The sequence below is a fragment of the Sphingopyxis sp. L1A2A genome (genome assembly GCF_005502465.1).
Lineage (GTDB): Bacteria > Pseudomonadota > Alphaproteobacteria > Sphingomonadales > Sphingomonadaceae > Sphingopyxis.
This window is the reverse complement of sequence record NZ_SCOT01000001.1, coordinates 112,329-304,809: the sequence shown is the minus strand read 5'-3', so window position 1 is coordinate 304,809 and position 192,481 is coordinate 112,329. Positions and strand designations below refer to the sequence as shown.

198 protein-coding genes and 1 tRNA gene are annotated in these 192,481 nt (G+C 65.8%); 82 read left to right on the top strand and 117 right to left on the bottom strand.

Annotated elements, in window-relative coordinates:
• Positions 1-567 precede the first annotated feature (567 nt).
• Positions 568-2,832 carry an NADP-dependent malic enzyme gene (locus tag FFS68_RS01545; protein ID WP_137751531.1) on the top strand — a complete coding sequence of 755 codons (2,265 nt, stop codon included), beginning with the start codon at positions 568-570 and terminating at the stop codon, positions 2,830-2,832.
• 158 nt (positions 2,833-2,990) lie between these two features.
• Here the strand turns inward: FFS68_RS01545 and bamE are convergent, their stop codons facing one another.
• Entirely contained in the window at positions 2,991-3,476 is a 486-nt protein-coding gene (gene bamE, locus FFS68_RS01540) for an outer membrane protein assembly factor BamE (protein ID WP_137751530.1), read from the bottom strand.
• 183 nt (positions 3,477-3,659) lie between these two features.
• On the opposite strand from bamE, the gene FFS68_RS01535 reads away from it, so the two are divergent.
• Both FFS68_RS01535 and FFS68_RS01530 read left to right on the top strand, forming a co-directional pair.
• A complete protein-coding gene (locus FFS68_RS01535) occupies positions 3,660-4,190 on the top strand; it encodes a ubiquinol-cytochrome C chaperone family protein (protein WP_137751529.1) in 531 nt (176 codons plus the stop codon).
• A complete protein-coding gene (locus FFS68_RS01530) occupies positions 4,187-4,717 on the top strand; it encodes a DUF177 domain-containing protein (protein ID WP_137751528.1) in 531 nt (176 codons plus the stop codon). Before FFS68_RS01535 ends, FFS68_RS01530 begins: the two co-directional genes overlap by 4 nt.
• Before the next feature lie 94 nt (positions 4,718-4,811).
• Here the strand turns inward: FFS68_RS01530 and FFS68_RS01525 are convergent, their stop codons facing one another.
• The 28 genes from FFS68_RS01525 to rpsL all read right to left on the bottom strand — a co-directional run bounded on the left by FFS68_RS01525 (position 4,812) and on the right by rpsL (position 22,372).
• The gene (locus tag FFS68_RS01525; RefSeq protein ID WP_137751527.1) at positions 4,812-5,504 is read right to left on the bottom strand and encodes a hypothetical protein; all 693 of its coding nucleotides are present in this window, start codon (positions 5,502-5,504) and stop codon (positions 4,812-4,814) included.
• A gap of 47 nt (positions 5,505-5,551) precedes the next feature.
• On the bottom strand, positions 5,552-6,211 hold the full coding sequence (locus FFS68_RS01520; RefSeq protein WP_171003695.1) for an adenylate kinase: 660 nt from the start codon (positions 6,209-6,211) through the stop codon (positions 5,552-5,554).
• A gap of 60 nt (positions 6,212-6,271) precedes the next feature.
• Positions 6,272-7,645 (bottom strand): preprotein translocase subunit SecY, encoded by a 1,374-nt coding sequence (gene secY / locus FFS68_RS01515; protein WP_137751526.1) that lies wholly within the window; start codon positions 7,643-7,645, stop codon positions 6,272-6,274.
• A gap of 141 nt (positions 7,646-7,786) precedes the next feature.
• Entirely contained in the window at positions 7,787-8,314 is a 528-nt protein-coding gene (gene rplO, locus FFS68_RS01510) for a 50S ribosomal protein L15 (protein ID WP_137751525.1), read from the bottom strand.
• A gap of 55 nt (positions 8,315-8,369) precedes the next feature.
• Positions 8,370-8,555 (bottom strand): 50S ribosomal protein L30, encoded by a 186-nt coding sequence (rpmD, locus tag FFS68_RS01505; protein WP_137751524.1) that lies wholly within the window; start codon positions 8,553-8,555, stop codon positions 8,370-8,372.
• Positions 8,556-8,559: 4 nt separating this feature from the next.
• The gene (gene rpsE / locus FFS68_RS01500; protein ID WP_137751523.1) at positions 8,560-9,270 is read right to left on the bottom strand and encodes a 30S ribosomal protein S5; all 711 of its coding nucleotides are present in this window, start codon (positions 9,268-9,270) and stop codon (positions 8,560-8,562) included.
• Positions 9,271-9,272: 2 nt separating this feature from the next.
• On the bottom strand, positions 9,273-9,626 hold the full coding sequence (gene rplR / locus FFS68_RS01495; RefSeq protein ID WP_120217705.1) for a 50S ribosomal protein L18: 354 nt from the start codon (positions 9,624-9,626) through the stop codon (positions 9,273-9,275).
• A 3-nt stretch (positions 9,627-9,629) separates the two neighbouring features.
• Positions 9,630-10,163 (bottom strand): 50S ribosomal protein L6, encoded by a 534-nt coding sequence (gene rplF / locus FFS68_RS01490; protein ID WP_137751522.1) that lies wholly within the window; start codon positions 10,161-10,163, stop codon positions 9,630-9,632.
• Complete coding sequence (gene rpsH / locus FFS68_RS01485; protein ID WP_137751521.1) at positions 10,163-10,567, bottom strand: 30S ribosomal protein S8; 405 nt, start codon at positions 10,565-10,567, stop codon at positions 10,163-10,165. The genes rplF and rpsH overlap by 1 nt, the downstream gene beginning before the upstream one ends.
• 12 nt (positions 10,568-10,579) lie before the next feature.
• Positions 10,580-10,885, bottom strand: a complete 306-nt coding sequence (gene rpsN / locus FFS68_RS01480; protein ID WP_088439825.1) for a 30S ribosomal protein S14 — start codon at positions 10,883-10,885, stop codon at positions 10,580-10,582.
• Between the two features lie 50 nt (positions 10,886-10,935).
• A complete protein-coding gene (rplE, locus tag FFS68_RS01475) occupies positions 10,936-11,514 on the bottom strand; it encodes a 50S ribosomal protein L5 (protein WP_137751520.1) in 579 nt (192 codons plus the stop codon).
• Positions 11,507-11,827, bottom strand: coding sequence for a 50S ribosomal protein L24 (gene rplX / locus FFS68_RS01470; protein ID WP_137751519.1), 321 nt, complete (start codon positions 11,825-11,827; stop codon positions 11,507-11,509). Before rplX ends, rplE begins: the two co-directional genes overlap by 8 nt.
• Positions 11,828-11,829: 2 nt before the next feature.
• The gene (gene rplN / locus FFS68_RS01465; protein ID WP_088439828.1) at positions 11,830-12,198 is read right to left on the bottom strand and encodes a 50S ribosomal protein L14; all 369 of its coding nucleotides are present in this window, start codon (positions 12,196-12,198) and stop codon (positions 11,830-11,832) included.
• Between the two features lie 59 nt (positions 12,199-12,257).
• Positions 12,258-12,539, bottom strand: coding sequence for a 30S ribosomal protein S17 (rpsQ, locus tag FFS68_RS01460; RefSeq protein ID WP_137751518.1), 282 nt, complete (start codon positions 12,537-12,539; stop codon positions 12,258-12,260).
• 11 nt (positions 12,540-12,550) lie between these two features.
• A complete protein-coding gene (gene rpmC, locus FFS68_RS01455) occupies positions 12,551-12,754 on the bottom strand; it encodes a 50S ribosomal protein L29 (RefSeq protein ID WP_039578281.1) in 204 nt (67 codons plus the stop codon).
• A 5-nt stretch (positions 12,755-12,759) separates the two neighbouring features.
• A complete protein-coding gene (rplP, locus tag FFS68_RS01450; protein WP_137751517.1) occupies positions 12,760-13,191 on the bottom strand; it encodes a 50S ribosomal protein L16 in 432 nt (143 codons plus the stop codon).
• 11 nt (positions 13,192-13,202) lie between these two features.
• Positions 13,203-13,910 (bottom strand): 30S ribosomal protein S3, encoded by a 708-nt coding sequence (gene rpsC / locus FFS68_RS01445; protein WP_137751516.1) that lies wholly within the window; start codon positions 13,908-13,910, stop codon positions 13,203-13,205.
• Position 13,911: 1 nt separating this feature from the next.
• Positions 13,912-14,292: a 50S ribosomal protein L22 gene (gene rplV, locus FFS68_RS01440; RefSeq protein ID WP_088439838.1), complete on the bottom strand. Its 381-nt coding sequence runs from the start codon at positions 14,290-14,292 to the stop codon at positions 13,912-13,914.
• A complete protein-coding gene (gene rpsS, locus FFS68_RS01435; RefSeq protein ID WP_037556370.1) occupies positions 14,292-14,567 on the bottom strand; it encodes a 30S ribosomal protein S19 in 276 nt (91 codons plus the stop codon). Before rpsS ends, rplV begins: the two co-directional genes overlap by 1 nt.
• 3 nt (positions 14,568-14,570) lie before the next feature.
• Positions 14,571-15,422 (bottom strand): 50S ribosomal protein L2, encoded by an 852-nt coding sequence (gene rplB / locus FFS68_RS01430; protein WP_137751515.1) that lies wholly within the window; start codon positions 15,420-15,422, stop codon positions 14,571-14,573.
• Between the two features lie 21 nt (positions 15,423-15,443).
• On the bottom strand, positions 15,444-15,752 hold the full coding sequence (locus FFS68_RS01425) for a 50S ribosomal protein L23 (protein WP_137751514.1): 309 nt from the start codon (positions 15,750-15,752) through the stop codon (positions 15,444-15,446).
• Positions 15,745-16,371 carry a 50S ribosomal protein L4 gene (rplD, locus tag FFS68_RS01420; protein WP_137751513.1) on the bottom strand — a complete coding sequence of 209 codons (627 nt, stop codon included), beginning with the start codon at positions 16,369-16,371 and terminating at the stop codon, positions 15,745-15,747. Before rplD ends, FFS68_RS01425 begins: the two co-directional genes overlap by 8 nt.
• Before the next feature lie 2 nt (positions 16,372-16,373).
• Positions 16,374-17,150, bottom strand: coding sequence for a 50S ribosomal protein L3 (rplC, locus tag FFS68_RS01415; protein ID WP_137751512.1), 777 nt, complete (start codon positions 17,148-17,150; stop codon positions 16,374-16,376).
• A 298-nt stretch (positions 17,151-17,448) separates the two neighbouring features.
• Positions 17,449-17,760 carry a 30S ribosomal protein S10 gene (gene rpsJ / locus FFS68_RS01410; RefSeq protein ID WP_011543089.1) on the bottom strand — a complete coding sequence of 104 codons (312 nt, stop codon included), beginning with the start codon at positions 17,758-17,760 and terminating at the stop codon, positions 17,449-17,451.
• A 149-nt stretch (positions 17,761-17,909) separates the two neighbouring features.
• Entirely contained in the window at positions 17,910-19,100 is a 1,191-nt protein-coding gene (gene tuf / locus FFS68_RS01405; RefSeq protein WP_137751511.1) for an elongation factor Tu, read from the bottom strand.
• A gap of 160 nt (positions 19,101-19,260) precedes the next feature.
• A complete protein-coding gene (gene fusA, locus FFS68_RS01400) occupies positions 19,261-21,333 on the bottom strand; it encodes an elongation factor G (protein WP_137751510.1) in 2,073 nt (690 codons plus the stop codon).
• Positions 21,334-21,456: 123 nt separating this feature from the next.
• On the bottom strand, positions 21,457-21,927 hold the full coding sequence (gene rpsG, locus FFS68_RS01395; RefSeq protein ID WP_088439847.1) for a 30S ribosomal protein S7: 471 nt from the start codon (positions 21,925-21,927) through the stop codon (positions 21,457-21,459).
• Between the two features lie 73 nt (positions 21,928-22,000).
• Complete coding sequence (rpsL, locus tag FFS68_RS01390) at positions 22,001-22,372, bottom strand: 30S ribosomal protein S12 (protein ID WP_037515637.1); 372 nt, start codon at positions 22,370-22,372, stop codon at positions 22,001-22,003.
• Between the two features lie 307 nt (positions 22,373-22,679).
• Between rpsL and FFS68_RS01385 the strand changes: the two genes are divergently transcribed.
• On the top strand, positions 22,680-23,195 hold the full coding sequence (locus FFS68_RS01385; protein ID WP_137751509.1) for a DNA-deoxyinosine glycosylase: 516 nt from the start codon (positions 22,680-22,682) through the stop codon (positions 23,193-23,195).
• A 134-nt stretch (positions 23,196-23,329) separates the two neighbouring features.
• On the opposite strand, the gene FFS68_RS01380 is transcribed toward FFS68_RS01385, so the two are convergent.
• On the bottom strand, positions 23,330-24,631 hold the full coding sequence (locus FFS68_RS01380; RefSeq protein ID WP_137751508.1) for an amidohydrolase family protein: 1,302 nt from the start codon (positions 24,629-24,631) through the stop codon (positions 23,330-23,332).
• Positions 24,632-24,673: 42 nt separating this feature from the next.
• Positions 24,674-27,076 carry a S8 family peptidase gene (locus FFS68_RS01375; RefSeq protein WP_137751507.1) on the bottom strand — a complete coding sequence of 801 codons (2,403 nt, stop codon included), beginning with the start codon at positions 27,074-27,076 and terminating at the stop codon, positions 24,674-24,676.
• A 148-nt stretch (positions 27,077-27,224) separates the two neighbouring features.
• Between FFS68_RS01375 and FFS68_RS01370 the strand changes: the two genes are divergently transcribed.
• The 3 genes from FFS68_RS01370 (at position 27,225) to FFS68_RS01360 (ending at position 30,975) form a co-directional block, all read left to right on the top strand.
• On the top strand, positions 27,225-27,917 hold the full coding sequence (locus FFS68_RS01370) for a pyrimidine 5'-nucleotidase (RefSeq protein ID WP_137751506.1): 693 nt from the start codon (positions 27,225-27,227) through the stop codon (positions 27,915-27,917).
• Positions 27,914-28,756 (top strand): 2,3,4,5-tetrahydropyridine-2,6-dicarboxylate N-succinyltransferase, encoded by an 843-nt coding sequence (dapD, locus tag FFS68_RS01365; RefSeq protein WP_137751505.1) that lies wholly within the window; start codon positions 27,914-27,916, stop codon positions 28,754-28,756. Before FFS68_RS01370 ends, dapD begins: the two co-directional genes overlap by 4 nt.
• 128 nt (positions 28,757-28,884) lie before the next feature.
• Entirely contained in the window at positions 28,885-30,975 is a 2,091-nt protein-coding gene (locus tag FFS68_RS01360; RefSeq protein WP_137751504.1) for a TonB-dependent receptor, read from the top strand.
• Positions 30,976-31,009: 34 nt separating this feature from the next.
• On the opposite strand, the gene gpmA is transcribed toward FFS68_RS01360, so the two are convergent.
• Positions 31,010-31,696: a 2,3-diphosphoglycerate-dependent phosphoglycerate mutase gene (gene gpmA / locus FFS68_RS01355; protein WP_137751503.1), complete on the bottom strand. Its 687-nt coding sequence runs from the start codon at positions 31,694-31,696 to the stop codon at positions 31,010-31,012.
• 191 nt (positions 31,697-31,887) lie between these two features.
• Between gpmA and FFS68_RS01350 the strand changes: the two genes are divergently transcribed.
• Positions 31,888-32,343, top strand: coding sequence for an Hsp20 family protein (locus FFS68_RS01350; protein ID WP_137751502.1), 456 nt, complete (start codon positions 31,888-31,890; stop codon positions 32,341-32,343).
• 62 nt (positions 32,344-32,405) lie between these two features.
• Here the strand turns inward: FFS68_RS01350 and FFS68_RS01345 are convergent, their stop codons facing one another.
• The 12 genes from FFS68_RS01345 to FFS68_RS01290 all read right to left on the bottom strand — a co-directional run bounded on the left by FFS68_RS01345 (position 32,406) and on the right by FFS68_RS01290 (position 40,704).
• Positions 32,406-32,879 carry a GNAT family N-acetyltransferase gene (locus FFS68_RS01345; RefSeq protein WP_137751501.1) on the bottom strand — a complete coding sequence of 158 codons (474 nt, stop codon included), beginning with the start codon at positions 32,877-32,879 and terminating at the stop codon, positions 32,406-32,408.
• Entirely contained in the window at positions 32,876-33,997 is a 1,122-nt protein-coding gene (locus tag FFS68_RS01340) for a M14-type cytosolic carboxypeptidase (protein WP_137751500.1), read from the bottom strand. The genes FFS68_RS01345 and FFS68_RS01340 overlap by 4 nt, the downstream gene beginning before the upstream one ends.
• The gene (locus tag FFS68_RS01335) at positions 33,994-34,605 is read right to left on the bottom strand and encodes a DUF4136 domain-containing protein (RefSeq protein WP_137751499.1); all 612 of its coding nucleotides are present in this window, start codon (positions 34,603-34,605) and stop codon (positions 33,994-33,996) included. Before FFS68_RS01335 ends, FFS68_RS01340 begins: the two co-directional genes overlap by 4 nt.
• A gap of 70 nt (positions 34,606-34,675) precedes the next feature.
• The gene (locus FFS68_RS01330) at positions 34,676-35,302 is read right to left on the bottom strand and encodes a cell wall hydrolase (RefSeq protein ID WP_249339961.1); all 627 of its coding nucleotides are present in this window, start codon (positions 35,300-35,302) and stop codon (positions 34,676-34,678) included.
• A 235-nt stretch (positions 35,303-35,537) separates the two neighbouring features.
• Entirely contained in the window at positions 35,538-35,876 is a 339-nt protein-coding gene (locus FFS68_RS01325; protein WP_137751497.1) for a DUF1491 family protein, read from the bottom strand.
• Between the two features lie 21 nt (positions 35,877-35,897).
• Positions 35,898-36,362, bottom strand: a complete 465-nt coding sequence (locus FFS68_RS01320) for a PTS sugar transporter subunit IIA (RefSeq protein ID WP_137751496.1) — start codon at positions 36,360-36,362, stop codon at positions 35,898-35,900.
• Between the two features lie 149 nt (positions 36,363-36,511).
• Positions 36,512-37,084, bottom strand: a complete 573-nt coding sequence (gene raiA, locus FFS68_RS01315) for a ribosome-associated translation inhibitor RaiA (protein ID WP_137751495.1) — start codon at positions 37,082-37,084, stop codon at positions 36,512-36,514.
• Between the two features lie 46 nt (positions 37,085-37,130).
• Positions 37,131-37,835, bottom strand: coding sequence for a DNA polymerase III subunit epsilon (dnaQ, locus tag FFS68_RS01310; protein WP_137751494.1), 705 nt, complete (start codon positions 37,833-37,835; stop codon positions 37,131-37,133).
• 19 nt (positions 37,836-37,854) lie between these two features.
• A complete protein-coding gene (gene coaE, locus FFS68_RS01305) occupies positions 37,855-38,490 on the bottom strand; it encodes a dephospho-CoA kinase (RefSeq protein WP_137751493.1) in 636 nt (211 codons plus the stop codon).
• Entirely contained in the window at positions 38,487-39,302 is an 816-nt protein-coding gene (aroE, locus tag FFS68_RS01300; RefSeq protein ID WP_137751492.1) for a shikimate dehydrogenase, read from the bottom strand. Before aroE ends, coaE begins: the two co-directional genes overlap by 4 nt.
• Positions 39,299-39,895, bottom strand: a complete 597-nt coding sequence (locus FFS68_RS01295) for a Maf family protein (RefSeq protein ID WP_137751491.1) — start codon at positions 39,893-39,895, stop codon at positions 39,299-39,301. Before FFS68_RS01295 ends, aroE begins: the two co-directional genes overlap by 4 nt.
• Complete coding sequence (locus FFS68_RS01290) at positions 39,892-40,704, bottom strand: pyruvate, water dikinase regulatory protein (RefSeq protein ID WP_137751490.1); 813 nt, start codon at positions 40,702-40,704, stop codon at positions 39,892-39,894. Before FFS68_RS01290 ends, FFS68_RS01295 begins: the two co-directional genes overlap by 4 nt.
• A gap of 350 nt (positions 40,705-41,054) precedes the next feature.
• On the opposite strand from FFS68_RS01290, the gene hemE reads away from it, so the two are divergent.
• The 6 genes from hemE (at position 41,055) to FFS68_RS01260 (ending at position 45,537) form a co-directional block, all read left to right on the top strand.
• Entirely contained in the window at positions 41,055-42,083 is a 1,029-nt protein-coding gene (hemE, locus tag FFS68_RS01285) for a uroporphyrinogen decarboxylase (protein WP_137751489.1), read from the top strand.
• 3 nt (positions 42,084-42,086) lie between these two features.
• Positions 42,087-42,536, top strand: a complete 450-nt coding sequence (locus tag FFS68_RS01280; RefSeq protein WP_137751488.1) for a CopD family protein — start codon at positions 42,087-42,089, stop codon at positions 42,534-42,536.
• Positions 42,537-42,744: 208 nt separating this feature from the next.
• Positions 42,745-44,001 carry a transcription termination factor Rho gene (rho, locus tag FFS68_RS01275; protein WP_058539276.1) on the top strand — a complete coding sequence of 419 codons (1,257 nt, stop codon included), beginning with the start codon at positions 42,745-42,747 and terminating at the stop codon, positions 43,999-44,001.
• A gap of 15 nt (positions 44,002-44,016) precedes the next feature.
• A complete protein-coding gene (locus tag FFS68_RS01270) occupies positions 44,017-44,307 on the top strand; it encodes an antibiotic biosynthesis monooxygenase (protein ID WP_137751487.1) in 291 nt (96 codons plus the stop codon).
• Positions 44,304-45,029 (top strand): TerC family protein, encoded by a 726-nt coding sequence (locus FFS68_RS01265; RefSeq protein WP_137751486.1) that lies wholly within the window; start codon positions 44,304-44,306, stop codon positions 45,027-45,029. The genes FFS68_RS01270 and FFS68_RS01265 overlap by 4 nt, the downstream gene beginning before the upstream one ends.
• Positions 45,030-45,135: 106 nt before the next feature.
• Complete coding sequence (locus tag FFS68_RS01260) at positions 45,136-45,537, top strand: DUF1489 family protein (protein ID WP_137751485.1); 402 nt, start codon at positions 45,136-45,138, stop codon at positions 45,535-45,537.
• 13 nt (positions 45,538-45,550) lie between these two features.
• Here the strand turns inward: FFS68_RS01260 and FFS68_RS01255 are convergent, their stop codons facing one another.
• Both FFS68_RS01255 and FFS68_RS01250 read right to left on the bottom strand, forming a co-directional pair.
• On the bottom strand, positions 45,551-45,946 hold the full coding sequence (locus tag FFS68_RS01255; protein ID WP_137751484.1) for a nuclear transport factor 2 family protein: 396 nt from the start codon (positions 45,944-45,946) through the stop codon (positions 45,551-45,553).
• Positions 45,943-46,641 carry a dienelactone hydrolase family protein gene (locus tag FFS68_RS01250; protein ID WP_137751483.1) on the bottom strand — a complete coding sequence of 233 codons (699 nt, stop codon included), beginning with the start codon at positions 46,639-46,641 and terminating at the stop codon, positions 45,943-45,945. The genes FFS68_RS01255 and FFS68_RS01250 overlap by 4 nt, the downstream gene beginning before the upstream one ends.
• 102 nt (positions 46,642-46,743) lie before the next feature.
• Here FFS68_RS01250 and FFS68_RS01245 point away from each other — a divergent pair, with 102 nt between their 5' ends.
• The 9 genes from FFS68_RS01245 (at position 46,744) to FFS68_RS01205 (ending at position 57,716) form a co-directional block, all read left to right on the top strand.
• Positions 46,744-47,052: a DUF6489 family protein gene (locus FFS68_RS01245; protein ID WP_137751554.1), complete on the top strand. Its 309-nt coding sequence runs from the start codon at positions 46,744-46,746 to the stop codon at positions 47,050-47,052.
• A gap of 23 nt (positions 47,053-47,075) precedes the next feature.
• Positions 47,076-48,380 (top strand): tRNA uridine-5-carboxymethylaminomethyl(34) synthesis GTPase MnmE, encoded by a 1,305-nt coding sequence (gene mnmE / locus FFS68_RS01240; protein ID WP_283214587.1) that lies wholly within the window; start codon positions 47,076-47,078, stop codon positions 48,378-48,380.
• Between the two features lie 75 nt (positions 48,381-48,455).
• The gene (gene mnmG, locus FFS68_RS01235) at positions 48,456-50,318 is read left to right on the top strand and encodes a tRNA uridine-5-carboxymethylaminomethyl(34) synthesis enzyme MnmG (protein ID WP_137751482.1); all 1,863 of its coding nucleotides are present in this window, start codon (positions 48,456-48,458) and stop codon (positions 50,316-50,318) included.
• Positions 50,319-50,614: 296 nt separating this feature from the next.
• Positions 50,615-51,280: a 16S rRNA (guanine(527)-N(7))-methyltransferase RsmG gene (rsmG, locus tag FFS68_RS01230; RefSeq protein WP_249339958.1), complete on the top strand. Its 666-nt coding sequence runs from the start codon at positions 50,615-50,617 to the stop codon at positions 51,278-51,280.
• The gene (locus FFS68_RS01225) at positions 51,277-52,059 is read left to right on the top strand and encodes an AAA family ATPase (protein ID WP_137751481.1); all 783 of its coding nucleotides are present in this window, start codon (positions 51,277-51,279) and stop codon (positions 52,057-52,059) included. Before rsmG ends, FFS68_RS01225 begins: the two co-directional genes overlap by 4 nt.
• Positions 52,060-53,016: a ParB/RepB/Spo0J family partition protein gene (locus FFS68_RS01220; RefSeq protein WP_137751480.1), complete on the top strand. Its 957-nt coding sequence runs from the start codon at positions 52,060-52,062 to the stop codon at positions 53,014-53,016. It begins immediately after the preceding gene.
• A 366-nt stretch (positions 53,017-53,382) separates the two neighbouring features.
• Complete coding sequence (locus tag FFS68_RS01215) at positions 53,383-53,880, top strand: DUF4402 domain-containing protein (protein ID WP_137751479.1); 498 nt, start codon at positions 53,383-53,385, stop codon at positions 53,878-53,880.
• Positions 53,881-54,079: 199 nt separating this feature from the next.
• Positions 54,080-54,910: a molecular chaperone gene (locus FFS68_RS01210; RefSeq protein WP_137751478.1), complete on the top strand. Its 831-nt coding sequence runs from the start codon at positions 54,080-54,082 to the stop codon at positions 54,908-54,910.
• Positions 54,911-54,941: 31 nt separating this feature from the next.
• Positions 54,942-57,716: a carboxypeptidase-like regulatory domain-containing protein gene (locus FFS68_RS01205; protein ID WP_137751477.1), complete on the top strand. Its 2,775-nt coding sequence runs from the start codon at positions 54,942-54,944 to the stop codon at positions 57,714-57,716.
• 217 nt (positions 57,717-57,933) lie between these two features.
• Here the strand turns inward: FFS68_RS01205 and FFS68_RS01200 are convergent, their stop codons facing one another.
• Positions 57,934-58,896 carry a patatin-like phospholipase family protein gene (locus FFS68_RS01200; RefSeq protein ID WP_137751476.1) on the bottom strand — a complete coding sequence of 321 codons (963 nt, stop codon included), beginning with the start codon at positions 58,894-58,896 and terminating at the stop codon, positions 57,934-57,936.
• Positions 58,897-59,064: 168 nt separating this feature from the next.
• On the opposite strand from FFS68_RS01200, the gene FFS68_RS01195 reads away from it, so the two are divergent.
• From FFS68_RS01195 to FFS68_RS01180, 4 genes are all read left to right on the top strand, one after another.
• Entirely contained in the window at positions 59,065-60,879 is a 1,815-nt protein-coding gene (locus FFS68_RS01195; RefSeq protein WP_137751475.1) for a hypothetical protein, read from the top strand.
• A gap of 97 nt (positions 60,880-60,976) precedes the next feature.
• Positions 60,977-62,512: an NAD(P)/FAD-dependent oxidoreductase gene (locus FFS68_RS01190; protein ID WP_137751474.1), complete on the top strand. Its 1,536-nt coding sequence runs from the start codon at positions 60,977-60,979 to the stop codon at positions 62,510-62,512.
• A gap of 25 nt (positions 62,513-62,537) precedes the next feature.
• Positions 62,538-62,969, top strand: a complete 432-nt coding sequence (locus FFS68_RS01185) for a GtrA family protein (protein ID WP_137751473.1) — start codon at positions 62,538-62,540, stop codon at positions 62,967-62,969.
• Positions 62,966-64,831, top strand: coding sequence for a hypothetical protein (locus tag FFS68_RS01180; RefSeq protein ID WP_137751472.1), 1,866 nt, complete (start codon positions 62,966-62,968; stop codon positions 64,829-64,831). Before FFS68_RS01185 ends, FFS68_RS01180 begins: the two co-directional genes overlap by 4 nt.
• 10 nt (positions 64,832-64,841) lie before the next feature.
• On the opposite strand, the gene msrB is transcribed toward FFS68_RS01180, so the two are convergent.
• From msrB to FFS68_RS01160, 4 genes are all read right to left on the bottom strand, one after another.
• A complete protein-coding gene (gene msrB / locus FFS68_RS01175; protein WP_137751471.1) occupies positions 64,842-65,327 on the bottom strand; it encodes a peptide-methionine (R)-S-oxide reductase MsrB in 486 nt (161 codons plus the stop codon).
• Between the two features lie 73 nt (positions 65,328-65,400).
• A complete protein-coding gene (locus tag FFS68_RS01170) occupies positions 65,401-66,657 on the bottom strand; it encodes a cytochrome P450 (protein ID WP_137751470.1) in 1,257 nt (418 codons plus the stop codon).
• A gap of 68 nt (positions 66,658-66,725) precedes the next feature.
• Entirely contained in the window at positions 66,726-68,033 is a 1,308-nt protein-coding gene (locus tag FFS68_RS01165; protein WP_137751469.1) for an ABC transporter permease, read from the bottom strand.
• Complete coding sequence (locus FFS68_RS01160) at positions 68,030-68,986, bottom strand: ATP-binding cassette domain-containing protein (RefSeq protein ID WP_137751468.1); 957 nt, start codon at positions 68,984-68,986, stop codon at positions 68,030-68,032. Before FFS68_RS01160 ends, FFS68_RS01165 begins: the two co-directional genes overlap by 4 nt.
• Before the next feature lie 67 nt (positions 68,987-69,053).
• Between FFS68_RS01160 and queG the strand changes: the two genes are divergently transcribed.
• Positions 69,054-70,118 (top strand): tRNA epoxyqueuosine(34) reductase QueG, encoded by a 1,065-nt coding sequence (gene queG / locus FFS68_RS01155; RefSeq protein ID WP_137751467.1) that lies wholly within the window; start codon positions 69,054-69,056, stop codon positions 70,116-70,118.
• A 7-nt stretch (positions 70,119-70,125) separates the two neighbouring features.
• On the opposite strand, the gene FFS68_RS01150 is transcribed toward queG, so the two are convergent.
• Both FFS68_RS01150 and FFS68_RS01145 read right to left on the bottom strand, forming a co-directional pair.
• Entirely contained in the window at positions 70,126-70,506 is a 381-nt protein-coding gene (locus FFS68_RS01150) for a hypothetical protein (protein WP_137751466.1), read from the bottom strand.
• Positions 70,503-71,186 (bottom strand): EI24 domain-containing protein, encoded by a 684-nt coding sequence (locus FFS68_RS01145; RefSeq protein WP_137751465.1) that lies wholly within the window; start codon positions 71,184-71,186, stop codon positions 70,503-70,505. Before FFS68_RS01145 ends, FFS68_RS01150 begins: the two co-directional genes overlap by 4 nt.
• 109 nt (positions 71,187-71,295) lie before the next feature.
• Between FFS68_RS01145 and FFS68_RS01140 the strand changes: the two genes are divergently transcribed.
• Together FFS68_RS01140 and FFS68_RS01135 are read left to right on the top strand one after the other, a co-directional pair.
• Positions 71,296-72,294: an adenosine kinase gene (locus tag FFS68_RS01140; RefSeq protein ID WP_137751464.1), complete on the top strand. Its 999-nt coding sequence runs from the start codon at positions 71,296-71,298 to the stop codon at positions 72,292-72,294.
• Positions 72,295-72,351: 57 nt separating this feature from the next.
• The gene (locus FFS68_RS01135; RefSeq protein WP_137751463.1) at positions 72,352-72,609 is read left to right on the top strand and encodes a hypothetical protein; all 258 of its coding nucleotides are present in this window, start codon (positions 72,352-72,354) and stop codon (positions 72,607-72,609) included.
• 13 nt (positions 72,610-72,622) lie between these two features.
• Here FFS68_RS01135 and FFS68_RS01130 read toward each other — a convergent pair whose 3' ends face one another.
• The 3 genes from FFS68_RS01130 to tsaD form a co-directional block, all read right to left on the bottom strand.
• A complete protein-coding gene (locus FFS68_RS01130; RefSeq protein ID WP_137751462.1) occupies positions 72,623-74,161 on the bottom strand; it encodes a lipopolysaccharide biosynthesis protein in 1,539 nt (512 codons plus the stop codon).
• A gap of 76 nt (positions 74,162-74,237) precedes the next feature.
• On the bottom strand, positions 74,238-75,230 hold the full coding sequence (locus FFS68_RS01125; protein ID WP_137751461.1) for an NAD(P)H-dependent glycerol-3-phosphate dehydrogenase: 993 nt from the start codon (positions 75,228-75,230) through the stop codon (positions 74,238-74,240).
• The gene (tsaD, locus tag FFS68_RS01120) at positions 75,227-76,261 is read right to left on the bottom strand and encodes a tRNA (adenosine(37)-N6)-threonylcarbamoyltransferase complex transferase subunit TsaD (protein ID WP_137751460.1); all 1,035 of its coding nucleotides are present in this window, start codon (positions 76,259-76,261) and stop codon (positions 75,227-75,229) included. Before tsaD ends, FFS68_RS01125 begins: the two co-directional genes overlap by 4 nt.
• Before the next feature lie 62 nt (positions 76,262-76,323).
• Here tsaD and hemC point away from each other — a divergent pair, with 62 nt between their 5' ends.
• Genes hemC through FFS68_RS01095 form a run of 5 tightly spaced genes read left to right on the top strand, consistent with a single transcriptional unit; the run spans position 76,324 to position 81,270 of the window.
• Positions 76,324-77,271, top strand: coding sequence for a hydroxymethylbilane synthase (gene hemC / locus FFS68_RS01115; protein WP_137751459.1), 948 nt, complete (start codon positions 76,324-76,326; stop codon positions 77,269-77,271).
• Complete coding sequence (locus FFS68_RS01110) at positions 77,268-77,957, top strand: uroporphyrinogen-III synthase (RefSeq protein ID WP_137751458.1); 690 nt, start codon at positions 77,268-77,270, stop codon at positions 77,955-77,957. The genes hemC and FFS68_RS01110 overlap by 4 nt, the downstream gene beginning before the upstream one ends.
• Before the next feature lie 19 nt (positions 77,958-77,976).
• Positions 77,977-78,894 carry a mitofilin family membrane protein gene (locus FFS68_RS01105; protein ID WP_137751457.1) on the top strand — a complete coding sequence of 306 codons (918 nt, stop codon included), beginning with the start codon at positions 77,977-77,979 and terminating at the stop codon, positions 78,892-78,894.
• A gap of 47 nt (positions 78,895-78,941) precedes the next feature.
• Complete coding sequence (locus FFS68_RS01100; RefSeq protein WP_137751456.1) at positions 78,942-80,147, top strand: acyl-CoA dehydrogenase; 1,206 nt, start codon at positions 78,942-78,944, stop codon at positions 80,145-80,147.
• Position 80,148: 1 nt separating this feature from the next.
• Positions 80,149-81,270, top strand: coding sequence for a CaiB/BaiF CoA-transferase family protein (locus FFS68_RS01095; RefSeq protein WP_137751551.1), 1,122 nt, complete (start codon positions 80,149-80,151; stop codon positions 81,268-81,270).
• Between the two features lie 164 nt (positions 81,271-81,434).
• On the opposite strand, the gene FFS68_RS01090 is transcribed toward FFS68_RS01095, so the two are convergent.
• Complete coding sequence (locus FFS68_RS01090; protein WP_137751455.1) at positions 81,435-83,816, bottom strand: TonB-dependent receptor; 2,382 nt, start codon at positions 83,814-83,816, stop codon at positions 81,435-81,437.
• Positions 83,817-84,020: 204 nt separating this feature from the next.
• Here FFS68_RS01090 and FFS68_RS01085 point away from each other — a divergent pair, with 204 nt between their 5' ends.
• Positions 84,021-84,656: a TetR/AcrR family transcriptional regulator gene (locus FFS68_RS01085; protein WP_137751454.1), complete on the top strand. Its 636-nt coding sequence runs from the start codon at positions 84,021-84,023 to the stop codon at positions 84,654-84,656.
• A gap of 37 nt (positions 84,657-84,693) precedes the next feature.
• On the opposite strand, the gene metW is transcribed toward FFS68_RS01085, so the two are convergent.
• Together metW and FFS68_RS01075 are read right to left on the bottom strand one after the other, a co-directional pair.
• Entirely contained in the window at positions 84,694-85,293 is a 600-nt protein-coding gene (metW, locus tag FFS68_RS01080; RefSeq protein ID WP_137751453.1) for a methionine biosynthesis protein MetW, read from the bottom strand.
• Positions 85,290-86,408, bottom strand: a complete 1,119-nt coding sequence (locus tag FFS68_RS01075; protein ID WP_137751452.1) for a homoserine O-acetyltransferase — start codon at positions 86,406-86,408, stop codon at positions 85,290-85,292. The genes metW and FFS68_RS01075 overlap by 4 nt, the downstream gene beginning before the upstream one ends.
• Before the next feature lie 78 nt (positions 86,409-86,486).
• Between FFS68_RS01075 and hisC the strand changes: the two genes are divergently transcribed.
• Positions 86,487-87,602: a histidinol-phosphate transaminase gene (gene hisC / locus FFS68_RS01070; RefSeq protein ID WP_137751451.1), complete on the top strand. Its 1,116-nt coding sequence runs from the start codon at positions 86,487-86,489 to the stop codon at positions 87,600-87,602.
• A gap of 2 nt (positions 87,603-87,604) precedes the next feature.
• The gene (locus FFS68_RS01065; protein WP_137751450.1) at positions 87,605-88,513 is read left to right on the top strand and encodes a prephenate/arogenate dehydrogenase family protein; all 909 of its coding nucleotides are present in this window, start codon (positions 87,605-87,607) and stop codon (positions 88,511-88,513) included.
• A 105-nt stretch (positions 88,514-88,618) separates the two neighbouring features.
• Here the strand turns inward: FFS68_RS01065 and FFS68_RS01060 are convergent, their stop codons facing one another.
• From FFS68_RS01060 to ftsE, 4 genes are read right to left on the bottom strand one after another with little or no spacing between them, the layout of a single operon-like run.
• Positions 88,619-89,347 (bottom strand): lysophospholipid acyltransferase family protein, encoded by a 729-nt coding sequence (locus tag FFS68_RS01060; protein WP_137751449.1) that lies wholly within the window; start codon positions 89,345-89,347, stop codon positions 88,619-88,621.
• The gene (locus FFS68_RS01055; protein WP_137751448.1) at positions 89,344-89,874 is read right to left on the bottom strand and encodes a YdcF family protein; all 531 of its coding nucleotides are present in this window, start codon (positions 89,872-89,874) and stop codon (positions 89,344-89,346) included. Before FFS68_RS01055 ends, FFS68_RS01060 begins: the two co-directional genes overlap by 4 nt.
• Entirely contained in the window at positions 89,871-90,776 is a 906-nt protein-coding gene (locus FFS68_RS01050) for a cell division protein (protein ID WP_137751447.1), read from the bottom strand. The genes FFS68_RS01055 and FFS68_RS01050 overlap by 4 nt, the downstream gene beginning before the upstream one ends.
• Positions 90,777-90,786: 10 nt before the next feature.
• Complete coding sequence (ftsE, locus tag FFS68_RS01045) at positions 90,787-91,518, bottom strand: cell division ATP-binding protein FtsE (RefSeq protein WP_137751446.1); 732 nt, start codon at positions 91,516-91,518, stop codon at positions 90,787-90,789.
• A 169-nt stretch (positions 91,519-91,687) separates the two neighbouring features.
• Between ftsE and FFS68_RS01040 the strand changes: the two genes are divergently transcribed.
• Positions 91,688-92,446 carry a zinc-ribbon domain-containing protein gene (locus FFS68_RS01040; protein ID WP_137751445.1) on the top strand — a complete coding sequence of 253 codons (759 nt, stop codon included), beginning with the start codon at positions 91,688-91,690 and terminating at the stop codon, positions 92,444-92,446.
• Positions 92,447-92,478: 32 nt separating this feature from the next.
• Here FFS68_RS01040 and FFS68_RS01035 read toward each other — a convergent pair whose 3' ends face one another.
• Complete coding sequence (locus FFS68_RS01035; RefSeq protein ID WP_137751550.1) at positions 92,479-93,513, bottom strand: putative sulfate exporter family transporter; 1,035 nt, start codon at positions 93,511-93,513, stop codon at positions 92,479-92,481.
• Between the two features lie 133 nt (positions 93,514-93,646).
• Here FFS68_RS01035 and FFS68_RS01030 point away from each other — a divergent pair.
• The 10 genes from FFS68_RS01030 to FFS68_RS00985 all read left to right on the top strand — a co-directional run bounded on the left by FFS68_RS01030 (position 93,647) and on the right by FFS68_RS00985 (position 102,079).
• Positions 93,647-93,723: transfer RNA gene (locus FFS68_RS01030), tRNA-Arg, on the top strand.
• A gap of 427 nt (positions 93,724-94,150) precedes the next feature.
• The gene (locus FFS68_RS01025) at positions 94,151-95,164 is read left to right on the top strand and encodes a formylglycine-generating enzyme family protein (protein ID WP_137751444.1); all 1,014 of its coding nucleotides are present in this window, start codon (positions 94,151-94,153) and stop codon (positions 95,162-95,164) included.
• A gap of 350 nt (positions 95,165-95,514) precedes the next feature.
• Complete coding sequence (locus FFS68_RS01020; RefSeq protein WP_137751443.1) at positions 95,515-96,279, top strand: SDR family oxidoreductase; 765 nt, start codon at positions 95,515-95,517, stop codon at positions 96,277-96,279.
• A gap of 13 nt (positions 96,280-96,292) precedes the next feature.
• Complete coding sequence (locus FFS68_RS01015) at positions 96,293-96,940, top strand: glutathione S-transferase family protein (RefSeq protein ID WP_137751442.1); 648 nt, start codon at positions 96,293-96,295, stop codon at positions 96,938-96,940.
• Positions 96,941-96,951: 11 nt separating this feature from the next.
• Positions 96,952-97,932, top strand: a complete 981-nt coding sequence (locus FFS68_RS01010; RefSeq protein ID WP_137751441.1) for a thiamine pyrophosphate-dependent dehydrogenase E1 component subunit alpha — start codon at positions 96,952-96,954, stop codon at positions 97,930-97,932.
• Complete coding sequence (locus tag FFS68_RS01005; RefSeq protein WP_137751440.1) at positions 97,929-98,921, top strand: alpha-ketoacid dehydrogenase subunit beta; 993 nt, start codon at positions 97,929-97,931, stop codon at positions 98,919-98,921. The genes FFS68_RS01010 and FFS68_RS01005 overlap by 4 nt, the downstream gene beginning before the upstream one ends.
• Before the next feature lie 5 nt (positions 98,922-98,926).
• Positions 98,927-99,157 carry a biotin/lipoyl-containing protein gene (locus FFS68_RS01000; protein WP_137751439.1) on the top strand — a complete coding sequence of 77 codons (231 nt, stop codon included), beginning with the start codon at positions 98,927-98,929 and terminating at the stop codon, positions 99,155-99,157.
• Positions 99,154-99,549, top strand: a complete 396-nt coding sequence (locus FFS68_RS00995; RefSeq protein ID WP_137751438.1) for a nuclear transport factor 2 family protein — start codon at positions 99,154-99,156, stop codon at positions 99,547-99,549. Before FFS68_RS01000 ends, FFS68_RS00995 begins: the two co-directional genes overlap by 4 nt.
• 3 nt (positions 99,550-99,552) lie before the next feature.
• Positions 99,553-101,184 carry an FAD-dependent oxidoreductase gene (locus tag FFS68_RS00990; RefSeq protein ID WP_137751437.1) on the top strand — a complete coding sequence of 544 codons (1,632 nt, stop codon included), beginning with the start codon at positions 99,553-99,555 and terminating at the stop codon, positions 101,182-101,184.
• A 1-nt stretch (position 101,185) separates the two neighbouring features.
• Entirely contained in the window at positions 101,186-102,079 is an 894-nt protein-coding gene (locus FFS68_RS00985) for an NmrA family NAD(P)-binding protein (protein WP_171003694.1), read from the top strand.
• A gap of 1 nt (position 102,080) precedes the next feature.
• Here FFS68_RS00985 and FFS68_RS00980 read toward each other — a convergent pair whose 3' ends face one another.
• From FFS68_RS00980 to FFS68_RS00970, 3 genes are read right to left on the bottom strand one after another with little or no spacing between them, the layout of a single operon-like run.
• Positions 102,081-102,875, bottom strand: coding sequence for a sugar phosphate isomerase/epimerase (locus FFS68_RS00980; protein WP_137751435.1), 795 nt, complete (start codon positions 102,873-102,875; stop codon positions 102,081-102,083).
• Positions 102,875-104,302 (bottom strand): aromatic ring-hydroxylating dioxygenase subunit alpha, encoded by a 1,428-nt coding sequence (locus FFS68_RS00975; RefSeq protein ID WP_137751434.1) that lies wholly within the window; start codon positions 104,300-104,302, stop codon positions 102,875-102,877. Before FFS68_RS00975 ends, FFS68_RS00980 begins: the two co-directional genes overlap by 1 nt.
• Before the next feature lie 17 nt (positions 104,303-104,319).
• Positions 104,320-105,549: an aromatic ring-hydroxylating dioxygenase subunit alpha gene (locus FFS68_RS00970; protein WP_137751433.1), complete on the bottom strand. Its 1,230-nt coding sequence runs from the start codon at positions 105,547-105,549 to the stop codon at positions 104,320-104,322.
• Between the two features lie 101 nt (positions 105,550-105,650).
• On the opposite strand from FFS68_RS00970, the gene FFS68_RS00965 reads away from it, so the two are divergent.
• Entirely contained in the window at positions 105,651-106,187 is a 537-nt protein-coding gene (locus tag FFS68_RS00965; protein WP_137751432.1) for a VOC family protein, read from the top strand.
• Between the two features lie 164 nt (positions 106,188-106,351).
• On the opposite strand, the gene FFS68_RS00960 is transcribed toward FFS68_RS00965, so the two are convergent.
• The 9 genes from FFS68_RS00960 to FFS68_RS00920 form a co-directional block, all read right to left on the bottom strand.
• Positions 106,352-107,170 carry a helix-turn-helix transcriptional regulator gene (locus FFS68_RS00960; RefSeq protein ID WP_137751431.1) on the bottom strand — a complete coding sequence of 273 codons (819 nt, stop codon included), beginning with the start codon at positions 107,168-107,170 and terminating at the stop codon, positions 106,352-106,354.
• 44 nt (positions 107,171-107,214) lie between these two features.
• Positions 107,215-108,423, bottom strand: coding sequence for an acyl-CoA dehydrogenase family protein (locus FFS68_RS00955; RefSeq protein WP_137751430.1), 1,209 nt, complete (start codon positions 108,421-108,423; stop codon positions 107,215-107,217).
• Between the two features lie 7 nt (positions 108,424-108,430).
• Complete coding sequence (locus FFS68_RS00950) at positions 108,431-109,579, bottom strand: thiolase family protein (protein ID WP_137751429.1); 1,149 nt, start codon at positions 109,577-109,579, stop codon at positions 108,431-108,433.
• Complete coding sequence (locus FFS68_RS00945) at positions 109,576-109,968, bottom strand: OB-fold domain-containing protein (protein WP_137751428.1); 393 nt, start codon at positions 109,966-109,968, stop codon at positions 109,576-109,578. The genes FFS68_RS00950 and FFS68_RS00945 overlap by 4 nt, the downstream gene beginning before the upstream one ends.
• Positions 109,965-111,026 (bottom strand): acyl-CoA dehydrogenase, encoded by a 1,062-nt coding sequence (locus FFS68_RS00940; protein ID WP_137751427.1) that lies wholly within the window; start codon positions 111,024-111,026, stop codon positions 109,965-109,967. The genes FFS68_RS00945 and FFS68_RS00940 overlap by 4 nt, the downstream gene beginning before the upstream one ends.
• Entirely contained in the window at positions 111,023-112,270 is a 1,248-nt protein-coding gene (locus tag FFS68_RS00935) for a cytochrome P450 (protein ID WP_249339957.1), read from the bottom strand. The genes FFS68_RS00940 and FFS68_RS00935 overlap by 4 nt, the downstream gene beginning before the upstream one ends.
• A gap of 78 nt (positions 112,271-112,348) precedes the next feature.
• Entirely contained in the window at positions 112,349-113,134 is a 786-nt protein-coding gene (locus tag FFS68_RS00930) for a ThuA domain-containing protein (RefSeq protein ID WP_137751426.1), read from the bottom strand.
• Positions 113,131-114,147 (bottom strand): NADP-dependent oxidoreductase, encoded by a 1,017-nt coding sequence (locus tag FFS68_RS00925; RefSeq protein WP_137751425.1) that lies wholly within the window; start codon positions 114,145-114,147, stop codon positions 113,131-113,133. The genes FFS68_RS00930 and FFS68_RS00925 overlap by 4 nt, the downstream gene beginning before the upstream one ends.
• 9 nt (positions 114,148-114,156) lie before the next feature.
• A complete protein-coding gene (locus FFS68_RS00920) occupies positions 114,157-116,280 on the bottom strand; it encodes a molybdopterin-dependent oxidoreductase (RefSeq protein WP_137751424.1) in 2,124 nt (707 codons plus the stop codon).
• Between the two features lie 118 nt (positions 116,281-116,398).
• Between FFS68_RS00920 and FFS68_RS00915 the strand changes: the two genes are divergently transcribed.
• Both FFS68_RS00915 and FFS68_RS00910 read left to right on the top strand, forming a co-directional pair.
• Positions 116,399-117,397: an NADP-dependent oxidoreductase gene (locus tag FFS68_RS00915; RefSeq protein ID WP_137751423.1), complete on the top strand. Its 999-nt coding sequence runs from the start codon at positions 116,399-116,401 to the stop codon at positions 117,395-117,397.
• Between the two features lie 10 nt (positions 117,398-117,407).
• Positions 117,408-118,220, top strand: a complete 813-nt coding sequence (locus FFS68_RS00910; protein ID WP_137751422.1) for an SDR family oxidoreductase — start codon at positions 117,408-117,410, stop codon at positions 118,218-118,220.
• Here FFS68_RS00910 and FFS68_RS00905 read toward each other — a convergent pair.
• The 5 genes from FFS68_RS00905 to FFS68_RS00885 form a co-directional block, all read right to left on the bottom strand.
• A complete protein-coding gene (locus FFS68_RS00905; RefSeq protein WP_137751421.1) occupies positions 118,217-119,797 on the bottom strand; it encodes a fatty acid--CoA ligase in 1,581 nt (526 codons plus the stop codon). The two genes, FFS68_RS00910 and FFS68_RS00905, sit on opposite strands and share 4 nt — an antisense overlap.
• A gap of 17 nt (positions 119,798-119,814) precedes the next feature.
• Complete coding sequence (locus FFS68_RS00900; RefSeq protein ID WP_171003693.1) at positions 119,815-121,266, bottom strand: carotenoid oxygenase family protein; 1,452 nt, start codon at positions 121,264-121,266, stop codon at positions 119,815-119,817.
• Positions 121,267-121,288: 22 nt separating this feature from the next.
• Positions 121,289-123,655: a TonB-dependent receptor gene (locus FFS68_RS00895; RefSeq protein ID WP_137751419.1), complete on the bottom strand. Its 2,367-nt coding sequence runs from the start codon at positions 123,653-123,655 to the stop codon at positions 121,289-121,291.
• Between the two features lie 130 nt (positions 123,656-123,785).
• A complete protein-coding gene (locus FFS68_RS00890; RefSeq protein ID WP_249339956.1) occupies positions 123,786-124,499 on the bottom strand; it encodes an SDR family NAD(P)-dependent oxidoreductase in 714 nt (237 codons plus the stop codon).
• The gene (locus tag FFS68_RS00885) at positions 124,499-125,248 is read right to left on the bottom strand and encodes a glucose 1-dehydrogenase (protein ID WP_137751417.1); all 750 of its coding nucleotides are present in this window, start codon (positions 125,246-125,248) and stop codon (positions 124,499-124,501) included. Before FFS68_RS00885 ends, FFS68_RS00890 begins: the two co-directional genes overlap by 1 nt.
• Before the next feature lie 124 nt (positions 125,249-125,372).
• On the opposite strand from FFS68_RS00885, the gene FFS68_RS00880 reads away from it, so the two are divergent.
• Positions 125,373-127,010, top strand: coding sequence for a GMC family oxidoreductase N-terminal domain-containing protein (locus FFS68_RS00880; RefSeq protein ID WP_137751416.1), 1,638 nt, complete (start codon positions 125,373-125,375; stop codon positions 127,008-127,010).
• Here the strand turns inward: FFS68_RS00880 and FFS68_RS00875 are convergent.
• Positions 127,007-127,768: a ThuA domain-containing protein gene (locus tag FFS68_RS00875; protein WP_137751415.1), complete on the bottom strand. Its 762-nt coding sequence runs from the start codon at positions 127,766-127,768 to the stop codon at positions 127,007-127,009. The two genes, FFS68_RS00880 and FFS68_RS00875, sit on opposite strands and share 4 nt — an antisense overlap.
• Before the next feature lie 122 nt (positions 127,769-127,890).
• Here FFS68_RS00875 and FFS68_RS00870 point away from each other — a divergent pair, with 122 nt between their 5' ends.
• On the top strand, positions 127,891-128,673 hold the full coding sequence (locus FFS68_RS00870; RefSeq protein ID WP_137751414.1) for an SDR family oxidoreductase: 783 nt from the start codon (positions 127,891-127,893) through the stop codon (positions 128,671-128,673).
• On the opposite strand, the gene FFS68_RS00865 is transcribed toward FFS68_RS00870, so the two are convergent.
• From FFS68_RS00865 to FFS68_RS00855, 3 genes are all read right to left on the bottom strand, one after another.
• A complete protein-coding gene (locus tag FFS68_RS00865) occupies positions 128,670-129,782 on the bottom strand; it encodes an NADH:flavin oxidoreductase/NADH oxidase (RefSeq protein ID WP_137751413.1) in 1,113 nt (370 codons plus the stop codon). The two genes, FFS68_RS00870 and FFS68_RS00865, sit on opposite strands and share 4 nt — an antisense overlap.
• A gap of 146 nt (positions 129,783-129,928) precedes the next feature.
• Entirely contained in the window at positions 129,929-130,201 is a 273-nt protein-coding gene (locus FFS68_RS00860) for a hypothetical protein (protein ID WP_137751412.1), read from the bottom strand.
• A complete protein-coding gene (locus tag FFS68_RS00855) occupies positions 130,198-131,250 on the bottom strand; it encodes a Glu/Leu/Phe/Val dehydrogenase dimerization domain-containing protein (protein WP_137751411.1) in 1,053 nt (350 codons plus the stop codon). Before FFS68_RS00855 ends, FFS68_RS00860 begins: the two co-directional genes overlap by 4 nt.
• A gap of 120 nt (positions 131,251-131,370) precedes the next feature.
• Here FFS68_RS00855 and FFS68_RS00850 point away from each other — a divergent pair, with 120 nt between their 5' ends.
• The 4 genes from FFS68_RS00850 to FFS68_RS00835 all read left to right on the top strand — a co-directional run bounded on the left by FFS68_RS00850 (position 131,371) and on the right by FFS68_RS00835 (position 136,136).
• Positions 131,371-131,835: an Lrp/AsnC family transcriptional regulator gene (locus FFS68_RS00850; protein ID WP_137751410.1), complete on the top strand. Its 465-nt coding sequence runs from the start codon at positions 131,371-131,373 to the stop codon at positions 131,833-131,835.
• A gap of 109 nt (positions 131,836-131,944) precedes the next feature.
• The gene (locus FFS68_RS00845) at positions 131,945-133,141 is read left to right on the top strand and encodes a CoA transferase (protein ID WP_137751409.1); all 1,197 of its coding nucleotides are present in this window, start codon (positions 131,945-131,947) and stop codon (positions 133,139-133,141) included.
• A gap of 167 nt (positions 133,142-133,308) precedes the next feature.
• Positions 133,309-134,538, top strand: coding sequence for an acetyl-CoA C-acetyltransferase (locus tag FFS68_RS00840; RefSeq protein WP_137751408.1), 1,230 nt, complete (start codon positions 133,309-133,311; stop codon positions 134,536-134,538).
• 2 nt (positions 134,539-134,540) lie between these two features.
• Positions 134,541-136,136, top strand: a complete 1,596-nt coding sequence (locus FFS68_RS00835) for an acyl-CoA dehydrogenase family protein (protein WP_137751407.1) — start codon at positions 134,541-134,543, stop codon at positions 136,134-136,136.
• On the opposite strand, the gene FFS68_RS00830 is transcribed toward FFS68_RS00835, so the two are convergent.
• Together FFS68_RS00830 and FFS68_RS00825 are read right to left on the bottom strand one after the other, a co-directional pair.
• Positions 136,133-137,359: an alginate lyase family protein gene (locus tag FFS68_RS00830; RefSeq protein ID WP_249339955.1), complete on the bottom strand. Its 1,227-nt coding sequence runs from the start codon at positions 137,357-137,359 to the stop codon at positions 136,133-136,135. The two genes, FFS68_RS00835 and FFS68_RS00830, sit on opposite strands and share 4 nt — an antisense overlap.
• A 67-nt stretch (positions 137,360-137,426) precedes the next feature.
• On the bottom strand, positions 137,427-138,632 hold the full coding sequence (locus FFS68_RS00825; protein ID WP_249339954.1) for a glycoside hydrolase family 88 protein: 1,206 nt from the start codon (positions 138,630-138,632) through the stop codon (positions 137,427-137,429).
• A 147-nt stretch (positions 138,633-138,779) separates the two neighbouring features.
• Here FFS68_RS00825 and manD point away from each other — a divergent pair, with 147 nt between their 5' ends.
• From manD to FFS68_RS00790, 7 genes are all read left to right on the top strand, one after another.
• Positions 138,780-139,991 carry a D-mannonate dehydratase ManD gene (manD, locus tag FFS68_RS00820; protein ID WP_137751406.1) on the top strand — a complete coding sequence of 404 codons (1,212 nt, stop codon included), beginning with the start codon at positions 138,780-138,782 and terminating at the stop codon, positions 139,989-139,991.
• The gene (locus tag FFS68_RS00815) at positions 139,979-140,887 is read left to right on the top strand and encodes a DUF4861 family protein (protein ID WP_349290356.1); all 909 of its coding nucleotides are present in this window, start codon (positions 139,979-139,981) and stop codon (positions 140,885-140,887) included. Before manD ends, FFS68_RS00815 begins: the two co-directional genes overlap by 13 nt.
• A gap of 32 nt (positions 140,888-140,919) precedes the next feature.
• Complete coding sequence (locus FFS68_RS00810) at positions 140,920-141,645, top strand: FCD domain-containing protein (RefSeq protein WP_137751405.1); 726 nt, start codon at positions 140,920-140,922, stop codon at positions 141,643-141,645.
• Between the two features lie 179 nt (positions 141,646-141,824).
• Complete coding sequence (locus FFS68_RS00805) at positions 141,825-142,322, top strand: helix-turn-helix transcriptional regulator (protein ID WP_249339965.1); 498 nt, start codon at positions 141,825-141,827, stop codon at positions 142,320-142,322.
• A gap of 61 nt (positions 142,323-142,383) precedes the next feature.
• On the top strand, positions 142,384-142,764 hold the full coding sequence (locus FFS68_RS00800; RefSeq protein WP_137751403.1) for a hypothetical protein: 381 nt from the start codon (positions 142,384-142,386) through the stop codon (positions 142,762-142,764).
• Positions 142,765-142,789: 25 nt separating this feature from the next.
• Complete coding sequence (locus tag FFS68_RS00795) at positions 142,790-143,203, top strand: hypothetical protein (protein ID WP_137751402.1); 414 nt, start codon at positions 142,790-142,792, stop codon at positions 143,201-143,203.
• 30 nt (positions 143,204-143,233) lie between these two features.
• The gene (locus FFS68_RS00790; protein ID WP_137751401.1) at positions 143,234-143,725 is read left to right on the top strand and encodes a MarR family winged helix-turn-helix transcriptional regulator; all 492 of its coding nucleotides are present in this window, start codon (positions 143,234-143,236) and stop codon (positions 143,723-143,725) included.
• A 69-nt stretch (positions 143,726-143,794) separates the two neighbouring features.
• Here FFS68_RS00790 and FFS68_RS00785 read toward each other — a convergent pair whose 3' ends face one another.
• The 6 genes from FFS68_RS00785 to FFS68_RS00760 form a co-directional block, all read right to left on the bottom strand.
• Positions 143,795-144,541 (bottom strand): FliA/WhiG family RNA polymerase sigma factor, encoded by a 747-nt coding sequence (locus FFS68_RS00785; protein ID WP_137751400.1) that lies wholly within the window; start codon positions 144,539-144,541, stop codon positions 143,795-143,797.
• On the bottom strand, positions 144,531-146,654 hold the full coding sequence (flhA, locus tag FFS68_RS00780; RefSeq protein ID WP_137751399.1) for a flagellar biosynthesis protein FlhA: 2,124 nt from the start codon (positions 146,652-146,654) through the stop codon (positions 144,531-144,533). The genes FFS68_RS00785 and flhA overlap by 11 nt, the downstream gene beginning before the upstream one ends.
• Positions 146,651-147,475, bottom strand: coding sequence for a transglycosylase SLT domain-containing protein (locus tag FFS68_RS00775; protein WP_137751398.1), 825 nt, complete (start codon positions 147,473-147,475; stop codon positions 146,651-146,653). Before FFS68_RS00775 ends, flhA begins: the two co-directional genes overlap by 4 nt.
• A gap of 92 nt (positions 147,476-147,567) precedes the next feature.
• Positions 147,568-147,867, bottom strand: coding sequence for a hypothetical protein (locus FFS68_RS00770; protein ID WP_249339953.1), 300 nt, complete (start codon positions 147,865-147,867; stop codon positions 147,568-147,570).
• A complete protein-coding gene (locus tag FFS68_RS00765) occupies positions 147,864-148,163 on the bottom strand; it encodes a flagellar biosynthesis anti-sigma factor FlgM (RefSeq protein WP_137751397.1) in 300 nt (99 codons plus the stop codon). Before FFS68_RS00765 ends, FFS68_RS00770 begins: the two co-directional genes overlap by 4 nt.
• A 178-nt stretch (positions 148,164-148,341) precedes the next feature.
• Positions 148,342-148,884: a flagella basal body P-ring formation protein FlgA gene (locus tag FFS68_RS00760; RefSeq protein WP_249339952.1), complete on the bottom strand. Its 543-nt coding sequence runs from the start codon at positions 148,882-148,884 to the stop codon at positions 148,342-148,344.
• A gap of 264 nt (positions 148,885-149,148) precedes the next feature.
• Between FFS68_RS00760 and flgB the strand changes: the two genes are divergently transcribed.
• The 14 genes from flgB (at position 149,149) to FFS68_RS00690 (ending at position 159,943) form a co-directional block, all read left to right on the top strand.
• Complete coding sequence (gene flgB / locus FFS68_RS00755; protein ID WP_137751396.1) at positions 149,149-149,502, top strand: flagellar basal body rod protein FlgB; 354 nt, start codon at positions 149,149-149,151, stop codon at positions 149,500-149,502.
• On the top strand, positions 149,499-149,909 hold the full coding sequence (flgC, locus tag FFS68_RS00750) for a flagellar basal body rod protein FlgC (protein WP_171003692.1): 411 nt from the start codon (positions 149,499-149,501) through the stop codon (positions 149,907-149,909). Before flgB ends, flgC begins: the two co-directional genes overlap by 4 nt.
• Position 149,910: 1 nt before the next feature.
• Positions 149,911-150,210 (top strand): flagellar hook capping FlgD N-terminal domain-containing protein, encoded by a 300-nt coding sequence (locus FFS68_RS00745; RefSeq protein WP_137751394.1) that lies wholly within the window; start codon positions 149,911-149,913, stop codon positions 150,208-150,210.
• Positions 150,211-150,223: 13 nt separating this feature from the next.
• The gene (locus FFS68_RS00740; protein ID WP_137751393.1) at positions 150,224-151,051 is read left to right on the top strand and encodes a flagellar hook-basal body complex protein; all 828 of its coding nucleotides are present in this window, start codon (positions 150,224-150,226) and stop codon (positions 151,049-151,051) included.
• Between the two features lie 35 nt (positions 151,052-151,086).
• A complete protein-coding gene (gene flgF, locus FFS68_RS00735) occupies positions 151,087-151,830 on the top strand; it encodes a flagellar basal body rod protein FlgF (RefSeq protein ID WP_137751392.1) in 744 nt (247 codons plus the stop codon).
• 12 nt (positions 151,831-151,842) lie between these two features.
• Complete coding sequence (flgG, locus tag FFS68_RS00730; RefSeq protein WP_137751391.1) at positions 151,843-152,628, top strand: flagellar basal-body rod protein FlgG; 786 nt, start codon at positions 151,843-151,845, stop codon at positions 152,626-152,628.
• Positions 152,609-153,277 carry a flagellar basal body L-ring protein FlgH gene (locus FFS68_RS00725; protein ID WP_137751390.1) on the top strand — a complete coding sequence of 223 codons (669 nt, stop codon included), beginning with the start codon at positions 152,609-152,611 and terminating at the stop codon, positions 153,275-153,277. The genes flgG and FFS68_RS00725 overlap by 20 nt, the downstream gene beginning before the upstream one ends.
• A gap of 32 nt (positions 153,278-153,309) precedes the next feature.
• Entirely contained in the window at positions 153,310-154,401 is a 1,092-nt protein-coding gene (locus FFS68_RS00720) for a flagellar basal body P-ring protein FlgI (protein ID WP_249339964.1), read from the top strand.
• Positions 154,398-154,727 carry a rod-binding protein gene (locus FFS68_RS00715; protein WP_249339951.1) on the top strand — a complete coding sequence of 110 codons (330 nt, stop codon included), beginning with the start codon at positions 154,398-154,400 and terminating at the stop codon, positions 154,725-154,727. The genes FFS68_RS00720 and FFS68_RS00715 overlap by 4 nt, the downstream gene beginning before the upstream one ends.
• A complete protein-coding gene (gene flgK / locus FFS68_RS00710; protein ID WP_137751388.1) occupies positions 154,724-156,049 on the top strand; it encodes a flagellar hook-associated protein FlgK in 1,326 nt (441 codons plus the stop codon). The genes FFS68_RS00715 and flgK overlap by 4 nt, the downstream gene beginning before the upstream one ends.
• A 13-nt stretch (positions 156,050-156,062) precedes the next feature.
• Entirely contained in the window at positions 156,063-156,893 is an 831-nt protein-coding gene (locus FFS68_RS00705; protein WP_137751387.1) for a flagellin, read from the top strand.
• Positions 156,894-156,981: 88 nt separating this feature from the next.
• A complete protein-coding gene (gene motA, locus FFS68_RS00700) occupies positions 156,982-157,845 on the top strand; it encodes a flagellar motor stator protein MotA (protein WP_137751386.1) in 864 nt (287 codons plus the stop codon).
• Positions 157,845-158,702: a flagellar motor protein MotB gene (locus FFS68_RS00695; protein WP_137751385.1), complete on the top strand. Its 858-nt coding sequence runs from the start codon at positions 157,845-157,847 to the stop codon at positions 158,700-158,702. Before motA ends, FFS68_RS00695 begins: the two co-directional genes overlap by 1 nt.
• A gap of 182 nt (positions 158,703-158,884) precedes the next feature.
• Entirely contained in the window at positions 158,885-159,943 is a 1,059-nt protein-coding gene (locus tag FFS68_RS00690; RefSeq protein ID WP_137751384.1) for a sigma-54 dependent transcriptional regulator, read from the top strand.
• Between the two features lie 187 nt (positions 159,944-160,130).
• On the opposite strand, the gene FFS68_RS00685 is transcribed toward FFS68_RS00690, so the two are convergent.
• Genes FFS68_RS00685 through fliE form a run of 17 tightly spaced genes read right to left on the bottom strand, consistent with a single transcriptional unit; the run spans position 160,131 to position 173,871 of the window.
• Complete coding sequence (locus tag FFS68_RS00685) at positions 160,131-160,520, bottom strand: flagellar protein FliS (protein WP_137751383.1); 390 nt, start codon at positions 160,518-160,520, stop codon at positions 160,131-160,133.
• A gap of 11 nt (positions 160,521-160,531) precedes the next feature.
• Complete coding sequence (gene fliD, locus FFS68_RS00680) at positions 160,532-161,908, bottom strand: flagellar filament capping protein FliD (protein ID WP_137751382.1); 1,377 nt, start codon at positions 161,906-161,908, stop codon at positions 160,532-160,534.
• 45 nt (positions 161,909-161,953) lie between these two features.
• Entirely contained in the window at positions 161,954-163,093 is a 1,140-nt protein-coding gene (locus tag FFS68_RS00675) for a flagellar type III secretion system protein FlhB (RefSeq protein WP_137751381.1), read from the bottom strand.
• A 3-nt stretch (positions 163,094-163,096) separates the two neighbouring features.
• The gene (gene fliR, locus FFS68_RS00670; RefSeq protein WP_249339950.1) at positions 163,097-163,876 is read right to left on the bottom strand and encodes a flagellar biosynthetic protein FliR; all 780 of its coding nucleotides are present in this window, start codon (positions 163,874-163,876) and stop codon (positions 163,097-163,099) included.
• A 7-nt stretch (positions 163,877-163,883) separates the two neighbouring features.
• Positions 163,884-164,129 carry a flagellar biosynthetic protein FliQ gene (locus FFS68_RS00665; RefSeq protein WP_249339963.1) on the bottom strand — a complete coding sequence of 82 codons (246 nt, stop codon included), beginning with the start codon at positions 164,127-164,129 and terminating at the stop codon, positions 163,884-163,886.
• Between the two features lie 33 nt (positions 164,130-164,162).
• Entirely contained in the window at positions 164,163-164,933 is a 771-nt protein-coding gene (gene fliP / locus FFS68_RS00660; protein ID WP_137751379.1) for a flagellar type III secretion system pore protein FliP, read from the bottom strand.
• Positions 164,923-165,201 carry a flagellar biosynthetic protein FliO gene (locus FFS68_RS00655; protein ID WP_137751378.1) on the bottom strand — a complete coding sequence of 93 codons (279 nt, stop codon included), beginning with the start codon at positions 165,199-165,201 and terminating at the stop codon, positions 164,923-164,925. The genes fliP and FFS68_RS00655 overlap by 11 nt, the downstream gene beginning before the upstream one ends.
• Positions 165,201-165,539 carry a flagellar motor switch protein FliN gene (fliN, locus tag FFS68_RS00650; protein WP_137751377.1) on the bottom strand — a complete coding sequence of 113 codons (339 nt, stop codon included), beginning with the start codon at positions 165,537-165,539 and terminating at the stop codon, positions 165,201-165,203. Before fliN ends, FFS68_RS00655 begins: the two co-directional genes overlap by 1 nt.
• Positions 165,532-166,464 (bottom strand): FliM/FliN family flagellar motor switch protein, encoded by a 933-nt coding sequence (locus tag FFS68_RS00645; protein WP_137751376.1) that lies wholly within the window; start codon positions 166,462-166,464, stop codon positions 165,532-165,534. Before FFS68_RS00645 ends, fliN begins: the two co-directional genes overlap by 8 nt.
• Positions 166,461-167,066 carry a flagellar basal body-associated FliL family protein gene (locus FFS68_RS00640; protein ID WP_137751375.1) on the bottom strand — a complete coding sequence of 202 codons (606 nt, stop codon included), beginning with the start codon at positions 167,064-167,066 and terminating at the stop codon, positions 166,461-166,463. Before FFS68_RS00640 ends, FFS68_RS00645 begins: the two co-directional genes overlap by 4 nt.
• A 17-nt stretch (positions 167,067-167,083) precedes the next feature.
• Positions 167,084-168,466, bottom strand: a complete 1,383-nt coding sequence (locus FFS68_RS00635) for a flagellar hook-length control protein FliK (protein ID WP_137751374.1) — start codon at positions 168,464-168,466, stop codon at positions 167,084-167,086.
• The gene (locus tag FFS68_RS00630; protein ID WP_137751373.1) at positions 168,466-168,912 is read right to left on the bottom strand and encodes a hypothetical protein; all 447 of its coding nucleotides are present in this window, start codon (positions 168,910-168,912) and stop codon (positions 168,466-168,468) included. The genes FFS68_RS00635 and FFS68_RS00630 overlap by 1 nt, the downstream gene beginning before the upstream one ends.
• On the bottom strand, positions 168,909-170,240 hold the full coding sequence (locus tag FFS68_RS00625) for a FliI/YscN family ATPase (RefSeq protein ID WP_137751372.1): 1,332 nt from the start codon (positions 170,238-170,240) through the stop codon (positions 168,909-168,911). Before FFS68_RS00625 ends, FFS68_RS00630 begins: the two co-directional genes overlap by 4 nt.
• The gene (locus FFS68_RS00620) at positions 170,237-170,836 is read right to left on the bottom strand and encodes a FliH/SctL family protein (protein WP_137751371.1); all 600 of its coding nucleotides are present in this window, start codon (positions 170,834-170,836) and stop codon (positions 170,237-170,239) included. Before FFS68_RS00620 ends, FFS68_RS00625 begins: the two co-directional genes overlap by 4 nt.
• Positions 170,829-171,860, bottom strand: a complete 1,032-nt coding sequence (gene fliG, locus FFS68_RS00615) for a flagellar motor switch protein FliG (protein WP_137751370.1) — start codon at positions 171,858-171,860, stop codon at positions 170,829-170,831. Before fliG ends, FFS68_RS00620 begins: the two co-directional genes overlap by 8 nt.
• Positions 171,853-173,514 (bottom strand): flagellar basal-body MS-ring/collar protein FliF, encoded by a 1,662-nt coding sequence (gene fliF / locus FFS68_RS00610; protein WP_137751369.1) that lies wholly within the window; start codon positions 173,512-173,514, stop codon positions 171,853-171,855. Before fliF ends, fliG begins: the two co-directional genes overlap by 8 nt.
• A gap of 3 nt (positions 173,515-173,517) precedes the next feature.
• Positions 173,518-173,871 carry a flagellar hook-basal body complex protein FliE gene (gene fliE, locus FFS68_RS00605; protein WP_137751368.1) on the bottom strand — a complete coding sequence of 118 codons (354 nt, stop codon included), beginning with the start codon at positions 173,869-173,871 and terminating at the stop codon, positions 173,518-173,520.
• Between the two features lie 247 nt (positions 173,872-174,118).
• On the opposite strand from fliE, the gene FFS68_RS00600 reads away from it, so the two are divergent.
• Entirely contained in the window at positions 174,119-174,940 is an 822-nt protein-coding gene (locus FFS68_RS00600; protein ID WP_137751367.1) for a flagellin, read from the top strand.
• Positions 174,941-175,268: 328 nt separating this feature from the next.
• Here FFS68_RS00600 and FFS68_RS00595 read toward each other — a convergent pair whose 3' ends face one another.
• The 6 genes from FFS68_RS00595 to FFS68_RS00570 all read right to left on the bottom strand — a co-directional run bounded on the left by FFS68_RS00595 (position 175,269) and on the right by FFS68_RS00570 (position 186,713).
• Positions 175,269-178,553 carry an error-prone DNA polymerase gene (locus tag FFS68_RS00595; RefSeq protein ID WP_171003691.1) on the bottom strand — a complete coding sequence of 1,095 codons (3,285 nt, stop codon included), beginning with the start codon at positions 178,551-178,553 and terminating at the stop codon, positions 175,269-175,271.
• Positions 178,550-180,097 carry a DNA polymerase Y family protein gene (locus FFS68_RS00590; protein ID WP_171003690.1) on the bottom strand — a complete coding sequence of 516 codons (1,548 nt, stop codon included), beginning with the start codon at positions 180,095-180,097 and terminating at the stop codon, positions 178,550-178,552. Before FFS68_RS00590 ends, FFS68_RS00595 begins: the two co-directional genes overlap by 4 nt.
• Positions 180,003-180,791 carry a hypothetical protein gene (locus tag FFS68_RS00585; RefSeq protein ID WP_137751365.1) on the bottom strand — a complete coding sequence of 263 codons (789 nt, stop codon included), beginning with the start codon at positions 180,789-180,791 and terminating at the stop codon, positions 180,003-180,005. The genes FFS68_RS00590 and FFS68_RS00585 overlap by 95 nt, the downstream gene beginning before the upstream one ends.
• Before the next feature lie 148 nt (positions 180,792-180,939).
• A complete protein-coding gene (locus tag FFS68_RS00580) occupies positions 180,940-182,337 on the bottom strand; it encodes an efflux transporter outer membrane subunit (protein WP_137751364.1) in 1,398 nt (465 codons plus the stop codon).
• Positions 182,334-185,525, bottom strand: coding sequence for an efflux RND transporter permease subunit (locus FFS68_RS00575; RefSeq protein WP_137751363.1), 3,192 nt, complete (start codon positions 185,523-185,525; stop codon positions 182,334-182,336). Before FFS68_RS00575 ends, FFS68_RS00580 begins: the two co-directional genes overlap by 4 nt.
• A gap of 6 nt (positions 185,526-185,531) precedes the next feature.
• Positions 185,532-186,713 (bottom strand): efflux RND transporter periplasmic adaptor subunit, encoded by a 1,182-nt coding sequence (locus FFS68_RS00570; RefSeq protein WP_137751362.1) that lies wholly within the window; start codon positions 186,711-186,713, stop codon positions 185,532-185,534.
• A 364-nt stretch (positions 186,714-187,077) separates the two neighbouring features.
• On the opposite strand from FFS68_RS00570, the gene FFS68_RS00565 reads away from it, so the two are divergent.
• Both FFS68_RS00565 and FFS68_RS00560 read left to right on the top strand, forming a co-directional pair.
• The gene (locus tag FFS68_RS00565) at positions 187,078-189,687 is read left to right on the top strand and encodes a TonB-dependent receptor (RefSeq protein WP_171003689.1); all 2,610 of its coding nucleotides are present in this window, start codon (positions 187,078-187,080) and stop codon (positions 189,685-189,687) included.
• Between the two features lie 32 nt (positions 189,688-189,719).
• Positions 189,720-191,399: a hypothetical protein gene (locus tag FFS68_RS00560; protein ID WP_137751360.1), complete on the top strand. Its 1,680-nt coding sequence runs from the start codon at positions 189,720-189,722 to the stop codon at positions 191,397-191,399.
• 5 nt (positions 191,400-191,404) lie between these two features.
• Here FFS68_RS00560 and FFS68_RS00555 read toward each other — a convergent pair whose 3' ends face one another.
• Positions 191,405-192,457, bottom strand: a complete 1,053-nt coding sequence (locus tag FFS68_RS00555) for a LacI family DNA-binding transcriptional regulator (RefSeq protein WP_137751359.1) — start codon at positions 192,455-192,457, stop codon at positions 191,405-191,407.
• Positions 192,458-192,481: the final 24 nt, after the last annotated feature.

The following is a 192,481-nucleotide window of genomic DNA, read 5'->3' as shown; positions in this document are numbered from 1 at the left end:
GGGCATCGGACCCTGCTTAGTGATTGGGGGCGGCATGGCAAGGCGGGGTTGAGCGGTATCGGTTTTGGGGTGGCGAGCAGCCATTGCCGTCTTCGGTTATCCCGGGCCGGTGCCGCGATCCGGTCGGCGCGTGGATCGGGCCATCATGCCAAAGTTCAGGAAAGTTCAGCCTAGTGCAGCGCCCGATTTGTCGTGTTGGGCGGACAGAGGACGGCTGGCACTTGGCCGCATCCGGAATCGGGGCGGTGACCGCTTTTGCCTGTAAATTGAAACAGCTGACACGAAGGCTGGCATAGCGGAATAATGTAGGACAGCGTATTTTTGAGCGACGGATGGCCGCTTTGGGGTGGGGAGCGGCCCTACACCCTCCTCGTCATTCCCGCGAAAGCGGGAATGACGAAGGGAAGAGAGAGCGTCCACAACCGGTCGCAAGCGGCCATCCTGCTGGCCACCTTCAAAAGGCGCGCGCAACACACTTTACGATCGAGGCGGGGTTACAATCGGCGCCTGCGACGTTAGGGAAAGGGCTCGGGCGCGCGTCTGATGAGTTTGGATAGGGGATAGATGATGGACAGCGGCAGCAAGGTGCAGTTTTCGGACCGCGAGGCTCTGCTTTATCACGAATATGGCCGGCCCGGCAAAATCGAGATCGTCGCGTCGAAGCCGATGGCGACCCAGCGTGACCTGTCACTTGCCTATTCGCCCGGCGTCGCCGTCCCGGTGCTGGCGATCGCCGAAGATCCGGCGAAAGCCTATGATTATACGATCAAGGGCAATCTGGTCGCGGTGATTTCGAACGGCACCGCGATCCTGGGCCTGGGCAATCTGGGCGCGCTCGCCTCGAAGCCGGTGATGGAAGGCAAGGCGGTGCTGTTCAAGCGCTTTGCCGACGTCGATTCGATCGACCTGGAAGTCGATACCGAAGACCCGCAGCGCTTTATCGAGGCGGTCGAACTGCTCGAACCGAGTTTCGGCGGGATCAATCTGGAAGACATTGCGGCGCCCAATTGTTTCATCATCGAAGCGGCGCTGAAGGAAAAGATGAACATCCCGGTGTTCCATGACGACCAGCATGGCACCGCGATCATCACCGCCGCCGGACTGATCAACGCCTGCTACCTGACCGGGCGCGACCTCGCGACGGTGAAGGTTGTCGTCAACGGCGCCGGCGCCGCGGCGATCGCCTGTACCTCGCTGATCAAATCGATGGGCGTGGCCCATGAAAATGTCATCATGTGCGACCGCAAAGGCACCATTTATCAGGGCCGCCTGGAGGGCATGGACCAGTGGAAGTCGGCGCATGCGGTGCCGACCGAAGCGCGCGACCTGACCGAGGCACTCGTCGGTGCCGACGTGTTCCTGGGCCTGTCGGCGGCGGGCGCGTTGAAGCCCGAAATGGTCAAGGACATGGCGCCCGCGCCGATCATCTTTGCAATGGCGAATCCCGATCCCGAAATATCGCCCCCCGATGCGCGCGCCGCGCGGCCCGACGCGATCATCGCGACCGGGCGGTCGGATTTTCCGAACCAGGTCAACAATGTCCTGTGCTTCCCCTTCATCTTTCGCGGCGCACTCGACGTGCGCGCGACCGCGATCAACGAGGAAATGAAGATCGCCGCCGCCTATGCCATCGCCGACCTGGCGCGCCAGCAGGTGCCCGAGGAGGTCGCCGCCGCCTATGGCGGGCGCGCATCGAGCTTTGGCCCCGAATATATCATCCCCTCGCCCTTTGACCCGCGGCTGATGGAAATCGTCCCCGCCGCGGTGGCCAAGGCGGCGATGGAAACCGGCGTCGCGCAAAAACCGATCGCCGACCTCGACGCCTATCGCACCTCCTTGCGCGCGCGGCTCAACCCGACGACGTCGGTGCTGACGCTGGCGTATGAAGCGGCGCGCGCCAATCCCAAGCGGGTGGTGTTTGCCGAGGGCGAGGAAGAGGTGGTGCTGCGCGCGGCGATCCAGTTCCGCGACGGCGGCTATGGCACCCCGGTGCTGGTCGGGCGCGAAGGGCTGCGCGACAAGCTGAAGGACATGGGGGTCGCCGATCCCGAAAATTACGAGGTCCACAACAGCGTCAATTCGCCGCATGTGCCGCAGATGGTCGAGATCCTGTACGAGCGGCTCCAGCGTCGCGGTTACCTGCGCCGCGATGTCGAACGGATGGTCAACCGCGACCGCAACATCTTTGGCTCGCTGATGCTCAAGCTGGGGCTAGGCGACGCGATGATCACCGGGGTCACCCGCACCTATTCGCAGACGATGCGCGAAGTGCGCCGGGTGATCGACCATGCCGAGGGCAAGACGCCGTTCGGCATCCATGTGCTGGTCGGCCAGCATCAAACCATCTTTATGTCCGACACCACGGTCAACGAGCGGCCGACCGCCGAAATGCTCGCCGATATTGCCGAACGCACCGCGCAGGTCGCGCGGCGCATGGGCCACGAACCGCGCGTCGCGTTCCTGTCCTATTCGACCTTTGGCAATCCGCCGGGCAGCTGGCTCGACAATATCCGCGATGCGGTGGCGCTCCTCGACCAGCGCAAGCCGGGGTTCGAATATGAAGGCGAAATGGCGCCCGACGTCGCGCTGAATGAAAAGGTGATGGCGAAATATCCGTTCTGCCGCCTGTCGGGACCGGCGAATGTGCTGGTCATGCCCGGGCTGCAATCGGCGAATCTGTCGGCGAAGCTGATGCGCGAGCTGGGCGGCGGCGCGGTGATCGGCCCGATGCTGGTCGGCATGGAACATCCGGTGCAGGTCGCGACAATGGCGTCGCCGGCGTCGGATCTGGTGACGCTGGCGGTGCTCGCCGCGGGCGGCATCGCGCAGTAGAATCCTTAATCCTCCCTGTGGCGAAGCCATGGGGAGGTGGCAGCGCGAAGTGCTGACGGAGGGGCTTTGGCGCTGACGTCGCCGCCCCTCCACCACTCGCCTGCGGCGAGCGGTCCCCCTCCCCATCGCTGCGCGACAGGGAGGATTAAGTCGCAGGCTTACTGGCCGCTGGGAGCGCCCGCACCCGGGGCGCCGACGGCGCCGATGTTGCCGAAGATGTCCTCGAAGAAGCTGCGCTCGCGGCCCAGCGTCGGGGTCTTGTCGCCTTCGGGGCTGATCTTGCTCACCAGTTCCAGCCCAGTGCGATCAACCGCCGCGACATTGCCCGCGGCATCGAAGCGGACGCGCAGTACCTGTTGGTCGACCGGACGCGGCTTGGCAAAGGCGAGCTGGCGCGTTTCGCGCGAGACATAATAATATTCATTGTCGCTGAACTGACCGACAAAGGTCGGGCGGCCGAGCGTCTTTTCGACCGATTCGCGGTTGTCGACGCCGGGGGTGATCGCGCTGGTCAGCAACGGATCGACGACATAGCCCTGCCGACCCTTGAGCTGCGCACAGCCGCTGACAGTGAGCGCGACGGCAAGCCCGAGGACGATCAGGCGCGCGCGCGGAGCGGCAGACGAAAAGTTGATATTCGGCATCTATAATCTCCGTTGCGCCTGTCGCGGCCTCACTCGGCGCTCGGCGCTCGCTCTCGCGCCTCTTAACCGCAAGCGGACATGGCGCACAAGCCGCTTGTGGCGCGGCAAAGCTTGCCACAAGCTGACCAGCGCAGCGCGTCGCCCCCCCTTTTCCGCGGCACCGATTGCGCCTAAGCGGTGGACATGTTCTCGCTTCGTAACCTCTTCCGCTCGCAGCCCGACCCGCGCGAAGCCCGCCGCCCGCTGTGGAACGCCGTCGTCGCGACCGCCCGCGCTCCGCACTGGTATGCCGATGGCGGCGTCCCCGACACGCTCGACGGCCGCTTTGATATGGTGAGCCTGGTGCTGGCGCTCGTCCTGCACCGGATCGACGACGACCCGGCCGCGGGGCGCGCCGGGGTCGAACTGACCGAATTGTTCGTCAATGATATGGACGGCCAGATGCGCCAGATCGGTTTTGGCGACATGGTCGTCGGCAAACAGATCGGGCGGATGGTCGGCGCGCTCGGCGGGCGGCTCGGCGTCTATCGCGCCGCCGACGGCTCGGACGAACTGCGCGCCGCGCTGGTGCGCAACCTGTGGCGCGGCAACGAACCGGACGCCGCCGGGCTGGCGCATGTGATGGCCGAGGTCGGCAAGTTGCGCGCGGCGCTGGCGGCGATGCCGGTGCCGGTCCTCGTCACCGCCGATCGGCTGGCAGGAGCCGCGGTTTGAGCACCGCACCCGAATTTTCGCTCGTCCTGACCGTATCGGATGCGGCGCAGGGCCGCGACATTGCGATCGAGGCCGACGCTGAGGCGCGCGCACGGATCGCCAAACGGCTCGGCCTGATCGCCGTCGACCGCTTTACCTTGACCGCCGAGGTCCGCGCCGTGGCGGGGGGTATCGGGGTGAAGGGCGCGGTGCAGGCCGAGCTGGTCCAGCCGTGCGCCGCAACCGGCCTGCCCGTCCCGGCAACGCTGGCCGAACCGTTCGACCTGCGCTTCCTGCGCGATGTCGATGCCCCGGTCGACGCCGACGAAGAGATCGAGATCAGCAGCGAGGATTGCGACCTGCTGCCGCTCGACGGCGACCGGATCGATCTGGGTGAGGCGGCGGTGCAGACGCTGTCGCTGGCGCTCGATCCGTTTCCGCGCCACCCCGACGCCGCCCGCGTCCTGGCCGAAAAGGGCGTGCTGAGCGAAGACGCCGCCGGGCCGTTCGCGGCGCTGGCAAAGCTGCGCGGGACGCCCGAGGCGTAACCGTCCTGCTGCTCCTGAACCGTGGCCCTGGACCTGTCGAAGGGCGCTTTTCCGTTGAGCGCCCTTCGACAGGCTCAGGGCTACGGTGATTGGCTTAGCGGCTTTCGGGCTCGGCCTTTGGCGCGGCTTCGACCAGATCGGCGACCGCCGCGTCGAGCCCCGGTTCTTCCTTTGCGGGCGGCGCTTCTGGCACCGACCTTTCGGCCGCCTCCGCCGCCGCTTTTTCGTCGCGCGTCGGCGGCAATGCCCCGCCAAGCGCATTGGCGAGGCCGAGCAATTGTTCGCCGATCACCTTGTCGACCGCGGGCGCGATGTCGGCGACCTTGAAGCGCATATAGCCGCCGACGACATAGTCGAAGCGCAGCGCGCTGCCGGTCGGGGTGGCCTTGATCTGGATGGTCAGCGTGCCGTTCAGCGCTTCGCCCTGCAGCGGCCCGAAAGCGCCCGACAGGCGCAGCATCTGCCCCGGCTTGGAGAACAGCACCCGCGCGTGCTGGACGCTGCCGACCCCCGATCCGGTATCGGGCAATTTTTCGCAGAAACAGCCGCCAGCCTGCGAATCGAGCCAGAAATTCGCGCCATCGCCCGACCAGCTATGCTCTTTCGACCACCAGTTTTGCGGCATACGGAGCATTTTCCACACGTCGGCGGGGGTTGCGGTGACCTGCGCGGTGTGCGCGACGGTGAAACCGGCCTCGCTCTGATCGACCACCTTGGCGGTCGCGACGGGCGCAAAAGCCAGCGCCGCGATCATCGCAGCACCTGTGAAATATCCGGAAATTGCCATGAGCCTGCTCCCCCTCGCACCTCAATAACCGGCGCCGGGGAAGCTGGCTAGCCAGCAGGTGCGAGAACGGCTTCGATCGCGTCGTTGACTTCGTCGATCGGCGCCATGCCATCGACGCGGGTGACGATGCCGCGCGCGTCGTAGATCGGCAGGATCGGCGCGGTCTTGGCGCGATATTCGGCCATGCGGGTGCGCACCGTTTCCTCGTTATCGTCGGGACGGCGTTTGAAGTCGTGGCCGCCGCACTGGTCGCAGGTGTCCGCGACCTTCGGCAGCTTGTAGCGGTCGTGATAGCCCGCGCCGCAATTGCCGCACGAAAAGCGCCCGGTGATCCGATCGACCAGCGCATCTTCCTCGACCAGCAGTTCGATGACATGGTCGAGCTTGCGGCCGCGGTCGCTGAGGATCGTATCGAGCGCATCGGCCTGCGCCGCGGTGCGCGGATAGCCGTCGAAGATCACCGATGTCTCGGCGCCAAGCTGGTCGAGCCGTTCGCCGATCAGGCCCGAGACGATGTCGTCCGACACCAGCTCGCCCGCGTCCATCACCGCCTTTGCCTGCACCCCGATCGGCGTGCCCGCCTTGACCGCGGCGCGCAGCATGTCGCCGGTCGACAGCTGGACCATGCCATGCTCGTCTTCCAGACGCACCGCCTGCGTTCCCTTGCCCGCCCCCGGCGGACCCAGCAAAATGATGTTCAGCGTCATGGAAGCCCCTGTTGCCTGCCCGTTGCCTAACCCTCGGCGCTAGTTGCCGTAGCTTGGCGTTTAGCGCCGCGCAACGCCGCCCTTCAATTTGGCCTTTTTGATCAGGTCGCCATATTGATGCGCCAGCATGTGGCTCTGGATCTGGCTGATCGTATCGATCGTCACGTTGACGATGATCAGCAGGCTGGTGCCGCCGAGCGCAAAGGGCAGCCCCGACTGGGCGATGAAATATTCGGGGATCAGACAGATCGCCGCCAGATAGGCCGCACCCAGCACGGTGATGCGCGTCAGCACATGGTCGAGATAGGCAGCGGTGTTCTTGCCGGGGCGGATGCCGGGGATGAACCCGTTCTGGCGCTTCAGATTGTCGGCGGTTTCCTCGGGATTGAAGACGACGGCGACGTAAAAGAAGCAGAAGAAGATGATGCCGAACGCATAAAGCGCCATGTAGAGCGGCTGGCCATGCGCCAGATACTGGTTGAGCGAGATCAGGAAATCGCTGGTCGCGGTGTCGCCCTGGACATTGTTGCCCATCATCTGGGTGATGGTCAGCGGCATCAGCAGCAGCGACGAGGCAAAGATCGGCGGAATCACGCCCGCGGTGTTCACCTTCAACGGCAAATGGCTGCGGTCGGCCTGCATCCCGCCGCGCTGGGTCGCGCGCTTGGGATATTGCACCAGCACGCGGCGCTGCGCGCGTTCCATGAACGCGATGAAGGCAATGACGATGATCGCGCCGGCGAACACGGCGATCACCGTGCCGCCGCCCATCGACCCTTCGCGGACCTGGGTGAACATCTGGGCAAAGCTGCGCGGCAGCTGGGCCAGAATGCCCGCCATGATGATCAGCGATACGCCGTTACCGATACCGCGAGCGGTGATCTGTTCACCCAGCCACATCAGGAACAGGGTGCCGCCGACGATGCTGATCACGGCGCCAATGCGGAACATCATGCCGGGATCGACGACCGCGGCAATGCCCTGGCTCGCGCCCAGCGTTTCAAGCCCGACGGCAATGAAATAGCCCTGGATCGCGGTCAGAAAAACGGTGCCGTAGCGGGTATATTGGTTGAGCTTCTTGCGTCCGCTTTCGCCCTCTTTCTTGAGCGCGGCGAGGCTGGGCGACAAGGCGGCGGCCAGCTGCACGACGATCGACGCGGTGATATAGGGCATGACGCCGAGCGCGATGATGCTCATGCGCTCCAGGCTGCCGCCCGAGAAGGTGTTGAAAATGTCGAGGACGCCGCCCGAGGCGGCCTGGCTGTACAGCGTCGACAGCGCAACCGGATCAACGCCGGGCAGCGGCACGAACGACAGGAAACGAAAGACGATCAGCGCGCCGATCGTGAACCAGATGCGGTTCTTGAGTTCGGTCGCTTTGCCGAATTTCGAGAAGTTCAGGTTGGAAGCAAGCTGATCGGCGCGAGAGGCCATGGGTATTTTCCTCGGGTTCCGGACCGCGCCCCCCGCGACCCGGCGCCTATGTGCGTTCGGAGGTCACGAAGCGCAAGGGGAAAGGCCCGATTCAAATGCGTCGGGGGCGGAGCGGCCCGATGCCGTCCGCCCCCAAGTGCATTAGTTCTTCTTGGCGGCCGCGGCAGCCTTGCGCGTGGCTTTCTTGCCTTCGCCCTCAGGCTTGGCTTCGGGCAGTTCGACCTTGCCGCCAGCCTTTTCGACCGCTTCGATCGCGCCCTTTGACGCGCCGGCGACGGCGAAGTTCAGCTTCGAGGTCAGCTCACCCTTGGCGAGGAGGCGGACGCCATCCTTGCCGCCGCGGGCCAGGCCAACCGCCTTGAGCGCGGCGTGATCGATCACCGCCTTGGCGTCGAGCTTTTTCGCGTCGACCAGTTTCTGGACCATGCCCAGATTGACGATCGCAAAATCCTTGGCGAAAATATTGTTGAAGCCGCGCTTCGGGATCCGCATGTGGAGCGGCATCTGGCCGCCTTCAAAGCCGTTGATCGCAACGCCGCTACGGGCCTTCTGGCCCTTTTGGCCGCGGCCGGCGGTCTTGCCCTTGCCCGAACCGATGCCGCGTCCGACGCGCATCCGGCCCTTGCGGGCGCCCTTGTTGTCACGAAGTTCGTTCAGTTTGATCGTCATTGTGCACTCGCTTTCGCTTTTGTCGCGCGGATAGGATTGGGTCGGTCGCGGAGGGTTAACCCTCGATGACTTCGACCATGTGCGGCAGCTTGCGGATCATGCCGCGCACTTCGGGGGTGTCGACCAGTTCGACCTCGCGGTGCATCTTGCCCAGGCCGAGGCCGGTCAGGATGGCGCGCTGGCTGCTCGGCCGACGGATCGGCGAGCCGATCTGGCGAATCTTGATCTTCTTGTCAGCCATGATCTTACTCCGTCACCGCCGCGGCTTCGGCTTCGGCTGCGCGGTCGGATGCACCGCCGCGCTTGATCAGATCCGACACCTTCTTGCCGCGACGCTGCGCGACCGACTTGGGGCTGGTCTGTTCGCCGAGCGCCTCAAAGGTCGCGCGGATCATGTTATAGGGGTTCGAGGTGCCGTTCGATTTGGTCACCACATCAGCAACGCCGAGCGATTCGAACACGGCGCGCATCGGGCCACCGGCGATGATGCCGGTCCCGGCGGGCGCCGAGCGGACGGTGACCAGACCAGCACCGAAATGGCCGAGGCCATCATGGTGCAGGGTACGGCCATCGCGCAGCGGCACGCGGATCATCGACTTCTTGGCAGCCGCCGTCGCCTTTGAAATGGCTTCGGGCACTTCGCGCGCCTTGCCATGACCAAAGCCCGCACGGCCCTTGCCATCGCCGACGACGACGAGCGCTGCGAAACCAAAGCGCTTGCCGCCCTTCACGGTTTTCGACACGCGGTTGATATGGACGAGCTTTTCGATCAGCTCTTCGCCGCCGTCATCGCCCTGCGAACGACGATCGTCGCGGCGGCCACGGCCACCGTCACGACCGCCACGGTTGCCGTCACGGCCGCCAGCGCCGCCGCCACGGCCGCGGCGCGGAGCCTGACCGTCGGTGGTGGGGGCTGCTTCGGGAGCGCCTTCGACGTTCTGTACTTCGTCTGCCATGATTAGAACTCCAATCCGCCTTCGCGAGCCGCGTCGGCCAGCGCCTTGATGCGCCCGTGGAACAGGAAACCGCCGCGGTCGAACACGACCTGCGTCACACCCGCCTTTTTGGCGGCAGCGGCGAGGCGCTTGCCAACGTCGGCAGCCGCCGCGGTGGTCGCGCCGGTCTTGCCGCGGACATCCTTGTCCAGCGTCGAAGCCGCAGCCAGCGTCTGGCCGGCGGCATCATCGATAAGCTGGGCATAGATATGCCGGCCCGAACGGTGCACCGACAGGCGCGCGCGCCCACCGGCCCGCTTGCGGAGGGCAGTACGAACGCGCTGACGGCGTTTTTCGAATGGGGTAAGATGTGCCATGGCTTACTTCTTCTTGCCTTCTTTGCGGAAGATGTACTCGCCGCGATATTTGATGCCCTTGCCCTTATAGGGCTCCGGCTTGCGCCAGCGGCGGATTTCGGCTGCAACCTGACCGACCTGCTGCTTGTCGATGCCGCTGATCTCGATCGTGGTGTTGTCGGGCGTCTTGATCTCGATGCCCTCGGGCACCGCGAAGTCGACATCGTGGCTGTAGCCGAGCTGCAGCTTCAGATTTTTGCCCTGCGAGTTGGCACGATAGCCCACACCGGTGATTTCGAGCACCTTGGTAAAGCCCTCGGTGACGCCGGTGATCAGGTTCTGCACCAAAGTGCGCTGCATGCCCCAAAAGGCGCGAGCTTCGCGGCTGTCATTCGCCGGCTGCACCGAAATGCTGCCATCGCCGACTTCATATTTGATATTGTCGGACAGCGGCATCGCGAGCGTGCCCTTCGGCCCCTTGATCGACAGCTGACCGCCGTCGATCGCGGCGGTGACGCCGCTGGGGATTTCGACTGCTTTTTTACCAATGCGTGACATCAGAACACCTCCGCCAGCACTTCGCCGCCGACATTATGCTCGCGAGCCTCGGCGTCCGACAGGACACCGCGCGGGGTCGACACGATGGTGATGCCCAGGCCGTTGCGCACGATCGGCAGGTCTTTCGACCCCGAATAGATGCGGCGGCCCGGCTTCGAAACGCGCGCCACATGGCGGATCGCCGGCTGCCCTTCGAAATATTTCAGCTCGATACGGATGCCCTTGTGCTCGCCCTTGGCACCCAGCGCTTCTTCGCTGTAGCCGCGGATATAGCCTTCGCGCTGCAGCACGTCGAGAACACGAACGCGCAGCGTCGAAGCCGGCGTCAGGACGCTGTCCTTCTTCGCCGTCTGGCCGTTGCGGATGCGGGTGAGCATATCACCCAAAGGATCGGTCATTGCCATCTTGTCTGTCCCTTACCAGCTCGACTTAACAACACCGGGGATCAGGCCCTTGTTGGCCAGATCGCGGAGTTGAATACGGCACAGCCGGAATTTGCGATAATAAGCGCGCGGGCGCCCCGTCAGCTCGCACCGGTTACGGATGCGGGTCGGGTTACCATTGCGCGGGATTTCCGCCATCTTGAGGCGCGCGATCAGACGCTCGCCCTCGTCGAGAGAGGTGTCCGCTGCAATCGCCTTCAGCTTCGCATAACGGCCGGCATATTTCTTCACCAGCTGCTTGCGACGCTCATTTTTGTTCGTCGAACTCAGTTTCGCCATGACTTAAGTTCTCTTTCCTTCTTGAAAGAGCCACTCTGATCCGAAAGGACTCAGGCGGCTGCCTTTTCTTCGGCTTCGATCGGGAAGGGGAAGCCGAACAGCTTGAGCAGTTCGCGGGCTTCGTCATCCGTGCGCGCCGTGGTGGTCACGATCACATCCATGCCGCGCACCTGGTCGATGCGGTCATAGTTGATTTCGGGGAAGATGATCTGCTCTTTCAGGCCCATGGCGTAATTGCCACGGCCGTCGAAGCTGGTCGCCGACACGCCGCGAAAGTCGCGGATGCGCGGCATGGCGATGGTGATCAAGCGGTCGAGAAATTCATACATGCGTTCGCGGCGCAAGGTGACCTTGCAACCGATCGGCATGCCTTCGCGCAGCTTGAACTGGGCGATCGACTTCTTGGCCTTGGTCACGACAGGCTTCTGGCCGGCGATCAGCTCCATTTCAGCAGCTGCCGATTCGACCTTCTTCTTGTCCTGCGTGGCTTCACCGACGCCCATGTTGAGCACGATCTTTTCGATCTTCGGCACTTCCATCGCATTTTTATAACCGAATTTCTCGGTCATCGCCTTGACGATCACATCGTCATAGCGGGTGCGCATGCGCGGGGTATAATTGTCACCCATTGATGGTCTCCCCGGACTTCACGGCCACGCGGACCTTCTTGCCGTCCTTGGTTTCGAAACGCACGCGGGTCGGCTTGCCCGACTTGGGGTCGGCAACCGCGACCTTGCTCGCGTGCAGCGGCGCTTCCTTGCGTTCCAGACCGCCCTGCGGGTTGGTCTGGCTCGGCTTGCGGTGCCGCGTGATGATGTTGACGCCCGCGACCACAACCTTGCCGTCTTTCGGCAGGCTCTGCGTCACTTCGCCGGTCTTGCCCTTGTCCTTGCCGGACAGGATGACAACCGTGTCGCCCTTCTTGATCTTGGCCATACCCATGGTCAGAGAACCTCCGGTGCCAGGCTGATGATCTTCATATAGCCGCGGCCGCGCAGTTCGCGGACCACCGGGCCAAAGATACGGGTGCCGATCGGCTCTTCGTTCTTGTTGACGAGCACGGCGGCGTTGGTGTCGAACCGGATCACCGAGCCATCGGCGCGGCGCACATCCTTGCGGGTGCGGACGATGACGGCGCGATGCACGTCACCCTTTTTGACCTTGCCGCGCGGCTGCGCTTCCTTGATCGACACGACGATGACGTCGCCAACGCCGGCAACGCGGCGCTTCGACCCGCCCAGCACCTTGATGCACTGGACGCGCTTGGCACCGCTGTTGTCAGCGACTTCCAATTGTGACTGCATCTGAATCATCGATGCATTTCCTTCTATTGTGGCCTACCGGGCAACCCCGGCGGTTCCGTGAACTGGTGTCAGCCTTCGGCCGCGGCGGGAGCAGCCGAAGCCGGCTTGCTGTGAGTGTCGACCTTGTCGAGCACCTTCCACGTCTTGAGCTTCGAAATCGGCTTCGTTTCCTCGATGCGGACGGTTTCGCCGGCCTTGATGGCGTTGTCCTCATCATGGGCGTGATACTTTTTCGAACGGCGGATGATCTTGCCGTACAGAGGGTGCTTCACCTTCCGCTCGACTTTCACCACGACGGTCTTGTCGCCCTTGTCGGACACCACCGTACCGGTCAGAATGCGCTTCGGCATCGATAGTCTCCTTACTTCGCGGCCGAGCGCGTGCGCTCGGTCTGCTGCGTCTTGATGCGGGCGATCGAACGCCGGACTTCCTTGACGCGCGATGCTTTTTCAAGCTGGCCGGTGGCCGCCTGGAAGCGGAGGTTGAACGCCTCACGCTTCAGTTCGCCAAGCTGTTCGGCGAGCTGGTCGTCGGTCTTGGCCTTGAAATCTTCGGTCTTGGACATGGCCCTTAACCCTCCAGATGCGAGGTGTCGCCGAGACGGGCGATCACCTTCGTCTTGATCGGCAGCTTCATCGCCGCACGTTCGAATGCCAGCGCGGCCACGGGGCCGGGAACGCCGTCGAGTTCAAACAGGATACGGCCCGGCTTGACGCGCGCAGCCCAATATTCGGGAGCGCCCTTGCCCTTACCCATGCGGACTTCGGCCGGCTTCGACGACACGGGGACGTCGGGGAAGATGCGAATCCACAAACGGCCCTGGCGCTTGATCGCGCGGCTGATCGCACGGCGTGCCGCTTCGATCTGGCGCGCGGTGATGCGCTCGGGTTCCATCGCCTTCAGCCCGTAGGAGCCGAAGTTCAGGCTGGTGCCACCCTTGGCATTGCCATGGATGCGGCCTTTGAAAGCCTTGCGGAACTTGGTTTTTTTCGGTTGCAGCATGTCAGCAGTCCTTAGCGGCGATCTTCACGAGCCGGACGGACGCCGGTCGTCTGTGCGTCGAGCATCAAACGGTCGGTCGCCATCGGATCGTGGCCGAGAATCTCGCCCTTGAAGATCCACACCTTGATCCCGCACACGCCATAGGCGGTGTGCGCGGTCGATTCGGCATAGTCGACATTGGCGCGCAGCGTGTGCAGCGGCACCCGGCCCTCGCGGTACCATTCGGTACGCGCGATTTCCGCGCCGCCCAGACGGCCGGCGCAGTTGATACGGATGCCTTCGGCGCCCAGACGCATCGCCGACTGAACCGCGCGCTTCATGGCGCGGCGGAACGCGACGCGACGTTCGAGCTGGTCGGCAATGCCCTGGCCGACGAGCTTGGCGTCAACCTCGGGCTTGCGGATTTCGACGATGTTCAGCGACACGTCGCTGCCCGTCAGCGCGCCCAGCTGCTTGCGCAGCTTTTCGATGTCGGCGCCCTTCTTGCCGATGATGACGCCCGGACGGGCGGCATAGATCGACACGCGGCACAGTTTCGCCGGGCGTTCGATCACGACCTTCGAGATCGCGGCCTGCGGCAGGTTCTTGAACACATATTGGCGGATCTTCAGATCCTCGACCAGCATGCGGCCATAATCCTGGCCTTCGGCGAACCAGCGGCTGTCCCAGGTGCGGTTGACCTGCAGGCGCAGGCCGATCGGATTGCTCTTCTGGCCCATCTTACGCCTCTTCTTCCTGTTCGCGCACGACAATGCGGATGCGGCTGAACGGCTTGACGATCCGGGTCGACTTGCCGCGGCCGCGTGCGTGCCAGCGCTTCATCGAGATCGACTTGCCGACGCTTGCTTCCTGGATGACCAGCGCATCAACGTCGAGGTTGTGGTTGTTTTCCGCGTTGGCGACGGCGCTGGCGAGAACCTTGCGCACGTCAACAGCCATCGCCTTCTTCGAGAAGGTGAGGATGTTCATCGCGTCTTCGACCTTGCGACCGCGGATCAGCGCGGCAACGAGGTTCAGCTTCTGCGCCGAACCGCGAATCTGCGTGCCGACCGAGAGCGCCTCGTTATCGGCAACGCGGCGGGGGGACTTTTCCTTGCCCATTAGCGTTTGCCCTTCTTGTCAGCAGCGTGACCGGGGAAGAAGCGCGTCGGCGCAAATTCACCCAGCTTCATGCCGACCATGTCTTCATTCACCGACACCGGCACGAACTTGCGGCCGTTATAGACGTTGAAGGTCAGCCCCACGAACTGCGGCAGGATGGTGGACCGGCGCGACCAGGTTTTGATCGGGGCAGAGCTGCCACCGTCCTGGGCCGTTTCGGCTTTCTTGAGCAGATGGAGGTCCACGAAAGGACCCTTCCAGACCGAGCGAGCCATGGCTTACCTCTTCTTCTTCGCGTGACGCGACCGGATGATCATCTTGTCGGTCGACTTGTTATGGCGCGTGCGCGCACCCTTGGTCGGCTTGCCCCACGGGGTCACCGGGTGACGGCCGCCCGAGGTGCGGCCTTCGCCGCCGCCATGCGGGTGATCGACGGGGTTCTTGGCCACGCCGCGGGTCAGCGGACGCTTGCCCGCCCAGCGGCTACGGCCGGCCTTGGCGAGCGTCTGGTTGGTGTTGTCGGGGTTCGACACCGCACCCACCGTACCCATGCAATCGCCGCGGATATAACGCTGTTCGCCCGAACCGAGACGCACGATCACCAGACCGCGGTCACGACCGACGACTTGCGCGTAAGTGCCCGCCGAACGGGCGATCTGGCCACCCTTGCCCGGCTTCATCTCGATGTTGTGGACGATCGTGCCGACCGGCATCTGCGACAATTCCATCGCATTGCCCGGCTTCACGTCGGTCTTTTTGCCAGCGATGACCTTGTCACCAACCGCCAGACGCTGCGGCGCCAGGATATAGGCGACGCGATCCTTGCCGGCATCGTCCTTGCCATAGTTGACCAGCGCGATGAAGGCGGTGCGGTTGGGATCATATTCCAGCCGCTCGACGGTGCCTTCGACATCCCACAGGCGACGCTTGAAATCGACGATGCGATAACGCTGCTTGTGACCGCCGCCGATACCGCGCGAGGTGACATGACCCTTGTTGTTGCGGCCGCCGGTCTTGCTCTTGCCTTCGGTCAGCGCCTTGACGGGCTTGCCCTTCCACAGCGACGACCGATCGATCAGGATCAGGCCGCGTTGCGCGGGGCTGGTCGGATTATAGGACTTAAGTGCCATTTTCTTTGCCTTTCCCTACAATCAGACGCCGGTGGTGACGTCGATCGACTGGCCTTCGGCCAGACGAACAATCGCCTTCTTCACGTCGCTGCGGGTATAGGGCTTGCCCTTCCAGCGCTTGGTCTTGCCCTTGGTGATGAGCGTGTTGACGCCGATCACCTTGACATCGAACAGCGCCTCGACGGCAGCCTTGATGGCGGGCTTGGTCGCGTCGCTTGCGACCTTGAACACCACCGCGTTATTTTCGCTGAGCAGCGTCGACTTTTCGGTGATCACTGGAGCCAGGATCACGTCATAGTGACGCGCGTCGACTGTTTTTGCCTTAGCCATTGCAGCGTGCCTCCAGCTGTTCGACCGCCGCGCGGGTCAGGACCAGCGTGTCGGCACGGATGATGTCATAGACATTGGCACCGATCGCCGGCAGCGCATCGACCCCGATCAGATTGGCCGATGCCATCGCGAAGCTTTCATGCACCGCATCGCCATCGATGAAGAGGGCGCGATTGCCGAGGTCGAGCTTGCCGAGCGTGCCGGCGAGCGCCTTGGTCTTCGCGTCCTTGAGCTCGAGCGTGTCGATGACGACCAGCTTGCCGCCCTTCGCCTTGTCGCTCAGCGCCATCTTCAGGCCGAGGGTGCGGATCTTCTTGTTCAGCGAGTGGCCGAAGGTGCGCGCCCGGGGGCCATGCGCCTTACCACCGCCGATGAAGATCGGAGCAGCCCGATCGCCGTGACGCGCGGTACCGCCGCCCTTCTGGCGACCGAATTTCTTGCCGGTGCGCGACACATCGCTGCGTTCGCGCGCCGCTCGGGCCGGACCACGGCGCTTTTCAAGCTGCCATGCGACGACGCGGTGCAGGATGTCGGCGCGGGCGTCGACCCCGAACACATCGTCGTTCAGATCGATGTCGGTGCCGGCTTTGCCGTCGAGGGTTTGAACCTTGACCTTCATGATCAGGACTCCTGTGCGCCGTCGGTGGTGGCAGTGTCGACCACGGTTTCTTCAACCGGGGTTTCCACAGGCGCATCAGCCGGGGCTTCTTGATTGGCGTTCGCTGCGCTCTTGATGCCCGCCGGATAGGGGGCTTCAGGGTGGCGCGGCAGCTTGACCGCATCGCGGACCATCAGCCAGCCGCCCTTCGAGCCCGGGACCGAGCCCTTGACGAAGAGAAGGCCGCGCTCGACGTCGGTGCGGACGATTTCGAGATTCTGCTGGGTGCGATTGCGCGCGCCCATATGACCGGCCATCTTCTTGTTCTTGAAGACGCGGCCCGGATCCTGACGGTTACCGGTCGAACCATGGGCGCGGTGGCTGATCGAAACGCCGTGGGTGGCGCGCATACCGCCGAAACCCCAACGCTTCATCGCCCCGGCAAAGCCCTTGCCCTGGGTCACGCCCTGGATGTCGACGATCTGGCCGGCGACGAAATGGTCGGCCGACAGTTCAGCACCGACGTCGAGCGTCGCGTCGTCAGCGACGCGGAATTCGACGACCTTGGCCTTGAGCTCGACTTCGGCCTTGCCGAAAGCGCCGCGTTGCGGCTTCGCAACGTTCTTCGCCTTGGCCGATCCGGCACCCAGCTGGACGGCCACATAGCCGTCGCGTTCTTGTTCGCGCACAGAGATGACCTGACAGCCTTCGAGGCTCAGGACGGTGACGGGCACGTGGCGGCCGTCGTCCTGAAACAGGCGGGTCATCCCCATTTTCTTCGCGATCACGCCAGTCCGCATGATCATACTCCTCAACAGAGGCCGGGCGGACCATTCCGCACGGCGTGTGGGCGGCCATCAAGCAACGCTCGACGGCTACCCTCCCAGCCCGGAATTTCGATGGTCGCCCCGTCCGGGCTGAGGTGCCGCTTTCCCGAAGGAGGAGCGGCGAGACGGGGGACGCAGCCCGGTCGTTTATGCCTCCCGAGGGAAGCGACCGGCGGTATCCACCCTATCGTCGGTCCGGATCGCTCCGGACAATGCAGCCACCGAAGCGCCTGCCGATAGAGACCCCTGCTGGTGCAGAGGCTGCGCTGGCTTAGGCCAGCTTGATCTCAACGTTCACGCCCGCGGCAAGGTCGAGCTTCATCAGCGCATCGACCGTCTGCGGGGTCGGCTGCACGATGTCGAGCAGCCGCTTGTGGGTCCGGACCTCGAACTGCTCACGCGACTTTTTGTCGATGTGCGGGCCGCGGTTCACGGTGAATTTTTCAATGCGCGTCGGCAGCGGGATAGGGCCGCGAATGAGCGCGCCGGTGCGACGTGCCGTATCGGCGATGTCGGTGGTGGCCTGATCGAGCACGCGGTGATCAAAGGCCTTCAGGCGAATGCGAATATTCTGCGTTTCCATGACTGTTCCAGTCGAATCCCGTCTGACGATGCGAAAGAGCCGAAATGGCCTGTTCCGACCTCCACATGGAAGCCGGATCGGCCATCAAAAATCTTTAAGCTACGAGCCCGCCCGAATCGCTTCCGAATCGGGCGGCTCGCGGCCCTATATTACTTTGTGATCGTCGCCACAACCCCTGCGCCGACGGTACGACCGCCTTCGCGGATTGCGAAGCGCAGACCCGGGTCCATGGCGATCGGAGCGATCAGCTTGACCGACAGCTGGACGTTGTCGCCCGGCATCACCATTTCGGTGCCCTCGGGGAGAACGACCTCACCGGTGACGTCGGTGGTGCGGAAGTAGAACTGCGGACGATAGTTGGCAAAGAACGGCGTATGACGGCCGCCTTCGTCCTTCGACAGCACATAGACTTCCGAGGTGAATTCGGTGTGCGGCTTGATCGAGCCGGGCTTGCAGAGCACCTGGCCACGCTCGACTTCCTCACGGCCGACGCCGCGGATCAGCGCACCGACGTTATCGCCAGCCTGGCCCTGGTCGAGCAGCTTGCGGAACATTTCGACGCCGGTCACGACGGTCTTCTTGGTGTCCTTGATGCCGACGATTTCGACTTCTTCACCGACCTTGACGATACCGGTTTCGATACGGCCGGTGACGACGGTACCGCGACCCGAGATCGAGAACACGTCTTCGATCGGCATCAGGAAGGGCTTGTCGAGCGGACGCTCCGGCTGCGGGATCCACGCGTCAACGGCTTCCATCAGCTTCAGAATGGCTTCCTTGCCGATGTTGTCGTCGCGACCTTCGAGGGCGGCGAGCGCCGAACCCGGGATGATCGGAATATTGTCGCCGTCGAAGTCGCGCTTCGACAGTTCTTCGCGGATTTCGAGCTCGACGAGTTCGAGCAGCTCGGGATCGTCCAGCTGGTCGACCTTGTTGAGGAAGACGACCATGGTCGGCACGCCGACCTGCTTGGCGAGCAGGATGTGCTCCTTGGTCTGCGGCATCGGGCCGTCAGCGGCCGACACGACGAGGATCGCGCCGTCCATCTGGGCAGCACCGGTGATCATGTTCTTCACATAGTCGGCGTGGCCCGGGCAATCGACGTGCGCATAGTGGCGGGCAGCGGTTTCATATTCGACGTGCGCCGTCGAAATGGTGATGCCGCGCTCGCGCTCTTCGGGCGCCTTGTCGATGTTCGCGAAATCGACGGCGGTACCGCCGGTCGTTTCGGCGAGCACCTTGGTGATCGCTGCGGTCAGCGAGGTCTTGCCATGGTCAACGTGACCGATGGTGCCGATGTTGCAGTGCGGCTTGTTCCGCTCGAATTTTGCCTTGGCCATGATTTTACCCTTGTCCTTCGTCTGGCGTGTCTAAATGCTCAGAAATTGTTCACTCGGCGGAACCGCCTGTTGAAACAGGCGCCGCCCTTAGTCGGCTTTGCAGAAGAGGGCAAGCCCTGCGGGGTGAAAGCGGCCCGAAAGCCGCTCACCCCGCAAATGCTTACGCCATTTTGGCTTTCACCTCTTCGGCGACGTTCGTCGGCACTTCTTCATAATGCGAGAATTGCATCGAATAGTTGGCGCGTCCCTGGCTGAAGCTGCGCAGCTGGTTCACATAGCCGAACATGTTCGCCAGCGGCACCATCGCCTCGACGACCTGGGCGTTGCCCCGGCTGTCGGTGCCCTGGATCTGACCGCGGCGGCTGTTGAGATCGCCGATCACGTCGCCCATGAAATCTTCGGGCGTCGTCACTTCGACCTTCATCACCGGCTCGAGCAGCTTGATGCCGGCCTTTGCCGCCACCTCGCGCATCGCCGCACGGCCCGCGATTTCGAACGCCAGCGCCGACGAATCGACGTCGTGATACGCGCCGTCGGTCAGCTTGATTTCAAAATCGATGATCGGGAAGCCGATCATATGGCCGTTTTCGGCCGATTCGCGCATGCCCTTTTCCACCGAGGGGATATATTCGCGCGGGATGTTACCGCCCTTGATCTCGTCGCTGAACACGATGCCCGAACCGCGTTCGCCGGGAACCACAGTCACCTTGACGCGGCCGAACTGGCCCGAGCCACCCGACTGCTTCTTGTGGGTGTAATCGACGTCGACGGCCTTCGCGAGCGATTCGCGATACGCCACCTGCGGCGCACCGACATTCGCTTCGACCTTGAATTCGCGGCGCATGCGATCGACGAGGATGTCGAGGTGAAGCTCGCCCATGCCCTTGATGATCGTCTGGCCCGATTCATGATCGGTCGACACGCGGAACGAGGGATCCTCGGCAGCCAGACGGTTGAGCGCGATGCCCATGCGTTCCTGGTCGGCCTTGGTCTTGGGTTCCACCGACAGTTCGATGACCGGATCGGGGAAGACCATGCGTTCGAGGATGATCGGCGCGTTGGTCGCGCAGAGCGTATCCCCGGTCGTGGTTTCCTTGAGGCCCGCGAGCGCCACGATGTCGCCGGCAAAGGCTTCATCAATGTCTTCGCGGCTGTTCGCATGCATCAGCAGCATGCGGCCAACCTTTTCCTTCTTGTCCTTGACCGAGTTCAGATAGGTGCCCTTGGTCAGGGTGCCCGAATAGATGCGGGCAAAGGTCAGCGAGCCGACGAACGGATCGTTCATGATCTTGAACGCCAGCAGCGACAGCGGCGCGTCGTCTTCGGGCGGGCGCGAATCGGGGGTCTCGCCGTCGAGCTTCAGACCCTGGACGTCGGGAATGTCGAGCGGGCTCGGCATGTAATCGACGACCGCGTCGAGCAACGGCTGGACGCCCTTGTTCTTGAACGCCGAGCCGCAGCAGACGGGGACGAACGACTGGTTGAGCGTGCCCTTGCGGATCAGGCGCTTCAGCGTGTCGACGTCGGGTTCATCGCCGCCCAGATAGGCTTCCATGACATCATCGTCTTGCTCGACGGCCATTTCGATGAGGTTGGTGCGATATTCGGCGGCCTTGTCGGCGAGGTCGGCCGGAATGTCTTCATAGAAGAATTCGGCGCCCAGCGCTTCGTCCTTCCAGACGATGGCGCGGTTGTGGACGAGGTCGACGAGACCCTTGAGGTCGGCTTCGATCCCGATCGGGATGTAGAGCACCGCGGGGCGCGCGCCGAGGCGATCGATGATCGACTGGACGCAATATTCAAAGTTCGCGCCGGTGCGGTCGAGCTTGTTGATGAAGCACATGCGCGGCACGCCGTAACGGTCGGCCTGGCGCCACACCGTTTCCGACTGCGGTTCAACCCCGGCCACGCCGTCGAAGCACGCGACGGCACCATCGAGCACGCGCAGCGAGCGTTCGACTTCGATCGTGAAGTCGACGTGCCCGGGGGTGTCGATGATGTTGATGCGGTGATCGTTCCAGAAACAGGTGGTGGCAGCCGAGGTGATCGTGATCCCGCGCTCCTGCTCCTGCTCCATCCAGTCCATCGTCGCGGCGCCGTCATGGACTTCGCCGATCTTGTAGGACTTGCCGGTGTAATAAAGGATACGCTCGGTGGTCGTGGTCTTGCCGGCGTCGATGTGCGCCATGATACCGATGTTGCGATACATGCTGAGCGGATGGCTGCGTGCCATGGTCTTTTCCTTGGATGTGGGGGGCGGCCTTTGAAGCCGCCCCCGATATAGGAAGAATTGTTGCGATTGCGAGACGCCGAAGCGCCTCGGCAATTACCAGCGAGGATCCGGCGCCAGCCGCGGTTACCAGCGGTAGTGGCTGAACGCGCGGTTGGCTTCGGCCATCCGGTGGGTGTCTTCGCGCTTCTTCACCGCGTTGCCGCGGTTGTTCGACGCGTCGAGCAGCTCGCCCGACAGGCGCGCGGCCATCGTCGTTTCGCTGCGGTTGCGGGCGGCGGTGATCAGCCAGCGGATCGCCAGCGCCTGGGCGCGGTCCGGACGGACTTCGACCGGCACCTGATAGGTCGCACCGCCGACGCGGCGGCTGCGGACTTCGATGTTCGGACGGATGTTCGCCAGCGCTTCGTGGAACACGCCGATCGGTTCCTTCTTGGCACGGGCTTCGACCGATTCGAGCGCACCGTAAACGATGTTTTCGGCGACCGACTTTTTCCCGTCCAGCATCACGCTGTTCATGAATTTCGACAGCACCGTATCACCGAAACGGGGATCGGGCAGGATTTCGCGGCGTTCAGGACGACGACGACGAGCCATAGGTAATTCCTTTTACAACAGCATCCCGGCGCATGAGCAGCCAGGGATGATCAAATAGCCGAAAAAGCGGTCCTTACTTCGGACGCTTCGCGCCGTATTTCGAACGGCTCTGCTTGCGGTCCTTCACACCCTGCGTATCGAGCACGCCGCGCAGGACGTGGTAACGCACACCGGGAAGATCGCGGACACGACCGCCGCGGATCAGCACAACGCTGTGTTCCTGGAGGTTGTGGCCTTCGCCCGGGATGTAGGTGATGACTTCGCGCTGGTTGGTCAGGCGGACCTTGGCAACCTTACGGAGCGCCGAGTTCGGCTTTTTCGGGGTCGTCGTATAGACTCGGGTGCAAACGCCGCGCTTTTGCGGGTTTGCGTCCATCGCCGGGACCTTGGACTTCACCTTCTGGGGAGTCCGGCCCTTGCGGACCAGCTGGTTGATCGTGGGCATGAATGCTTCACCTTTAAATGTCCGCCCATCAAGGCGAACGGTTACTGTGCCGCGGTGGATGAAGCATCGGTCCGAATTCCACGGAAATCCGCGGAAAACAGGCGACCTTGTAACAGCAAAAGACCCCGGCAGATCGCAATTGATCGTCCGGAGGCTCCATCCGCGCCAGCAATGTTCAGCGCTGTTGGGGCCGGAAGAGGCAGCAAACCGCCCTTTTCGGTCGAGCGCGCCCCTAGCGGTGATTCCCCGACCGGTCAAGGGCAGGAGCAATATTGTTGCGCCGTCGCGGGCGGGTTATCGCACCCCGATGCCCGCCGTGCGCCACGCCAGCTTTACCCCTTTGATCGCCCCCGACGTCCGGCTGCTGATCCTCGGCAGCCTGCCCGGGGCGCGGTCGCTCGCCGAACGGCGCTATTATGCGCATCCGACGAACCAGTTCTGGCGGTTGGTCGGCGCGGCGATCGGCGAACCGCTTGCCGAATTGGACTATGACGCACGGCTGGCGATGCTGCGCGCCGCAAAGATCGGCCTGTGGGACGTGATCCGTACCGCCGAACGGCGGTCGAGCAGCGATTCGGACATCCGCGAAGCCGACCCGCACGATCTGGCGGCGCTGATCGCGACGTTGCCCGACCTGCGGATGATCGCGTTCAACGGCGGCACGGCCGCGGCGATCGGGCGGCGGCAGTTGCCGCCGCTGGACGGAGTCACAGTCGTCGATCTGCCGTCGAGCAGCGCGGCGAATACCCGCAGTTTTTCGGCGAAGCAGGAACAATGGTGGCAGCTGCGCCAAGCACTGGTCGACGACTCATCCTCCCTGTGACGCAGTCATGGGGAGGTGGCAGCCCGAAGGGCTCACGGAGGGGCTTGGGCGCACCGTCGCAAGGCCCCTCCACCCTTCGCTTCGCGAACGGTCCCCCTCCCCATGGCTTCGCCACAGGGAGGATCAAGAAAGATTCACTCGACCACCATCCCCCGCGCCATCACGAAATCGACCTTTTTCAGCACCCGCACATCGGCGATCGGGTCGCTCGCCACTGCAATGATGTCGGCGCTTTTGCCCGCGGCGATCGTGCCGATCTCGCTCGACAGGCCGAGCAGGTCGGCGGCGTTCACCGTCGCCGCTTTCAGCGCCGCGACCGGGGTCATGCCATGCTGGACCATCAGCTCGAACTCGTCGCCGTTGCGGCCGTGCTTCGACACCCCGGCGTCGGTGCCGAAGGCGATCTTCACCCCGCGCGGGACAAGCTGCTCCAGGCTTTTGCCGGTAATTTCGATGCGCCATTTGATCTTCGCCAGCACGTCGGGTTCATAGGCGGCCGCGTTGGCGGCGATGCGTTCCTTATACCCGTTCACCGTCGATAGCGTCGGGACATAATAGGTTTTCGATTTCGCCCATTGGGCGATCGTCGCTTCGTCGAGGATCGTGCCATGTTCGATCGAGTCGGCGCCCGCGGTCAGCGCGAGGCGGATGCCGTCGGCGCCATGCGCGTGGACCGCGACCTTTTTGCCGAACAACGCGGCGGTTTCGACGATCGCCTGCGCTTCATCGTCGAACATCTGCTTGCCCAGCCCGGCGCCGATGCGGCTGTTGACCCCGCCGGTCGAGGCGAATTTGATCACATCGGCGCCGCGCCCGACCTGAAGCCGCACCGCGCGGCGGCAATCGTCGGCGCCGTTGCAGGTATTGCCCGCGCCCGCGAAGAAAGGCCGCAGTTCGTCGCGATAGCCGAGCGAGCCATCCATATGCCCCGCGCTGCCCGAAATGCTGTTGCCCGCATCGACGATGCGCGGCCCCTGTACCTTGCCCGCCGCAATCGCATCGCGCAGCGCCAGCGTCGCACCGTCGCCATCGCCGAGGTTGCGCACGGTGGTGAAACCGGCGCGCAGCGTCTTCATGCCATTGACCTCCGCATTGAACGCCTGCGCCGCGGGGCTGAGGGTGATTTCTTCGAGCTGCCCGGCAATCCCGCCGGCGTCGCTGGTCAAATGGACATGGCTGTCGATCAGCCCGGGAAGGACATATTTGTCCTTCAGATCGATCAGCGTTGCGCCGGGTTCGGCGGGTTGATAGCCGTCGGCGACCGCGACGATCCGGCCATTCTCGACGATGATCGTCGATGCACCGCGCACCGGCTTGCCCGGTTCGGCGAGCAATTGCCCGGCGTGAATCACGGTGCGCGCGGGCGCCTGCGCGGCGAGCGGCGCGGCCAGCGCAGCGCTGAGCAGCGCGAGCGAGAGGCAATGGATCGGTTTCATTCTGGCATCCCCTGATTTGACGTTGGGAGCCGTTAAAGCCGATCAGAAGCCCAGCGTAAAGCGCAGCGCCGCGCCCTTGTCGTCGGGCAGCGCCGCGATATGGCCGGGATCACGGCGTATCCAGGTGTTGGCGACCAGATCGCCGCCCAGCAGCGCCATGGTGTAGCTCGCCTCGACCACCAGTTCGCGCCCGGTTGGCGCGAGATTATAGGTCCGTCGGCCAAAATCGGTGCGGCCGCTGGCATAATCATGCGCGACGGGGAGTATGAGATCGATGCCGCCGCGCGCAACGCGCAGCGGCTGGGCAAAGCGGAGCGCGGCGCGGTCGCCGGGCCGCAGCAGCCCCGCCTTGGCGACGTCGAAAGAAAAGGCCGACGACCACAGCGCGCCGCTGGCGATCAGCCCGCCGCGATCGGGGCGCGTCCACATCTGCCGCCACGCGCCCGACAGGCGCCAGCCATCGGCCAGGTCGACCCCGAGATTCGCGTCGCCGACCAGGCTGGTCGCCCCCCCGGCGCCGAACACCGGACCGAGCCGCGCGCCGAGCAGGCTGTCCGATTCGCGCAGCCAGCTCGCCCCGAGCGCCGCACGCACCGGGCCGAAACCGCCATCCCAGGCCGCGCCGAGCCGCTGGTAGCGGCTGTCGCGGCTCGACCGGTAGCGCAGCAACGGATCATCCTGCCACCGCGACCCCGACACAAAGCCGCTTTCTGCCGATATATTAACATATAGATTGTCATAGATATTATGGCGGATCAGGGTCGCGATTCCGGGGCTGGCGGCAAAGCCCAGCCCGTCGTGCGCGCCGTCGCCGATCAGCATCGCATGGCCGCTCTCGCCGCGCTCGCCCGCGAGCAAGCCGCCGGTGCCGCGACCGGCGGCAAAGCCGATCCGCGTCCGCGCATCGAGCCGCGTCACCACCGACGCCGCGAGGGTGCGCGCGCCCCGCGCGTCGTGGAATGACAGGCCCGCCAGCGCATCGCCCGCGCCTACCCCCGGCGCGGTGACGAGCGACAGTGCGGTCGCGGTGCTGGCGGCGCTTTGCTGACGAATCAGGCCGCCGATCGCCCCCGACAGCTTGAAATCGGGGCGGCGTGGCGCCAGCGACTGGCCGAAATCGACGCTGAAAGCGCGGCCGAAGCCGTCGGCAACCAGACCGATGGTCGATCCCGACCGCGCCGCGCCGGCATCGCCCATCGGTCCGCCGAGCATCCCGAGCGCGCTGCCGAGCGGAACCGCGGTCGCGGTGCCGGCGAGCGTCGTCGCCCCCGCGGGCTGAAACGCGCGCGCGATGTCGAGCACGCCTTGCCCATAGACGCCATCGTCGCCCGCTGCCCCCGCATCGCGCGCCGATTGATAAAGGATTTGCACGATCTGTTGGCTCGACAAATTCGGGAACGCCTGCGCCAGCAACGCCACCGCGCCGGCAACCTGCGGCGCCGCAAAGCTGGTCCCGTTGAGCACGAAGACAAAAGCGCCCCGCGTCTCGATCACGCCGTCCTTATAAGCACAGCACACCCCCTCGCCGAGCGCCGCGAGATAGGAACCGGCATAGGTGCCGGCGCGGTTGCTGAACCCCGAGCTCACCCCATTTTCGTTGACCGATCCCACGATGATGACCAGCCCGCCGCCCGCATCGCGCATTCCTTGGGCAAAGAGTCCCGGGTTGTTCGGGTCGTTGCCGTTCGCGGTGGTGTCGCCTTCATTGCCGGCCGACAGGATGACGATGATCCCCGCCGCGGTCGCGCGCGCCACCGCGCCGCGCAATGTGGCGCCGGGCGCGTCGTCGCCGCCGAGCGAGATGTTGACCACCCGCGCCCCCGCACTGACCGCCCGGTCGAGCCCCGCCGCGATCGCATTTTCGGGGAACAGGCAGCCGCTTTCGTCGTTGCTTGGATCCTCGGTCGCGCAGCTCCCCGGCCGGTCGGCGCGCAGCACGAGCAGATTGGCGTTGAAGGCGATGCCAAAAGTGCCCTCGTCATTCTTGCCGCCGAGCAGGATCTGCGCGACATTGGTGCCGTGGCTGCCCTCGCCGTTGATCCCGCGCGATCCGGCCACATCGGCCGAGAGCGACGAGATGCGCCCGGTGAATTCGGGGCTGTCCTGGTCAATGCCATCGTCGATGACCCCCGCCAAAATCCCCTGCCCGCTGGCCCCCGCCTGATAGGCGGTGATCGCGCCGTGAAAATTGACCCCGTCGGAGCGGCGGGTTTCGGCGGTGTTGAAATTGCCGGTCGGCGGCGGGGTTGGTGTGGGAGTCGGAGCGGGCGTGGGCGTGGGCGTGGGGGTCGGCGCGGGTGCCGACGGCGGCGCCGGGGTGGGCGAAGGCCGCGCACCGCCACCGCCGCCGCAGCCCGCCAGCGACAGGGCGGCGACGCTGAGCAGCAGGGGCAAAGGCCGCCCTGCCATCCGCCGGATGCAATCGCGTCGCGCCGCGTCGGCCATCGCCGCTCCCCTTCACTCTTCGATATCCCGGCGTTCGCCCGGATGCCGACTGGATTAGCAGTTTCCAATGTAAGGCCAAAGACATTGCAGGAAGGTAAAGCGACACCGCTTGCCGCCGTCCACCCCAGCCCTTATGCGCCGCTCCGTCATGCCCGTCTCGCTCGACCATATCGATTGCTGGATCTTCGATCTCGACAACACCCTCTATCCGCCGTCGGCGAAGCTGTTCGACCTGATCGACGCGCGCATGGGCGCCTTCATCATGCGGCTGCTGGACGTCGATGCCGTCGAAGCGCGGCGGGTGCAGAAGCAATATTTCCACGATCATGGTACGACGATGGCGGGGTTGATGCGGCATCACGGCGTCGATCCCGAGCATTTTCTGGTCGATGTTCACGCCATCGCGCTCGACCGCATCGCGCCCGACGCGCGGCTGCGGGCGGGCCTTGAACGTCTGCCCGGACGCAAGCTGGTCTTTACCAACGCCGACGCCGATTATGCCGCGCGCGTGCTGGACGCCCGCGGCATCGCCGACCTGTTCGGCGGCATCTGCGACATCCGCGCCACCTCCTACACCCCGAAACCCGATCCCGCGGCCTATGCCATGATGGCGGCGCACCTCGGCATCGACCCAGCGCGCAGCCTGTTCGTCGAGGATATGGCGCGTAACCTGACCCCGGCAAAAGCGCTGGGAATGACCACCGTGTGGCTGGACAATGGCAGCGAAAGCGGCCATCGCGACCACCTGCCGGACCAGGTCGATTTTCACGTCAGCGACCTTGCCGACTGGCTCGATACGCTTCCAGAATTTTGGGGGCCTGCACCCTGGGGGATTTCATGACGACCGACCTGCAATCAACGATCGACGCCGCGTGGGACGATCGCGACACATTGGGGCTGACGACGCAGGGCGCGGTGCGCGACGCGGTCGAAACCGCGCTCGCCGGGCTCGACGACGGCAGCTTTCGCGTCGCACAGCGCCAGACCGACGGGCTGTGGCAGGTCAACCAGTGGCTGAAAAAGGCGGTGCTGCTGTCGTTCCGCCTGAACGACATGGAATTGATCGAGGGCGGCCCCGGCGGCGCGCGCTGGTGGGACAAGGTGCCGTCGAAATTTGCCGGCTGGGGCGAGAACCGTTTTCGCGACGCAGGCTTCCGCGCCGTGCCCGGTTCGATCGTCCGCCGCGGCGCCTTTATCAGCAAGGGCGCGGTGTTGCTGCCGAGCTTCGTCAATATCGGCGCCTATGTCGGTGAGGGGTCGATGGTCGACGCCTGGGCAACGGTCGGCAGCTGCGCCCAGATCGGCGCCAACGTCCATCTGTCGGGCGGCGCCGGTATTGGCGGTGTACTAGAACCGCTGCAGGCCGGACCGGTGGTGATCGAGGACGGCGCCTTCATCGGCGCGCGCGCCGAGGTCGCCGAGGGCGTGATCGTGCGCGAGGGTGCGGTGCTGTCGATGGGGGTCTATCTGGGCGCGTCGACCAAGATCGTCGACCGCGCCACGGGCGAGATTTTCATCGGCGAAGTGCCGCCTTACGCGGTTGTCGTCCCCGGCGCGATGCCCGGCAAGCCGTTGCCCGACGGATCGCCCGGCCCGTCGCTGTACTGCGCCGTGATCGTCAAGCGCGTCGATGCCAAGACGCGCGCCAAGACCGGGATCAACGAGCTGCTGCGCGACTGACGGGCGATCGATCGTTTGCTGATCGATCCCCACCGACCGTTGGTGGATATTGTGACATAGTTTTGCGACGACCTTCCTTATGACGCGGCGGGCGTAACTTTGTTTCGCCGCGGCTTATGGGGGGATTTATGCGGGCAATCGCCTGGAGACTATCGATCGGTGTTGCCGTCACGCTGGTCGGCGCCCCGGCGCTGGCCCAGGACGGCCCGGTCGCGGCAACGCCCGAGACCGCTGAACCGCCCAGCGGCGGCCAGCGTTATGGCGCATCCGACTTCGCGCGCTTTGCCCCGCGCACCGCGCTCGATATGGTCGAAAAAGTGCCTGGCTTCCTGATCGTCACCGGGACCAACGGCGGCGGCCGCGGACTGGGTGCGGCGACCGAGAATGTTCTGATCAACGGCGAGCGGATCGCCAACAAATCGACCGACGCGCGCAGCGCACTGCAACGCATTGCCGCCACCCAGGTCGCCTATGTCGAGATCGTCGACGGCGCGAGCCTGAACGTCCCCGGTCTGACCGGCCAGGTCGCCAACGTCGTATTGGTCGCGGGCGCGGCCGACAATGGGTTCAAGACCACGATCCGCTGGCAACCCGAATGGCGTCCCCGGATCGCCGACAATTGGCTGGCCGGCGAGGTTTCGACCACCGGCAAGCTGGGCGGCACCAATGTCACGCTCAGCCTGAAGAACGAAGCGACCCGGCAGGGCCATTGGGGCCCCGAACAGCGGTTCGACGGCAATGGCGTGTTGCAGTTCACGCGCGACGAATTCGCCACCTATTACGGCGATCGGCCGCGCCTGGCGCTGGCGCTGGCGCGCACGACGGGCGGCGGCAACAAATGGAATTTCAATCTGGGCGGCCAGTTGCAGCAGCTGGAGGATAAGGTAAGCGGGATTTCGGTCCGGTCGGCCAACGGCACCGTGCGCGAGACGTTCGAATCGATCGAAGACGAGCATAATTTCGACATCGGCGGCGATTATGAGCTGGGGTTGGGCAAGGGCCGGCTGAAGCTGATTGGGCTCTATCGCTTTGAACATAGCCCTTTCGTCGACACCTTTGTCGTCGATCGCGACATCGGCGGGCGCAGCGGCGAGCGGTTCAAGCAGACCGCCGACGAAAGCGAATCGATCCTGCGCGGCGAATATGGCTGGCGCTCCGCGGACGGCACCGACTGGCAGGTCGCGCTGGAAGGGGCGTATAACAGCCTCGACGTCGATGCCGAGTTCGCGACGCTTCAACCCGACGGCAGCTTCCTGCCCGTCGTCTTCGGCGGCGAAACGACCAAGGTCGAGGAAAAGCGCGGCGACGCCTCGCTGACCTGGGGGCGCACGCTCGCCCCCAATCTGACCGCACAGGTCAACCTCGGCGCCGAATATAGCGAGCTGTCGTCGTCGGGGCCGGGCGGCCTGACGCGCCGCTTCATTCGCCCCAAGGGCAAGGTCGCGCTGGCATGGAAGCTGAGCGACAAGACGACGGTCAACTGGTTCGTGCAGCGCCGTGTCGATCAGCTGAATTTCTTTGATTTTGCCAGTTCGGTCGACGTCGCCAACGGCCAGGGCAATGGCGGCAACGGCCTGCTCGTCCCGCCGATTGTCAACCGCACCGAGCTGGAGTTGGTCCAGGACATGGGCGCGTGGGGCAATGCCTCGGTCGCGTTCGCTTATGCCTATGCGCAGGATCTGGTCGATCAGATTCCGCTGTCGCCGACCACCGAAGGCCGCGGCAATCTGCCAGGAGCGCATCTGTATCGCGTCAGTTCAAGGGCGACGCTGCTGCTCGACCGGTTGGGCTGGAAAGGCGCCCGGATCAACAGCGACCTGACCTGGCGGCGCAACCGCGTGCGCGACCCGCTGACCGGCGTGTGGCGCGATCAGAGCGAGGGGCAGGAATATCTTGTCGACCTGAGCCTGCGCCACGATATTCCGGCGACGAACCTGGCGTGGGGCGCGGGCTATTTCGACGAGCGCTACAGCCCCAATTTGCGTCTGGGCGCGATCGAGCGCGAATATACCGACGGCGCGTTCGTGACCGCCTTTGTCGAGCATAAGGATGTTGCCGGCTTTACGGTGAAGCTGTCGTACCGCAACCTTGCGGGGATGAAGGACGGCTTTGACCGCACCGTGTTTGTCGACCGCCGCGACGGACCGATTGCGTTCCGCGAAAGTCGGCAGCGCAAATTCGGGCAATATTTCCAGCTGACGGTAACGGGAACGCTATGATTCTGTTCTCCGGCTTTCGCCGGGGAACAGGAACTTACCGCTCGCTCAGATAATAGCGTTCGCGCGCCGTCAGGTCGTCGTTCAGTTCGTAGACGATCGGCTGGCCGGTCGGGATTTCGAGGCTGGTGATGTCGGCATCCGAAATGGCCGACAGATGCTTGACCAGCGCGCGCAGGCTGTTGCCATGCGCCGAGATCAGCACCGTCTTGCCCGCGGCAAGCTCGGGCACGATCGCGCTCTGATAATAGGGGAGGACGCGCGCGATCGTGTCCTTCAGGCTTTCGGTCGATGGGATCGCGATGCCGGCATAGCGCGGGTCACTCGCCAGTTCATAAGGCGATCCCGCATCGAGCGGCGGCGGCGGGATGTCAAAGCTGCGGCGCCAGATCTTGACCTGATCATCGCCATGCTTGGCCGCGGTCTCGGCCTTGTCGAGCCCGGTCAGCCCGCCATAATGGCGTTCGTTCAAGCGCCAGTCCTTGGTCACCGGCAGCCACAACCGCCCCATCGCCTCGAGCGCGAGATTGAGCGTCTTGATCGCCCGCGACTGGACCGAGGTGAAACAGGTGTCGGGGGCGACGCCCCGCGATTTCATCAACTCGCCCGCCGCCCACGCCTCGGCCGCGCCTTTTTCGGTGACATCGACATCCCACCAGCCGGTGAAGCGGTTTTCAAGGTTCCACTGCGACTGGCCGTGACGGATGAGGATGAGCTGGGGCATGGTCTGTCCTTCGGATGGAGCGAATTCGCCGCCCCATAGCGCGGCTTTGGCGCGAAGGCCAACGCCCCTCTTGAAATGGTTTCGCCCGCACCCAGATTTGCAGCATCCGGCCGCCGATACGGGGCCGGGTGGTGATCGCGGCGTCCCGCCGCGGTCCCGTGACTTCGCTTTGCACAAGGAAGGAATGACCCATGCGTAACAGCTTCGACTGGACCCCCTATCGCCGATCGACCGTCGGTTTCGATCGCCTGTTCGATTTCCTCGAAACCAGCGGGTCGGGCGCCGAAAATTATCCGCCGTTCGACATCGAAAAAATCGCCGACGACCATTTCCGCATCACCGTGGCGGTCGCGGGGTTCAAGAGCGACGAGATCGACATCGTCGCGCAGCAGAATATGCTGACCGTCAGCGGTCGCAAGGCGCCCGCCTCCGAGGGCGAAGGCCGCCAGCTGTTGTATAGCGGCATCGCGACGCGCGCCTTCGAGCGCCGCTTCCAGCTCGCCGATTTCGTGCGCGTCGATCAGGCGGACCTCGCCGACGGGCTGCTGACCATCGACCTGGTACGCGAAGTGCCCGAGGCGATGAAGCCGCACAAGATTGCGATCGGCGGCAGTGCCCCGGTGATCGAGGATAAGCAGGCGGCATAGCCTGCCCACGAACTCCGACCACGAACGGGGTCCGGAGTCCCTTCCGGACCCCGTTTGCGCAGCTAGATTTCGCGCGTCATGAAGCGGCTGAACGGATCGGGCTGGTAATCGGCAAAGGGTTCGCAATCGGCAAAGCCATAGCGGCGATAGAGCGCGATCGCCGGGGCGAACGCAGCGCCCGAGCCGGTTTCGAGGCTGAGCCGCCCGAGCCCGCGGGCTTTTGCCTCGGCGATGATATGGTCGAGCATGTGCGCCGCGACACCGCGGCGCAGGAAGGCGTCGGCGGTGCGCATCGATTTGATCTCGCCATGCGCGGCGTCGAGCATCCTGAGCGCCCCGCACCCCGCCAGCGCATCGCAGTCGTGGATCGACCAGAAGGTCACGTCGGCGGCATTCAGCCCGTCGAAGTCGAGGAAGTGACAGCTGCCCGCCGGTGAATTGGCGAGCATCCCGGCAAAATGCTGTTCGAGCAGGGCGCGGATCGCGGCGCCCGACAGATCATCTTCGACGATCCGCCAAGCCGCCGCCGCGCTCACAGCATCTGGTCCAATGTCGCCAGGCACGCGTGCGCGAGCAGTTTCGAGCGTTCGGGCGACCAGCCGGCGACCGGGTCGGGCAGGTCGTCATTGTCCTTGAACGGCATCTCGATCGTCATCGACACCGCGCCGAAACGTTCGGCGAGCTGGGTGGTCGACATCGACAGATTGGCCTTGCCCGGCGCCGATTCGCTATAGCCGAGCGCGACCTGAAAATCGGGGGTGTTCGCGGCAAGCGCCGTCTGGAACGCCTTATATTGGTCCAGCTGCTCAGGTTTGAGCGACGGGATGCCTTCAAAGCCGGCGAGGAACACCGCCGGGATCGCTTCATCGCCATGGACGTCCATCGCCCAATCGACGCCGCTTTCGTCCATCGCGCCCAGGACGCACAGCACTTCGGGGCTGCGCTCGGCGGTTGGATTGTCCCATTCGCGGTTGAGGTTCACCCCCGCGAAATTGGTCCGCAGATGGCCGCGGCACGATCCGTCGGGATTCATGTTCGGCACGATGTGAAAGCGGCATTTCTTGAGCAGCGAGCGCGCATGCGGGTCGGCCGGATCGGTGAGCTTTTCGAGCGCGCCCTCGATCCACCATTCGGCCATGCTCTCACCCGGATGCTGGCGCGCATAGAGCCACACTTGGGTGTCGCCGCTGCCCATTTCGAGGCAGTCGATCGGCTGGCCTTCGATACTGGTGCCAAGCGAGCGATAGGTGACGCCCTCGCACTCGGCCACGCTGGCGACCAGGTCGTGGTGGCGCTCCATCGAGAAAGGGGCGAAATAGGCAAGGTAGAGGATCGGGCTTTCGGCGGTGTGGCGGATGGTCAGCGTGCCCCCGCCTGCTTTGGCATCGTAGCTGGTGTCAAGGCGGAACCAATAGTCGCGGTCATAGCTGGCGCATGCCGCATAGCCCGGCCAGCCGTCAGGATAGGCTGAGGCGTCGAGCCCGGTGATCGCCAGTTCGAGTGCGTCGCCGACGGCGCACGCCACGCGGAAGTGGAACCATTGGAAGAAATCCGATTCGCGATCCTTGCGGATCGACAGGCGCGCCGCGGTGCCGTCGATCGAATCCACGACGATATTGCCGCTGTCGAAAGCGGCGTTGATGGTGATGGTCATGGGACGCTGATAGTGCGTCCCGATTCGCCGGGGAAGTCCTTGAATAAGGCCTCAGCCAATTTTGCCGCGGCGAGCGACGGCTGTGACGCCGGCGCCTTTACCGGGATCGCGGCCAGCGCGCGGCCTTCCCAAAGGGCCTGTCCGGTCGCGGCATCGTCGATACGCACCGACAGCTGTACATCAGCCGTCCTTTTCGGCCCGCCGCCAAGGTTGAGCCCGATCCCCAGCCCGACCCCCGACCCATAGCTTCCCGTCGAACCGCCGACCCCGACCGAGACCGGCGACCGGCGACCGGCGCTCGGCTGCTCGCTCCGCTCAAAGGCGACGCGGACCAACAACGGCGCGCGCTCATTGCTCCCCGCCGCGACCAGCCCCTGGCGCTGCAATTGCTGATCGACCGCGGCGCGATAGCTGTTCCACTCGAGCGAGGGCATCCCCGCCGCCGGGCCGTCGAGCGGCGCCGTCGCGATCGCATAGCGCGTCCCCGGCGCCCAGCTGGGAACTGCGTTATGGAAACGGGTGACTTCAACCGGCGGCACCGCGGTGGCACAGCCGCCGAACGAGAGCGCCGCTGCACCGAGCAGGGCGACAGAAAGTTGACGCATCATCAGCGCATCATGCGCCACCAAATATGGCTTGGCAATGAATGGGATGCGGCCGCTGCCGGCGACGTGCGCCTCAGCGATAGAAGATGTGGTTGTCGATCTGCGCGATGCGCGTCTTGCGCCAGCCGGGCGAGACGTAGCGGGCGTGGAAGAACAACGCGCCCGGTGCATGATTCTTCCAGCTGCCGTCGCGGGCGATCTGTGCGATTGCGATAGCATTGTTCCACTGCGCGCCTTCGCGGATCGCCGGCATCTTGCCGCCGCGGACAAAGCTGAACTGGCTGCGCTGATGGACCACACCGCACAGGCTTTTGGGGAAGCGGCCCGACTGGGCGCGGTTGATCACGACGTGCGCGACCGCAAGCTGGCCAACGAGCGATTCGCCACGCGACTCGAAATAGACGGTGCCGGCAAGGCAGCGCAGCTCAGGATCCATGTCCGCCGGGCGAGGGGTCGCGGCGACCAGCGCCGCGAGCGATTCGGCGGTGACCGGCGCCGGTTTCGATTCGGGGGCCGGTGCTTCGTCGGTATTTTCGGTAATGCCGTCGATCGGCGTATCGGCCTTGATCGACAGATCCGCCTGTTCAGCCACAACCGGCGCATCGGCGCTAGGGGCGATCAGGGCGGGAAGATTGGCGTCGGCGGCAAGATCGCTTGCAAAGCCGGGTTCCGCCAAAAGCAGCATGGTGGCGGCAGTCATGCCGACGGCAGCCACGCTGGCCACGTTCAAAATACGACTCATAGTGTCCGTCAAAAGTGCGGCCGATGAACCGAAACTTTCAAAACAGGTGGGGGGCTATGGCCCAATACCGCCTGCGGTCATCGTCCGACTGCGTGTCCAACCCGGTTTTTCGGGACATCACCAAGGCGATGCAACCCACGGAACGACCTACGCGTTATCGAATGGGCGCTACTTATTGTGCGCTGCAACAGAGTCAAGTTAACGCGGCCCACTCCGCGACGAGTCGTGGCGCATCTGCGATATCCAGTTCAACGATCCACAAATCGGGATCGGCCTGTTGCCGCCGGTTCTGGTAGTTGGCGCGCGATTCACCATCCTTGGGGTCGTCCGGGCCGACCGCCTCCCAGATATAGTGGCCACTCGCCGAAAAACGCCGTTCGAGCAGCGGGCCGGGCACGCCGCGTTCGCGGCATTGGAGCAATATGGTCCCCGAATGCTCATCGCCCTTGGCGATCACGGTGGCAAAGCCACCAGCCGATTCGGTCCGGCGGAGCAACAGATCGACGAGAAAGCGGCTGGTCAGCCGCGGCATGGAATGGCCCGCGCCGCGGCGTTACGCCGCGTCACGCGTTTCGGTATCGGCGAGCAGCGCATACAGTGCTTCGTCACTCTTTGCACCGCGCAGTCGTTCGGCAATCGGTTCGTTGCGCAGCATCCGCGAGACGCCGGCGAGCGCCTTGAGATGGTCGGCGCCGGCATCGAGCGGCGACAGCAGGACAAACAGCAGATCGACCGGCAGACCATCGACCGCGTTGAAATCGATCGGGCGCGACAATTGCAGAAACAGGCCGCGCACCCCGGTCAGATCGGCCATTTTGGCGTGCGGCAGCGCGATACCGCGCCCGAATCCGGTCGAACCGAGCCGTTCGCGTTCGAGCAACGCTTCGCTGACTTCGCCCGCATCGAGGCCGAGCGAACGGCTGGCGAGATCGCCGACAAAGGGAAAAAGCGCCTTTTTCGAATCGAGCTGCACATGCGCACGGACGGTCGCGGGATAAAGAAGGGAAGAAAGGTTCATTGTTCTGGTCAAATCTGTGTAGCCGCCGGGCAGAGGGGCCGGCCGTTCCTGGGCAATCGATTGCGGATCGGTCGTACCGGCGCCCCGCCATACCGGCATAGGACGTGTTGGGCGCGGCCCTTATGCCGGTTGGCGGAGAAAATCCAGCCTTATCGTGGCTCGACCCAGCCGATCGTCCCGTCGTCGCGGCGATAGACCATGTTGTGCGCGCCGGTCTTGCTGTTGACGAACAGCAGCGCGTTGGTGTTGCGCAGGTCGAGCATCATCACCGCGTCGGACACGCTGCTGCTGGGAATATCGACCCGCGTTTCAGCGATGATCGCCGGCGCGTCGCCCGCATCCTCGTCATCGCCCGCGTCGAACACGGTGTAACCCGCATTGTCCTCGATCTCATCGACCGTCGGCGATGGCTGGGCCACGCCGTTGTTGTGGTCCTTCAATCGTCGCATATAGCGCCGCAGCTGCTTTTCGATGCGCTCGGCGGCGCCCTCGAACGCGACATGCGCGTCCTGCGCCTGGCCATGCCCCTTGAGCACCAACCCCTGCATCACATGCGCGACGATGTCGCACTGGAAACTGTCGTGCGGCCCTTTGCCAAAGGTCGCATGTGCCCCGATCGCGCGCGAGAAATATTTGTCGGCAATCGCGTTCATCCGGTCCGACACATGCGCCTGCAGCGCTTCGCCGGTTTCGATCTGGTGGCCAGAGACGCGGATTTCCATTGGTCTTCTCCTGCTATGTCCGATGCGATGACTTAAGGGAGAGTCATCACACCGTATCGAGCCACAGCGGCTGGTTCAGCCCTGCGACAAATTCGGCATGGCGCGCGAGGTCAGCGGCCGATGCCATATGGGGGCGAGGTTCACGAAAAGGACGGTCGGAGCCGCGCGGCGCGGCGGGGGTCGCGGCGCCGGGTGCGGCGGCAGCGCCGGTCGCGGCCGACGCCAATCCCAGCCCGATCTGTCGGCCGCCCGTCATTTCGATATACAGATGCGCGAGCAATTCGGCGTCGAGCAGCGCGCCATGCTTGACGCGGTGGCTGCGGTCGATGCCGTAACGGACGCACAGCGCATCGAGATTATGCTTGGCGCCGGGATGCAGCTTGCGCGCCATCTGCACGGTGCAGCACATCCGCGCCGGGTCGAGCGCGGGGCGGCCGACCCGCGCGAGTTCGGCGTTGACGAAGCCAAAGTCGAACGCAGCATTGTGCGCGACCAACGGCGCATCGCCCAGAAACTCCATCAATTCGTCGACACGCGCCGCAAACAGCGGCTTGTCCGCGAGGAACTGCATCGACAGGCCGTGCACCGCTTCGGCTTCGGCGGGCATGTCGCGCTCGGGATGAAAATAGGCGTGGAAGTTCCGGCCCGATTCGCGCCGGTCGATCAGTTCGATGCATCCGATTTCGACCAGCCGGTGTCCGGCCTTGGGGTCGAGGCCCGTGGTTTCCGTATCGAAGATAATCTCTCGCATTGAGCGATCAATCTGGACCCTATCGGGCGCGGAAACAAGAGGCGATGGCGCGAATCTGGCGATGCGTTTCGCTTTTCGGTCCGCCGGTTTCGATGATGAAGTCGGCGCGCGCGCGCTTGACGCGGTCGGGCACCTGCAGGCGGCGGATCGCCTTCAGCCGGGCATAGGTCATGCCCGGGCGGCGCATCACCCGCTTGGTCTGCATCCACGTCGGCGCCGATACGACCGCGATCGCACCGACGCGCCGCCAGCCGCCCTTTTCGAACAAGAGCGGGATGTCGAGCACAACAACCGCGCGAGCGCGATGCCGCGCCAGAAACCGTTTCTGCGCCTGAAACACCGCCGGATGGACGATCGCTTCAAGCGCGGCAAGTTCATGACGGTTGCCCAGCACCAGCGCCCCGAGCCTTTGCCGGTCAACGCCGCCGGGTCCGGTCGTGCCGGGAAAGCGCGCCTCGATCGCCGCGACCAGCGCGCCGCCCGGCCCCTGCAACCGGTGGACTTCGGCGTCGGCATCGAACACCGGCACGCCCTCGCGCTCGAACATCGCCGCGGCGGTCGATTTGCCCATGCCGATCGAACCGGTGAGGCCTAGGATGAAAGGCCGCCGCAGCCGCGAGCCGGGGCGTGGGCCAGGGTGGGGGCAGTGGATCATGCGGTCAGCAGCGCGCGCAGTTCGTCGTCGCGGCCTTCGGGCGGGGCGGCGCCGAAGAACAGCTCGAACGCGAGCGCGGCCTGTCCGATCAGCATGTCGAGCCCATCGACGGTGTCGAGCCCGCGCGCTTCGGCGGCTTTCAGCAGCCCGGTCTGGAGCGGCGAATAGACAAGGTCGTAGACGATCGCATCGTCGGCGAGCGGCGACAGGTCGAGGTCGAGCGGCGGCTGGCCCTTCATGCCGAGGCTGCTCGAATTGACGAGCAGCGATACGGGCGGCAGCTGCGCATCGAGCGCCACGACATCGCCCTTGAGCCCGAAGGTCGCGAGCAGACCCATCGCTTTCAATGGGCTGCGATTGAGGATGGTGACGGGGCCGACCTTGGCGCGCGCCAGCGCGAACAGCACCGCGCGCGCCGCGCCGCCCGCGCCGACCACCGCGACCGGCGCGCCCGCTAGATCGAGTTCGGCGAGCGGCGCGTAAAAGCCGGCTGCATCGGTGTTGGTGCCGATCAGCGCCCCGTCGGGCTGGCGCACGATCGTGTTCATCGCGCCGATCGTGCCGCGAATGTTGCCCGGATCGTCGACCAGATCCATCACCGCGGCCTTGTGCGGCATGGTGACGTTGCAGCCGCGCCAGTCGGCATCACCGCGGCGTTTGTCGATAAAGGCGGCGAGGTCTTCGGGCTTGATGTGGGCGCGGCGATAGTCGGCCGCGATACCAAGCGCGTCGAGCCAGAATGTGTGAATCAGCGGCGATTTCGACTGGGCGATCGGATCGCCGATCACCTCGGCATAAGGCGCGGCGCTCATGATGGAGCGACGCCCGTCGTGCGCAGCCACGCCAGCAACGGCAGCATCGGCATGCCGATAATCGTCCAGGGATCGCCCTCGATCTTTTCGAACAATTGCACGCCCGCTCCTTCGATTTCGTAACAGCCGACGGTCCAGCGGATGCTGTCCCAATGCTGCGCGACATAGGCGGCGATGAAGGCGTCGGACAAGGGGCGCATCCACAGCTTGGCCTCGCCGATCGCGCGCCACACCGGGGCGCCGTCGCGCGCCGCCACCGCGGCGCTGAACAGACGGTGGCGGCCTCCCGCCATGCGGCGAAGATGATCGGCCGCTTCGGCTGGACTTTCGGGCTTGGACAGCATCGCACCATCGTCGAGCGCGAGCGTCGAGTCGGCGCCGATGACCGTGACCCCCGGCAGCCGCGACGAGATTTTGACCGCTTTCGCCTCGGCCAGCGCGTCGGCGATGTTGCGCGGCGTCTGACCCGCGGCCCGCAGCGACGCGGTCAGCGCCTCCTCGTCGACATGCGCGGGGGTCGTTTCAAAATCGAGCCCGGCGGCGCGCAGCATCGCGGCGCGGCCGCTGCTTTGCGAGGCGAGCAGCAGCGTCATGCGGCGCCGCGATCCTCGACCAGCTTGATCACCGCGGCGGCGGTTTCTTCGATCGAGCGGCGGGTGACGTCGATCACCGGCCAGCCATTGTCGGCGAACATGCGGCGCGCATAAGCCAGCTCGGCCTTCACCCGCTCGTCGTCGACATAGGCGGTCTCGGGCGCCTGGTTGAGCGACAGCAGCCGGTTGCGCCGCACCTGGACCAGCCGGTCGAGTCCGGTGGTCAGCCCGACGATCATCGGACGTTTCAGACGGTACAAAGCATCGGGCGGCGGTGATTCGGGGACGATCGGGATGTTCGCGGTCTTAAAACCACGGTTGGCGAGATAGATGCTGGTCGGGGTCTTCGATGTGCGCGACACCCCGGCCAACACGATATCGGCCTGTTCCCAATTTTCCCAGCCAATGCCGTCGTCGTGCGCGACGGTAAACTGGATCGCCTCGACCCGCGCGAAATAGGCGGCATCGAGCTGATGCTGGCGCCCGGGGCGCGCCTTCGCTTCCTGGCCCAGCATCCGCGACAGCGCATCGGTCACCGCGTCGAGCGCGGGAACCAGCGGCAGATTGAGCGCCCCGGCGCGGCGTTCGAGGCTGACGCGCAGGTCACCATTGACCAGCGTGAACAGGATCATCCCCGGACTTGCCTGCACTTCGGCCATAATCCGGTCGAGATGCGATTCCGATCGCACCATCGGCCAGAAATGGCGCACCACCTCGACGTCGTCGAACTGCGCAATCGCCGCCTTGGCGATATTTTCGAGTGTCTCGCCCGTGGAGTCGGATATGAGATGAAGGTGGAGCCGGCCCATCGCGCCACCATGGCGGGACGCCGCGGAAAAAGGCAATCCCGGAACCGCTCGTCGATGCCGAAAAAGCGGCTGTGGATAAATATTGGAGAAGCGCGGGGACGGAATGGGGAGGGAGGATTCATCCCCGACCGTGTCGATTCCGCTCCACCACTTGTCCACAAGGGACAAATCTTATCCACAGGCTGTGAATATGGGGCAAAGCGGGGCGCGACTCTGTTGCGAGCGGCGATGCTGCGCGAGTCAAGCTGTTGGCAAAAACGACGCCCCCGCCTAAAGCCGCGCTGTCCGCCGACCAACAAACCACCACAATATTATCTAATCTATATATTGAAGAGAGAAAGAGGGGCCGTGTGAAGGCGTCACCGAAGAGCTTGCTGGCCGTGCTGCGCGGAACGCGGCAAACGCGCCCGCCCTTGTGGCTGATGCGCCAGGCTGGACGCTATCTGCCCGAATATCGCGCGCTGCGTGAGACCAAGGGCGGTTTCCTCGAGCTATGCTATGATCCCGAGGCCGCCGCGGAGGTGACCTTGCAACCGATCCGGCGGTTCGGGTTCGACGGATCGATCCTGTTTTCGGACATATTGATTGTCCCCCACGCGCTGGGCCAGACATTATGGTTCGAGGCGGGCGAGGGGCCGCGGCTGGCGCCGCCGCTGATCGACAGTGCGCTCACCGCGCTCGAAGCGGCGCCCGAGCGATTCGACCCTATCTATGCGACGGTGGCACGCGTGGCGGCGTCGCTCCCCGCCGAGACGACCTTTTTGGGCTTTGCGGGAAGTCCGTGGACCGTCGCGACTTACATGGTCGCCGGGCAGGGGTCGAAGGACCAGGCGACGACGCGGCGGCTGGCGTTCGGCGATCCCGCGGCGTTCCAGGCAATCATCGATGCGATCGTCGATGTCACGGTAACTTACCTGTCGGGGCAGATCGAACATGGCGTTGAGGCGGTGCAGCTGTTCGACAGCTGGGCCGGCAGCCTCAGCCCGGCGCAGTTCGAACGCTGGGTGATCGCGCCGAACGCAGAAATCGTCCGCCAGCTGAAGGCGATGCACCCCGACACCCCGGTGATCGGCTTTCCGAAGGGGGCCGGCGGCAAGCTGCGCGCCTATGCCGACGAAACAAAGGTCGATGCGATCGGTCTCGACGAGACGGTTGATCCCGATTGGGCCGAGCGCGTCCTGCCGCAACATCTGCCGGTGCAGGGCAATCTCGATCCGCTGGCGCTGGTGGCGGGCGGCGCGGCGCTGGACGCGGCGATCGACCGCATCCTTGCGGCGTTCCCGGCGCGTCCCCATATCTTTAACCTGGGTCATGGCATCGTGCCCGATACGCCGATCGCCCATGTCGAACATCTGATCAAACGCGTTCGCGGCGGATAATTTATGGCAGACTTGGCAGGTTTTTTGGGAGCGACGATGCTTTGGGTCAAAGCGGCGCACATCATTTTTGTCATTTTCCTGATGGCCGGCCTGTTCATGATGCCGCGCTTTTTTGTCTATCACCACCAATGCCCGGTCGGATCCGACGAGGACAAGAAGTGGATCGAGCGCGAAGACCGGCTGCGCCGCATCATTCTGAACCCGGCGCTGACGATCGTCTGGATTCTCGGCCTGCTGCTCGCCTTCAACGGCAATTATTGGGGCGAGATCTGGTTCATCGCCAAATTCACCCTCGTTCTTGCGCTGTCGGGCTATCACGGCTGGATGATCGGCTATTTCAAGAAACTGCAGCAGGGGTTGCGGCCGCTGACCGAAAAGCAGCTGCGGCTGCTCAACGAAGTGCCGGGTGTCGCCGCGGCGATCATTGTCATTCTGGCGGTCGTACGGCCCTGATCGCGCCCCGCTGGTACCGGGTTCGGGCGCAGCCCGATTGACTTGGCATTGCGCGAGGGATAGGGGCCATGGCAATCCCGCCAGCCGGGCGGCGCTTCCCAAGCGTCGGAGCTATCGCAAACGGTCGTCCCACGGCCGGATAGGCACCCCAGCGGTGCACTGAAAACCGACGGTATTTTCTCCATATATCTTACCCTGGAATCCATCCATGCATCTTAAAGAACTTAAAACCAAAGCCCCCGCCCAGCTTGTCGAAATGGCTGAAGAGCTGGGGGTCGAGGGTGCCTCGACGCTGCGCAAGCAGGACCTGATGTTCTCGATCCTGAAAGAACTCGCCGAAGAGGGCGAAGAAATCATCGGTTCGGGCACGATCGAGGTTTTGCCCGACTCGTTCGGCTTCCTGCGCTCGTCCGAAGCCAATTATCTTGCCGGTCCCGACGACATCTATGTCTCGCCGAACCAGGTCCGCAAATATGGCCTACGCACCGGTGACACCGTCGAAGGCGAAATCCGCGCGCCGCGCGACGGCGAGCGTTATTTTGCGCTCACCAAGTTGATCAGCGTCAATTTCGACGATCCCGACGTGGTTCGCCACCGCGTCAATTTCGACAATTTGACCCCGCTTTATCCGAACCAGAAGCTGTCGCTCGACACCGTTGACCCGACCGTCAAGGACAAGTCGGCGCGCGTCATCGACCTCGTCAGCCCGCAGGGCAAGGGCCAGCGCGCGCTGATCGTCGCGCCGCCGCGCACGGGTAAGACCGTGCTGCTGCAGAATATCGCCAAGGCGATCACCGACAACCATCCCGAGGTCTATCTGATCGTCCTGCTGGTCGACGAACGCCCCGAAGAAGTCACCGACATGCAGCGCAGCGTGAAGGGCGAGGTCGTCTCCTCGACCTTCGACGAACCCGCAACGCGCCACGTCCAGGTCGCCGAAATGGTGATCGAAAAGGCCAAGCGCCTGGTCGAGCACAAGAAGGATGTTGTCATCCTGCTCGATTCGATCACCCGCCTTGGCCGCGCCTATAACACCGTCGTTCCCTCGTCGGGCAAGGTGCTGACCGGCGGTGTCGACGCCAATGCGCTGCAGCGGCCGAAGCGCTTCTTCGGCGCCGCGCGCAACATCGAAGAAGGCGGTTCGCTGTCGATCATCGCCACCGCGCTGATCGATACCGGCAGCCGCATGGACGAAGTGATCTTTGAAGAATTCAAGGGCACCGGTAACTCGGAAATCGTCCTCGACCGCAAGGTCGCCGACAAGCGCATCTTCCCGTCGCTGGATGTCGGCAAGTCGGGCACTCGCAAGGAAGAATTGCTCGTCGAGAAGGACAAGCTCAGCAAGATGTGGGTGCTGCGCCGCATCCTGATGCAGATGGGCACCATCGACGCGATGGAATTCCTGCTCGACAAGATCAAGGATTCGAAGACCAACGAGGATTTCTTCGATTCGATGAATCAATAGTCGCGCCCGGGCGCGATGATCGTCGAACAGGCCCTGTTGCAGGTTCGGCCCGGGCAGGGCGCCGCTTTCGAGCGCGCCCTGGCCACCGCCCGCCCGCTGATCGCCGCCTCGCCCGGTTTTTTGGGCATGGATGTGCGACGCGGGTGCGAAGCGGTGGAAACCTACTTGCTGATCGTGCATTGGGACCGCATGGAAGACCATCGCGATGGTTTCCGCCGCTCGGATCGCTACGAGCAATGGCGGGCGCTGTTGCATCCCTTTTATGACCCGATGCCGGTCGTGCGTTATTTCGGAGAGCCTGTGTGATTGACCTGTTGTTGACCGCCGCCACCACGGCCGCGCAGGGGCTGGGTGGCCCGTCGGAAATCTGGGGCCATATCGTCAATGATTTTTCGAACATCACCGAACCCGCCGCCATGGCGGCGTTTTTGCAGGTGCTGCTGATCGATCTCGTGCTCGCGGGCGACAATGCGATCGTCGTCGGTGCCCTCGCGGCAGGCCTGCCTGCCGACCAGCGTCGCAAGGTGATCATCATCGGCGTTCTGGCCGCGCTGGTGCTGCGGATTGCCTTTGCCCTCGTCGTCACCCAGCTGCTCCAGATCGTCGGGTTGATCTTTGTGGGTGGGCTCCTGCTCGCCTGGGTGGCCTGGAAAATGTGGCGCGAACTGCGCGAAGGCGCCCATTCGGCCGGATCGCCCGAAGTCGCGGGCGATGAGCATTCGGGCCTGAAACCCGCCAAGAGCTTTGCCGCCGCCGCCTGGGCGGTTGCCATTGCCGACGTGTCGATGAGCCTCGACAACGTCCTTGCGGTCGCCGGCGCGGCGCGTGATCACCCGGGGATCATGATCGTCGGCCTGATCGTTGCGGTCATCCTGATGGGCGTCGCTGCGAACATCATCGCCAAATATATCGAACGCTATCGCTGGATCGCCTATTTCGGCCTGGCGGTGATCGTCTATGTCGCGGTCAAGATGATCTACGACGGCTGGGTCGACCCGTCGGTCGGGCTGGGCACGCTGCTCGGCTAAGGCAAGACAAGATGCATCATCGCGTGGCCGGCCGACGGCCAGCCGCGCGACGGCATCGTCGGGGTGACGGCTTGGTTTTGGCCGCCGCCATCCCCATTTGGCTGATATGCCCCCACTCCATCTCACCAAGGTCGCGGTCGGTTGCGCGCATGTCGAGACCTTTGCGCGCCGGGTAGCGACGCGCGTTCGCGACGGCGAGTTACGCGTGCCGACGCGGATGCGGCCGAAGCGGATGGACGAGCTGGTCGGTGGCTATCTGCACTGGATCATCAAGCACCGGATCGTCGCGCGGCAGCAGATCCTGCGCTTCGACGATCGCAAGGACGGCCGGATCGACATCGTCTGCGCCGCCGAGGTTGAAATCCTGCCGCCGCTATCAAAACGCGCGCACCAGGGGTGGCGCTATCTGGCCGATGAGGATGCGCCGAAAGGCATGGCCGACCATGACGGGGTCGCCGACCTGCCGCCGCACCTCTATCGCGAGCTGGCGGCGTTGATGCTGATCTAGTGCGGGTTGCCGGCTACCCTTGCGCGGCGAGCATTTCGCCCATCTTTTCCCAGACCTTGTTGATCGCCTTGAGTGGGCGAACCATCACCTTGAAATCGATGATTTTTCCGTCATTGTTCCAGCGGATGATATCGACGCCGTTGATGTGGATGCCGTCGAGGGTGGTGGCGAATTCGAGCATTGCCTGATTGCCGTCGATGATCTCGCGCTCGTAACGGAAGTCGTCGCCGCCGAGGACATGGCTTGCGGCGTGCAGATAGGCGAAGACCTTGTCGCGCCCGGCCTGCGGTGAGTGGACGACGGGCGAGTGGAACACCGCGTTCTCGGCGAGCATTTCGCGAAGTGTCTGCGGATCGCCGCCGCCCTCCATATAAGCGTGCCAGGCGGCGACACCTGCGGCGGCAGTCATGCCAGATGCTCGGTGAAAAACGCTTTGGTGCGTCCATCGGCAAGCTGCGCCGCCGCCTCGTCGCGGCGATTGCCGCCGGTCGCGGCAAAGCCGTGGTCGAGCCCGGGATAGTCGTGGAGCGTGACCTTGGGATGCGGGTCGAGCCCTTCGTGCATCTTGGCCTGCGCTTCCGGGCCGACGAGATGATCCATCGTCGGGATGTGGAGCATCAGCGGATGCGCGATCGCGTGGCTTTCATTCAGCATCTGATCGATCATCACGCCATAATAGCCGACCGATGCATTCACGTCGGTGCGCGCTGCGGCCATATAGGCGAGCCGCCCGCCAAGGCAGAAGCCGACGCAGCCGACTTTGACGGCGCCCTGCGCGTGGAGCCAGCGGATCGCCGCCTCGATGTCCTGAACCCCGTCGTCGGCGTCATATTGGCCGAAATAGCCGAAGGCTTCCTGCAATTCGGCCTCGACATCGGGATCGAGCTCGACCCCGGGGGCAAAGCGCCAGAACAGGTCGGGGGCGATCGCCAGATAGCCTTGCGCGGCCCAGTCATCGCATTTTTCGCGGATCCCGGCGTTCACCCCAAAGATTTCGGGAATGACGATGATCGCGGGCGAGCCGTCGGCGTCGGGACGCGCGACATAGGCGGGGATCGCGCCTGTCCCGTCGAGCGCGGGGATGGAGATGTTCGTCGCGGGCATGGTGGCTCCTGACTCTTGCTAAATGGCGTTGAAAGCGCGAAGCTAGCGGGGCTGCGGGCATGGCTCAAGCGGCTTACCGGCATTTCGGGGCGGAGACAGGCGATGAAGTTCAATATCGAGATCGATTGCACCCCCGAAGAGGCGCGGCAATTGTTCGGGCTGCCAAATCTGGAGCCGCTGCACGACATCTACCTCGACCGGGTCAAGGAGTTGATGGCGAAGGGGATCACTCCCGACATGGTGCAGGCGATGGTGAAGACCTGGGTACCGATGGGCGAAAGCGGCTTGGGGCTGGTCCAGTCGCTGCTCGGTCAGTTCGGCGGCGGGCTGATGGGCGGGGCGAGCAACGCGGCCGGAAAATCCGCGGCTGGGGCCGACGACGACAAGCCCGCGCGGGGGCGCAAGAGCTGAACCAAGCCAGCGTAAGCGACACGATTTTCGCGCTGTCGAGCGGGATGCCGCCGGCGGCGATCGCGGTCGTGCGAATCAGCGGGGCGCAGGCAGGAGAGGCGTTACGGGCGCTTGCCGGGCGCTTGCCATCGCCGCGGCGGGCCACGCTGGCCGATCTCAAGTCTCTCGCAGGCGCGCCGCTCGATCGTGCCTTGGTCCTCTGGTTCCCCGGACCGGCGACGGCGACCGGCGAAGATCTGGCCGAGCTACATTTGCATGGCGGCCGCGCTGTCGTGGCGGCGGTCGAAACGGCGCTGGCGACGCTGCCGGGGCTGCGGCGTGCCGAGGCGGGCGAGTTTACCCGGCGCGCGTTCCTCAACGGGCGGATTGACCTCGCCGAGGCCGAGGGGCTGGCCGACCTGCTCGCGGCCGAGACCGAGAGCCAGCGGGTGCAGGCGCTCGGGCTGGCGAGCGGGCATGTGTCGCGCGCTGTGGCGGGGTGGCAGGATCGCTTGCTGACGCTGATGGCGGGGGCCGAGGCCGAGCTGAATTTTGCCGATGAGGATGATGTCGAAGTTGGCGACGCCGTCGCGCGGCGGTTGATTGCGGGAATGGGCGGGCTGGCGGACGAACTGGGCGGGTGGCTGGCGCGACCCGCCGCCGAGGTGATCGCCGAGGGATTGTCGGTGGTCATTGCGGGGCCGCCGAATGCCGGAAAATCGACTTTAATCAATGCTTTGGCTCAGAGGGAGCTGGCAATCGTGTCGCCGGTCGCGGGGACGACGCGCGATGTGATCGAGACCCCGTTGGCACTCGACGGGATCGCGATGCGCTTTTCGGATACCGCGGGACTGCGCGGGGACAGTGTCGATACGATCGAGATGATCGGGATCGACCGTGCGAAGGCGGCGGTCGAGGCGGCGGACATAATATTGTGGCTGGGGCCGCCGCATGATGTCCCGGACCACCCGCGCGCGATCCTGATCGCGGCGCAGGCCGACCGCTGGAAGGGCGACGCCGCGGCCGAAGCCGCGGCGGCGCGGTGCGACCTGATGCTGTCGGCGGCGACGGGTGAGGGGATGGACAGGCTGCATCGGTTGATCGTCGAGATGGCGCGGACATTGTTGCCGCGCGAAGGGGAGGCGGCGCTGCGTCAGCGCCAGCGCGCCGCGCTGGGCGAGGCGCGCGATTGGCTGCGGATCGAAGCGGGGTCGCGCGAGGCGGGCGACCTGATCCTGCTCGCCGAACGGCTGCGGCTGGCGAGCGGGGCGCTCGACCGGATCACCGGACGAGCGGGGGTGGAAGATATGCTCGACACTTTGTTTGGACGTTTCTGCATCGGAAAATGATGTTTCACGTGAAACATCGCTTCGGTCGTACGGCGATGGATTCGGCGCTGCATTTGGGCTAAGGGCGCTGCGATCATGCACAGCAGCACCATATATGATGTCATCGTCGTCGGCGGTGGCCATGCCGGAACCGAAGCCGCCGCTGCCGCGGCGCGGCTCGGCGCGCGCGTCGCGCTGGTCAGTTTCGATCCGGCGCTGATTGGGACGATGTCGTGCAACCCAGCGATCGGCGGGCTCGGCAAAGGGCATCTGATGCGCGAGGTCGACGCGCTCGACGGCTGGATGGCGCGCGCCGCCGATCATGCTGCGATCCATTACCGGATGCTCAATGCGTCGAAGGGCGCCGCGGTGCAGGGGCCGCGCGTCCAGGCCGACCGGACGCGCTACCGCGATGCGATCCAGCGCCTGCTGGCGGCCGAGGATGGCATCACGGTCATCGCCGGGGAAGCCGCCGCGCTGCGGTTGTCCGCCGACGGGGCGACGGTCGCCGGGCTTGCGCTCGGCGACGGAACGGTGCTGACCACGCCCGCGGTGGTGCTGGCGACCGGCACCTTTCTGGGCGGGCGGATGTTCCGCGGCGAGGAGCGGATGGTCGGCGGGCGCATCGGCGAGGATGGCGCGCATCGGCTGGCGGCGCAGTTGCGCGCCGCCGATCTGCCGATGGCGCGGCTGAAGACCGGGACGCCGCCGCGGCTCGACGGGCGGACGATCGACTGGGCGCGGCTCGAAGAACAGCCGTCGGACGGCGGGACATGGACCTGTTCCACGTGGAACAGCGCACGGATGGTGCCGCAGATTTTTTGCGCGATCACGCGCACCAACGCCGAGTCGCATGCGATCATTGCTGATAATCTTCATCGCTCACCGCTGTTTACGGGCGCGATCGGGGCGGCGGGGCCGCGCTATTGCCCGTCGATCGAGGACAAGATCCACCGTTTTGCCGATCGCGACGGGCACCAGGTGTTTCTGGAGCCCGAGGGGCTCGACACGCACCTCGTCTATCCGAATGGCATTTCGACCTCGTTGCCCGCCGACGTCCAGCTCGCCATGCTGCGCACGATCGAGGGGCTGGAGGCGGTCGAGATGGTCGTTCCCGGCTATGCGGTCGAATATGACCATATCGATCCGCGCGCGCTCGACCGGACGTTGCAGGTTCGCGCGATGTCCGGGCTTTATTGCGCGGGGCAGATCAACGGGACGACCGGATATGAAGAGGCCGCGGCGCAGGGGCTGATCGCGGGCGCCAACGCGGCGCTGGCGGGGCAGGGACGTGCGCCGCTGATCCTCGACCGATCCGAATCCTACATCGGGGTGATGGTCGACGATCTGGTGTTGCAGGGGGTGACGGAGCCGTATCGGATGCTCACCGCGCGCGCCGAATACCGGCTGCGGCTCCGGGCTGATAACGCGGCGACGCGACTCACGCCGAAGGGAATTGCGCTGGGGCTGGTGCGTCCGGCGACGGCGACGCTGTTCGCGGCGCGGCAGGCCGAGCGTGCGAAAGCCGAAGCCTTGCTCGCGGTGCCGGTGATGAGCGCCGATTATGGCGTGATCGGGATGGCGATCCCCGGCGACGGGATCGCGCGGACGCGGATCGAACTGCTGCGCTTTCCCGATGTGACGATTGCGACCTTGGCGCAGCTGGCACCCGAACTAGACGTGATCGATCCGACGATCCTCGCCGAGCTGGTCGAGGATGCGCATTATGCGCCTTACATCGCGCGGCAGGATGCCGAGTTGCGGTCGTTGGCGGCGAACGAGTCGATTCTGCTCGATCCGGCGCTCGACTACGCCGCGATCGGCGGGCTGTCGCGCGAGATGGTCGAGCGGCTGAGCAAGGCGCGGCCGGAGACCTTGGGGCAGGCAGCACGGATCGATGGGGTGACCCCGGCGGCGTTGACCGCGATCATGGTGCATAGCCGGCGGCGGGCGGCTTGAGGTCGCGGGCGGCAGGCTATTGGAATCTCACACAAAGACACAAAGAGGGCGGTTTTGGCCTAGGCAACAGGTTCTGGGTTTCGCGCGAAGCGCTATACCGATGGGTGTCTCGACTTCGCTCGACACGAACGGAAACTGAGGTGAGTGACTATGCCTGTGAAGCACGTGGGGTGATGCCTGACGCGACATCTTTGTGTCTTTGTGTGAGAAATTGTTTGGCTCACGCAAAGGCGCAAAGGCGGGAAGAAGGATGGACGAGATTCCCGCTTTCTCGCGAATGACGGAATGGAAAGTGGATGATGGGTAACGTTGACGCGATAGTAGGCAGCGAACAAGCTGCGCGCGACTGGATCGGCGCGACCTTTGCCCCGTCTACCGCTCAATGGATGCGGCTGGAGCGGTTTGCGACGATGCTCGTCGCTGAGAGTGCGCAGCAAAACCTGATTGCCGCGTCGACGATCCCGGTCTTGTGGGTGCGTCATATTGCCGACAGCGCGCAATTGCTTGCGCTCGATAACGATCGCGACGGGCTGTGGCTCGATCTGGGGAGCGGGCCGGGGTTGCCCGGGCTCGTCGTCGCGATATTGAGCGACCGGCCTATGATGCTGGTCGAATCGCGTAGGCGGCGGTGCGATTTCCTGCGTGCGGTGGTTGGTGAACTGGCGCTAGCGCATGTCGAGGTCGTCGAAGCGCCGCTCGAACGCATCGAAACGCGCGCTGCGGCGACGATCAGCGCGCGGGCGTTTGCGCCGCTCGACAAGCTGATCGACTTATCCGCCCGTTTTTCCACCGAATCGACGCGCTGGCTGCTGCCAAAGGGGCGAAATGCGGTTAAGGAACTGGCGTTGTTGCCGCAGGCGTGGCAGAATCTGTTTCACGTGGAACAAAGCCTTACCGACGCCGACAGCCAGATTCTGGTCGGAATCGGGCAAATCACGGATAAGAAACGAGGAAAAGCATGATCCGCATTTGCGTGGCGAACCAGAAGGGCGGGGTTGGCAAGACGACGACCGCGATCAACCTGGCTACCGCGCTGGCGGCGACCGGTTGGCGGACGCTGATCATCGACCTCGATCCGCAGGGCAATGCCTCGACCGGGCTGGGGATCAAGCAGGCGCAGCGCGAATATTCGAGTTACGAGCTGCTGCGCGGCGATGCGAGCTTGCGCGAATGCGCGATCCCGACCGCGGTGCCGCGGCTCGACATCGTCCCGGCGACGGTCGACCTGTCGGGCGCCGAGATTGAACTGATCGAATTTCAGGACCGGTTGCACCGGATGCAGCAGGCGCTGTCGGGACCGGACGCGGCGCAATGGGACATTTGCCTGATCGATTGCCCGCCGTCGCTGGGGATGCTGACGCTCAACGCGCTGATCGCGGCCGAATCGCTGATCGTGCCGCTGCAATGCGAATTTTTCGCGCTTGAGGGGCTGAGCCAGCTGCTCACGACGGTCGAGCGGGTGCGCGAGCGTTTCAACCAGAAATTGTCGATTCTGGGGGTCGCGCTAACGATGTTCGATCGCCGCAACCGGCTGACCGATCAGGTGTCGGACGATGTCCGCGAAGTGCTGGGGCCGGTGGTGTTCCAAACCGTCATCCCGCGCAACGTCCGCCTGTCGGAGGCGCCGAGTCATGGTTTGCCGGCGCTGATCTATGACCATCGTTGCGCCGGGTCGGCGGCGTATATCGCGCTGGCGCGCGAGTTGATCGATCGTCTGCCCAACGTCCGCAAGGCTGCATAAATGGTTGATAATAAAGACGAGGGTGGAGCATCGCCGGCACGCAAGCGGCCGTCGGGACTGGGGCGCGGGCTGAACGCGCTCTTTGGTGACGTTGCCGCCGAGGCGCCGGTGCTCGCCAGTGCGGGCAGCGCCGCAAAGACTGTATCGACGGTGTCGGGCGACGCGGTGCAGCATGTGCCGCTGGGATCGATTCGCCCGCTGCCGGGACAGCCGCGGCGCCATTTCGACGACAATGCGATCACCGAACTCGCCGATTCGATCGGGCTGCGCGGGCTGTTGCAGCCGATCATCGTCCGCCGTGCCCCCGACGGTGACGGCTATCAGCTGGTTGCGGGCGAGCGGCGCTGGCGCGCCGCACAGCGGGCGGGACTCCATCAGATCCCGGCGCTGGTGCGCGAACTCGACGATGCCGCGACCTATGAAATCGCACTGGTCGAAAATATCCAGCGGCAAGACCTGAATGCGATCGAAGAGGCGGGCGCTTATCGCCGCCTGATCGACGATTTCGGGCATAATCAGGAAGCGTTGGCGAAACTGGTCGGCAAATCGCGCAGCCATGTCGCGAATCTGATGCGGCTGCTCGACCTGCCCGACGCGGTGCAGGCGCTGGTCGGCGACGGATCGCTGGCGATGGGCCACGCGCGCGCGCTGATCGGCGCCGTCGATGCCGAGGCGATCGCGCGGCGGGTGGTCAAGGACGGCCTGTCGGTGCGCGCGGTCGAGGCGCTGGTGCGCGAGGACAAGGGCGGCGGGCGCAAGGCGCCGCTGGAGTATAAGGGCATGGACGGCGGGCGCGATCCCGACATCGTCGCCGTCGAACGCCATTTGTCCGAACTGCTCGGCATCGGGGTCGCGATCCAATATGCCGGCGGCGGCAAGGGGGCGCTGACGCTGAAATTCGCGTCGCTCGACCAGCTCGACATGATCTGCCAGCGATTGAGCGGCGAGGCGATCTGACAGATCAGCCCGTCATTCCGGCGCGGGCCGGAATCTCGACGTTGATCGCCAAAGGCCACGGTAAGGCCGTGCCTTTGCCGAGACGAGATAACGAGCGGGGTGCGAATCGATACCGCGCAGCGCGCTTAATTTGTGCCAGTCCGGGCCGTTAAGGAAGGACGGGCGGTCCCCACGACCCCTTCATCGTCAGGCTAAACCCCTGATTTACCTCGCTTACCACGGGTAGGGCGGGGCAATTCCTATTGCGTTGTTAACCAATCTTGCTGGCAAAGGTTGAACCTGTGCGCCGCTAAACAGGTCGGCGAATGGGGTGGGATTTCCATTCGAGTTTCGATTGTCAGTTTTCGAATTCAAGGGACCAAACATATGCGCAAATTTGGAATGAAGCGCGCCATCGTCGGCGCCGCGATTGCTGCCCTCGCCATGAACGCTTCGGCGGCCCATGCTGCAACGGCGACCGGGACGGCCACGGCCAAGATCCTGCGCCAGATCACGCTCACCAATACCAGCGACCTGCAATATGCGACGATCATCAGCGGTGCCACCGCTTCGACCGTCGCCGTGACGACCGCTGGCGCCCGCACCTGCGGCGCGGGCCTGACCTGCACCGGGACGACCACCGCGGCCAATTTCAACGTCGCCGGTACCGACGGCGCCGTTGTGCTGGTCGGCGGTGACGCCAACGTCACGCTCAACGGTTCGCTGGGCGGTACGATGGCCTCGACGCTGACCTATTCGGCGGCGAACATCACGCTGGGCGCAACCGGTGGCAGCTTTCAGGTCGGCGGCACGCTGAGCGTTGGCGCCAACCAGACCGCGGGCGACTATACCGGGACGTTCAACGTCACCGCCAACTACCAATAATATGGGGGGACCGGAGGGCTTCGGCGCGCCGGCCAAATAGGGGTCGCCAGGCGCAGGTCTGGCGACCCCATTTTGTGTGCGGAATTCGCGCGCGGCGCGCGGCTTGGTTAGCGAAATATCAACCATGTTGGCGCAGGCAGGATGCGACCAGCGGAATGGTGTGGGCCATTCCGGACCAACGATTGTGGGGATCGTATCCATGCCTAGACTTTTCAAGGGCTTCGGCCTGTTTTTCGCGTTGGCATTCGGCGGCGCGGCGCTGCCCGTCCAGGCGGCGGGCGACCTGCTCGTCGCGCCGACGCGGGTGGTGCTCGACGGATCGCGCGGCACCGAGGTGGTGCTGAACAACATCGGTGCCGAGCCCGCGACCTATCGTATCAGCCTCGAGATCAAGCGGATGACCGCGGTCGGCGGGCTCGACGAGATTGCCGAGGAAAACGTCAGTCCCGCCGAGCGCACCGCGCTCGACATGATCGCGTTCAGTCCGCGCCGCGTCACCCTGCCGCCCAATCAGCCGCAGGTGATCCGCGTCGGGGTGCGCATTCCCGAAGGCACGCCGCCGGGCGAATATCGCGCGCATATGCTGTTTCGCGCGGTGCCCGACGCCGCCGCGGCGGTCCCGTCGGACTCGTCGAAGCCGGCGGGCGGCGGTGTGTCGATCGCGCTCACCCCGATTTACGGCATCACCATTCCGGTGATCGTGCGCGTTGGCGATCTGGGCGCCGAGGCGGTGATCGGCGACGCGTGGGTCGCCGAGACGCCCGACGGTCCGGCGTTCAATTTCGACCTGACACGCAGCGGCAACCGATCGGTCTATGGCGACATCGAGGTGACGCGGCCGGGGGCGCCCGAACCGCTGCTGATCGCGCGCGGCATCGCGGTCTATCCCGAGGTCGCGGCGCGCCAGGTGTCGCTGCGCGTGCCGCCCGAACTCGCCGCCAAGCTGAAAGGGCCGGTGCACATCCGTTATAGCGAGGACCGCGAAATCGGCGGCGGCACGATCGACGAGGCGGATCGGGTGGTGAAGTGAGCGCATAGGGACGCCCAAGAGAAGCCGGGCCGTGCTCCGCGCGGTGCTTGCTCGATGGAAACCGGCGATATTCGCCGGGTTGGCGCTGGTCGGGCTTGTCCCGGCCGGCGCCGCGGCCGTTGATAACCAGCCCGTTTCGCTTGCCGCCGATGGCTGGGCGCCGACCGAGGACGACAGCTGGCTGTTCGACCTGCGCTCGGGACAGTATCGGCTCGGCGACGGCGTGCGCGGCTATCAGACGCCGCAGGGGGTGTGCGTCGACCTGGCCGACATCGTGCTGGCCCTCGACCTGGCGGTGCGCGTCGACAAGAAGTTGCGCCGCGCAACCGGCTGGGTGTTCGACGAGCGGCGCAGCCTGACGATCGACCGCGACGCGGGCGAAGTGCGCGCGGGCAGCCAGAGTTTTCGGCTCTCGGCAACGATGATCCGCGATACCCCCGCCGGCTGGTGCATCGATCTGGACAGTTTGACCAGCTGGCTGGGGGTGCCGATCGCCGCCGACCTGTCGAACGCCGTGCTGCGGATAGAGACCAAGGACAAACTACCGTTCCAGCTTGCCGCCGAGCGGCGCGCGCGCGCCGCGGCGATCCGTCCGACGGCGCAATTCGACCTCGCCAGCCTGCCGCTGGCGTCGCGGCCGTATCAGGCGTGGGCGACGCCGTCGGTCGATGTTGTCGCTTCGGCGGGGTTTGTCTCCGACAAGCGCGGCGGTTCCTATGTTCAGGGGCGGTACGAGATTTTCGCCGCGGGCGAGGTGCTGGGGCAGAGTTTCGACGCGCGGCTGTCGTCGGACAACAAGGGGGTGCCCGACAGCCTGCGGATGCGTCTGTATCGCACCGATCCCGAAGGGCGGCTGCTCGGGCCGCTGAAGGCAACGCATTATGCCGCGGGCGATGTCAGCCTGTTGTCGACCGGAATCGTCGCATCGTCGGCGCCGGGGCGCGGCGCGGTGGTCACCAATCGCCCGGTCGAGCGCCCCGACAGTTTCGACAAGACCAATTTTCGCGGCGATCTGCCCGCGGGCTGGGACGCCGAACTGTATCGCAACGGCCAATTGCTGGCATTCACCAGCCCCAATGGCGACGGCCGCTACGAATTTCTCGACGTGCCGCTGCAATATGGATCGAACCGCTTTGAAATCGTCCTCTATGGCCCGCAGGGACAAATCAGGCGCGAAATCAAGCAGGTGCAGGTAGGGATGGACTCGATCCCGCCGCAGCAGACTTGGTATTGGGCGGGATTTGCACAGGAAGACGCCGACCTGATCGAATTTGGCGGGCGGCGGCGCGGTCCATTCCGCCGCGGCTGGCGCGGCACGTTGGGCGCCGAGCGCGGGCTCGATGCGCGCACGTCGGTCGCGGCTTATGCCCATAGCCTGATGATCGAAAATGTCCGGCGCAATTATGCCGAGGTGGCGCTGCGCCGCTCGCTCGGCCCGACCTTGCTCGAGGTCGGCGGCAGCTATGCGGATGACGGCGGGGGCGCGGTGCGCGCGAGCTGGCTGGCGGCGTTCGGCGAAACCTATGTTCGCGCCGACGCGATGCGCGGCTGGAACGGCTTTGTGTCCGACCGTTTCCTGGGCAATATCAATGGCCTCTATTCGATTTCGGTCGATCAGTCGGTCAAGCTGGGGCAGACCGTGCTGCCGCTGAATTTCGACGTCCGCCAGATCGATCGGCGGTCGGGGATCACCAGCCTGGAAGCCAGCGCGCGCGCATCGGCGAGTTTTCGCGCGCTGACCTTTACCGGCCAGCTCGACTGGAGCCGGACCAAGGTGCCGGTCGGTCCCGATCCGCCCGACAATCTGACCGCCAGCCTGCTCGCCAATGCCCGGATCGGGCGTGTTCGCGTCCGCGGAGAGGCGCGCTTTGCGCTGTCGGGCGACAGCAGCGACACGCGGGTGGCGTTGATCGGCGAATGGGCGGGCAGGGGCGACGCCGAATGGCGCGCCGAAATCGGCTATGATCGCGGGTTCGACCGGGCACGGATCGGCGCCGGATATACCCGCCGTTTCAACCGGTTACAGCTGAGCGGCTTCGGCGAAGTGGCGAGCGACGGATCGCTCGCGGCGTCGCTGTCGCTCGCGTTCAGCTTTGGGCCGAAGCCGAATGGCGGCTGGCGCGTGTCGAGCGAAAAGCTGGCAAGTCGTGGCCAGGTGATCGCCGATGTGTGGATGGACGACAATGGCGACGGCATTCGCCAGTCGGGCGAGGCTGCGCTGGCAGGGGTGCCGCTGACCGCGGGCCACGGCTTTATCGACGCGGCGACCGACCAGCAGGGACAGGCGACGATCGACGGGCTGGAGCCGTTCCGTCCGGTGCTGATCGGGATCGATGCCGGCAGCCTGCCCGATCCCTATGTCCAGCCGGCGCTGCCCGGCGTGGTCGTGTCGCCGCGCCCCGGCGTCGCAACGCGCATCGCGCTTCCGATGTCGGCGGCGGGCGAGATCGAGGGGGTGGTGCGGCGCGACGGCGGCAATCCGGTCGAGGGGCTGAGCCTCGAGCTGGTCGATGCCGAAGGGCGGGTGCGCGCGACGACGCTGACCGAGTTCGACGGATATTTCCTTTTTGAAAGCGTCGCTTACGGGCGTTACACGGTGCGGCTGGGGCAGGCGTCGGCGGCGGCGCTGCGGCTCGACGGCGGTTTTGCAATTGCCGCGGTGCCGGGCAAGGCGACGCCGCGGGTGCGGCTGGGGACGCTGGCGTTGAAGCCGCTGCGCCGCGATGTGGCGGTGCAGGAAACGGCAGTGACGGGCGAGGGCAATGGCGCGCGCGGGCCGCCGGGCGCGGGGGATGGCGGACCTTAGGAAGCGATTGTCGGCTTTGGGATGGATTGCTGGGCATCCTGTCTTCGTCACCCCGGACTTGATCCGGGGTCCATGGCCCCTTGCATCGCCCTAAGCGGCGAGCGAGATGGATCCCGGGTCAAGTCCGGGATGACGAAGAGGAGAATATCCTCCCCATGGCTTCGCCACAGGGCGGATCAATGTTCGCAACCGGGCGCAAACAGTCGTCCGCGCCATCTCAACTCAACAACGGTTCCAGCGCGTCCCATTCGCGATCGACCGCGCGGCGGCCGGCGTCGATCGCGGCGCGGATTTTGGCGGGGTTGAATTCGAGCGTTTCGGCGACTTCTTCCTCGGGTTCGATGATGCGGATCGGGGCGAAGCGGTAGCGCGAGATCTGGACGTCGAGCGGGCGGAGGATGCGCGCGGCCTGGGCGCCGCCGATGCCTTCGCTTTGCAGCGCGCGCAGCTGAGCCTCGCGCGCGGCGATCAGGTCGTTGATCAGCGCCGCGCCCGCGAGGTCATTGGCCGACACCTCCGATTGCAATATGTCGACCGCGCGCAGCCCGATCTTGATCAAATTGGGGAAGATACGCACCGGGCCGGGCCGCGGCGCGGGCGAGGCGCGCACCGCGATCACGCCGCGCGGGTTCATGTCGAGCGCCGCGCTGAGCGGGGTCACGTCGCGCACCCCGCCATCGACCCATTGTTCCTCGGTCCCGTCGCTCGCGCGCGTCTTGAGGGGGTCGAAAAACAGCGGCATCGCACAGCTGGCATAGACCCAATTGTGGATGCCGGGTACAGTCTCGTCGATGCTGCGGTAGGTGCCGGTGCCCAGATTGACGACCCCAAGCAACAATTTGCGCCCGCTGGCGCGCAGTTTGGCGTCGTTGGCAAAGCCCTTGAGCAGGCGCTTGAGCGGCGCGGTGTCGTAGATCGCATCCTCGCCGAGCAGCCCGCCGACGACGCCCAGCGGGCGCGATTTGTAGATCGAGCTGTTGCCGCGGATCGCGAGCCAGGCGTCGAGCAGGCCCGGAACATCGTCCTGCGCGACCCCCAGCGCCTGAATCGCGCCGGTTGATACGCCGGCGACGATGTCGAGGCGCACGCCGCGGCCCACGACGAGTTCGTGGACGACGCCGACCTGAAAGGCGCCCTTGGCGCCGCCGCCGCTCAGGACAATTGCCAGACCACCCGCCATGTCGCGCCTCCTTGGCCGGGGCAAGTTTATCGCAATTTGGGCAGCGCCCCAAGCCGGGAAAGGGCGTTTTGCCGAGAATTGCGACCCCGAATTAACCAGTCCTTAGCCATGATTGACCACAGCGGAACGCAGCCTTGGGCGGGCGCGAGAGATGGGGTTATACGCGTAATGCAGCGGACAGGCAGGGCAGGGCAGCTTATCGCGCGCATTGGGGGCGATGGGCTTGCCGTTTCGCTTTGGTTCATCCTCGCGCTGTTCAGCCTGTTCAGTCAATATGATGCCATCCCACAGTTTCTTTATCCCGATCCCGACGATGCGATGCGGCTGGCGCAGGTGCGCGACCTGCTCGCCGGGCAAAGCTGGTTTGATATCCAGCAATATCGGGTCAATCCGACCGAGGGCGGCGGTCTTATGCACTGGTCGCGCTTTGTCGATGCGTCGATCGCGGGGCTTATCCTGATCCTGCAGCCTTTGTTGGGCGAGGCGGCGGGCGAGCGTTGGGCGCTGGCCCTTCAGCCCCAATTGCTGATCCTGCCGCTGTTCCTGCTCCTCGGCCGGATCCTGTCCCTGCTGGGCGGTCGGCCGCTTGTCATTGTCGGGCTGTTGATTGCGTTCACTGGCGTCACTTTTTTGCAGTTTTTTGTACCGATGCGCATCGATCACCACAGCTGGCAGCTGTTGCTGTCGGTCGCGATGTTCTGGATCGCGTTGCGGCCAGCGACGTTTGCCAACGGCCTCGCGGCGGCGGCGATTATCACCGTGCACACCGAGATTTCGCTGGAAGGGCTACCCTATCTGGCGATCTTTGGGGCGCTGTTTGCCGCTGACTGGCTGCGCGATCCGGCGACGTCGCGGCGGCTTGCCGGTTTTGCGCTCGGATTGACAATCTTGCCGACCGTCTGGCTGCTGGCAATGCGCGGGACGCTATCGACGCTGACGGTGTTTTGCGACAGTTTTTCCTTGTCCTATGCGGCCGCGGTGGCGGCGACCGGGGCGATCACCTGGGCCTGGATTCAGGCGCCCGCGGGGCTGTCACGGTCGATGCCGCGCCGTGCTGCGGGTTTGTTGGCGGCTGGCGTGGTCGGCGGCGCGCTATTCATCCTGATCGGCAAGCCCTGTCTGTCCGGTCCTTTCGGCGCGCTCGATCCGCTGGTTCGGCACTATTGGTATGATCTGGTGTTCGAGGGGCGGCCGATCTGGACCCAGCAAGCGCCCTATGCGATGCTCTATCTCGCACCGACGCTGGTCGGGCTGGGGGCGCTGGCATGGGCGTGGCGGCAGAGCCGCAGTGATGTTTTCGCGGAAAATTGGACCCGCGCCACCGTGATCATCTTGGCCAGTGCGGCGACGTCGCTTTTCGTAACCCGCATAGGTGCGACGACCCATGCGTTTCTGATCCCCGCCTTTGCGGCGATGGCGATCGGCCTGTGGCACTGGAGCCGAAGTCGCAGCTCGCTGGCGGGCCGGGCGGCATCGGTCCTGCTGATCTTTGCGGCGTTGCCGGGGGTGGATGCGGCGCTCGGTGCAAAGCTGGCTTTTGCGGTGACGGGCGCGCCGACGCGCGAAGCGCAGGACATGGGCAAATGTCCCACCGCGTCTGCGCTCGCCGCGTTGAACAAATTGCGGCCGTCCCATATGTTCGCGCCGATCGACATCGGTCCGGCGTTGTTGGTCCGCACCCCGCACAGCGTTGTCGCGACCGGGCATCATCGCAATGCCGCGGCGATGCGCCGGATCATTGCAGCCTTTACCGCCGCGCCCGGCGCCGCGGAGCCGATCGTTCGTGCCGAGCGCGCCCAATATCTGGTCGCCTGCCTGGGTTTGCCCGAAATGCAACGCTTTGCGCGCGAGGCGCCCGGCGGCCTTGCCGCGCAGCTGGCGCAGGGAAAGCCGGTGCGCTGGCTGAGCCGTGATCCGCGGCTCTCGTCGGATACGTTCAGCGTGTATCGCATCCTGCCACCGCGCGGGCGGATCAGCGCATGAAACCGGTGCTGGATGACCATTTTCCTACCGGCGCATTAACCATTTTTTAGCGCGTCCTGCGCCAGTTAGACCGTAATCTGTCTGTGGGGGAATTTAAGTGACCGACGCCCAAGTTTCGAAAAGCCGCCCGACCAGTGCCGACGTCGCCATCATTGGCGCCGGGCCGGCCGGGCTGACCGCCGCCTATCAGCTGACCCAACAGGGGTATAAGGTGACGGTGATCGAAAAGGACCCGGTCTATGTCGGCGGGATCAGCCGCACCGTCGAGCACGAAGGCTTTCGCTTTGACATCGGCGGCCACCGATTTTTCTCCAAAAGCCAGGCAGTCGTCGATCTGTGGAACGAGATTCTGCCCGACGATTTCATCCAGCGCCCGCGGATGAGCCGCATTTATTACGAAGGTAAATTCTATTCCTATCCGCTGCGCGCGTTCGAGGCGCTGTGGAATCTGGGGATTGTCCGTTCGACTTTGTGCATGGTGAGCTATGCGCAGGCGAAGCTGCTGCCGAACAAGAATGTCCGCAGTTTCGAGGACTGGACGATCAACCAGTTCGGGCGGAAGCTCTATTCGATCTTTTTCAAAACCTATACCGAGAAGGTGTGGGGCATGCCGTGCGACGAAATGTCGGCCGACTGGGCGGCGCAGCGGATCAAGGGGCTGAGCCTGGGTGCCGCGGTGCTCGACGGGCTGAAGCGCAGCTTGGGGCTGAACAAGCGCCCGAATGACGGCATGGCGACCAAGACCCTGCTCGAAACCTTTCGCTATCCGCGGCTTGGCCCCGGCATGATGTGGGATGCGGCGCGCGACAAGGTGGTCGCGGGCGGCAACCATGTGCTGATGGCGCATAGCTTCAAGCAGCTGACGCAGGATCAGGTGAGCGGCCGCTGGCGGTTGACCGCCAATGGCCCGAACGGCGATGTCGTGATCGATGCGGCGCATGTCATCAGCTCGGCGCCGATGCGCGAGCTGGCAGCGCGTATCCATCCGCTGCCCGCCTGCGCGCTGAATGCGGCGCCGAAGCTGAAATATCGCGACTTTCTGACCGTCGCGCTGAAAATCCGGTCGGCGGATCTGTTCCCCGACAACTGGATCTATATCCACGACAGCAAGGTGCAGGTCGGCCGGGTGCAGAATTTCCGCAGCTGGTCGCCCGAAATGGTGCCCGACCCCGAACTGGCGTGCGTGGGCCTGGAATATTTCTGTTTCGAGGGCGACGGGCTGTGGGCATCAAGCGACGAGGATCTGGTCGCGCTGGCGACCCGCGAAATGGCGATTCTCGGCCTGTGCGATCCCGAAGATGTCGTCGGCGGCGCGGTCGTGCGGCAGGAAAAGGCCTATCCGGTCTATGACGATGACTATGCCACGCATGTCGAAACGATGCGCAGCGAACTCGAGGCGCGCTATCCGACGCTGCACATGGTCGGGCGCAACGGCATGCACCGCTACAACAACCAGGATCATGCGATGATGACAGCGATGCTGACGGTGCGCAATATCGTCGCCGGAGACCGCGTCTATGACATCTGGGGCGTCAACGAGGATGCCGAATATCATGAAAGCGGCACCGAGGGCGAGCAGGCGGCGCTGGCGTCGGTCCGCGACGTCCCGGCGCGCGTGACGAAGGCCGCCTGACGCCTTGGCCGGAGGGATTCTTGCCGTGCAACCCGCGCTGAACCTGATCGGATCGATCCGCCGCGGCGAGATTCGCTGGCTGAACTATCTGCTCGCCAGCGGTCTGGCGCTGGGCAGCGATGCCGGGCTGTTCCTGCTGCTGCTCGATTCGGGGCTGTCGCCGATGGCGGCGTCGGCGGTCGGCTATTGCGCCGGCATATTGGTGCACTGGCTGGTGTCGAGCCGGCTTGTCTTTGCCGACGGCGCTGCGGCACGCGGCACCGGTGAGCGCCATCGCCAGAAATTGCTGTTCGTCGGATCGGCGTTGATCGGTCTGGCGGTGACGACGGCGATCGTCGGCACCGGCAGCGCGCTCGGGCTCGACCCGCGGCTCGCGAAACTGGTGGCGATCGTCGTCAGTTTCCAGACCACCTATCTGCTGCGCCGCCATATCGTGTTCCGGGCCGCCGCGGCATGACGGACGCGCCCGCGTTGTCTGCGGTCGGCGCGGTGCCGCCGGTTTCGGCGTCCGGCGGGATCGTTTTGGGGCCGTGGTTCACGCCCTTGCGCATCGCGCTGCTGATCTGGAGCGCGATGAGCCTGATCGCGATCATGGCCAACTGGCCGGCGATCGTCGCGCTCGACCTGAGCGACACCGACGACGCGATGCGCATGGCGCAGGTCCGCGACCTGCTGGCCGGCCAAAGCTGGTGGGATCTGTCGCAATATCGCGTCAATCCGGCGGGCGGCGGGGTGCTGATGCACTGGTCGCGGATCGTCGATGCGCCGCTGGCGGCGGGGATATTGCTGCTCAAGCCGCTGTTCGGGCAGGCGATGGCCGAACGCATTGTGATGACGCTGTGGCCGCCGCTGCTCGGCGCTGTCCTGAGCGCCGCCTGCGTGCTCGGTTATCGCGGCCTGTCCGACCGGCGGATTGCCTATGTCGTGCCGCTGTTCCTGATCATGTCGGGTTTCATCGTGATGCAGTTCCGCCCGCTCCGGGTTGATCATCACGGCTGGCAAATCCTGTTTGCGATGCTGATCATGGCGCAGGCGCTGCGCCCCGCAACATGGCGGGCGGGGGCGTGGGCCGGGCTGTTCGCCGCCGCATTGCTGGCGGTGTCGATTGAAGGATTGCCGATTGTCGCGCTGTTCGCCGCGCTGGCGGCACTCCGCTGGGCGCTGCATGGCCGCGCCCCCGACCGCGATCGCTTGTGCGGCTATCTAGGCGCGCTGGCGGGCGGGGCCATCCTGATCCAATTCGCGACCCGCGGCCCCCTCGGGCTGACGGGAACCTGGTGCGATTCGCTGTCGGTGCCCTATATGGCGGCGTTTGTGGCGGCGGCGGCGGCGACCTTTGCCGCTGCGCGCGCCAATCCGCGGGCGGTGTGGCTGCGCCTCGCGCTGCTCGGCGGCGCGGGGCTCGCGGCGGCGGCGGCGCTGGTATGGGCCGAACCGCAATGCGCGAACGGCCCATTTGCCTCGCTCGACCCGATCGTCGTCGAATATTGGTACAAGAACATCCTCGAGGGTCAGCCGTTGTGGGCGTCGCGCGGCTATGACGCCATTTTTGTGCTGGTGCCGTCGATTGCCGGTCTGATCGGGTCGCTGCTGGCGTGGCGTGGCTGTGCCGAGGCCGATGATCGCAAGGCGTGGGCGACGGTGATCGTGGCGCTGGTGGGGGCGGCGGCGCTGTCGCTGTTCGTGCTGCGGAGTGTGTCCACCGCCCATCTGTTTGCCTTGCCCGGCAGTGCCTGGCTTGGCCTGCGCGTCTGGGGCTGGGCGCGGACCATCCCGGCGACGATCCCGCGCGTGCTGGCGTCGGCGATGGCGTCGCTAAGCCTGCCGTTGCTCGGCAGCATTGCGGCAGCGGCGGCGCTCGGACTGCTGTTTCCCGCCTTGCAGCACGATGACGCGGAAACCGCGGCGCATGAACCCTTTGCCCAGACCTGTCTCGACCCCGCGACGATCGCGGCGCTGAACCGGTTGCCGCCGACGACGATCATGACCCCGATCGATCTGGGCGCGCCGCTGATGTTCTGGACGCGCCATGGATTGGTGGCGACGGGGCACCATCGCAACAAGCAGGCGATGGCCGACACGCTGCGCGCCTTTACCGGCGACCCGGCCCAAGCCGAGGCGCTGGTCCGCAAAAATGGCGCCCAGCTGGTGATTTTTTGCCGCTCCGCGAACGACCTCGTCCAATATCGCCGCGCCCGCAAGGATGCGCTCGCGGCCCAGCTTTACGCGGGCACGCCGCCGATCTGGCTCGAACCCGTCGCTATCGGGCAGCGGACCGGCCTATCGGTGTGGCGGGTAAAGTCGCCGCCAGCGCGCTGACGCCGCGGCGTCAGGCGGCGCGAAAGGTCAGCGCGGCGCCGTTCATGCAATAACGTTTGCCGGTCGGTTTCGGCCCGTCGTCAAAGACATGGCCAAGATGACCGCTGCAGCGTTTGCAATGCACTTCGACCCGCGCATAGCCGAGGTCATAGTCGGTCGATGTCGCGATCCCGCCCTTGAGCGGTGCCCAGAAGCTGGGCCAGCCGGTGCCGCTGTCATATTTGGTCTTGCTCGAATAGAGCGGCAGCGCGCAGCCCGCACAGGCAAAGGTGCCGGCGCGCTTTTCCTTGTCGAGCGGATGGCTGAACGGGCGTTCGGTCGCCGCTTCGCGCAGGACGCGATATTGCAGCGGCGACAGGCGCTTTTTCCATTCGGCGTCGCTGAGCCGCCAGCCGGGGGCGGCCTGCGGGCGCGCCGATTTGGCGAACAACATCGGGGCGGCGATCACCCCGCCGCCAAGGGCGAGGCCAGCGAGCAGATAACGGCGGTCGATCATGGCGAACTCCTGACCCGGGGGCCGGGCCTTCACGTCAGATACGTGGTTTTGTGGCGCCAGGTTTCAAGCGGTGTCAATATTTCTCCAGCTCGACCTGCATGTGGCGATAGCCATGGACGAAGCTGGCGTGGACGCGCTCGGGCTCGGCGAGGACATTGACGCGCAGGCGGCGCTTTTGCATTTCAGAGATCAGCGTCGTCAGCTGCAATTCGGCGACGCGCGCGCCGACGCAGCGGTGGATGCCATAACCGAAGGCGAGGTGACGGCGGGCGTTTTCGCGGTCGACGATGATCCGGTCGCCGTCGGGAAAGACGCTCTCGTCGCGGTTCGCCGAGGCGTACCAGAGCGCGATCTTGTCGCGTTTCTTGATCTGGTGGCCGAACAGCTCGGTATCTTCCATCGCGGTGCGGCGCATATGCGCGAGCGGGGTCTGCCAACGGATGATTTCGTGCATCGCGTTGACCGCGAGTTCGGGGTCGTGATTGGTTTCGAGCTTGGCGCGCTCGTCGGGGAAGCAGTGCAGGCCATAGGCATAGGACGACATCGAGTTGCGCGTCGTGTCGTTGCCGCCGACGATGAGCAGGATGAGATTGCCCATGAATTCATGCTCGCTCATATGCTTCATCGCGTCGGATTGCAGCATGATCGAGATGAGGTCGTGCGGACCGGGGTTGAGCGCCTTGCGGTCCCACAACTCCTTGAACGCGGCGCCCATTTCAAAGGCCTTGGCGGTGCGCGCCTGACGCAATTCGGTGGTGTCGAAGGATTCGATGTCGCCCAGCGCGTCGGACCAGGCGGTTAGCCGGTGGCGTTCGTCCCACGGAAAGTCGAACAGCAGCGCGAGCATGTCGGTGGTGAGTTCGATCGACAGTTTTTCGACCCAGTCGAAGGGCTGACCGATCGGCAAGGTATCGATCAGGTCGCTGGTGCGCTGCTGCGTATCGGCGCGCATCCGCTCGATTTCGGAGGGGCCAAAGGCCGGGGCGACGGTGCGGCGCTGTGCGGTGTGCTGCGGCGGATCCATCGCGATGAACATCGGCAGCGGGATTTCGCCCTCTTTGAGATGTTCGACGCCGTCGCCGGCGACGGTAATCCCGCCATATTCCCACGACGACGAGAAAATCTTGGGCAGCGCCTCGATATGCTGGATCGGTTTATAGGTGGTCACCGACCAATAGGGGCCGAATTTCGAATCCTCGCAATGATAGATTGGCGATTCGGCGCGCAGCTGGCGCATCGGTTCCTGCCAGCGGTCCTCGCTCCACAGTTCGGCGCGGCTGACGTCGAGCGGGTTGGCGATTTCGGGGGCGGTGCGAATTTGGGTGGCCATTGCTATCCTCCGTCCAGCCGTCATCGCGCGGCCGATTCAGTTGCAGAATGCCACTATTTACAGCTTTGTCAATGAGGGTCGGTGGCCTGCGCGGTTGCAGAAGCGGCGTTAGCGGCTATCGCTGCCGCCCTTCCGCGGCGCCGCCAGAATTTCCAGCTGCCGCCGCCGCTGAGCACCCCGGCGCGAAAGAGGCGCACCGACAGGAAGATGACGAGCGCCACCCAGATCGCTTGCCAGCCGAGCGCGAGGAGGTGCACCGCCTTGCTGTCGTCGGTCGCGGCGCGCGCCGCCATCGCGAGCGGCGACGAGAAGGGGAAAATCTGCGCGACGGTCGACAATGTGCTGCCCGGGGCGCTGGCGGCGGCGGTCGACAGGCTGAACATGCCGACCTGGAAGATCGTGATCGGCAGGCTGAGCATCTGGATTTCGCGCACCGTCGCCGCCTGCGCGCCGACGCCGAGGAACACCGCACCGAGGAGCAGGAAGGACAGGATGAAATAGACGAAGCCGATGCCAAGGAAAAAGGGCCAGCCGGTCGCGGGCGCCGCGCCGAGCGCCGCGGCCGCCTCGCCCGCGCTTTGCGCCGTCGCCAGCGTCGCCGCGTCGATCTGCATCGCCGCGATCAGCCCGCCGGCGAGCGCCATCGCCATCCAGAAGGCGATGAACAGCACCGCGACCCCCAGAAAGCCGAGCAGCTTGCCCAGAAAGACGCTTTCGAGCGGGACCGCGGCGGCGAGGATTTCGATGACCTTGTTGCCCTTTTCCTCGGCGAGCGAGCTCACCGTCTGGCCCGCGAGGAGCAAGGTCAGCAGGAAGATGATGAACACCGCGCCAAAGCCGAGCGACTGCTGCACGGCAATGCTGGTGCCGCCGCGCTGGATGCTTTCAAAGCGCGGCTTTGCAGGGGCGATTTCGCCAGCGGCGCGGTCGCGCAGCACCTGATTGACCAGCAGGGTGAGATAGCGCCCCGAACCGCCGTCGGCATTGCGCTCGACGATGCGCGGGCTGGCGAGCGGCCCGGTCATCACCGCATAGGTGTCGGTGCCCTTTTCGCGGGTGATCGCCAGCGGATCGGGCGCGCCTTGCCCGGCGATGCGATATTCGAGCGGCGGCGGCGCGTCGCCGCGGGTAAAGGCGTCGCGGAGGCGGCGGTCGGCGGCGCGCAGCTCCTCGACATCCGCGGCATCGACGACCGCGACGATGCGGCCGGTGCCGCGAGTGCTGTCGGCAAGCTGCGAGGCGCCCATGCCGCCCGCCAGCCCCATGCCGACCATGAACAGCGGCGCGAGCAGGAACAGCAGGAAGGTCGGGGTGGCGACGATCGCCAGAAAATCGCGGCGCGCGATGACGAACATATTCTTGAGGAAAGGGGTCATGCCAGCGCCTCCTCTACCGCGTCGTTACTTGCGTCGGCTTCGAAGCTCGCATCGACCTGGCGGACGATATGGACAAAGGCGTCGTGGAGCGCGGGACGGGTAATCGACAGCCCCGCAACGCCCAGTCCGCTGCCCGTGATCCGCGCCAGCAGTGGTTCGACGTCGGCATCTTCGATCGGGAAAAACCAGCTGTCGCCGCGCATCTCGGCGCCCGCGGGGAGCAGCGCGGCGATGGCGCCGGGGTCGGCATCGGCGCGCGGCGTGTAACGCACCTGCATCGGCAGCAGGGCGCGCGCGTCGTCGACCGTGCCTTCAAAACGGCGCTGCGAGCGCGCGATGATCGCCAGCCGATCGCACAGGCGTTCGGCATGCGCCATGACATGGGTCGAAAACAGGATCGTGGCGCCGCGATCGCGCTCGCGGCGGACGAGCATTTCGAGCCGTTCCTGATTGACCGGGTCGAGCCCGGAAAAAGGTTCGTCGAGAACGATCAGGTCGGGCGCATGGACGATCGATCCGATCAACTGGATCATCTGGGCCATGCCCTTTGACATTTTGCGGACCTTTTCGTCGATCACGCGCTCGAGCCCGAGTTCGGTCATGAAAGTCGCGGCGCGGCGGCGGCCTTCACTCCAGTCGAGCCCGCGCAGCGCGCCCATGAAGGCGATCGCCTCGCGCGCCTTCATGCCGGGATACAGCCCGCGTTCTTCGGGCAGATAGCCGATGCGGTGGCGCACCGCCTGCGGCCGCTGGTCGCCGAACAGGCGGCTGCTGCCCTCGTCGGGGTCGATGATGCCCAGCGTCATCCGCAGGCTGGTGGTCTTGCCGGCGCCATTGGGGCCGAGCACGCCATAAATACTGCCGGTTGGCACCGTGAGGCTGACTCGATCGACCGCCTTGAAATCGCCGAAATATTTGGTGAGGCCGGTCGCCTCGACGCTATAATCGTTCAAACTTCGGTCCCCAATCTTCTCACGCGCCAGCTATGGCACGGCGAGGCGGCTCGCGTATAGAGCGGCAATGGTTGCCGAAGCCTTGCCCCTTGAAACATCGTCGCTCGAACACCGGCTCGAAACGGTGGCGCGCGCACATGGCTTTGCCGCGTTCGGGATCGCCGACGCGGGCGCGGCGCCGCAAACCGCGGCGCGATTGAACCAGTGGCTGGCCGATGGACGCCACGGCGACATGATCTGGATGGAAAGCCGCGCCGCACAGCGCGGCTCGCCCAAGGGACTGTGGCCCGAGGTGCGGTCGGTGATCGCGCTGGGGATGAGCTATGCCCCGGCGCACGACCCGCTGGCGCTCGCCGAGCACCCTGGTCGCGGCCGGATTTCGGTCTATGCGCAGGGCGGCGATTATCATGACGTCGTCAAAAAGGCGCTGAAAGCGGTGGCGCGCTGGCTGGTCGCCGAAGCGCCCGGCGCCGAGCTCAAGGTGTTCGTCGACACCGCGCCGGTGATGGAAAAGCCGCTGGCGGCGGCGGCCGGGCTGGGCTGGCAAGGCAAACACAGCAATCTGGTCAGCCGCGACCATGGCAGCTGGCTGTTCCTGGGCGCGATTTACACGACGCTGGATCTGGCGCCGAGCGTGCCGGGGCGCGATCGCTGTGGCAGCTGCTCGGCGTGCCAGACCGCCTGCCCGACGCAGGCCTTTCCAGCGCCCTACCAGCTCGATGCGCGGCGCTGTATCTCGTACCTGACGATCGAGCATGACGGGCCGATCCCGCTCGACCTGCGGCGCGGGATCGGCAACCGCGTCTATGGCTGCGACGATTGCCTGGCGGTGTGCCCGTGGAACAAGTTCGCTGACACCGCGCATACGCACCGCGCCTTCCTGCCGCGTGCCGAGCTGGTCGCGCCGTCGCTCGCCGACCTGCTCGCGCTCGACGATGCGGGGTTCCGGCAGATATTCGCGGGGTCGCCGATCAAGCGCATCGGGCGCGGGCGGATGGTGCGCAACGCCGCAATAGCGGCAGGGAACAGCGGCGACGCCGCGTTTCGGCCGGCGCTGGAACGGCTGACCAAGGACGAAACGCCGATGGTGGCGGATGCGGCGCGCTGGGCGTTGGGTGAATTGACGTCGTGACGTCAGCCTAGCGGCGCAGCGCCTCGATGCAGCTGGGGACATTGGCATCGCGGCCGTCGGGGGTGCGCGCATCGACATGGGTGGCGAGCGCGTCGGCGCCCTGGCGCGGCGCATAATAATAGATGTCGAGGATGCACGCGGTGCCGCTGAACTGCAATTTGCGCGCGGCGCCCTCGGCGACGTCGAGGCGCGGCTTGCCGAACAGCCCGAGCGCGGCGTTGGCGGGGCGGCCGATCATGCTGTTGTTCTGGGTCGGGCGCGGCGCGGTGATCGGACCCGCCGCCGCCGGCGCCTTGGGCGGGGTGGCGCGCGGAATCGCGTTGCCGGCGCAGCCGCCGAGCAGCAGGGCGAGGCCGGTGAATATCGCCAAGCGGTTGTTGTTGATCATTTTTTCAGGTCCCCGCTCGCCAAATGGAGCATGTGGACGGCCATAGCGGCGCTGACGATCGGCGCCAACAGATTGGCGATGGGCACCATGAAGGTTGCGGCGGACAGCAGGCCGAGCGACCAGCGCGCGGGCCGTTCGAGCCGTGGCCGTTCGGGGTGGCGCGCCAGCACCATCGCCTCGAGATCGCGGCCAAGCAGCAAGCCGTTGACGAACAGCGCAAAGATCGGGGTGCCGATGCCGGTGACGAGCAGTAGGATATAGACCGGCAGCGCGAGCAGATTGCCGCCGATCAGCCGCACCAGCGACGCGAGCGCGAGGCGGATATTCTGCCGCCAGCCGACATCGACGGCGCGCGCCGCGGCGGCGGGATAATGGCGTCCTTCGACATCGGCGACGATCGCGTCGGCGAACAGCCCGACGACGACGATCGCAATGGCGCGAAACAACAACCAGCTGCCCGCGATGATCGCGACGACGACCAAGATCCCCGCCATGTCGCGTTCGGCCGCGCCCAGCCATTGCCAATGTTCGAGCGCCCAGCGGGCGGCGACGAACAGCGCCGCGCCCGCGACGATCAGCAGGAGCAGGGTGAGCGCCAGGCTTTGCAACAGGATGCGCAGCACGCGCGGGCGGGGCAAATCCCTGAGCGCGAGCAGAAAGGCGTGGACGGCGCGGGTCATCGATCGGGGATGGTGGGCGGCGGGGCGTGCGTCAAGCGTCGCGCTTGCCTTGATCGGCCCGCCTCCCTAAAGCGCAGCAGCATTTTTTCCACACATCACAGGATATTTCATGGCCTCCACCGCCCGTTTCGACGTTGTTGCCATTGGCAACGCCATTGTCGACGTCCTTGCCCGCGCCGACGATGCGCTGATCGAGACCGAAAATCTGGTCAAGGGATCGATGCGGCTGATCGACGCCGACGAGGCCGAGCGGCTCTATGCGGCAATGGGTCCGGCGATCGAAATGTCGGGCGGTAGCGCGGCGAACACGCTGGCCGGGATGGCGGCGCTCGGGCGCCGCTGCGGCTTTATCGGCCAGGTGGCGCAGGATCAGCTGGGTCAGGTGTTCACCCACGACCTGACCTCGCTCGGCGTCGCCTTTGACACCCCGCCGCTGGCGGGCGGCGCCCCGACCGCGCGTTGCCTGATCCTGGTGACCCCCGACGGCCAGCGGACCATGAACACCTTCCTGGGGGCGTCGCAGAATCTGGGCCATGAATCGATTGATGCGGCGCTGATCGCCGACGCCGACATCCTCTATCTCGAAGGTTATTTGTGGAACGCCGATGCCTCGCGCGCTGCGATGGCCGAGGCGATCGGGCTGGCCAAGGCGGCGGGCCGCCGCGTCGCTTTCACCCTGTCCGACACGTTCGTGGTCGCGGGGCATGGCGAGGATTTCCGCCGCATGACCGCGGCGCGCGAGATCGACATCCTGTTCGCCAATGAGGCCGAGCTGCTCGAACTCGCGCAGGAAGGCGACTTTGAAACCGCGCTGGCGAAGGTCGCGGCCGCGGTGCCCTTGCTCATCGCGACGCGCGGCGAACATGGCGCGGTTGCGGTGACGGGCGGCGAACGCACTGAAGTCGCCGCCGAGCCGATCGATGATGTGGTCGACACGACGGGGGCGGGCGATTTGTTCGCCGCCGGTTTCCTGGCGGGGCTGGCCGAAGGACGCCCGATCGCCGACTGCCTGACGATGGGGGCGGTGTGCGCGCGCGAAATCATCGCGCAGGTCGGGCCGCGGGCGCAAACCGACCTCAACGCCAAGGTCGCCGCACGGCTCGACTAGGAACTTTCAGCCACCCAACGCGTCCTATGCGCCAGATGCATGGCACAGGAGAATGACATGGCCGACGAGATTCACGAAACACGCGCCCCCGACGGGACGACGCACACCACGACGATCATCGACCGTGAACCGCGGCGCGGCGGCGGATTGGGCATGGGCCTGATCCTGCTGGTCGTGCTGGCGGTCGCGGGCTTTTTCGCGTTCCAGTTTCTGGGCAATGAAAAGGCCGAGACCGGCGCGATTACGGAAGCGGCGCAAAAGGTCGGCGATGCCGCGCAGGATGTTGGCGACGCGGCGCAGGACGCGGTGAAGTAACTAGCGCCTGACGTCAGGTGGCGGCGGGCTCGGCGCCTGCCGTTTCGGGATGTTTTTTGAACAGGGCGCGGTCGGCGGGACCGAAACCGCGGGTCCAGATCAGCCACGAATAAATGCCGAGGATCACCGGCACGCCGATCAGCAGCTCGGCCCATTCGGGCAGCTGCGTCGCGCCCCAGCCGAGGATTGCGGCGCCCGTCGTCGCCCACACGAGCGCCCAGCGCAGGCTGTTGACCGGCGCCTTCAGCACATGCGCTAGCAGTCGTGCCTTGACCAGCGAAGCAAAGCCGAGCGCGAGCATCAGCGCCAGCGCGACGGCGGCGGCGTAAGTGATCGGCGGCAGCCCCATCGATTTCGCGATCAGGATCAGCGCGACGCTGAGCACCGCCTGCAGGGCGAGCGTCGCAATGCTGATCAAAAGATTACGGTGGCGCGCGACATAGACCAGCGCCGCTTCGCTGACGACCGCGGTCGCGGCGACGACTTCGGCGGCGAGCAGGAAGGCGAGCGCCGCGGTGCCGCTGACGAATTCGGGGCCGACGAGGCCCATCACGGCTTCGCCGGGGATGCCCAGCGCCAATGCGACCCCGGCCTGCGCGGCGATGATCCAGAAGCCGACCTGGCTGACCTGTGCCGCCACGGCGGCAAGCCGGTTTTCGGCGAGGTTGCGGGTGATCACCGGGCCGAGGATCGGTTCAAAACTGGTTTTCAGCTTTTGCGGCAGCGACGCGACCTGCTGCGCCATGTAATAAATGCCGTAGATCGTCGGCGAGGTGAACTGGCCGAGGATGAACAGGTCGAGGCGGCGCGTGCCCCACTCGATCGCGTCGGCGGCGGCGAGCGGCGCGTTGCGCCGCGCAACTGCGATCAGATGCGCGGGATGCGGTTGCCAGCCGCGCGGCCCGCCATAATGGCGCAGCATCGGGATCAGCGCGGTCAGGAAGGCGCCGACCATCGCGGCGGCATAGGACAGCATCAATCCATCCTGCACCGACACGAACCAGAAGCCCGCCGCCGCGGCGCTGATCACCCAGGGTTCGACGATCGCCCGCGCGCGCACCGTCGCGCCGATGTCGAAACGATAGGCGCAGGCTGCGAGCGCGATGTCGGTCCCGGCAATGGCAAAGACGAGCAGCGCCATCCAGCGGTCGGCGCCGCCGACATCGCCCGCGGGATACATCAGCTGGGGCAGCAGAAACAGCAGCGCCGATCCCGCCGTCGAGGCGAGCAGCGCGACGAACATGCCGTCCCACACGACGGTGCGATGGTCGGCGCCCGGCGCGCTCAGCTGTTCGGCAAGCCCGCGCTTGAGCCCCAGCGTCGCGAGCTGTGCGACCAGTTCGATGACGAGTACCGCAAAAGCAAAGCGCCCGACCGCTTCGGGCCCGTACCAGCGCCCGGCGACATAAAGGAAGGGCAGGCGCGCGACGAGGCGCAGGAGGAAGCCGAAGAAATTGGTGCGCCCGCCCTTGGCAAGCGCGGCGGTGTCGGCATCGCCCGAGGGGGCGCCCGCGGGCGATGTGGGCGCGGCTGCGCTGTCCGTCTGGCTCAAGCCCGCCGCCCCTTCTGCTGGTCCCCGAACGCTACTCTAGCGTGGCGCGGGGGCGCAGGCAAATCTGTCCAATCGATCACCGACCCTCGGATCGCAGCGGGCGGCTGAGCAGGGCGTGAATGGCATCGGAAACGCGTGTTTCACCGGCGACCAGCCGCGCCACCGTGTCGCAGATCGGCATGTCGATGCCGTCGGCGCGCGCCGCGGCGGCGATGACCGGGGCGCTGAACGCGCCCTCGGCGACGGTGCGGCGGTCGGCCATCAGCGCTGCGGCGTCGGCGCCGCTGCCCAGCCCCTGGCCGAGTGCGAAGTTGCGCGAATTGGCCGAGGTGCAGGTGAGGACAAGGTCGCCAAGCCCGGCGAGCCCCGCCAGCGTTTCAGCCTTCGCGCCGCGCGCCAGCCCAAAGCGCGTCATTTCGGCAAAGCCGCGGCTGATCAGCGCGGCGCGGGCGTTGAGCCCGAGCCCGGCGCCGTCGACGATGCCGCACGCGATGGCGAGGATATTCTTGATCGCGCCGCCAATCTCGGCGCCGATGACGTCGGTCGACACATAGGGGCGGAAATGCGGGCGGGCGATTGCGCGGGCAATGGCGGCGGCGAGGTCAGGGTCGGCGGCGGCGAGGGTGATCGCGGTCGGCAGCCCGGCGGCGACCTCGTGTGCAAAGGTCGGCCCCGACAGCACCGCGTGCGGCCGCTGGGGTGCGAGCTCGCGCGCCATGTCGATCGGAAAGGCAAAGCTGCCCGCCTCCATCCCCTTGCTGCAAAAGATCAGCGGCGCGTCGCCGGCGGGCAGATTGGCCAGCACGGCGCGCAGAAAGGGCACCGGCACGACGACGAGCAGCGCGTCGCAAGCGGCCATGTCGGCGAGCGCCCCGGTCGCGGTGAGCGACGCCGACAGCGCCGCGCCGGGCAAAAAGACCGGGTTGCGATGCTCGGCATTGATCGCGGCGACGACATCATCCTCGCGCGCCCACAGCCGCACCGGGGCGCCATCGGCGGCGAGCATTTGCGCGAGCGCGGTGCCCCATGCGCCGCCGCCGACAATGCCGAAACTGCGATATGACGTCATGCTTTGACTCCGGCGCCGCGCACGGTTTCGGCGGCGGGATCGAGCGGCCAGCGCGGGCGTGCGGCGACCGACAGATCGTCGAACAGGCCCGCGGCGAAGCGCTCGGCCCCGGCCCAGGCGATCATCGCGCCATTGTCGGTGCACAGCCACAAGGGCGGCGCGACGAACGGGCGGTCGAAGCGCGCGGCGAGGTCGGTCAGCGCGGTCCGGATCGCGCCATTGGCGGCCACCCCGCCCGCGACGACGAACGCGGTCGCGTCAGGGCAGGCGGTGAGCGCGATGCGGCTGCGATCGACGAGGCAGTCAACGACCGCCTGCTGGAACGAGGCGGCGAGGTCGGGAACGCTGTGGGCGCCGCTCGCGGCGGCGCGCGCGACCGCGCTCTTGAGCCCGGCGAACGAGAAATGCGGTTCGGCGCTGCCGACAAGCGGCCGCGGCAGCGGCACCGCGTGGGGGTTGCCGTCCTGCGCGATGCGCTCGACCGCGGGGCCGCCGGGATAGCCGAGCCCGAGCAGCTTGGCGGTCTTGTCGAACGCCTCGCCCGCGGCATCGTCGATCGTGGTGGCGAGGCGGCGATAATCGCCGACGCCCTTGACCAGCAGCAACTGGCAATGGCCGCCCGACACGAGCAGCAGCAGATAGGGAAAGCCGAGGCCGGGTTCGACGAGCCGCGGCGACAGCGCATGCCCCTCAAGATGATTGACCGCGATCAGCGGCTTGTTCGCGGCGTGGGCGAGCGCCTTGCCGGTGACCAGCCCGACCATTACCCCGCCGATCAGCCCGGGACCGGCGGTCGCGGCGACGGCATCGACGTCGGCGAGCGACACGCCGGCATCGGCGAGCACCCCGGCGACGATCGGGGCGAGGCGGTCGACATGCGCGCGCGCGGCGATTTCGGGGACGACCCCGCCAAAGGGGCTATGCTCGGCCTCTTGCCCCGCGACGCGGTGCGCCAAAATGCGCCGATCGCTGTCGACAAGCGCCGCCGCGGTTTCGTCGCAGCTCGATTCAAGGCCAAGGATGAGAGTCATAATCGTGCGCATCCCTTACCCGCCCCTTTATCGGCAGGGCAAGCCGCGCTAGCAGCGACGCGATGACCGAACTTCCCAATATCGAAAATCCGCTGCGGATCGGCACGCGGGCATCGCCATTGGCGATGGCACAGGCGCATATGGCGGCGGCGGCGCTGATTGCTACCCATGGCATCGCGTCCGAGGCGCTGACGATCGTGCCGATGACCGCGACCGGCGACCGCATCCAGGACCGCGCGCTGGCCGAGGTCGGCGGCAAGGAACTGTGGACGCGCGAGCTTGATGCGGCACTTGATGCCGGGGTGATCGATATTGCGGTCCACTCGCTGAAGGACGTCGAAACGCTGCGCGATGCGCGTTTTGTGCTGGGTGCGATGCTCGAACGCGCCGATCCGCGCGACCGGCTGGTGGTGCGCGAAGATATTGCGGCGACCAGCATCGCCGACCTGCCGTATGGCGCGCGGCTGGGGACGAGTAGTCCGCGCCGCGCCGCGCAGGTGCGGCGGATTCGCCCCGACCTGGCGCCGGTGCTGCTGCGCGGCAATGTCGCGACGCGGCTGGCGAAGCTGGCGGCGGGCGAGGCCGATGCGACGTTGCTGGCGGCGGCGGGGCTCGACCGGCTGGGGATGCATGGCGTAGGCAGCGCGCAGGACGCGGCGGTGCTGCTGCCCGCGGCGTCGCAAGGCGCGATCGGCATCGAGTGCCGCGCCGCCGATGGCGCCGCGCTGGCGCTGCTCGGCGCGATCGACCACGCACCGACCCACCGTGCGGTCGCGGCCGAACGCGCGTTTCTGGCGGCGCTGGGCGGCGATTGCCGATCGCCGGTGGCGGCGCATGCTGGTTGGCTGGACGATGGCACCCTGCGGCTCGATGCCGAAATTTTTTCCGAAGATGGCGCCGATCATGCCGCGGGCTATGCGGTGATCGATCACGACGATGCCGCGGCGGCGCTGGCGCGGCGGTTGCTCGCCGATGCGCCCGATACGGTGCGGCGGCTGTTCGCGGCATGAGCGGCGGCGTGCCGCTGCTCGTCACCCGCCCCGAACCGGGCAATAGCGCCACCATCGCACGCGCCGCGGCGCTGGGCCTCGACGCTTATGCGATGCCGCTGTTCGCGGCGCGGGCGATGCCATGGGCGGTGCCATCAGTCGCCGATTTCGACGCGCTGCTGCTCACTAGCGCGCAAGCGGCGCGGCTGGCCGGGCCGCCGCTTGCGGGGTTGGCGGCGCTTCCGGTTTATGCAGTGGGCACCGCCACCGCCGATGCCGCGCGGGCGGCCGGACTGACCGTCGTGCAGACCGGCGCAGGGGATGCACAAAGCCTTCTTGACGCTATGACGTCAAAAAAAATCGCCCGGATCTTATGGCTTTGCGGCCGCGAGCGGTCCGAGTTTGATCCGCGCGGTGCGGCCCTGAAGCCGCTGGCCTGCTATGCGGTCGACGCGGTTGATCCGCCGCCCGGCTGGGAGGAATGTGTCGCCGCCCCAGCGGTGCTGCTCGCCCATTCGGCGCGCGCGGCGCAGCGGATCGCCGACCTGGTCGGGCCGCGTCGCGCGCACCTGACGCTCGCCGCGATCAGCCCCGCGGTCGCGGCGGCGGCGGGCGATGGCTGGGCCGAATTGGCCATAGCGGCACAGCCGACCGATGCGTCAATGTTGGCACTGGCCCATGCTTTGTGCCACAAGGGCGAAAAATAGGGTCGTTCGAAAGAGACATATGGCAATCGACAGCATCGACACCCCCTCGCCTGCGGACGAGGCGGTCCCGACGAGGGGGCCATCGTTTCGTCTGCTCGCCATCGCTGCCCTGCTTCTGCTGCTCGCCGGTGTTGTCGGCGGCGGCTGGGCGGTGAACCGCTGGCTGACCGGCGATGGCACCGCGCCGACGACGAAGATGGCCGACACGTCCGTGGCAGGCGGCACCGCCGACCCGGTGTTGATCGCGGGCGCTGCGCCAAAAGGCGCCGCCGCGGGACAGCCATTGATCGTCGCGCCGGTCGACGGCGCCAATGCGCTGGCGGCGCGGGTCGCCGAACTGGAACAGCGGCTGTCGCGGATCACCCTGCAGGCCGAATCGGCGTCGGGCAATGCGTCGCGCTCGGAGGGGCTGCTGGTGGCCTTTGCTGTCCGCCGCGCGCTCGATCGCGGCCTGTCGCTCGGTTATCTCGACGCCCAGCTGCGCCTGCGTTTCGGCGACGACCAGCCGAATGCGGTGAAAACGATCATCGAAACGTCGCGCGACCCGGTGACGCTCGAACAATTGCGCGCCGAACTCGATACGCTGGCACCGCAGCTCGTCGGCCGCGGCGGCGATGGCAATGGCAGCCTGTGGACGGGGCTGCGCCGCGAACTTGGCGAATTGTTCGTCGTCCGCGCCGCGGGAACGCAGTCGCCGCGCGCCGCGGAGCGACTCGACCGGGCGCGGCGCTATCTGGGTGCCGGCCAAGCCGATCTGGCGATCGCCGAGGTCGAGGCGATGCCCGGTGCCGCCGCCGCCAACGACTGGTTGATCGACGCGCGCCGCTATCATGAGGCGCGGCGTGCGCTTGACCTGATCGAGACCGCGGCGATATTGGAGCCGCGCGACAGCCCGGCTGCCGCCATCGTCCGCAACGCGGCCGCACCGACCCCCTAGCGCGCATCCCGAAAGGGCGGCTCGCCTTGAAGAGAAAGCGCTTTTCCATGGCCCTCGCCGACCCGCAGCGCATCGAAGTGCTCGACCCGCTCGATCCTCTCCAGCTCGACGCCGAACTGAACGAAGAGGAGCGGATGGTGCGTGACACCGCGCGTGCCTATGCCGAAGGCGAATTGCTGCCGCGCGTGACCTCGGCATTTCTCGATGAGCGGTTTGACCGCGAGATCATGTTGGAAATGGGCGCGCTCGGCCTGCTCGGGGCGACGATCGACCCCGAATATGGTGGCGCGGGGCTGAATTATGTCAGCTATGGGCTGATCGCACGCGAGGTCGAGCGGATCGATTCGGGCTATCGATCGGCCTGTTCGGTGCAAAGCTCGCTCGTGATCCACCCGATCAACGCTTATGGTAGCGAGGAACAGAAGCGGAAATATCTGCCCGGGCTGACCTCGGGCGAACTCGTCGGCTGCTTTGGCCTGACCGAGCCCGACGCGGGCAGCGATCCTGGCGGAATGCGGACGCGCGCCGAAAAGATCGCGGGCGGTTACCGCCTGAAGGGCGCCAAGATGTGGATCACCAATTCGCCGATCGCCGACGTGTTCGTCGTGTGGGCGAAGTCGGAGGCGCATGACGGCGCGATCCGCGGCTTTGTGCTCGAAAAGGGCATGAAGGGCCTGTCGGCACCAAAGATCGAGGGCAAGGTGAGCCTGCGCGCGTCGGTCACCGGCGAAATCGTCATGGATTCGGTCGAGGTCGGCGAAGATGCGCTGTTGCCGCATGTCTCGGGGCTGAAAGGCCCGTTCGGCTGTCTCAACCGTGCGCGTTACGGCATCGGCTGGGGCGCGATGGGCGCGGCGGAGTTTTGTTACGAGGCGGCGCGCAATTATACCGGTGAGCGCCAGCAGTTCGGGCGCCCGCTGGCGGCGAATCAGATCGTCCAGCTGAAGCTCGCGAACATGCTCACCGAAATTGCACTCGGTTTGAACGCGGCGCTGCGCGTCGGGCGGTTGATCGACGAGGGGCGGCTGATTCCCGATGCGATCAGCCTGCTCAAGCGCAACAATTGCGGCAAGGCGCTCGATATCGCCCGCGTCGCGCGCGATATGCACGGCGGCAACGGCATTTCCGCCGATTATCATGTTATCCGCCACGCCGTGAACCTGGAAACGGTGAACACTTACGAGGGAACGCACGATGTTCATGCGCTGATCCTGGGCCGCGCGATCACCGGCATTTCCGCTTTTGGCGGATAGCATAGCGAGGCCACTGGCGGGCATCCGCGTCGTTGAACTGGCGCGGGTGCTCGCAGGGCCGTGGTGCGGGCAATTGCTCGCCGATCTGGGCGCCGAGGTGGTCAAGGTCGAGCGGCCGGGGGTCGGCGACGACACGCGCAGCTGGGGGCCGCCGTTCATTATGGGCGAAGGCGGCGAAAATCTGGGCGCGGCTTATTATCACAGCACCAATCGCGGCAAGACGGGGGTCGCGATCGACATTGCTACCACCGCGGGGCAGGCCGATGTTCGGGCGCTGATTGCCGATGCCGATGTGGTGATCGAGAATTACAAGGTCGGCGGGCTGGTCAAATATGGCCTCGATCCCGCGACATTATGCGCCGATTTCCCGCGGCTGATCGTCTGTTCGATCACCGGTTTCGGTCAGACCGGTCCTTATGCGCACCGCGCGGGCTATGATTTCATCATCCAGGCGATGGGCGGCGCGATGGCGCTGACCGGCGAGCCCGATGGCGCGCCGCAAAAGGCGGGGATCGCCTATGCCGACATCTTTACCGGCATGTATTCGGCGGTCGCGATCCTCGCCGCATTGCGCCGCCGTGACGTCACCGGCGCGGGCGCGCATATCGATATGGCGCTGCTCGATTGCCAGGTCGGGGTGCTCGCCAATCAGGCAGCCAATTATCTCGCGAGCGGCACCGTGCCGCGCCGGATGGGCAATGGCCATGCCAATGTCGTGCCGTATCAGGCGTTCGCGACCGCCGACGGCCAGCTGGTGATCGCGGTCGGCAACGACGCCCAATTCGGTAAATTATGTACGATCCTCGGCGAGCCGGGCTGGGCCGATGACGCACGTTTTGCGAGCAATGCCGCGCGGCTGGCGAATCGGGCGACGTTGATCCCGCTGCTCGCGGCGAGGATCGCCGGCTGGGACGCGCAGCCGCTGGCGCTGGCGCTGGAGGGCGAAGGCGTGCCCGCGGGACCAATCAACGATATGGCAGCGGTGTTCGCCGACCCGCAAGTGACGGCGCGCGCGATGCGGTTTCGGCCCGAGGGGGCGTTTGTCGACGGGCTGGCGAGCCCGATCGTCATCGATGGCGAGCGGATGGTGGCCGACGGCGGAGCACCGCCGCTGGGCGGATAGGGCGCGCGGAAGCGAACAAACTGTCCTTTATATTCCGTTCGCTCGACACGAACGGGGGTAGAGGATTGGCCTAGACATCACCCCAACCCACCATCGCGTTCGCGCACGAAAAAGGGGCGCCAATCTGGACGCCCCTTCCCCCTATTTTTTAGATATTCAGCGGCTCAGAACTTCACCGTGCCGGTCACAAAAACCTGGCGCGGGTTGCCGTAGAAGGCGGTCAGCGTGCCTTCGGTGCCGAGCGCCGAGCGCGGCAGACCGTTGGCGCCCAACGCCGGCACGCCGGTGACCGGATCCACGACGATGAAGGTGTAGCCCGAGGTCTTATATGCTTTGTCGGTCAGATTCTTGCCGAACAGCCCGATGCTCCAGCGATCGTCGGGCGCGGTGTAGATGATACTGGCGTCAAGCATCGCGAACCCCTTCTGGTCGATATAGGGGTTCGGGATTTCGAACTGATGGGTCTTGCTGCGGTACGACAAGGTCGTGCCGACGCTCAAATCGCCGTCGCCGATCGGGGTGGCATAGGCGATGGTGCCGCTGGCGGTCCATTTGGGGGTGTTCTGCACCTCGCGGAAATCCGACACGTCGGTCGGCGTCGGCCGGAGGGTCACCGGGTCGGTAATGTTGGCGATGAACTGCTTATAATCGGCGTCGATATAGCCAAGCGCGGTCGACAGCGTCAGCCGGTCGCCCGCCGCGGCAAGATCTTCGCCCAGCCGCACGCGGCCTTCAAATTCGACGCCCTTGAAGGTCGCCTTGCCGGCGTTCGACACGACACCGCAAAAGCTGGGCAGGCCGCTGACAGTGCAGGCGACCGAACCCGGGATCTGGACGTCGGTGTAATCGGCATAGAAGCCCGCGATCGCGACATTGACCGCGCCGTCCATCAGGCTGCCCTTGTAGCCGACTTCATAGCTTTCGACCTGTTCGGGACGGAAGCTGAGGAAAGCGGCGATTTCGGCGTCGCTGCGGGTGCCGTTGCCGTCGAGGTCGGGCGCGTTGACACCGACCCCGCGCGGGTCAAAGCCGCCACCCTTGAAGCCCTGCGAAAAGCTGGCGTAGAGCGTGTGGTCGGGGGTCGGCTTGAACGACAGCGAGGCGCGCGGGGTGAATTTGTTGAAGCTGCGCTTGCCGTCGAAATCGGTCCCGGGGGCACCGAAAGGAACGCCCGCGCCGCCGAACACCGGCGAGCCGCCGCCCAGGTAATTCTGGCGCAGGATCGACGCCTCGCGCGTGTCCCAGGTGTAGCGGCCGCCGACCGACAGGCTGAGCTGGTCGGTGAAATCGAAGGTCGCATCGCCGAACACCGCAAAGGTCGTGGTATCGACATCGGCTTCGGTAAAGGCGGTCAGCCCGGCAAAGGTGTTGAAGATGCGGACGTCGAACAAGGTGTCGGCGGTCGCGTCGAGATAATAGAAGCCGAGCAGGCCCTTGAGCCGGTCGCCTTCATAGAGCAGCTGGAATTCCTGGCTGATCTGTTCGTTGAAATAAAAGCCGGGGACGTCGACATCGACCGCGGGCAGCGCGTCGAAATCGATCGGGGTCGCCGACGTGTCCTTGCGCCAGGCGCTGATCGAGCGGAGGGTCAGCGTGTCGGTCAGCTCGGCGGTGACATTCATCGCCAGACCGTAGGATTCGATTTCCTGCTTCGGATCGTTAAGGCCGCCGCGGCTGTCGAAAACATCGTCGAGCACCGGCGCGTTGGTGCGCAGCGACGGGATCAGGCGGTGGCCGCCGCGCGGCGCGCTCTTGTCCTTGGTATAGTCGCCCGAAATGCGGATCAGCACCGGTTCGCCATAGCCGCCGAGTTCGACGGTGCCGCGGCCGGCCCACACGTCCTTGTTGTAATTTTCGAGGCCGGTGGTGAGGTTGTCGCCAAAGCCGCCGCGCGACAGGCGGGCCACCGAACCGCCGACGCGCAGCAGGTCGCCGATCGGCGCGCTGGCGGTGACGACCAGATCGGCCTGATCATAAGTGCCGAGCGTGCCCTTGATCTTGAGCGAGAACTCCTCGGGCAACTGCTTGGTCACATATTTGACCGCGCCGCCGATGGTATTGCGGCCGTACAGCGTGCCCTGCGGCCCGCGCAGGATTTCGATGCGTTCGACGTCATAGATGTCGAGCACCGCGGCCTGCGGGCGGTTGAGATAGACGTCGTCGAGATAGAGGCCGACGCCCTGTTCAAAACCCGACACCGGATCCTGCTGGCCGACGCCGCGGATGAAGGCGCTGAGCGTCGAGTTGGTGCCGCGCGACACTTCGAGCGTGGTGTTCGGGGTCGTCTGGCCGATGTCGGTGATGTCGATCGCGCCCGCCTTGGCCAGCGCTTCGCCCGAATAAGCGGTGATCGCGACGGGGACGTCGATCAGGCGTTCGTCGCGGCGGCGCGCGGTGACGATGATTTCGTCATCGCCGGCATCGGCACTGGCGCCCGCTTCGGCAGCGTCAGCGTCTTGCGCAAAGGCGGCGGGGGCGAGGGCGAGCAGGGACAGCGCGCTCGAGGCGAGGATGGCACGGCGCAGCGGACGAGCGAAAGGACGCATGTAGGACTCTCCCATGTGAGGGGCGGCGCGGGGCCACCCTTTTCGTTTTTCTTGGGCTCGGTGCTTGCCAAGCCGCGATGCACCCAATAATGAAACATGAACCAAGTTTCAACTTGGAATATGACTTCGTCGTTTTTTGCTTGCCAGTGGTGCGAAAAAGCCACGATGCAGCGAGAGCGGGCGGAGGGGAGACGGAAAATAGTCATGGATCAGCCGCAGAACGCAGCACCGGACACCGCGGGCGAAGCGCGAGACAAGACGCCGCGCACCGATCGCGGGCGCCGCACCTTGCGCAAGCTGCTCGACGCGGCGGCAGTCGAATTTGGCGAGCGCGGCTTTCACGAAGCGTCGATCAGCGGCATCACCCGCCGCGCCGGGACCGCGCTCGGCAGTTTCTACACCTATTTCGATTCGAAGGATGAGATATTCCAGGCACTCGTCCGCTATATGAGCGAACAGTTGCGCGATCATGTCACGCCGCTGGTTCAGGCGGCGCCCGACGAGATTAGCGCCGAACGCATCGGGCTTGAATCCTTCCTCGGCTTTGTGCGCGAGCATAAGGAAATCTACCGGATCATCGATGAGGCCGAGTTCGTCGATTATGCGAGCTATCGTCGGCATTATGAAACGACGGTGGCGCGCGTGCGGCAGCGGTTGGAGGCAGGCGCGGCGCGCGGCGAGATTCGCGCCGATGTCGGTGAGATCCACGCCTGGGCGATCGGCGGAATGAACGTGTTTCTGGGCATGCGCTACGGCCTGTGGGACGAAGATGCCGATATTTCGGAAATTGCGCGGATCGCGAATGATTTTGTCGCGAACGGGTTGATGAAGCGGGATTGAATCACCGTCGCCCCCGCAAAGGCGGGGGCGGCGAATATCAGCGCGAAATTAAAAAAATCGCATGTTCGGCGCGCCAGGTCGCGGCGGCGGCGCTCGTCGGTTTGTCGCCCGACAGATACCAGGCCGCCTCGACCCCGATCCCCTTGCCGCGCAGCAGGTCGCGAAAATCGCTGACCGTGACATGGTGGATGTTGGGGGTTTCGTACCAGGCGACGGGCAGCAGGCGGGTCACCGGCATCCGCCCGCCCCACAAGAGGTCCAGCCGGACGCGCCAGTGCGCGAAATTGGGAAAGCTGACAAAGGCGCGCGGCGCAATCCGCAGCAATTGGTCGATGATGCGGTCGGGCCGGTGCGAGGTTTGCAGCGTTTGCGACAATATGGCGATGTCGAAACTGTCATCGGGATAATCGGCAAGGTCGCGGTCGGCGTCGCCCTGCACCACCGCGAGGCCCAATTCCATCGCGGCCGAGACATTGGCGGGGTCGATCTCGAGTCCGCGGACGTCGGTCGCCTTGGTATCGCGCAGCGCCGCCATCAGCGTGCCATCGCCGCAACCAACATCGAGGACCCGCGCGCCGGTGGGAACCTGCGCCGCAATCAGGGCGAGGTCGGGACGAAGGGTCGGCGCGCTCTTCACAGCCCCGCCTCGATAAAACCCGCCATCAGGCGCCACATCTCGGGCGAATCGAGCAGGAATGCGTCGTGGCCGAACGGGCTCGACAGTTCGACGAAGCTCGCCTGCGCCCCGGCGCCGTGCAGTGCCTGAACGATGCGCCGCGATTCGGCGGTCGGATACAGCCAGTCCGAATCGAAGCTGACGAGACCGAAGCGCACCGGCGAGTGGCGGAATGCGTCGGCGAGGCGACCGCCGTGCGGATCGGCCAGATCGAAATAATCCATCGCGCGGGTGATGTAGAGGTAGGAGTTGGCGTCGAAACGGTCGACGAAGCTGATCCCCTGATGGCGCAGATAGGATTCGATCTGGAAATCGGCGTCAAAGCCGAACGTCTTGACCTCGCGGTCCTGCAGCTGGCGACCGAATTTCTCGGTCAGCCCGGCTTCGGACAAATAGGTGATGTGCGCGGCCATGCGCGCGACAGAGAGCCCCTTCACCGGCAGCCGCCCGCTGGCATAATAGTCGCCGCCCTGCCAATCGGGGTCGGCCATGATCGCCTGCCGGCCCACTTCGTGGAACGCGATATTCTGCGCCGAATGGCGTGCGGCCGAGGCGATGATGAGGGCGCGTTCGACGCGGCTGGGATAATGGGCGGCCCAGGCGAGTGCCTGCATCCCGCCCATCGATCCGCCGATGACGGCATGAAGCCGTTCGATGCCGAGCTGGTCGAGCAGCATCGCCTGGGCGCGCACCATGTCGCCGATCGTCACCACCGGGAACGCCATGGCAAAGGGTTTGCCGGTTGCCGGATCGACGCTGGCGGGGCCGCTCGACCCCAGACAGCTGCCGATCACATTGGCGCAGATGACGTGATAGCGATCGGTGTCGATCACACCGCCGGGCCGCACGACCTTGCTCCACCAGCCGGGCTTGCCGGTCACCGGATGGGTCGAGGCGACATATTGATCCATCGTCAGCGCGTGACAGATGAGGATGACATTGCTGCGCGCCGCGTTGATCGGGCCATAGGTCTCGAACGCGATCGTCGGCCGCGCGAGGACTGCGCCGCTGTCGAGCGCAAGCGGCCGGTTGAGTTCGATCTGGTTGTGTTGGACGGGTTGCAAGCGGGTTGCCATGGTGCGGCGGGGCTAAGCGGGTGCGCGAAGCCTGTCAACGTGCTGGACTCGGGCTATCGAAGCGTTAAACGGCGCGGCATGACCGACGCGACGCAAATGCTCAGCCCGAAGCCGTGGATCAGCGGCATCGCTCCTTATGTACCCGGCAAATCGGCGGGGGCCGATGGCCGTCCGTTGATCAAGCTGAGCGCCAACGAAAACCCGCTGGGGACTGGCGAGAAAGCGCGGGCGGCATTCGCTGCGGCGCAGGCGGCGCCCGACGCGCTGTCGCGCTATCCCGATCCCGGTTCGGTCGAGCTGCGCGCAGCGATTGCGGCGAAATTCGGGCTCGATCCGGCGCGGATCATCTGCGGCAACGGGTCGGACGAGCTGCTGCATCTGGCGGCGGGCACCTATGCCGGGGTGGGCGACGAGATTTTGTACGTGCGCTATGGTTTTGCGGTGTACGAAATCGCAGCGCGGCGGGTCGGCGCGGTTCCGGTCGAGGCCGACGACAAGGATTATGCGACCGACGTCGATACGCTGCTCGCCGCGGTGACCGAGCGGACGCGCGTCGTCTATCTTGCCAATCCGAACAACCCGACCGGGACGCTGGCGTCGAGGGACGAGGTTGCGCGGCTCTATGCCGGGTTGCCCAAGGACGTGCTGTTCGTGATCGACCAGGCTTATTCGGAATATCTGACCGACGCCGAGGATGATGGCGGGCTCGAACTGGCGAAGACGCAGCCGAATGTGTTTATCACCCGCACCTTTTCCAAGATTCACGGGCTCGCCGCCGAACGCATCGGCTGGGGCTATGCCGCTGCCGAGGTGATTTCGGCGCTGCACCGCATCCGCCTGCCGTTCAACGTTACTCGCGCGGGGCAGGCGGCGGCGATCGCGGCGATCGGTGATGAGGCGTTCGTCACGGCCAGCCGCGAGCATAATGCAAAATGGCGCGCCTGGCTGGCACAGGAGATCGAAAGTCTGGGCAATCACGGCCTGCGCGTCGTGCAGTCGGCGTGCAATTTCCTGCTCGTGTTGTTCGAGGGCGATGTGAGCGCCGAGACGGTGTATAACCGGCTGATGGAGGCGGGCTATATCGTTCGTTGGCTGCCGGGTCAGGGATTGCCGGGCGCGCTGCGGATGACGATTGGCACCGAGGACGAAACGCGCGGGCTGGCGGCGGCGATTCGCGCGGCGCTGAACGGCTGATTATGGCGCGGCGCGTCGAACGGCTGGCGATCATCGGCCTTGGCCTGATCGGATCGTCGATCGCGCGCGCGGTGAAGGAACGGCTGCCCGATGTGATGGTCACCGGCCATGACATGAGCAGCGAGGTGCGCGACGTCGCCCGGACGCTGGGGCTGTGCGACGCGGTGAACGATGATGCCGCGGACGCGGTCGCCGCCGCCGATCTGGTCATTTTGGCGGTGCCGGTCGGCGGCATGGCCGCCGCGGCGCAGGCGATGGCGCCGGGGCTAGCCGCGGACACGATCATCTCCGACGTCGGATCGTCGAAGGCGAGCGTCGCCGATGCGCTCGCCAAGGCTTTGCCCGGCCATATCGTCATCCCGGCGCATCCGGTCGCGGGGACCGAGAACAGCGGACCTGCAGCCGGCTTTGCCAGCCTGTTCGACGGGCGCTGGTGCATTATCACCCCCGACGCCACGGCGCCTGCCAACGCGGTCGCAGCCTTGACCGCCTTTTGGGAGGCGCTGGGTGCCAAGGTCGACGTCATGGACGCCGCGCACCACGATATGGTGCTGGCGGTGACCAGCCATTTGCCGCATCTAATCGCCTATACGATCGTCGGCACCGCGAGCGAGCTGGAAGAGGTCACCGAGAGCGAGGTGATCAAATATTCGGCGGGCGGTTTTCGCGATTTCACCCGCATTGCGGCAAGCGACCCGGTGATGTGGCGCGACGTGTTCCTGGCCAACAAGGATGCGGTGCTCGCCACCTTGCAGCGCTTCAACGAAGATCTGACCGTGTTGCAGCAGGCGATCCGCCGCGGCGATGCCGACAAGCTGGAGGATTGGTTCACCCGCACCCGGGCGATCCGCCGGTCGATCATTGCCGAGGGGCAGGATGATGCGGCGCCTGATTTCGGGCGGAAGCATTAGGCGCAGCGCCGACACTCTGATTTCCGTTCGTATCGAGCGAAGTCGAGATACGCTGGCGCTGCCTTTGCTTTCGCATGTCTCGACTTCGCTCGACACGAACGGGTTTCAGGCGGCAGGGTTTTCTAGCAACGCCTCGGGCGGATTCAGCGCATTGATCGCAACCCGCACGCGCTCCTCGGCCTCTTCGCGCGGCAACCCCGCGGGAATCGTCTCGCCGATCTTGTAGGTAATCGTGCCCGGCCATTTGACCCAGCGGCGCGGCGGAAAGGCGAGGCCGCTGTTCACCGCCACCGGGATCACCGGCACCCCGAGCAGACGGTACATGCCGGCAAAGCCCGGGCGCAATTCAGGCGCCTGCCCGTGCGGGACCCGCGTCCCTTCGGCAAACAGCACCAGCGGACGGCCCGCGGCAAGCGCCGCTTTTGCCGCGCCGAGCATCGCGCGCATCGCCTTGCCGCCGCCGTCGCGATCGACCGGGATCAGGCCGTAAAAACGCGCCGCCTGCCCCCAGACGGGGATCGAGAATAATTCTTCCTTGGCGAACACCGCGGGGTGTTTGAACAGCATCGGCTGTTCGATCGTCTCGAACGCTGATTCATGCTTGAAGACATAGAGCACCGGGATGTCGGGCATCTCGCCGTCGACGATGATTGTCTGGCCGAGCAGGAAGCGGCAGAACAGCCGATGCGCCTGCGCCCAGATGCGGACGAAAAAGATCGTGCCGCGGTGCGAGATCGGCAGCGCGACAACCCCGCCGATCGACGAGATGGCGCTCATCACGAAAAAGGCGATCCAGAACAGGATCGAACGGAACAGGGCGATGGTGTATCTCACAGGCCGAGCAGCCCGCCCGCCAATCCGGCCAGATATTTGTGATATTCGCGGAACAGGGTCGCGAAATTGGGCTCGCTGCGCACCGCGTCGGGCAGGATCGTCACCTTGTCGCCGACGGCGCGGCCGATTTCATATTCGGCGCGGCGCATGTGCCAGTCGGTGGTGACAAGGCGCACCGTCTTATACTTGCGCCGCGCAACCCAGGTCGCGACCTCGGTTGCGTTCGAGCGCGTATCCTCGGCCTCGAACCCCAGCGCGATGCAGCAATCGAACAGCCGCAGCGGGCGTTTATATTCGGCGGCGAGCTCGCGCGGTTTGACCTCGCGTGCGACGCCGCTGATCAGCAGTCGCTTGGCATCGCCCGCCTCGAGCCGTTCGAGCGCGCGGTCGATGCGTCCCGGGCCGCCCGTCAGCACGACGATGGCATCGGTCTTTTGCGCCGCGGCAGGCAGCGGCGGCAGCAGCGCAAACCACGCAAAGCCGAGCACCCAGGCCAGGAAGAGAAGGGAAATCAGGCGCTTGATCATAGAATCTTCTTGAGCGCGGCGAGCAACGTCTGGCGCGCCGTCAGGGCTGCGAGCGCGATAGCCAATAGCGGCAGCGCCAGCAAGAGCGCCCAGCCGGTCGGCCCCAGCGAGGCGGTCGCGGCGAGCCCCGAGGTGATCCCCGCCCATTGCCAGCCGACCAGCATCAGGATTGCCGCGGCGACGACGCTGCCGAGCGCGATACCGTAAGCGGTGTCGATCGCGATGCGGCGCTGGAACAGCCGGGTGATCTGGCGGTCGGTGGCGCCGATCAGGTGGAGCATCTCGATCGTCGCGAAATGGGTGCCAAGCGCGGCACGCGCGGTCATGATCACCACCGCGGCGCTGGCGAGGGTCATCAACAGCACGAGCCCGCCGGCGATCCACGCAAGCGAACCGATCAGCCGCGCCACCGGCCCCAGCCATTCGGCGTGCGGAATGATCCGCGCCCCTGGCGCTTCGGCGGCGACCAGCGCGCGCAGCTCCTGCATCTGGCGGTTGCGATTCGCGCCGACGAAATCAATGTCGACCAGCGCGGGGAGGGGCAGCGAGTTCAGCACCGGATCGTCGCCGTCGGCGCTGCCGAACCACTGACCGAGCGTCGCCTGCAGCTCCTCGCGGTCGACCGCGCGCGCCGACAGGACAAAGGGCTGGGCGGCGGCGGCGCGGCGCAGCGCCGCGGCTTGTTCGGCGCGGGTTACGGGGTTCGCGGTGACGATCTGGACCGTCACCCGGCCGGCGATCGCGCTGCCGATCGCGTTTGCCGAGCGCGCAAGCCCGACCCCGGCGGCGGCGGCGAGCAGGGTCAGCATCATCAATATCGCGATGACCCACGGCGTCGGCCCCGACAGCCGCCGGTCGGGCAGCAGGCGGCGATGCTGGGCGGGGACGCGCGGGATGATCATGGGCGCCCCGTCATGCCCGGTTGGCCGGGGGATAGCGCAGCGCGCCGGTGGGATCGGACAGGCGGCCCTTTTCCAGTCGCATCATCTGGGCGTTTTCGATCCGGCTGATCAGGTGAACGTCGTGGGTCGCGACGACGACGGTGGTGCCCAGACGGTTCAGCGCCTCGAACAAGCCCAGCAGGCGCATCGCCATTTCGGGGTCGACGTTGCCCGTCGGTTCGTCGGCGACGAGCAGTTGCGGGCGCGCAATCACCGCGCGCGCGATCGCGACGCGTTGCTGTTCGCCGCCCGACAGCGTTGCCGGATGCGCGTCGGCGCGCTCGCCCAGCCCGATCCAGCTCAGCATTTCGCCGACCGGCCCCGACAGATCCTCTTCGCTGACCCCGGCGATGCGCAGCGGCAGCGCGATATTGTCGCGCGCCGACAGATGCGGGATCAGGCGGAAATCCTGAAACACCACGCCGATGCGGCGGCGAAAGCCGGGCAGCCGCTGGCGCGGCATATTGACCAGATCTTCGCCGAACAGGCGAACGATGCCGCGGCTCGGCCGCTGCGCCAGATACAGCATCTTGAGCAGCGACGTCTTGCCCGCGCCCGACGCGCCGGTCAGGAAATAGAAGCTGCCCGGCTGCAGGTTGAAGCTGATGTCGCAGAGCACCTCGGCGTCGGGGCCATAGCGCAGGCCGACGCCGTCGAATTCGACCATCGCGCCGCCGGGGCGCGGGCTGGGCGCATCCGTCATGGCGTCACGCACCCCCGGATTTGCGCGGGCGACGGGGCATGGAACAGGGGCGCGGCGGCGCTCATGCCCCGCCTGTTACACGGCTGCCTGGTCAGGTAAAGCGGGGAGTGGACGGCCCCCGGCGACGCGGCGCTTGCAACGCCGCGAATCAGCGTGTTTAGAGAGGCTCATGATCCTCGCCTGCCCGTCCTGCCATACCCGTTATGTCGTACCCGATACGGCGATAGGACCGACCGGGCGCACCGTGCGCTGCGCCAATTGTCGCCACAGCTGGTTTCAGGAACCGGCTGCACCCGATCGCGCCGCGCCCGCCGATCCCGTGATAGCCGCCGATCCGCCGTCGCCAGCGCCCGCGCCCGCGCCCGCGGCGTCTTATGGTGACAGCGCGGCGCCCGTTGCCGACCCCGCGCCGCCGCCGCCCGAAGCCTTTGCCGCCGACCCGGCGCCGCGCCCGGCACCCGCCGCCGAAGAGGCGCCGCTGCCGTTCCGGCGCCCGCGCCGCAATCCGGCGAAACGCTGGACGCTGATCGCGGCGAGCGCCGCGGTGCTGATGGTGATGGCAACCGCCGGGCTCGCCTATTTTGGTCTGCCGGGTTGGGCGCAGGGACTGGGGCTGCCGGGCATGGCCGCCGAACCCGACCTGGTGATCGAATTGCCGCCCAATCAGGACCATCGCGAGCTGGCCGACGGCACGATCTATTTCGCCGCATCGGGGGTGATCATCAACCCGACCGATCGCGAACAGCGGGTGCCGCCGATTCTGGCCGAGCTGCGCGATGCGCAGGGCACGATCGTCTATAGCTGGACGATCAAGCCGCCGGTGCGGATGCTGCCGCCGAATGAAAAGGTCAATTTCAGCGAGGCAAAGCTCGACATTCCGCGCCGCGCGACCCAGCTGACGGTCAGCTGGGCTTTGCCAAAAAGCTAAATCTTACAAGAGTATAGTGTGACGCCGCGGCGTCATAGGCTCAGCGCGGCCGCCAGCGACAGCAGGAAGCTGGTCAGCGTCGCGACGATGATCGGCGCGAAACTGCGCCATCCCTGATCGAGCAGCAAGTGCAGCCGCGCCTTCATTGCGGTCGCAACGATCGCGAGCAGCAACAGCGCCTGCGCCCCCGTCGCGGCACCGTCCTGAACCGCGCGGGGGATGGCAAGGAGCGAATTGAGCGCGGCGACGCCGAGAAAGCCAAGGATGAACCACGGCAGGCGGAGCGGGATCTTGCGCGCGCCATCCTTTTCGCCGCGGCGCCCCAGCCACAGCGCCACCAGCATCAGCATCGGCGCGAGTAGCGCGACACGGGTCAGCTTGACGATCGTCGCCACCTCGCCCGCGGCAGGCGAAAAGGAAAAGCCGCCGCCGATCGCCTGCGCGACGTCATGGATCGATGCGCCGATCAGGAATCCCGCCTGCGCGTCGGTCAATTGGAGCTCGGCGGCGAGCACCGGATAGAGCGTCATGGCAAAGGCGCTGGCGACGGTGATGCCGACCAGGGTCAACGTGAAGCGCGCCTGGTCAACGCGCTTGTCGCCGATCAGCGAATAGAGCGCGAGCGCCGCCGACGCGCCGCAGATCGCGGTCGCGCCGCCGGCGAGCAGCGCGGCGTGGCGGTCCTGCGCGAACAGCCGCGCACTGGCGACGGTGACGACGATCACCGCGAGCATGATCAGCACCAGCAGGGCAAAGGGCAGCGGCCCCAGCTCGACCAGCTGCGCCGCGGTAATCCGCGCCCCGACCAGGACAATCCCGATCCGCAGCGCGGTCTGCGACATCAGGTCGAGCCCGGCGTGGGTACGCCGGTCCTGCGACAGAAAACTCATCGCCAGGCCGATCAACAGCCCCATCAACACCAGCGGCGCGGCATAATGGTCGGCAAGCCACGCCGCGGCGAGCGCCGCGATGCCGGTAACCAGCACCCCGGGCAGATAGTCGCGCCAGCGACGCCTGGCCGGCGGATGCGCCTCCAACTGCATCTCGCCATACAGGTCGGCGGCCATCGGCCAGCTTTGTTCGGATGGTGCGTTCACGCGGCGTTCCCCATGCCCATGGCGCCGCTTCGCACATCGCCGCGCGATGGTCGATAGGCCATTGCTGCCAGGCCGCGCTCTTGCTAGAGGCCGCGCTCTATTGGCACCCGTAGCTCAGCTGGATAGAGCGCTGCCCTCCGAAGGCAGAGGCCAGGGGTTCGAATCCCTTCGGGTGCGCCATTTTTCCTTTTGCTTCAATGGCCTAAAATGATCCGACGAAGGACAGGGGAGCTCGTTTTTGCCACGTAGGCATTTCGTTCACGTAACGAGACTGTGTCACACCGATTTCGTTCCATTGCGATCCGAATCGAAGCAAGCTCTGTTCCATGATTCCAAGACTTTAGAAACATTCTGGAACTCGCGGGATGCTCGCAACCGCCCGGATTCGGCAATGCTGTGCATCAGCAGGCTGTGGTCGGCGGCGGCCCAGGAAAGTGGCAGTGCTGCGCGTAGGTGTAGCTGTGCCCCGTCTCATTGTCTTCGAGTGTAATCTGGCTGTAGCTCGCAGGCCAGTTGGCGAAGATGCGGGTCTTCATCAGCTGCATGTAGGCGGCGTCCGGCCGTTCAGCCCCGGTTGGAGAAACAGGCTTTGCGATTGGAGACCAGCATGATCCGTTCGACCCTCCTTCTGCTGAGTGCATCGGCGCTGGTCGCGACCCTCGCGGCGTGCGGCGAGGCCGACGCGCCGAAGGACAAGCAGGTCGCCGCGGCGACGCCGCGCAAATGCCCCGCGATCGGGGACGCACCCGTCAAGCTCGCGGGCGGCACGTTCGCGATGGGCGAAGACGATGTTTATGCCGAGGAAGGCCCGGTTCGCGAAACGACCGTTGCCGCCTTCTGGATCGACCCGCACGAGGTCACAAACCGCCAGTTCGCTGACTTCGTCAAGGCGACCGGCTATGTCACTGTCGCCGAAGAACCCGTCGATCCGAAGCAGTTTCAGCTGCCCGTCGACCAGATCCCGCCCGATATGCTGAAGGCGGGTTCGGCGGTGTTTACGCCGCCCGATTCCCCGTCGAACAATTATTCGGACTGGTGGACATATGTCCCCGGGGCAAACTGGCAAAAGCCCTATGGTCCGACCGGCGCCGACCAGGTGCCAAACGAACCGGTCGTCCACCTCGCATGGGATGATATGATCGCTTACGCCAAATGGGCCGGCGGGCGCATCCCGACCGAGGCTGAATGGGAATATGCGGCGAGCGCAGGGCAGCGATCGAAAAATGTCCAGCCGACCGAAGCGAACAGCTGGCAGGGCGCTTTCCCGAACTACAATGCCGAAACCGACGGGTTCAAGGGCGTGTCGCCGGTCGGTTGCTACAAGCCGAATGGCAACGGGCTGTACGACATGGTCGGCAATGTGTGGGAAGTCACCGCCGACTTCTTCAAGCCCGGCCATAATCCGGACGATAAAGATAACCCCAGGGGGCCGGACGAAAATAACGCTTATGATCCGTTCAACCCCGGAATGCCGTCGCGGACGGTAAAGGGCGGCAGCTATCTCTGTGCGCCCAACTATTGCCAGCGTTACCGCCCGGCCTCGCGGCAGGGCCGCGATCCGGGCCTCGGTACGAGCAATGTCGGCTTCCGTCTCGTCTATGACAAAGCACCGGGGGTCTGAGATGATCGACCGCCGTTCCTGCATCGGCAATGGGCGGGCGCTGCGCTCTTGGCGACGACAGTGCGTGCGGCCGAGGCCGAGACACTCGACGCGATCGCGCGGCGACGCGGGTTGCGGTTTGGCACCGCGACGCCGAGGTAGCGGCCTTCACCAAGGGTTACCTCGACCTGACCTTGAGCTTGACCGATGTGAAGCAGGTCGCGGCCTGGACGCTATACCTATCTGAGTCGTCAGGTCTACGCCGACGAACGGCGTCGGCCCGATGGACGCACTCGGCTCACATTTTTGCTGATGTCTCGCCGTCCGTCTTGCCGCTACGCTCTTCCTTAAAATAATCAGAGGAGGATGCGATGGACCTGGGTCTCAAGAGCAAAAAAGTCATCATGAATGGCGGCGCGCACGGTCTGGGGCTCGCGTCGCTCAAGATTTTTGCCGCCGAGGGCGCCGATGTCGCCTTTTTCTCGCGCGATGCCGACAAGGTGAAGGCGGCGGTCGCGGCGATCGACGCGGCGGGGCCGGGCAAGGTCCATGGCGAACAATTCGACATGACCGGCAACCCCGACGGCTATCGCGAATGGCTGGGCAAGGCGCGCGATGCGCTCGGCGGCTGCGACATCTTCATCCATACCGCCAGCTCGTCGGGGCAGGGCGCGACCGGCGACTGGCAGCGCGGGCTCGACATGGACGTCATGGGCGCGGTGCACGGGGTCGAGGTGCTGACCGAGGCGCTGGCGGCGTCGGGGTCGGGATCGATCATCTTCATGTCGTCGACCGCGGCGGTCGAAACCTTCATCGTGCCGCAGGCGTTCAACGCGCTGAAAGCGGCGCTGATCACCTATGGCTCGCAATTGAGCCAGGCGCTCGCGGCGCAGAATATCCGCGTCAACATCGTCTCGCCCGGCGCAATCTATTATCCCGGCGGCAATTGGGAGGTCATCAAGTCGGCGGTCCCGGCGCTCTATGACGCGACGCTGGCGCAAATGCCGCTGGGGCGCTTCGGCGAGGCCGAGGAGGTCGCGAAGGGCATCGTGTTCATGGCCTCGCCCGCCTGTCCCTATCTGACCGGCGCGCATCTGGTGATCGACGGCGGATTTACCAAGCGCGTCCAGTTCTGATCGGGGTCGCACCATGAAACTCTATCAATCGATCGGCCCCAATCCGCGCGTCGTGCTGATGTATCTGGCCGAGACCGGGCTTCGCGTCGACCGCCAGCTGGTCGACATCATGGCGGGCGAGAATCGACAAGGCGATTTCCGCGCCAAAAGCCCGCTCGGCCATACCCCGCTGCTCGAACTCGATGACGGACAGCGAATCGCCGAGAGCGTCGCCATCTGCGAATATTTTGACGAGACGTTGGCGGGTCACGCCCTGCTCGGTGCGACCGCGGAAGCGCGCGCGCAGACACGGATGCTGGTGCGGATCATCGACCAGCAGGCGGTGGTGCCGATGACGCTGGCATTCCGTGGCGCCGAAGGATTGCCGATGTTCCAGCCGCGGATGCTGTGCCTGCCGGATGCTGCGGGCGACCTCAAGCGTCAGGCCGCTGATGGGCTGGCGGCGATCGACCGGATCGTCGGCGCGGGGCCGTGGGCGCTCGGCGATCGGTTCAGCCTCGCCGACATCCTGCTGTTTTCGTTCGTTGAATTCGGCGCGATGGTCGGGCAGCCGCTCGACCCCGCGCTGACCAATCTGGTCGCGTGGCGCGATCGGGTCGCGGCGCGGCCGAGTGCCGCCGACAGTGCCAATCATAAACAGGGCGTGGCCGAATCCGCCTGAGGAGAGCCTGCATGACCGAACCGACGATCGACCGCGACAAGCTGCGCGACATCTACACCCGCACGATGCGCGTCGCGCGCGCCGACGAGAAATTCCGTTCGCTGCTGATGACCGGCAAGCTCGCGGTGATCTATTACACCGTGCGCGGGCAGGAATTGGTGTCCGCGGCGGCGATGGCGGCACTCAATCAGGACGATTATCTCGTCACCACCTATCGCGGCCAGCACGACCAGATCGCCAAGGGCGTGCCGCTGAACCCGCTGTTCGCCGAGATTGCGGGCAAGGTCGGCGGCACCTGCCGCGGCAAGGGCGGATCAATGCATATCACCCATCCCGAAACCGGGGTGATGGTGACCACTGGGGTCGTCGGGTCGGGGCTGCCGATCGCCAACGGTCTTGCGCTCGCATCGCAGAACCGCGGCGACGGCAAGGTGACGATGGTGTGTTTCGGCGACGGCGCGACCAACATCGGCGCCTTCCACGAGGCGATGAACATGGCGCAGCTGTGGAAGCTGCCGGTCATCTTCCTGTGCCAGAACAACCGCTACGGTGAACACACCGCCTTTGCCGATCACACGAAGGTCGATTCGATCGTCACGCGGGCCAAGGCCTATGGCATGGCCGGGGTAAAGGTCGACGGCAACGACGCGATCGCCATGTACAACACCACCAAGGCGGCGGTCGACCGCGCGCGGGCGGGCGACGGGCCGACGCTGATCGAGGCGATGTGTTACCGGATGCTCGGCCATTTCTTCGGCGCCGATTTTTCTTACATGCCGCCCGACCATCTTGCCGAAATGGCGGCCGAGGATCCGTTGCCGCGGCTGCGCCAGCTGATGCTTGATCACCAGTTCAGCGAGGCCGAGCTCGACGCGATCGTCGCCGATCTCGACGCGCAGATGGACGCGGCGGCCGAATTTGCCGCGAACAGCCCGCTGCCGGGGCCGGAGGAAATCCGCAAGGACGTCTTCGAAGAGGAGATTGCGGCATGAGCGCGCAGATCACGATGACGCAGGCGATCAACCGCGCGATCGACGAAGCGATGGCCGAGGATGAGGGCGTGATCCTGCTCGGCGAGGATGTCGCCGCGAAGCAGGGCGGCGGGGTGTTCAAAATCTCGGCGGGGCTGACCGAGAAATATGGCGAGCACCGCGTCCGCGCGACGCCGATTTCCGAAACGGCGATCGTCGGCGCGTGCGTCGGCGCGGCGCTCGCGGGCTTCCGCCCGATTGCCGAGATCATGCTGATGAATTTCGTCACCGTCGCCATGGACCAGATCGTCAATCATGCCGCGAAGCTGCGCTTCATGTCGGGCGGGCAGACGAACGTGCCGCTGGTCATCCGCACCACAACCGGGGTCGGGGTCGGTTTCGGCGGTCAGCACTCGGACATGCTCGAGGCGTGGTTCGCGCATGTCGCGGGGCTGAAAGTGGTCACGCCGTCGAACGCCGCCGACGCGCAGGGGCTGATGCGCGCCGCGATTGCGTGCAACGACCCGGTGATCTTCATCGAGAACATCCTGTGTTACGGTTTGAAATCCGACGATCCGGGGCCGGGGCACATCGTCCCGCTCGGCAAGGCCGCGGTCGCGCGCGAGGGGACCGACTGTTCGATCATCACCTATGGCCGCACCGTGCTCGACGCGCTCGAAATCGCCGAGCGGCTCGCCGGCGAAGGCATTTCGGTCGAGGTCATCGATTTGCGCACCATCGCGCCCTATGACGAGGCGACGGTGACCGCGTCGGTCGAAAAGACCGGCCGCGCGCTCGTGCTCCACGAGGCGGTCAAGCAATACGGCACCGGCGCGGAAATCGCCTCACGCTTGAACGAGAAACTGTTCGGGAAGCTGAAGGCGCCGGTCACGCGCATCGGCGGCGCCTTCTCGGCGGTACCGATGGCCAACGCGCTCGAACAGGCGTGGATTCCCAGCAAGGATGCGATCGCCGACGCGGTGCGTGCCGCGATGAACTGGAAGGGCTGACCGCCATGGCAGAAGAATTGCGCATCCCGAAAATTGGCATGTCGGCGACCGAAATGACCCTGAACGAATGGATGTTCGGCGACGGCGAGCGCGTCGAGGTCGGCGACATTCTTTATACCGTCGAAACCGACAAGACGACGGTCGAGGTTGAGGCGCAGGTCGCGGGGATCATCCGCCCGATCGGGGTCGAGGGCGAAGTTTATCCGGTCGGCACGCTGGTCGGGACGATCGAATGACGACTCCTCTCGAAGCCAGCAAGGCGATGTATGCCGCGGTCGCGAAGGGCGACTGGGACGCGGTCGCCGATTTCATGGCCGATGACCTTGTCATCTACGAGCCGACCTCGCTGCCTTATGGCGGCGAATGGCGCGGGCGCGATGCGCTGCAGCGGCTCTACGCGCATGTGATGACTTTTTGGGAAGACCCCGTCGTTCAGTGGCAGGAACTGGTCGGCGGCGAGAAATATGCTGTCGCCTTGCTCCATTTCACGGTGACCGCGAAATCGAGCGGGAAAAGGTTCGAGACGCATATCGCCGAAGTCACGGCGTTCGACGACGCCGGCAAGATGGCGTCGATGCGCATCCATTATTTCGACACCGCGCATATGGTCGAGCAACTGAAAGCGTAACACATGAGCGAAGCGCCGCATGTCATCGTCCTCGGCACCGGCGGGGCGGGTCTCACCGCCGCGATTTCTGCGCATGAGGCCGGGGCGCGTGTGTCGCTGTTCGAAAAGCACGATCAGGTCGGCGGCACCACCGCCTGGTCCGGCGGAATGATCTGGATTCCGAACAATCACCATGAAGCGACGCTGGGCGTCGAGGACAGCCGCGCCAAGGCGCTGACCTACCTGATGTCGATGTCGCATGGGCTGATGCAGCAGCATCTGGTCGAAGCCTTTCTCGACCATGGGCCGGCGATGGTGGCGTTTCTGGAAGCGAACACGCCAGTGCAGTTTCGCCCGATCCCTGAATTTCCCGACTATCATGCCGAATTTCCGGGCGGGATGCCGAACGGCGGGCGCTCGCTCGACTGCCCGCTCTACTCATTTCACGAACTGGGCGAGTGGGCCGGCAAGGTCACGCTGTCGCCCTATTATCCGATGCCCTATTTCTCGATCTACGACACCCCGCTGGGGCAGGCGAAGCCGCAGCCGCTGACGCCCGAGGAGTTGCAGCGCCGGATCGACGGCGATCTGCGCGGCAGCGGGCAGGCGCTGGTCGGTCGGCTCTTGCGCGCCTGCCTCGATCGCGGAATCGAACCGAAAACTGGCCATCGCGCGGTAAGGCTGTTGATGGATCAAGGCCGGGTGGTGGGGGCGGTCTTCGAGACCGCCGACGGCGAGATCGAAATCGCCGCCGATGCGGTGATCCTAGCGACCGGCGGGTTCGAGTGGGACAAGGATCTCCTGCGCGCCTTCCTTCGCGGCCCGATGACGCACCCGCTCAGCCCGAAGACGAATACCGGCGACGGGCTCAAGATGGCGATGCGCGTCGGCGCGATGCTCGGCAATATGCGCGAAGCCTGGTGGATGCCCGTCGCCGAGGTGCCGGAAAGCGAAAGCGCGACCGGCAAGACCCTCGTCGCGGGGCAGCGCAGCCTGCCGCATTCGATCATGGTCAACCGCGCGGGCAAGCGCTTCACCAACGAGGCGGCGAATTACAACGCGATCGGCGCGGCGTTCCACGATCAGGATGTCAGCGCGTTCGACTATGCCAATCTACCGTGCTGGCTGATTTTCGACCAGCAATATATCGACCGTTTCGGTTTCGGCATGATCAGCGGCGAGCGGGGGGTAGCGCCGCCGCAATGGGCGATGCGCGCCGAAAGTCTGCCCGAGCTTGGGGCGCGGCTCGATATTGACCCCGATGCGCTTGAAGCGACGGTCGAACGCTTCAACGGTCATTGCGCGACCGGGCGCGATCTCGATTTCGGGCGCGGCGATGCGGCGCATGACCGCTGGTGGGGCGATCCCGACGGGCGCGGTTCGACCGCCGCGACGCTGGGGCCGATCGGCAAGGGGCCGTTCTTTGCGGTCGAGATCAAGAGCGGCGCGCTCGGTACCAAGGGCGGACCGCAGACCGATACCAACGCGCAGGTGCTCAGCGTCGACGGCGCGGTGATCCCCGGCCTTTACGCCGCGGGCAATGTCATGGCCTCGGCGATGGGCATGACCTATGGCGGTCCCGGCGGGACGATCGCGCCGGGGATGGTCTTCGGCTATCTCGCCGGGCGCCACGCCGCCGGGCAGGGCGCGCGCTGAGATGCGGGTATTCGTCCTCGGCGCATCGGCCGATCAGGGCGTGCCGCTGGTGCGCGCGCTGCTCGCGGCGGGGCATCAGGTCACCGCGGGCGCGCGGCGCGTCGATGCGATGGTCACGACGCCGTTTCCCGACCTGCCGACCGTTTTTGCCGACGTCGGCGACAGCGCATCATTGACGGCGGCGTTGGACGGACAGGACGCGCTCGCGTTCCACCTGCCGTTCGAATTCGATCGCGCTCGCGCTGCCGCTTATGGGCAGGCGATTGGAACCGCGGCCAAGGCGGCGGGGGTCGGCACGATCGTCTTCAACACCGCCTGCTTCGTCGCCGACCATGACCTCGGCCTGTCGGCGCACGACGGGCGGCGCGACATCGAGGCCGCTTTGCAGGCGAGCGGCGCGCGCTGCTGCTTCGTCGAGCCGGTCGTGTTCATGGACAATATGATCCGCGTATGGAGCAAGCCGTCGATCGCGCAGCGCGGCATTTTCGCCTATCCCGCGACACCGACGCTCAAGATCAACTGGGTGTGCCTCGACGATGTCGCCGCGGCGATGGTCGCGGCGCTCGAACAGCCGGACGCGCCGCTGCACCTGCCGCTCGGCGGGCCCGAAACATTGGTCGGCGATCAGGTCGCCGAGCGCCTGTCGGAAGCACTCGGCCGCCCGATCCGCTTTCTCAGCCTGGCGCCGGGCGAATTCGCGGCGCGCATGAGCGAGCTGGTCACCGGTTCGCGCGAAATCCAGCCGCACAGCATCTATGACGGCATGGCCAAATTCTATTCCTGGTACAACGACCAGCTGGTGTCGCCGCTGATCGTCGATCCGGCGCCCGCGGCGCGGCTGGGGCTGACCGCTACGCCGCTCGTCGAATGGGCCAAGCGGCAGGATTGGGTTTAGGCTAGCGTAGCCAGCGCTGCGTCGCATCCAGCAGCGCTCGCGCGCGCTGGGTGGGATCGGGATAGCTCTCGCGCAGCGCGGCGCTGCGTAGTTCAACGCTCAGCGGCGTATCATGTGGCAACACCGCCAACAATTCGGCGAGCGGCAGCGCGCCGTCGCCGGGCATCAGCCGCAGGTCGAGCGCTTCGTGGATGATCGCGGGGACGTCGCTCGGCGGCGGGCCGCGCGCCGGGGCGTCGCAGAATTGCGCATAGGGAAAGCGGCGCGGGTTGATCGCCGCGAGATCGGCGGGCGCGCCGCCGGTTCGCGCGAGGTGGAGCGGATCGATTAACAGACCGACGTCTTCGCATCCTGCCGTATCGAGAATGACCAGCGCTGCTTGAACATTGCCGACCGTCGTAAACGCCGCAAGCTCCAGGCAGACGCGTATTCCCGCCGCCGCTGCATGGTCGCTCAGCCGCGCCAGCTTTGCTGCCGTCTGCGCGGGATTGGGTTCGGAACTCACCACCAGCACATTGCGCGCGCCGATCGCTGCCCCCGCATCGATCGCGGCGAAATGCGCCGGATCGTCGGGACCGGGTTTCAGCCAAATGACCTCGATGTCGAGCACCACCAGCCCGGCGTCGGCAACCCGGTCGCGGATCTCGATCGTCGTGGCCGGAGTCCATGTCGCGGGGTCGTACCAGATCCCCACTGCAGACCAGCCGCTTTTCGCCGCCGCCGCCACGGTCTGTCCCGGCGAAAATTCGGGCATCACCCCCGCCGCGAGCGAGAGCAGGGGGGAGGGAGCCACCATCAGGCGGGCAGCGTCCCGTCCATATATTTTTCCAGCGTGCGGTGGAAATGGCGGATGCGGCTTTCCTGATAATGGCCGAGTTCGAGCACGCCGTTCGGCGACGACTTCATGCCCTCCTGCACATAGGGCAGGTTTTCCATGTCCTGATCGAACACCCCGGCGAGCGCGGCGCCGATCAGATGGCTGGCGCTGGCGAAGGGCTGGTCATCGGGGATCAGGTGCATCGGCGCCGATTTGGGCGGCTTTTCTCCCTTCGGCGTGCGCATCAATATGCGGACTTCCATCAGGCAATGGTCGGCGTCACCCCATGGCCGCCAGCGATAGACGATGTTCGGCACCAGCCCGCCCCATGGCGACCAGTTGGGAAAGACGTTGTAAGTGAAATTGTCGAGCATCTCGCTGTCGGTCGCGTCCGAATAATCATGTCCGTTCATCGCCGCAAAGGCGTCGCGGTTCGCCTGCGCCAGCACCTTGCGCGCCAGCATCGGATCGTCGGCGTCAAAACCCTTCAGGTCGGCGGGATCGCCCGTCGCGCGGCGCGCCCGGCTGTCTCCGGCGCCGATGAAATCCTCCAGCGATTTCAGGACATAGAATTGATCCTTGCCCTTGATATGCGGCGACATCGCGCCCGCCGGGGTGATCGCGCGATTGAGGAAATCGCCGTAGAGGTCGTAGCGGGTGTTCGCGTCGGCGGTGAAGCCCAGGATCTGCGGGTGGGTGACAATGCTGTGCCACGCCTCCATGAACGCTTCGGATACGGCCTTCCAATTGGCGGGGATGACGCGGCCGACCCATGCGCCGGTATAGCATTCGTCGAGCCGCCAATTGTCATAATGTTCGACGCCGGGGCCGACCCAGTCGCGAAAACTGGGGAGGTCGTGATTTTCAGTGACGAGGATGAACCCCTGCCAGCGCTCGACGCGCAATTCGGGCAGGCTCATGTCCTTGGCCTCGAGATGTTTGAAGTCCCACGCGCACGGCGCTTCCTTGAAGCTTCCGTCGTGGTTCCATTGGAAACCGTGGAAGGGGCAGCGCAGATTGACCGCGCGCCCGCTTTCGGTACGCAGCTTGCGCCCGCGGTGTAGGCAGACGTTATAGAAGGCCTTGACCGACAGATCCTTCTGGCGGACGAGCAGGAGGCTTTTTTCGTTGATGTCATAAACGACGGTGTCGCCCGGCTCGGGCATATCCTCTTCGCGCGCTGCATATTGCCAGATGTTCGGCCACATCTTCTCGCGCTCGAGCTTGGCCCAATCCTCGCTGACATAGCGCGCGATCGGGATCGGCGCGTCTCCCATATCCTGGTTCGATTCGGCGAACAGATAATCGGGGACGCGGCGCGTATCGGCCTTCAGCATGTCGGTATAGCTGGTCCCGGGGCAACGATCGTCGCGATCAGCAGCTTGGGGAGAACTCAGGTCGTTCATCGATGCACTCCGGATGGTCAGGCAAGCTGGTCGAGCGGCATGCCGCACACGGCGGCGATCGCGCGGTGGACGCCGTGGAGGGCGGGTTCGTTCGCACCGAGCACGACGCGGAAGTCGTCGGGGGCGGTCAGGAGATTCGCATAGCCGTTCGATGCCACGCGATAATCCTCGGTCTGCACCACGGTCGCGGTGGCGTCATAGGCCATCTCGCACATGGCGCGATGCTCGTCGCCCTCGACGCCGAACGGGGCATAGACCCCGAACTGGCAGAACATCTTGCCCGGCCCGTCGGGAAACAGGCGGAAAACCTGGGTGAAATAGACCCCGGGGGTGACCGCGCCAAAGAAGATCACCGTGTTGGGGAACAGAAAATGCACCCCGCCATATTCGGTCTCGGGCCACTCGCTCTCGTCCTTGCCGACCAGATCGCCGATCGACAGGTCGGGAAAGCTGACGCGGTGATGGCGCCCGATCGGTTCATAGACATTGCGGTCGCTGTAATGCGTCTGGCCGATCGTGGTGTTGTGGAGCATCTTGAAATGATAGCCCTCGCCATAGGTATCGAGCGCAAATTTCCAGTTCGAATCCGCCGTCAGGATGCCCTTTTTGACCGGTTCGGCGCGGTGCAGTTCGAGCTGCGCCAGCACCGGCCCGAAATCGCCGAGATGCGCCGCGGCATCGATCGGTTCGCCGCCCGGATCGGCGCGGACAAAGATCAGACCAAGATGTTCGGTGCAGGGCAGCGCGATCAGATTGCGCGCCCCAATCTCGCAATTGGCGAAGCCTTCCTTGCCCGGCTGGCCGACGAGGTCACCGGCGGGATCGAAGGTCCAGGCGTGGAACGGGCAGACGAGCCGCGGCCGCGGGCCGCTCCAGGGTTCGTTTTCTTCGACCAGCTTGGCGCCGCGGTGGGTGCACATGTTGAGGAAGGCGCGCGCGACGCCGTCCTTGCCGCGCGCGACCAGGATCGAGGGACCGACCGAATCGAAGACCAACGTGTCGCCGGGCTTGGGAATGTCACCGCTCAGCCCTGCGACGATTGGTTCACCCCGAAAAATATGCGCCATCTCGGCCGCGTTGCGCGCTTCGCCGGTGTAGACGGATTTGTGCAGCGGCAACGGCGCTTCGGCCATGTCGGTGCGGTTTTCGGCAATGATCGCCACCAGCTTGCGCAATCCGGTGCGCGCATTGCGCTTGCGGACGGCGGGCCAATCCTTGTGGGCGATCTGCGGATCGGACTCAGCCATGGCTCTCCTCACATTTTGCCCAGTATGCTTCCGGGTCTCGGCTATCTTATCGCACAAAGCCCGGCGCTTGTGCGCTATCGCTTTTGAGGGGGAGAGATCCGATGGCCGGACCCGATACACTCGCGTCGCTGGGCGATGTCATGCAGCTGGCCTTTGTGCCGGCGGATTTCGATGCGGCGGTGAAGCATTGGACCGAAGTGATCGGCGCGGGGCCGTTTTTCCTGCTGCCGAACGTCTCGCTGCCCGGCGGGCGCTATCGCGGCGGCCCGAGCGATCCGCTGTTCACGATGGCGCTCGGCTATTGGGGCGAGATGCAGATCGAGTTGATTCGCCCGGAAAATGACGCGGCGTCGATCTATCGCGGCGACTATGGCGTCACCGACGTGCTGCACCATGTGTGCGTGCTGGTCGATTCGATCGCCGAAGCGCGGGCGCGCTGCGGCGAGGTCGGCGCCGAGATTATCTTTGAGGCGCCGGTCGGCGAGTCGGGTGGGGTCATTTATGCCGATCCGGGGACGGGGCCGGGCACGCTGGTCGAGCTGCTGGAACCGCAGGCGGGGACGCGCGAGCTGTTCGCGATGATGCGCGCGGCGGCAAAGGGCTGGGATGGCAGCGCGCCGCTGCGGTCGCTGGGATAGGAGGCGACGTAATTCGTTCCTCCCTGTGGCGAAGCCATGGGGAGGGGGACCGTTCGCGAAGCGAATGGTGGAGGGGCGGCGACGTTGGTGCCAAAGCCCCTCCGTCAGCGCTGCGCGCTGCCACCTCCCCATCGCTGCGCGACAGGGAGGAATTTCTGCTGACCTTAACTATTCGCGCCCAGATAGCCCAATTGCCCGGCCTTGAAGATCGTCTGCGCGCGGTTGACCGAGTTCAGCTTTTCGCCCGCGCGGTGGACATGATAGCGCACTGTCGCGTGGCTGAGCGAGATGATCATGCCGATCTCGCGGTCGGTCTTGCCGATCGCCGCCCAGCGCAGACATTCGACCTCGCGCTTTGACAATTCGCAGTCCGAAGGAATCCGGCGCTTGGTTCGCATCGCCGACGCATAGCCGGCGATGAAGCGGCGGGTGGCGAGGCCCAGCGTGTCGCCGATTTCGGCGAACAGATCGGTCAGGTCGACGACGTCGGGGTCGTTCGGATGAAAACTGTTGGCGGAAATCTGGCCAAAAGGCAGGTGCACCGGAACGACAATCGCCGCCTGATAGCGTTGATTGGCGGCGAAATAGCGTGCCGGGTCGATGTCGTCGAGATAGGGGTTGGGCTGCGCGGTGCGGAATCCCTCGCTGTTGCACCAGAAGGGTTCGCCTTCATAGCGGCACGACCGCGGCAGCGGCGAATGGAGCGCCAGCCGATGGTCTTCCCACCAGCGCTCGCCGTCGCCAAGCCAGCCGAACAGGTCGGCGGCGAGCACCGCGCCGTCGGCGTCCACCATCGTTTCTTTGGAAGCAATATCGTCGCACAGCGCGGCGCGCAGATCAAAGGCGGCGGCATAGTCGCGCAGCACGACGGCGGCGTCGTGGATGTCCTCCACGTGGCGCACCGTGACCGCATCGACAAGGTTCCTGGCATCCAGCGGCGGCCGGAACCCGTCGTCGGGCAGTTTGACTGCCTTTTCTCCCATATCGGGAACTATCTCATACGGGCCCGGCAGGCGCAATGCGTGTGTCATAATCTCAGCACCGTCTTGGCTATGATGTTTTTCTGGACTTCGCTCGACCCGCCGAACACCGTCCAGGCGCGGCTGTTGAGGAAGCGGGCGGCGGCAATCTGGGCATCGGGATCGCCGATCGGCGGCGGCGCCGCATTGCCGTAGAGCGGCCGCACGGTCGGCAGTTGCAGGCCGTCATAGCCGTGAAGGTCCATCGCGATGCGATCGATCCGCTGATGCAATTCGGACGCGATCAGCTTGACCAGCGAGGTTTGCGGCCCGGCGGGGCGACCCCTGGCGATGTCGGCGAGGATGCGCAGCTCGGTGGTTTCGAGCGCTTCAGCCTCGAGCCGCAGCCGGGCAATGTCGGTCGCGGTCTGGACATCGGCCCCCAGCGCGCCATTGTGGCCGCTGGGCGCGATGCCGGCCGTCATTTCGAGTTCGTCGATGGCGCGGATCAGCCGCGGTGCGTGAAACGATCCGCCGCGCTCGTTTTCGAGCAGGAATTTGGCGATCGTCCAGCCCTGGCCTTCGTCGCCGATGCGATTATCGACCGCGGTGCGGGCGCCGTCGAGGAACACCTGATTGACCTCATGGTCACCCGCCATGGTGATGATCGGGGTGACGGTGACCCCCGGCTGGTCCATCGGGATCAACAGGAAGCTGATCCCCGCCTGTTTGCGGACCTCGCCGTCGGTGCGGACGAGGCAGAAAATCCAGTTGGCGTGGTGGGCGTGGGTCGTCCAGATTTTCGAGCCGTCGACGATATAGTCGTCGCCGTCACGCCGCGCCCTGGTGCGCAGCGACGCGAGGTCGGAGCCGCTTTGAGGTTCGCTATAGCCCTGACACCAATAATCGGTCCCGGCGCGGATCGCGGGCAGGAAGCGGTCCTTTTGTTCCTGGGTACCAAAGGCGCAGATCACCGGACCAACGAGGCGCAGCCCGAGCACCGACAAGGCGGGCGCCCCGGCGATCGCGCATTCCTTTTCAAAGATATAGCGCTGCATCGGCGTCCAGCCGGTGCCGCCGCAATCCTCAGGCCAGTGATAGGCGACCCAGCCCTTGTCGTTGAGGATGCGGTGCCAGACGAGGCCGATGTCGGGTTCGACGAACACGCCGGGAGTGCGCCGCGCGCCGTCGCGGACATAATCGGGTAACGACGTGCGGAGGAACTCCCGCACCTCCTCGCGAAATTCCAGTTCGTCCTTGGTAAGGTCTAAATCCATAGTTCTACTAACGCTCGAGGATCGCCACTGCCGACAGGCCGGGGGCGCCATAGACATGCGAATAACCGACCTTGGGGCCGTTCGGCACCTGCCGCTCGCCGCCGCGACCGCGCAGTTGCACCGTGTTTTCATAGACCTGCCGCAGGCCCGAGGCGCCGATCGGCTCGCCGCACGCCAGGCAGCCGCCGTCGGTGTTGATCGGCATTTTCCCACCGATCTCGCTCCAGCCCTCGGCAAGCCATTGCTCCTGCTCGCCGTCGGCGCAAAAGCCGTTTTCGGCCATGTGCATGATTTCGGCGCCGCTTTCGGTGTCCTGCAATTGCGCGACCGACACGTCTTCAGGACCGATACCCGCCATTTCGAACGCGGCGCGGCTCGCGACCTCGGTCGGCTTGCCGCCGCCGCCCACGCTGATCGACGGCGCGAACACCTCGAACGATCCCTCGGGGCGGGTGCGGAAGGCGACGCTGGCGATGCGCACCGCGTCGGACCCCAGTTCGCGCACCTTTTTGGCCGATGCCAGCACCAGCGCGACCGCGCCCTCGGCGGGCGAACAGAACATATATTTGGTCAGCGGATCGTTGACCATCGGCGCGTTCAATATCGTGTCGAGGTCGACCGGCGAGCGCCGCCAGGCATGATCGCAGAGCGTGCCGTTGCGAAACGCCTTTTCGGCGACCAGCCCCAGCGTGCGGCGGCTGATCCCGTGCAGCGCCATGTAACGCTGGATCTTGAGCGCGAAGAATTGCGTCGTCAGCATCATCCCCGTCTCACCATACCATTCGGGCAGGCCATAGTCCGATGGCTTGGCGTTGAACGCGCCGCGTGGATGCTTGTCAAAGCCGACCGCGAGCGCGATGTCGCACGCCCCCGCCGCAATCGCATTGCGCGCGGCGGTCAGCGCGCTGCCCCCGGTCGCGCAGCCGTTGGCGACATTGATGAAGGGGACGCTCGTCAGCCCCAATTCGTTGACCATGATGTCGGCCGACCCTGCCGCCGCCGATCCGCCATAGGCAAATTCGACGTCGGGCCAGGCGATCCCGGCATCGGTCAGCGCCTGACGCACCGCGACGACGCCCTGATCGCGCCCCGACCGCCCGTCGGTGCGGCCAAAGGGGTGGATCCCGGCGCCGATGATATAGACGTCGTCGGTCATGGCTGGCGCTCCGGCCGAAAGGCATAGGTCGATCGCTCAGCGTCGAAGGCGACGACGGCAAAGATCATCGGCATCCCGATGGTCAGGTCGGCGGGCGCGGCATCGACGATGCGCGTTTCGACGATGACTTCGCCGGGCAGTTCGACATAGCCGATGAGGAAGGGTTGGAAGGGCTGCGGGCCGCTATAGGGTTCCTTGGGCTCAAAACCTTGCGTGGTCCACGACCATAGCGTGCCGCGGCGCGCGAGGGCGACCGGTTCGACCAGTGCGGCGGCGTCGCCGTCGGGCATCGGAAAGACAATCTCGCCGTCCGCGCGGCGCGCGCCGATCAGCCGGGGTTCGGCCTCGTCGGTCCACAGCCCGGGCGCGATCGGGGTGAGCGCGCTCATGCCGCCCTCGCATAGCTGCGCAGGCAATGCGTCTGGTCGCCGAAAATCTTGTCGAGCAGCATCACGCGCTTCAGCGCATGGCCGATCACCAGTTCGTCGGTTTGCCCCATGCCGCCGTGCATCTGCACCGCCTCCAGCCCGATCCGCGTCGCCGCTTCGCCGACATAGGCCTTGGCGCCCGCGGTGATCCGCGGCCAATCGGTATCGTCGGTCGTCGGGTCCTGCATCGCGGTGCGCAGGACCATCGAGCGCGCCAGTTCGAGCGCCGCATAACATTCGACCAGCCGGTGCTGGAGCGCCTGAAAGGTTCCGATCGCGGCGCCGAACTGCTCGCGCTCGCGGGTGTAGGCGAGCGTGTCGTCGAACATCCGCTGCGCCAGCCCCAGCATTTCGGCGGCGGCGAGCAGGCGCCCATCGCCGATCACGCGATCGAACTTCGCCGCGGGCAGGTCGAGCAACTCGGCGGGCGTGCGATGCAGGTCGAGCGTCGCGGCGTTCGATCCGTCGATCACCGGATAGTCCTGCAACACCACGCCGGCGGCGTTGTGCGCGACCGTCGCGAGCTGGTTTCCGGCGAGGGTGACCAGGAGCGTATCAGCAAGCGATGCGCCAAGGACAAAGGTTTTGCTGCCGATGATCCGGCCGCCCTCGACGCGTGTCGCGACCGCTGCGGTTTCGTAGCGGCGGCCGGGTTCGGCAAAGGCGACCGCGGCGAAGCGCGCCCCGGTCAGCAAATCTTCGACCAGCGCGTCCTCGCCCGCCGCCGCGGCCAGCCGGATCGGCAGCACGCCGTTTTCGAGCCAGGGATCAATCGCCACGCCTTTGCCGAGCGCCTCGGCGACGAGTGCAAGGTCGACCATCGTCCCGCCCATGCCACCCATTGCCTCGGGCGCGGCGAGCGCGAGCAGGCCAAGGTCGGCGCCCTCCTGCCAGCGCGCGCGTGAATAGCCGCCTGCGGATTTGCGCATCGCGTGGCGCGCGGCGATGTCGATCGGCCCCAGAAAGCGTCCGATCGATTCGCGCGCGAGGTGCTGGCCTTCGTCGAGGTCGAAATTCATGGGCGCCGCCGGTAGGTGATCGGCAGGGTGGTCAGCCCGCGCAGCAACATGTTCGGCGGCCAGCTCGGCGCATGGCCGTCGGCGACGGCAAAATCGGTCAGCCGGGTCAGCAATTCGGTGTAGGCGACCGCCATTTCCTTGCGGCTCAGCATATTGCCGACGCACATATGGATGCCCTTGCCGAACGCGAGGTGGCTGCGCGCATTGGTCCGTTCGATATCGAAACGGTCGGGGTCGGGATATTTGGCGGGGTCGCGGTTCGCCGCGGCATAGCGCAGCTGGACCATCGCGCCCTGCGGGATTTTGATCCCGCCGAGTTCGGCGTCCTGCCGCACCATTCGCCACATGCCCGCGGTCGGGCTTTCGGTGCGCAGCACTTCTTCGACCAGATTGATGATCGCGCGCTCATTGCCCGCGTCGGCGGCGGCGACCGCCTTCGCCATCTGGGCGGGGTTGTCGATCAGCTGGAGCAGGCCTCCGGCCAGCGCCGAGGTCGTCGTCTCGTTCCCCGCCACCATCAGCTGCTGCATGATCGACAGGATCTCGGCATCCTCGAGCGGGCGTTCGCCGTCGACCGCGGCATGGACAAGGTCGGAGAGCAGGTCTTCGGTCGGGTTGGCGCGGCGTTCGTCGATCCGGGCTTTGACGAAATGCTGGAACTCGACGACCTCGCGCGCACATTCGAGCTCGCGCTCCTTGGCGATCATCCGGCCCAGCCGGTCGACGAAGGCGTCGGACCAGCGCTTCACCTTGCCCAGATCGTCGCCGGTCATGCCGATCTGGCTGGCGATCATCGCGACGGGCAAGGGGATCGCGAAATCGGTGACGAAATCGCAGCTTGGCCGGGCGGCCATCTGTTCGACCAGATCGACGACCACACCGCGCATATCCTCCTCGATCGCGGCGACGCGCTTCATCGAGAAGGCGAGGTTGACGAGCTTGCGGAAGCGGGTGTGGGTCGGCGGATCGGCGGTGAGCAGCGTATCGACCTGCGGCCAGCCCTGGGCGAGGATCGCCGCGACGTCACCATCTTCGGCCATCGCCCCCGACAGCGTGCCCTGAAAATTGTTCGAGAAGGTTTCGACGTCGCCGGTCGCCTGCGCGCAATGTTCGTAGGACAGGACGAGGAACATGCTGTCCGACAGCTGGACCACCGGGCTTTTGGGCAGCCAGGTGCGATAATAGTCGAACGGGTCCGCAATCACCTGCGGTTCGAAAAAACTGCTTGCTGCGATGTCGTTCACGCGGCGCCTCTTCCCTTGGTCTTATCTTTATGCCCCTGACTATATGCGCGCCGTTGTGGCAGGCGATGCACAATTTCGTTAGGCGACGAGGGCCGCCGCGACATGGTCGAGCGCGTTGCGGAGCAGGCGGCGGAGGTGGGGATTGGCGTAAGCGGCGGGGCCGTCGCCGGGCTGGAGATAGACGAGACGGCCCGCGCCGACGGGCTTTTCCCATCCGATCAGGTCGCTGCCGGGCGGATGCGGCCAGTCGGCATTGCTGAACATCCGCCCCGCGACCGCCTGCGCCGCCGAATAGAAATTCTCGCGCACGAAAACATGATCGGCGCGCAGCAGCGGGGTGACGTCGCCCCACCGCGGCGCCAGATACAGCTCGTCGCACAGCGCAAAACGCGGCGGCAGTCCGGCGGTCACCGGGTGGCCGGGGTCGAGGACCATGGCGTCGTAAGCGACATCGTGGCGATAGCCCGAATCGAGATGCCGGGCGCCGCCAACGGTGCCCGGCTGGTAGAGGAAGCGGCCGCCGAGCATGTCGGCCCATTCGGGCCATTCGGCCCAACCCGCGATGGCATGGTGCATCGCGACCGCGCCGCCGCCGCGCGCGAAATAGCCGGTGATGGCGCGGCGATAGGCCGGGGACGGGACACGCGATGTCATCGTGCCGCCGCCGAATTCATAGCCCGGCATGTCATAGAAAAGGATCGCGTCGGCTTCGCGCGCGGCCCCCGCGGCGACCGCTTCCTCGGCCTCGGGGTGGATCCGATGGGTGACCGTCCAGCCATCGAAACTGGCGAGCAGATCGGCGAACGGCGCGGCCTCATAGGGATGACCGTCCGACAGGACGAGCAGGCGGCGCGCGCCCGTCATGCGATCTTCAGGATCATCTTGCCCTGGTTGCTGCCCGAAAACAGCCGCATGAAGGCATCGAAGCTGTTCTCGATCCCCGCATCGACATGCTCGTCGGCGACCAGTTTGCCCGCTTGCAGCCACGCCGCCATCTCGGCGCCGCCCTCGGCGAAGCGCGGGATATAATCGGCCACCAGCAGCCCGCGGATCGCGGCGCGGTGGACGATCAGCTGCCAGATGTTGCGCGCGCCGACCTTTTCGACCGAATTATATTCGCTGATCAGTCCGCACAGCCCGATCCGCGCGCCGTGGCGCAGGTTCATCAACCCGGCGTCGAGGATGTCGCCGCCGACATTTTCAAAGATGATATCGACCCCATCGGGCGCTTCGGCGCGGATCGCCGCGGTCAGCGCGCCCATATCCTTGCCGCGATAGTCGATCGCCGCGTCGAAGCCGTAACGCTCGATCAGCCGCGCACATTTCTCGGCGCCGCCGGCGATGCCGATGACCTTGCTCGCGCCCTTGATCTTCGCAATCTGGCCGACGAGCGAACCGACCGCACCCGCCGCGCCGGTGATCAGCACGACATCGCCGCCTTTGGGCTCGCACACCTCGATATAACCGAAATAGGCGGTCATCCCGACCGCGCCGAGCACCGACAGATAGTTGGTGACCGACGGCACGAGGCTCGCATCGATCGGCTGGGTAAAGCCGCCGACGGTGCCGATCGAATAATCCTCGATGCCGTTGAGGCCCATCACCCATTGGCCGGGTTCGAATCCTTCGGCCTTGCTCGCCTCGACAACCCCGACGGTCGACGCGCGCACCGGGGTGCCGAGCGGAATCGGCGGCATGTAGCTCGGCGCATCGTCCATCCAGCCGCGGATCGCGGGGTCGAGCGAGGCATAATGGTTGCGGATCAGGAATTGTCCGTCGGCAAGCTCGGGCGTGGGTTCGCTGACCAGATCGAAATCGTCGCGCACCGGTTCCCCGTCGGGGCGGCGGATCAACAGAAAACGGCGGTTGTCGGGCATGAAAACTCCTCAGGCGGGAACAATGGCGACGGGGATCGCGCTTTGCAGCGACTGGCCGGTGATGGGGTCATAACGGACGGTTTCGCTGACCAGGCGGTTGGTGGAATTGCCGCGCTCGCGCACCTGGTCGGGGCCGACCTCGGGACCGCCGAACGCATGTGCCATCGACACGACGCCGGGGCGCATACCCGCCGCGGCGCGCGCCTCGGCGACGACCTCGCCCGCCGCCGAACGGATGCGGACGATGTCGCCCTCGCGGCACGGGATACGCGCCATGTCGTCGGGATGCAGGAAGGCGGGATTGGTCGTGCGTTTGGCGGTCAGGGCGGTCAGGTTCTGGCCGGTCGAATTGAAGCGGTGGCGGCTGCGCCGCGACACCATGCGGTACGGGAAATCGGGCGTCGGCTGGTCGGCTGTGGCATAGGCGATGAGCTGATCGGGCATCGCCCCGGCGCAAAGGTCGAAGCGGCCGGGCGCATCGGGATCGCCGGGTTCGACGATCGGGTGGAGATCGGGATAGATGACGGCTTTCCCGTCAACGGTATCGGCGCGGACCTGGCTGGGCGCGACGACGCAGCCCGCGCTCATCAGGTCGAGGAAGGTCTGCTTGCTCGGCTTGGCGTCCATCGGGCAGGGGCCGCCGGCGAGCGGGATCGGGGTGCCGATCCGGTGGGCAAGACCCCAGAGCATTTCCCATTCCTCGATCAGGTCGCCGGGGGCGTCGATCATCGCCTCGGTATAGCGGGCGTAGGGGATTTCGTACCACCATTCGCTGAGGTTGCTGATGTCCTCGCGCTCGAGGCACATGGTCGGGGCGAGGATATAGTCCGAGCGTTTGGCGGTCGCCGACCCGGCGTTGACGTCGACGCTAACGAGCAGCTCCAGGCCGTCCAGCGCGCGCGTCATCTTGTCCTGATCGGGAAAGGCGACCACGGGGTTGCCGCCGATCGAGATCAGCGCGCGAATCTGGCCCTCGCCGGGCGTGAGCATCTCGTCGGCGAGCACATTGCACGGCATTTCCATGCCGAGGTGGGTCAGGCCGCGGATGCGCGACGCGGGAAAGCCTTCGCCATAGAGCGCCATCGGCGGCGCGACCTGGGCGCGGCGCGGCGTCGCGGCGGTAAACACACGCGGGATCGAGCTTTTCTCACCCTCGCGGCAAAAGCGCCCGCAGATGATATTGAGCGACGACACGAGATATTGGGTCAGTGTGCCCTGACCCGCCATTTCGGGGCCGGTGCCGGTCGACACCACGCCCTTTGTACCGCTCGCAAACATGCGGGCTGCGGCGACGAGCTGGCCTTCCTCGACCCCGGCGCGTGCGGCGGCAACGGCCGGGGTGAAGTCGGTGACGGCGCGCTGCAACTCGTCAATCCCGTCGACATATTGTTGGACGAAGCCCTTATCGTAGAGCCCCTCCGACAGGATCACATGGATGATCCCAGCAAGCATCGCCGGATCTTCGCCCGGGCGCACCGGCAAATGGATATGCGCCAGTGCCGCGACGTCGCTTGTCCGGGGGTCGGCAACAATCAGCTTGAGTCCCTTGTCCAGCGCATCGCGCAGGCGGCGCGAGGGGGAGAAAGGCGGCAGCCCGCCCGGCGGGCCATAATGCGAGACGATCGGGTTGTTGCCGATGAAAAAAGCGACATCGGCCTCGGCGAATGTGTGCATGCCGCCCATCCAGTTGCCGTAACGCATCGTCGTATAGACTTTGGCGGGCTGGTCGAGGGTCACCGAGGTATAGATGTTGCGCGTGCCCAGCCCCTGCGCGAACGCCATCGCACTGCCGACCCCGGCGCTGTTCTGAAACGCATAGGTGCCGCCATAGACCGCGACTGCGTGCGGGCCATGTTCGGCGATGATTGCCGCGAGCTTGGCGCCGATCTCGTCGAGCGCGGTTTCCATCGCGATATCCTGAAACGCTCCATCGACGCGCTTTTGCGAAACCGTTAGGCGTTGCGGCCCATGATGCGCTTCGGGCAATTGGCGGCCCTTGATGCAGGTATAGCCGCCGAACACCGGGTCGTCGGGATCGCCCTGCACCTTGGTGACGCGGCCCGCGTCGATCGTGACGAGCATCGCGCAATTGGCATGGCAGAAGCGGCAGAAACTGCGGCGAACCTCAGGCATCATATCTCTCCCTGATCGCACCCTACGCCCTCGCGCATCCTAAGCGACTGGCACTTTTGGCGGTGGTTGCGGGCCAAGCGCAGGCGCAGTTTCCGGTTAAAGAACAGGGAGAGTATCGATGCCGACATCGCGCCAATGGCTGCTGAACGGACATCCGCGCGGGCGCGGGATCGAAGATGGCGATTTCGTGTTGGCCGAAAAGGAGGTCAGCGCGCCGGGTGACGGCGAAATCCTGCTCAAGACGCTCTATCTGGGGTTCGACCCGGCGCAAAAGGGCTGGATGGAAAATATCGCCGACTATGTGGCGCCGATGGCGATCGGCGACGTGATGCGCGGCAGCGGGATCAGCGAAGTCGTGGAGAGCCGCCATCCCGGCTTTGCCGCGGGCGATCTGATCATGGGGTCGACGGGCTGGACCGAATGGCATGTGTCGGATGGCACGGGGCTGGTCAAGATCGACACCGCGCTGCCGCCGACCGCGATGCTGTCGGTGCTCGGGACCACCGGGGTGACGGCGTATTGCGGGTTGTTCAAGGTCGCGCGCCCGGTCGCGGGCGATACGGTGTTGGTGTCGGGCGCGGCGGGGGCCACCGGATCGGTCGTCGGCCAGCTCGCCAAGATCGCGGGGTGCCGGGTGGTCGGAATCGCGGGCGGCGAGGACAAGTGCCGCTGGCTGGTCGACGAAGCAGGCTATGACGCCGCGATCGACTACAAGGCGGGCGATGTGCGGCGGCAGATCAGGGACCATTGCCCCGGCGGGGTCGATGTCATTTTCGACAATGTCGGCGGCGCGATCCTCAACGACATGCTCGGCGAGATTGCGACCGGGGCGCGGATCGCGATCTGCGGCGGGATCAGCCGCTACGAAACCGGGTCGCTGCCCGCCGGGCCGCAGAATTATTTCAATCTGGTCTTTCGGCGCGGCACGATGGCGGGCTTTATCGTGCTCGATTGGGCGGCCGAATTTCCCGCGATCCGCAAGCGGCTCGAGGGGTTCGTCCAGGATGGGCGGCTGACCTATCGCGAGGATGTGCAGCAGGGGTTTGAAAACGCCCCGGCGACGCTGAAGCGCCTGTTCAGCGGGCAGAACCGCGGCAAGCAATTGTTGCAACTATAAGGAGATCGACATGGGCAGGCTGGCAGGCAAGCGCGCCGTCATCATCGGCGCGGCATCGGCGGGCAATATGGCGCAGGTGACCGCGCGGATCTTTGCGCGCGAAGGGGCGACGGTGCTGGTGGCGGGGCGCAAACAGGCGCCGCTCGACGCCTTTGCGGCCGAAATCGGCGGCCATGCCGCGCTGTGCGACATCACCGACAAGGCGTCGGTGTTCGCGCTCGCCGATACGGCGAAAGCGACGATGGGCGGGGTCGACATCGCGATGAATGCGAGCGGCTGGGGGCTGCTCAAGCCCTTGCTCGACGTGACCGAGGATGAGCTGGCGGCGATCGTCGCCTTGCAGTTCACCGGGGTGCATCATTTCCTCCAGGCGTTCGTCGGCGCGATGCTGGCGAACGAGCCGAGCGGCGGATCGATCATCCAGGTCTCGTCAGCGACGACGCGATCGCCGATCAGCAACCATGCCGCCTATATCGGCACCAAGACGGGGTCGGAGGCGCTGATCCGCTGCGTCGCCAATGATTTCGGGGCGGCGGGGATCAGGGCGAATATCGTCTCGCCGGCGTTCACCGAATCGCCGATGACGCAGGATGCGTTTGCGACCCCGGGGTTGGTCGATGCCTTCCTGCCGCGCTATCCGCTGGGACGGCTCAATACGGCGGAGGATGTCGCCAACGCCTGCCTGTGGCTGGCGAGCGACGAGGCGTTTGTGACCGGCGAGAATTTGCAGCCCAACGGCGGGCTGGCTTTGCGGGGCAATCCGCAGGAGGCCGATATTGCCGCGGCGGTCGGTGCGGCGATGGCGAAGTTGCAGGACGGCTAGCCAATCTGCCGCTCGCGCCCTTCCCAATAGGGCGCGCGCAGCTCGCGGCGCAGGATCTTGCCCGACGGGTTGCGCGGCAAGGCGGCAATGAAATCGACCGATTTGGGGCATTTATAACCCGCGATTCGGGTCCGCGCCCAGCCGATGATCTCGCCGGCGTCGGCGCTTGTCCCGTCCTTCAGCACGACGCACGCCTTCACCGCCTCGCCCCATGTGGCGTCGGGAACGCCGACGACGGCGACATCGGCGACCGCGGGGTGGCCGTAGATCGCATTCTCGACCTCGGCCGGGTAGACATTCTCGCCGCCCGAGATGATCATGTCCTTGACCCGGTCGTGGAGGTAGAAATAGCCGTCCTCGTCGGTGTAGCCCGCGTCGCCGGTGCGCAGCCAGCCATCGCCGTCGATCGTCTCCGCCGTCGCCTCGGGCCGCCCCCAATATTCGCGCATATTCGCCTGGCTGCGGATCGCGATCTCGCCGATTTCGCGCGGCGGCAGGACATGACCCTCGCCGTCGATCACCTGCATCTCGACCCCGCGCAGCGGCTTGCCGACCGATCGCATCCGCTCATTGCCCGCGGGGTCATGGTCCTCGGGCGGCAGCGCCGCGATCGTGCCCGATGTCTCGGTCATCCCGTACATCTGGACGAAGCCGCAGCCGAAAATATCGATGCACTGGCGCAAGAGGTCGAGCGGGATCGGCGAGGCGCCGTAAGCGATGTGGCGGAGGCGCGAGAAATCGACTTCGCGCGCCCGCGGCTGGCTGACGATGATCTGCATCGCCGCGGGGACCATGAAGATTTTCGAGATGCCATAGGTCTCGATCAGGTCGAGCACCCCGCCGGGGTCGAACTCGCGGGTGATGACGCCGGTCGCGCCATTGGTCATCACGGTGATGCCGTAACCGGTGCCGCCGATGTGGAAACAGGGCATCGCGACCAGGCCGACGTCATCCTCGTCCCACCGCTCCCAATCGGCCTGCAGCGCCGGATCGCGGTCGAGCTGCGAGCGCAGCACCGATCCGTTGGTCAGCACCGCGCCCTTGGGTTTGCCGGTGGTGCCGGAGGTATACATCTGGATCACCGCGTCCTGCTCGCTGCGCGGGACGTCGGGATCGGTGGCGGGGAAGGCGCCGCGCCAGCTGCGATAATCGGCAAAGCCGTTTGCCGCGCCTTCGGTCGCGATGACATGCGCGACGCCGGGAAAAGCGTCGCGGTTCGCGGCGACCAGATCGGTGAATTCGGGCCCGACGAACAGGATGCGTGCGCCGCAATTGTCGATGATCCACGCGATTTCGGGGATCGCGAGCCGCCAATTGACCGGCGTCATCACCCCGCCCGCCTTGGCCACCGCGACCACCAGTTCGAAATAGAGGTCGCTGTTCTTGCCGAGATAGGCGACGCGGTCGTCGGGGTTGAGGCCGAGGGCGATCAGGGCGTTCGCGGCGCGGCTGCTGTTCGCGTCGAAATCGGCATAATTTGTCGCGCGGCCCTCGAAATGAAAGAGGATGCGGTCGGGGCGCTCGCGGGCGTTGGTCCGCGCGACGTCGGCGATCCGCTGAAAGGCTGGCACCGTCACAGACTTCCTCTCCCTTTTCAGGCGTGACCGAACGCCTGCCGGTAGAGACTGGAGTCGGCCGCATAGAAATTGCAATGGAAACCCGACGGGACGCGGAACGGGACATGCACCGTCGCGAGCGGTCCCGCGGCGATGTCGAGCGCGGCAAAGATCGCCAATTCGCTCGTCGCCGCGCCGGCGCGGTGGACCAGCGTCATCGCATAGCCATCGCCTTCGCCCGCCGCGCCGACGCGGGGCGCGAAGATCAGCTCGCCGCACGAGGTGCCTTTGCTGAAATGATAATAATCCTCCGTGCCGCTCACAGTGTCGAACCGCAGCACCGCGTCCATCCCCTCGGCGCGCCCGTCGCGGCTGTTGAGATTGATGTTGGCAAAGCTGTGGCGCGAGGCGCGCGTCATGAAACGGTCGTCGGGGCGCGGGAATTGAATGTCGCGGTCGTTGAGCGTTTCTTCCTTGAGCCAGCTGCCTTCGCCCGACGGGTCGATCGTCCAGCGGCGCAGGCTCTGCTGCGTGTCGCCGTGGGTTCGTTTGACCCCTGTTTCGTCGGGGAAGAGAGCGGTGCCGTTGGCGGCGGCGACATCGGCGATGATCTTGCCGTCCGCTTCCCACACATTGAGTTCGTGGAACATGTGGCGCGGTTCATAGTCGAACCAGCGGACGTCGCTCGCCGATCCGCCACGCGGCATGATCGCGAATTTGGTCGGGCGATTGTTGACCCACGCCGTCATCGGCCCACCCTTCATAAAGCGGCCAAGGTCGGCGTCGATCGGAATGACCGGAAACACGACCCAGTTTTCGGTCAGGAAAAATGTGTGCATCAGCGCGTTGTGCGGCATGTCGATCAGCTCGGCCTTGGTCACCCGGCCGCTGGCGTCGATCACGTCATAGCGGATTTGCGGCGCCCCCATCGGGCCGTTGATCATGGCGCCCAGGTTGATCAGCTCGCCCGTCGCATGGTCGACCTTGGGGTGCGCCGAAAAGGTGGTGGTGATCGTGCCGCCATAATGTTCCTCGCCCAGCGTTGCGAGGGTGCGCGGATCGAGCGCGACCGCAGGGGCGCCCTCCATCAGCGCGAGCAGTTTGCCGCCATGGACGATGATATTGGTGTTGGCGGTGTTGTAGCGTTTGCCCGCCACCGACGGGTCGGCGGTCATCGGATTGCCGAACATGCCGAACAATCGCTGCCTCGCGGCTTTTTCCAGCTCAAATTTCTCGGTCCGGACCCAGCGGTTCAGCATCGAAGCGCGACCGCGCTCGATGTGAAAGGCGTAGACCATGCCGTCGCCGTCGAACCAGTGATAGTCGCCCTCGCGCGTCGGATAGAGGGGTTCGGGGCCGTTGCGATAGAAAACCCCGACGAGGTCGTCGGGGATTTCGCCTTCGACGATCAGGTCGGGGGCGGTCGCCTCGAACCGCACCGGTTGATGATGCCCCGACAGATAGGGGTGATCGAAAAATGCCTTGGCCATCAGCCGATCACCCCCGGATATTCTAGAATTTGAAGCCGAGTTCGACACCATAGGTGCGGGGCTCGATACCGCCCGAGAAGGTAAAGAGGCCGGCGACCGGCAAGGTGCTGCCGATGTCGCGGACGTTGGTCAGATTGCGACCAAAGACGGCAACACTGACCTCGCCGCTGCCGGTGAGGAAGGTGTAGGACACTTGCCCCGACAGATTTTCGCGGTCCTTGGTAAAGCAGCGGAAATCATTGGTCACCGCACCGAACACGATCGGCCGGTTGGCGGTGATGCAGGTCGCCGTCTTGCTTTGGAAGCGCAGCAGCAGATTCGCATCGAACCGCCCCGAGCCCACTTCCCTCGAATAATTGGCCCCTGCCGAAATCTGGTATTTCGGGGCGCGGCGCAAGGTCAGCGTCGACACATCGTCGCCGATATTGTCGCCGTTCAAATCCTTGAGAAACGTGCCATATTTGGCATCAAGATAGCTTGCCGATGCCGTGAAGTTCAGTTCGTCGGACGGCTGGATGATGAGTTCCAGTTCGGCACCGGTAATCGTCGCCGAGGCGGCGTTGCCGACGACCGTTTCCTGCGGCTGGGCCGATCCCGGCGGTGACGGCTGGACGACCTCTTCCTGCTTGTTGTCATATTTTGTGTGGAACAGGGCAATGTTGGTGCGCAAGGTGCGGTCGAGCCAGTCGGCCTTCAAGCCGATTTCAAACGCATCGACGGTTTCGGGGAAATAGGGGCCAAGCGACGTCGGCGACGCCGCGCGTCCGTTGAAGCCGCCCGACCGGAACCCGGTCGAATAGGAGCCATAGACAATCTTGTTGTCGCCGATTTCATAGGTCGCATTGGCGCGCCAGGTGAATTTTCCGAACGACGCCTCGCCCGAACAATTGGTCGCCGGTCCGTAAGTCGGCAGTCCCGCCAGCGGCCCCGGCCCAAAGACCCCCGTCACGCGAACGCACGACCGGCCGTCGAATGTCGGCTGGCTCAGCTCGACCAGCCCGACGACCTGGCCGTAATTGTTGAAGGTTTCCTTTTTGTCGCGGGTATAGCGCCCGCCGACCGACAGTTTAAATTTGTCGCTCAACGTGAATTGCGCGTCGGCGAAGCCGGCATAGGAGGTGGCCTTGTTGTCGGTATAGGCGCGCAGCGTCGCTCCCGTGGGGCTTTGTGAGGGCACCGGACCCAGCCGGGTGAATTGGTCGAGCTGGTAATTGCTGGTGTAATAATAGCCGCCGACCAGCAGGTTGACCGCATCGCTGAGCTCGGCCAGCACGCGCAGTTCCTGGCTGAATTGTTCGAATGACTGGATACGCCGGGTGGCAAAAAAGTCTGCCGAACTGCCGTCGAAATCCTGCGCCACATTCTCGTCATTGGTGCGATAGCCGGTGACCGAATAGAGCGTGATATTGTCGCTCAGCGACCAGGTGATATTGCCGGTCAGCGCGTCGGTGTCATTGGTGACGTCATGCGGTGCGCGTTGATAGGTGCCGTTGACGCCGCGATCGGGAAGGGCGAACCGGTTGCACTCGGCGACCGGTGAAAATCCGGGTACGCCTGCGGCGAGGCAGATCAGGTCGAGGCTCGACGAGGTCGGGATCGAAACCGTCTCGCCGCGCTCGCGGGTGTGTTCATAGGTGATCTCGGCCGAAAAATCGCTGCTCGGCTCGATCAGCGCGGTGACGCCGCCGGTCAGCGTTTCATATTTGCCGTCGCGGCCGCCGGTGCTGAGGTTGCGGACAAAGCCGTCGGTCTTGTCATAATAGCCGAATGCCTTGATCGCGATGAAATCGCCCAGCTTGCCGCTGTTGAGGACGAGGCGCGCGCTTTTGGTGTCGAACCGGGCATAGGAAAAGCGGCCCTTCGCGCTGAATTCATCGGTCGGCGTGCTGCGCTTGACTTCGATCACGCCGCCGATCGTGTTGCGGCCGAACAGGGTTCCTTGCGGACCGCGCAGCACCTGCAGACTTTCGAGATCGAAGCTGTCGAGCAGCTGGCCGGTGTTGGTGCCGATGAACACGCCATCGACGACGACGCCGACGGTCGGGTCAAAACTTTTCTCGATGTCCTCGAACGAAATGCCGCGGATGGAAATCGCAGCGGCGCTGGGACCGGCTGAAACGCTGTCGATCACCAGGCTGGGAACGCGTCCCGCGACATCGCGAATGTCCTGCACCATGCCGGTATCGAGCGCCTCGGCGTCCAGGGCGGTAATCGCGACCGGCACCGACTGCGCGCTTTCCTCGCGCTTTTGCGCGGTGACGACGATTTCGCGGATGCCGCCTTCTTCGGCGGCGGGTGCGTCCTGCGCGGCGGCGGGGCTGGCGATCGCCAGCGCCGCGAGCGATACGGTGGCCAGGGCGGCGGGCAGCATTCGGGCATGCGTGGACATTGGATTTCCTCCCTCTCGCGCCAGCGCATAGGCTCGCCGGTCACGCTAGAGGGCAAGGTCCGCTTTATACCCCGAATGAACAATCATCAAAAATATCAGGCACGCCTCAGCGGCGTCCAGAGGCTTGAATCTACTGGCGTTGTGTCGCGCCGCCGTCGACGAAAAGCCCGTGACCCGACATGAATCGCGCATCATCCGACGCCAGAAAGGCGGCGACGTCGGCGATGTCATCGGGTTGGCCGAGCCGGCCGAGCGCCGCCTTTTCAATCCAATGTTGTTTGAACGCGGGCATGGCGGTGAAGGCGGGCGCGGTCATCGGCGTATCGATCGCGCCCGGCTGGATGCAATTGGCGGTGATCCCGAACGCGCCCACTTCGGCGGCGACCGATTTGGTCATGCCCAGGACGGCGTGTTTCGACGCGCTGTACGCGGTCATCCCCGCTTCGCCAAAGCTCGACATCACCGATCCGATCAGGATGATCCGCCCGTGCGGCGATTGTTTGAGCAGCGGCAGCGCGTCGCGCATCAGGCGGAACACCGCGGTGACGTTCACCGCCATCATCGTCTCGAAAAATTCGTCGCTATGCCCGTCCAGCGGCTGCATGCCGGTGATCCCGGCGCAGGCGACGATGATGTCAAGGGCGCCGAAGCGGGCCTCGGCCGCCGCCGCCAGCCGCGCGTTGATCCCCGCCTCGGTGACGTCGGCGACGATGTCGACATCGCCGGCGCGGTCGACCGTCAACACCCGCGCGCCGTCGGCGGTCAGCCGCTGCGCGGTCGCCAGACCGATCCCCGATCCGGCGCCGGTCACCAGCGCGACGCGGCCGTCCAGGCGCCCCGCCATCAGAGCGAACTGCCGCCGTCGATGCGGAATTCGGCCCCGGTGGCAAAGGCCGATTCGTCGGAGGCGAGATAGAGGACGATCGCCGAAATCTCTTCGGGTTTGCCGAGCCGTCCGACCGGATGCGTCGCGACCCAGCTGTCGTACAGCGCCTGGCCGTCGGCGACCTGCGCCATCACCTTGTCGAGGATCGGGGTGTGGATCGCGCCGGGGTGTACCGAATTGCAGCGGATGCCGTAGCCCTTGCGGGCATAATGCAGCGCGACCGATTTGGTGAGGTGGGTGACCGCGGCCTTGGCGGCATTATAGGCGGCGAGATCGCCCTGCGCGCGCACCCCGCACATCGACGACATGTTGATCACCGACCCGCCGCGATCCTTCATCTTGGGGATGACATGTTTGCAGCCGAGAAAGACGCCATCGACATCGACCGAAAATTCGTGACGAAAGGCCTCCAACGTCAAATCCTCGATCGACCCGTGCGTCGTGATACCGGCATTGTTGACGAGAATGTCGATGTGGTCGCAGGTGGCGAGCGCGGCGAGCCATTCGGCCTCCTGCGAGACGTCGAGCCGGATGAAACGCTGGCCGAGCTCGGCGGCGAGTGCTTCGCCCGCGGCGGTGTCGATGTCGGCGATGACGACGCGCGCGCCCTCGGCGACAAAGCGGCGGACGATGTCGAGCCCCAGCCCCGACGCGCCGCCGGTGACAAACGCCGTCTTGCCGGCGATCCGCCCGCTTGCTTCTGCCATCGCATCCTCCTTTATTTTCTTTGCCCACTATCATGCCGGGCGGCGGCCGAGGGGACTATTTATTGCGCTAGGTGCGGGGACGGCGCCGACGGTTCCAAGGTCAGGCCGGGACAGGAGAGGCCGGATGGCGACGGACTGGGACTATATCATCGTGGGCGCGGGGTCGGCGGGCTGCGTGCTCGCCGAGCAGCTGAGCGCCGACCCGCACGTCCGCGTGCTGCTGCTCGAAGCGGGCGGGCGCAACGACAGCCGCTGGGTCGCGATCCCCAAGGGGGTCGCCAAGCTGGTCACCAATCCCGACCATATCTGGGCCTATGGCGTGGCGCAGCCGCGCGGCGACGGCGGCGCGCCCGGCGAGGTTTGGATCCGCGGCAAGGGGCTGGGCGGATCGTCGGCGGTCAACGGCATGATCTGGAGCCGCGGTGAGCCCGCCGATTATGACGAATGGGAAAAACTGGGCTGTACGGGCTGGAATGGCGAGGCGATGACCGACGCATTCCGCAAGCTGGAGGATCATGGGCTGGGCGCCAGCGCGATGCGCGGCGCGGGCGGGCCGGTCGGGATCGCGCCGAAAATCCACAGCTATCCGCTCGCCGAAACAATGGTGCAGGCGGGGACCGAAATGGGGCTGCGGCCCGTCGACGACCTCAACGCCGCGACCTCGGACCGCGTCGGCTTCTATGCGCATAATGTCCGCCGCGGGCGGCGCGAAAGCGCGGCGACGACCTTTCTGGCGCGCGCCAGGAAGCGCGCGAACCTGCACATCGTCACCCACGCGATGGCCGAGCGGCTGATCGTCGAAGGCGGGCGCGTCACCGGCGTCGAGGCCGGAGTCGCGGGCCAGCCGCAGCGTTTCGCGTGCGCCGGCGAGGTGATCGTGTCGGGCGGCACGCTGGAAAGCCCGCTGCTGCTCCAGCGGTCGGGCATCGGTCCCGCCGCGGTGCTGCGCGCCGCCGGGGTCGAGCCGCTGATCGACGCGCCCGACGTCGGCGGGCGGATGCGCGAACATCTGGGCTTTTCGATGCCGCACCGCCTGGCGCGCGACGTCGGCAGCAACCGCAGCTTTTATGGGCTGGGGCTGGCGCGGGCGATGGCCCAATATGTGCTGACCCGCGGCGGCATCATGGCGACGGGGCCATTCGAGGTCGGCGCTTTCCTGAATCTGACCAGCCGCGACATGCGCCCCGATTTGCAGCTTTATCTGGGCGGCTACACCTTTGCGCTCGGCGACGACAAGCATCCGGTGCCGCTCAGCAGCATCGACCGCAAGCCGGGGATGACGATCTATGGCCAGCTCCTCCGCCTGACGAGCGAGGGCAGCATCCTGATCGCCGGGCCCGGCAGCGATGCGCCGCCGACCATCACGCCGAACTGGCTGTCGACCCGCGACGACGAGCGCACCGCGATCGCCGCGGTCCATGCGATGCGCCGCTATATGGCGCAGCCGGCGCTGGTCGGGCTGGTCGAGCGCGAGCTGCTGCCGGGTGCGGCGGTGCAGAGCGATGCCGAAATCCTCGCCGCCTTCCGCCGTCTGGCGACCTGCGGTCTCCACGGTGTCGGCACCTGCCGGATGGGCAGCGACAATCGCGCCGTGACCGACGCACGGCTCCGCGTCAAAGGCGTAGACGGGCTGCGCGTCGTCGATTGTTCGGTGATGCCGTCGCCGGTGACAGGGAACACCAACGCCCCGGCGATGGCGCTCGCGCTGCGCGCCGCCGGGCTGATCCGCGAGGATCGGCAGACGCTGCGCGCGGTGGCCTAGGCGCTCTCGCGCTCGTTCAGCCAACCGATCCCGCGGCGCAGCAGGTCGTAAAAGACCGGAAGATCCCACGCGCAGCGGTCGACCGTCGGCCACCAGTCCATCATCGGTTGCAGGTCATAATGACCGCGGCAATGGCCGAGCGTCAGATAAAGCACCGCGCCGGCGCCATGCTGTTTGATGTAGAAGACCGGATAGGTGCCGGGTGCGTCGTCGGCCTCGACAAAGCCCGTGCCCGGCCCGGTGCATTCGGTGTCGAGCAGCACGTGCAGGTCGCCATGGGTTTCGAGATGGTAAAGCTCGTCGGTCGTCTCGAACGGTTCGATCCCGTCCACCAGCGGATGGTAGGGATCGGCGACGCGCACCGTGTAGGGCTCGATCGCCGGATGGCTGATGAATTGCGACCCCAGCAGGTCCATCATCAGCGGCGCCCAACGCGGCGCATCCCAAACCCCGCTGTCGAGCAGGCGCAGGATCGAATTGGTACCGTGCAGCGCGTACCAGCGCCCGCCTTTGGTCAGCCAGCGCTTCAGCGCCTCCTGGGCGGGGAGAGACGGGGTGACGTCGCAGGTGTAGGTGATCAAAATATCCGCCGCTTCGATCGCGTCGATATTGTCGTAATTTTCGAAAACCCGGGTGCGTATCCGCTGGTCCTCGGCGAGCAATTTCAGCAGCTCCAACCGCGCAAAATCCATATCGTGCCAGACGCCGCCGCAGATCAGCACGCAGTTTATGCGGGGCGGATGCTCGCTATCGCTCATCGTCGATTCTCTCCAATTTATGCGCCTATCATGCGGATGGCGCGGCGGCACGTCACCTTGCTCAAATGATAGGTTCCTGTCGCTTGCGAAACTGGCAAGAAGCCGGAGAGAGGAGAGGTGCGATGCAGCAGAGACTGCGCGACAAGGTCGCTTTGGTCACCGGCGGGACAAGCGGGATCGGAGCCGCCACGGTCGGTCGTCTGGTCCGCGAAGGCGCCAAGGTCGTCTTCACCGGATCCAACGCCGATGCAGCGGCCGCAGTGGAGAGCGACACCGGCGCAATCTTCCGCGCCCACCGCGTCGAGGATGCTTCGGCGTGGGACGCGCTTATGGCGGAGATTGAGGCCGAATATGGCCGTCTCGACATCGCCTTTGCCAACGCCGGGACCGAGGCGGGCGATGCGAGCGTCGAGGATATCGATATCGGCGCCTGGAACCATATCGTCGGCGTCAACCAGACCGGGGTAATGCTGACCGTTCAGCACGCGATCCGCGCGATGGCAAAAAATCCGCAAGGTCCGACAGGATCGATCATCGTCAATTCATCGATGAACGCGCTGCGCGCAATGGGCAATTATGCCGCCTATTCGGTGACTAAGGCCGCGGTCGTCGCGCTGGTCAAATCGGCGGCGATCCATTGCGCGGGCAAAGGCTATCGGATCCGCGTCAACGCCATCCTGCCCGGGGTCGTCGAAACCGACATGATTCGCGGCGTTATCGATCGTTCGCCCGATCCGGCAGCGGCGCGCGGCGCGTTCGAGGGCATGGCGCCGATGAAACGGATGGCGCAGCTTGACGAGATCAGCGCGCTGGTCGCCTTTCTCGCCAGTGACGAAGCCGCGTTTATCTCGGGCAGTGATTATGTGATCGACGGCGCGACAACCGCGGGGATGATGGGGGTTTAACCCCGGTCGATCATGAACAGCCCGCGATGCTCGCGCGGTTCGCAACGCTCATATTGCGGCGGCACCGCGATCTGGGCGCCGAGTGCCGCGGCGGCGTGCCATGGCCAGCGCGGATCATAGAGCGCGGCGCGCGCGATCGCGACCAGATCGGCGTCGCCGCCCGCGATGATCGTTTCGGCCTGCGCCGGGTCGGTGATCAGCCCGACCGCGATCACCGGCATGGTGACCCTGTCCTTGACGCGGCGGGCGAGCGGCACCTGATAGCCCGGCGCGAGCGCGATCTGCTGCGCCGGATCCAGCCCGCCGCTCGACACGTTGATCGCGGCGCAGCCGCGCGCTTCGAGCGCCTGCACAAACACGATCGTCTCGTCGATCGACCAGCCGCCGGGGGTCCAGTCGGTGCCCGACACGCGCACCGTCACCGGGCCGTGGCCGCCAAACGCATCGTGCACTGCGTCGAAGACTTCGAGCGGAAAGCGCATCCGGTTTTCCAGGCTGCCGCCATAATCGTCGTCGCGCCGGTTCGAGAGGGGAGACAGAAACTGGTGGAGCAGATAGCCATGCGCGGCGTGCAGCTGAACCGCGTCGATCCCCAGCCGCGCGGCGCGGCGGGCCGCATCGGCAAAGGCGGTGCGGGTGCGGGCGAGCCCGGCGGCGTCGAGCGCAACGGGTGCATGGTCGGCATCGAGAAAGGGAAGCGCCGACGGGGCTACCGTCTGCCAGCCCTTGGTCGCATCGGGGGCGATTTGTCCGCCGCCGTCCCACGGCTTGGCGGTGCTCGCCTTGCGACCGGCATGCGCCAGCTGGATCGCGATGGGCATGTCCGACCATGACCGCAGTGCGGTCAGCACGCGCGCCATCGCAGCCTCGGTCGCGTCATCGTAAAGCCCGACATCGCCGTAGCTGATCCGTCCGTCGGGCAAGACCGCGGTGGCCTCGATCGTCAACGCACCGGCGCCGGACAATGCGAGCTGACCCAGATGCATCAGATGCCAGTCGGTCATCTGGCCGTCCGTGGCCGAATATTGGCACATCGGCGCGATGATGATGCGGTTGGCGAGCGGCAATCCCCCGATTGCGATCGGCTCGAACAATTTTGCCACCATCATCTCCCGCCCGGCATCACCTGATCCACCGTCCCAACGGGCCGCTGATCTCGCCGCAAGCGTCGTCCTAGCCCGTTCATCGCCGCGAATGAATTCGCAAATATGACAAGCGACTTTGCCCTGCCCTCGGATATTGCCCCCGCGTCGATTCAGCGCGCCATGCGGGCAGTCCGCAACGCGTCCGCGCCATCGGCCGGGTCGCAGATGGCGCTGGCCACCAACACCGCTTCGCCCAGTTTGGCGGCGATGATGTCGGCGATCGCGGGGTCCAGATCGTCGAGATGGGCCTCGATATGCAGCATGTCGCCGTGCCGCTGCGCCGACATCATCGCCGGGACCAGCGATCGCTGCGCAAAAACGCCGATGATGCGCGGCAGCGTCTGCGGGTCGGGGCAGGCCGTGATCCGGAACCGCCGCCTCACGCCGCGAGGCGGCCTGCGGCGGCGATCAGGCGTTCGGCGGTTTCGTCGGCGACCTGCGCGGGCGACAGGCCGCGGCGCGATGCTTCTTCCAGAAGGGCGGTCACCCGCGGGCCGATCTGCGCGACCCGGCTTGCGACGCTCGCGGCGGTTTCGCCCAGATATTCGGCCGAAACGCTGATGATGCCACCGGCGTTGGCGACATAGTCGGGGACATAGGTGATGCCGCGATCGCGCAGGAGGCCCGCGACCTCGGGCGCCGCGAGCTGGTTGTTGGCGCCGCCGCACACTAGCCGCGCCTGCATCGCCGCGACGGTCGGTGCGTCGAGCACGCCGCCCAGCGCGCAGGGGACGAAGATGTCGGCATCGACCGCCGCAATCGCATCGGCGCCGACCACGCGTGCACAGAGGATCGTGGCCAGCCGGTCGCGGCGGCCGGGCGCGACATCGGCGATAACCAGCCGCGCCCCGGCATCGGCGAGGCGGCGGCACAGTTCGGCGCCGACATTGCCGGTCCCCTGCACCGCGACGGTGAGCCCCTTGAGGTCCGCGCCGAGCGCGAAGGCGGCGCCAGCCTCGATCGCCCCGAACACGCCCTGCGCGGTCCAGGGCGACGGATCGCCGCCCGCCGCCGCCCCGACCGCCGCCAGTCCGGCGACATGGCGCGTCTGGCTGGCGACCTCGTGCATGTCGGCGACACCGGTCCCGACATCTTCGGCGGTGACATAGCGGCCATCGAGTGCGGCGACGGCGCGGCCGAAAGCGCGGAACAGCGCGGCGCGGTCGAACGGTCCGTCGGGACGGCGCAGCACCGCCTTGGCGCCGCCGAACGGCAGGCCCGCCATCGCGTTTTTGTAACTCATCCCCTCGGCGAGGCGGAAGGCGTCGGTGAACGCCTGGTCGAGATCGGGATAGTGCCACAGGCGGCAACCCCCGGCGCCCGGTCCCAGCGTCGTCGAATGGACGACGATGATGCCGTCGAGTCCGACGCTCTTGTCCTCCAGACGGACGGTTTCGAGGGCGGGCAAACGCCCAGAAAATTGCACAACCATGACGGCCTCCTATTCTGCGTTACTTATCGCAGAGGGGGCGAGGTCAATCTTGCTCGATATTTCGATCTTTTGGCGTTATGCCGGTCAATGTTTCGCCGATATCGAAAAATTGGGGTTGAAATGACCGATCTGGATCCGTTCGAGAAGAATATCATTCGCGAGCTGCAACGCGATGCCAGCCTGACCACCGCCGAGCTGGCCGAGCGGGTCGGGCTGTCGCCCTCGCCGTGCTGGCGCCGCATCGACCGGCTGGAACGCGATGGTTATATCAAGGGGCGGGTGGCGGTGGTCGACCGGCGCAAGGTCGGGTTGCACGCGCACATCTTTGCGCAGGTCAAACTCAACGCGCATGGCCGTGCCAACCTCGACGAGTTCAGCGCCGCGATCGCGGCGTTTCCCGAGGTGCTCGGCGCCTATGTCCTGATGGGCAATATGGACTTCATGCTGCGCATCGTTGCCAAGGATATCGACGCCTATGAGGCGTTTTTCTTCGACAAGTTGAGCAAGCTGCCGGGGGTGCAGGAAATCAACTCGACGGTGGCACTATCGGAGATCAAATCGACGAACGAATTGCCGATTATCTAGGGTCCGATAGACGCCGCAGCCACGGCGACTGGTTTGACTCGCGGCGCGGGGTAAGCCAGATGCCCCGACATAATGGTTTCGGCGACGTGACGGAGGGGATCAGCATCCGATGTATGACCTGCTGACCGGCCTGTCGGTGATCGAAGCCTCGTCCTTCGTCGCCTCGCCCACCGCCGGGCTCTATTGTGCGCAAATGGGCGCCGAGGTGATCCGCGTCGACCAGATCGGCGGCGGTCCTGATTTTCGCCGCTGGCCGGTGACCGAGAGCAATGACTCGCTCTATTGGGAAAATCTCAACCGCGCCAAAAAGTCGGTCGCGCTCGACCTGGGACGGCCCGAGGGGCGCGAGCTGTTGCAGGCGCTGGTGCGCGCAACGGGTCAGTTCATCACCAATTTCCCGGTCGGCGGCTTTTTGTCGCATGAGGTGCTGGCCGCAGGGTGCGCCGATCTGATCACCGTGCGCGTGATGGGCTGGGCCGACGGCTCGCCAGCGCTCGACTATACCGTCAACAACAGCGTCGGCTATCCGATGCTCACCGGTACCGGCCCCGCACCGGTCAACCATGTCCTGCCCGCATGGGATTTGCTCAGCGGCGCTTATGCCGCCTTTGCGCTGCTCGCCGCGATTCAGCGGCGCACCGCGACGGGTGTAGGCGGCGAGGTGCGGGTTCCGCTGTCGGATGTCGCGATCGGTACGGTCGCCAATCTGGGCGGGATCGCCGAGGCGCTCTACAGCGGCGCTAACCGTCCGCGGCTCGGCAACGCGGTCTATGGCCTGTTCGGGCGTGATTTTGTCACCGCCGATGGCCAGCGGACGATGATCGTCGTCGTGACGCCGCGCCAATGGGCCAATCTGGTCTTGGCGCTCGGTCTGGACGATGCGATTGCCGCGATCGAGGCGGCACGCGGAGTGTCCTTTGCAAAGGACGACGGGCTGCGCTTCACCCATCGCGACGCGCTGTATCCGTTGTTCGAGGCGGCCATCGCCGACCGGAGCCATGCCGATCTCGCCGCCGTGTTCGACGCGGGCGGGATCGTCCATTCGCCCTATCGCACGATGCTGGACGCGGTGCAGGATCCGGCGCTGGTCGCGGGCAACCCGATCTTTGGGCAGGCCGACAACCCCAGCGGCTTCGCCTATCCCGCCGCCGGCGCTTTCGCGACCTTGCCGCAGGACGCGCGCCAGCCGCCGCGCCCCGCTCCGCGCAATGGCGCGCATAGCGAAGAAATCTTGGCGGACCGCCTGTCGCTGCCGTCGGGCGAGATTGCCCGGCTGATCGATGCCGGTATCGTCGGGGTGGCGTGAGATGCTCCCAATCCTTTTCTGTTCCCCCGTAAAGGCGGGGGCCCATCACCGGCCCTCTCGCCACTCGGCGACCGTTGGTGACGGCCGCACCGATCGGATGATGGACCCCCGCCTTCGCGGGGGAGCAGCGAGCCCATTTGTCGTGACAAGCAAAGTTGGAGAATGACATGACCCTGCGCCGCGCCGCCATCGTTTCCCCGATCCGTACCGCCGTCGGCAAATTCGGCGGCGCCCTCGCCAGCCTTGATGCCGGGCAGCTGGGTGCGGTGGTTCTGAAAGCGCTGATCGAGCGCACCGCGATCGATCCGTCGCGCGTCGACGATGTCGTGTTTTCGCAAGGCTATGGTAATGGCGAGGCGCCGAGCATCGGCCATTGGTCGTGGCTGGCCGCCGGGCTGCCGCTCGAGGTGCCGGGCTATCAGCTCGACCGCCGTTGCGGCTCAGGGCTGCAGGCGATCGCCAACGCCGCGATGATGGTCCAGACCGGCATGTCCGACGTCGTTGTTGCGGGCGGGGTCGAATCGATGTCGAACGTCGAACATTACAGCATCGATGTCCGCAAGGGTGTTCGGTCGGGGAATCTCACGCTGCACGACCGGCTGACGCGCGGGCGGTTGATGTCGCAGCCGATCGAGCGTTTCGGGGTGATCAGCGGGATGATCGAGACCGCCGAAAATCTGGCGAAGGATTTTGGCATCACGCGCGAAGCCGCCGACGCCTATGCGGTGGGCAGCCATCAGCGCGCTGCCGCAGCGTGGGCGAAGGGGCTGTTCGACGACGAGCTGGTCCCGGTCGCGGTGCCGCAGCGCAAGGGCGATCCGGTGATCTTTGCCCATGACGAGGGCTATCGCGCCGATGCGACGATCGAATCGCTCGGCGCACTGCGCGCGATCGAGGCGAAGACGATCCCGGGGGCAGTGGTGACTGCGGGCAACGCCAGCCAGCAGAATGATGCGGCGGCGGCGTGTCTGGTCGTCGCCGAGGACAAGCTTGAGGAGCTCGGACTCGAACCGATCGCCTGGTTTCACAGCTGGGCGGCGGCAGGCTGCGACCCCAGCCGGATGGGGATCGGTCCGGTTCCCGCGGTCGAGCGGCTGTTCGCGCGCACCGGGCTCGGGTGGGATGACATCGATCTGGTCGAATTGAACGAAGCGTTCGCGCCGCAGGTGCTCGCGGTGCTCAAGGGCTGGGGCTGGACGGAGGGCGACAGCCGGAACGAGATTCTCAACGTCAACGGCTCGGGCATTTCGCTCGGCCATCCGATCGGCGCGACCGGCGGGCGCATCCTGGCGAATTTGACGCGCGAGCTGGTGCGCCGCGACGGGCGTTACGGGCTGGAGACGATGTGCATCGGCGGCGGGCAAGGCATCGCGGCGATTTTCGAGCGCGCCGCCTGAGCATGACCGACTTTCGCCCCGTGCTTTTGGCGGCGACGGCCTATGGCGCGGCGGCCGAGGCGGCGCTGGCCGCACGGCTGGCGCAACGGCCGATCGACCGCGAGCAGCGCGCCGCGCATGGCTTTGCCTGGGTGGCGACGACGGTGGCGGCGCTGGACGCGGTGCTGGAGTGGTGCGAGTCCGGGCAGGGTGCGAACCCGCTTGATGCGAAAATCGCCACGCTCGCCTTTGCCGAGGGGATCGGCCAGCTCGTCGGCGGCCTGCCGATGGGGCAGAATGAGATGTTCCGGCCCGCCGACCTGGGTATCGGGGCCGCGGCGCGGACGCTGGCCGATGCTTGCAGCGACCTGCTCGATGCCGAGCATGCAGCCGTGCGGGCGGAGGTTGCGGCGGCGCTCGCCGACGGCGACTGGCCCAGCGAGACGCTGCACGATGCCGACCTCGACGCGATCCGCGACCAGTTTCGCCGCTTCACCGATGCCGAGATTGTGCCGCACGCGCATGGCTGGCACCTCGCCAACACCCTGATCCCCGACGCCACGGTGCAGGCGATGGCCGATCTTGGCACGTTCGGGGTCTGCATCCCCGAAGCGTTCGGCGGGCTGGGCCTGTCGAAGCTGGTGATGTGCATCGTCACCGAAGAATTGTCGCGCGGCTGGATCGGCGCCGGATCGCTCGGGACGCGGTCGGAGATCGCGGGCGAGCTGATCGCGATGGGCGGCACCGATGCGCAAAAGGCCGACTGGCTGCCCCGGATCGCCAGCGGCGACGTGCTGCCAACCGCGGTGTTCACCGAACCCGATGTCGGATCGGACCTCGGCTCGCTCCAGACGCGCGCGCGGCGCGATACCGACGGGGGGTGGGTCATCGACGGAGCAAAGACGTGGATCACCCACGCTGCGCGCTCCGACCTGATGACCCTACTCGCGCGCACTGTGCCCGACGCGAAAGGCTATGCGGGCCTGTCGATGCTGCTCGTCCCCAAGCCGCGCGGGACCGAGGCGGTGCCGTTCCCGGCCGCAGGCATGAGCGGCAGCGAAATCGAGGTGCTCGGTTATCGCGGGATGCGCGAATATGCGCTGCAGTTTGACGCGATGATCGCGCCAGCCGATGCGCTGCTCGGCGGCGTCGAGGGGCAGGGGTTCAAGCAGCTGATGCGCACCTTCGAGGGCGCGCGCATCCAGACCGCGGCGCGCGCGGTCGGGGTGGCGCGGCGCGCGCTCGAACTGGGACTGAATTATGCGCTGGGCCGCAAGCAATTCGGCCAGGCGATCATCAACTTCCCGCGCGTCGCCGACAAGCTGGCGATGAGCCTGGTCGATTTCGTCACCGCGCGTGAGCTGAGCTATGCCGCGGCGCGCGCCAAGGACAGCGGCAAGCGCTGCGACATCGAAGCCGGGATGGCGAAACTGCTGGCGGCGCGCGCCGCCTGGTCGAACGCCGATGCCAGCCTGCAGATCCACGGCGGCAACGGCTATGCGCTCGAGTATGAGATTAGCCGGGTGCTTTGCGATGCGCGCATCCTGAATATTTTTGAAGGCGCGGCGGAAATTCAGGCGCAGGTGATCGCGCGCGGGCTGGTCGAGCGCCGCAATTAGAGCCAGAGCAAAGGCTGGCGCACCGGGAAATTGCGCACCACCTCGCCGATCACCGGATCGGGGTCGAGCCGCTGCCACAGCGCGAGCCAGTCGGCGCGGCCAAGCGCGCGGCCGCCGAACAACAGGCTTGGCTGGCGCACCGGAAAGTCGCCCGCATATTCGATGTCGGGGGCCAGCGGCCAGCGCGTCTTGTCGGCGATATAGGGCGCCATCCAAGCGATCGCGCCGCCGATCGAGCGGTCGTCGGGGGTGGTCCAACCGATCAGCGCGCCCGTGCCGCCATCCAGCAGCCACGCGGTCGCTGCCAACACGTCGAGGTTGAACAGCGCATAGGCATAGGGCTTGGTGCGCGCGAGTTCGCGCGGCTGGCGGCCGTCGGGCTCGATCTGGGTCGGGATGATGATCGTCTGCAGTCGGGTGCGCGCATCGGTGAGGATGTCGGTGCGGCCCAGCAAGGCGGCGAAGGAGGCGGTTTGCAGCAACCAGCAGCTGCCATGATTATTCTTCTCGTCGCGTTCCTCGATGCCGAAAGCCGAGGTGGTCAGCCAATCAAGATACTCGGCGAACCAGTCCTCGACCCCAGCGCGGATTGTCGCATAGTCCGGCGCGCTATGGCGCGCGAACAGCGCCGCGGCGCGCGCGACCTCGACGATTTGCAGCGTGTCGATCACCCCGATCGCGCGGCCTTTGTTGACCCCGATGATCGCCTGCGCGTGGTTCAGGTTCGGGTTCATGCGGGTCGCCGGATCGACGAACCAGGCGGCCAGGTGACGCATCGCCGCGGCGGCGAAGCGCGCCTCGCCGGTCAGATCCCACAAGGCGGCGAGCGCGGGGACGGTGCGCCCGAACGCGATCAGCGCGTCACGGTGGCCGTCGAACTTGGCCGGGTTCGATTCGCCGTCGCGGCGGATATAGGCACCGCCGGGGTTGGCCGGATCGGGCCACCAATAATCGCCCTCCGAATAATAATCCTGCGGCCCCGCCGGGCTGCGCGGCGCGGCGATCGCGGCGATCGTGCGCGGCGGTGCGGCGAGCCATGCGGCGGCCTGCGGCAACAAGCGTCGCCGCTCGATCGCGCGCAGGTCAAAGGCGCCCTGCCGCGGGCGCGCCCAGGCGGCCGGCGCCGCGAGCAGCAGCGTGCGGCGGGCGATCATGGCGCGCGGCGCAAAGAAAAAGCCGCCGCCGCAGACGGGACTGTCGCGGCGGCGGCCAGGCAAGCCCAAGGGAGGGCTATGGCGGTTGGCGTCGCGGCGGCTGCCGCAAGCCGGAAATGACGGGCGGGGCGCCGGGTCAGCGCCGCGTCCGATGGGCCGACAGATCATACATCGCTGTCCCGGCGAGAATATACGCGCCGCTGCCGTAAAATTGGGTTTCGCTGGCCGATACGCTGTCGGGGCGGTCGCCGACCTGCTGGACCCAGCCGAGCATGCCGTCCGGTTGCACGGCGTGCTGGAGCGCGTTCCAGCCGCGCACCGCCGCGGGCTGATAGACGCGGCGGTCGAGCAGGCCGGTGTCGACCCCCCAGGCAAAGGCGTAGGTGAAAAAGGCGGTGCCGCTCGATTCGGGCGGGGTGGCGGGGTGGTCGTCGAGCAGCGAGGCGGGCCAATAGCCGTCGGCCTTTTGCAGCCGGATCAGCTTGGCCGCCATCGCCTTGAACTGCACCTCATAAGCGGCGCGGCGCGGATCGTCCTTGTCCATTGCCTGCAGCATCCGCACCAGTCCGCCCATCACCCAGCCGTTGCCGCGGCTCCAGAACAGCTTGCGCCCCTTCGCATCGCGCATGCCGAAAAAGCGGCTGTCGCGGAAGTAGAGTTGCTCGGCCGGGTCGAACAGATAGTCGGTCGCCGCCTTATATTCGGCATGGGCATATTCGGCGTAGCGCGGGTCGCCGGTGGCGCGGGTCATCTGCAGCAGCGTCGGCGGCGCCATGAAGATCGCATCGCACCAGCACCAGCGGTCGGTGCAATCCGACGTTCCCTTGCCCGGCGCGTGGGGGACAAATTCGAGCCTGATCGCGGGCTGGTTGGCGAGCATATGGTCGAAATAGGCGCGCGCCGGGGCGATTGCCGCTTTGCCAGCGCCGTGGCGCGCGGCCCAGATCCACGCCTGCGCGATCAGCTGATCGTCGGCGTGAAAGGGCCGGTCGCCGAGTTTCCAGCCCTGGTCGCGGCCAAGCTCGAGCAGCTGCGGGGCATAGCGGCGGTCGCGCCGCGCGAGTTCGGTCAGCGCGACCCAGAACGTCGCCTGTTGCCAGTCGCGCGGATTCTGCACGCTTTTGCGCGCCGCGGGCATTGCCGCCCAATTGCTGCGGTTGGCGAGCTGCCAGTCGGCGACGCGGCGCGTCGCGGCGAGGATGGCGGCAGGCTGCGGCATTGCCGGTTCGGCGACCGTCGCCGCGGCGGGAGCGTTCATCGGCACGAGCGAGGCGAGCACGCCGAGCGATGCCGCTGCAACGGCGGGTATGATCGCGCTGGCCAGCACCCCGTCTCGTTTCATATCCGCCTCCCTGACGCCGCTTCGGGCAAACGCCGGACCATTGCCCTTGACACCGGTAACAATCTCTTTCCCTTTTTCGGCGAGCATGTCAATAAGGTTGTCAGACAACTTTCGATTTGGCGCCCGATGGGGCGAAGAGGGGACGGAATGCCGGAGATCGTGTCAGCCCGGGTGATCACGACGTGCCCGGGGCGCAATTTCACGACGCTGAAGATCGAATGCGACGACGGCACGACCGGGGTCGGCGACGCGACGCTCAACGGCCGCGAGCTGGCGGTGGTCAGCTATCTGGCCGACCATGTCGCCCCGTGCCTGATCGGCCGCGACGCGCACCGGATCGAGGATATCTGGCAATTTCTCTACAAGGGCGCCTATTGGCGGCGCGGGCCGGTGACGATGGCGGCGATCGCCGCGGTCGACATGGCGCTGTGGGACATCAAGGGCAAGGTCGCCGGGCTGCCGGTCTATCAGCTGCTCGGCGGCGCGGCGCGCGACGGGTGCATGGTCTACGGCCACGCCAATGGCGACACGATCGCCGACACGGTCGAGGCGGCGCGCGATTATCAGCGGCAGGGCTATCGGGCGATTCGCCTGCAATGCGGGGTGCCGGGCATGGCGTCGACCTATGGCGTCAGCAAGGATCGCTATTTCTATGAACCCGCCGACGGCGCGCTGCCGACCGAAAACAGCTGGTCGACCGCCAAATATCTGCGCGTTGTCCCCGAATTATTCGCGGCGGCGCGCGAAGCGCTGGGGTGGGACGTTCACCTGCTCCACGACGTCCATCACCGGCTGACCCCGATCGAGGCGGCGCGGCTGGGCAAGGATCTGGAGCCCTATCGCCCCTTCTGGATCGAGGATGCGACGCAGGCCGAGGATCAGGAGGCGTTCCGCCTGATCCGCCAGCACACCACCACACCCTTGGCGGTTGGCGAGATTTTCAGTTCGATCTGGGACTGCAAGGCGCTGATCGAAAACCGGCTGATCGACTATATCCGCGCCACCGTGCTGCACGCCGGCGGCATCACCCATATGCGCCAGATCGCCTCGCTCGCCGATCTGTACCAGATTCGCACCGGGTGTCACGGCGCCACCGACCTGTCGCCCGTGACGATGGCGGCGGCGCTGCACCTGGGGCTGGTGATCCCCAATTTCGGTATCCAGGAATATATGCGCCATACCGCCGAAACCGACGCGGTATTCCCGCACGCCTACCGCTTTGCGGACGGCATGCTCCATCCGGGCGAGGCGCCGGGGCTGGGGGTCGATATCGACGAGGCGCTGGCCGCAACCTTTCCTTATGCCCGCGCCTATCTGCCGGTGAACCGGCTGGAGGACGGGACGATGTGGAGCTGGTGATGCGCGCGGCGCTGTGGCTTGCGCTGGCTTTGCTGGCCGGTACGGTGCTCGCGCAGGAGCATCGGCCGCTGCGGCCCGCCACCGCCGCCGAGCAACGCGCGCGCGCCGCCGTCGTCATAGCCGATTATCGGTACGACGACCTGCTCTGGGAAAACGACCGCATCGCGTTTCGCATCTATGGCCGCGCGCTCGAACGCGCGGAGCCGCCGTCGTCGTCGGGAATCGACGCGTGGGGCAAACGGGTGCGCTGGCCCTTTATGGATCGCCAGCTGCGCACCGGTGATCAGCACCGCGACCAGGGCGAAGGCCTCGATTTCTATAACGTCGGCACCGGGCGCGGGGTCGGTGGGCTGGGCATCTGGTACGACAACAAGCTGTGGACCTCGCGCAACTATGTCCGGCCGCATATTCGGCGGTCCGGCGCTGATGTGGCCGATTTCAGCGTCGATTACGAACCCTGGCCGGTCGATACGGTGCGGACGGTGCGCGAAACGCGGCGTTTCACCTTGCCCGCCGGGAGCAATTTCACCCGCATGACGTCGACGATCGCCGCCAGCGACGGCGGCGAGCTGATCGTGGCGATCGGGATTTCCAAACGACCGGTGCAAGGTGGCCAGGTCGGCGCGATCGACCGGGACGAGACGGCGGCGCGGATGAGCTGGTGGGGTCCGGCCGACGGCGCGAAGGGGCGGATGGCGGCCGCGGTGATCGTCGATCCCGCCAGCTTTGCCGGTTTTGCCCAGGATGCCGACAATCATCTGATCCTCGTCCGCGTGCGATCCGGGCGGCCGTTCGTCTATTACAGCGGCGCCGCGTGGGATGGCGGCGGCGACTTTGCGACGCGCGATGCCTGGAATAGCTATGTCGATGCCCAGCGGCCCGATTTCGGACCCTAGCCAGTTTCGATACGCAATGATAACGATCACCCATGGCGGTAACCAAGGCGGCATCGCTGGCAGACGATCTGGTCCAGCGTTTCGAGGAGCAGATCGAGACGGGCGGCATGCCCGTCGGGTCGCGCTTCCCGACCGAAAAAGAGATCACCGAGACGTTCGGCGTCAGCCGCACCGTCGTCCGCGAGGCCTATTCGCGGCTGTCGGCGCGCGGCCTGCTGGTGTCGCGCCGCGGATCGGGCGCCTATGTCCCCGACGGCGCCCAATATCGCGCTTTTCAGGTCACCGCCGACGAGATTGGCGAGATCGACGATGTGCTGAAACTGCTCGAGATGCGGATGGGGTTCGAGGTCGAAATGGCCGATCTCGCCGCGCGCCGCCGCACCGAAGCGGATCTGGTCGAACTGCGCCGCACCGTGGCGGCGATGGAGGAGAGCCGCGACGTCGATGCTTCGGTGGCCGCCGACGCCGCCTTTCACGCGGCGATCGCCCGCGCGACCGGCAATTCCCATTTCCTGCGCTTCACCCAATTTCTGGGGGTGCGGCTTGTCCCGTCGCGGCGGCTTTACCTGCAGGGCGACGATCCGGTCCGTCACCAGCGTTATGCCCACACGATCAACCGTGACCATGTGGCCATCTATACCGCGATCGAGGCGGGCGATGCGGCCGGCGCGCGCCGCGCCGCGCGCCGCCATATCCAAAAATCGATCCAGCGCTATCGCACCCTCAAGGAAAGCGGCGGCGACGCGCCGTCGCGCTAGGGTCCGATTCGGGACAAAAGGCGGGCTCAACGGCGCGCCAAAAAAAAATTGCCATACAACAGGGTTAATGCGAAGGGCGCCAATCGCCGCGAAGCGAGCATTTTGGGGGGGATATTCCGTTTCGGCCATGCCATGCGCGGCCGGGTGAAACCGTTACCATAACTTGATTTCGACTCGTGATGCTCTATTCCAACCCCGTGCACGGCGATCCCGACAATTACATCAGCCTGCTGTCGGTCGCGCAGATTGAAACGTTGCGACACGTTTATGAGCACAAAAATTCCAAACAAATTGCCCGGCTCATGCATGTTTCACCGCACACGGTGGATGAACGCGTGCGACGCGCCTTGAAAAAACTTAATGTTTCCAATAGGATCGAAGCGTCTCGCATCCTGGCAGTTAACGGTGTCTTCGATCGTGTTACCCCTTATCAGCCTTTGACATATCAATTGATCGACCTAGGCGACTCTCCCCCGGCGGCCGATGCCGACCCGGGGCGCAGTTCGTTTCGGCGACTTTTCGACATCGGTTCGCCATTTCCTACCGCGTCCCAGCCGGCCAACCGGCATGGGTTGATGGAAAGGATTATCTGGCCAATTTTGATTGCTTTCGCGACCATTTTGGCTTTCTCCGCTCTCTATTCGATCCTTGTCGGGCTTGGTCGGGTGATGACCTGATAGTTCGAGCCGAATGCTACGGGGGGGAAACCGGTGGCATTCTTTTTCAAGGAAAAAGAACATGCTGAATGAACGCGTTTCTGCGGCGAAAAAAATCGCTTCCGACCTCCACCAGGCCGAAGATGCCATCGACGAAGCGATGATCCGCATTGCCCAGCTCGCTGCGACCCTGCCCACGGCACGGCGCGAGACCAATATGTCGGCGATCGTCGGCCAGGCCGCGATGTCCAAAGTTGCGCACGCCCTTGCCGCCGCCGGCGAAGTGCGCCAGTTGCTGACCGACGCGCATCTCGCGCTGACGGTGACGCAAAAGGAAGTTGGCCTGGGAACCCGCATGTTCGGTGCCGGCGTCAAGCCCGCCAGCGCCAAGCTGGTCGACGAAGGCAGCAACGACCAGGCGGACGCAGCGGTTGCCGCGCTGCCGCTGGCGCAGGCCGTTTGATCATCAGGAAGGGTTAGCAGCCACAATGTGGTCCGTGGCGATTTACTATTTGGTACTGCTCATCACGGTGGCCGTCGCGATAAGGCGCGGCGGTCCCTTTGAGCGGTGGGCGGCCTACACCGCCCTGATCGCTTCGGTTCTCACCAGTGCTCTGACGCCGTTTCCGACCTGGACCGATATTGAACTGAATATCTTCGTCATCGATGTGCTGGTTCTGCTCAGCTTCTGGTTCATTGCCATGAAGACGCAGCGTTTCTGGCCCTACTGGATCACCGGCTGGCAATTGATCGCCATTTTTGCCCACATCCAGAAATATATGTTCTCGGAGATATTGGCGCGACCCTATTCGCTCCTGTCAGTCTATATATCCTATCCGATTCTGCTGCTGATCATCTATGCCGCGGGATCGTCCAGTCGGACGCGCGATGTTACGGCCTGATGTGCGCTGCCCCGCAGGGGACATCCTCTCATGCAGCAATTTTCGAACCAAGAAGTTGCCGAGCTAAAGTCACGTATCGACCAGATTCATGAGCTGTTGGCGGGCCGCGGTGGAGAATTGCCGGCGCCCCCGATCTCACGCAACGGTGACGTCGCCACGCCATCGGCGCTGCTCAACCAGGTGTCGTTCAGCATCCAGATCCGGCGCATCCGCCGCAGCCATTTCGGTAGCAGCGAACTGGCGGGTCCGATCTGGGACATGATGCTCGACCTGATGCTGGCCGAAAGCCATGGCCGCGCGCTCAGCGCCAGCGATCTGGCGACCGGCGCCGGGGTGCCGTTGTCGTCGGGGCTTCGCATGATCAGCGCAATCGAACGGCTGGGCTTTGCCCAGCGCTCGATCGACGAGCGCGACCGCCGGCGCACGATCGTCCGGCTGACCGCCGCCGGCATCGACCGGATGGCGAGCTATTTCGAAAAAATCGGCGTGGCCTGGCAGAACAACCAGACGCTGGCAGCCTGAGCTCCCCCCGACCGGGTGCGGTGCCGAGCTGGTCGCACGCCGCACCCGGTCACCCCCTGATCTTTGACCCTATTCGGTCATCTGGCGCATCATGCGATCGACCTTGGCCATCGCCTCGCGCTTGATCTGGCAAATCCGGGCGGCGCTGACGTCGAGGGTCAAGCCGATCTCGTGCAGGTTGAGTTCTTCAAAGAAATAGAGCTGCAAGACCATCTGCTCGCGGTCGGACAGGCAGGCGATGCACTGCCGCAGCGCCCCCATCAGATTGTCCTGTTCGCATTGGTCGCCCGCGCCCACGCCATCGTCGGGCAGCAGAAAGGCACCGATGTCGGTCAATTCGTCGAGCGAGGTCGAACGGCCGTGCGTCGCATTGCGTTCGAGCGCGAAATAATCTTCGGGCGACAGGTCGAGCGCCGCCGCCATTTCGGTCGCCGCCGGGGCGCGCAGCAATTGCTGTTCCAATGCCGCGCGCGTCGCCTGGATGCGTTTCGCGGCGACCATCGCCGACCGGCCGACGTCGGCCTCGCGGCGCAACTGGTCGATCATCGCGCCGCGGATGCGGGTCGTCGCATAGGTGGCAAAGGCAAAGCCACGTTCCTCATAATTGCGGCTTGCCTCGATCAGCGCGATCAGGCCGGTCTGGATCAGGTCGTCGAGCTCGCTGGTCCGCGACACCCGCGAAAACACCTGCCAGGCGATCCGGCGGACCAGCGGCGCATATTCGTCGACCAGCGCCTCGACGCTTTCGCCATAGCCGTGCGCGCGCGGCGCGCGGCCGGCGGTCGCGGCAAATTGCTCGGCGGGCTCAATTCTCATGCGGTTGGTCCTCCATATGGGCATCGGCCCCGGTCGCCAGGCGCGGCACATCGGCGCCGATCGTCGCGACAATTTCGGTGTGTTTGCTGGCCGGAATCTCGAGGTAAGAGATCACCGCGACGTCAGGGAATGTGGCGCGGATCAACCGCGACAGCGCCGACCGGCAGATCGGCGAGGCGACGAGGGCAAAGCTGCGGGTCTGGAGCAGCAGCGGTTCGACCGCCTGCCCGACCTGTTCGATGATCTTCATCGCCATGCCATGTTCAAACGGCCATTCTGCGCCCGGATTGGCGCGCACCGCCTGATTGAGCAGCATTTCGACGTCGGGGCTGAAGGTGACGACGGGCAGCGGCATGCGGCTCGGCACGATCGTCTGGACGATCAGCGCGCCGATCCGCTGGCGCACCGCCTCGACCAGATCAAGCTCGCCTAGCTGCTGCGCCGACATCGCAACCATCGCTTCGGCAATCTTGCGGAAATCGCGCAGCGGCACGCGTTCGATCAGCAGCGATTTGCACAGGCTGGCGACCCGCGGCAGCGGATAGCCCTGCGGGCTCAGATTCTGCGCCAGCTGGGGGTAATGCGCTTTCAGATTGTCGATCAACGCCTGCGCGTCGTCGATGCCGAACAGGTCGGCGGCGGCGCCGACGATGCTGTTGTTGAGGTGGGTGGCGACGACGGTTGCCGGATCGACGACGGTATAGCCCGCCGCGATCGCGTCGTTCTGCGTCGCCTTGGGAATCCACAGCGCGTCGAGCCCGAAGGTGGGATCCTTGCACGGCCGCCCGACCACCTTGGTGACCAGGTCGCCCGAATCGAGCGCCAGCATTTCGTAGGGAAAGACCTCGTCCTCGCCGACGATCACCCCGGCGACCGAGATGCGATAGACGTTGCCGGGCAGCGACAGATCGTCGCTGACCTTCACCGGCGGGACGACAAAGCCCAGTTCCTTGGACAATTGGCGGCGGATGCCGGTGATCCGCGTCATCAGCGGCGCGCCCTTGCGGTCATCGACCAGGCTGACCAGCGCGTAACCGATTTCAAGCTGGCAGGCGCTGGCATCGCTGACATCGGCCCATTCGATCCGCGACGGGTCGGGTGCGGGCGCCGCCGGGGCGGGCGCATCGGCGATCAGCGCCGCGCTGCGGCGCAGTTGCCAGCCGACGGCAAAGGACAGCGCCGCGGCGGGCAGGATCAGCAGCTGCGGCATGGCGGGGACAAGGCCGAGGATGAACAGGATCGCGCCGACCGCCATCCAGACATGCGGCGAGGCAAACTGGCTGCCTATCTGGCCGCTGAGGTCGAGCGGCGAGGCGACGCGGGTGACGATCGCGGCGGCGGCGATCGACAGCAACAGCGCCGGGATCTGCGCAACCAGCGCGTCGCCGATCGCCAGCGTCACATAGGTGCTGCCGGCTTCGGAAAAGCTGAGGCCGTGGCTGAAGACGCCGAGGATCAGGCCGCCGACAATGTTGACGAACAGGATCAGCAGGCCGGCGACGGCGTCGCCCTTGACGAATTTCGAGGCACCATCCATCGACCCGTAGAAATCGGCTTCGGTTGCCACTTCGACGCGGCGCGCCTTGGCCTCTTCGGGGCTGAGCAAGCCGGCGTTGAGATCGGCGTCGATCGCCATCTGCTTGCCGGGCAGGGCGTCGAGGGTGAAGCGCGCCGACACTTCGGATACGCGGCCCGCGCCCTTGGTGATGACGATCAGGTTGATGATCATCAGCACGAAAAAGACGAACAGGCCGACGACATAGTCGCCGCCGATCAGCACCTGGCCAAAGGCTTCGATGACATGGCCGGCCGCCGCTGTGCCCTCGTGCCCGTGGACCAGCACGACGCGGGTCGACGCAACGTTGAGCGCAAGGCGGAACAAGGTCGCCAGCAGCAACACGGTCGGGAAGGACGAAAAGTCGAGCGGCTTGGCGGCCGACAAGGCGACCATCAGGATCGCAAGGCTGATCATGATGTTGGCGACGAAGCTGATGTCGAGGATCAACGGCGAAACCGGGATCACCATCAGCCCGACAAGGATGAGCATTCCGACCGGCAGCGCCGAGGCACCGGCGATACGCCCGATGTTGGCGATATTGAAGCCGGCGGTCATGCCGCGCCGCCCGACATGGCGGCGAGCCGCCGATAAGCGTCGGCGGCAAAACCCATCGACAATTTGCGGGGCATGGGCTGAATTTCCATCATCTGCAGCGGGGGACGTCCCCCACCACCCGCCAGGCCGCTCGTACGACTCGCCGAAGCGTGCCAGCCGGCGGGGGCGAAGGGTTTCACATTTTCGATCTTGCCGCCGTCTTCGAGCTTGGCGCGAAAGCGGTCGCGGATTTCGGCCAGGCTGCGCATGCTGCCGTCGGGGGCGTAGAACACCGACCGGTTGGCGGCGGCCGCCTCGGGCATCATCGGCGCGCCGGGCTGGTCGGGATTGGCGTCGAGCGCGGTCAGAAATTTGGCGGCGCCGCCGCTGCCCAGGAAATGCGCGAGATAGAGGTCGACGGGCTCGGCGCTGCGCCCGATCCGGCTTTCCAGATAGTCGCGATTGTCGCCGGTCAGCGCCGCGGCCATCGTCGATGCGGCGGCGGGATCGTCGCGCAGGTCGAAAATCTGTTGGCGCAGGGTGGGATCGGTCACGGTCAGCCGCCCCGATGCATCGCGGCCGATCGCATCGGCGGCCCAGGCGAGGCCGTGATTGGCGCCGTGGCGGTCGAGGGTCGCGAGCCAGGTCTGTTTGGTGAACTGATACAGTCCGCGCGCCGACGAGGTGGACGCCTTGGCGGTCGGGTTATAGCCGCTTTCAACGCGCGCGACATCGACCAGATAATCGAAATCGATTCCCGTGCGCGCCGACGCCGTTTGCACCGCATCCATGACGGGTGCAGCGATGCGGCGGCCGGGCTGGGGATTGTTGATGGCGTTCATAAATCGGGTTCCGCTGGTGCAGCAGGGCTGTCTCAGCAAACCAACGCAATCATCGTGCCATTTACGGTTAATGGCAGAAACCTATAGAATAATCAGTAGTTTAACGCGGCTCCGCGCTGGTGAGTGCCGCGGATGTCGTGGTTCCTGTCAATCCGCTGACGCGTCCAGTCCTTGAGGACGTTGACGCGGATTGCGGCGGCTTCGAGCTCGCGCAGCGCCTTGCCGATCAAGACCTGGGTGCGATGTTCGCTGCCCCTGGGGATGGCCGCGCCGCGAAACAGGATCACCGCGGTCGCCAGCTCTTCGGTCGCCGCGATGATCGCCCCGGCGTCATGCCCGTCGAGCGCACCGACCAACGCATTGAGCCGCAATTGGACTTCTTCGAGCATCATTCCGACCCGCCGGTGTGGAAATCGATCATGGCGCTGGCGATGATCGCGGGGTGGACGCCATAGCTGCCGCTGGCAATCGCGCTGCGCAGCGATGCGACGCGGCCGACATCGACCGGCGGCGCCTGATTGGCAAGCCCGCCCGCAAGGCGGATCAGGCGCGCTGCGGGCAAGCCGTCCGCCGCCGCTGGCAGCGGCGCAGGCGCCCGGGCCGACGTTGCCGCATCGCTGGCGACGCTGCGCAGCGGAGTCGTGCGGACGATACCGCCGACGGGTCCGATCTTGCTGTCACCCGACATATCTGCCTCCATCCGGTACCGTCAGAAAAGTGACGACGCGGTTCACGAAGGCTTTAACGGACGCCGCCGCGGGGGATTAAGGCGGCGCGGCGCAAAAAAGACAAAAGAATGGCCCGGTGACGTCGGAAAGCCGACAGTCACCGGGCCAGGGGCTGGTCAGGGTAAGGAAAGGTGGGGGTCAGTCGTCGAGGCGGGCGCGGCCGGGACCGATCACGGTCGCGCTCAGCGACGATTTGGCGTCGTTGCCGCGCAGCGCGATCATCTCGCCGATCCGGCCATCCTCGGCGGCGACCGCAGCATAGCTGATCGAAAAACTTTCGGTATCGATCGTCACCCGGACATTGTCGCCGCGGCGGATGACGGGGGCGCCGGTGGCGGGGCGGGTAAAGCTCGCCGCCGTCGGCGCCGCGTTCGCTGGTCCCGCCGCCGGTGTGCTCAGGGGGACGCGCAGGCGCCAGCCGAGCGAGGCGCAGCGCACCGCGAGCGCATTGGCGTCGATCGCGGTCACCGATGCCTGTTCGGGACAGCGCGCCAGCTTGATGCGGCGATCGACCGGGGTCGCAGTGCGGCCCAGCGCGCTGGCGACCATCGCGGTCAGCACGTCGATTGTCTGCCAATCCTCGGTCGCCTGCTGGGCATATGCGGGATTGGCGGCGGCGGTACAGGCAGCGGAATAGGCGGCGAGGCCAACGGCCAGGCGGGTGGTGATAGCATGGGACACGATCCATCTCCTTCGGTCCAAAATGGTCACCCGCCATTTTGCAGGAAGCGTGCCAGTCGCGGTTTGCGGCGCGATTGGCGCCGCCGCGACGTGGAGTCGTCAGTTTTTTGACTGATACCCCAAAGCGATGACGGCGACCATATTTAAATAACTGAAAATAATAGATAAATGCCTTTTGGCACGGCGATTGCATCGTTCTTTGTGTTTTCCGCGCGTCGGCGCCGGCAGCGACCGGACCCGGCCAGCGGCGAAAGAAGGAATTTGATGATGGCATCCGAGAAACTCTTTGGTCTGCACGCGACGGCGCTTCAGCTGCGCAGCCAGCGCATGATGATGCTCGCGTCGAACATCGCCAATGCCGCGACGCCCGGATATAAGGCGCGCGACCTCGATTTTTCGAAAGCGCTCGACCTGGCGCAGCAGGGCGGCTCGACCGCCAATGCTATCGAGGGCGCGATTGCGTATCGCGTGCCGGTACAGGCGTCGCTCGACGGCAACACCGTCGAAATGGCGACCGAGCAGACGGCGTTCGCCGAAAACGCACTCGCCTACCGGTCCAGCCTTTCGTTCCTCAGCGGCCGCGTCAACACGCTGACCCGTGCGATCAAGGGCGAATGACGATGGCCAGCAATTTCTCCGTCTTCGACATCAGCGGCCGCGCGATGTCGGCGCAGCTCGTCCGGCTTAACACCACCGCGTCGAACCTGGCCAACGCCGGGACGATCGCGGGCAGCGAAGCCGAAGCCTTTCGCTCGCTCAAACCGGTGTTCCGTACCGTGATGGACAGCCAGGGCCGCGCGACGGTCCAGGTCGATCAGGTGACGACGTCGAAAATGGCGCCGTCGAAACGCCACGATCCGTCGAACCCGCTCGCCGACAAGGACGGCAACGTCTGGCAGGCGGCGGTCGATAGCGCCGCGGAGATGGTCGAGATGGTCGAGACCGCGCGCCAATATCAGAACAATGTCCAGGTCCTCGAAACCGCCAAGGGCCTGATCAACGAAACCCTCAGGATGGGACAATAAAATGGCCGTCAACAACGTCATCAACGCCAACAATGTCGTGCTCCAGCCGAAGGGCGCCGGGCAGCAGATGGGGCAGAGCGATTTCCTGCGCCTGATGACCGCGCAGCTGTCGCAGCAGGATCCGTTCAACCCCGTCGATAACCAGCAGATGGTCGCGCAGATGGCGCAGTTTTCCAGCCTCGCCGGGATCAGCGAAACCAACACGACGCTGCAGAAAATCTCGGAGCAGCTCATAGCGCAGACCCAGCTGCTCAAGGACATCAAGGCCGCCACTCCGGCGCCCACAACCCCCACCACCTAAGAAGGATAAAGCCATGTCATTCTATACCTCGCTTTCGGGCCTCAAGGGCGCCCAGACCGACATGTCGGTCATCTCGAACAACATCGCCAACGCGGGATCGATCGGGTTCAAGCGCAGCAAGGCGCAGTTCGGCGACATTTTCGCCTCGTCGCCGACCCAGTCGACCAAGATGATCGCGGGTCAGGGCCAGCGCCTCAACGGGATCACCCAGCAGTTTACCCAGGGATCGTATGAATCGAGCGAAAAGACGCTCGACATGGCGATCGTCGGTGAAGGAATGTTCGTGGTGAAGGGCGATCCGCCGCGCGAGCAGGTGACCTACACCCGCAACGGCGCGTTCACCGCGACCCCCGACCGCAATGTGATCGATTCGACGGGGCAGAAGCTGCAACTGCTGCCCGTCGATGCGAACGGCAACGTCACCAACAACACGCTGGCCGGGGCGTTTGATTTTGTCCTGCCGCCGGGCGCGCCGAGCGATCCCACCGCGCAGCTGGTCAATGTCTCGATCGGCCTCGACGGGCTGGTCTCTGCCACCTTTGCCAATGGCGAAGCGCAGGTTCTGGGCAAGGTTGCGATGGCGACCTTCCCGGCGATGGAGGGGCTGCGGCCCGTCGGCGACGCGCATTGGCAGTCGTCGGGCGAAAGCGGCGCGCCGACGATCGACGCCGCGACCAACGGCCCGATGGGCGCGATCCGGTCGGGCGCACTCGAACGCTCGAACGTCGATATCACCGAAGAACTGGTGATGCTGATCGGTGCACAGCGCAATTTCCAGGCGAACGCCAAGGCGATCGAGGGCGCGTCGCAGCTGTCGCAAACCATCATCAACATGCGCTGATCCAGCGCATTTAGCCGCCTGCCGGGAGCCTTCAGATGGACAAACTCATCTATACCAGCCTTACCGCGATGCGGGGCAGCACGGCCCGCCAGACGGCGATTGCCAACAATCTGGCGAACGCGCAGACGCCCGGGTTTCGCGCCGACATGGCCGAGGCGCAGGCGCTGTGGCTGAACGGCAGCGGGACGGGCGCGCGCGCCATGGCGTCGGAAGAAGTGATCGGCGCCGACATGCGCGCCGGCACTGTCACCGCGACCGGGCGCGATCTGGACATCGCGGTGCAGGGCGACGCGCTGCTCGTGGTGCAGGCAAAGGACGGCACCGAGGCCTATACGCGGCGCGGCGACCTGCAGGTATCGCCCAGCGGGCTGCTGACCACCGGCGACGGCCACCCCGTGCAGGGTGGTCAGGGCCCGGTGACGATCCCCCCCGCTGACGCGATCACGATCGACGTCGAGGGGCGGGTGTGGATCGTCCCCGCCGGCGGTGATGCCGAAAATCCGCAGGAAGTCGACCGGCTGCGGCTGGCGACCCCGACCGGGTCCGACATTGCCAAGGGGTTGGACGGGCTATTCCGCGTCAAGGGCGAGGGCATTTTGCCCGACGATCCCGAAGCGCGGCTGATCACCCGGTCGATCGAAGGATCGAACGTCGCCGCCACCACCGCGCTGGTCGACATGATCGAGGCGAGCCGCAGCTGGGATACCCAGCTCAAGCTGGTCAGCGACGTGCGCGACATGGACAGCGCGACCGCCAATTTGATGCAGCTTCCCCGTTAAGGAGACTATGACATGAGCTTCGGTGCCTTGCACGTCGCACGAACCGGTCTGGATGCCCAGGGCTTCCGGATGCAGGTGATCGCCAACAACCTCGCCAACGTGAACACCACGGGCTTCAAGCGCGACCGCGCCAGCTTTGAAACGTTGAGCTATCAGATGATGACCGCGCCGGGTGCGCCGTCGTCAGCTGAAAACCGTTATGCGACCGGGCTTAACCTCGGCACCGGCGTGTCGCTGGGCGGCACGTCGCGGATCGATACGCAGGGGACGTTCGCCACCACCGGCAACGCGCTCGACATGGCGATCGACGGCGCCGGATATTTTCAGGTCGAAATGCCCGATGGGCGGACCGGCTATACCCGCGCCGGCAATTTCGGCCGCTCGCCCGATGGCACGATCGTGACCTCGGACGGCAAGCCGCTGACCCCCGCGATCCAGATTCCCGAGGACAGCACCAATGTGTCGATCGGCGCCGACGGCACCGTGTCGGCGACCGGCGCCGACGGGACGCTGACCGAACTTGGTCGCATCGAACTCGCACGCTTTGCCAATCCGGCGGGCTTGCAGGCGATCGGCGACAATATGCTGGTCGAAACCGCCGCATCGGGCGCGCCGCAGGTCGGCGCTGCCGGGCAGGAAGGCCGCGGCAGCTTGCGCGGCGGGATGCTCGAGGGATCGAACGTCAATGTCGTTGAGGAACTCGTCGACATGATCGAGACCCAGCGCGCCTATGAGGTCAATTCCAAGATGATCCAGGCCACCGACGAGATGATGAAAAATGCCGCGCAGACGCTCTAATCTGTCGGTCAGTGTGGCCTTTGCCCTCGCGCTCGTGCCGGTTGGCGCGGCGGCGAAGGACAAATTGCCCGCCGACGCCTTTGCTGCGGCGACGCCGGTCCCCCCGGCGCCGCTGCCCGGCAATGGCTCGATCTTTCAGGGCAGCTATGTGCCGCTGACGTCGGGCGGACGCGCCGGGCAGGTCGGCGACATCCTGACCATCCAGCTTGTCGAGCGCACCGCCGCGACCAAAAGCAACGCCGCGGGCACGCAGCGCGACGGCAATATCGGCCTGACGCCGCCATCGACCGGGCCGCTGTCGCTGTTCAACCCCAGCGACATCGCGATGGGCGGCGGCCAGCAGTTCAAGGGCAAGGGCGACGCGTCGCAATCGAACGCGCTGTCGGGTGAGGTCAGCGTGACCATCGCTGCGGTCTATCCCAACGGCACGATGCTGGTGCGCGGCGAAAAGCTGCTCACGCTCAACCGCGGCGACGAACGCGTCCAGATTTCGGGCATCGTCCGCGCGATGGACATCAGCCCCGACAACCGCATCCTGTCGACCCGCGTCGCCGACGCCAACATCCGGTACGTCGGCAAGGGCGAGATCGCGCGCGCCAGCCAGCAAGGCTGGCTGCAGCGCTTCTTCGCGATCATCAGCCCGTTCTGAAAAGGATTTTATCCGTGACCCAGCGTCCCACCCTGTTTGCCCTGATCGCGCTCCTGATCGCCAGTCTTGCCTTTGCGGCGCCGGCGCAGGCGCAGCGCATCAAGGACATGGGCCAGTTCCAGGGCCTGCGCGCTAACCAGCTCACCGGCTACGGCATCGTCGTCGGCCTCGCGGGGACCGGCGACGACAGCCTCGATTATTCGACGCTGGGGATGAAGGGCGCAATCTCGCGCTTTGGCCTGACGCTGCCGCCGGGGGTCAACCCGGCGCTGAAAAACGCCGCGGCGGTGATGATCACCGCCGAACTGCCGCCGTTCGGCAAGCCCGGCCAGCGCCTGGACGTCACCGTGTCGGCGATCGGCAAGGCGAAAAGCCTGCGCGGCGGCACCCTGGTGCTCGCGCCGCTCTACGGCGCTGACGGCCAGATTTACGCGATGGTGCAGGGCAACCTCGTCATCGGCGGGCTGGGCGTCGATGCCGCCGACGGATCGAAGCTGACGGTCAATGTTCCGTCGAGCGGCCGCATCGCGGGCGGGGCGACGATCGAGCGCGCCGTCGACACCGGCTTTGCGACCGGCGACTGGCTGACCTTCAACCTCCATCAATTCGACGCCACCAACGCCAAGCGCGTTGCCGATGCAATCAACGCCGCGATCCCGGGCAGCGCGTCGATGATCGACGGCGCCAGCATCGCGATCCGCGCCGCCGGCAATGGTGACGAGCGGATGCGGCTGATGTCGACAATCGAGAATCTGGGTGTCCAGCGCTCCGAACCATCGGCCAAGGTGATCGTCAACGCGCGCACCGGCACCGTGGTGATCAATGGCGCGGTCCGCGTCGGCACCGCTGCGGTCAGCCACGGCAAGCTCACCGTCTCGATCAAGGAATCGCCGACGGTCGTTCAGCCCGCCCCGTTCAGCCGCGGTGAGACTGCGATCGAGCCATCGAGCGAGATCGAGGTCGCCGAGGATTATCGCCCGGCCTTTTTGATGAAACCCAATGCCTCGCTGTCCGAACTCGTCGATTCGATCAACCGTCTGGGCGTGTCGCCCGGCGATCTGGTCGCGATCCTCGAGGCGCTGAGCCAGGCGGGTGCCCTGACAGCAGAATTGGTGATCATATGATGATGCCCATATCCTCAACGCCCGCGGCGCCGTCCTTTGTGCCGGCTTCGGCGACCCCGACGCTCACCGGCGGCGGCGGCGACGGCGGCCTGCGCAAGGCGGCCGAACAATTCGAGGCGGTGATCCTGCGTCAGTTGATGGCATCGATGCGCCAGGCGAAGCTGGGCGACGATATGCTCGGGTCGAGCGCGACCGACAATTTCCGCGAAATGGCCGATGCGCGCACCGCCGACTCGATCGCCGCGATGCGCCAGTTCGGGATCGCCGACATGGTCGAGCGCCAGTTCCGCGGGCGCCTGAGCAGTACAGCTGGAGGCGTACAATGAGCGATCTTCTCGGCATCGGCTACAGCGGGCTCAAGGCTTATTCGCGCGCGCTGTCGACGATCGGCGACAATATCGCCAACGCCCAAACCCCCGGCTATGCGCGGCGGCGGCTCGACATGATGGAGTCGGTCAGCGGCAATGATTCGGTCTTTTATCGCGGCAACGTCAACCCCAGCGGGGTCGAGATTCGCGGCGTCAGCCGATCGGTCGATGCCTGGCTGATCGAGGATTCGCGGATTTCGGGCGGCGACTCGGAACGGTCGGCGACCAGGCTCGGCTGGCTGGACAAGGTCGAAGGCGCGCTCAGCGACGAAACCAATGGCATCAAGACCGGCCTGACCAAGCTGTTCACCACCGCCGACCAATTGACCGCCGATCCGGCGAACAAGACATTGCGCAGCCAGTTTCTGCAAGCGGTCGATGACGTCGCGTCGGGCTTTCGCACCGCAGCAGGCCAGCTCGACAAGATGGCGGACGGGGTCGAGGGCGCGGCGACGGCGACGGTTCAGGATTTCAACACCAATCTGAACGCGCTCGAACAGATCAACATCGGGCTGCGCAAGGCGCGGCCGGGATCGACCAACGAGGCGAGCCTGCTCGACGAGCGCGACCGGTTGCTCGACAAATTGTCGTCGCAGGCGGGCGTCAGCGCGACGTTTGAAAACAATGGATCGGTGACGCTGCGCGCGAGCGGATCGGGCGACCTGCTCGTCGGCGGCGGCGCGGTGAACCCGATCACGGTGACCGCCGCCGCCGATGGACGACTCTCCTATAATGTCGGCGGTTCGCCGCTGGCGATTGCGACCGGCTCGCTCGCCGGATTGTCGGAAGCGGCGAACCATGTCGCCGACCAGCGCGCCAGCCTCGATACGATGGCGACCGGCTTTGCAATGCAGCTCAACGCCGCGCACCAGGCGGGCAGCGATGCCAATGGCAATCCGGGCGCGCCGTTGTTTAGCGGCACCAGCGCCGGGACGCTGACCGCCGCGACGCTGACCCCCGAACAGGTGGCAGCCGCCAACGCATCGGGCGGCAACGGCAACATGCTGGCGCTCGGCGCGCTGCGCGGCGCCAATGATCCCGAATCGCGCTGGTCGGGCCATCTGGCGACGCAGGCACAGACGACCGCGTCGGCGCGGGCGCAGGATGCCGCGGCGATGACCCGCGCCGACGCCGCCGCCGCGGCGCGTGACGGGGTGAGCGAAGTCGATCTCGACAAGGAGGCGGCCGAACTGTTGCGGTTCCAGCAAGCCTATCAGGCCGCGGCCCGGACGATCCAGGTCGCGCGCGAAACCATGCAAACGCTGCTGAGCTCGATCTAAGGGAGAGCGGACAATGATTAACGCCGTAGGCAATCGCATGACGCGCGAAGTCGCGCGCCAACAGAAACTGGCCGACCAGATCGAGCGGACGCAGATCCAGATATCGAGCGGCAAGCGGCTGCAACGCATGTCCGACGACCCGGTGTCGGCGCGGCGGATCGCGACGATCGGGACCAGCCAGGCGAGCATGACCGCGTGGAACGCCAATATCAACTCGGCGTCGGCGCTGGTCGCGCAGGCCGATGGCGTGATGAAATCGGTGAGCAATTTGATGACCCGCGCGCGCGAGCTGACCCTCGCGGCGGCAAATGATTCGGCGAACCCCGCCGACCGCGCAGCGATCGCCGCCGAATTGGGAACGATCGCCGACGAAATCGATAGCCTGGCGGCGACGCGCGATTCGAACAGCGAACCGTTGTTCGCCGCCGGTACTGCGCGCGTCATGCGGTTTGATTCGGATATCAGTTTTGCGCCTGTTCCGGCGGCCGCCGACGTCTTTGTCATCGCGGGCAACAGCCTGTCGACCGGCATCCGCGATGCGGCGGCGGCGGTTACGGCGGGCAACAAGCCCATGATGGGCGCCGCGCTGACCGCGCTCGAGACGGCGATCGGCCATGTCGCCGACCGCCATGCCGCGCTCGGCCTGTCGGGGGGGCGGCTCGATCGCATCGGTGACGGGCTGGCGGCGCGCGGTATCACGCTGAAAGACGAACGTTCGTCGGTCGAGGATACCGATCTGTCGGTCGCCATTGCCGAACTCAATGCCCAGGATCTGACGCTGGGCGCGGCGCAGGCGGCTTTTGCCAAGATCAACCGGCAGACCTTGTTCGATATTTTGAACTGAGCGCGCTCAATATCGCGGCGCGGCTGCCGTTAAGCATAGAGACGTCTTTTGAATTTGGGGCCTTTGCCCCGCATGGAGTTGACCCCGCATGTTTCCGGTAATCGGCATCGTCGTACTGATCCTGCTGGTGTTCGGGGGCTTCGCGCTGACCGGAGGCAATCTTGGCCCCGTCATGGCCGCGCTGCCGCACGAAATGCTGATCATCGGCGGCGCCGCCATCGGATCGCTGATCATCGGCAATTCGGGCGCGGACCTGAAGGCGCTCGGCGGGGGTCTCGGCAAAGTGTTCAAGGGACCGCAGTACAAGAAGCAGGACTATCTCGACTGCATCCTGCTCGTCTCGACGCTGATGAAGATGATGCGCACCGAAGGCCCGGTCGCGGTCGAACCGCATATCGAGGATCCGGCCAATTCGACGCTGTTCCAGCAATATCCCAAGCTGCTCAAGGATCAGACGCTGATCCATCTGATCTGCGACACGCTGCGCTTGGTCGTTGTCTCGTCGGGCACACTCGACCCGCACGCGGTCGAGGATGTCATGGACAGCGCGCTGAAGAACCATCACCACCATGCGATCAAACCCGCCGACGGCTTGCAGAATCTGGCCGACGCATTGCCTGCGCTAGGCATCGTCGCCGCGGTGCTTGGCGTCGTCAAGACGATGGGATCGATCGACAAGCCGCCCGAGGTTCTGGGCGGCATGATCGGATCGGCGCTCGTCGGTACCTTCCTCGGCGTGTTGCTCGCTTATGGTCTGGTCGGTCCGTTCGCGACGCGCGCGCGCACCGTGATCGAAAGCGACGGCGCGATGTATCATACCGTGAAACAGCTGATCGTGGCGTCACTGCATGGCCATCCGCAGCCGCTGGTGATCGAGGCCGCACGGTCGGGCGTCGAACATGCCAACCAGCCGAGCTTTGCCGAAGTGTTTGACGGAATGCGCGGTCGCTGATGGCGGCGCGTCCCAACCTGCCGCGCCCGATCATCGTGAAGAAGATCATCGAGGCACCGCACGCCGGCCATCATGGCGGGGCGTGGAAGGTTGCCTATGCCGATTTCGTGACCGCGATGATGGCGTTCTTCCTGCTCATGTGGCTGCTCGGCGCCACGACCGAAAAGCAGCGCAAGGCGCTCGCCGATTATTTCGCGCCGACGATCGTCCAGTCGAAACAGGACACCGCGGGGTCGAATGGCTTTTTCGGCGGCGACTCGCTCGTCGCGGCCGACAAATATCCGCATGGCGCGGCGCAGACCGGGACCAAATCGATGACGATCCCGCGCGATGCGACCGGTGGGCCCAAGGAGGCGTCGGGGCGCGAGCGCGAACGGCTGAAGTTCCAGCGCGTCGCCAAGGCGCTGGCCGAACGGGTGCAGGCCAAGGGCGAGCTCCGGCGCTTCGCGCGCAATCTGCGCTTTACCGAAACGGTCGAGGGGCTGCGCATCGATGTGATCGACGACGCCGATTTTTCGATGTTCGCCATCGGAACCAGCCAGCTGACCCCTGCCGGCGTGCGGCTGTTCGGCGAGATTGCGGGGCCGGTCGCCGAAATGCCCAACCAGGTGATGGTGCGCGGGCACACCGATGCGGCGCCCTGGTCGGCCAAGTCGGGGACCAACAATTGGCGCCTGTCGGTCGACCGCGCCGAGGTTACGCGCCACTTTCTGGAGTATCGCGGCGTCGACAAGACACGCTTTCAGCGCATCGAAGGGGTCGCCGATCGTGAGCCCTATGTCCCCTCCGACCGATTCGATCCGCGCAACCGCCGCATCTCGATCACGCTCGGCTGGCGCACCGCCACCGACAATTAGTGCCAGTTTGGCAGCATATCGGATCGTTAACGACGCGATTGCGCGGAAAATACATCCAATCTGGCAATAATCCTTTATTTTGAATGGGTTATGCCAAGGTGGATAATCTTTTGTTTACCACTTTCGTCAATCTCTGGGTCCATCGAAAAGGCGCCGAATTGGGGGGCGCGGTGGAGACCGAAATGACCGTGGGGCAGAACAGCAGTGCAGCGCTTGAGACGCTGATCGTCGGCAGCAGCGCGGCCGCCGCGCAGCTGCGCGACATGATCCGCCGCGTGGCGCGGTCGAACGCATCGGTCATGCTCTGCGGCCCGTCGGGTTCGGGCAAGGAACTGGTGGCCCGCGCGATCCACGATGAAGGCGTCCGGTCGGGCAAGGCCTTTTCCGCGATCAACTGCGGCGCGATCCCCGGCGACCTCATTGAATCCGAACTCTTCGGGCATGAAAAGGGCAGCTTCACCGGCGCCCATGCCCGCCGCATCGGCCATTTCGAAGCGAGCGAGGGCGGCACGCTTTTCCTCGACGAAATCGGCGACATGCGGTTCGACATGCAGGTCAAACTGCTCCGCGTGCTCGAGGAACGGATGATCGTCCGTGTCGGCAGCAGCGATGTGAAGGCCGTCGACGTCCGCGTCATTTCGGCCACCCACCAGGATCTCGGCGTCGCGATCGCCGATGGCAAATTCCGCGAAGACCTGTTCTTCCGGCTCGGCGTGGTTGTGCTCCAGGTCCCCAGCCTGGCCAGCCGCGTCGGGGATATTCCCGCCCTCATCCGCCATTTCCAGCGCAAGATGCCGGGCGAGGCCAAGTGCCGCTTTGACGCCGACGCGATGGAATTGCTGATGCAGCACCGCTGGCCGGGCAATGTCCGCGAACTCAGGAATTTCGTCGAACGCGCCAGCGTGCTGCACGGCGGCGAAACGCTGGGCGCCGACGATGTCGCCATGCTTTTGAACCCCACCGCAGCGCCCCGGCCGCGGCAGGCTGTCCCCAGCAGCTTTGCCGCGGTCGAGGCCAGCGCGGACGACACCACGCCTGCCATGCCGTTCAGCAAGGCGCCGGCGCCGGGCCGCCCGATCGACCTCAAGCGCGAGATCGAAACGATCGAGCTCGAACAGATCCACGTCGCCCTCGACCTGGCTGACGGCATCATTTCCGAAGCCGCGCGCCTGTTGACGCTGAAGCGCACGACGCTGATCGAAAAGATGCGCAAATATGGGGTTCAACAGCAGGCCGCCTGATCGGCGCCCGCGACACCAGTTTCAGCACCCGCTGAAAAAAGGGGGCTCTGGTCCGCCCCTGACCACCCGGCCGCCCGTCCCCACCCAGGGCGGCCGGGTACCCAGCGGGATCTTTTGAAACGGCATCGGCCCGCACCCCTACCCCGGGGTGCGGGCCGATCCTGTTTTCAGCTTGGTGAGACGGCGGTCAGCGCAATTGCCGCCACGCCGCGCTGACCGTCAGGATACCGTCGAGAAGCTCCGCCAGCGCATCCGCATTGTTCTGCGCCACCGCATCGTCGAGCTTGCGGCGCATGCTGCGATAGACGCGCGACAGCGCGGTCGCGACGTCGCCGCCGGCATCGCGGTCCAGCCCGGCGTCAAGCCCGATCAGGATCGCGCGGGCGCGGTGCGCGGGTTCGGTGGCTGAAATGCGCTGGCCCTGCCGGACCATCGACCCGAGCACGCCGATCGCGGTTTCCAGCTCGTCATAGAGCATGGTCACCAGCTCGATCGGGTCGGCGGCGGCGGCGCGGCTTTCATGCTGCAAGCGGCGATAGAGCCCGGTTGCCCGGACGGTCGAGGCGGTAGCTGTCACGGTCGATGCCCCTAATCGTTGCCCTGGTTGGTCCAGAGCTTGATCTGTTGTTCAAGATAGGTTTGCGTCGCCTTGAACGCCGCCAGCCGGGCGTCGAGCGAGCCATATTGTTTTTCCAGCCGGGCGCGATAGGCGTCCTCGCGCATCTCGATATTCTCGAGCTGCTCGGCCAGCGTTTCCTTGCGGTCGCCCAGCGATTTGCTCACCCGGCCGATCACGCCGTCGGTGGCGACCGCCTTGTCGCGGATCGCATCGAGGACAAAGGCGATGCCGGGGTCGCTCGCCTCGGTCCGCCCACCGTCGCGGCGCGGGTTGAACAGCGCCTCGACCGCCCCGGCGTCGGTGGCGAGCACCTGCGCGAGCTTGGTCTCATCGACCATCAGCAGACCTTCCTTGGTCGTCGAAACGCCGATGTCGGTCAGCTTGTTGATGCTGCCGTGGCTGGAAATGACTTTGCCGACCAGCCCCGAAAGTTCGCGTTCGAGCTCGCGCAGCGACGTGGTCGACCCCGACAGGCCCGCGGCCGACGACAGGCTTTTTTTCAGCTGGTTATAGACCGAGACGAAATCGCCGACGGTCTGTTTGATGATGGCGAGCGGGCGGCTGGCGCCGATGTCGACCGGCTGGCCGGGCGCCGCCTTCTTCAGGGTCAGCGACATGCCCGGCACCACATCGTCGATGATGTTGGTGCCGCGGCTGAACGCGACGCCGTCGAGAGTGAATTCGGCGTTGGCGGCGCTTTGGCCCAGCGTCATGCCGCCGCCCGCGCCATAGGCAAAGGCGGAGAGGCCGGGATCGGCGCCGGCGTCGGCGGCGAGGGTGAAGGCGTTGGCGGCCCCCGACGGACCCTTCAGGATCAGGCGGTGCCCGCCTTGGTCGGCGATGATCGACGCGGTCACCCCGCCGCCGCTCGAATTGATCGCGCTGGCCAGCCCGTCGAGGCTGTTGTTGGTACCATCGACGGTGATCGTCTTGGCGACACCCCCCACCGTCAGCGTCATCGTGCCGGTGCCGATCGCGGCGGTGCGGTCGGCGACCACCGCGGAATAGCTGCTTTGGGCGCGCGCGAGCTGGGTGACGATGATGGTCGCGGCGAAACTGTCGGCATGGAGTCCGGCGCGCGCGGTGGCGCTCAGCACGCTGTCGTCGGACACCGTCGGGGTGCTGCGCAGCGTCCCGTCGCTGACCATCTGGCCCAGCGAATCGGCAAAGCCGTCGAGGTCCGATCGGGCCTGCGCCAGGGCGCTGATCCGCGTCTGGTTCTGCTGCGTCAGCGTCGTGATCCGTGCGACCTTTGGCTCGCGCGATGCGGCGGACAGGTCGGTGACCAGCTGTTTGATGTCGATGCCCGATCCGGCGCCCAGGCTGTTGGCAATTGAACTGACCATGACGAAAAATCCTTCGCACCCCTTAACGGCAGCGCAGCGGCAATTTTAAGCCTGACGGCGCCCGTCGGGGTCGAAATGGTGCGATGCGGGAACATCGACCACCGGCGGCGCCGCGCCTTCGGCGACCATGCGCTCAAGCTGAAAGACAAAGGCGAGCACGGTGGCGACCGCGACGAACAATTCGTCGGGGATCACCCTCCCGGCGCGCGCGGTGAAATAGATGGCGCGGGTCAGCTGCGGATATTCGAGCAGCGGGACATTGGCGCCCCGCGCCAGCTCGCGGATCGCCAGCGCGACATCGCCGCGGCCGCGCGCGACCACAACCGGCGCCGCATCGACCCCGGGACGATAGCGCAGCGCGATCGAGAAATGGGTCGGATTGGTCAGCACGACGGTCGCGTCGGACACCGCCTTGCGCGCCGATCCGCTCAACATTTCGTGCGCGCGCTGGCGCTGCGCTTGCTTGAGCTCGGGCGCCCCGTCGGATTGGCGCATCTCCTCCTTGATCTCCTGTTTGCTCATCATCAGCCGCTTGTTGCGCTGGAACCATTGCACCGGGACGTCGATCAGCGCGATGACCACCAGGCCGCCGGCGAGCACCAGCATCGCATGGCCGATCGCCTGTCCGGCGAGGCCGATCGCCGCGAGCAGGTCGGTCGATGCCATCGTCATGATCGCGGGGAGGCTGCGGCCGACGAGCCAATAGCCGATGGTGCCGAGCAGCAGCACCTTGGCCAATGCCTTGCCCAGTTCGGCGGCGCCCTGCATCCCGAACATGCGTTTGAGCCCGGTCATCGGGTTCATCCGGTTGCCCTTGAACGCCAGCGCCTTGCCGCGCCAGCCGAACGAGCCGAGCAGCGCCGGCCCCGCGACCGCGGCACCCAGCGCAAGCGCGAACAGGCTGGCGAGCGGCAGCAGGATTTCGACCCCATTGCGCATCAGCGCCTCGGCCGGCGCAAAATCGGCGACGTCGGCGGCGGTGAGGGTCAGCCCGCGGCGCAGCAGGTCGCCCGCCGATTGCACGAACCAGCCGCCCGCCGCGACAATCCAGCCCGCGGCGGCGAGCATCATCAACGCGGTCGCCAGCTCGCGCGACATCAGCACATCGCCCTCGCGCGCCGAATCGCTCAGCTTCTTCGGCGTCGGCTGTTCGGTTTTCTGGTCTTTGTCGGGTTTGCTCGCCACGGGTCAGAGCCCCGCGAACATCCGCGCGCCGTCGAGCGCGTCGGACAGGATACGAACGATCGCTTCGGCCATCGCCGGGGTCGCGACGCCGAGCAGGATGATGCCGGCGAGCAGGGTCGCGGGAATACCGACCGCGAACAGGTTGAGCGCGGGGGCCGAACGGCCGATCACGCCCATGATGATCTGGACCAGGATCAGCACAAAGCCGACCGGCATCGCGATCGTCAACGCCGCGGCGAACATCAGGCTGCCGAACCGCAGCACGCCGCCGATAGCCTCGAACGAGGGGAAGGCGTTGCCGGGTGGGAGGGCGGTGTAGCTGTCGACGATGATGTCGATCAGCACCAGATGGCCGTCGGCGGCGAGGAACAGCGCGGTCGCGAGCATCGACAGGAACTGGCCGATCGCCGAACTCGATGCGCCGCTGAGCGGATCGACCATCGACGCAAAGCCCAGCCCCATCGCGTTGCTGATCGCCTCGCCCGCCAGCAAGGCGGCGGCGAGTCCCATCTGGAGAATGAAGCCGATGCCGAGGCCGATCACGACCTCGCCGATGACGAGCAGCAGGCCGGGGACCGACACAATGCCTTCGGGGGGCAATGCCATGCCCGATGCCGCCACCGCGGGCACCCCGACCGCGAGCGCGATGACCAGCCGCAGCTGGATCGGGACGCTGGTCGCGCCGAATACCGGCGCGGCGATGAACGCCGCACCGGGGCGGATCATCGCCAGCATCCACAGCTGGAGCATCGCCTCGATATTCGGGATGTCGGCGGGGTCCACAGCCGGTTTAGCGCACCAGCGCCGGGATCTGGGCGAAGATGTCGCGGGTAAAATCGGTGAGCAGCACCAGGATGCTGCCGCCAAAGATCGCAAGGCAGATCGCCGCGACGATCAGCTTGGGGACAAAGGTCAGCGTCTGTTCGTTGATCGACGTCGCCGCCTGAACCATGCCGAGCAGCACCCCGATGACGAGCACCGGGAGCAGGATCGGCGCCGAAGCGAGGGCGAGGATCCATAAGGATTGCTGCGCCATGCCGATGAAATAGTCGGTTTCCACGTTAGGCCCCTAAGTCCCGAACGAAGCGGCGAGCGAGCCCATCGTCAGCGCCCAGCCATCGACGAGCACGAACAAGAGCAGCTTGAACGGCATCGAGATGATCGTCGGCGACAACATCATCATGCCGAGCGACATCAGCGCCGATGCGACGATCAGATCGATGACGAGGAAGGGCAGGAAGATCAGGAAACCGATCTGGAACGCGGTCTTCAATTCGCTGGTGACAAAGGCGGGCAGCAGGATCGAGAAGGGGACGTCCTTGGGGCTGGCATAGGTCGGCGCCTTGGCGATCTTGGCGAACATCATCAGGTCGGTCTTGCGCGTCTGGGTCATCATGAACCCATGTAGCGCGGTGCCCGATCGCGACACGGCTTCGCCGATGTCGATCTGTTCCTGACCATAGGGTTCGATCGCGACGCGGTTCACCTCGCTGATCACCGGCTGCATCACGAACAGCGACAGGAACAGGCTGAGCCCCACCAGCACCTGGTTCGGCGGCGTCTGTTGCAGGCCGAGCGCATGGCGCAGGATCGACAGCACGATGATGATGCGGGTGAAGCTGGTCATCATCAACAGCAGCGACGGCAGCACCGTCAACAGGCTCATCAGGACCAGGATTTGCAGCGACAGGCTGAGCGGTCGGCCGTCGCCGCCGATGTCGTTCACCGCGCGGCTGAGGCCGTCGGCGGTCTGCGCATAAGCGGCGGGCGCGGCGCAGAGCAGCGCGAGGCTGCCGATCAGCGCCGCGGCGCGCAGCCCGGTCTTGCGATCAATCTGCATGGAAGTCGCCCTGATTGTCGTCGGCGATGCGGGTGATGCCGTTCCGCGACACCGCGACCAGAATCCGCTGTCCGGCGAATTCGACCACCGCGAGCTTCGATCCCGGGCCGAGCGGCAGCACATCGACCATCTCGACGGCGCGCGTTTTCGCGGCCCCGCCGACGAGCGGCACCCCCATCTGGACGCGCTTCCACAGCCACAGGCTGCCCCACGCCATGCCGCCGACGAGCGGCAGCAGGATGAGCAGGCGGAGGATATATTCGAACATCAGGCTCTCCGCTCAAAGCCTTCGAGGCCGCGCGCCGGGGCGACGACTTCGGCGACCTGGATGCCGTAACGGCCATCGACGCTGACGATCTCGCCTTTGGCGATCAGGGTGCCGTTGGCGTAAATATCGAGCAGGTCGGTGGCGGCGCGGTCGAGTTCGATCACGCTGCCTTCGTCGATCGCGAGCAGCTCGGCGAGGGTCATCGAGGTCGATCCGACCTCGACCGACACGCGCAGCGAGACGCCGGCCAGCAGATCGAAATTGGGCGCCGCAGCGATATTTTTGTTGTCGCGGCGGTCGGCGCGGGGCGCCGTCGGGGCGTCGCTGAGGTCAGTCATGGTTCGGTCCTTTTTCGATATGTTCGATCATGATGGCGGCGTTGCCATTGGCCTCGCCGATGCTGCCGACCGCAAAGCTGCGGCCCGCGACGGTCACCGGCACATGGCGCGGCATGCCGAGCGGAATGATGTCGCCAACCTCGAGTGCGAGCAGCTTGACGAGGCTGATTTCGGGGCGCGCCAGCACCGAGCGGACGGGCAGGCGGACGTCGCGCAGCGCCTTGTTGAGCGCGCCCGCCCACACCGGATCGGCGGCGCCGGGCAGTTCGGCCGCAGGTTCGGCCCCGGCGACACCGCGCAGCGCGGCAAGCGGATAGGCGCAGGCGATCGTCCGGCCCTCGAACGGCGCGCCGCGCAGGATGAAGCGCTGGACGAACATGTCGTCATCGGCGCGCACCGCGGCGAGCTTGGCAGGGTCGCTGGTCACGCAGTCGAGCTCGGGCTCCATGGCCAGCTTGTCGCCCCATGCGGCGGCCAGTTGCAGCCCCATGTCGCGGCCCAGCCGCGCCGCGAAACGGTCCTCGGCATCGGTCAGTTCCTCGCGTTCGGCGGCGAGGCCGCCCTTGCCGCCATAGAAGATGTCGACGAGCTGGAGCAGCAACGGGCGCGGCGCCGCGAGCAGCACCGGGCCTTTCAGCGGCGGCGCATGATAGCGCCAGAAGATCGCCGGAGCGGTCGATGCGCTCCAGTCGGCAAAGCTGATCGTTTCGCCGCCGGCGCGCTCGACCAGGATCGCCGGAACGCCAAGCGCGCGGATCAGGTCGCGCAAGCTGCGCGCAAACTGGACCGCAACGCTGTCGAGCGCCGGAAAGGCATAGCTGCCCTCGGCCTTGCGCAGCAACAGCGACGCCTTGGCGTCGGCCGCCTCGGTGGTCGGGGCGGCGGGCGGTTGCACGGCTTTGACGGATTTTTCGCGAACGGTCACTGGATCACCAGGCTCGTAAAATAGACATTGTCGATACCACCAAAACCCTCTTTCTCGCGCAGCACATCGTTGATCGCAGCGGTCAATTGCCGCTGCAGTCGTTGTTTCCCCTGCGATGTCGAGAGCAGCGCCGGATCCTGTTCGGCCAGCACCATAAGCACGACCGAGCGGATCGGCACTGCCTGGCGTTTGATATTATTGATAACCTTGCCGTCATAGAAGGTCGAAAGGCTGATACCCGCCTGCAAGAAGCCCGACCCGTCGGCGAGGTTCGTCGTGAACGCATCGGTGATCGGGTAATAGGTGACCTCATATTTGCGCGGGTCGACCTTGAACTTGTCGTTGGGCACCGACACGGTGCCGACCTTGGGTGCCGCTTCCTTGTCCTCGCCCTCGGCGGCGGGGGCTTCCTCGCCATCGCTGCGCACGACCAGCTTGGGATAATGATCCTCGGGCTTGACCTCGTGCGCCGACAGCGCGCCGAAATAAATGCCCGCGCCGGCGCCGGCGCCGATCAGCGCGATCGCGCCGACGCCGATGAACAGCAGTTTTTTGAACTTGCCCTTCTTCTTGGGCGCGGCTTCGTCTTTATCCTTGGTCATCGTGATACCCTCTATGGTCAGGCAAAGCGGCCGCGGCGGTCGGCGGCCTCTTCAGGATCGCGCGCTTTGACGCGCTCGGTAACAGTTTCGATCAGATGGCTGACGTCCTGCGCGGCGGCGCGGCCCTGACCCTGCGACTGGCCCTGCATCTGGCGTCCATTGTCCCCCGGGGTGCAGGTCACTTCGCTGCCGGTCACGCGCACGCCCTGCTGGCGCAGGTCTTCGACCAGGCGGCCCTGCGCGGCGGTGACGATCGTCGCCGCCGCCTCATGTTGGGTGTCGAGCTTCAGCGACACGCCCTCGTCACCCACCAGCATCGCGACGTCGAGGCGGCCGAGGTGGCGCGGCATCAGGCGAAAACTGATGTCGCCGCTGTCCGATCTGGTCGCGGCAATGTCGTGCGCAAGCTGGTCGATCCAGGCGCCATCGCTGGCAAGGTCGAGCACGCGTTCGGTGACGATCATCGGTTGCGCGACACTCGCGGCGATGGCGGCGCCCGGAGCGGCCGGCTGGGCAAATTGGATCGTCATCGACGGTGCGGCTTCGACAGGCTTGGCGAGCTGCGCTTCGGTTCCGGCGGTCGCGCGCGGCGCGGCCGGCGGCGTGGGGCGCGACATGATCGTCACCGGCGCGGTGATCGCGGCGGGGTCGCTGGCCGGGGCGCCGGGCTTGGCAGCGACGGGGCGCGGCCCGCTGGCCAGCGATGTCGCCGGCGGCAGGTCGGCAGCGGGGGCGGCGGCAGCCTCGCCGGTCGCGATCGCGGCCGGTTCGCTCGCCTTGGTCGGCTTGCCGGCAACCGGGGCGATGATCGCGGCGATGACGGGCATCGCGGCGACGACGGCGGGCGCCGCCGCCATCGGGTCAGGCGTGATGACCGCGGTGCTGGCGACTGGCGCGGCCGGTTCGGCGGGAGCGGTGATCATGGGGCTGGCGCCGGTATCGGGCGCGCTGACGGTTTCGGTATCGGTGCCCGTTTTCGGTTCGACGACTCGGGCGGTTTTCGGCTGCGGCGCCGGGGCGCTGCCATTGACCGCGATCAGCAGCTTTGCCGCCGATGCGGCGGCTGCATCGGGGTCAGCGGCGATGGCGGTGCCGGGTTCGGCCGACTTTGCGGTCACGGCGGGCGCATCGATGGTCGTGGACGGCGCCGCCACAGGGGTCGCAACCGGCGTCGCAACAGCGACCGGGGCGGTGACGGTCGGCATCGCGGGGCTGCCCGCAACGGCGATTGGTGTCGCGGCTTTGACCGGCGCGGCGGCCGGCATCGGCGCTGCGGCGAGCAGCTGCTCGAAACCACTGTCTTCACCGCCGCCGGTCGGTGTCTGGCCGATCGTGCTGAGGAAGGCGGCGAAGCCCGCGGGGGTCGAAGCCTGCGGCATGGGAAGGGACGCCGTGCTCATCACGCCGCGCCGCCTTCGATCAGGCGCAGGCGCATGCCGCCGCGCGGGCGGTGCGGGCGGTTGGCGTCGCTGCGGCGCTCGGCTTCGGCTTCGGCCGATTTGCGGCTGCGGTCGTAAAGGCGGATGGCCGATTCTTCCTTGACCATGGCGCTTTGCGCCAGCGCCCCGGCATGGTCGCGGCGCGCGCTGGCATTCACCAGCGGCGCGGTCAGATTTTCCTGCGCGATGTCGAGCCGCATCGACAGTTCGCCGATCGTGTTGAGCGCGCGGCCGGCGACCGCGCCTTTGGCCATCGCCAGATCGACGCGCAGTGTTTCGAGGCGCCTGGCGAGCTCGACCAGGCTGGCGAGTTCGCCATTGGCCCGCGCCAGATTGGCCTCTGCCATCTGATGTTCGACGGTGCGCACGCGGATGATACGTTTGCGGCGTGCGGTGCGGGCGGTCATGCGGAATATCCTTCAATCAGGGTTTGGCGGGAAATGTCGAAATCGACCTGCGCCTTGGCGGGCTGGGTCACGAAGGCGAGCTGGTCGGCGCGGCGGGCGATGGCTTCGTCGAGCACCGGATCGCCGCCAGCGACATAAGCGCCCATCAGCATCAGATCGCGATTCTCTTCATACGCCGACCACAGCTGGCGAAAGCGGGCGGCGGCGGCGGCATGGTCGGGATCGACCGAATCGACCATCGTGCGCGACAGCGACCGGGCGACGTCGATCGCGGGATAGACGCCCTGTTCGGCCAGGGTGCGCGACAGGATGATATGGCCGTCGACAATGGCGCGGGCCGAATCGACGACCGGATCGTCGATGTCGCCGCCATCGGCGAGGACGGTGTAGAGTGCGGTGATCGACCCGCCGGTTTCGCGGTCGATCCCGGCGCGTTCGCACAGCGAGGGGATCAGCGCGAACACCGACGGCGGATAGCCTTTCATCGTCGGCGGTTCGCCCAGCGTCAGTCCGATCTCGCGCTGGGCATGGGCGACGCGGGTCAGGCTGTCGATCAGCAGCAGCACCTTTTTGCCGTCGGCGCGGAACGCCTCGGCGATTGCGGTGGCGCGCATCGCGGCGCGCAGGCGGAGCAGCGGCGGATGGTCGGCGGGAACCGCGACGACGACCGCCTTCTTGCGCACTTCGGGGGGCAGCTTGGTCTCGACGAAATCGCTGACCTCGCGGCTGCGTTCGCCGATCAGGCCGACGACGATGACGTCGCATTCGGTGCCCGCGATCATCTGGCCCATCAGGACCGATTTGCCGACCCCCGAGCCGGCGATGATCGCGACGCGCTGGCCTTCGCCGACGGTGAGCAGGCCGTTGATCGCGCGCACCCCCATGTTGAGCGGGCGGGTGACGCGGCCGCGGCGCAGCGGATTGACCTTGCGCCCGGCGAGCGGCCATTGAAACTGCGATTTGACCGGCGGGCGGCCGTCGAGCGCATTGCCCTGCGCGTCGATGATGCGGCCGAGCAGCGCCTTGCCGCACGCGACCATCGAACTGGCGCCATGCGGCTCGACCGGGGCGCCGGTGACCAGCGGCATGTTGGTGTCGAACGGCAGGACCAGGCTGCTCTGGCCGCGGAAACCGACGACCTCGCCGTAAACATAATCATTGTTCGCCGACTTGATGCGGACGTTGCTGCCCAGCGGCTGCGGGAAACCCGACACTTCGAGCATGATGCCTTCGTGCGACACAAGCGTGCCGACGCGGCGCGGGCTGGCGTTCGTCAGGTCGATCGGGTCGAGCAATTGCTGCGCCGACAGGGCGAGGCGGCGGGTCATGCGGGCGATCCTTCGCCCAGCGCCGCGTGCAATTCGTCCAGATAGACGGCGCGGCCATGTTCGATCCAGCCGGTCGAGGTTTCGATCCGCACCGTGCCGCGCATCATCGCCGCGTCGCTTTCGAGCGCCAGCGGCAACGGACAATCGGTCAGCAGCGCGGCATCGTCGGGATGGACCCACAGGGTGCGCGCCTTGTCGGCGTCGGCGACCAGCGCCGCGGCGGTTTCGGCCTGCGCCTGCAGCCAGGCGGCGTCGATCGGGGCGCTGGCGACGATCTGGTGCACCAGCCGTTCGACGGTGCGCGCGATCAACTGCGCGAGTTCCTCGCTCGGTTCATCCTGCAGCGCCTCGGCGCCCGCGAGCAGGGCGAGCAGCTGGTGGCGTTCGGCGACATAGGCGGCCTCGGCGATGCGCTGCCCTTCGGCCAGGCCGCGGGCAAAGGGGTCGTCGAGATCGAGTTCGGCGGCGCTGCCGTCGGCAGGCTGCGGCGTGCGCGCGTTGCCGGAAAAGGCCAGCGGGCGAAAGCCGCTACTGCGCGCCATCGCCGCGGCGAGCGTGACCGGGGCAAAACCGGTTTCGGTGGTGCGATCAGACATAATCGTCGCCGCCGCCCGCGATCATGATTTCGCCCGACGCCGTCATCTGGCGCACGATCGTCATCACGCTCTTTTGCGCATCGTCGACGTCGGCGCGCTTGACCATCGTCATTTCGGCCATTTCGTCGCGGATCGTTTCCGACGCGCGCTGCGACATGGTGGCGAGGCACAGGTCGACCATCTCGTCGTCGGCACCCTTGAGCGCGACCGCGAGCTCGGCGGCATCGACCGAGCGCAACACCGTGCTGAGGCTTTTCTTGTCGAGGTCGCGCAGATTTTCAAAGATGAACATCTCTTCCTCGATCGCCTGGGCGAGCAGCTTGTCGGTCTTTTTGAGCGCGCGGATCGTCCGCTCGCTCAATGATTTGGGCATTTTCTTCATGATCTTGGCGACGTCGCTGGGGCCGCCGATCGTCTGTTTGGCGACGCGCTGGCCGTCGACATTGGCGCTGGCGAGGACCGATTCGAGATCCTCGATCGCCGCCGCAGGAACCGACGTCAGCATCGCGGCGCGCAGCACCAGATCGGCCTGCAGGATTTCGTCGAGCGTTTCGATAGCGCGCGCGGCGACGTCGGGGATCAGCACCGAAAGGATCAGCGCGCCGACCTGCGGATGTTCGGCCGCGAGCAGACCGCTGATCGCCTCGACGTCCATCCAGCGGAGGATTTCGAGCGACGCGGCGCTGCGCTGCGGCGCGACCGCGGCCAGGATATTGTCGGCGCGGACGTTGCCGACCGCCTGGTTCATCACGGTGCGGATGCGGACGTCGGCGCCGATGGCAAGCGCGCTGACATCGCGGCTGCGCACGACGAAGCGATCGAGCGCCTGGCCGATCTGCTGTTCGCTGGCGTTGGCGGTGTCGAACATCGCCTTGGCCAGCTGGCGCACTTCGTCGGGGCCAAGATGTTTCAGGATCGTCGCGGCTTCGCTTTCGTCGAGCAGCATCAGCAGGATGGCGGCGGCGGCCGACCCTTCGATCGCGGGCCGGGCGGACGGCGCCATGGTTTCGGCGGCGTCAGCCACGGGCACCCTCCTGCATCAGCTGGCGGACGACGAGCGCGGCGCGCGCCGAATCCTGGCGGACAAAGGCGCGGACCAGATTGGCGCGGGTTTCATAGCTCGGCGCCTGTTCGATCATCTCGAGGGTGATTTCGCGCCCCGCGGCGGGGCTGGCGAGCGCCGGGCGTCCGTCGGTGGCGGCGAGCAGCGTTTCCTCCAGCGCGGCATTGCGTTCGGCGCGTTCAGCGGCGCGGGCCTTGGCGGCGCGGATCAGCGGGCGACCGATGAACAGAAAGGCGAGCAGCGCGGCGAAGATCGCCCCGACCTGCTTGACCAGCGGCAGAAACCAACCCTGGTCGTAAAAGGCGGGCTCGGCGGCTTCGACCTGGACGAAGGGACGCTGGCTGATCGCCACCTGATCGCCGCGCGTTGCATCGAAACCGATCGCGCCTTTGACCAGGCTGTCGATCTTGGCCATGTCGGCCTGGGTCAGCGCTTTCTTGCCCTGATTGAGTGCGACGGCGACCGAGACCCGGCGCAGTTTGCCCTGCGGCGAGTGGGTGACCGAAATTTCGCGGCCGACTTCAAAGGCGCGCGCGGCGTTTTCGTTGCTCGCGGTTTCGGGCGCCGCGCCGGGCGCCGGGGTGGCGGTCGGGGCGTTGGCGGTGACCGTGGTCGCCTGCGGCGGCTGGTTCGACAGCGCGCCGGGGATGCCGACGGCGGCGGGGGGGCTGCCGGCGCCGCTGACCGTGCGGGTAATCTGTTCGCTGGTCATCGCGCGATCGTCTTTGGGAAAGCTCTCGCGCGTCGCCTGGCTTTCGGACATGTCGACGTCGGCGTGGACCTCGACGCTATAATTGCCGACGCCGAGCATCGGGCCGAGCAAGGTGTCGAGCGCGCGGCGGAAGCGGTCTTCGACCTGCACCTGCAACTGGAAGGCCTTCATGTCGCTGCCCGATGCGGTGTCGGACAACAGCGCGCCGCGCTGGTCGATCACCGACACCTGATCGGCATTCATCCCGGGCACCGACGAGGCGACGAGGAAGCGGATCGCCTGCACCTGACCATCGCTGAGCGAACGGCCGTTCTGCAGCGTCAGCATCACCGACGCGGTCGAGGGTTTATCCTCGCGGACGAACAGGCTGGGTTCGGCGGCGGCGACATGGACCCGCGCGCTCTTGACCGCGTCGATCGTTTCAATGGTGCGCGCCAGGTCGGCTTCGCGTGCCGAACGCAGCGCTTCGCCCTCGATCGCGCGGCTCGACCCCATGGGCAGAGCGGCGATCAGGCTGTCGCCGCTCGGCGCCGCCTTGGGCAGGCCCTGTCCGGCCAGCGCGATGCGCGCCTGATGCAATTTGTCGGCGTCGACCGTCAGCGCGCCGGTGCTCGCATCGATGCTGTGCGCGATGCCCTGCGTCTGCAGCGCCTCGGCGACCGCCGACTTGTCGCTGTCGTCAAGCCCGGCGAACAATTGCGCCTGCGGCGCCGACTGCATGGTGAACCAGGCGAGCGCGGCGATGCCGATCGCCGACGTCATGGCGATCGCGGGCAGCGCGCGCTGGACCGCCGGCTGACGGACGAAGCCGGTGAACGGCGCCAGCCGGCCGCCGAACGCCGGGGCGGGCAGGCGGTTCGCGTGGCCGTCGTCAACGGGGGTGAGGATCTGGGTCTCGGCCATGGGTTAGACCGGCATGTTCATGATGTCGCGGTAGGCGGACAGCAGCTTGTTGCGCACCTGCAACGTGGTTTCAAAGCCGAGCGAGGCTTTCTGCCGTTCGATCATCACGCTGACGATGTCGTGGGTATCGCCGCGCTCATAGGCTTCGGTGATCTCGCTCGCCTTGGACTGCTGGGCATTGACCTGTTGCAGCGCATTGTTGATCGCCGCGCCGAAATCTGGGGTTCCGCCAGCGCCGTCGACGCCGCCCTCGGTGCCACCAATGCCGCCGCGACCGGCGGCGCGTTGCAGCGCCTGGTTCTGATTGAGGATCGAACTGCGCATCTGCAGCAGCCGGCTCGGGTCAATCGTGCTCATTGCTTTTCATCCGTCCTGTGCGCAGCGGTGCGCCGCACGCAAAGAACAATGCAAAGGCCATGCCAAAAGATTTAATGCCTGTTTTTCAGGGGATTGAGTGGAGTGCATCGCGGCGCCGGGGCCGCTTCGGCATTTTTTTGACGGACCGGGCTTAAGCGCCGCTGCTGCCGACCGTTACTGCTTTTCGTGACCGCTCCTCGAGCCTTCACATCACGGGAATGGCCATCGAGGCCGGAAAGGAACAACAATGACTGTCATCAACACCAATGTGAGCGCGCTTCGCGCCCAGAACAACTCGCGGGTTGCGGGTCGCATGCAGTCGCAGGCGATGGAACGCCTGTCGAGCGGCAAGCGCATCAACAGCGCGAAAGACGACGCTGCGGGTCTTGCCATTGCAACGCGTATGGACGCCAAAGTCCGCGGCCTGAACCAGGCCGTGCGCAACGCCAACGACGGCATTTCGCTGGCGCAGACCGCCGAAGGCGCGATGTCGGGCATCTCGAACATCCTCGTTCGGATGCGCGAACTGGCTGTCCAGTCGGCCAACGGCACCAACGGCACGACCGATCGCGCCGCGATGCAGACCGAAGTCACCGCGCTGATCTCGCAAATCGGTGACATCGCGACGCGCACCGACTTCAACGGCAACCAGCTGCTCAACGGCAGCGCCGCGACCGGCTTCGACATCCAGACCGGGACGGCCACGGGTCAGACGGTCAACATCACGATCGCCGATCTTCAGGCGACCGCGCTGGGCGTCGGCACCCTCGACATCTCGACCGCCGCCGGCGCGTCGGGTGCGCTCGCCACGCTCGACACCGGGATCCAGACCGTCGCGTCGCAGCGCGCCAACCTGGGTGCCCAGCAGAACCGCCTCGAAGCGGCTGTCGACAATTTGACGTCGACCGTCACGAATCTGGCAGATGCCAAGTCGCGCATCGAAGACACCGACTTTTCGTCGGAATCGACGAAGCTGGCGGCTGCCCAGATCCTGTCGCAGGCCTCGACGGCGATGCTCGCTCAGGCGAACCAGAGCTCGCAGGGCGTGATGAACCTGCTTCGCGGCTAAACTCCGCAAACGATTTTCAGGCTATATTCGGTTGGTCCCTTAGATAGCCTGATCCGATGCCCCGGCCCCCACAGCCGGGGCATCAACTTTTTGTCTGTGTGGTGTTTACGAGCCTGTCGTTCGGGCCAATGCCGACCGGAAGCTGCCCTTCCTTTCATCGTCATCCCGGACTTGATCCGGGATCCATGACGACGGCGCAGCTATGGATCCTGGATCAAGTCCGGGATGACGATGTTGAGATAGCAAACGGCCGCTTTCCACCCAAAGCCGGCGCATAGCCATCGGGGGCGAGGCGGTCCTGGACGTTGCTTCGCTGTGCCGGCTCCCATCAATGAAAATCGCGCGACTTGGGCAGGATGCGGACGTCGCGCGGATGGCCGTGTTTCGCCGCATAGCCGCGCGGCAGCTGCGGATGCGCCACCTCGTCGGCGCGGCACAGCTCGGGGCGGACTTCGCGCCCGTCGCCCAGCGTATCGAGCATCGCTGTCCGGTCGACGATCCGCGTCGCCATCAGGTGGATGACGCCTTCCTTGCTCCGCTGCACCTCGCCCTCGGCCAGCATCAGCCGCGACGCCATGACGGCGCGGCGATAGCGTTCGAAATGGCGCGCCCACAGCAGGATGTTGACGACCCCGCCCTCGTCCTCGAGCGTGATGAAGATCGCATTGCCCTTGCCCGGGCGCTGGCGGATCAGCACGACGCCCGCGGTGCGGACGATCGATCCATTTTTCGCCGCCATCACTTGCGCGGCGCTCAGCACCCCATCGCGCGCAAAATCACCGCGCAGGAACGCCATCGGATGGCCTTTCAGCGACAGTCGCGTCGTCTGGTAATCGGTCAGCACCTGTTCGACGAGCGGGGTGGGGGGCAGCTGCGCGTCGTCTTCGGCGCCCAGCTCGTCGGTTGCGGCGGCGCCGAACAGCGGCAGCACCCCCTGGCGGACGCGGCGCGCATCCCACAGCGCCGGGCGGCGGTCGAGCCCCATCGACCGGCATGCATCGGCCTCGGCCAGCAGGCGGAGCGCGCGCGATGGCAAGTCTGCTCGTCGCGCGAGTTCCTCGACGGTAGCAAAGGGCGCGCTCCGCGCCGCCGCGATCTGCGCCGCCCATGCTTCGCGAAACCCGTCGACCTGCCGCAGCCCCAGCCGCAGCGCGAGGCTGCCGTCGGCGCGCGGTTCAAGGCTGTTGTCCCAATCGCTCGCATTGACGTCGACCGCACGCACCTCGACCCCATGCTCCTGCGCATCGCGCACCAGCTGCGCCGGGGCATAGAAACCCATCGGCTGCGAATTGAGCAGCCCGCAGGTGAACACCGCGGGGTGATAATGTTTGATCCATGACGAGACATAGACGAGCCGCGCAAAGGACTGGGCATGGCTTTCAGGAAAGCCGTAGCTGCCGAACCCCTCGATCTGCTTGAAACAGCGTTCGGCGAAATCCTGTTCATATCCGCGCGCGACCATGCCGCCGACCATCTTCTCGCGGAAATTGTCGATCGTCCCGACGTTGCGAAAAGTTGCCATTGCGCGCCGCAGGCCGTTGGCTTCTTCGGGGGTGAAGCCAGCAGCGGTGATCGCCAGGCTCATCGCCTGCTCCTGAAAGAGCGGCACGCCGAAAGTATCGCCCAGAACTTCCCGCAATTCATTGGGGTCATGGGGTGGGGAGGGAGAGGGGTATTCGACCTCTTCCTCTTCATTCCGCCGACGCAAATAGGGATGTACCATGTCGCCCTCGATAGGTCCGGGGCGGACGATCGCGACCTGCACGACCAGATCGTAAAGCTTACGCGGCCGCAGGCGCGGCAGCATGTTGATCTGCGCGCGGCTCTCGACCTGAAAGACGCCGATGCTGTCGCCCTTGCACAGCATGTCGTAAACCGCTGGATCCTTGGAATCGATGTCGAGTTCCAAACTATGGTCGCCCAGCCCATGCGCGCGCATCAGATCGTAGCATTTACGGATGCAGGTCAGCATGCCGAGGGCCAGCACATCGACCTTCATCAGCCCCAAAGCGTCGATGTCGTCCTTGTCCCATTCGATGAAAGTGCGATCCTCCATCGCGGCATTGTGGATCGGAACCAGTTCGTCGAGCCGCCCTTGGGTGAGCACAAAGCCTCCGACATGCTGCGACAAATGGCGCGGGGCTTTCAGCAATTCGCCGACGAAGCGGTGCAGCCGCTCGATCTCGCCATTGTGCGGATTGAGTCCGGCCTCGATGAGCCGTTCGACCGGCACTTCGTCGCCCCAGCTTCCCCAGCTCGTATCGGCGAGTCGCGCGGTCACGTCCTCACTGAGGCCCAGCGCCTTGCCCACTTCGCGGATCGTGCTGCGTGGGCGGTAGTGAATGACGGTTGCGGCAATGGCTGCGCGATCGCGGGTGTAGCGATCATAGATATATTGGATAACCTCCTCGCGCCGCTCATGTTCGAAGTCGACGTCGATGTCGGGGGGCTCGTCGCGTTCGGCCGAGACGAAGCGCGAGAACAGCAGCTTGTGCTCGTCCGGATCGACCGACGTGACGCCGAGCAGAAAGCAGACGATCGAATTGGCGGCCGATCCGCGTCCCTGACACAGAATCGGCGGCTCCTGCGCGCGCGCGAAACGGACGAGATCGTGGACGGTCAGGAAATAATAGACATAGTTCCGCTTCCGAATCAGCCGGAGTTCGTTGCCGATCAGCTTGCGGATTTTGGGCTTCAGCGGCGCGCCGTAGCGCTTTTCTGCCGCCGTCTTCACCAGATGGTGAAGATAGTTGAAAGGCTTCCAGCCCGGCGGGACCGGTTCGTGCGGATACTCATATTGCAGGTCTTCGAGGCGGAAGGTGATGCGCGCGAGAATTCTGGCACTTTCGTTGATCGCCTTGGGACAAGCGGAAAAGAGCCGTTTCATTTCGGCGGGCGCTCTTAGATGGCGTTCGCCATTGGCGCGCAGCAGCTTGCCCGCTTTCTGGACCGTGGTACCTTCGCGGATGCTGGTGATGACATCGTGCAAGGGGCGCTGCACGATGGTCGCATAGAGCGCGTCGCTGGTCGCGAGCAGCGGGACGCCGGTTGCTGCCGACAGGTGTTCGCGTTCGACCGTCCGCCGTGCATCGGCGCCCGATCGCGCCATCGTTGCGGCGAGCCACACCGACTTTCGCCGCGCCCGTTTGAGTTTGCGGAGCAGCGCCGCATCGCCGCCCATCGCGATCAGCAACAGGTCGTCGCAATGCTCCAGCAAATCCTCCAGATAGAGGATGCAATCGCCCTTTTGCGCGCGCAGATTGCCGGTTGAAAGCAATCGGGTCAGCCGGCCCCAGCCGTGGCGTGTCGTTGGATAGGCGATAATGTCGGGGGTACCGTCGGCAAAGACGAGCCGCGCGCCGACCACCAGCCGGAAATGCTCCGCCCTCGCATCCTGCCTGACCCGCAATTCTTTCAGAAACGCCCACGCCCGCACCACCCCCGCCACGCTGTTGCGGTCGGCGATGCCGATGCCGGTCATCCCCAGCGCCAGCGCCTCCGCCACCATTGCGGCGGGATGCGAGGCGCCGCGCAGGAAGCTGTAGTTGGTCGCGGCGACCAGTTCGGCAAAGCCTGGTTCGGGGCCGGTTTCGGGTGCGGGCGTGTCGTTCATGCGAACAGCCCGTGGATATACCAGCGCGGATCGGGCTTTTCGTCGTACAGCCCGTGGCGAAACAGCCAGTAGCGGCGGCCGCGGTCGTCCTCGACGCGGTAATAGTCGCGGGTCAGCCCGCCATTGTCGCGGCGGCGCCACCATTCGCTCGCGATCCGTTCGGGCCCCTCGTAACGGCGGATCGCGTGGGTCGCGCGGCGCCAGCGGAAGCGGTGCGGCGGACCGTCGGGAACCTCGGCGATCACCTCGATCACCTGCGGCGGATCAAAGAGGTAAAAGGGGCGCAGCGGCGGCTCGCCGGGGTCGGGGGCGGGCCAGGGCGTGGGCGGCGCGGCGTCGATCGCGGGCAAGGCGAGCTGCGCCTGTTCGGGGATATGGGTGTCGACGGCGGCGAATTTGCACACCCGCCCGCGGCCGAGCCGGGTCGCCAGTCGATCGACCAGTTCGGCCATCGCCGCCCCCTGATGGGCCGCGCGCACCGTGCCGCCCTCGAGCTTGAGCTGGGTCGCGGCGAGGGCTTCGAGCCGCGGCACCGCCAGCCGCATCATGTCGAACCCGAAACCGGGGTCGAGCGGATCGCGCAAAGCATCCATCCGTTCGGCGAACAGGCGCATGACCAGCCCCGCGTCGCGCGTCGCATGGCCGGTCTCGATCTCGATGCTGCGCGCCAGGCCGTCGCTGCGAAAAAAGGTAGCGCGGAAATGGCGCCCGCCCTTGCCGCGCTCGGCAAGCTCGACGATCGCCTCGCCGACCAGTTCGGCCAGGATTTGGGTCGCGTGGGGCATGCTGGCGACGGGTTCGGCAAAGCGCCGTTCGGTGGCGACCGGCGGCGGGGTGACGCGCGGGTCGAGCGGGCTTGGCGCATCGCCGAGCAGGCGGCGCAGCGCGGTCGCGGCGTCGGCGCCAAAGCGCGCGGCGATATTGGCCATCGGCCGGCTCGCGAGGTCGCCGATCGTCTTGAGCCCGGCGCGGACCAGCGCGGTCGTCGCCTCGGCGTCGAGTTCGAGCGCGGCGACGGGCAGGCGGCGGATCGCGCTTGCCTCGTCGGGGGCGGGCCGCGTCTGGTAGCGCGCCAGTGCCCGCGCGGCGTCGGCGGTGGGGCCGAGCGCATGGCGCAGCGTCATGCCAAGCCGGGTCAGCCGCCGGTCGATGTCGTCGATCAGCGCCGCCTCGCTACCCAGCAAATGGGTGCAGCCGGTGATGTCGAGGATCAGCCCGTCGGGCGCATCGAGCGCGACGAGCGGGGTGTAGCGCGTGCAGCCCTGCGCCAGCCGGTCGAGCCAATGCAGGTCGAGCACGGGATCGTGCGCCACGATCGCGAGGTCGGGCACCTGCGCCCGCGCGTCGGCGAGCGGCATGCCGGGGCGCAGCCCCAGCGCCTGCGCGTGGGCATCGACGCTCGCGAGACGCAGCGCCCCGCGCTGCTTCTCGGCAAAGACGAGCGGGAGGTCAGGCGGCTTCGGCGCCGAACGGGTGAACCGCTCGGCGGGCAGCCAGGGGAAGAACAGCGCCAGATAGCGCCGTGTCCCGGAAAATTTGCTCATCTTTATCCCAATCGAGTCGCCAGCGCGTTCCGGCAGGGCCGCCGCGCCAGCGCAGCAGTTCAAGGTCGAAAGCGGGCGCGCCCGGTGCGTCGGCGGCCAGCGCGCGCGACGGCGCGGCGACGATGCTCCAGCGCGTTTCGGCGACGCTCGGCGTCGGCGCAGCATTCAGCCGCAGCATCAACAGCGTCGTCCCCGCATCGCGCGCGCCGAGCGTCAGGCGGCGGCCCGCGGTCAGGTCAAGCAAGGGGAATTTGCCCCAGCTTTCGACGATCACCGCCGCCGAACCGGCGCAGCGCACCGCATCATTGGCGCAGGCGAGCAGCATTTTGGGGTCGGCGGTCTCGATCAGCAGCAACCGATCGGGATCGCCGCCGAGTTCGGCGATGCCGGGGGCATAGATATGCCCCGTGCGGCGTCCGGCATCGACGGTGCGCAGCCACAGGAGCGGCGCATCGCCGCCGCCGCGCAGCGCCAGCAGCGCCGCAAAGGCAGCGGCGCTGGCGCCGTCGAGCGCGTCGGCGGCGAAAAATTCATGCGTGCGCCCGACTGCCAGTCCGCCGCCAAGCGCCGAATCGAACGCGCCATGCCCCGTCGCCAGCCAGCCCTCGGCCGGGCGGCTTGCGGGACCACCGGTGGCGGCCAGCCGGGCGATGCGCTGGCGCAGCCCGGCGAGAGGTTGAGACGACTCGCGCATATATGTTCCTGATTTGTTCTATTAGCGCGCGAGCGAGGGGGATTGTCAAGGTGAGTCCGCCATGCCTTCTTCGTCACCCCGGACTTGATCCGGGGTCCATCTTGCCGACGTTGCGGTGGATGCCGGATCAAGTCTGGCATGACGAAGGTTACGGCGCCGTCGCCCCCGCGCCGCTGTCCCCGCCGAGCGCGCGGAACAGCGCGATGCGGGTCTGGACGAGCAGCAGCTGGGTCGCGATTTCGCTGCGCCGCGCCGCATACAGGCTGCGCTGGGCGTCGAGGCTGGCGAGGAAGCTGTCGATCCCGCCCTTGTACCGCGCATCGGTGAGGACCGCGGTGTCGGCGGCGGCGGCGGTGTTCGCCGCGGCGGCGCGCACCCGTTCGGCGATCGTGCCCTGCACCGCGAGCGCGTCGGCGACCTCGCGAAACGCGGTCTGGATCGCGCCCTCATAGCCTGCCAGCGCGGCGTCGCGCTGCGCTTCGCTGACCGCGACCCCGGCGCGGCGGCCCCCGGCGTCGAAAATCGGCGCGGTGACGTCGCCGCCCGCCGACCAATTGAACGATCCGCTGTCGAACAGGCTGGACAACGCGTTGCTGGCAAAGCCGAGCAATCCGGTGAGCGAGATCGACGGAAACAGCTGCGCGCGCGCGACGCCGATGTTCGCATTGGCGGCGCGCAGGCCATATTCGGCCTCGATCACATCGGGGCGGCGGAGCAGGATTTGCGAGTTCACCCCGGCGGGCAAGGCCGCGATCGCAGGCGTCACTTCGCCCAGACCGGCCGGGAGCAGCGCGCGGTCGATATCGCCGCCGACGAGCAGGCGGATGAGATTCTCGTCCTGCGCCAGCGCGCTCGTCTGCGCCGCGATCGCATCCTCGGCGGTGGCGAGAATCTGTTCGGCTTGGCGCAAATCGGTGCGCGGCGCGACCCCGCCGTCGAGCCGGGCGCGGGTCAGCCGGACATTTTCGCGCGCATTCGCCGCGGTGTCCTGGGCGATGGCGAGCAGGTCGCGGTCGGCGCCATAGGTCGCCCAGACTTCGGCCAGATTGGCGATCAGCGCGAGGCGCACGGTGCGCGACGCGGCCTCGGTCGCCAGCGCGCGGTTGCGGTCGGCCTCGGCCAGATTGGCGAGCTTGCCGAACAGGTCGAGTTCAAAGGCGGTGACCCCGCCGCGGAGCGAGAAATCGCCGCTGCCGCCCGCACCGTTGCTGTCTGCATAGCCCGCGCCGCCGCTGATTCCGATGGCGGGGAACTGCCCGGCGCGGGTGACGCGCGCTTGCGCGCGCGCCGCGGCGACATTGGCGTAAGCGACGCGCAGGTCGCGGTTGTTGGTCAACGCCTGCGCGGCCAGCGCCTGAAGCCGCGGATCGGTGAACACGCTTTGGTAGGAGAGGATCGGCAGCGCCGCCTCGCTCTGGAGCAGATAGGCGTCGCCGACCGGCCAGCTTTGCGGCACCGGCGGCGTCGGCAGCACCGTCTTGGGGGCCAGCGAGCAGCCGGCGAGCAACAGCGTGCTCGCGAGCAGGACGTCGCGGGTGCGGATCATGCCGGCACCTGGGCGGCGCCTTTATCCTTGCCAAAGCGCGCGCGAACCGCGGCGATGCCGTCACGCACCCCGCGGCGAACGAGGACAAAGAACAGCGGGATGAAAAAGATCGCGAGGAAGGCCGCGGTCAGCATGCCGCCGATCACCGACGTGCCGATCGCGACGCGGCTGTTGGCCCCGGCGCCGGTCGCGATCGCCAGCGGCAGCACGCCAAAGATGAAGGCGAAGCTGGTCATCAAGATCGGGCGCAGGCGGATGCGCGCCGCGGCGATCGCCGCCTCGATCACGCGCTTGCCCTTGCGTTCTTCCTGTTCGGCGAATTCGATCATCAGGATCGCGTTTTTCGCCGCGAGTCCCATCGTCGTGAGCAGGCCGATCTGCAGATAGACGTCGTTTTCCAGCCCGCGCAGCGACACCGCGCAGACCGCGCCGATCAGCCCGAGCGGGATGATCAGGATGACCGCGAGCGGGATCGTCCAGCTTTCGTAAAGCGCCGCGAGGCACAGAAAGACGACGAGCAGCGAGATGCCATAGAGCAACGGCGCCTGTCCCGACGACAGCCGTTCCTGGAACGATGACCCCGACCAGGCGACGCTGGTGCCGGCGATCTGCCCTGCCATGGCTTCCATTTCGTCCATCGCCTCGCCCGAGCTGGTGCCCGGCGACGGCTGGCCCGAAATTTCAAACGCGGGCACGCCCTGAAAACGTGAGGTGCTGCTGGGCGTCGTCGCCCAGCCGGTGCGGGCAAAGGCCGAGAAGGGCGACATCTCGCCATCGGCCGAGCGCACATACCATTGCGACAGGTCTTCGGGCTTGGCGCGATAGGGCGCGTCGCCCTGGACATAGACGCGCTTGACGCGGCCTTCGTCGATGAAATCATTGACGTAACGGCCGCCCCATGCGGTCGCCAGGGTCGCATTCACATCGCTGTTGTTGATGCCATAAGCGGTCAGCCGCTGCGTATCGACGTCGATTTTCAGCGTCGCGACATCGGGCAAATCGCTGAGGCGCACCGAGGTCAGCTTGGGGTTGGCATTGGCCATCGCGAGCAGGCGGTCGCGCGCCGCGACAAAATCCGCGCGGCTCATCCCGCCGCGATTCTGCAACTGCATGGTGAAACCCGAACTGTCGCCCAGCCCGCGCACCGCGCCCGGAACCAGCGCGAACACCTGGGCATCGCGCAGCCCGCTGAACGCCTTGCGCGCGCGTTCGGCGATCGCGTCGGCGGTGTTCTGTGCGCCCTCGCGATCGTCCCAATGGGTCAGGTTGACGAAGCCCTGGCCGGTGTTCTGGCCCACCGCGCCGCCGCCGCCGCCGCCGGCGACGAGGAACAATGTCCCGACATTCGCCTTTTCCTGGGTCAGCATATATTTTTCGACCGCGTCGCGCACTTCCAGGGTCCGCGCCTGCGTCGCGCCGGCGGGCAGGCGGAACTGGACCTGGACGCGCCCCTGATCCTCGCCGGGCAGGAAGCCGCTGGGTAGGCGCAGGAACAGGACGGCCAGCACGACCAATATGATCGCGTAAATCCCCAGGAACAGCCATTTGCGATCGACGACCTTGGTGACGCTGCCGACATAGCGTTCGACAATATGGTCGAAGCGGGTGTTGAAGCCGGTCTTGGCGCGTTCCAGCAGCGCGCGCGCGCGCGGCAAGCGTCCGCCGGTGGGTGCTTCGCCATGCGTTTTGGGTTTGAGCAGCGTCGCGGTCAGCGCCGGGCTGAGGATCAGCGCGACGAGCACCGACAGCGCCATCGCCGACACTATGGTGACCGAAAACTGGCGATAGATGACCCCCGTCGAACCGCCGAAAAAGGCCATCGGCAGGAACACCGCCGACAGCACCAGCCCGATCGCGACCAGCGCGACCTGCAATTCCTTCATCGACTGGATCGTCGCGTCGCGCGCCGACATCCCCGGATTTTCTTCCATCAATCGATCGACATTTTCGACCACGACGATCGCGTCGTCGACGAGCAGCCCGATCGCCAGCGTCAGCCCGAACAGGGTCAGAGTGTTGATGCTGAACCCCGCGATATAGAAAATGGCAAAGGTGCCGAGCAGCACCACGGGCACCGCAATCGCCGGGATCAGCACCGCGCGCCAGCTTTGCAGAAACACGAACATGACCAAGATGACGAGGATGATCGCCTCGAACAGCGACTTCTGCACTTCGCTAACCGACAATTTGATAAAAGCGGTCGAATCATTGGCATAGCTATAGGCGAGGCCATCGGGGAAATCGGCGGCCAGCTCCGCCATCCGCGCCTTGACGCGGTCGGCGGTTTCCAGCGCGTCGGACCCCGGCGACAGCGAAATCGACATGCCGGCGCCCGGGTGGCCGTTGATGCGGCTGATGACGCTGTAATTTTCGGCGCCGATTTCGACCCGCGCGATGTCCTTGATCCGCACGCTCGATCCGTCGGACTCGGTCTTGAGGACGATATTTTCAAACTGTTCGACGGTTTGCAGGCGCGACTGGGCGGTGACCGTGGCGTTGAGCATCTGGCCCTGCGGTGACGGCAGGCCGCCGACCTCGCCTGCAGCGACCTCGCTGTTCTGGGCGGTGATTGCGGCGATCACATCGCTCGGCATCAGCGCCACCGCGGCGAGCCGCTGCGGGTTGAGCCAGATCCGCATCGCGTGCGGGGCGCCAAAGATGTTGACGTCGCCCACCCCCTCGACCCGCGACAACGGATCCTGGATGTTCGACGTCATAAAGTCGGACACGTCGGCATTGGCGCGCGTGTCGGTCTCGTCATAGACGCCGACGAGCAGCAGCGTGTCCGAATTGGACTTGGTGACGCGCACCCCCTGCTGCTGCACCTGCGCCGGCAGGCGCGAGATCGCCGACTGGATCTTGTTCTGCACCTGGACCTGCGCGATGTCGGGATCGATCCCCTTGGCAAAGATCGCGGTAATGCTCGCCTGCCCGCGCGAGCTGGATTGCGAACTGAAATAGAGCAGCCCGTCGACGCCGGTAAGCTGTTGTTCGAGCACCTGGGTGACGCTGTTCTCGATCGCCTCGGCCGAGGCGCCGGGGTAGCTGGCGCGGATATTGACCTGGGTCGGGGCGATGTCGGGATATTGCTCGATCGGCAGCGCGAACAGTGCGCCGACCCCGCCCAGCATCACGATGATCGCCAGCACCCAGGCAAAGATGGGACGGTTGATGAACAGGCGGGACATGAGGGGCTATGGACTCTTTTCTGCTGTCTTGGCCGCGGGCGCCCCCACCCGCTGCACGCTGCTGGCCGGCACCGGCGTGATCGGCGCGCCCTGTTTCAGATTGCCGACCCCCTGGGTGATGACGCGCTCGCCGGCTTTCAGCCCGTCGGTGACCACCCAATTGGCGCCGATCGTGCGATCGGCGGTCACCTTGCGGCGGATCGCTTTGTTGTCCGAGCCTGCCAGATAGACAAATGCCGACCCGTCGAAATCGCGCTGGAGCGCCGCCTGCGGCACCAACATGGCCCGCGGGTTGACCGCCTGATCGAACAGCGCGGTCACGAACATGCCGGGCAGCAGCACCCCCTTGGGATTGGGAAAGCGCGCGCGCAGGGTGACGGTGCCGGTCGCTTCGCTGACCGTGATGTCGGAAAACTGGACCGTGCCGGCAAAGCCATAGGCGCTGCCGTCCTCGAGCCGCAGCCGCACCGACGTGCTGCCCGCGGCGACGCCGCCGCTGGCGAGCGCCTGGCGCAAGGTGGTGAGTTCGGCGCTCGATTGCTGCATGTCGACATAGATCGGGTCGGTTTGCTGGATCACCGCGAGCGGGCTCGCCTGGCTTGCGCTGACCAGCGCCCCGGGGGTGGCGAGGCTGCGGCCGATGCGGCCGCTGATCGGCGCGGTGATCGTCGCGTAGCGCAGGGTGATCCGCGCGGTTTCCAGCGCGGCATTGTTTTGCGCCACGGCGGCGCGCGCGACGCGCGCCTCGGCCAGCGCGTCGGTATAATCCTGCTCGGCGATCGCCTGCATCTTGGCCAGCGGCGCGAAGCGGCGGACGCGCTCGTCGGCGGCCTGCGCGCTGGCGCGGGCGCTGGCGAGGTTTGCCGACGCCTGGTCGACCGCGGCCTGATACAGGCTGGCATCGATCTGGTAGAGCGGCTGCCCGGCGCGCACAAAACCGCCCTCGGTAAACAATCGCCGCCGGATCAGGCCATTGACCTGTGGCCGCACTTCGCTGGTCTCGAACGCGACGGTGCGTCCGCCGAGCGAGGTGGTGACCGGCACCGCTTCGACCTTGACGACGACAAAGCCAACCTGCGGCGCGCCGCGGCCGTTCTTGTTTGCGTCATCCTGCCCCGAACAGGCGCCCAGCGACAAGGTCGCGGCGCACCATAGTCCGGCCAGCAACAGCGACCTCTTCTGCGGCATAAGGATGTTTCTCGTATCGGCTCGCCGAGCGGCGGGGGAAGAATTGCGCCTATTCAACCGATTGGATTGGTCCATGCAAGCGCAATGCGGAAATTGCGACAAACTACGACAATTTTCTTCCGCTGCACCTGCCCGGCCTATTTGTCATACAAGTGGGGGAGTTGTCATACAATTAGGGCTTGACAGGGGGGTGGCAAGTCTTCCATCATTCGTGACACCGGTTACCAATATCGGCAACAAACCAATGACAGGCGAGGGTATGTGTCGGTCGACCGCGAAGGCGACGGCCGGACGGAAAACCCTCCGGAATATTCCTGGCAGGCGGTTCGCACGAACCGTTCTGCCGCGAGGTGGGAGGATGATTATGGCTATTCGAGCAGAGGGCGGAGTCCGCATATTGGCCAGGCTGGCAGGCGGCGCGTCGCTCGCCGCCTATGCGCTGTCGCCGGCCTATGCACAGGATGCAGCGGCACCGGCGGAGGAAGACGCAATCGTCGTCACCGGGATTCGCGCCTCGCTGGAACAGGCGGCCGACATCAAGCGCGACGCCGAGCAGGTGATGGACGTCATCACCGCCGAAGACGTCGGCAAGCTGCCCGATGCCAATGTCGCCGAGGCGCTGCAACGCGTCACCGGCGTCCAGATCACCCGCGTCTTTGGCGAAGGCCAGTCGGTGTCGGTGCGCGGCCTGCAACAGGTGCGCGTCGAGGTCGATGGTCGCACCCTGCTCGGCTGGTCGGCGCGGCTGTCGCCGCCCGAAAACGACCAGCTTGGCCGCTCGTCGGGGCTCGACTCGGTGCCCTCCAGCCTGTTCGGGCGGCTCGAGGTGCGCAAATCCCCGCTCGCCAGCCAGGCCGAAGGCGGGCTGGGCGGCACCGTCAACCTCGTCACCCCCAAACCGCTGAGCTTCAAGGAGCCGACCGCCTCGCTGCGCGTCCAGGGGGTCTATTCGGAAAATTCGGACAAGTTCGAGCCCGCAATCACCGGTTTTGCGACGACCAAATTCGCCGATGACCGGATCGGCATCATGATTGCCGGCGAATATCAGAAGCGCACCTCGACGACGCAGACGTTCGAGCGCAACAATTTCCTGAACCGCACCTACACCGGAACCGGCGGCGGGGTGTTCCAGACCCCGGTGCTGCTGCAATATGAGCAGTTCACCGTCGATCGCTCGCGCCTCGGGCTGAACGGCGCGGTCCAGTTCGAGGTCACCCCCGAATTTACGGTCACCGCCGATGCGCTTTATTCCAAGCTGACCACCGGCCGGAAGCAGGACTTTTTTGCCTTTCGCATGCCCACCGGCACCAATCCGGTCACCAACCGGGTGGTCGAGGACGGCGTCGTCGTCGCGGGCAACGCCAATGGCACCGTCACGACCGCGGGCCAGATCCGCAACGAGCCGACCGAGAGTTTTCTCTATGGTCTCAACGGGAAATATGAGAGCGGCGGGCTGACGATCGAGGCCGACGGCTATTACAGCAAGGGCACGATCGACCAGACGATCCAGATCATCACGCTGCAGGGGACCGCGCTGGTCCCGGGCGCGTTCGATTTCCGCGATACGACGATCCCGTCGCTGACCCTGACCGGCCCGTTCAACCCGGCCAATTATGCCTCATACAACCCCGCGACCAACGGCGTGCGCAGCAACCGGTTGATCGGCCTGCTCGAGGAATGGACGGGCAAAGTCGACGTCAGTTACGAAACCGCCGGCGGCGTGACGATTTCGGCCGGGGCGCGCTATACCGACCTGCACGCGCGGTCGAACGCCTATCGCAGCCAGGTGACCCCGACGCGGACCGAGATCGAGCCCTATCTGAGGCTGGTGGGCGCCGGCGATTTCCTGGCCGATCTGCCCGGCACCTTTCCGCGCAGCTTCCTCAGCACCGCGCCGACCTTTGACTATGTCTTCACCCGCGCGCAGGCGGCGCAGCCCAATCCCAACCCGAACGACAAATCGACGTTGCTGCCCAATTTGCAGCGCGATTATGATTTCAGCGAAAAGACGCTGGCCGCCTATCTGATGGTGTCGGGCGAGGGCGAAATTGCCGGCATCCCGTATCGCGCCAACGCCGGGGTGCGGATCGCCAGCACGCGGCTGTCGGTCGATAGCTATGTCAACGTCGGGACGGTCAGCGCGCTGGTCACCGACAAGAACCGCTATACCAATGTGCTGCCCAGCGCGAATATCGCGTTCAATGTCAGCGACGATTTCCTGATCCGCATTTCGGGGTCGCAGACGATGCAGCGTGCCTCGATCGCCGACCTTGCCCCATCGACCTTTTTCAACGCCACCAATCTGTCGGTCACCGGCGGCAATGTGAATCTCCAGCCGCCGATCTCGACCCAGGCCGACATCAGCTTTGAATATTATATGGGCAAGACTTCGCTGATTTCGGGCGCGGTCTTTTACAAGGATGTGAAGGATTTCATCGCGAGCTTCGTCACCACCGGGGTCGATACCAATCTCGACCCGCAGGGGCGCGAGCTGACCTTTTCGCGGCCCGAAAATCTGGCGAGCGCCAAGATCAAGGGGTTTGAAATCGGCATCCAGCAGTTTGCCGACTTCCTGCCCTCGCCATTCGACGGCTTGGGGGTGATCGCCAACTACACCTATTCGGATTCGGAGGATAACGCCGGTTTCCCCTTGGTGGCGGTGTCCAAGAACAGCTATAATCTGGTCGGTCTCTATGAAAAGGGCCCGTTCTCGGCGCGCCTCGCCTATAACTACCGTGACGAGGCGGTGTTCGAATTTTCCGAAGGACGGCCGAGCTTCGTGGGTTCGCGCTCGCAGCTCGACGCCCAGATCGGCATCGACATCACCAAGAATATCGCATTGTCGCTGCAAGCGCAGAATTTGATGCCGAAAAAATCGGCGACCACCGAATATAGCAACTTCAACCCGACCGCGCTCAACAGCTATGCCCTGTCCGAACGGCGCTTTTCGATCGGGGTGAGGGCGAAGTTTTGAAATATCGACCGGGTCGCAGGAGGGAAGCCGTGATGATGTCGGGCAATCGACGCGGGTGCCGGGCTTTGGGATGGCTGTTCGGCGCGATGCTGGTGGTTCCGGCATATGCGAAAGCGCAGCAGCTGCCCGCCATCTTGTCCGACCGCACGGTATCGGCGGCCAACCCGCTGCCCGATTTCAGCTATGCCGGCTATGGCTTTGGCCTCGCGACCATCCCCGCCGATCGCGGGACGATCGTCGATGTCACCGACCATGGCGCGGTTGCCGACGACGGACTCGACGACAGCAAGGCGGTGCTGCGCGCGCTGGCGGCGGCGAATGCGGTGACGGGCAAGGTGACGCTGCGTTTTCCCAAAGGGCGGACGCAGATCACCGAAGTGCTGCGGATCACGCGCAGCGACATCGTCCTCGACGGCGCGGGCAGCGGCCCGGGCGGCAGCGAGCTGTGGTTCCCGCGCCCGCTCAAGATCATCGACAACAGCAGCGATTTCGACGAGCTGCGCGACTATCTGGTGCGCGAGAAGAAGCGGCAGGTCGAGCCCGAGCAGAATATCGACTATCTGTTCACCGAATATAGCTGGGCCGGGGGGATGATCGTCGTCCGGCCCGAAACCACCCGGCCGGTGTCCTATGACGGCAGCAAGGATGTTCGCGACCCGCTGCTGGCCAATGGCGTATCGGGGAAGCAGTTTGGCCGCGCCCTGACCGTCGATGATCCCGCGAAGCTGCGCGTCGGCGACGTCGTGCAGCTGCAATGGTTTTCTGTCGATGGCCCGCGCAGCCAGATTTTGAAGTCGCTCTATGGCGACACCGACTTGCCGATAGGATCGCATCACTGGACCTCGCCCAAACGCCCGGTGGTCGCGCAGATGACGCGCATTGCGGCGATCCGCGGGCGCATGGTGACGCTGGGCGACCCCTTGCTCCACGACGTCCGCGCCGACCAGCCCGCCGTGCTCGCCAACTGGAAACATCTGACCAACGTCGGCATCCAGAATCTGCGGCTGCAATTTCCCGAATCGCCCTCGTTCGGCCATCATCTGGAGCAGGGGTATAACGGCATCTATATGACCGGGGTGTTCGACGGCTGGATCAAGGACCTGGTGATCGACCGGTCGGACAGCGGCATCCTGACCGACAATGCCGCGAATTTGACCATCGCCGACGTCACCACGACCGGCGACCGCCGCGCCCATTATTCGGTGCATGTCGGCGCGGTGCACAATGTGCTGGTCAAGGATCTGAAGGTCGAAAATCCGGTGATCCATCCGCTCAGCGTCAACACCCGCTCGACGCGGTCGGTGTTCCTGCGCTCGGTGGTCACCCGCGACGCGATCATCGATCAGCACAGCGGGTCGAACCATCAGAATCTGTTCGACCAGATCGTGATGCACATCGATCCGAAACAGGCAAAAGGCGTTTGGGACTATCAACTGTGGGTCGGCGGCGGCGCGCCCTATTGGAAGCCGGGTCACGGACTTTACAACACGATATGGAACGCGCGGCTGGTGATGCCGGACGATGTCCCGGCCGGCGCAACGGTGCGGATCACCAGCGGGCTGGAGGGCCCTGGCGAACGGATCGTCGGGCTGCACGCCAACCGCGCGATCGACGTTCATTACACCCCGGCACCCTATATCGCGGGAACCGGGCAGGCGGTCGCCGCGGCGCCGTCGCTGTACGACTATCAGCTCGCCCGGCGGCGCCGCTGATCGCCTCAGGACTGGGGCGGTGCGACTGACTGGCGCTGGATGAAGGTCGAGTTCAGCACGCCGTTATCGCGCTCATCGACTTTGGTCGCGAGCGGCAGGAAGTCGGGGACGAGCGTCTTGGCGGCGCGCACCCCCATCTCGCGGATCGGCCAGCGCACCGTACTGAGTGCGGGCCAGATATGCGTCGCGGTCGGGCTGTCGTCGAAACCGATGATCGACAGCGCGCCGGGGACATCGATGCGCTTGGCGTGCGCAACGCTCATCACCCCGGCGGCCATCTCGTCGTTCGAACAGAAGATCGCGGTCGGCGGCTCGGGCAGCGACAGCAAAGCCTCACCCGCCTCGATCCCGGCGGTGTAGCGATAATTGCCCGGCGCGTTGAAGGACGCAGGCAGGTCGAGCCCGGCTTCGGCCAGCGCCTCCATGAACCCCTTTTCGCGCTCGGCAGCGGAGCGAAAGCCGACCGGCCCGCGCACAAAGCCGATGCGGCGATGGCCGAGTGCGATCAGCGCGCGCACCGCCTCGGCAACGACTTCGCGGTCGTTCGACGACACGCAATGCTTGGCATCGTCGAGCGGCGCCGAACCGATGCGGACATAACGCACCCCCAGATCTTCGCAGAGCGCCGCGAGATCGTCATTCTCCGAAATCGGCGGCAACAGCAGCGCGCCGATCGGCCGCTGTTTTTCGAGGAAGGTGCGGACATCGCCGAGCATGCCGTCCGACCCGCGATCGACCGGGCGAACGAGCAGCGCCAGGTCACTGTCCTTGATCGCGTCGAGCACGCCCTGCTGAAAATTGAGCACCGTTTGGGCGTTGGGGTTGTCGTGGAGCAGCGCGATCAGGAAATTGCGCCGGAACGCCAGCGCGCGCGCCTGCGGGTTGGGGACAAAGCCCAGCGTCTCGATCGCCTGCTCGACCGCCTTGCGCGTCTTTTCGGTGAGGAATTCGGAGCGGTTGATGACCCGGCTGACGGTCTTTTTCGATACCCCGGCGAGCGCGGCGACATCGTTGATCGTCGGCTGCTTGCCGCCCGCCCCCTTTTTCTGTGCCGTCATATGCGTCTTATCCTCTGCGGGTTC

Excerpts from the sequence above, each read along its gene's own strand:
- FFS68_RS01545 (WP_137751531.1), top strand. The coding sequence starts at position 568 with ATGGACAGCGGCAGCAAGGTGCAGTTTTCGGACCGCGAGGCTCTGCTT.
- bamE (WP_137751530.1), bottom strand. The coding sequence starts at position 3,476 with ATGCCGAATATCAACTTTTCGTCTGCCGCTCCGCGCGCGCGCCTGATC.
- FFS68_RS01535 (WP_137751529.1), top strand. The coding sequence starts at position 3,660 with ATGTTCTCGCTTCGTAACCTCTTCCGCTCGCAGCCCGACCCGCGCGAA.
- FFS68_RS01525 (WP_137751527.1), bottom strand. The coding sequence starts at position 5,504 with ATGGCAATTTCCGGATATTTCACAGGTGCTGCGATGATCGCGGCGCTG.
- FFS68_RS01520 (WP_171003695.1), bottom strand. The coding sequence starts at position 6,211 with ATGACGCTGAACATCATTTTGCTGGGTCCGCCGGGGGCGGGCAAGGGA.
- secY (WP_137751526.1), bottom strand. The coding sequence starts at position 7,645 with ATGGCCTCTCGCGCCGATCAGCTTGCTTCCAACCTGAACTTCTCGAAA.
- rplO (WP_137751525.1), bottom strand. The coding sequence starts at position 8,314 with ATGACGATCAAACTGAACGAACTTCGTGACAACAAGGGCGCCCGCAAG.
- rpmD (WP_137751524.1), bottom strand. The coding sequence starts at position 8,555 with ATGGCTGACAAGAAGATCAAGATTCGCCAGATCGGCTCGCCGATCCGT.
- rpsE (WP_137751523.1), bottom strand. The coding sequence starts at position 9,270 with ATGGCAGACGAAGTACAGAACGTCGAAGGCGCTCCCGAAGCAGCCCCC.
- rplR (WP_120217705.1), bottom strand. The coding sequence starts at position 9,626 with ATGGCACATCTTACCCCATTCGAAAAACGCCGTCAGCGCGTTCGTACT.
- rplF (WP_137751522.1), bottom strand. The coding sequence starts at position 10,163 with ATGTCACGCATTGGTAAAAAAGCAGTCGAAATCCCCAGCGGCGTCACC.
- rpsH (WP_137751521.1), bottom strand. The coding sequence starts at position 10,567 with ATGGCAATGACCGATCCTTTGGGTGATATGCTCACCCGCATCCGCAAC.
- rpsN (WP_088439825.1), bottom strand. The coding sequence starts at position 10,885 with ATGGCGAAACTGAGTTCGACGAACAAAAATGAGCGTCGCAAGCAGCTG.
- rplE (WP_137751520.1), bottom strand. The coding sequence starts at position 11,514 with ATGGGTGACAATTATACCCCGCGCATGCGCACCCGCTATGACGATGTG.
- rplX (WP_137751519.1), bottom strand. The coding sequence starts at position 11,827 with ATGGGTATGGCCAAGATCAAGAAGGGCGACACGGTTGTCATCCTGTCC.
- rplN (WP_088439828.1), bottom strand. The coding sequence starts at position 12,198 with ATGATTCAGATGCAGTCACAATTGGAAGTCGCTGACAACAGCGGTGCC.
- rpsQ (WP_137751518.1), bottom strand. The coding sequence starts at position 12,539 with ATGCCGAAGCGCATTCTGACCGGTACGGTGGTGTCCGACAAGGGCGAC.
- rpmC (WP_039578281.1), bottom strand. The coding sequence starts at position 12,754 with ATGTCCAAGACCGAAGATTTCAAGGCCAAGACCGACGACCAGCTCGCC.
- rplP (WP_137751517.1), bottom strand. The coding sequence starts at position 13,191 with ATGCTGCAACCGAAAAAAACCAAGTTCCGCAAGGCTTTCAAAGGCCGC.
- rpsC (WP_137751516.1), bottom strand. The coding sequence starts at position 13,910 with ATGGGCCAGAAGAGCAATCCGATCGGCCTGCGCCTGCAGGTCAACCGC.
- rplV (WP_088439838.1), bottom strand. The coding sequence starts at position 14,292 with ATGGGCAAGGAAAAGTCCCCCCGCCGCGTTGCCGATAACGAGGCGCTC.
- rpsS (WP_037556370.1), bottom strand. The coding sequence starts at position 14,567 with ATGGCTCGCTCGGTCTGGAAGGGTCCTTTCGTGGACCTCCATCTGCTC.
- rplB (WP_137751515.1), bottom strand. The coding sequence starts at position 15,422 with ATGGCACTTAAGTCCTATAATCCGACCAGCCCCGCGCAACGCGGCCTG.
- FFS68_RS01425 (WP_137751514.1), bottom strand. The coding sequence starts at position 15,752 with ATGGCTAAGGCAAAAACAGTCGACGCGCGTCACTATGACGTGATCCTG.
- rplD (WP_137751513.1), bottom strand. The coding sequence starts at position 16,371 with ATGAAGGTCAAGGTTCAAACCCTCGACGGCAAAGCCGGCACCGACATC.
- rplC (WP_137751512.1), bottom strand. The coding sequence starts at position 17,150 with ATGCGGACTGGCGTGATCGCGAAGAAAATGGGGATGACCCGCCTGTTT.
- rpsJ (WP_011543089.1), bottom strand. The coding sequence starts at position 17,760 with ATGGAAACGCAGAATATTCGCATTCGCCTGAAGGCCTTTGATCACCGC.
- tuf (WP_137751511.1), bottom strand. The coding sequence starts at position 19,100 with ATGGCCAAGGCAAAATTCGAGCGGAACAAGCCGCACTGCAACATCGGC.
- fusA (WP_137751510.1), bottom strand. The coding sequence starts at position 21,333 with ATGGCACGCAGCCATCCGCTCAGCATGTATCGCAACATCGGTATCATG.
- rpsG (WP_088439847.1), bottom strand. The coding sequence starts at position 21,927 with ATGGCTCGTCGTCGTCGTCCTGAACGCCGCGAAATCCTGCCCGATCCC.
- rpsL (WP_037515637.1), bottom strand. The coding sequence starts at position 22,372 with ATGCCCACGATCAACCAGCTGGTCCGCAAGGGCCGGACTCCCCAGAAG.
- FFS68_RS01385 (WP_137751509.1), top strand. The coding sequence starts at position 22,680 with ATGCCCGCCGTGCGCCACGCCAGCTTTACCCCTTTGATCGCCCCCGAC.
- FFS68_RS01380 (WP_137751508.1), bottom strand. The coding sequence starts at position 24,631 with ATGAAACCGATCCATTGCCTCTCGCTCGCGCTGCTCAGCGCTGCGCTG.
- FFS68_RS01375 (WP_137751507.1), bottom strand. The coding sequence starts at position 27,076 with ATGGCCGACGCGGCGCGACGCGATTGCATCCGGCGGATGGCAGGGCGG.
- FFS68_RS01370 (WP_137751506.1), top strand. The coding sequence starts at position 27,225 with ATGCCCGTCTCGCTCGACCATATCGATTGCTGGATCTTCGATCTCGAC.
- dapD (WP_137751505.1), top strand. The coding sequence starts at position 27,914 with ATGACGACCGACCTGCAATCAACGATCGACGCCGCGTGGGACGATCGC.
- FFS68_RS01360 (WP_137751504.1), top strand. The coding sequence starts at position 28,885 with ATGCGGGCAATCGCCTGGAGACTATCGATCGGTGTTGCCGTCACGCTG.
- gpmA (WP_137751503.1), bottom strand. The coding sequence starts at position 31,696 with ATGCCCCAGCTCATCCTCATCCGTCACGGCCAGTCGCAGTGGAACCTT.
- FFS68_RS01350 (WP_137751502.1), top strand. The coding sequence starts at position 31,888 with ATGCGTAACAGCTTCGACTGGACCCCCTATCGCCGATCGACCGTCGGT.
- FFS68_RS01340 (WP_137751500.1), bottom strand. The coding sequence starts at position 33,997 with ATGACCATCACCATCAACGCCGCTTTCGACAGCGGCAATATCGTCGTG.
- FFS68_RS01335 (WP_137751499.1), bottom strand. The coding sequence starts at position 34,605 with ATGATGCGTCAACTTTCTGTCGCCCTGCTCGGTGCAGCGGCGCTCTCG.
- FFS68_RS01330 (WP_249339961.1), bottom strand. The coding sequence starts at position 35,302 with ATGACTGCCGCCACCATGCTGCTTTTGGCGGAACCCGGCTTTGCAAGC.
- FFS68_RS01325 (WP_137751497.1), bottom strand. The coding sequence starts at position 35,876 with ATGCCGCGGCTGACCAGCCGCTTTCTCGTCGATCTGTTGCTCCGCCGG.
- FFS68_RS01320 (WP_137751496.1), bottom strand. The coding sequence starts at position 36,362 with ATGAACCTTTCTTCCCTTCTTTATCCCGCGACCGTCCGTGCGCATGTG.
- raiA (WP_137751495.1), bottom strand. The coding sequence starts at position 37,084 with ATGGAAATCCGCGTCTCTGGCCACCAGATCGAAACCGGCGAAGCGCTG.
- dnaQ (WP_137751494.1), bottom strand. The coding sequence starts at position 37,835 with ATGCGAGAGATTATCTTCGATACGGAAACCACGGGCCTCGACCCCAAG.
- coaE (WP_137751493.1), bottom strand. The coding sequence starts at position 38,490 with ATGATCCACTGCCCCCACCCTGGCCCACGCCCCGGCTCGCGGCTGCGG.
- aroE (WP_137751492.1), bottom strand. The coding sequence starts at position 39,302 with ATGAGCGCCGCGCCTTATGCCGAGGTGATCGGCGATCCGATCGCCCAG.
- FFS68_RS01295 (WP_137751491.1), bottom strand. The coding sequence starts at position 39,895 with ATGACGCTGCTGCTCGCCTCGCAAAGCAGCGGCCGCGCCGCGATGCTG.
- FFS68_RS01290 (WP_137751490.1), bottom strand. The coding sequence starts at position 40,704 with ATGGGCCGGCTCCACCTTCATCTCATATCCGACTCCACGGGCGAGACA.
- FFS68_RS01280 (WP_137751488.1), top strand. The coding sequence starts at position 42,087 with ATGGCAGACTTGGCAGGTTTTTTGGGAGCGACGATGCTTTGGGTCAAA.
- rho (WP_058539276.1), top strand. The coding sequence starts at position 42,745 with ATGCATCTTAAAGAACTTAAAACCAAAGCCCCCGCCCAGCTTGTCGAA.
- FFS68_RS01270 (WP_137751487.1), top strand. The coding sequence starts at position 44,017 with ATGATCGTCGAACAGGCCCTGTTGCAGGTTCGGCCCGGGCAGGGCGCC.
- FFS68_RS01260 (WP_137751485.1), top strand. The coding sequence starts at position 45,136 with ATGCCCCCACTCCATCTCACCAAGGTCGCGGTCGGTTGCGCGCATGTC.
- FFS68_RS01255 (WP_137751484.1), bottom strand. The coding sequence starts at position 45,946 with ATGACTGCCGCCGCAGGTGTCGCCGCCTGGCACGCTTATATGGAGGGC.
- FFS68_RS01250 (WP_137751483.1), bottom strand. The coding sequence starts at position 46,641 with ATGCCCGCGACGAACATCTCCATCCCCGCGCTCGACGGGACAGGCGCG.
- FFS68_RS01245 (WP_137751554.1), top strand. The coding sequence starts at position 46,744 with ATGAAGTTCAATATCGAGATCGATTGCACCCCCGAAGAGGCGCGGCAA.
- mnmG (WP_137751482.1), top strand. The coding sequence starts at position 48,456 with ATGCACAGCAGCACCATATATGATGTCATCGTCGTCGGCGGTGGCCAT.
- rsmG (WP_249339958.1), top strand. The coding sequence starts at position 50,615 with ATGATGGGTAACGTTGACGCGATAGTAGGCAGCGAACAAGCTGCGCGC.
- FFS68_RS01225 (WP_137751481.1), top strand. The coding sequence starts at position 51,277 with ATGATCCGCATTTGCGTGGCGAACCAGAAGGGCGGGGTTGGCAAGACG.
- FFS68_RS01220 (WP_137751480.1), top strand. The coding sequence starts at position 52,060 with ATGGTTGATAATAAAGACGAGGGTGGAGCATCGCCGGCACGCAAGCGG.
- FFS68_RS01215 (WP_137751479.1), top strand. The coding sequence starts at position 53,383 with ATGCGCAAATTTGGAATGAAGCGCGCCATCGTCGGCGCCGCGATTGCT.
- FFS68_RS01210 (WP_137751478.1), top strand. The coding sequence starts at position 54,080 with ATGCCTAGACTTTTCAAGGGCTTCGGCCTGTTTTTCGCGTTGGCATTC.
- FFS68_RS01200 (WP_137751476.1), bottom strand. The coding sequence starts at position 58,896 with ATGGCGGGTGGTCTGGCAATTGTCCTGAGCGGCGGCGGCGCCAAGGGC.
- FFS68_RS01195 (WP_137751475.1), top strand. The coding sequence starts at position 59,065 with ATGCAGCGGACAGGCAGGGCAGGGCAGCTTATCGCGCGCATTGGGGGC.
- FFS68_RS01180 (WP_137751472.1), top strand. The coding sequence starts at position 62,966 with ATGACGGACGCGCCCGCGTTGTCTGCGGTCGGCGCGGTGCCGCCGGTT.
- msrB (WP_137751471.1), bottom strand. The coding sequence starts at position 65,327 with ATGATCGACCGCCGTTATCTGCTCGCTGGCCTCGCCCTTGGCGGCGGG.
- FFS68_RS01170 (WP_137751470.1), bottom strand. The coding sequence starts at position 66,657 with ATGGCCACCCAAATTCGCACCGCCCCCGAAATCGCCAACCCGCTCGAC.
- FFS68_RS01165 (WP_137751469.1), bottom strand. The coding sequence starts at position 68,033 with ATGACCCCTTTCCTCAAGAATATGTTCGTCATCGCGCGCCGCGATTTT.
- queG (WP_137751467.1), top strand. The coding sequence starts at position 69,054 with ATGGTTGCCGAAGCCTTGCCCCTTGAAACATCGTCGCTCGAACACCGG.
- FFS68_RS01150 (WP_137751466.1), bottom strand. The coding sequence starts at position 70,506 with ATGATCAACAACAACCGCTTGGCGATATTCACCGGCCTCGCCCTGCTG.
- FFS68_RS01145 (WP_137751465.1), bottom strand. The coding sequence starts at position 71,186 with ATGACCCGCGCCGTCCACGCCTTTCTGCTCGCGCTCAGGGATTTGCCC.
- FFS68_RS01140 (WP_137751464.1), top strand. The coding sequence starts at position 71,296 with ATGGCCTCCACCGCCCGTTTCGACGTTGTTGCCATTGGCAACGCCATT.
- FFS68_RS01135 (WP_137751463.1), top strand. The coding sequence starts at position 72,352 with ATGGCCGACGAGATTCACGAAACACGCGCCCCCGACGGGACGACGCAC.
- FFS68_RS01125 (WP_137751461.1), bottom strand. The coding sequence starts at position 75,230 with ATGACGTCATATCGCAGTTTCGGCATTGTCGGCGGCGGCGCATGGGGC.
- tsaD (WP_137751460.1), bottom strand. The coding sequence starts at position 76,261 with ATGACTCTCATCCTTGGCCTTGAATCGAGCTGCGACGAAACCGCGGCG.
- hemC (WP_137751459.1), top strand. The coding sequence starts at position 76,324 with ATGACCGAACTTCCCAATATCGAAAATCCGCTGCGGATCGGCACGCGG.
- FFS68_RS01110 (WP_137751458.1), top strand. The coding sequence starts at position 77,268 with ATGAGCGGCGGCGTGCCGCTGCTCGTCACCCGCCCCGAACCGGGCAAT.
- FFS68_RS01105 (WP_137751457.1), top strand. The coding sequence starts at position 77,977 with ATGGCAATCGACAGCATCGACACCCCCTCGCCTGCGGACGAGGCGGTC.
- FFS68_RS01100 (WP_137751456.1), top strand. The coding sequence starts at position 78,942 with ATGGCCCTCGCCGACCCGCAGCGCATCGAAGTGCTCGACCCGCTCGAT.
- FFS68_RS01090 (WP_137751455.1), bottom strand. The coding sequence starts at position 83,816 with ATGCGTCCTTTCGCTCGTCCGCTGCGCCGTGCCATCCTCGCCTCGAGC.
- FFS68_RS01085 (WP_137751454.1), top strand. The coding sequence starts at position 84,021 with ATGGATCAGCCGCAGAACGCAGCACCGGACACCGCGGGCGAAGCGCGA.
- FFS68_RS01075 (WP_137751452.1), bottom strand. The coding sequence starts at position 86,408 with ATGGCAACCCGCTTGCAACCCGTCCAACACAACCAGATCGAACTCAAC.
- hisC (WP_137751451.1), top strand. The coding sequence starts at position 86,487 with ATGACCGACGCGACGCAAATGCTCAGCCCGAAGCCGTGGATCAGCGGC.
- FFS68_RS01065 (WP_137751450.1), top strand. The coding sequence starts at position 87,605 with ATGGCGCGGCGCGTCGAACGGCTGGCGATCATCGGCCTTGGCCTGATC.
- FFS68_RS01055 (WP_137751448.1), bottom strand. The coding sequence starts at position 89,874 with ATGATCAAGCGCCTGATTTCCCTTCTCTTCCTGGCCTGGGTGCTCGGC.
- FFS68_RS01050 (WP_137751447.1), bottom strand. The coding sequence starts at position 90,776 with ATGATCATCCCGCGCGTCCCCGCCCAGCATCGCCGCCTGCTGCCCGAC.
- ftsE (WP_137751446.1), bottom strand. The coding sequence starts at position 91,518 with ATGACGGATGCGCCCAGCCCGCGCCCCGGCGGCGCGATGGTCGAATTC.
- FFS68_RS01040 (WP_137751445.1), top strand. The coding sequence starts at position 91,688 with ATGATCCTCGCCTGCCCGTCCTGCCATACCCGTTATGTCGTACCCGAT.
- FFS68_RS01035 (WP_137751550.1), bottom strand. The coding sequence starts at position 93,513 with ATGGCCGCCGACCTGTATGGCGAGATGCAGTTGGAGGCGCATCCGCCG.
- FFS68_RS01025 (WP_137751444.1), top strand. The coding sequence starts at position 94,151 with ATGATCCGTTCGACCCTCCTTCTGCTGAGTGCATCGGCGCTGGTCGCG.
- FFS68_RS01020 (WP_137751443.1), top strand. The coding sequence starts at position 95,515 with ATGGACCTGGGTCTCAAGAGCAAAAAAGTCATCATGAATGGCGGCGCG.
- FFS68_RS01015 (WP_137751442.1), top strand. The coding sequence starts at position 96,293 with ATGAAACTCTATCAATCGATCGGCCCCAATCCGCGCGTCGTGCTGATG.
- FFS68_RS01010 (WP_137751441.1), top strand. The coding sequence starts at position 96,952 with ATGACCGAACCGACGATCGACCGCGACAAGCTGCGCGACATCTACACC.
- FFS68_RS01005 (WP_137751440.1), top strand. The coding sequence starts at position 97,929 with ATGAGCGCGCAGATCACGATGACGCAGGCGATCAACCGCGCGATCGAC.
- FFS68_RS01000 (WP_137751439.1), top strand. The coding sequence starts at position 98,927 with ATGGCAGAAGAATTGCGCATCCCGAAAATTGGCATGTCGGCGACCGAA.
- FFS68_RS00995 (WP_137751438.1), top strand. The coding sequence starts at position 99,154 with ATGACGACTCCTCTCGAAGCCAGCAAGGCGATGTATGCCGCGGTCGCG.
- FFS68_RS00990 (WP_137751437.1), top strand. The coding sequence starts at position 99,553 with ATGAGCGAAGCGCCGCATGTCATCGTCCTCGGCACCGGCGGGGCGGGT.
- FFS68_RS00985 (WP_171003694.1), top strand. The coding sequence starts at position 101,186 with ATGCGGGTATTCGTCCTCGGCGCATCGGCCGATCAGGGCGTGCCGCTG.
- FFS68_RS00980 (WP_137751435.1), bottom strand. The coding sequence starts at position 102,875 with ATGGTGGCTCCCTCCCCCCTGCTCTCGCTCGCGGCGGGGGTGATGCCC.
- FFS68_RS00975 (WP_137751434.1), bottom strand. The coding sequence starts at position 104,302 with ATGAACGACCTGAGTTCTCCCCAAGCTGCTGATCGCGACGATCGTTGC.
- FFS68_RS00970 (WP_137751433.1), bottom strand. The coding sequence starts at position 105,549 with ATGGCTGAGTCCGATCCGCAGATCGCCCACAAGGATTGGCCCGCCGTC.
- FFS68_RS00965 (WP_137751432.1), top strand. The coding sequence starts at position 105,651 with ATGGCCGGACCCGATACACTCGCGTCGCTGGGCGATGTCATGCAGCTG.
- FFS68_RS00960 (WP_137751431.1), bottom strand. The coding sequence starts at position 107,170 with ATGGGAGAAAAGGCAGTCAAACTGCCCGACGACGGGTTCCGGCCGCCG.
- FFS68_RS00955 (WP_137751430.1), bottom strand. The coding sequence starts at position 108,423 with ATGGATTTAGACCTTACCAAGGACGAACTGGAATTTCGCGAGGAGGTG.
- FFS68_RS00950 (WP_137751429.1), bottom strand. The coding sequence starts at position 109,579 with ATGACCGACGACGTCTATATCATCGGCGCCGGGATCCACCCCTTTGGC.
- FFS68_RS00945 (WP_137751428.1), bottom strand. The coding sequence starts at position 109,968 with ATGAGCGCGCTCACCCCGATCGCGCCCGGGCTGTGGACCGACGAGGCC.
- FFS68_RS00940 (WP_137751427.1), bottom strand. The coding sequence starts at position 111,026 with ATGAATTTCGACCTCGACGAAGGCCAGCACCTCGCGCGCGAATCGATC.
- FFS68_RS00930 (WP_137751426.1), bottom strand. The coding sequence starts at position 113,134 with ATGACGGGCGCGCGCCGCCTGCTCGTCCTGTCGGACGGTCATCCCTAT.
- FFS68_RS00925 (WP_137751425.1), bottom strand. The coding sequence starts at position 114,147 with ATGCCCGACAACCGCCGTTTTCTGTTGATCCGCCGCCCCGACGGGGAA.
- FFS68_RS00920 (WP_137751424.1), bottom strand. The coding sequence starts at position 116,280 with ATGCCTGAGGTTCGCCGCAGTTTCTGCCGCTTCTGCCATGCCAATTGC.
- FFS68_RS00915 (WP_137751423.1), top strand. The coding sequence starts at position 116,399 with ATGCCGACATCGCGCCAATGGCTGCTGAACGGACATCCGCGCGGGCGC.
- FFS68_RS00910 (WP_137751422.1), top strand. The coding sequence starts at position 117,408 with ATGGGCAGGCTGGCAGGCAAGCGCGCCGTCATCATCGGCGCGGCATCG.
- FFS68_RS00900 (WP_171003693.1), bottom strand. The coding sequence starts at position 121,266 with ATGGCCAAGGCATTTTTCGATCACCCCTATCTGTCGGGGCATCATCAA.
- FFS68_RS00895 (WP_137751419.1), bottom strand. The coding sequence starts at position 123,655 with ATGTCCACGCATGCCCGAATGCTGCCCGCCGCCCTGGCCACCGTATCG.
- FFS68_RS00890 (WP_249339956.1), bottom strand. The coding sequence starts at position 124,499 with ATGGCGGGGCGCCTGGACGGCCGCGTCGCGCTGGTGACCGGCGCCGGA.
- FFS68_RS00885 (WP_137751417.1), bottom strand. The coding sequence starts at position 125,248 with ATGGCAGAAGCAAGCGGGCGGATCGCCGGCAAGACGGCGTTTGTCACC.
- FFS68_RS00880 (WP_137751416.1), top strand. The coding sequence starts at position 125,373 with ATGGCGACGGACTGGGACTATATCATCGTGGGCGCGGGGTCGGCGGGC.
- FFS68_RS00875 (WP_137751415.1), bottom strand. The coding sequence starts at position 127,768 with ATGAGCGATAGCGAGCATCCGCCCCGCATAAACTGCGTGCTGATCTGC.
- FFS68_RS00870 (WP_137751414.1), top strand. The coding sequence starts at position 127,891 with ATGCAGCAGAGACTGCGCGACAAGGTCGCTTTGGTCACCGGCGGGACA.
- FFS68_RS00865 (WP_137751413.1), bottom strand. The coding sequence starts at position 129,782 with ATGATGGTGGCAAAATTGTTCGAGCCGATCGCAATCGGGGGATTGCCG.
- FFS68_RS00855 (WP_137751411.1), bottom strand. The coding sequence starts at position 131,250 with ATGGTTGTGCAATTTTCTGGGCGTTTGCCCGCCCTCGAAACCGTCCGT.
- FFS68_RS00850 (WP_137751410.1), top strand. The coding sequence starts at position 131,371 with ATGACCGATCTGGATCCGTTCGAGAAGAATATCATTCGCGAGCTGCAA.
- FFS68_RS00845 (WP_137751409.1), top strand. The coding sequence starts at position 131,945 with ATGTATGACCTGCTGACCGGCCTGTCGGTGATCGAAGCCTCGTCCTTC.
- FFS68_RS00840 (WP_137751408.1), top strand. The coding sequence starts at position 133,309 with ATGACCCTGCGCCGCGCCGCCATCGTTTCCCCGATCCGTACCGCCGTC.
- FFS68_RS00835 (WP_137751407.1), top strand. The coding sequence starts at position 134,541 with ATGACCGACTTTCGCCCCGTGCTTTTGGCGGCGACGGCCTATGGCGCG.
- FFS68_RS00825 (WP_249339954.1), bottom strand. The coding sequence starts at position 138,632 with ATGAAACGAGACGGGGTGCTGGCCAGCGCGATCATACCCGCCGTTGCA.
- manD (WP_137751406.1), top strand. The coding sequence starts at position 138,780 with ATGCCGGAGATCGTGTCAGCCCGGGTGATCACGACGTGCCCGGGGCGC.
- FFS68_RS00810 (WP_137751405.1), top strand. The coding sequence starts at position 140,920 with ATGGCGGTAACCAAGGCGGCATCGCTGGCAGACGATCTGGTCCAGCGT.
- FFS68_RS00805 (WP_249339965.1), top strand. The coding sequence starts at position 141,825 with ATGCTCTATTCCAACCCCGTGCACGGCGATCCCGACAATTACATCAGC.
- FFS68_RS00800 (WP_137751403.1), top strand. The coding sequence starts at position 142,384 with ATGCTGAATGAACGCGTTTCTGCGGCGAAAAAAATCGCTTCCGACCTC.
- FFS68_RS00795 (WP_137751402.1), top strand. The coding sequence starts at position 142,790 with ATGTGGTCCGTGGCGATTTACTATTTGGTACTGCTCATCACGGTGGCC.
- FFS68_RS00790 (WP_137751401.1), top strand. The coding sequence starts at position 143,234 with ATGCAGCAATTTTCGAACCAAGAAGTTGCCGAGCTAAAGTCACGTATC.
- FFS68_RS00785 (WP_137751400.1), bottom strand. The coding sequence starts at position 144,541 with ATGAGAATTGAGCCCGCCGAGCAATTTGCCGCGACCGCCGGCCGCGCG.
- flhA (WP_137751399.1), bottom strand. The coding sequence starts at position 146,654 with ATGACCGCCGGCTTCAATATCGCCAACATCGGGCGTATCGCCGGTGCC.
- FFS68_RS00775 (WP_137751398.1), bottom strand. The coding sequence starts at position 147,475 with ATGAACGCCATCAACAATCCCCAGCCCGGCCGCCGCATCGCTGCACCC.
- FFS68_RS00770 (WP_249339953.1), bottom strand. The coding sequence starts at position 147,867 with ATGATGCTCGAAGAAGTCCAATTGCGGCTCAATGCGTTGGTCGGTGCG.
- FFS68_RS00765 (WP_137751397.1), bottom strand. The coding sequence starts at position 148,163 with ATGTCGGGTGACAGCAAGATCGGACCCGTCGGCGGTATCGTCCGCACG.
- flgB (WP_137751396.1), top strand. The coding sequence starts at position 149,149 with ATGATGGCATCCGAGAAACTCTTTGGTCTGCACGCGACGGCGCTTCAG.
- flgC (WP_171003692.1), top strand. The coding sequence starts at position 149,499 with ATGACGATGGCCAGCAATTTCTCCGTCTTCGACATCAGCGGCCGCGCG.
- FFS68_RS00745 (WP_137751394.1), top strand. The coding sequence starts at position 149,911 with ATGGCCGTCAACAACGTCATCAACGCCAACAATGTCGTGCTCCAGCCG.
- FFS68_RS00740 (WP_137751393.1), top strand. The coding sequence starts at position 150,224 with ATGTCATTCTATACCTCGCTTTCGGGCCTCAAGGGCGCCCAGACCGAC.
- flgF (WP_137751392.1), top strand. The coding sequence starts at position 151,087 with ATGGACAAACTCATCTATACCAGCCTTACCGCGATGCGGGGCAGCACG.
- flgG (WP_137751391.1), top strand. The coding sequence starts at position 151,843 with ATGAGCTTCGGTGCCTTGCACGTCGCACGAACCGGTCTGGATGCCCAG.
- FFS68_RS00725 (WP_137751390.1), top strand. The coding sequence starts at position 152,609 with ATGCCGCGCAGACGCTCTAATCTGTCGGTCAGTGTGGCCTTTGCCCTC.
- FFS68_RS00715 (WP_249339951.1), top strand. The coding sequence starts at position 154,398 with ATGATGATGCCCATATCCTCAACGCCCGCGGCGCCGTCCTTTGTGCCG.
- flgK (WP_137751388.1), top strand. The coding sequence starts at position 154,724 with ATGAGCGATCTTCTCGGCATCGGCTACAGCGGGCTCAAGGCTTATTCG.
- FFS68_RS00705 (WP_137751387.1), top strand. The coding sequence starts at position 156,063 with ATGATTAACGCCGTAGGCAATCGCATGACGCGCGAAGTCGCGCGCCAA.
- motA (WP_137751386.1), top strand. The coding sequence starts at position 156,982 with ATGTTTCCGGTAATCGGCATCGTCGTACTGATCCTGCTGGTGTTCGGG.
- FFS68_RS00695 (WP_137751385.1), top strand. The coding sequence starts at position 157,845 with ATGGCGGCGCGTCCCAACCTGCCGCGCCCGATCATCGTGAAGAAGATC.
- FFS68_RS00690 (WP_137751384.1), top strand. The coding sequence starts at position 158,885 with ATGACCGTGGGGCAGAACAGCAGTGCAGCGCTTGAGACGCTGATCGTC.
- fliD (WP_137751382.1), bottom strand. The coding sequence starts at position 161,908 with ATGGTCAGTTCAATTGCCAACAGCCTGGGCGCCGGATCGGGCATCGAC.
- FFS68_RS00665 (WP_249339963.1), bottom strand. The coding sequence starts at position 164,129 with ATGGCGCAGCAATCCTTATGGATCCTCGCCCTCGCTTCGGCGCCGATC.
- fliP (WP_137751379.1), bottom strand. The coding sequence starts at position 164,933 with ATGCAGATTGATCGCAAGACCGGGCTGCGCGCCGCGGCGCTGATCGGC.
- FFS68_RS00655 (WP_137751378.1), bottom strand. The coding sequence starts at position 165,201 with ATGTTCGAATATATCCTCCGCCTGCTCATCCTGCTGCCGCTCGTCGGC.
- fliN (WP_137751377.1), bottom strand. The coding sequence starts at position 165,539 with ATGACTGACCTCAGCGACGCCCCGACGGCGCCCCGCGCCGACCGCCGC.
- FFS68_RS00640 (WP_137751375.1), bottom strand. The coding sequence starts at position 167,066 with ATGACCAAGGATAAAGACGAAGCCGCGCCCAAGAAGAAGGGCAAGTTC.
- FFS68_RS00635 (WP_137751374.1), bottom strand. The coding sequence starts at position 168,466 with ATGAGCACGGCGTCCCTTCCCATGCCGCAGGCTTCGACCCCCGCGGGC.
- FFS68_RS00630 (WP_137751373.1), bottom strand. The coding sequence starts at position 168,912 with ATGACCGCCCGCACCGCACGCCGCAAACGTATCATCCGCGTGCGCACC.
- FFS68_RS00625 (WP_137751372.1), bottom strand. The coding sequence starts at position 170,240 with ATGACCCGCCGCCTCGCCCTGTCGGCGCAGCAATTGCTCGACCCGATC.
- FFS68_RS00620 (WP_137751371.1), bottom strand. The coding sequence starts at position 170,836 with ATGTCTGATCGCACCACCGAAACCGGTTTTGCCCCGGTCACGCTCGCC.
- fliF (WP_137751369.1), bottom strand. The coding sequence starts at position 173,514 with ATGGCCGAGACCCAGATCCTCACCCCCGTTGACGACGGCCACGCGAAC.
- fliE (WP_137751368.1), bottom strand. The coding sequence starts at position 173,871 with ATGAGCACGATTGACCCGAGCCGGCTGCTGCAGATGCGCAGTTCGATC.
- FFS68_RS00600 (WP_137751367.1), top strand. The coding sequence starts at position 174,119 with ATGACTGTCATCAACACCAATGTGAGCGCGCTTCGCGCCCAGAACAAC.
- FFS68_RS00595 (WP_171003691.1), bottom strand. The coding sequence starts at position 178,553 with ATGAACGACACGCCCGCACCCGAAACCGGCCCCGAACCAGGCTTTGCC.
- FFS68_RS00590 (WP_171003690.1), bottom strand. The coding sequence starts at position 180,097 with ATGAGCAAATTTTCCGGGACACGGCGCTATCTGGCGCTGTTCTTCCCC.
- FFS68_RS00585 (WP_137751365.1), bottom strand. The coding sequence starts at position 180,791 with ATGCGCGAGTCGTCTCAACCTCTCGCCGGGCTGCGCCAGCGCATCGCC.
- FFS68_RS00580 (WP_137751364.1), bottom strand. The coding sequence starts at position 182,337 with ATGATCCGCACCCGCGACGTCCTGCTCGCGAGCACGCTGTTGCTCGCC.
- FFS68_RS00575 (WP_137751363.1), bottom strand. The coding sequence starts at position 185,525 with ATGTCCCGCCTGTTCATCAACCGTCCCATCTTTGCCTGGGTGCTGGCG.
- FFS68_RS00570 (WP_137751362.1), bottom strand. The coding sequence starts at position 186,713 with ATGCCGCAGAAGAGGTCGCTGTTGCTGGCCGGACTATGGTGCGCCGCG.
- FFS68_RS00565 (WP_171003689.1), top strand. The coding sequence starts at position 187,078 with ATGGCTATTCGAGCAGAGGGCGGAGTCCGCATATTGGCCAGGCTGGCA.
- FFS68_RS00560 (WP_137751360.1), top strand. The coding sequence starts at position 189,720 with ATGATGTCGGGCAATCGACGCGGGTGCCGGGCTTTGGGATGGCTGTTC.
- FFS68_RS00555 (WP_137751359.1), bottom strand. The coding sequence starts at position 192,457 with ATGACGGCACAGAAAAAGGGGGCGGGCGGCAAGCAGCCGACGATCAAC.